The organism is Escherichia sp. E4385 (genome assembly GCF_963883145.1).
Classification (GTDB): domain Bacteria; phylum Pseudomonadota; class Gammaproteobacteria; order Enterobacterales; family Enterobacteriaceae; genus Escherichia.
Genome location: NZ_CAWOOJ010000018.1, coordinates 1 through 163,946, shown reverse-complemented (window position 1 = coordinate 163,946; position 163,946 = coordinate 1). Strand labels below are relative to the sequence as shown.

General features: G+C 51.4%; 145 protein-coding genes, 7 tRNA genes and 2 pseudogenes. 102 read left to right on the top strand and 52 right to left on the bottom strand.

Annotation, left to right across the window (positions count from 1 at the left end):
• The 3 genes from sinH to AACS80_RS18910 form a co-directional block, all read left to right on the top strand.
• The coding region (gene sinH / locus AACS80_RS18920) for an intimin-like inverse autotransporter SinH (RefSeq protein ID WP_138183922.1) at window positions 1-2,125 on the top strand (2,125 nt) is incomplete at its 5' end.
• A gap of 55 nt (window positions 2,126-2,180) precedes the next feature.
• Window positions 2,181-3,146 (top strand): SinI family autotransporter-associated protein, encoded by a 966-nt coding sequence (locus AACS80_RS18915; protein WP_131162108.1) that lies wholly within the window; start codon window positions 2,181-2,183, stop codon window positions 3,144-3,146.
• Between the two features lie 116 nt (window positions 3,147-3,262).
• Window positions 3,263-9,712 carry an adhesion domain-containing protein gene (locus AACS80_RS18910; RefSeq protein WP_138183921.1) on the top strand — a complete coding sequence of 2,150 codons (6,450 nt, stop codon included), beginning with the start codon at window positions 3,263-3,265 and terminating at the stop codon, window positions 9,710-9,712.
• Between the two features lie 68 nt (window positions 9,713-9,780).
• Here AACS80_RS18910 and xseA read toward each other — a convergent pair whose 3' ends face one another.
• Complete coding sequence (gene xseA, locus AACS80_RS18905) at window positions 9,781-11,157, bottom strand: exodeoxyribonuclease VII large subunit (protein WP_135410258.1); 1,377 nt, start codon at window positions 11,155-11,157, stop codon at window positions 9,781-9,783.
• 161 nt (window positions 11,158-11,318) lie between these two features.
• On the opposite strand from xseA, the gene guaB reads away from it, so the two are divergent.
• Together guaB and guaA are read left to right on the top strand one after the other, a co-directional pair.
• Window positions 11,319-12,785 carry an IMP dehydrogenase gene (guaB, locus tag AACS80_RS18900; protein ID WP_001296289.1) on the top strand — a complete coding sequence of 489 codons (1,467 nt, stop codon included), beginning with the start codon at window positions 11,319-11,321 and terminating at the stop codon, window positions 12,783-12,785.
• Between the two features lie 68 nt (window positions 12,786-12,853).
• The gene (gene guaA, locus AACS80_RS18895) at window positions 12,854-14,431 is read left to right on the top strand and encodes a glutamine-hydrolyzing GMP synthase (RefSeq protein ID WP_000138266.1); all 1,578 of its coding nucleotides are present in this window, start codon (window positions 12,854-12,856) and stop codon (window positions 14,429-14,431) included.
• A 132-nt stretch (window positions 14,432-14,563) separates the two neighbouring features.
• Here guaA and AACS80_RS18890 read toward each other — a convergent pair whose 3' ends face one another.
• The 3 genes from AACS80_RS18890 to AACS80_RS18880 all read right to left on the bottom strand — a co-directional run bounded on the left by AACS80_RS18890 (window position 14,564) and on the right by AACS80_RS18880 (window position 16,141).
• Entirely contained in the window at window positions 14,564-15,103 is a 540-nt protein-coding gene (locus AACS80_RS18890) for a DUF5384 family protein (RefSeq protein ID WP_130207481.1), read from the bottom strand.
• A gap of 15 nt (window positions 15,104-15,118) precedes the next feature.
• Window positions 15,119-15,637, bottom strand: a complete 519-nt coding sequence (locus AACS80_RS18885) for an outer membrane lipoprotein (RefSeq protein ID WP_165382790.1) — start codon at window positions 15,635-15,637, stop codon at window positions 15,119-15,121.
• 312 nt (window positions 15,638-15,949) lie between these two features.
• Window positions 15,950-16,141: a YfgG family protein gene (locus AACS80_RS18880; RefSeq protein ID WP_165383277.1), complete on the bottom strand. Its 192-nt coding sequence runs from the start codon at window positions 16,139-16,141 to the stop codon at window positions 15,950-15,952.
• A 28-nt stretch (window positions 16,142-16,169) separates the two neighbouring features.
• Between AACS80_RS18880 and AACS80_RS18875 the strand changes: the two genes are divergently transcribed.
• Window positions 16,170-16,310, top strand: a complete 141-nt coding sequence (locus AACS80_RS18875) for a hypothetical protein (protein ID WP_165383276.1) — start codon at window positions 16,170-16,172, stop codon at window positions 16,308-16,310.
• 181 nt (window positions 16,311-16,491) lie between these two features.
• Window positions 16,492-18,735: a bifunctional diguanylate cyclase/phosphodiesterase gene (locus tag AACS80_RS18870; protein WP_135410257.1), complete on the top strand. Its 2,244-nt coding sequence runs from the start codon at window positions 16,492-16,494 to the stop codon at window positions 18,733-18,735.
• A gap of 44 nt (window positions 18,736-18,779) precedes the next feature.
• On the opposite strand, the gene ppx is transcribed toward AACS80_RS18870, so the two are convergent.
• The 4 genes from ppx to purM form a co-directional block, all read right to left on the bottom strand.
• Complete coding sequence (gene ppx, locus AACS80_RS18865; RefSeq protein ID WP_130207475.1) at window positions 18,780-20,321, bottom strand: exopolyphosphatase; 1,542 nt, start codon at window positions 20,319-20,321, stop codon at window positions 18,780-18,782.
• Between the two features lie 3 nt (window positions 20,322-20,324).
• Window positions 20,325-22,391: a polyphosphate kinase 1 gene (gene ppk1, locus AACS80_RS18860; protein WP_130207473.1), complete on the bottom strand. Its 2,067-nt coding sequence runs from the start codon at window positions 22,389-22,391 to the stop codon at window positions 20,325-20,327.
• 172 nt (window positions 22,392-22,563) lie between these two features.
• The gene (gene purN, locus AACS80_RS18855; RefSeq protein WP_135410256.1) at window positions 22,564-23,205 is read right to left on the bottom strand and encodes a phosphoribosylglycinamide formyltransferase; all 642 of its coding nucleotides are present in this window, start codon (window positions 23,203-23,205) and stop codon (window positions 22,564-22,566) included.
• On the bottom strand, window positions 23,205-24,242 hold the full coding sequence (gene purM, locus AACS80_RS18850) for a phosphoribosylformylglycinamidine cyclo-ligase (RefSeq protein ID WP_130207469.1): 1,038 nt from the start codon (window positions 24,240-24,242) through the stop codon (window positions 23,205-23,207). The genes purN and purM overlap by 1 nt, the downstream gene beginning before the upstream one ends.
• Before the next feature lie 422 nt (window positions 24,243-24,664).
• Here purM and AACS80_RS18845 point away from each other — a divergent pair, with 422 nt between their 5' ends.
• The gene (locus AACS80_RS18845; protein WP_445236449.1) at window positions 24,665-24,757 is read left to right on the top strand and encodes a family 1 glycosylhydrolase; all 93 of its coding nucleotides are present in this window, start codon (window positions 24,665-24,667) and stop codon (window positions 24,755-24,757) included.
• Window positions 24,738-25,085, top strand: a pseudogene (locus tag AACS80_RS18840) (family 1 glycosylhydrolase); the annotation flags it as partial. The gene AACS80_RS18845 and the pseudogene AACS80_RS18840, both read left to right, overlap by 20 nt.
• Window positions 25,086-25,115: 30 nt before the next feature.
• Here the strand turns inward: AACS80_RS18840 and AACS80_RS18835 are convergent.
• Window positions 25,116-25,892 carry a hypothetical protein gene (locus tag AACS80_RS18835; protein WP_135410254.1) on the bottom strand — a complete coding sequence of 259 codons (777 nt, stop codon included), beginning with the start codon at window positions 25,890-25,892 and terminating at the stop codon, window positions 25,116-25,118.
• 168 nt (window positions 25,893-26,060) lie between these two features.
• Here AACS80_RS18835 and upp point away from each other — a divergent pair, with 168 nt between their 5' ends.
• From upp to AACS80_RS18820, 3 genes are all read left to right on the top strand, one after another.
• Window positions 26,061-26,687, top strand: a complete 627-nt coding sequence (gene upp / locus AACS80_RS18830; RefSeq protein WP_130207463.1) for a uracil phosphoribosyltransferase — start codon at window positions 26,061-26,063, stop codon at window positions 26,685-26,687.
• An 87-nt stretch (window positions 26,688-26,774) separates the two neighbouring features.
• On the top strand, window positions 26,775-28,064 hold the full coding sequence (gene uraA, locus AACS80_RS18825) for a uracil permease (protein ID WP_130207461.1): 1,290 nt from the start codon (window positions 26,775-26,777) through the stop codon (window positions 28,062-28,064).
• 95 nt (window positions 28,065-28,159) lie between these two features.
• Window positions 28,160-28,861 (top strand): DnaA inactivator Hda, encoded by a 702-nt coding sequence (locus tag AACS80_RS18820; protein WP_074399451.1) that lies wholly within the window; start codon window positions 28,160-28,162, stop codon window positions 28,859-28,861.
• Between the two features lie 137 nt (window positions 28,862-28,998).
• Here AACS80_RS18820 and arsC read toward each other — a convergent pair whose 3' ends face one another.
• Entirely contained in the window at window positions 28,999-29,358 is a 360-nt protein-coding gene (arsC, locus tag AACS80_RS18815) for an arsenate reductase (glutaredoxin) (protein WP_130207459.1), read from the bottom strand.
• Window positions 29,359-29,378: 20 nt separating this feature from the next.
• Complete coding sequence (gene bepA, locus AACS80_RS18810) at window positions 29,379-30,842, bottom strand: beta-barrel assembly-enhancing protease (RefSeq protein ID WP_130260490.1); 1,464 nt, start codon at window positions 30,840-30,842, stop codon at window positions 29,379-29,381.
• 212 nt (window positions 30,843-31,054) lie between these two features.
• Here bepA and AACS80_RS18805 point away from each other — a divergent pair, with 212 nt between their 5' ends.
• On the top strand, window positions 31,055-32,116 hold the full coding sequence (locus tag AACS80_RS18805; protein WP_130207455.1) for an AI-2E family transporter: 1,062 nt from the start codon (window positions 31,055-31,057) through the stop codon (window positions 32,114-32,116).
• Between the two features lie 108 nt (window positions 32,117-32,224).
• On the opposite strand, the gene bcp is transcribed toward AACS80_RS18805, so the two are convergent.
• Both bcp and AACS80_RS18795 read right to left on the bottom strand, forming a co-directional pair.
• Window positions 32,225-32,695 carry a thioredoxin-dependent thiol peroxidase gene (bcp, locus tag AACS80_RS18800; RefSeq protein ID WP_130207453.1) on the bottom strand — a complete coding sequence of 157 codons (471 nt, stop codon included), beginning with the start codon at window positions 32,693-32,695 and terminating at the stop codon, window positions 32,225-32,227.
• Window positions 32,695-33,267, bottom strand: a complete 573-nt coding sequence (locus AACS80_RS18795) for a glycine cleavage system transcriptional repressor (RefSeq protein WP_130207451.1) — start codon at window positions 33,265-33,267, stop codon at window positions 32,695-32,697. The genes bcp and AACS80_RS18795 overlap by 1 nt, the downstream gene beginning before the upstream one ends.
• A 146-nt stretch (window positions 33,268-33,413) precedes the next feature.
• On the opposite strand from AACS80_RS18795, the gene dapA reads away from it, so the two are divergent.
• From dapA to ypfH, 6 genes are all read left to right on the top strand, one after another.
• Window positions 33,414-34,292, top strand: coding sequence for a 4-hydroxy-tetrahydrodipicolinate synthase (dapA, locus tag AACS80_RS18790; RefSeq protein WP_130207449.1), 879 nt, complete (start codon window positions 33,414-33,416; stop codon window positions 34,290-34,292).
• A 16-nt stretch (window positions 34,293-34,308) separates the two neighbouring features.
• Window positions 34,309-35,343 (top strand): outer membrane protein assembly factor BamC, encoded by a 1,035-nt coding sequence (gene bamC, locus AACS80_RS18785; protein WP_130207447.1) that lies wholly within the window; start codon window positions 34,309-34,311, stop codon window positions 35,341-35,343.
• Window positions 35,344-35,554: 211 nt separating this feature from the next.
• A complete protein-coding gene (gene purC / locus AACS80_RS18780; protein ID WP_001295467.1) occupies window positions 35,555-36,268 on the top strand; it encodes a phosphoribosylaminoimidazolesuccinocarboxamide synthase in 714 nt (237 codons plus the stop codon).
• A gap of 167 nt (window positions 36,269-36,435) precedes the next feature.
• Window positions 36,436-37,299, top strand: coding sequence for a KPN_02809 family neutral zinc metallopeptidase (gene ypfJ / locus AACS80_RS18775; protein ID WP_130207445.1), 864 nt, complete (start codon window positions 36,436-36,438; stop codon window positions 37,297-37,299).
• Between the two features lie 14 nt (window positions 37,300-37,313).
• Complete coding sequence (gene tmcA, locus AACS80_RS18770) at window positions 37,314-39,329, top strand: tRNA cytosine(34) acetyltransferase TmcA (protein WP_138183919.1); 2,016 nt, start codon at window positions 37,314-37,316, stop codon at window positions 39,327-39,329.
• A 73-nt stretch (window positions 39,330-39,402) separates the two neighbouring features.
• Window positions 39,403-40,101, top strand: a complete 699-nt coding sequence (gene ypfH / locus AACS80_RS18765) for an esterase (RefSeq protein ID WP_000679812.1) — start codon at window positions 39,403-39,405, stop codon at window positions 40,099-40,101.
• A gap of 97 nt (window positions 40,102-40,198) precedes the next feature.
• On the opposite strand, the gene AACS80_RS18760 is transcribed toward ypfH, so the two are convergent.
• From AACS80_RS18760 to AACS80_RS18750, 3 genes are read right to left on the bottom strand one after another with little or no spacing between them, the layout of a single operon-like run.
• A complete protein-coding gene (locus tag AACS80_RS18760; protein WP_000383836.1) occupies window positions 40,199-40,399 on the bottom strand; it encodes a YpfN family protein in 201 nt (66 codons plus the stop codon).
• 27 nt (window positions 40,400-40,426) lie between these two features.
• Entirely contained in the window at window positions 40,427-41,554 is a 1,128-nt protein-coding gene (gene dapE / locus AACS80_RS18755) for a succinyl-diaminopimelate desuccinylase (protein ID WP_130214573.1), read from the bottom strand.
• Window positions 41,555-41,557: 3 nt separating this feature from the next.
• Complete coding sequence (locus AACS80_RS18750) at window positions 41,558-41,914, bottom strand: ArsC family reductase (protein WP_138183918.1); 357 nt, start codon at window positions 41,912-41,914, stop codon at window positions 41,558-41,560.
• 378 nt (window positions 41,915-42,292) lie between these two features.
• Between AACS80_RS18750 and ypfM the strand changes: the two genes are divergently transcribed.
• Window positions 42,293-42,352: a protein YpfM gene (gene ypfM / locus AACS80_RS18745; RefSeq protein ID WP_001386977.1), complete on the top strand. Its 60-nt coding sequence runs from the start codon at window positions 42,293-42,295 to the stop codon at window positions 42,350-42,352.
• Window positions 42,353-42,444: 92 nt separating this feature from the next.
• Here the strand turns inward: ypfM and acrD are convergent, their stop codons facing one another.
• Both acrD and narQ read right to left on the bottom strand, forming a co-directional pair.
• A complete protein-coding gene (acrD, locus tag AACS80_RS18740; protein WP_130207435.1) occupies window positions 42,445-45,558 on the bottom strand; it encodes a multidrug efflux RND transporter permease AcrD in 3,114 nt (1,037 codons plus the stop codon).
• A 163-nt stretch (window positions 45,559-45,721) separates the two neighbouring features.
• Window positions 45,722-47,422 carry a nitrate/nitrite two-component system sensor histidine kinase NarQ gene (gene narQ, locus AACS80_RS18735; RefSeq protein ID WP_130207433.1) on the bottom strand — a complete coding sequence of 567 codons (1,701 nt, stop codon included), beginning with the start codon at window positions 47,420-47,422 and terminating at the stop codon, window positions 45,722-45,724.
• A 205-nt stretch (window positions 47,423-47,627) separates the two neighbouring features.
• Here narQ and aegA point away from each other — a divergent pair, with 205 nt between their 5' ends.
• From aegA to AACS80_RS18720, 3 genes are all read left to right on the top strand, one after another.
• Window positions 47,628-49,607: a formate-dependent uric acid utilization protein AegA gene (gene aegA, locus AACS80_RS18730; RefSeq protein ID WP_135410252.1), complete on the top strand. Its 1,980-nt coding sequence runs from the start codon at window positions 47,628-47,630 to the stop codon at window positions 49,605-49,607.
• Between the two features lie 67 nt (window positions 49,608-49,674).
• Window positions 49,675-50,250 (top strand): GDP-mannose pyrophosphatase NudK, encoded by a 576-nt coding sequence (gene nudK / locus AACS80_RS18725; RefSeq protein WP_000193711.1) that lies wholly within the window; start codon window positions 49,675-49,677, stop codon window positions 50,248-50,250.
• A 125-nt stretch (window positions 50,251-50,375) separates the two neighbouring features.
• The gene (locus tag AACS80_RS18720; protein ID WP_135410251.1) at window positions 50,376-51,419 is read left to right on the top strand and encodes a DUF1176 domain-containing protein; all 1,044 of its coding nucleotides are present in this window, start codon (window positions 50,376-50,378) and stop codon (window positions 51,417-51,419) included.
• Window positions 51,420-51,470: 51 nt separating this feature from the next.
• Here the strand turns inward: AACS80_RS18720 and tkt are convergent, their stop codons facing one another.
• Window positions 51,471-53,474 carry a transketolase gene (gene tkt, locus AACS80_RS18715; protein ID WP_135410250.1) on the bottom strand — a complete coding sequence of 668 codons (2,004 nt, stop codon included), beginning with the start codon at window positions 53,472-53,474 and terminating at the stop codon, window positions 51,471-51,473.
• A gap of 20 nt (window positions 53,475-53,494) precedes the next feature.
• The gene (gene tal, locus AACS80_RS18710; RefSeq protein WP_138183917.1) at window positions 53,495-54,445 is read right to left on the bottom strand and encodes a transaldolase; all 951 of its coding nucleotides are present in this window, start codon (window positions 54,443-54,445) and stop codon (window positions 53,495-53,497) included.
• Between the two features lie 286 nt (window positions 54,446-54,731).
• On the opposite strand from tal, the gene maeB reads away from it, so the two are divergent.
• From maeB to eutR, 18 genes are all read left to right on the top strand, one after another.
• Complete coding sequence (gene maeB, locus AACS80_RS18705) at window positions 54,732-57,011, top strand: NADP-dependent oxaloacetate-decarboxylating malate dehydrogenase (protein ID WP_135410249.1); 2,280 nt, start codon at window positions 54,732-54,734, stop codon at window positions 57,009-57,011.
• Between the two features lie 287 nt (window positions 57,012-57,298).
• Window positions 57,299-57,634 carry an ethanolamine utilization microcompartment protein EutS gene (gene eutS, locus AACS80_RS18700; protein WP_000356956.1) on the top strand — a complete coding sequence of 112 codons (336 nt, stop codon included), beginning with the start codon at window positions 57,299-57,301 and terminating at the stop codon, window positions 57,632-57,634.
• Between the two features lie 12 nt (window positions 57,635-57,646).
• Window positions 57,647-58,126, top strand: a complete 480-nt coding sequence (eutP, locus tag AACS80_RS18695) for an ethanolamine utilization acetate kinase EutP (protein WP_000820758.1) — start codon at window positions 57,647-57,649, stop codon at window positions 58,124-58,126.
• A complete protein-coding gene (gene eutQ, locus AACS80_RS18690) occupies window positions 58,101-58,802 on the top strand; it encodes an ethanolamine utilization acetate kinase EutQ (protein WP_135410248.1) in 702 nt (233 codons plus the stop codon). The genes eutP and eutQ overlap by 26 nt, the downstream gene beginning before the upstream one ends.
• A complete protein-coding gene (gene eutT, locus AACS80_RS18685) occupies window positions 58,799-59,602 on the top strand; it encodes an ethanolamine utilization cob(I)yrinic acid a,c-diamide adenosyltransferase EutT (protein ID WP_135410247.1) in 804 nt (267 codons plus the stop codon). The genes eutQ and eutT overlap by 4 nt, the downstream gene beginning before the upstream one ends.
• Window positions 59,599-60,615 carry a phosphate acetyltransferase gene (pta, locus tag AACS80_RS18680; protein ID WP_135410246.1) on the top strand — a complete coding sequence of 339 codons (1,017 nt, stop codon included), beginning with the start codon at window positions 59,599-59,601 and terminating at the stop codon, window positions 60,613-60,615. Before eutT ends, pta begins: the two co-directional genes overlap by 4 nt.
• A 38-nt stretch (window positions 60,616-60,653) precedes the next feature.
• Window positions 60,654-60,947, top strand: coding sequence for an ethanolamine utilization microcompartment protein EutM (gene eutM, locus AACS80_RS18675; protein WP_135410245.1), 294 nt, complete (start codon window positions 60,654-60,656; stop codon window positions 60,945-60,947).
• Window positions 60,948-61,053: 106 nt separating this feature from the next.
• Window positions 61,054-61,341 (top strand): ethanolamine utilization microcompartment protein EutN, encoded by a 288-nt coding sequence (eutN, locus tag AACS80_RS18670; RefSeq protein ID WP_000762196.1) that lies wholly within the window; start codon window positions 61,054-61,056, stop codon window positions 61,339-61,341.
• 11 nt (window positions 61,342-61,352) lie between these two features.
• Window positions 61,353-62,756: an aldehyde dehydrogenase family protein gene (locus AACS80_RS18665; RefSeq protein ID WP_135410244.1), complete on the top strand. Its 1,404-nt coding sequence runs from the start codon at window positions 61,353-61,355 to the stop codon at window positions 62,754-62,756.
• A 10-nt stretch (window positions 62,757-62,766) separates the two neighbouring features.
• The gene (eutJ, locus tag AACS80_RS18660) at window positions 62,767-63,603 is read left to right on the top strand and encodes an ethanolamine utilization protein EutJ (RefSeq protein ID WP_135410243.1); all 837 of its coding nucleotides are present in this window, start codon (window positions 62,767-62,769) and stop codon (window positions 63,601-63,603) included.
• Window positions 63,593-64,780, top strand: a complete 1,188-nt coding sequence (gene eutG, locus AACS80_RS18655) for an ethanolamine utilization ethanol dehydrogenase EutG (protein ID WP_135410242.1) — start codon at window positions 63,593-63,595, stop codon at window positions 64,778-64,780. The genes eutJ and eutG overlap by 11 nt, the downstream gene beginning before the upstream one ends.
• A 316-nt stretch (window positions 64,781-65,096) precedes the next feature.
• Entirely contained in the window at window positions 65,097-66,323 is a 1,227-nt protein-coding gene (gene eutH, locus AACS80_RS18650) for an ethanolamine utilization protein EutH (RefSeq protein WP_130260661.1), read from the top strand.
• Window positions 66,320-67,723: an ethanolamine ammonia-lyase reactivating factor EutA gene (eutA, locus tag AACS80_RS18645; protein ID WP_135410241.1), complete on the top strand. Its 1,404-nt coding sequence runs from the start codon at window positions 66,320-66,322 to the stop codon at window positions 67,721-67,723. The genes eutH and eutA overlap by 4 nt, the downstream gene beginning before the upstream one ends.
• Window positions 67,724-67,734: 11 nt before the next feature.
• Window positions 67,735-69,096, top strand: a complete 1,362-nt coding sequence (gene eutB / locus AACS80_RS18640) for an ethanolamine ammonia-lyase subunit alpha (RefSeq protein WP_135410240.1) — start codon at window positions 67,735-67,737, stop codon at window positions 69,094-69,096.
• 20 nt (window positions 69,097-69,116) lie between these two features.
• Window positions 69,117-70,004, top strand: coding sequence for an ethanolamine ammonia-lyase subunit beta (gene eutC, locus AACS80_RS18635; RefSeq protein ID WP_135410239.1), 888 nt, complete (start codon window positions 69,117-69,119; stop codon window positions 70,002-70,004).
• A 9-nt stretch (window positions 70,005-70,013) separates the two neighbouring features.
• A complete protein-coding gene (gene eutL, locus AACS80_RS18630) occupies window positions 70,014-70,673 on the top strand; it encodes an ethanolamine utilization microcompartment protein EutL (protein WP_001111027.1) in 660 nt (219 codons plus the stop codon).
• Window positions 70,674-70,685: 12 nt separating this feature from the next.
• A complete protein-coding gene (gene eutK, locus AACS80_RS18625) occupies window positions 70,686-71,186 on the top strand; it encodes an ethanolamine utilization microcompartment protein EutK (protein ID WP_130207402.1) in 501 nt (166 codons plus the stop codon).
• A gap of 45 nt (window positions 71,187-71,231) precedes the next feature.
• Window positions 71,232-72,284, top strand: a complete 1,053-nt coding sequence (eutR, locus tag AACS80_RS18620; RefSeq protein ID WP_135410238.1) for an HTH-type transcriptional regulator EutR — start codon at window positions 71,232-71,234, stop codon at window positions 72,282-72,284.
• A gap of 5 nt (window positions 72,285-72,289) precedes the next feature.
• Here eutR and hemF read toward each other — a convergent pair whose 3' ends face one another.
• Both hemF and amiA read right to left on the bottom strand, forming a co-directional pair.
• On the bottom strand, window positions 72,290-73,189 hold the full coding sequence (hemF, locus tag AACS80_RS18615) for an oxygen-dependent coproporphyrinogen oxidase (RefSeq protein ID WP_131162084.1): 900 nt from the start codon (window positions 73,187-73,189) through the stop codon (window positions 72,290-72,292).
• 3 nt (window positions 73,190-73,192) lie between these two features.
• A complete protein-coding gene (gene amiA / locus AACS80_RS18610; RefSeq protein ID WP_130207396.1) occupies window positions 73,193-74,062 on the bottom strand; it encodes an N-acetylmuramoyl-L-alanine amidase AmiA in 870 nt (289 codons plus the stop codon).
• A gap of 213 nt (window positions 74,063-74,275) precedes the next feature.
• Here amiA and AACS80_RS18605 point away from each other — a divergent pair, with 213 nt between their 5' ends.
• From AACS80_RS18605 to yfeX, 4 genes are all read left to right on the top strand, one after another.
• Entirely contained in the window at window positions 74,276-74,701 is a 426-nt protein-coding gene (locus AACS80_RS18605) for a GNAT family acetyltransferase (RefSeq protein ID WP_000406000.1), read from the top strand.
• On the top strand, window positions 74,688-75,137 hold the full coding sequence (locus AACS80_RS18600; protein ID WP_130207394.1) for a DUF2919 domain-containing protein: 450 nt from the start codon (window positions 74,688-74,690) through the stop codon (window positions 75,135-75,137). Before AACS80_RS18605 ends, AACS80_RS18600 begins: the two co-directional genes overlap by 14 nt.
• Before the next feature lie 206 nt (window positions 75,138-75,343).
• Window positions 75,344-75,916 (top strand): RpoE-regulated lipoprotein, encoded by a 573-nt coding sequence (locus tag AACS80_RS18595; protein WP_130207392.1) that lies wholly within the window; start codon window positions 75,344-75,346, stop codon window positions 75,914-75,916.
• Window positions 75,917-76,011: 95 nt separating this feature from the next.
• Entirely contained in the window at window positions 76,012-76,911 is a 900-nt protein-coding gene (yfeX, locus tag AACS80_RS18590; protein ID WP_001561819.1) for a porphyrinogen peroxidase, read from the top strand.
• Between the two features lie 238 nt (window positions 76,912-77,149).
• Here the strand turns inward: yfeX and pbp4b are convergent.
• From pbp4b to murQ, 3 genes and pseudogenes are all read right to left on the bottom strand, one after another.
• Window positions 77,150-78,454, bottom strand: a pseudogene (gene pbp4b / locus AACS80_RS18585) (penicillin binding protein PBP4B).
• Window positions 78,455-78,456: 2 nt separating this feature from the next.
• A complete protein-coding gene (murP, locus tag AACS80_RS18580) occupies window positions 78,457-79,881 on the bottom strand; it encodes a PTS N-acetylmuramic acid transporter subunit IIBC (RefSeq protein ID WP_135410236.1) in 1,425 nt (474 codons plus the stop codon).
• A gap of 3 nt (window positions 79,882-79,884) precedes the next feature.
• Window positions 79,885-80,781, bottom strand: a complete 897-nt coding sequence (gene murQ, locus AACS80_RS18575; protein ID WP_138183916.1) for an N-acetylmuramic acid 6-phosphate etherase — start codon at window positions 80,779-80,781, stop codon at window positions 79,885-79,887.
• 171 nt (window positions 80,782-80,952) lie between these two features.
• On the opposite strand from murQ, the gene murR reads away from it, so the two are divergent.
• The 7 genes from murR (at window position 80,953) to cysM (ending at window position 87,757) form a co-directional block, all read left to right on the top strand.
• Window positions 80,953-81,810 (top strand): HTH-type transcriptional regulator MurR, encoded by an 858-nt coding sequence (gene murR / locus AACS80_RS18570; RefSeq protein ID WP_135410235.1) that lies wholly within the window; start codon window positions 80,953-80,955, stop codon window positions 81,808-81,810.
• 128 nt (window positions 81,811-81,938) lie between these two features.
• Entirely contained in the window at window positions 81,939-82,730 is a 792-nt protein-coding gene (gene ucpA / locus AACS80_RS18565) for an SDR family oxidoreductase UcpA (RefSeq protein WP_000517431.1), read from the top strand.
• A gap of 170 nt (window positions 82,731-82,900) precedes the next feature.
• Window positions 82,901-83,917 (top strand): thiosulfate/sulfate ABC transporter substrate-binding protein CysP, encoded by a 1,017-nt coding sequence (gene cysP, locus AACS80_RS18560; RefSeq protein WP_131162079.1) that lies wholly within the window; start codon window positions 82,901-82,903, stop codon window positions 83,915-83,917.
• Window positions 83,917-84,750: a sulfate/thiosulfate ABC transporter permease CysT gene (gene cysT / locus AACS80_RS18555; RefSeq protein ID WP_000458420.1), complete on the top strand. Its 834-nt coding sequence runs from the start codon at window positions 83,917-83,919 to the stop codon at window positions 84,748-84,750. The genes cysP and cysT overlap by 1 nt, the downstream gene beginning before the upstream one ends.
• Window positions 84,750-85,625: a sulfate/thiosulfate ABC transporter permease CysW gene (gene cysW, locus AACS80_RS18550; protein ID WP_064526347.1), complete on the top strand. Its 876-nt coding sequence runs from the start codon at window positions 84,750-84,752 to the stop codon at window positions 85,623-85,625. The genes cysT and cysW overlap by 1 nt, the downstream gene beginning before the upstream one ends.
• Window positions 85,615-86,712, top strand: a complete 1,098-nt coding sequence (gene cysA, locus AACS80_RS18545; protein WP_135410234.1) for a sulfate/thiosulfate ABC transporter ATP-binding protein CysA — start codon at window positions 85,615-85,617, stop codon at window positions 86,710-86,712. Before cysW ends, cysA begins: the two co-directional genes overlap by 11 nt.
• Before the next feature lie 133 nt (window positions 86,713-86,845).
• A complete protein-coding gene (gene cysM, locus AACS80_RS18540; protein ID WP_135410233.1) occupies window positions 86,846-87,757 on the top strand; it encodes a cysteine synthase B in 912 nt (303 codons plus the stop codon).
• A gap of 2 nt (window positions 87,758-87,759) precedes the next feature.
• Here cysM and AACS80_RS18535 read toward each other — a convergent pair whose 3' ends face one another.
• A complete protein-coding gene (locus tag AACS80_RS18535; protein WP_130260669.1) occupies window positions 87,760-88,128 on the bottom strand; it encodes a YfeK family protein in 369 nt (122 codons plus the stop codon).
• A 104-nt stretch (window positions 88,129-88,232) separates the two neighbouring features.
• Here AACS80_RS18535 and pdxK point away from each other — a divergent pair, with 104 nt between their 5' ends.
• A complete protein-coding gene (gene pdxK, locus AACS80_RS18530; RefSeq protein WP_130207376.1) occupies window positions 88,233-89,084 on the top strand; it encodes a pyridoxine/pyridoxal/pyridoxamine kinase in 852 nt (283 codons plus the stop codon).
• A gap of 41 nt (window positions 89,085-89,125) precedes the next feature.
• On the opposite strand, the gene crr is transcribed toward pdxK, so the two are convergent.
• From crr to cysZ, 5 genes are all read right to left on the bottom strand, one after another.
• The gene (crr, locus tag AACS80_RS18525; protein ID WP_000522247.1) at window positions 89,126-89,635 is read right to left on the bottom strand and encodes a PTS glucose transporter subunit IIA; all 510 of its coding nucleotides are present in this window, start codon (window positions 89,633-89,635) and stop codon (window positions 89,126-89,128) included.
• 40 nt (window positions 89,636-89,675) lie between these two features.
• Window positions 89,676-91,403 (bottom strand): phosphoenolpyruvate-protein phosphotransferase PtsI, encoded by a 1,728-nt coding sequence (gene ptsI / locus AACS80_RS18520; RefSeq protein ID WP_138183915.1) that lies wholly within the window; start codon window positions 91,401-91,403, stop codon window positions 89,676-89,678.
• Between the two features lie 44 nt (window positions 91,404-91,447).
• Complete coding sequence (ptsH, locus tag AACS80_RS18515; RefSeq protein WP_000487600.1) at window positions 91,448-91,705, bottom strand: phosphocarrier protein Hpr; 258 nt, start codon at window positions 91,703-91,705, stop codon at window positions 91,448-91,450.
• Window positions 91,706-92,087: 382 nt separating this feature from the next.
• Window positions 92,088-93,059 (bottom strand): cysteine synthase A, encoded by a 972-nt coding sequence (gene cysK, locus AACS80_RS18510; RefSeq protein ID WP_089705909.1) that lies wholly within the window; start codon window positions 93,057-93,059, stop codon window positions 92,088-92,090.
• 184 nt (window positions 93,060-93,243) lie between these two features.
• Window positions 93,244-94,005, bottom strand: a complete 762-nt coding sequence (cysZ, locus tag AACS80_RS18505) for a sulfate transporter CysZ (RefSeq protein WP_130207372.1) — start codon at window positions 94,003-94,005, stop codon at window positions 93,244-93,246.
• 229 nt (window positions 94,006-94,234) lie between these two features.
• Between cysZ and zipA the strand changes: the two genes are divergently transcribed.
• The 3 genes from zipA (at window position 94,235) to AACS80_RS18490 (ending at window position 97,521) form a co-directional block, all read left to right on the top strand.
• Window positions 94,235-95,215, top strand: coding sequence for a cell division protein ZipA (gene zipA / locus AACS80_RS18500; RefSeq protein WP_130260672.1), 981 nt, complete (start codon window positions 94,235-94,237; stop codon window positions 95,213-95,215).
• 70 nt (window positions 95,216-95,285) lie between these two features.
• Window positions 95,286-97,301: an NAD-dependent DNA ligase LigA gene (gene ligA, locus AACS80_RS18495; RefSeq protein WP_130207368.1), complete on the top strand. Its 2,016-nt coding sequence runs from the start codon at window positions 95,286-95,288 to the stop codon at window positions 97,299-97,301.
• Between the two features lies 1 nt (window position 97,302).
• Window positions 97,303-97,521 carry a DUF3820 family protein gene (locus AACS80_RS18490; RefSeq protein WP_130260674.1) on the top strand — a complete coding sequence of 73 codons (219 nt, stop codon included), beginning with the start codon at window positions 97,303-97,305 and terminating at the stop codon, window positions 97,519-97,521.
• Here AACS80_RS18490 and AACS80_RS18485 read toward each other — a convergent pair.
• Window positions 97,518-98,516 (bottom strand): bile acid:sodium symporter family protein, encoded by a 999-nt coding sequence (locus AACS80_RS18485; RefSeq protein WP_135410231.1) that lies wholly within the window; start codon window positions 98,514-98,516, stop codon window positions 97,518-97,520. The genes AACS80_RS18490 and AACS80_RS18485 overlap by 4 nt on opposite strands.
• Window positions 98,517-99,118: 602 nt before the next feature.
• Here AACS80_RS18485 and AACS80_RS18480 point away from each other — a divergent pair.
• The 5 genes from AACS80_RS18480 to AACS80_RS18460 all read left to right on the top strand — a co-directional run bounded on the left by AACS80_RS18480 (window position 99,119) and on the right by AACS80_RS18460 (window position 104,694).
• Window positions 99,119-100,372 carry a nucleoside permease gene (locus AACS80_RS18480; protein ID WP_135492871.1) on the top strand — a complete coding sequence of 418 codons (1,254 nt, stop codon included), beginning with the start codon at window positions 99,119-99,121 and terminating at the stop codon, window positions 100,370-100,372.
• A gap of 54 nt (window positions 100,373-100,426) precedes the next feature.
• The gene (locus AACS80_RS18475) at window positions 100,427-101,356 is read left to right on the top strand and encodes a nucleoside 2-deoxyribosyltransferase (protein WP_138183914.1); all 930 of its coding nucleotides are present in this window, start codon (window positions 100,427-100,429) and stop codon (window positions 101,354-101,356) included.
• Window positions 101,357-101,587: 231 nt separating this feature from the next.
• Complete coding sequence (gene xapA / locus AACS80_RS18470) at window positions 101,588-102,421, top strand: xanthosine phosphorylase (protein WP_130260678.1); 834 nt, start codon at window positions 101,588-101,590, stop codon at window positions 102,419-102,421.
• A 58-nt stretch (window positions 102,422-102,479) separates the two neighbouring features.
• Window positions 102,480-103,721 carry a nucleoside permease gene (locus AACS80_RS18465; RefSeq protein WP_138183913.1) on the top strand — a complete coding sequence of 414 codons (1,242 nt, stop codon included), beginning with the start codon at window positions 102,480-102,482 and terminating at the stop codon, window positions 103,719-103,721.
• 88 nt (window positions 103,722-103,809) lie between these two features.
• On the top strand, window positions 103,810-104,694 hold the full coding sequence (locus tag AACS80_RS18460; protein ID WP_130260680.1) for a LysR family transcriptional regulator: 885 nt from the start codon (window positions 103,810-103,812) through the stop codon (window positions 104,692-104,694).
• 49 nt (window positions 104,695-104,743) lie between these two features.
• Here the strand turns inward: AACS80_RS18460 and AACS80_RS18455 are convergent.
• The 4 genes from AACS80_RS18455 to AACS80_RS18440 all read right to left on the bottom strand — a co-directional run bounded on the left by AACS80_RS18455 (window position 104,744) and on the right by AACS80_RS18440 (window position 105,141).
• A tRNA-Lys gene (locus tag AACS80_RS18455) sits at window positions 104,744-104,819 on the bottom strand.
• 4 nt (window positions 104,820-104,823) lie between these two features.
• Window positions 104,824-104,899: transfer RNA gene (locus tag AACS80_RS18450), tRNA-Val, on the bottom strand.
• Window positions 104,900-104,945: 46 nt separating this feature from the next.
• Window positions 104,946-105,021: transfer RNA gene (locus AACS80_RS18445), tRNA-Val, on the bottom strand.
• Window positions 105,022-105,065: 44 nt separating this feature from the next.
• Window positions 105,066-105,141 (bottom strand) — tRNA-Val (locus AACS80_RS18440).
• Between the two features lie 258 nt (window positions 105,142-105,399).
• On the opposite strand from AACS80_RS18440, the gene gltX reads away from it, so the two are divergent.
• On the top strand, window positions 105,400-106,815 hold the full coding sequence (gene gltX / locus AACS80_RS18435; protein ID WP_135410230.1) for a glutamate--tRNA ligase: 1,416 nt from the start codon (window positions 105,400-105,402) through the stop codon (window positions 106,813-106,815).
• Between the two features lie 52 nt (window positions 106,816-106,867).
• Here gltX and AACS80_RS18430 read toward each other — a convergent pair whose 3' ends face one another.
• Both AACS80_RS18430 and AACS80_RS18425 read right to left on the bottom strand, forming a co-directional pair.
• The gene (locus tag AACS80_RS18430; protein WP_130216872.1) at window positions 106,868-107,260 is read right to left on the bottom strand and encodes a MerR family transcriptional regulator; all 393 of its coding nucleotides are present in this window, start codon (window positions 107,258-107,260) and stop codon (window positions 106,868-106,870) included.
• 1 nt (window position 107,261) lies between these two features.
• Entirely contained in the window at window positions 107,262-107,621 is a 360-nt protein-coding gene (locus AACS80_RS18425) for a YfeC-like transcriptional regulator (protein ID WP_130207360.1), read from the bottom strand.
• 220 nt (window positions 107,622-107,841) lie between these two features.
• Between AACS80_RS18425 and AACS80_RS18420 the strand changes: the two genes are divergently transcribed.
• The 3 genes from AACS80_RS18420 (at window position 107,842) to AACS80_RS18410 (ending at window position 110,430) form a co-directional block, all read left to right on the top strand.
• A tRNA-Ala gene (locus AACS80_RS18420) sits at window positions 107,842-107,917 on the top strand.
• 39 nt (window positions 107,918-107,956) lie between these two features.
• Window positions 107,957-108,032, top strand: a tRNA-Ala gene (locus AACS80_RS18415).
• 208 nt (window positions 108,033-108,240) lie between these two features.
• On the top strand, window positions 108,241-110,430 hold the full coding sequence (locus AACS80_RS18410) for a bifunctional diguanylate cyclase/phosphodiesterase (RefSeq protein ID WP_130207356.1): 2,190 nt from the start codon (window positions 108,241-108,243) through the stop codon (window positions 110,428-110,430).
• Between the two features lie 227 nt (window positions 110,431-110,657).
• On the opposite strand, the gene nupC is transcribed toward AACS80_RS18410, so the two are convergent.
• Complete coding sequence (gene nupC / locus AACS80_RS18405; RefSeq protein ID WP_064526382.1) at window positions 110,658-111,860, bottom strand: nucleoside permease NupC; 1,203 nt, start codon at window positions 111,858-111,860, stop codon at window positions 110,658-110,660.
• A gap of 265 nt (window positions 111,861-112,125) precedes the next feature.
• On the opposite strand from nupC, the gene AACS80_RS24000 reads away from it, so the two are divergent.
• Together AACS80_RS24000 and AACS80_RS18400 are read left to right on the top strand one after the other, a co-directional pair.
• Complete coding sequence (locus AACS80_RS24000) at window positions 112,126-112,215, top strand: protein YpeD (protein ID WP_240811045.1); 90 nt, start codon at window positions 112,126-112,128, stop codon at window positions 112,213-112,215.
• On the top strand, window positions 112,196-113,434 hold the full coding sequence (locus AACS80_RS18400) for an Nramp family divalent metal transporter (RefSeq protein WP_130216878.1): 1,239 nt from the start codon (window positions 112,196-112,198) through the stop codon (window positions 113,432-113,434). The genes AACS80_RS24000 and AACS80_RS18400 overlap by 20 nt, the downstream gene beginning before the upstream one ends.
• A 240-nt stretch (window positions 113,435-113,674) precedes the next feature.
• Here the strand turns inward: AACS80_RS18400 and ypeC are convergent, their stop codons facing one another.
• Both ypeC and AACS80_RS18390 read right to left on the bottom strand, forming a co-directional pair.
• A complete protein-coding gene (ypeC, locus tag AACS80_RS18395; protein WP_130216879.1) occupies window positions 113,675-114,001 on the bottom strand; it encodes a DUF2502 domain-containing protein YpeC in 327 nt (108 codons plus the stop codon).
• A gap of 114 nt (window positions 114,002-114,115) precedes the next feature.
• Window positions 114,116-115,372, bottom strand: coding sequence for an ion channel protein (locus AACS80_RS18390; RefSeq protein WP_130216881.1), 1,257 nt, complete (start codon window positions 115,370-115,372; stop codon window positions 114,116-114,118).
• 204 nt (window positions 115,373-115,576) lie between these two features.
• Between AACS80_RS18390 and glk the strand changes: the two genes are divergently transcribed.
• From glk to ptsP, 6 genes are all read left to right on the top strand, one after another.
• Complete coding sequence (gene glk, locus AACS80_RS18385; RefSeq protein ID WP_130216883.1) at window positions 115,577-116,542, top strand: glucokinase; 966 nt, start codon at window positions 115,577-115,579, stop codon at window positions 116,540-116,542.
• Window positions 116,543-116,760: 218 nt separating this feature from the next.
• A complete protein-coding gene (locus AACS80_RS18380) occupies window positions 116,761-117,087 on the top strand; it encodes a PTS fructose transporter subunit IIB (protein WP_000038455.1) in 327 nt (108 codons plus the stop codon).
• Between the two features lie 21 nt (window positions 117,088-117,108).
• Complete coding sequence (locus AACS80_RS18375; RefSeq protein WP_135410229.1) at window positions 117,109-118,356, top strand: PTS fructose transporter subunit IIC; 1,248 nt, start codon at window positions 117,109-117,111, stop codon at window positions 118,354-118,356.
• Between the two features lie 15 nt (window positions 118,357-118,371).
• Window positions 118,372-119,457 carry an aminopeptidase gene (ypdF, locus tag AACS80_RS18370; RefSeq protein ID WP_135410228.1) on the top strand — a complete coding sequence of 362 codons (1,086 nt, stop codon included), beginning with the start codon at window positions 118,372-118,374 and terminating at the stop codon, window positions 119,455-119,457.
• Window positions 119,457-120,494, top strand: coding sequence for an aminopeptidase (gene ypdE / locus AACS80_RS18365; protein ID WP_130216886.1), 1,038 nt, complete (start codon window positions 119,457-119,459; stop codon window positions 120,492-120,494). Before ypdF ends, ypdE begins: the two co-directional genes overlap by 1 nt.
• A 24-nt stretch (window positions 120,495-120,518) precedes the next feature.
• Entirely contained in the window at window positions 120,519-123,014 is a 2,496-nt protein-coding gene (gene ptsP / locus AACS80_RS18360; RefSeq protein ID WP_135410227.1) for a phosphoenolpyruvate--protein phosphotransferase, read from the top strand.
• Window positions 123,015-123,016: 2 nt separating this feature from the next.
• Here the strand turns inward: ptsP and AACS80_RS18355 are convergent, their stop codons facing one another.
• The 3 genes from AACS80_RS18355 to ypdA are packed head-to-tail and all read right to left on the bottom strand — an operon-like array spanning window position 123,017 to window position 126,333.
• Window positions 123,017-123,874 carry an AraC family transcriptional regulator gene (locus AACS80_RS18355; protein WP_130216888.1) on the bottom strand — a complete coding sequence of 286 codons (858 nt, stop codon included), beginning with the start codon at window positions 123,872-123,874 and terminating at the stop codon, window positions 123,017-123,019.
• A 12-nt stretch (window positions 123,875-123,886) separates the two neighbouring features.
• Complete coding sequence (ypdB, locus tag AACS80_RS18350) at window positions 123,887-124,621, bottom strand: two-component system response regulator YpdB (RefSeq protein WP_130221968.1); 735 nt, start codon at window positions 124,619-124,621, stop codon at window positions 123,887-123,889.
• 14 nt (window positions 124,622-124,635) lie between these two features.
• On the bottom strand, window positions 124,636-126,333 hold the full coding sequence (ypdA, locus tag AACS80_RS18345; protein WP_130207334.1) for a two-component system sensor histidine kinase YpdA: 1,698 nt from the start codon (window positions 126,331-126,333) through the stop codon (window positions 124,636-124,638).
• Between the two features lie 375 nt (window positions 126,334-126,708).
• Here ypdA and alaC point away from each other — a divergent pair, with 375 nt between their 5' ends.
• Entirely contained in the window at window positions 126,709-127,947 is a 1,239-nt protein-coding gene (gene alaC / locus AACS80_RS18340) for an alanine transaminase (protein ID WP_001600256.1), read from the top strand.
• 64 nt (window positions 127,948-128,011) lie between these two features.
• Here alaC and ypdK read toward each other — a convergent pair whose 3' ends face one another.
• Window positions 128,012-128,083: a membrane protein YpdK gene (gene ypdK / locus AACS80_RS18335; RefSeq protein ID WP_010723117.1), complete on the bottom strand. Its 72-nt coding sequence runs from the start codon at window positions 128,081-128,083 to the stop codon at window positions 128,012-128,014.
• A gap of 322 nt (window positions 128,084-128,405) precedes the next feature.
• Window positions 128,406-129,326: a kdo(2)-lipid IV(A) palmitoleoyltransferase gene (lpxP, locus tag AACS80_RS18330; RefSeq protein ID WP_135410226.1), complete on the bottom strand. Its 921-nt coding sequence runs from the start codon at window positions 129,324-129,326 to the stop codon at window positions 128,406-128,408.
• Between the two features lie 351 nt (window positions 129,327-129,677).
• Between lpxP and AACS80_RS18325 the strand changes: the two genes are divergently transcribed.
• Complete coding sequence (locus AACS80_RS18325; protein WP_130260688.1) at window positions 129,678-129,920, top strand: YfdY family protein; 243 nt, start codon at window positions 129,678-129,680, stop codon at window positions 129,918-129,920.
• Between the two features lie 14 nt (window positions 129,921-129,934).
• Here the strand turns inward: AACS80_RS18325 and AACS80_RS18320 are convergent.
• Both AACS80_RS18320 and AACS80_RS18315 read right to left on the bottom strand, forming a co-directional pair.
• Window positions 129,935-130,009, bottom strand: a tRNA-Arg gene (locus tag AACS80_RS18320).
• Window positions 130,010-130,084: 75 nt separating this feature from the next.
• Entirely contained in the window at window positions 130,085-131,017 is a 933-nt protein-coding gene (locus AACS80_RS18315; RefSeq protein ID WP_138158530.1) for a formate/nitrite transporter family protein, read from the bottom strand.
• 293 nt (window positions 131,018-131,310) lie between these two features.
• Here AACS80_RS18315 and mlaA point away from each other — a divergent pair, with 293 nt between their 5' ends.
• Complete coding sequence (mlaA, locus tag AACS80_RS18310) at window positions 131,311-132,066, top strand: phospholipid-binding lipoprotein MlaA (protein WP_130207304.1); 756 nt, start codon at window positions 131,311-131,313, stop codon at window positions 132,064-132,066.
• Between the two features lie 61 nt (window positions 132,067-132,127).
• On the opposite strand, the gene fadL is transcribed toward mlaA, so the two are convergent.
• Window positions 132,128-133,468 carry a long-chain fatty acid transporter FadL gene (gene fadL / locus AACS80_RS18305; protein WP_024212665.1) on the bottom strand — a complete coding sequence of 447 codons (1,341 nt, stop codon included), beginning with the start codon at window positions 133,466-133,468 and terminating at the stop codon, window positions 132,128-132,130.
• A 371-nt stretch (window positions 133,469-133,839) separates the two neighbouring features.
• Here fadL and AACS80_RS18300 point away from each other — a divergent pair, with 371 nt between their 5' ends.
• The 11 genes from AACS80_RS18300 (at window position 133,840) to AACS80_RS18250 (ending at window position 145,477) form a co-directional block, all read left to right on the top strand.
• The gene (locus AACS80_RS18300) at window positions 133,840-134,124 is read left to right on the top strand and encodes a YfcZ/YiiS family protein (RefSeq protein ID WP_001296261.1); all 285 of its coding nucleotides are present in this window, start codon (window positions 133,840-133,842) and stop codon (window positions 134,122-134,124) included.
• A gap of 180 nt (window positions 134,125-134,304) precedes the next feature.
• Entirely contained in the window at window positions 134,305-135,615 is a 1,311-nt protein-coding gene (gene fadI, locus AACS80_RS18295; protein ID WP_138183912.1) for an acetyl-CoA C-acyltransferase FadI, read from the top strand.
• Window positions 135,615-137,759 (top strand): fatty acid oxidation complex subunit alpha FadJ, encoded by a 2,145-nt coding sequence (gene fadJ, locus AACS80_RS18290; RefSeq protein WP_135410225.1) that lies wholly within the window; start codon window positions 135,615-135,617, stop codon window positions 137,757-137,759. Before fadI ends, fadJ begins: the two co-directional genes overlap by 1 nt.
• Window positions 137,760-137,961: 202 nt before the next feature.
• Entirely contained in the window at window positions 137,962-138,447 is a 486-nt protein-coding gene (gene sixA / locus AACS80_RS18285; protein WP_130216911.1) for a phosphohistidine phosphatase SixA, read from the top strand.
• 631 nt (window positions 138,448-139,078) lie between these two features.
• Window positions 139,079-139,645, top strand: a complete 567-nt coding sequence (locus tag AACS80_RS18280) for a fimbrial protein (protein WP_135410224.1) — start codon at window positions 139,079-139,081, stop codon at window positions 139,643-139,645.
• A gap of 81 nt (window positions 139,646-139,726) precedes the next feature.
• Complete coding sequence (locus AACS80_RS18275) at window positions 139,727-142,363, top strand: fimbrial biogenesis outer membrane usher protein (RefSeq protein WP_138183911.1); 2,637 nt, start codon at window positions 139,727-139,729, stop codon at window positions 142,361-142,363.
• 22 nt (window positions 142,364-142,385) lie between these two features.
• Window positions 142,386-143,135 (top strand): fimbria/pilus periplasmic chaperone, encoded by a 750-nt coding sequence (locus AACS80_RS18270; RefSeq protein WP_138183910.1) that lies wholly within the window; start codon window positions 142,386-142,388, stop codon window positions 143,133-143,135.
• A gap of 15 nt (window positions 143,136-143,150) precedes the next feature.
• A complete protein-coding gene (locus AACS80_RS18265) occupies window positions 143,151-143,648 on the top strand; it encodes a fimbrial protein (RefSeq protein WP_135410222.1) in 498 nt (165 codons plus the stop codon).
• The gene (locus tag AACS80_RS18260; RefSeq protein ID WP_138183909.1) at window positions 143,645-144,124 is read left to right on the top strand and encodes a fimbrial protein; all 480 of its coding nucleotides are present in this window, start codon (window positions 143,645-143,647) and stop codon (window positions 144,122-144,124) included. Before AACS80_RS18265 ends, AACS80_RS18260 begins: the two co-directional genes overlap by 4 nt.
• Window positions 144,125-144,165: 41 nt before the next feature.
• A complete protein-coding gene (locus tag AACS80_RS18255) occupies window positions 144,166-144,651 on the top strand; it encodes a fimbrial protein (RefSeq protein ID WP_240730956.1) in 486 nt (161 codons plus the stop codon).
• A gap of 1 nt (window position 144,652) precedes the next feature.
• Window positions 144,653-145,477 carry a StfH/YfcO family fimbrial adhesin gene (locus AACS80_RS18250; RefSeq protein WP_138183907.1) on the top strand — a complete coding sequence of 275 codons (825 nt, stop codon included), beginning with the start codon at window positions 144,653-144,655 and terminating at the stop codon, window positions 145,475-145,477.
• 44 nt (window positions 145,478-145,521) lie between these two features.
• Here AACS80_RS18250 and smrB read toward each other — a convergent pair whose 3' ends face one another.
• Window positions 145,522-146,073: an endonuclease SmrB gene (gene smrB, locus AACS80_RS18245; RefSeq protein ID WP_000730806.1), complete on the bottom strand. Its 552-nt coding sequence runs from the start codon at window positions 146,071-146,073 to the stop codon at window positions 145,522-145,524.
• A gap of 166 nt (window positions 146,074-146,239) precedes the next feature.
• Here smrB and prmB point away from each other — a divergent pair, with 166 nt between their 5' ends.
• The 6 genes from prmB to AACS80_RS18215 are packed head-to-tail and all read left to right on the top strand — an operon-like array spanning window position 146,240 to window position 150,789.
• Complete coding sequence (prmB, locus tag AACS80_RS18240; RefSeq protein WP_130207278.1) at window positions 146,240-147,172, top strand: 50S ribosomal protein L3 N(5)-glutamine methyltransferase; 933 nt, start codon at window positions 146,240-146,242, stop codon at window positions 147,170-147,172.
• 34 nt (window positions 147,173-147,206) lie between these two features.
• Window positions 147,207-148,292: a chorismate synthase gene (gene aroC, locus AACS80_RS18235; RefSeq protein ID WP_001353064.1), complete on the top strand. Its 1,086-nt coding sequence runs from the start codon at window positions 147,207-147,209 to the stop codon at window positions 148,290-148,292.
• A gap of 3 nt (window positions 148,293-148,295) precedes the next feature.
• Window positions 148,296-149,120 (top strand): penicillin-insensitive murein endopeptidase, encoded by an 825-nt coding sequence (gene mepA, locus AACS80_RS18230; protein ID WP_001043821.1) that lies wholly within the window; start codon window positions 148,296-148,298, stop codon window positions 149,118-149,120.
• Window positions 149,120-149,929, top strand: coding sequence for a sulfite exporter TauE/SafE family protein (locus AACS80_RS18225; RefSeq protein ID WP_064526496.1), 810 nt, complete (start codon window positions 149,120-149,122; stop codon window positions 149,927-149,929). The genes mepA and AACS80_RS18225 overlap by 1 nt, the downstream gene beginning before the upstream one ends.
• Window positions 149,929-150,477 (top strand): elongation factor P hydroxylase, encoded by a 549-nt coding sequence (gene epmC, locus AACS80_RS18220; RefSeq protein WP_135410219.1) that lies wholly within the window; start codon window positions 149,929-149,931, stop codon window positions 150,475-150,477. The genes AACS80_RS18225 and epmC overlap by 1 nt, the downstream gene beginning before the upstream one ends.
• Before the next feature lie 33 nt (window positions 150,478-150,510).
• On the top strand, window positions 150,511-150,789 hold the full coding sequence (locus AACS80_RS18215; protein ID WP_000559761.1) for a YfcL family protein: 279 nt from the start codon (window positions 150,511-150,513) through the stop codon (window positions 150,787-150,789).
• A 306-nt stretch (window positions 150,790-151,095) separates the two neighbouring features.
• On the opposite strand, the gene mnmC is transcribed toward AACS80_RS18215, so the two are convergent.
• On the bottom strand, window positions 151,096-153,102 hold the full coding sequence (gene mnmC, locus AACS80_RS18210) for a bifunctional tRNA (5-methylaminomethyl-2-thiouridine)(34)-methyltransferase MnmD/FAD-dependent 5-carboxymethylaminomethyl-2-thiouridine(34) oxidoreductase MnmC (RefSeq protein WP_135410218.1): 2,007 nt from the start codon (window positions 153,100-153,102) through the stop codon (window positions 151,096-151,098).
• Between the two features lie 158 nt (window positions 153,103-153,260).
• Here mnmC and fabB point away from each other — a divergent pair, with 158 nt between their 5' ends.
• Entirely contained in the window at window positions 153,261-154,481 is a 1,221-nt protein-coding gene (gene fabB, locus AACS80_RS18205; RefSeq protein WP_000817178.1) for a beta-ketoacyl-ACP synthase I, read from the top strand.
• A 265-nt stretch (window positions 154,482-154,746) separates the two neighbouring features.
• Window positions 154,747-155,925, top strand: coding sequence for an MFS transporter (locus tag AACS80_RS18200; RefSeq protein ID WP_130207268.1), 1,179 nt, complete (start codon window positions 154,747-154,749; stop codon window positions 155,923-155,925).
• Here the strand turns inward: AACS80_RS18200 and flk are convergent.
• Window positions 155,922-156,914 (bottom strand): flagella biosynthesis regulator Flk, encoded by a 993-nt coding sequence (gene flk / locus AACS80_RS18195; RefSeq protein WP_131162049.1) that lies wholly within the window; start codon window positions 156,912-156,914, stop codon window positions 155,922-155,924. The two genes, AACS80_RS18200 and flk, sit on opposite strands and share 4 nt — an antisense overlap.
• 99 nt (window positions 156,915-157,013) lie before the next feature.
• On the opposite strand from flk, the gene pdxB reads away from it, so the two are divergent.
• The 7 genes from pdxB (at window position 157,014) to dedD (ending at window position 163,835) form a co-directional block, all read left to right on the top strand.
• Window positions 157,014-158,150 carry a 4-phosphoerythronate dehydrogenase PdxB gene (gene pdxB / locus AACS80_RS18190; protein WP_130207264.1) on the top strand — a complete coding sequence of 379 codons (1,137 nt, stop codon included), beginning with the start codon at window positions 157,014-157,016 and terminating at the stop codon, window positions 158,148-158,150.
• Between the two features lie 65 nt (window positions 158,151-158,215).
• Window positions 158,216-159,229: an aspartate-semialdehyde dehydrogenase gene (locus AACS80_RS18185; RefSeq protein ID WP_130207262.1), complete on the top strand. Its 1,014-nt coding sequence runs from the start codon at window positions 158,216-158,218 to the stop codon at window positions 159,227-159,229.
• Window positions 159,229-160,041 (top strand): tRNA pseudouridine(38-40) synthase TruA, encoded by an 813-nt coding sequence (gene truA, locus AACS80_RS18180; RefSeq protein WP_001283597.1) that lies wholly within the window; start codon window positions 159,229-159,231, stop codon window positions 160,039-160,041. Before AACS80_RS18185 ends, truA begins: the two co-directional genes overlap by 1 nt.
• Window positions 160,042-160,123: 82 nt before the next feature.
• A complete protein-coding gene (locus AACS80_RS18175; protein ID WP_130207260.1) occupies window positions 160,124-160,771 on the top strand; it encodes a DedA family protein in 648 nt (215 codons plus the stop codon).
• 155 nt (window positions 160,772-160,926) lie between these two features.
• Complete coding sequence (accD, locus tag AACS80_RS18170) at window positions 160,927-161,841, top strand: acetyl-CoA carboxylase, carboxyltransferase subunit beta (RefSeq protein ID WP_135410217.1); 915 nt, start codon at window positions 160,927-160,929, stop codon at window positions 161,839-161,841.
• A 73-nt stretch (window positions 161,842-161,914) separates the two neighbouring features.
• Window positions 161,915-163,183, top strand: a complete 1,269-nt coding sequence (folC, locus tag AACS80_RS18165; protein WP_130207258.1) for a bifunctional tetrahydrofolate synthase/dihydrofolate synthase — start codon at window positions 161,915-161,917, stop codon at window positions 163,181-163,183.
• Window positions 163,173-163,835 (top strand): cell division protein DedD, encoded by a 663-nt coding sequence (dedD, locus tag AACS80_RS18160; protein WP_130207256.1) that lies wholly within the window; start codon window positions 163,173-163,175, stop codon window positions 163,833-163,835. The genes folC and dedD overlap by 11 nt, the downstream gene beginning before the upstream one ends.
• Window positions 163,836-163,946: the final 111 nt, after the last annotated feature.

The following is a 163,946-nucleotide window of genomic DNA, read 5'->3' as shown; positions in this document are numbered from 1 at the left end:
AGCACCGGAGATAAATATTAAGCAAAGCGAATCTTCATTACCTGATCTGGCAAGCGAAGCTGCTCAACAAGAAGAACAAAGTAACAAAGGCAAATCCGTCAAGGAACGTGGTGCCAATTACGTTACCGAGTCCGCCCAACAGGGCTTTGAGAACCTGACTCCAGAAGCGCTTGAATCCCAGGCGAGAAGCTATCTGCAAGGGCAAATCACATCATCCGCACAGTCTTATATCGAAGGTGCGCTTTCTCCTTATGGTAAAGTTCGCTCTAACCTTTCCATCGGTCAGGATGGCGATCTGGACGGCAGTTCAATCGACTATTTTGTCCCCTGGTATGATAATCAGAGTACGGTCTATTTCAGTCAGTTTTCTGCGCAACGAAAAGAAGATCGAACGATAGGTAATATAGGTTTAGGCGTAAGACATAATTTTGATAAATGGCTTCTGGGGGGGAATATATTTTATGATTATGATTTCACCCGTGGACATCGCCGTTTAGGCTTAGGAACAGAAGCCTGGACGGATTATTTAAAATTTTCTGGTAACTATTATCATCCGCTTTCAGACTGGAAAGATTCAAAAGATTTTGATTTCTATTTAGAACGACCCGCACGTGGCTGGGATATCCGGGCGGAAGCCTGGTTACCTTCTTATCCGCAGCTGGGGGGCAAAATTGTTTTCGAGCAATATTATGGTGACGAAGTGGCGCTCTTCGGCACCGATAATTTAGAAAAAGATCCCTATGCAGTGACGCTCGGCGTGAACTATCAACCCGTTCCGTTACTGACGGTCGGGACAGACTATAAAGCAGGTACCGGAGATAACAGTGATCTTAGTGTTAACGCCACGATTAACTATCAGTTCGGTGTTCCGCTAAAAGATCAACTGAATAGCGATAACGTCAAAGTTGCTCACTCGCTGATGGGCAGTCGCCATGACTTCGTCGAACGTAATAACTTTATCGTGCTGGAATACAAAGAAAAAGACCCACTTGATGTCACCTTGTGGCTTAAAGCAGACGCCACCAATGAGCACCCGGAATGCGTGATTAAAGACACGCCAGAGGAAGCGGTTGGCCTGGAAAAATGTAAATGGACCATCAACGCGCTGATCAACCACCATTACAAAATTGTCGCCGCCTCGTGGCAGGCGAAAAATAACGCTTCCCGCACGCTGGTCATGCCTGTTGTTAAAGCGAATACCATCACTGAAGGTAACAACAACCACTGGAATCTGGTGCTGCCAGCCTGGCAGTACAGCTCCGATCCTGCCGACCAGGAAAAACTCAATACCTGGCGCGTGCGTCTGGCGCTGGAAGATGAAAAGGGTAATCGGCAGAATTCCGGTGTGGTCGAAATCACCGTGCAGCAGGATCGTAAAATTGAGCTGATCGTCAACAACATCGCAGATGTGCCGGATGAGAACAATCACAGCCACGAAGCCAGCGCCCAGGCAGACGGCGTCGATGGCGTGGTGATGGATCTCGACGTCACCGATAGCTTTGGGGATGACACTGACCGCAACGGCAATGCTCTGCCAGTAGATAACCTTTCGCCGCAGCTTTACGATGCGCAGGATAAAAAAGTTACGCTCACCAATAAACCCTGTTCAACCGAGAATCCCTGCGTCTTTATCGCTAAGCAGGATAAAGAAAAAGGCACCGTTACGCTCTCCAGTACGCTACCCGGTACTTTCCGCTGGAAAGCGAGAGCCGCGCCGTATGACGACAGTAACTATGTAGATGTGACTTTCCTCGGCGCGGGGGGCAATGATGTTAATGCCTTTATCTACCGTGTATCTGCGACTAACCCTGTCAATCTTATCGGCAATGAGAAAGAGCATTTGCCTGTTGATAATGCCTATCGCTTTGTCTTGTGGCGCGATGTCAACAACGATGGAGTTTTCCAGCAGTCGGAAAAACTGACGGAAGAGGAAATGGCGCAATACGACTACCAGTGGGAGTTTACCGGGCACAGCGTCAATGGCTATACCGGTGCGCAATCGAATACCAGTAATGAAGATATTGTCATCCCTGCGACAAACGAAGAGGCCGTACAGAAATTTGGTGCCCAAAAAGAAGATGGCGTGCAGGGGTATGGATTACGTGTGGTTTACAGCAAGCACTAGATCGGCGTAATGGCCGATCGGCCAGTCGCTGGATATTAATCAAGGAGAGAATTGAATGAACAATCATTTAACGCGGCCGTTGACGAAAGTCGCGCTGGCGCTGGCTTTAGCGGGGTACTGTGCAGTGCCTGTCGCAATGGCTGAAGGGCAGGGCAATCTTAGAGCTGGGCAGTGGCAATCAGAATCACAAAGTACCGGCACCATTCAGGGGACCGTGCCGTGGATCACCAGAAGTGCTTCAGAGATAGCGGATGCTGATAAATCACATGTCACTATTGATATTGATCGTGGTAGCCGCACGGTCACAACGGACGGTGATAAGCAGTTTCATGTGGGGGACACACTGACAGCCAACTGGGCGATTGGTGATACTCAGGGGGACCTTGATGACAATAACACAGCGACTAAAGCAACCCTCCAGTGGATGAGTTATAGCGACCAGTCAGGAGCAGATCCTAAAGAGATTGGTACCGTAGGGAGCGATACATATACCATCGCGGCTGCGGATGCTGATCGATACATAGGTTTGAAAATCACGCCGACTACCACTACCGGTGATCCGAATGTTGCGGATGAGGTGGTGATGCTTGACCTTTCCACCAATGCGGGCGGTGGTTCTGACAGCGATGATATTCCGGAAGGTCCGGTATTTGATGATGCCGTTCACGTCGTAATTCACGAAAAAGACATCAATACGAATCTGTTGGGTAAAACGACGAAACTCAAAACTAATACCACTTATCAAGTCATGTTGTGGAAAGATAAAAACAACAACAGTACTTATGATGCAGGCGAAGAGGTTACCAGCCAGTACAACTATCGCTGGCGCTTTACCGGAACCAGCCTCCAGTTGGGCACAGCCGGTGGTCTTGTTAATCCGACTTACAACAACAGCGACCTGGTTATCCCTGTTACCAATGCCGAAGCGAAAACCGCGTTCGATTTTGCCGGAAGTGGCGTTGTCCTCGGCAACGATGGCGTTCAGGGCTACGGCTTATCTATCGACTACCAGAGAAAATAATCGTTACCAGCACCATTCCCGCCAGGGAATGGTGTTTTTCCGCGCACTTTGCTTAGCCAGCGTTAAGCAAAGTGGGTTGAGGTGAAAACGCAACTTTTAACGGGCAGGTTTCAATCATGGACGGGGCTTTGAAACTAATAAAAGTAATAACGGCGATTTTATTGCTATCCCTGACCTTGCCTGCAATGGCCGTGTTAAAAGGGGGACAGTGGCAACAATCAAGAGCTTCAACTGATGCTATAAATGGCACCGTTCCCTTTGCAGATAGCGCCAGCGTACCCGTCTATCAAGGAAGTGTTCAGCTTGATCCCACTGTGGAGCATGATATTGCTAATACAGCTATGCCCGGTAATTTCAGCATTGAGGCCAGCGCAACGAGCATGATTTTAACCAACCCGCGCGACAATGAAGGTGACATATTCAACAGTCCGCCATTACTGCGCTGGGAAGATCAAATGTTGCCAGCCGTCACCCTTATCTGGGCAGACGCCGCTACGCCCGATATGCCGCTCACCCCACAACCACGTCCTGATCGTTCCTTTTGTGTACAAAACCTGGCGGGTCATAAACTGGTGGCGATTCCGCAGTTTGATCCAGACAAAACGCTCCCAACATTGGATCTCTTTACCCTTACAGGCGTACCTAATCAGGGAACGGTGTTACTTGATGAAAAACAGGTCACGTTAAATATTGCCAGCGCAGTGGGTGATCTGGTTACTGTCAGTGCCAGTGACTATGATGAAACACTAAACGCGGCTAAAACTACCGTTGGCAACTCAATCACTTTAACCGTAACGACCAAAGATTGTCAGGGTAATACGGCAGGTAATATACCTTTTATTATCAAACGTAAAGATGCGGTAAACCGGCAGAATGTTGTGAATAACACCGGTCCAGTAAGACTCGGAAGTACCGAGTTAACGACTACAGCAACGGAATATCGTGGTACTACCGATGCCAATGGCACCGCTACTGTTACGGTAACGCAGGCGAATGGTCCCGGTGTAAAAACGCCCCTGGTTGTCAGTCTTTCTGGCATTACGCAAAGCAGCGAAACGGCGGTGATCTTTACCGTTCTCACCAGCCCGGATGTCCCGCAGGCTAATATGTGGGGCCATATGGCAGAAACGTTAAAGGCGATGCAATACACCTTCAGCCGTCCGAAACTGGCAGCAGAAGTGGATAATGAAGCGGGTACAGTCATCGATCATAACGAAACATGGTCAACCTTCACCTGGAGTGGTGCAGATAACCACTGCGACATTCTGCCTGGTATGCGGCAGTTTGGTGCGATGAAAACCGTCATTCCTACTTCAGTGCAAGAAGTCGTCGGTTGGCCAATGCAGGGAGATTATTACTGGTCTTCGCTGGCAGGGACCTCCGGGAAGCATCATGCCGCAGATGTTACGAACCATAGCGAAGCACAGCAAGCAGATAGTACGAAGTATCTGGTGAGTTGTGTGGACAAAGACGCACCGGAGGTTGACCCCGAACTGGTGCTGACCCCCGAAAACTATGATGAGAGTTTGCAGGCAGTAAAAGTTCCGGTGGGTGAAGATACACTCATGCGCCTGACCATTACCGATAAAAAAAATAATAATCAGCCGCTGGCTTACTACTATTTCTCACTTCATTTAGATGATGGAATTAACCGTAAAAATCAATCCGATCCCACGTGGGAAGCGCACCCAGTACATATTTCCGGCGACTCGAATTTACACCAGATTGATGCACACAACTATGAAGGCATAACCGACTTTAACGGTCAGGCTACGCTTACACTTACGCAACCAGACGGTGCTGGTGTTAAAACGCATATCACCGCGACAATGCGCAGCAACTTTGCTGCATCGGATGAGAAGGACGTGATTTTTACAGTTATCACCAGTCCGGACAGCGATCAGGCCCGGATGTGGGGGCATATGGCAAGAGGGATTATTTCTGATGGGAATATCTATAAACGCCCACTGCTGGCAGATGAAACGGCGCATGAAGTGGGGGTAATGCGCGAAAACAACGAGGACTGGGCCTTGTTTGATCAAGAGTCCAGTATGCAGAAGGAATGCGGCGTTGGACATATTCCGAGGCAACGTTCTCTGGAAGCTTTATACGTAGCAAATCAAGGAAATGCGATTGGTACTGAGTATGGTTGGCCGACGATAAAACAAGATTACCTCACAGCGGTTGAACAAGCAGATTCACATTCCTCTGTTGCTCTCGATAATGGCTCGGTTACCACTTATTCTGGTTTCAGGCAAAACTATCTCACTTGTTCTGCCAATGATCTCGTGGCTCGTGTCGTGGTAGAAACAGACAAAGATATCTCACCCGGTTCCAATTCTGCTAAAGCGAAGGTGGGTGAAAAAATAACCATGACGGTTCGTACCGTTAACGCGATGAACAATGATACTCCTGTCCCTTTTACCGCATTTACCGTTACCAAAGGGATGAGTCAGAACAGAGCTGGGTTGGTATCTGGTTTTACCGATCCGTCTGGTGGTGCTCTCACAATGAACGGAACCGCCTATGGTACCTCGCAACCATCAGTAATTTATTCAGGTCTTACGGATGCGCAGGGAGTGGCGACAATCGTAATTGAGCAGCCCGCAGGCGTTGGCTTAAGTACACCACTGACAATTACCCCAACTCAATCAGCGGTTCCGAATAATATTGTAAATTACAATGTGACCTTTACCGTGCCAACAAGTCCTGATGTTTCTGTGGCACAAATGTGGGGGCATATGGATGACTCAATTACTGTTGGAACCATGACCTTTAATCGCCCGAAATTAATTCAGGAGGTCAGTGGCGGGCGTAGTCCACAAGTAGAAAATAATGAAAGCTGGGTACGAGTCACTCAGGCGGATATTGAAAACAGTGCTGCGGGCGGTTGTGAAAAAAATAAAGTACCACGCAAAAACCAACTTGCTGCGTTGTACAGTGGCAACACTAACAATGCCATTCAGACAGTACACGGTTGGCCGACTCAGCTCCAGGAATACTGGAGTAGCACTCCAGTCGATAAGGTGCCGCATTTTGCGGCAGTCTGGTTAAATAATGGTAATGTACAAAGCAATGTTACCCCTCCTGTTTATATAAGCTGTCTGGCTACTGCAAATACTGTTGCCAACAGCATCACGTTAGAAATTGTGGATCCAGCTCAGTGGAATAGTAGCCTCAATGCGGCAAAGCTGAAAAAGGGCGAGACATTACAGGTCAAGGTGACAGTAAAAGACGCCGCGGGTAATCCAATGGCAGATATGCCGTTTATCCTTCAACGTGGTGATGGTTATACCCGTTCAGAGGAACGTCATGTGGCGGGTAGCGGCGATGGCATTGTATCCTCAGTGGTTGTCGATGGCGGCCAGCCTGATGAGATAACGCTGAGCGATACCGCCACGAGCTATATCGCAATGACCGGCAGCGATGGCAGCAAGATCCTCACCATTACCCGTCCAGATACCCACGGCACTAAAACGGCGCTGATCGCAGCGTTGTATTCCGACCCGACCAAAAAAGCCAGCATGGACACCATCTTCACTGTGGTGACCAGCCCGGATAGCGCAAATGCCAAAATGTGGGGCCATATGCCGGAAACGCTAACGGCGGGCGGGCTAACGTTTAAACGTCCTTTGCTGTTCTCGGAACTGAGCGGTTCAGCGGGCAATGCGCGCAAAGGGCCTGAAGAAGACAATGAGATTTGGGCTCTGTTTACCGAAGCGCAGGCTGCTAAAAATACTAAAAATAACGGCTGCGGCGCGGATTTTATCCCGACAAAAGACGCGCTGACTACGTTGTCCGGCAACTGGGGCGGGCATACCGTAGACGGCTGGCCGGTGTTGAAAGTTTATGACTCCAGTACGGCGGATAGTGCCAGTGTGGGAAATCGTAATTATCTCGGCGTACAGCTCAGTAACGGTACCAGCAGCGTGCTGGAGACGAACGGGGGATACCTGAGTTGTCAGACGACGGCAAATAAGAAAGTAGCGAAAATTGAGCTGACGTCAGAACAAACGGTTAGCGTGGACGGTCTTGATGCAGTAAAAGTCAAAACCAATTATGAAGATGTTCATGAGCAAATGACGTTCAAAGTGACGACCCGTGATGCCCAGGGGAATGTTGTAGGCAACACGCCATTCTTACTGAGCCACGGGAAAACGGTTAGTCGCCAGAATGTCGAGGTGACCGATTATCAGTCCAGACTGATTTCAGTGACAGACCAGTATAATCACCAGGCCTATCTGCTGAACACTGGTGATAATTTTTATGGCACGACCGGGGCGGACGGTACGGCGACGCTGACCATCAACCAGCCCAATACCGGTTTTGGTGAAAGAATACCGATGCAGGCTACGCTGGATGATACTAGCGTAGTGTCGCAGAGTTTGAGTGCGATCTTTACGGTTGTGACCAGCCCTGATACGCCGAAAGCGAACTACTGGGGGCATATGTCTGAAACCCTCACGGCAAAAAATGGCAAGGTTTTCAGCCGTCCACTGTTGCAGGCTGAAGCCGCATCAACAGCTACTGTAACGGTAAATAATGAAGTGTGGCCGCGGGTTAACATCACGTCTGCACTGGACGGCAGCAATGGCGGCTGCAAAGACAAATTGCCAGTGATGAACGATCTCCAGTCATTGTATGATGCCTGGCCTGACGGAACGTTACAGACTGTGCAGGGATGGCCTCTCTATTTATCATCACCTTTGTTCTGGTCGCGTAATGTGAAATCAAGCGCCGGAACTACCACGCCTTTGTATCAATATATGAATCTCAAAACGGGCGAAGCCGGCGCGACGTCGAGTACGTCCAACACCTATTCACAGGTTTGCCTGGCGACAGCGGAACCGATTGGCAGCGTAACCCTTGCGCCTGCGGCGGAAAACTGGGACAGCGCGCTGTCTGCCGGAAAAGCAAAGGCGGGAGAGGCGATGCCTGTGACAGTAACGGTAACCCATACGGATGGTTCGCCTGCGGCGTATGAGTCGGTGGGGATTCAGCGTGGCGTCAGCACGCAACGAGACGGTACGACTATCGGGAGTTCGTCTACTTTCGATGATCTTGTGCTGGATGAATTTAATCCGGCGGAAACCATGACATCCAGTATCCTCAACGGAAGTGCCAACCTTAACTATCTGCTCTTGCAAACGGATGCTCAGGGGCAGGTCACCTTTAAGCTCCATCAGGATCAATCAACCGGCCTGAAAACCCCGATGAGCGCGACGGCGTTTGGGCGCGCCGATAAACCTATAGTACCGCTGGACGTTATTTTTACCGTTATCACCAGCCCGAACAGCGACAAAGCGCATATGTGGGGCCATATGCCGGAAACGGTCACCGCGGCCGACGGTACTGAGTTTGAACGACCAAAACTGTGGGATGAAATGGGTGCCACCAGCGGTGCGGGTAAACCGCTCTCTAAAGTGAATCTTAATAATGAATACTGGCCTGCGCCACATTCCTCGCAGAGAGGCGATGCGGGGGGAACCGATCCGTGTGAAGAAGCGCGCCACCCTTCGCTGGACGAACTTAAATCGTTATACGCTCGCTACCCTAATGGCACTATCGTGAAAGAGATTGGTTGGCCAGTGAAGCAGAGCGGTTATGCGTGGTGGACCAATGCAACCTGTCCAGCGAAAGAAGGGTCCACTGTTTGTGAAGCAATAGATCTGTACACGGGGCTACTGGCATCAGGGAAAACCTGGGCCTATGAGGCGTGCCTGGTGCATCCACACTCGACGGTTTCTGCCGTGACGCTGACCTCGACGACGTTTGATTCTGCTTATCAGGCGGCGGTGGCAAAAAAAGGCGATGCCATGTCGGTGATGGTTACGGTGAAAGACAGTTCCGGAAGAGCGGTGCCGAACGTGGCCTTTATGTTACACCGCGGCGATGCTGCGCCGCGTAACAGCGGGGCGACGTTGTCGCCTGCAAATGGAGTTAGTGTAGCGGAAATGGATGATATCACCATCCAGCCATCATCAGGAGTGGCTACTCGGTTGGCTGCAAGTGGGGACGAGATCAGTGGCGTGACAGGTGCAGACGGCACGGCAAGCTTTACTGTTCGTCAGGACAATACGCCGGGTTATAAAACGCCGCTAACAGTAACGCTGGATAATTACCCAACTGTGACTGCAACGATGGACACTATTTTTACCGTTTTAACCAGTCCAAATGTCTCTTCAGCTCACTTCTGGGGACATATGGCAGACTCGGTAGTGGTGAATGGCAAAACATTACATCGACCTTTGCTGAAAACAGAATTACCTGCTGGTGCGGTTGCTGTGGTGGCTCCAAATGTGGTCAACGAAACCTGGGCGTTGGGACACAGAGTTGATTCAGCCAAATGGGATATAGCAAAGCAGTGTGGAAGTATGAGCAATGCGCCAACGTACAGTGAGTTAGAAACGCTGCACACAAGTTTTAGCTCGTTGGGGTGGCCTTCAATTACGCCAAGCTATCCCTATTTATCCTCCGAGCAATGCGGAATGTTTGAAGACACGGGGACGCAGGATTGTAGTGTAGTTCTGCAAAATAAGGCAGGTCTAATCGCCTGCTTTCAGTGATGGCATGGTTGTATCTGGTGCTGACATGGTGATATTGCCGGATGCGATGCTGGCGCATCTTGCCCGACCTACGGATTAGCCGCTTTTTTGCGTGGTTTGCGGGTTTTCGTCACGTTGCTCACTACGCTTACCACAATGCCATCATTTAAACGCGTGGTCATCGTATCGCCCGCTTTTACCTGTTTCACCTGCTTTAACACCGCGCCATCTGCGGCGCTGGTGACGCTATAGCCGCGCGCCAGCGTTGACAGTGGGCTAACCGCTTCCAGATGCGTCACCGCATTACCGAAACGTTCACGCGTGGCGCTAAGCTGTGCGCGCAGGGTTTCTGCTAAACGATATTCCAGTTGTTGAATGCGCGTTTGCAAGCGATGAATCTTCGGCTGTGGATTTTGCTGATTCAGCCGCTGTGTTAATCGCACCTGTTGCTGTCCGGCTCGTTTAAGCTGATTTTCCAGCGCAAAGCTCATCCGCTTTTGTAGACGTTCGAGTGTAGTCTGCTGACGCGCCAGCCGAAGCTGCGGATGCTGTTGCTGCAAGCGATGATGAATTTGCGTAAAGCGACGCGTGCGGTTGGCGAGATAATAATCCATCGCCATTTCCAGCCGCTGCTGCGCAGACTGCACCTGGCGCAGTAACTCCTGCTGATTACGGCTCACCACTTCAGCGGCAGCCGACGGAGTTGGTGCTCGTAAATCGGCAACGAAATCGGCAATGGTCACATCGGTTTCATGTCCAACGGCACTGACAACCGGAATGCGACTGGCAAAAATTGCCCGCGCCACGCGTTCGTCGTTAAAACTCCATAAATCTTCCAGCGAACCGCCACCGCGCCCGACAATTAACACGTCGCACTCGTTGCGCTGATTCGCCAGCTCAATGGCACGAACGATTTGCCCTGGCGCATCATCACCCTGTACCGCGGTAGGATAAATAATCACTGGCAATGACGGATCGCGACGTTTAAGCACATGCAAAATATCGTGCAGTGCGGCACCTGTTTTTGAGGTGATGACACCTACACAGTGCGCAGGGGAGGGGAGTAGTTTCTTAAGCTCTTGATCGAACAAACCTTCAGCCTGCAATTTCGCTTTGAGTTGTTCGTATTTCTGTTGCAACAAACCTTCACCGGCGGGCTGCATATTTTCGACGACAATCTGATAATCGCCGCGTGGCTCATAGAGTGTAATATTGGCGCGAACCAGCACTTGCTGCCCGTGTTGCGGGCGAAAGGCCACCCGGCGGTTGCTGTTGCGGAACATTGCGCAGCGTACCTGGGCGGTATCATCTTTGAGCGTAAAGTACCAGTGACCGGAAGCCGGTTGCGTGAAGTTAGAAATTTCGCCGCTGATCCACACTTGCCCCATCTCCTGCTCAAGCAGCAAACGGACGGTCTGATTCAGGCGACTAACCGTAAAAATAGCGGGGGATTGAGATGGTAACATGTGAGCGAGATCAAATTCTAAATCAGCAGGTTATTCAATCGATAGTAACGTGCTGACCGGGGAGCGCAAGCATTATTTGCAAAAAGGGGTAGATGCAATCGGTTACGCTCTGTATAATGCCGCGGCAATATTTATTAACCACTCTGGTCGAGATATTGCCCATGCTACGTATCGCTAAAGAAGCTCTGACGTTTGACGACGTTCTCCTCGTTCCTGCTCATTCTACCGTTCTGCCGAATACTGCTGACCTCAGCACTCAGCTGACGAAAACTATTCGTCTGAATATTCCTATGCTTTCCGCAGCAATGGATACCGTAACGGAAGCGCGCCTGGCTATTGCTCTGGCTCAGGAAGGCGGTATCGGCTTTATCCACAAAAACATGTCCATTGAACGCCAGGCGGAAGAAGTTCGCCGCGTGAAAAAACACGAATCTGGCGTGGTGACTGACCCGCAGACTGTTCTGCCAACCACGACGCTGCGTGAAGTGAAAGAACTGACCGAGCGTAACGGCTTTGCTGGCTACCCGGTTGTTACCGAAGAAAACGAACTGGTCGGCATCATCACTGGTCGTGACGTGCGTTTTGTGACCGACCTGAGCCAGCCGGTTAGCGTTTACATGACGCCGAAAGAGCGTCTGGTAACTGTGCGTGAAGGGGAAGCCCGTGAAGTTGTGCTGGCAAAAATGCACGAAAAACGCGTTGAAAAAGCGCTGGTGGTTGATGATGAATTCCACCTGATTGGCATGATCACCGTGAAAGACTTCCAGAAAGCGGAACGTAAACCGAACGCCTGTAAAGACGAACAAGGCCGTTTACGTGTTGGTGCTGCGGTTGGCGCAGGTGCGGGTAACGAAGAGCGTGTTGATGCGCTGGTTGCCGCAGGCGTTGACGTTCTGCTGATCGACTCCTCTCACGGTCACTCTGAAGGCGTTCTGCAGCGTATCCGTGAAACTCGTGCTAAATATCCGGATCTGCAAATCATCGGCGGCAACGTGGCAACAGCTGCGGGCGCACGCGCTCTGGCAGAAGCAGGTTGCAGCGCGGTTAAAGTGGGTATCGGCCCAGGCTCAATTTGTACTACCCGTATTGTTACTGGCGTAGGTGTTCCGCAGATCACTGCCGTTGCTGACGCAGTTGAAGCCCTGGAAGGCACCGGCATTCCGGTTATCGCTGACGGTGGTATCCGTTTCTCTGGCGATATTGCCAAAGCTATCGCCGCTGGCGCAAGCGCGGTGATGGTAGGTTCTATGCTGGCGGGTACTGAAGAATCTCCGGGTGAAATCGAACTCTACCAAGGCCGTTCTTACAAATCTTACCGTGGGATGGGTTCTCTGGGCGCGATGTCCAAAGGTTCCTCTGACCGTTACTTCCAGAGCGACAACGCTGCCGACAAACTGGTTCCGGAAGGTATCGAAGGTCGCGTAGCCTACAAAGGTCGTCTGAAAGAGATCATTCACCAGCAGATGGGCGGCCTGCGCTCCTGTATGGGCCTGACCGGCTGTGGTACTATCGACGAACTGCGTACTAAAGCGGAGTTTGTACGTATCAGCGGTGCGGGTATTCAGGAAAGCCACGTTCACGACGTGACCATCACCAAAGAGTCCCCGAACTACCGTCTGGGCTCCTGATTCTCTTCGCCCGACTTCATGTCGGGCGATTTATATTATCTGTTTCACTTGCCTCGGAATAAGCGTCAATGACGGAAAACATTCATAAGCATCGCATCCTCATTCTGGACTTCGGTTCCCAGTATACTCAACTGGTTGCGCGCCGCGTGCGTGAGCTGGGCGTTTACTGCGAACTGTGGGCGTGGGATGTGACAGAAGCACAAATTCGTGACTTCAATCCAAGCGGCATTATTCTTTCCGGCGGCCCGGAAAGTACCACCGAAGAAAACAGCCCGCGTGCGCCGCAGTATGTCTTTGAAGCAGGCGTACCGGTATTCGGCGTTTGCTATGGCATGCAGACCATGGCAATGCAGCTGGGCGGTCATGTTGAAGCCTCCAACGAACGTGAATTTGGTTATGCGCAGGTTGAAGTTCAAACTGATAGTGCGCTGATTCGTGGTATCGAAGATGCGTTAAGCGCAGATGGCAAGCCGCTGCTTGATGTGTGGATGAGCCACGGCGATAAGGTAACAGCAATTCCTGAAGGCTTTGTTACCGTCGCCAGCACCGAAAGCTGCCCATTTGCCATCATGGCTAACGAAGAAAAACGTTTCTATGGTGTTCAGTTCCACCCGGAAGTGACTCATACTCGTCAGGGTATGCGTATGCTGGAGCGTTTTGTGCGCGATATCTGCCAGTGTGAAGCGCTGTGGACGCCAGCTAAAATTATCGACGACGCTGTAGCCCGCATTCGCGAGCAGGTGGGCGACGATAAAGTGATCCTCGGCCTCTCTGGTGGCGTGGATTCTTCCGTTACCGCGATGCTTCTGCATCGTGCAATCGGTAAAAACCTGACTTGTGTATTTGTCGACAACGGTCTGCTGCGTCTGAATGAAGCTGAACAGGTAATGGATATGTTCGGCGATCGTTTCGGTCTGAACATCATTCACGTTCCGGCAGAAGAGCGTTTCCTGGCAGCGCTGGCTGGCGAAAACGATCCAGAAGCAAAACGTAAAATCATCGGGCGCGTTTTCGTTGAAGTATTCGATGAAGAAGCGCTGAAACTGGAAGACGTGAAGTGGTTGGCGCAGGGCACCATCTACCCTGACGTTATCGAATCTGCCGCATCTGCAACCGGTAAAGCACACGTCATCAAATCTCACCACAACGTGGGCGGCCTGCCGAAAGAGATGAAGATGGGCCTGGTTGAACCGCTGAAAGAGCTGTTCAAAGACGAGGTGCGTAAGATTGGTCTGGAGCTGGGCCTGCCATACGACATGCTGTACCGTCACCCGTTCCCGGGACCGGGCCTCGGCGTTCGTGTGCTGGGCGAAGTGAAGAAAGAGTATTGTGACCTGCTGCGCCGTGCTGATGCCATTTTCATTGAAGAACTGCGTAAAGCGGATCTGTACGACAAAGTCAGCCAGGCGTTTACTGTCTTCCTGCCGGTACGTTCCGTTGGCGTAATGGGCGATGGTCGTAAATACGACTGGGTTGTCTCTCTGCGTGCTGTCGAAACCATCGACTTTATGACCGCACACTGGGCACATCTGCCGTACGATTTCCTCGGTCGCGTTTCCAACCGCATTATCAATGAAGTGAACGGTATTTCCCGCGTGGTGTATGACATCAGCGGCAAGCCACCAGCTACCATTGAGTGGGAATGATTTAATTCCTGCACTATGAATGAACAAAACCCTCTGTTGCTACAGAGGGTTTTTTATATTGCTGACTAAAGTTAGCAATATAAAAAAGCCTGTAATCCTCACGAATCATAGGCTTGAAGTTACTGACAGCGATTAATTAAACCAACTGTCCGATTTATTCTCTTCTGCTTTACCCACGCTTTTCATCAAATCGCGACCACCTTCTGTCACATTCCTGTTAGCGTCAGCTTCAGATTGCACGACATCAGTTTGCGCGGCTTTGTGCTTCAGCTCCTGATCGATAAATTCGTTCTCGCGCTTAACGCGGGCTTCTTCTTTCGCCAGCGCCAGTTTTTGTTTCTGAATCTCTAAGCTGCGCAGCTCATCTTCATAACTTTGATCGCGTTTTTTATCCGCAGTGGCTTCGGCGTCCAGTTTATCCTGGCGAGCTTTCTTATCCGCTGCTGCTGCCGCCGCTCTTTTATTGGCGGCGGCCTGAGCGTTTGCGCGACGCTGTTTCTCTTGTTGAATTTCCCTGTTGCGCTCCGCGACCCATTCGTCATGCTGCCTTTGCTCTTCATTTTTACCTTGCTGTTCCGCTTCTGCGACAGCCGAGAGTTGATCCTGCAATGATGAGGCGGCAGCCGGATAGCTTAAGGAGGCTAAGATGGCGCAAAGAAAAACTTTCTTCATGACTCCTCCTGATTATTAGCTCTTTTCAGGACATTTGGTATTTGGCTGAATACGCGTTTCGTTATACGTCGTGGTAATAACGACAGCTAAACCCGTCGTAAACTGGCATTCTTTACCCACCTGTGTGGATGTATACACTTTGGTGCCTTCCTTATAAGTTAAAGAAACACCTTCCACTAAGGTTTTATCATTCACCATAGAACCTGCTGCTGCGCCTACAGCTCCGCCGCCAACTGCACCTGCCGTCGTTCCGGAATTACTGCCAGACCCGACGTTGTGGCCGATAACGCCGCCAGCGACTGCGCCAATAAGTGCGCCGAAGGCTTGTGCGTTCCGTTTATTTTGGGAGTTGTCTACGGCAACTTTTGCGGGAAGAATGGAAATGATATTAACGGTTTTAGTTTCTTGCTTGGTATTCAGTTGATCAGTTTGATAAACATCGGCGGCATGATCGTCAGCATTTGATTGGCATCCTGCCAACATGAATGACGCTAAAATTGCCACAGGCAGAAGACATTTTTTAAATTTCATCACTATTCCTTGTTATAGACTTTACGAAAAACAAGACATTTAAGATCATCGAAAGAGGAAAGTAAATGTATAGACTATGAAGGAATAGATTAAATTTATTTAAATTCATTGAATAAATATATATGCATTAACGCATAATAAAAACATATATATTATGTTTAATATACATTGCGTCTTATTGCAGAATGATTCGAAATCAGAACAAAGAGGTAAAAATTTAGATAAATAAATGCCTGCCGCTTTGATAACAACAAAGAGCAACCGTATCTGACAGCATTGAGCCGTCTTGTTCAGTAAAGGTGACGAAGGTAACCGCTAACGTTGTACCGGGGATTCGATAGAGAATGTGGATTGCTGAGCTTCTTTTTTGCTCTGATGATGCTGCCAGGCGCCAACGGAGGAGTAGATAAAGCGGCCAAAGAAGAAGAGAAAGCTGATAAGCAATACGATACGAGTCATGCGACTGTTAAATCGGTGTCGTTTTCGCATACTGGTTGGCTGACTCACAAAGGGTTCCTCAAGGTATGTCCATGCCATGGACGGTACTTACATTAAGGCATACCCGGGCGCAATGGTCAATTGTTCATTATGTAAAAAAGCGTCAGTTGATACATATTTTAATGTTATGGAAGTTAATTTAATTATTTACAATAATGATGTAATAATGACGGGTTAACATGATAAACGTAATAATTCATTGAACAGGGTAATTTTGTTTGATATATATCAATTGGAACTTTCATATGACAATTAGAATCAATGCTCCTTAATTGCGATGAATAATCATCCATCGAAGTCAGGTGGGATGCCTGTCTGAATACACCCTTTCAGGATGTAAGGGGTTCTGCTGAGCATCTATGAAACTGAATGCAACTTATATAAATATACGTGATAAATGGTGGGGGCTTCCGCTGATCCTGCCGTCTATAATCTTGCCTGTTTTTGCCCATATAAATACGTACGCACATATTTCTTCTGGTGAAGTTTTTCTCTTTTATCTGCCGCTAGCGCTGATGATCAGTATGATGATGTTTTTTAGCTGGGCAGCATTGCCAGGTATTGCTCTAGGGATTTTTATTCGCAAGTATGCCGAGCTTGGTTTTTATGAAACGCTCTCGTTAACGGTTAATTTCATTATCATTATCATTCTTTGTTGGGGCGGCTACAGGGTGTTTACTCCCCGACGTAACAACGTTTCACATGGCGATACCCGCTTAATTTCCCAGCGCATTTTTTGGCAGATTGTTTTCCCTGCAACGTTGTTTCTGGTGCTCTTCCAGTTTGCGGCGTTTGTAGGTTTACTGGCGAACAGAACAAATCTGGTTGGCGTCATGCCCTTTAATCTGGGAACCTTAATTAATTATCAGGCTTTGCTGGTGGGTAATCTGATAGGCGTCCCGCTTTGCTACTTCATCGTTCGTTCTGTACGAAATCCATTTTATTTGCGAAGCTATTATTCTCAATTAAAACAACAGATTGACAGTAAAGTTACAAAAAAAGAGTTCGCGCTGTGGTTGCTTGCTCTGGGCGCATTGTTATTTCTGCTATGTATGCCTTTAAATGAAAAAAGCACAATTTTCAGCACCAACTATACCTTGTCGTTATTGCTGCCGCTGATGATGTGGGGAGCGATGCGTTATGGCTACAAGCTGATCTCGTTGCTCTGGGCAATAGTGCTGATGATCAGTATCCATAGCTACCAGAATTATATTCCCCTTTATCATGGGTATACCACTCAACTAACCATAACCTCCTCCAGCTATCTGGTATTTTCTTTTATCGTCAATTACATGGCGGTTCTGGCAACGCGTCAACGAGCGGTGACCAAACGCATTCAGCGGCTGGCTTACGTGGACCCGGTTGTTCATCTGCCGAATGTTCGAGCTTTGAATCGCGCGCTGCGTGATGCGCCCTGGTCCGCGCTATGTTTTTTACGCATTCCCGGTATGGAAATGCTGGTAAAGAACTATGGCATCATGCTGCGTATCCAATACAAACAAAAGCTTTCACATTGGCTGGCACCTTTACTGGAACCCGGAGAAGACGTTTATCAGCTTTCTGGCAATGATCTCGCGCTGCGACTGAATACAGAGTCTCACCAGGAGCGCATTATCGCATTGGATAACCATCTTAAGCAGTTTCGTTTCTTTTGGGATGATATGCCATTGCAACCACAGATTGGTGTCAGCTATTGCTATGTCCGTTCGCCAGTGAATCATATTTATTTGCTGTTAGGCGAGCTAAGTACGGTTGCTGAACTCTCAATAGTGACTAATACCCCGGAAAATATGCAGCGTCGCGGGGCAATGTATCTGCAGCGAGAATTAAAAGACAAAGTGGCAATGATGAATCGGCTACAGCAGGCGCTTGAGCACGACGATTTTTGCCTTATGGCCCAGCCAATTACTGGAGTGCGCGGCGATATCTATCATGAAATTTTGCTGCGTATGCGAGGGGAGAATGATGAACTCATCAATCCTGATAATTTCTTGCCGGTTGCGCATGAATTTGGCTTATCGTCCAGTATCGACATGTGGGTCATCGAACATACATTGCAATTTATGGCGGAAAATAAAGAGAAAATGCCCGCCCAACGATTTGCGATTAATTTGTCGCCAACTTCAGTTTGTCAGGCCCGCTTTCCTGTTAAAATTAGTAAGTTATTAGCGAAATACCAAATAGAGGCGTGGCAGCTTATCTTTGAAGTCACCGAAAGTAATGCCCTTACCAATGTTAAGCAGGCACAGAATACGTTACAACATCTTCAGGAGTTAGGATGCCAGATTGCTATTGATGATTTCGGCACCGGATACGCAAGTTATGCGCGGCTAAAAAATGTGAATGCCAATTTATTAAAAATTGATGGCAGCTTCATCCGTAATATTGCCTCGAATAGTCTGGATTACCAGATAGTGGCATCGATTTGTCATCTGGCACGAATGAAGAAAATGCAAGTGGTTGCGGAGTATGTTGAAAATGAAGAGATTCGCAAAGCCGTACACTCTTTGGGTATTGATTACCTGCAAGGCTTTTTGATTGGTGAACCGCAGCCGTTAATTGCGATTACAGCTGAAAGAGAACCTGTTCGAGAAAGCGCGTAATTCATTTGGGCCAACGCAACAGGTTGGCCCGTTTTCATTTCATATTAAGCCGCGATTTCCGGCGTGCTTTCTTCTTCAATTTTTAACCGCCAGCCACTCACGCCTTCCCAGTATTCTTGCTCCTTTTCCAGATCAAGCAATACCAGCGCGTTCTGGCTAAACCAGTCATGCGGAAAACGTAACGTCCAGTGGCTATCATCAGTAATCAGAGTCAATGTCGGCGGTGTTGTGGTTGCCTGACGTTGATTGTTAAGTAATACGCCAAGACGCAACAGTTGAATTAACGGCAGGAACTGTTTTTTCTTAAACAGCGTAAAGCGTGGCAAATCGTCGAGCTTAATCGCTTTACGATGATAACGCACCAGCGTCGCCATCATCAGTTGTTGTTCCTGATTAAACCCTGGCAAGTCGCTGTTTTGCAGGATATACGCCGAATGGCGATGAAGGCCGCTATGATTAATGCTTAATCCGACCTCATGCAGCATGGCGGCCCAGCGCAGTAATGCTTCCAGTTGTGGATGAGCCAGCTTCGGTTGCTGTTCCCGCCATTGTTCGTACATTTGCATAGTTGTGTCGAGCACCCGTCGGGCCTGTTCACTGTCAATGTGATACTGGTTGGCCAGACTGCTGGCGGTGCGGCTACGCACATCCTGATGGCGGAAACGTCCTTCCATTTCATACAAAACGCCTTCACGCAGCGCCCCGTCAGAAAGCCGCAGTTCACGAATAGCTAAGGCATCAAATACACCACACAAAATAGCCAGACCAGGAACAAAAACTGTTTTACGTTCTTCCGAAAGACCCGGCAAACTTAACGCCGAGAAGTTACGATGCCGTAAAACCTCTTTCACCAGTTTATCGAGGCGCTCTGGTGTGATGATGCCGTCTTTCTCGCCCATTTCCAGCAACACTTCGTGGGCGGCTTTAATGGTGCCGGAAGCCCCCATAGCAACGTTCCAGCCCTGAATACGGAATTGCCAGGTTAATGTTTCCAGTTTTTGTGCAGCCGCCATGCGTGCGCGCTGAAAATTCTCTTTATTGATGACCCCGCCCGGAAAATAAAGCTGGGCAAAGCTAACGCAACCCATCCGGCGGCTTTCGACGAGAATCGGTTCGAAATTTTCTCCAATTACCAGCTCCGTTGAGCCGCCGCCAATATCAATAACCAGTTTGCGACCTTTTTCCGGCTGGGTATGTTCCACACCCATAAAAATCAGACGAGCCTCTTCGTTGCCGGAAATAATTTCAATCGGATAGGGAATAACCTTTTCGGCGCGTTTCAGAAAATCAGTAGCGTTCAGCGCCTGACGCAATGTATGTGTCCCGACAATGCAGACACTAGAGGGAGAGAAACCTTGCAAGCGCTCGGCAAACAGCGACAGACAGCTTAAACCGCGCGTCATCGCCTCCTCACTCAACATATTATCTGGCCCCAGACCATCTGCCAGGTGTACCCGTTGTTTCAGACGGCCAATAATCTGCATGGCGCCATCCACCACACGGGCAATAACCATGTGGAAACTGTTTGAACCAAGATCGACCGCAGCAAACTCCTGCGGGCGAGGGGATTTGTCGTGTATTGGCATAGGTTATTCTGGTTGTTCGAGTGATTTTATGTAGTCGTAGATCGCCAACTGCGCCCGAACTTTCCGGCGATTACCGCGGGGAACGTAGCGATTACTGAGTTCTTTATCGATATAACGTGCTTTCACCGTATCGCTGAACAGAATATCTACGATATCCAGTACCCGCTGCTTCAGGCGCGGGTCGAGCAGCGGCGTTGCCACTTCAATACGATAATCAATGTTGCGCGTCATCCAGTCGGCGGAAGAGAGGTAAACCTTTTTATCGCCACCATTTTCAAAAATATATACCCGATCATGTTCAAGGTAACGGTCAACAATGCTGATAGCACGAATATTGTCGCTAATGCCTTCCAGATTGGGGATCAACGAACACATCCCGCGTACCAGCAGATTTACCGGCACGCCGGAACTGGATGCCGCATACAGACGATCGACCAGTCCTTTATCGACCAGGTTATTCAGTTTCAGAGTAATACCGCTGGGCAGCCCTTGTTGTGCGTTGGCGATCTCGCGATCCACCATTTCATACAACAGACGGCGGGAGTTTTGCGGCGACACCATTAAATAATCAAATGTCACCGGACGGTATGGGTTTTCAATAAAGTTGAACACCCGCCGCACTTCGTTGGTGATGCGCGCATCGGCGGTCAGCAGCGAATAGTCGGTATAAAGACGTGCGGTTTTTTCGTTAAAGTTCCCGGTCCCGATATGCGCGTAACGGACGACTTCACCGTTTTCTTTACGTGAAATCAGGAACAGTTTGGCGTGAATTTTCAGCCCCGGCGCAGAGAAGATAACGTGCACGCCAGCTTCGGTTAGTCGCTTCGCCCAATGAATGTTAGCTTCTTCGTCAAAACGTGCCTGTAGTTCAACCACCACGGTCACTTTCTTGCCGTTGTGCGCTGCGTGGATCATCGAGTCGATGATGCGTGAATCTTTTGCCACACGGTAAATGTTGATTTTAATCGCCAGCACGCTCGGATCGAACGAAGCCTGACGCAACAGTTCTAGTACGTGCTCAAAGGTGTGATAAGGGTAATAGAGCAGAACATCGCGTTCGCGAATGGCATCAAAACCGTTGCGGAACTGGGCTTTATCAAACCAGATATGGCGTAAACGCGGCAGTGGTTTGTTAACCAGATTCGCTTTGCCGACATTAGGGAAATTAATAAAGTCTTTAAAATTGTGGTAACGGCCGCCAGGGACGATAGAGTCGTAACGGGAAATAGTCAGTTTTTCACGCAACACTTCAACCAGCGCGTTAGGCATATCACGCTGATAAACAAAACGTACTGGCTCTGCGGTTAAACGCTGTTTCAGACTGGAAGACATCAGCTCCATCAGGCTGGCTTCCATCTCGTGTACTAAATCGTATTCGGCGTCGCGGGTCATCTTCATCGAATAGGCATTCAGCGCGTCATAATCAAAGAAGCCTTTGAAGATATCATCAAGGCAGTAACGCAGAATATTATCCAGCAAAATCATTGGTTTGCGTCGACGCGGTGCTTCCGGCGGCAAATTCACAAAGCGCGGAACTTTATCCGATGGGATCTCCAGCAGCGCGTAACGGATGGTATCGCCACGAATAATCTCCACTGCCAGATAGGTATAATCATCTTTCAGAAACTGCACTAAGTCAGTGTCGGGATTGATTAAAATCGGCGTAATGTGCTGACGCAGATACTGCTTAAAATAATGACGCAGCCAGTTTTGTTGATTAACGGAGAGTTGGCGTTCATTAATCAGGAAGATCTGGTTACGCGCCATCTCCAGTAGCAGTTCATTGTAAAGGCCGTCAAATTCCTGATCGGCTTTCAGCACGCGGGATTGAATTTTGCCCAGCAAATGGCGGGAATGAGAGTTAGAACCTTGTTCTTCGCTAATAATGATCCGTCGCTTCAGTTCAGCGAAGCGAACTTTATAGAACTCATCAAGGTTATTGGAATAGATCCCAAGAAAACGCATCCTTTCAATCAGCGGGTTAGATTTGTCCGCCGCTTCCTGAAGCACGCGTTCATTGAACGATAACCAACTGAGCTCTTTCTCGATGTATAGCTTTTCCTGACCCATTACCACTTTTACTCCGTTTTATTCACGGGACACTGCCTGGATATTATGGCGAGCAATGTTGGCAGATGTCCAACTATGCCAGAAAAGGGGGAAAAAAACTGCTGAAGCCTGCGATTTACAGGAGAAATGAGATGCGCCAGCAGTAGCGCTGGCGCTTTAAATATGCGGAAGATTACTCGTCGTCGGCGGCGTAGCCCTGCGGTGGAAGACGCTGATCATCCAGCCACGCGGCGTTTTCAAGCATCTTCAGACGACCATCAACAAACCAGCTAATGACCAGCGGGTAAATAGCATGTTCCTGAGTTTGCACGCGAGCGGTGATTTCATCTTCCGTATCACCGGCAAAAACCGGAACTTTAGCCTGCAAAATCACCGGGCCGCCGTCCAGCTCATCGGTGACGAAATGCACTGATGTACCGTGTTCTTCATCGCCATTTTCCAGCGCCTGACGATGGGTATGCAAACCGGGATATTTCGGTAGCAGGGAAGGGTGAATGTTTAGCAAACGTCCGGCGTAGTGGGAAACAAACGCTGGGCTGAGAATGCGCATAAAACCGGCCAGAACTACTACATCGGGTGCGTACATGTCGATTTCGTGCATCAACTCCCGATCATAGTCTTCCCGACTGTCAAATTGGCTGGCAATTAGCGTATGCGTTGCGATACCTGCTTTGCGGGCGCGCTCAAGGCCGAACGCGTCGGCCTTATTGCTGAAAACTGCCCGTAGGGTGCCTTTAATTTTGTTGGTTTTACAGGCATCAATAATTGCCTGCAAATTACTTCCGTTGCCGGAAATAAGCACCACAATATTCATTATTCGATAACCACGCGTTGTTCGGAATCAGAAGCTTTGATGATACCGATTTTCCACGCGTTTTCACCGTTGGCATTGAGCAGGGCGAGAGCTTTGTCCACTTCCGGAGCAGGCAGGGCGATAACCATCCCGACGCCGCAGTTGAAGGTACGATACATTTCATGGCGGCTGACGTTACCTGCCGTTTGCAGCCAGTTGAACACTTCCGGCCACTGCCAGGAGGATTCATCAATCACTGCCTGAGTGTTTTCTGGTAATACGCGAGGAATGTTTTCCCAGAAACCGCCGCCGGTCAGGTGCGCAATGGCGTGAACATCAACCTTTTCAATCAATTCCAGCACTGACTTCACATAAATACGGGTTGGCGCCAGCAGATGATCGGCTAAAGGTTTTCCGTCCAGCTCTGTAGTTTGCGGGTCGCAACCGCTGACTTCGAGAATTTTGCGTACCAGCGAGTAACCGTTCGAGTGCGGGCCGCTGGAGCCGAGCGCAATGAGCACATCGCCGTCGCTAACTTTAGAACCGTCGATGATTTCTGATTTTTCTACCACCCCAACACAGAAACCAGCGACATCGTAATCTTCGCCGTGATACATCCCCGGCATTTCTGCCGTTTCGCCACCCACCAGTGAACAGCCCGATTGCAGACAACCTTCCGCGATGCCGCTAATCACCGCTGAAGCGGTATCAACATCCAGTTTTCCGGTTGCGTAATAGTCGAGGAAAAATAGCGGTTCCGCGCCTTGCACCACCAGGTCATTAACGCACATGGCGACCAGATCAATACCAATGGTGTCGTGACGTTTTAAGTCCATCGCCAGACGTAGCTTGGTGCCTACACCGTCAGTGCCGGAAACCAGTACGGGTTCACGATATTTTTGCGGCAGCGCGCACAATGCGCCGAATCCACCCAATCCCCCCATCACTTCCGGGCGACGGGTTTTCTTCACAGTCCCCTTGATTCGGTCAACCAGAGCGTTTCCTGCGTCAATATCAACACCGGCATCTTTATAGCTGAGAGAGGTTTTGTCGGTCACTGCTAAGTCTCCACGCGTTTGCGTTAGCAAGAAAAATCGGCGCAATTCTAACAGTCTAAGCAAACGTTTGCGAGCCCATTGTGCATCCATTTTTTAGGGGGGGGATTTTTGCCGTTCGGCCTGAGAACGCGGTCAACTTTGATACTATTCACGAAAATGAAACCGGGTACATTTTTGTCCTTGCATCAGTTGCGTTGAATGCACATGGTGCAACTGAAATCGGTTTCTGTTTTTGCGGAAACGAGAAGTCAGCGTGTCGTTTTACCATTCGGGAAGGATGAGAACGATGGGCATTGCAGCATTTGATATTGGCGGCACCGCGCTAAAAATGGGCGGCGCTATCCGTCGCTTCGATAACTTTGCTATGAAAACGTGGCTGATGTAATGACGGCAGGCGTAACCGTAAACTCATCGACTTCTTCGTGCGCTTTGCCCAGGTTGTCTTCACCCATTATCAGCATCCAGTGAAGTACTGGATGACCTTTAACGAGATAAACAACCAGCCTGGTTTCTAACCCATACGTGCATAAATTCTATTGGGGATGGCAGATTGACCCGGTAGGGCTGCGCTATTCGCTGAACTGGTTCTGTGACCACTATCAGCTACAGCTGTTTATCGTAGAGAACGGTTTTGGCTCGATCGACGTGCAGGAAAGCGACGGTACGGTGAACGACCAGTACCGTATTGATTATCTCGCAGCCCATATTAACGAGATGAAAAAACGCTACGGCTTTATTTACGTTGATAAAGATAACGAAGGTAACGGCATGCTAGCACGCAGCCGTAAAAAATCGTTCAACTGGTATAAAGAGGTGATCGTCTCTAACGGCGAGAAGCTGTAATCATGGAACGACCAGCGAAAGCTGGCCGCGTTAGGATGCTTTTTTCTTCGTGCGCCTGGAATTGCGTTCAATCACCTCGTAAATAACCCAGGAACGCGCTATTTTCCTGCCGTTGATCGTCACAATCTCGCTGTTTCCCCCGCCTCTGATGGCGGTTATTTTCTTTTGATTCAGCAGAATATTGACCTCTTTTTTATTATTTGTTTCCAACAGTAGCTGTCCGGTTTGCCTGTCGCTAATCCGATACCACTGCTGTTTTGGTGGCGGTTGAGATGCTCGCCGGAATCGCTGTTTTACTTTTTCAGCGGCAATGGTGACAGCGATGCCTAATGCACCCATTATGGTCAATGACCAGAAGCCGAAGGGGAACCCAAAATAGTCTTTGTGAAGTTTGAACCAGAAGGCGTGGCAAAATTTTACAATCTCGGGTTTGCTTTTCACATAATTGATACAGACAGACTTTCTGTTGCCGGGATTCCAGGACGTATCAATAAATTCTGCTGTTCTTTTGCGTCCACTCGCCTGAAATTCAACGGTGAAGGTATATCGAAAATCGCAATTCGCGTTCCGGCCATGTAGTTTACATAAGCCTTTACTTGCAGCTTCTTCCGGTGAGATGAAACGCACATTGTAAATCGTTGACATCGTCGCAACTGAGTCTTGCCGCATCTGCACTTCATCATAAACCACCCAGCCAGTCCACAGGCTAAAAATCACAAAAGCTGCCTGATAGCTCCGGTATAACACCTTCTCAAAAGTAGAGGCTTCCGCCCACGCTTGCTCTTTTTTACTTTTCCGTTTTTTCATGTCTCGCGCATCCTGGCGCAAAAGCTGATGAGTACTGAGATTTGCTACTCTATTCCTGGCAACCCCGCCTATGCTTGATCAGCATCAAGTAAAAAAATGTTGTCGATGAAAAGAATGGCGGTATAATCCGTCGATTTTTTTTGTGGCTGCCCTCAAAGGAGAAAGAGTATGAAGATCGTGGAAGTCAAACACCCACTCGTCAAACACAAGCTGGGACTGATGCGTGAGCAAGATATCAGTACCAAGCGCTTTCGCGAACTCGCTTCCGAAGTGGGTAGCCTGCTGACTTACGAAGCGACCGCCGACCTCGAAACGGAAAAAGTCACTATCGAAGGTTGGAACGGCCCGGTAGAAATTGACCAGATCAAAGGTAAGAAAATTACCGTGGTGCCAATTCTGCGTGCGGGTCTGGGGATGATGGACGGTGTTCTGGAAAACGTTCCGAGCGCGCGCATCAGCGTAGTCGGTATGTACCGTGATGAAGAAACACTGGAGCCGGTACCGTACTTCCAGAAACTGGTTTCTAACATCGATGAGCGTATGGCGCTGATCGTTGACCCAATGCTGGCAACCGGTGGTTCCGTTATCGCGACCATCGACCTGCTGAAAAAAGCGGGCTGCAGCAGCATTAAAGTGCTGGTGCTGGTGGCTGCGCCAGAAGGTATCGCTGCGCTGGAAAAAGCGCATCCGGACGTCGAGCTGTATACCGCATCGATTGACCAGGGGCTGAATGAGCACGGATACATTATTCCGGGCCTCGGCGATGCTGGTGATAAAATCTTTGGTACGAAATAACGAATAAAAATAATTAAAGCCGACTTTAAGAGTCGGCTTTTTTTTGAGTAAAGCGCCTATAACACATAATATACAGAGGATAATACTATGACGCGCCGTGCTATCGGGGTGAGTGAAAGACCGCCACTTTTACAGACAATCCCGCTTAGTTTACAACATTTGTTCGCCATGTTTGGTGCAACCGTCCTGGTGCCCGTCTTATTTCATATCAACCCGGCGACCGTACTGTTATTTAACGGTATCGGAACGCTGCTGTATCTCTTCATCTGTAAAGGGAAAATCCCGGCTTATCTTGGTTCGAGCTTTGCCTTTATTTCTCCGGTGTTATTGCTGTTGCCGTTGGGTTATGAAGTCGCGCTGGGCGGCTTTATTATGTGCGGCGTGCTGTTCTGTCTGGTTTCTTTTATTGTGAAGAAAGCAGGGACTGGCTGGCTGGATGTGCTGTTTCCTCCAGCTGCAATGGGGGCAATCGTTGCTGTCATCGGTCTGGAGCTGGCGGGCGTGGCCGCTGGCATGGCTGGCTTACTCCCGACTGAAGGGCAAATGCCAGATTCCAAAACCATCATTATCTCCATTACTACCCTTGCGGTTACGGTTTTAGGTTCCGTTCTGTTCCGCGGTTTCCTGGCGATTATCCCGATTTTGATTGGCGTGTTGGTGGGGTACGCGCTCTCCTTCGCAATGGGTATTGTCGATACCACGCCGATTATTAACGCTCACTGGTTTGCTCTGCCGACCTTTTACACGCCGCGCTTTGAGTGGTTTGCCATTTTGACCATTCTGCCTGCGGCGCTGGTGGTTATTGCCGAACACGTGGGGCATCTGGTGGTAACGGCTAACATCGTGAAAAAAGATCTGCTGCGCGATCCGGGCCTGCACCGTTCCATGTTCGCTAATGGCCTGTCGACCGTTATCTCCGGGTTCTTTGGTTCCACGCCAAACACTACCTACGGGGAAAACATCGGCGTTATGGCGATCACCCGCGTCTACAGTACCTGGGTAATCGGTGGTGCGGCGATCTTCGCCATTCTGCTCTCCTGTGTTGGTAAACTGGCTGCGGCTATCCAGATGATCCCACTGCCGGTGATGGGCGGCGTTTCGCTGCTGCTTTACGGTGTCATCGGCGCTTCTGGTATTCGTGTACTTATTGAATCGAAAGTGGACTACAACAAAGCACAGAACTTGATCCTGACTTCCGTGATCCTGATCATCGGCGTCAGCGGCGCGAAGGTAAACATCGGTGCGGCAGAACTGAAAGGTATGGCGTTGGCGACCATCGTCGGCATTGGCTTAAGCCTGATCTTTAAATTGATTAGCGTGCTCCGTCCGGAAGAAGTGGTGTTGGATGCAGAAGACGCCGATATAACAGAAAAATAATGTAGCGACCGGGCAGTAATGCTGCCCGGTTCAAACATGATGGAATTCTGTGGTAAACTTCTCGTGATTTTGTGAAATCCCTGGTTGAGGTATCTCTGAACACACCGGCACAGCTCTCTTTGCCACTTTATCTTCCTGACGACGAAACCTTTGCAAGTTTCTGGCCGGGGGATAACTCCTCTTTACTGGCCGCGATGAAAAACGTGCTGCGTCAGGAACATAGCGGTTACATCTATCTCTGGGCACGCGAAGGCGCGGGGCGCAGCCATCTGCTGCACGCGGCTTGCGCGGAATTGTCGCAGCGTGGCGATGCGGTAGGTTATGTCCCGCTGGATAAACGCACCTGGTTTGTTCCGGAAGTGCTCGATGGTATGGAACAACTGTCGCTGGTTTGCATCGACAATATTGAGTGTATTGCTGGCGATGAGTTGTGGGAGATGGCGATTTTCGATCTCTACAATCGGATTCTGGAGTCAGGTAAAACACGGTTGCTGATCACTGGTGATCGTCCACCTCGTCAGTTGAATCTGGGGTTACCGGATCTTGCGTCACGTCTCGACTGGGGGCAGATCTACAAGTTGCAGCCACTTTCTGATGAAGACAAATTGCAGGCTTTACAGTTACGCGCCCGTTTGCGTGGTTTTGAACTGCCGGAAGATGTGGGACGTTTCTTGCTGAAGCGGCTCGACAGAGAAATGCGCACGCTATTTATGACGTTGGATCAGTTGGATCGCGCATCGATTACTGCACAACGTAAGTTGACCATTCCGTTTGTGAAAGAGATCCTTAAGCTGTAGACAGGACGTTTATTGTCGGATGCGGCGCGAGCGCCTTATCCGACCTACTCGAATCAAGTTCATTGTATTTGTAGGCCGGATAAGACGCGGCAAGCGTCGCATCCGGCAATATGCCTTAGCTACCGAAGGGGTGCATCTTAACCCACGATTTCCAGCACTTGCTCCGGTGGGCGACCAATACGCGCTTTGCCATTCACGACCACAATCGGGCGTTCCATCAGCTTCGGATTATCCACCATTGCCTGAATCAGCGCCTCTTCGCTAAGCGAACTGTCTGCAAGATTCAGCGCTTTATAAAGATCCTCTTTCTGGCGCATCAGTTCACGGGCGCTATTCATACCCAACATTTTCAGCAAATTACGTAGCGTTGCCGCATCGGCGGGTGTCTCAAGATAGAGCACCACTTCCGGCTCCACACCATTTTCTTTCAGCAGGTTCAGCGTTTCACGGCTCTTTGAGCAGCGTGGGTTGTGGTAGATTTTTACCTGTTTGGTCATTATTCTTCCTTTAATGCGAATTACATCTTGGTATAAGGCTTAAAGCGTTCCTGCAACTGGCGCAACTGGTCGATGCGCGCATCGTAACGCGCTTGTTGTAGGCTGCCTAATTTCACCTGCGAACTTGCGCTACTTAACAGAGAAATGGCCTGGTCGAGTCGCCCGGCCAGCGCATAACCTTCTGCTCGCGCAGCCAGTTCCTGATCGCGGTTATTTAGCGCGGCCTCCGCCTGTGCCAGCAAATCCCAGCCATTGCTGTCATCTTTATTATTAAAAGTATAGCGATTCAGAATATTGGCCGCTTCCTGCGGTTGACCGCCTTGCAGATACGCGTTTGCCAGGTTGAGCTGCAACACCGGACTGGTGCGTAAATCGCGGGCATTTTTCAGCCTATTGATCGCGTCATTGGCTTTGTGTTGCCCAAGGTCAATATCGGTTGCCAGATCGAGAAACCATGCGTTAGCCGGTTCTGCCGCCAATAATGGCTGAAGCGTTTTCCGTGCTTCATCGAATTTATTGGCTACCATCGCCTGTAAAGCACGGCCATACTGTGCCGCCCGTTGCTGACGAACATTGCCTTTCGCCCATTCATCCAGCAAGTCGCTGGTGAGCTGATTACGTCCGGAATTGTACATCCCTAGAGTACGCGCTTTCGCCAGATAGAAATCTTCTGACGATTGCACCACCATCGGGCGCATCTGATTAGCACGGTTACGAGCATCAGCCAGACGGCTTTCCGGCAACGGGTGAGTCAGCAAAATTTCCGGCGGACGCGAAGAGTAACGCGCTTGATCGAGCAATTTTTCGAGGAAGGTCGGCATCGCCTGCGGATCGAACCCCGAGCGTTGCAGCACCTGAATCCCAATGCGGTCTGCTTCCTGTTCGTTTTGCTGGGTGAAGCTGATCATCCCCTGGCGTGTTCCCGCCAGCGTACCGGTCAGCGCTGCCATTCCCGCCTGCGGGCTGGCCATCGCCAGTAAAATAGAACCTAACGCCCCGACCCAGGTGAGTGGTGCGCTACGTTGCTGATCTTCCATCGCTCGCGCCAGGTGGCGCTGGGTGACGTGGGAGATTTCATGCGCCATAACCGAAGCCAGTTGGCTTTCGTTATCGGAATAACGGAACAGGGCAGAATGCAGCACTACGTTGCCGCCAAAGAAAGCAAAGGCGTTAATTTCGTCGTTATTGATCAGAAAGAAATGGAATGGCGTCTTAACTGAATTGGCATGCGAAACCAGACGCATCCCCAGCGAGTTAATGTATTGCGTTAATAGCGGATCATTAATTAACGGCGCGCTGCCGCGTAACTGGCGAACATAATAGTCGCCCATTTGCATTTCCTGACCAATGGAAAGCGTGCTTCCTGCGGAGGTTCCCATATCCGGCAAGGTGTCTGCGCTATCGGCAAACGCCGGGGCTACCTGACCGAGGGTCACAGCAGCAATGAGGGTAGCAACCAGGTTTTTTTTCAACTGCCTGAACATAACCTCTGTCCTGTATTTCTGGAGATAGTCATTTGACCGATACTGTGAAATATCGTTCCCACCGCGCCGTCTTTGAGTGTAACGGTGAAGATTAACCCACTCAAATGACTTTTTAGTTTCCTGAATCCGTCATAAAAAGCGAAGTCTTTTTTGTGACATTTCGATACAATTGCGGATCGCAATCCCCCTCTTGAGGTTCAGGGAAGGTCTTTATGCTCGAAATGTTGATGCAATGGTATCGCCGCCGTTTTAGCGACCCGGAAGCGATTGCCTTGCTGGTTATTTTAGTTGCCGGTTTTGGCATTATCTTTTTCTTTAGTGGATTACTCGCGCCGTTGCTGGTGGCTATTGTGCTGGCCTATTTGCTGGAATGGCCCACTGTGCGCCTGCAATCTATTGGCTGTTCCCGCCGTTGGGCGACGTCGATTGTGCTGGTCCTGTTTGTTGGCATCCTGCTACTGATGGCATTTGTGGTCATGCCTATCGCCTGGCAACAGGGCATTTATTTAATCCGCGATATGCCGGGCATGCTCAATAAGCTTTCTGATTTTGCCGCCACGTTGCCGCGCCGCTATCCGGCGTTGATGGACGCGGGCATTATTGATGCGATGGCTGAGAATATGCGTAGCCGGATGCTTACCATGGGCGATTCAGTGGTGAAAATCTCCCTCGCCTCGTTGGTCGGTTTGCTGACCATTGCCGTCTATCTGGTGCTGGTGCCATTGATGGTCTTCTTCCTGCTGAAAGACAAAGAGCAAATGCTGAATGCCGTTCGTCGGGTGCTGCCGCGCAACCGTGGACTGGCAGGGCAGGTGTGGAAGGAGATGAACCAGCAAATCACCAACTACATCCGTGGCAAGGTACTGGAGATGATCGTGGTGGGGATCGCAACCTGGCTGGGATTCTTACTCTTTGGGCTGAACTATTCGCTGCTGCTGGCGGTGCTGGTTGGTTTCTCGGTGCTTATTCCGTACATTGGCGCATTTGTGGTGACCATTCCGGTGGTCGGCGTGGCGCTATTCCAGTTTGGCGCTGGCACCGAGTTCTGGAGCTGCTTCGCGGTGTATCTGATTATCCAGGCGCTGGACGGTAACTTACTCGTACCGGTGTTGTTCTCTGAAGCCGTGAACCTGCATCCGCTAGTGATTATTTTATCGGTGGTGATTTTCGGCGGGCTGTGGGGATTCTGGGGCGTATTCTTCGCTATCCCACTGGCAACGCTAATCAAAGCAGTAATCCATGCCTGGCCGGATGGTCAAATCCCGCAAGAGTAATCTTCAGCGAAAAGGGCTTTGAAACGAGTGTCGCAGGGCGTGATTTACATCACCGGATGTGAAATGTGCTGGCCGCAAGCGCAGCCAGCACGGAATGGAGCAAAGTAATCAGGCGTGTTCTTTTAGCCAGTTAAGCACTACGTCGTGGTGATTGCTGGTTTTGAAATCGTCAAATACGTGTTCGATTTTGCCGTTGGCATCGATCAGGAAGCTGATACGGTGAATACCATCGTAGGTTTTGCCCATGAAAGACTTCTCGCCCCAGACGCCGAATTGTTCGCATACCTGGTGGTCTTCATCGGACAGAAGCGTAAAGTTAAGCAGTTCTTTATCTGCGAAACGGGAAAGTTTTTCAGGTTTATCGGTGCTGATACCGAGCACATCAACGCCCGCTTTTTTTAACTCTTCCATGTTATCGCGTAAGCCGCAGGCCTGTACGGTACAGCCGGGGGTCATGGCTTTCGGGTAGAAATAAACCAGAACACGCTGTCCCTGGAAGTCGGTCAAATTAACTTGTTCTCCGTCTTGGTCCGGCAAGCTAAATTTCGGTGCGATGTCACCGGCTTTCAGTGGATTCATTAATTAACTCCATCCTGTTCATCATGTTGGGAATAGTTGACGACGTTAATACTGCCTTGCGCATTGAGTTCTGTACATAGTGCTTTGAACGCTTGCTCAATATTTGCTGAGTCCGCAGACGCCGGGCTGTGGGCGGTGATCTGAATATGTAGCTGCGCAGCCCTTTCATTTTCAGCAGGTTGCGTGCGTGACACCAGTTCTGCAATGTTCATATGGTGCGCGTCGAAAAGTGCTGTGAAGCGCTCAATTAAATGCGGGGAGTCCGCCACATCGACCTGAACCCAGACAGATGCGGGCATAGGTGGACGTGGGCGAGCGGTCGTTCGTTTCATCACGATTAAAAGATCCAGCTCGGCGCCTTTCAACGGTAACGTTGATTCAATCAAGGTGATGGCGTTCCATGAACCGGAAAGCAGCATGATAAACGTGAACTCTTCTCCCAACATCGCCAGGCGACTGTCTTCGATATTACAGCCGCAACTACTGACATGACGGGTGATGGTATTCACAATTCCTGGGCGATCGGCACCCAGCGCAGTGATCACCAGATAATGTTGCGATGACAGTGTCAAACTGGTTATTCCTTTAAGGGGGTGAGATGTTCCTAAGGAAAGCATAAAAAAAACATGCATACAACAATCAGAACGGTTCTGTTTGCTTGCTTTTAATGCCATACCAAACGTACCATTGAGACACTTGTTTGCACAGAGGATGGCCCATGTTCACGGGAAGTATTGTCGCGATTGTTACTCCGATGGATGAAAAAGGTAATGTCTGTCGGGCTAGCTTAAAAAAACTGATTGATTATCATGTCGCCAGCGGTACTTCGGCGATCGTTTCTGTTGGTACTACTGGTGAGTCCGCTACTCTGAACCATGACGAGCATGTCGATGTCGTGATGATGACGCTGGAGCTGGCTGATGGGCGCATTCCGGTGATTGCCGGGACCGGTGCTAACGCCACCACAGAAGCCATTAACCTGACGCAGCGCTTCAACGACAGCGGTGTTGTTGGCTGCCTGACGGTAACCCCTTATTACAACCGCCCATCGCAAGAAGGTCTGTATCAGCATTTCAAAGCCATCGCTGAACATACTGACCTGCCGCAAATTCTGTATAATGTGCCGTCCCGTACTGGTTGCGATCTGCTACCAGAAACGGTGGGCCGTCTGGCGAAAGTAAAAAATATTGTCGGAATCAAAGAAGCAACAGGGAACTTAACGCGGGTAAACCAGATCAAAGAGCTGGTTTCAGACGATTTTGTTCTGCTGAGCGGCGATGATGCGAGCGCGCTGGATTTCATGCAGTTAGGCGGTCATGGCGTAATTTCCGTTACGGCTAACGTCGCAGCGCGAGATATGGCCCAGATGTGCAAACTGGCGGCAGAAGGGCATTTTGCCGAGGCACGCGTTATTAATCAGCGTCTGATGCCATTACACAACAAACTATTTGTCGAACCCAATCCAATCCCTGTGAAATGGGCATGTAAGGAACTGGGTCTTGTGGCGACCGATACGCTACGCCTGCCAATGACGCCAATCACCGACAGTGGTCGTGAGACGGTCAGAGCGGCGCTTAAGCATGCCGGTTTGCTGTAAAGTTTAGGGAGATTTGATGGCTTACTCTGTACAAAAGTCGCGCCTGGCGAAGGTTGCGGGTGTTTCGCTTGTTCTTTTACTCGCAGCCTGTAGTTCGGACTCACGTTATAAGCGTCAGGTGAGCGGCGATGAAGCCTACCTGGAAGCGGCACCGCTTGCAGAACTTCACGCCCCGGCAGGAATGATTTTGCCGGTGACCTCCGGCGACTATGCGATTCCGGTAACTAACGGTAGTGGCGCAGTTGGCAAAGCGTTAGATATTCGTCCACCAGCCCAGCCGCTGGCGCTGGTTTCAGGTGCGCGTACCCAGTTCACGGGCGATACCGCTTCGCTGCTGGTGGAAAATGGTCGTGGCAATACTCTGTGGCCGCAGGTCGTTAGCGTGCTGCAGGCGAAAAACTATACCATTACCCAACGCGATGATGCCGGTCAGACGCTGACCACCGATTGGGTACAATGGAACCGTCTGGACGAAGACGAGCAATATCGTGGTCGTTATCAAATCTCCGTTAAACCGCAGGGTTACCAGCAGGCGGTAACGGTGAAATTGCTGAACCTGGAGCAGGCTGGCAAGCCGGTTGCAGATGCGGCGTCTATGCAGCGTTACAGTGCTGAGATGATGAACGTCATTTCCGCTGGCCTGGATAAATCCGTCACTGACGCGGCTAATGCGGCGCAAAACCGTGCTTCCACAACAATGGATGTACAAAGCGGCGCTGACGACACTGGTTTACCGATGCTGGTCGTGCGTGGTCCGTTCAACGTAGTATGGCAACGTCTGCCTGCTGCGCTGGAAAAAGTGGGCATGAAAGTGACCGACAGCACTCGTTCACAGGGCAGCATGGCCGTAACTTACAAGCCACTGTCTGACAGCGACTGGCAGGAACTGGGCGCCCGTGATCCTGAACTGGCATCCGGCGACTACAAATTGCAGGTCGGTGATTTAGATAACCGCAGCAGCTTACAGTTTATTGATCCAAAAGGTCATACGCTGACCCAAAGCCAAAACGACGCACTGGTATCAGTCTTCCAGGCTGCGTTTAGCAAGTAAAAATACAGGGCTGGAGTCATCCGGCCCTTTTTTCTGATATGATACGCAAACGTGTGCGTCAGCAGAAAAACGCGATTTTAGCGTTAATTCGCACGAAATTTGTTTGTCGGCGTAGGTCGGTTAAGGCGTTCACGGTACAGCCGACAAAACGACAGGCACACCAGACAGCAAAAGATTTTAAAACGTTAATTCACACCCAGGAGTGATAAAGATGCAAAAGCAAGCTGAGTTGTATCGTGGTAAAGCGAAAACCGTATACAGCACGGAAAACCCGGACCTGTTGGTGCTCGAATTCCGCAATGATACGTCAGCAGGGGATGGCGCGCGCATTGAGCAGTTTGATCGCAAAGGTATGGTGAACAACAAGTTCAACTACTTCATTATGAGCAAACTGGCTGAAGCGGGTATCCCGACTCAAATGGAGCGTCTGCTCTCTGATACCGAATGTCTGGTGAAAAAACTGGATATGGTGCCGGTTGAATGTGTCGTGCGTAACCGTGCTGCTGGCTCTCTGGTGAAACGTCTTGGAATCGAAGAAGGTATTGAGCTGAACCCGCCGCTGTTCGATCTGTTCCTGAAAAACGACGCCATGCACGATCCGATGGTCAACGAATCTTACTGCGAAACCTTTGGCTGGGTAAGCAAAGAGAACCTGGCGCGCATGAAAGAGCTGACCTACAAAGCGAACGACGTGCTGAAAAAACTGTTCGACGATGCCGGTCTGATTCTGGTCGATTTCAAGCTGGAGTTTGGTCTGTACAAAGGCGAAGTGGTACTGGGTGATGAGTTCTCCCCGGACGGTAGCCGCCTGTGGGACAAAGAAACGCTGGAGAAAATGGACAAAGACCGTTTCCGCCAGAGCCTCGGTGGCCTGATCGAAGCCTATGAAGCCGTCGCCCGCCGCCTGGGTGTACAGCTGGACTGATTTTTCTGTTCATCGTCTTGCCGTGCTGCTGGCACGGCAAGACAACCGCTCTCGTAAGATGTGCATTGAACGCTCATTCCTCCATCATTTCCTCCCGTTTTCCTGTGGTAATCTTCCCCTGAACCACCTACGATCATTCCTATAATGAATATATTGTTGAGGTATCTATGCGCTGGCAAGGGCGTCGTGAAAGTGACAATGTTGAAGACAGGCGAAACAGTTCCGGTGGCCCGTCAATGGGCGGTCCCGGTTTTCGCCTACCAACCGGTAAAGGCGGGTTAATTTTACTGGTGGTTGTGTTGGTCGCTGGCTACTATGGTGTTGATTTAACTGGATTGATGACCGGGCAGCCCGTTTCCCAACAGCAATCAACGCGTTCAATTAGCCCAAATGAAGACGAAGCAGCAAAATTCACTTCGGTGATTCTGGCAACCACGGAAGACACCTGGGGACAGCAATTCGAGAAGATGGGTAAGACCTACCAGCAACCGAAGCTGGTCATGTACCGTGGAATGACTCGCACCGGTTGCGGGGCGGGGCAGTCCATTATGGGACCGTTTTATTGCCCGGCGGATGGCACAGTCTATATCGATCTCTCCTTCTATGATGACATGAAAGACAAACTGGGCGCGGATGGTGATTTTGCTCAAGGGTACGTTATCGCCCATGAAGTCGGTCATCACGTGCAGAAACTGTTAGGTATCGAGCCGAAAGTCCGTCAACTGCAACAAAACGCGACGCAAGCGGAAGCCAACCGCTTATCTGTGCGTATGGAACTCCAGGCCGACTGCTTTGCCGGTGTCTGGGGGCATAGCATGCAGCAGCAAGGCGTTCTGGAAACCGGCGATCTGGAAGAGGCGCTGAACGCGGCGCAGGCCATCGGCGATGACCGTTTACAACAGCAAAGTCAGGGGCAGGTGGTGCCAGACAGCTTTACCCATGGTACATCTCAGCAGCGCTACAGCTGGTTTAAACGTGGTTTCGACAGCGGCGATCCGGCACAATGCAATACTTTTGGTAAAAGCATTTAACTTCCGGGGCAGGGATGGCTGAACTGACTGCGCTTCATACATTAACAGCGCAAATGAAACGTGAAGGGATTCGCCGCTTGTTAGTGTTGAGCGGCGAAGGAAGCTGGTGCGGTGAGCATGCGCTTAAGTTGCGTGACGTATTACCGGGCGACTGGCTGTGGATTTCGCCGCAGCCAGCTTCTGAAAACCACTGTACGCCATCAGCGCTACAAACTTTACTTGGGCGCGAGTTCCAGCATGCGGTATTCGACGCCCGCCAGGGTTTTGATGCCGCCGCTTTTGCGGCACTTAGCGGAACGCTGAAAGCGGGAAGCTGGCTGGTGTTGTTGCTCCCTGCGTGGGAAGAATGGGAAAACCAACCTGATGTCGATTCGCTGCGCTGGAGTGATTGCCCTGGCCCTATTGCGACTCCGCATTTTGTCCAACATCTCAAACGCGTACTTGCAGCGGATAACAACGCTATCCTCTGGCGACAAAATCAGCCGTTCAAGTTGGCACATTTTGCTCCTTATTCAGACTGGCGTCCTGCTACTGGTGAGCCGCAACCAGAACAACAGCACATATTACAGCAACTGCTGACCATGCCGCCGGGCGTGGCTGCGGTAACTGCTGCGCGCGGGCGCGGTAAGTCGGCGCTGGCGGGGCAACTCATTTCCCGTATCTCTGGCAGTGCGATTGTTACAGCACCTGCGAAGGCTGCGACGGATGTGCTGGCGCAGTTTGCGGGCGAGAAGTATCGCTTTGTGGCGCCAGATGCCTTATTAGCCAGTGATGAAAAAGCCGACTGGCTGGTGGTTGACGAAGCCGCAGCCATTCCTGCACCACTGTTGCATCAGCTTGTATCGCGTTTCTCACGCACTTTGTTAACAACAACGGTACAGGGCTATGAAGGCACCGGACGTGGTTTTTTGCTGAAATTTTGCGCCCGTTTTCCGCATTTACACCGTTTTGAACTGCAACAGCCGATCCGCTGGGCGCAGGGATGCCCGCTGGAAAAAATAGTCAGTGAGGCACTGGTTTTTGACGATGAAAACTTCACTCACGAACCACAAGGTGACATCGTCATTTCTGCTTTTGAACAGACGTTATGGCGAAGCGAACCAGAAACGCCGTTAAAGGTATATCAGCTATTGTCAGGCGCGCATTACCGGACATCACCGCTGGATTTACGCCGGATGATGGATGCGCCTGGGCAACATTTTTTACAGGCGGCTGGCAACAACGAGATTGCCGGGGCGCTGTGGCTGGTGGATGAGGGCGGATTATCTCAAGAACTCAGTCAGGCGGTATGGGCGGGTTATCGACGTCCACGGGGCAATCTGGTGGCGCAGTCGCTGGCGGCGCACGGCAGCAATCCACAGGCGGCGACATTGCGCGGACGGCGGGTCAGCCGGATTGCAGTCCATCCGGCGCGTCAGCGCGAAGGCGTTGGGCAACAGCTCATTGCCAGCGCTTTGCAATATACGCCTGGCCTCGACTACCTTTCGGTAAGCTTTGGCTACACCGAGGAATTATGGTGTTTCTGGCAACGATGCGGTTTTGTGTTGGTGCGGATGGGCAATCATCGCGAAGCCAGCAGCGGCTGTTATACGGCGATGGCGTTGTTACCGATTAGCGAAGCGGGTAAACAGTTGGCAGAACGTGAGCATTTTCGTTTACGCCGCGATGCGCAAATTATCGCGCAGTGGAATGGCGAAACTATTCCAGTCGATCCGCTTAACGATATCGTGGTTACTGACGGCGACTGGCTGGAACTGGCTGGTTTTGCTTTCGCTCATCGTCCGCTTTTAACGTCATTAGGCTGTTTAATGCGTCTGCTGCAAATCAGCGAACTGACATTACCAGCGCTGCGTGGGCGCTTGCAGAAAAACGTCAGCGACGCGCAGTTATGTACCACACTTAAACTTTCGGGGCGTAAGGCGTTGTTGGCTCGTCAGCGTGAAGAGGCGGCACAGGCGCTATTCGCACTTGATGATGCCCGCACTGAGCGCCTGCGCGATCGCATAACGCAATGGCAATTTTTTCACTGACTCCTTCAATTTTATCCCATGGTCATTGTGAGTCAGCGGCGTAAAATTAATGACATCAGTTAAGGAGTTCGCCATGAAACATGACCATTTTGTTGTTCAAAGCCCGGATAAACCTGCGCAACAGTTGTTGCTGCTTTTTCACGGTGTCGGCGATAACCCGGTAGCGATGGGGGAGATCGGCAGTTGGTTTGCACCGCTGTTTCCTGATGCGCTGGTGGTGAGTGTCGGTGGCGCGGAGCCGAGCGGTAATCCGGCGGGGCGCCAGTGGTTTTCGGTGCAGGGTATTACGGAAGATAATCGCCAGGCGCGTGTGGATGCCATCATGCCGACGTTTATTGAGACGGTGCGCTACTGGCAGAAACAGAGCGGAGTAGGGGCTAACGCCACGGCGCTAATCGGTTTCTCACAAGGCGCGATTATGGCGCTGGAGAGTATTAAAGCCGAGCCTGGCCTTGCCTCACGCGTCATTGCTTTTAACGGACGCTATGCCAGTCTGCCGGAAACCGCGTCTACAGCCACGACAATTCACTTGATTCATGGTGGTGAAGATCCGGTTATCGATTTGGCGCATGCGGTTGCGGCGCAGGAAGCGTTAATCAGTGCCGGTGGGGATGTGACGCTGGATATCGTGGAGGATTTAGGCCATGCGATCGACAATCGCAGTATGCAATTTGCCCTGGATCACTTGCGTTATACCATTCCGAAACATTATTTCGACGAAGCGCTAAGCGGCGGTAAGCCTGGCGATGATGATGTAATTGAAATGATGTAATAACAGCTGCGTAGGCCTGACAAGACGCGTGAGCGTCGCATCAGGCATTGTTCACCGTTGCCGGATGCGGCGTTAACGCCTTATCCGGCCCCTCAGCTTACTTCTTCGGTTGATCCTTTTTCGGCCAGTCGTCGTCATCGTCCCACTTATCGTTGAAATCACGATGCGGGGGAAGCTCCGGCTTGTTGGCGAGAAATTTCTTATGGTCGACGCGCTTGAGATCTTTAATCACGTTCAGCAGGACGCCCACCAAAAAGACAATCACCAGAATCCACCAATATTTAGCCAGCCAGTCCATGCTTATTTCCTCTTACAGAACGACTCATCAGGCGACGAGCTGTTCCATGATACGTTGATACATACGGGCAAGTAGCTGCAGGTCGGCAGCATTCACACATTCATTAATTTTATGAATGGTAGCATTGACCGGCCCGAGTTCCACCACCTGCGCCCCCATGCGAGCAATAAAGCGCCCGTCGGACGTTCCGCCTGTGGTCAGTAGCTGCGGTTTAATTTCATTATAGTGCTCAACGGCGTTCACCACCGCATCCACCAGTTTACCGCGCGCTGTCAAAAATGGCTGACCAGAAAGCCACCAGTCGACGGTGTAGCGCAGTTGATATTTCTCCAGCAAGGCAAGCACCTGCGCTTTGATCATTTCGTCGGTCAATTCAGTACTGAAGCGGAAGTTAAACTGCACAAACAGCTCACCCGGAATAACATTGTTACTGCCGGTTCCCGCTTGAATATTGGCAATCTGCATACTGGTTGCCGGGAAAAATTCATTCCCCTGATCCCATTCAATAGCTACTAACTCATTGAGAAATGGCGCAGCACGATGTACCGGGTTATCTGCCAGATGTGGATAGGCCACATGCCCCTGCACGCCATGAATGGTGAGATTGCAGGTTAACGATCCGCGACGGCCATTTTTCACTACATCGCCAACCACTTCGATACTCGACGGCTCACCGACCAGGCAGTAATCCAGCCGTTCATTACGCGCCATTAACGCTTCGACTACTTTGACCGTGCCATTGTGGGCGCTGGCTTCTTCGTCTGAGGTGATCAGAAATGCCAGTCGGCCTTTATGGTTGGGATGTTGCGCGACAAAACGTTCTGCTGCCACTACCATTGCCGCCAGCGAACCTTTCATATCAGCCGCGCCGCGCCCGAACAACATGCCATCGCGAATGGTTGGCTCAAATGGTGGGTTGATCCAACGGTCGGCATCGCCAGGAGGGACTACGTCAGTATGTCCGGCAAAGGCCAGGGTTTCTCCCTGTCCACGCCACGCCCAAAAATTCTGCGTATCCGCAAAATCCATGCGTTCAATGGTAAAACCGATTGCCTGCAGACGGTCGATCATGATTGCCTGACATCCTGCATCATCAGGACTTAAGGATGGGCGGCGAATAAGCTGCTGTGTCAGCTCAATAACCGGACACGACATAGACTACACCTCATGGAAAAATTGCTGATAACTGGATTCACTGAAACCCAGCAGCATAGGCTTCCCTGGCGCACAGAGCAATGGGCGTTTGATAATTGCAGGCATTTCAGTCATTAATGCCATAGCGGAGGCCGCATCGGTGATATTGTTGCGGGTAGCTTCGTCCAGCTTGCGCCAGGTGGTGCCACGGGTGTTAAGTAACGCTTGCCAGCCTAATTCATTGATAAAAGAGTTCAACAATTCACTGTTCAGGCCATCAACACGGTAATCGTGAAAGCGAAATTCGATGTTATTGGTTTCCAGCCAACGACGTGCTTTTTTAATGGTGTCACAATTTTTGATACCGTAAAGGGTAACCATAATGAATCCTTTTGCGATTATTAAGAATAACTAATCATTTAACGGTCAATACATATTTCCCGAAAATGATTATCAGGCAATATAACATTATTAAGGTATTTAACTTAACAATTATTAAATGGTTGTGAACAATTTTAATGCAATTATTAAGAATGTTCCTCTTGGTATATTTTTGTATTTTAAACAGAATTAATTCAGTATTAGAATCCGTATGAATATGTCGAAATGTTGCTGTTCATCACATAAAAATCCCTGTCACAGGGCCATAGTATTAACGTAGGCTTCACCCCGGAGGTAGTAATCACAGCAATCGAATAAATTAGCTTCACCACGGTATATTGTTTCCGTAGAATACCCATAATTATAAGAGAGGTTGTTATGATTGAACGTGAACTGGGGAACTGGAAAGACTTTATCGAAGTTATGCTTCGTAAGTAATTTTCAGAACAGGAAATGAAAGAACCTGACGTCAGGTTCTTTATCAGAGAGTTGAAAAAGGCGACACATACGTATGTCGCCTTTTTTATTGCTTATTCTGGTCGAGGCTTCAGTGGGAAGCGACGACGCACCAGCACAAAGAATAGCGGCACGAAGTAAATCGCCAGAATGGTGGCAGAAATCATCCCGCCCATTACGCCAGTACCGACGGCGTGTTGACCACCGGAACCGGCACCACTGCTGATCGCCATCGGCAATACGCCGAAGATAAACGCCAGCGATGTCATCAGAATCGGACGTAAACGCTGACGGCAGGCGTGGAGTGTCGCTTCAAACAGGTCGTGGCCTTTTTGATTCATCTCGTTGGCAAACTCAACAATCAGGATGGCGTTTTTCGCCGACAAACCAATGACTGTTAGCAGGCCAACCTGAAAGTACACATCGTTTTCCAGCCCACGCATCCAGGTTGCCAGCAGCGCGCCGATAACCCCCAGCGGTACAACCAGCATTACCGAGAACGGTACTGACCAACTTTCATAAAGTGCAGCCAGACACAGGAATACCACCAGCAATGAAATGGCGTACAGCGCCGGAGCTTGTGCTCCGGAAAGTCGTTCCTGGTACGACATCGCTGTCCACTCCAGTCCAAAGCCGTTCGGCAACTGCTTCACCAACGATTCCATAATATCCATCGCGGTACCCGTACTGACGCCCGGGGCGGCTTCCCCGACAATTTCTACCGCAGAATAGCCGTTATAGCGTTCCAGACGCGGCGAGCCTGTTTCCCAGCGAGAGGTCGCGAAGGCGGAGAAAGGCACCATGCCGCCGTCTTTGTTACGCACATACCACAGGTTAATGTCATCTGGCAGCATGCGATACGGCGCGGCAGCCTGCACATAGACTTTCTTCACGCGACCGCGATCCATAAAGTCATTCACATAGCTCGAGCCCCACGCGGTTTGCAGCGTGTCGTTAATATCGTCAATGGCAACGCCCAGTGCCTGCGCTTTGCGCTGGTCGATATCAATCTGCAATTGCGGGCTGTCGTCCAGACCGTTATGGCGCACACGAGTAAGTTCTGGGTTTTCCGCCGCGAGCGCCAGCAGCTGATTACGCGCGGCCATCAGCGCATCGTGACCAGCCCCGGCGTGGTCCTGCAACTCCATATCAAATCCAGCGGAACTGCCAAGACCGCTGATAGCAGGCGGGCTACTGGCGATAACGCGAGCTTCTTTGATTTTATTAAATTCTTTTGTTGCACGTTCGATAATGGCAAACGAGGTGCCTGTTTTACTGTCGCGTTCGCTCCAGTCTTTCAGGCGGACAAACATTCGTGCCACGTTTTGCCCGTTCCCCCCTGGGCCAGAACCGACAGTGGCAAACACCGACATGATGTTGTCTTTCTCATGGGTGAAGTAATACTTCTCGATCTGTTCCACCACTTTCAGAGTCTGTTGCTGAGTCGAACCGCTGGGTAACTGTACCGAGGTGGTAAACATGCCACGGTCTTCCAGAGGCAGGAACGACGTCGGCAGACGCAGAAACAGGAACACCATGCCGCCTAACAGCAGGACGTAAATCAAAATCCAGCGCAGGCTGCGGTGGAGAATTTTCGCCACCCCTTTTTCGTAGCGTTCGGCGTTGCGGTTGAACATCTGGTTAAACCAGGCAAAAAAGCCTTTCTGCCCGTGATGTTCACCTTTTTTCAGTGGCTTAAGTAGCGTAGCGCACAATGCCGGAGTCAGGATCATCGCCACCAGAACCGACAGCACCATTGCCGCAACAATGGTTATAGAGAACTGGCGATAGATAGCCCCGGTGGTGCCGCCAAAGAAGGCCATTGGCACAAATACAGCAGAAAGCACCATTGCAATCCCGACCAGTGCGCCCTGGATTTGCCCCATCGATTTACGTGTGGCTTCGCGAGGAGTGAGTCCTTCCTCACTCATAATACGTTCGACGTTTTCCACCACCACAATGGCGTCATCCACCAGCAGGCCGATAGCCAGCACCATCGCGAACATGGTTAAGGTGTTGACGCTATAGCCGAAGGCATAAAGCACCGAGAAGGTTCCCATCAACACTACCGGCACGGCGATAGTTGGAATCAGCGTAGCGCGGAAGTTTTGCAGGAACAGATACATGACGAGGAAAACCAGCGCGATAGCTTCTAACAGAGTTTTCACTACGTCTTCAATGGAGGCCTTAACAAACGAGGTGGTTTCATACGCCACCTTGTACTCCAGTCCGGGCGGGAAATACTGCGCCAGTTCATCCAGACGGTTGATCACCAGTTCTGCCGTTGCCATTTCGTTCGCACCGGAGGCCAGTTTTACCCCCAGCCCCGAGGCTGGTTTACCGTTGAAACGGCTAAGATAATCGTATTTCTCCGCTCCCATTTCGACGGTGGCGACATCACCCAGTTTCACTTCCGAACCGTCCTGATTTACCCGCAGAGTGATATCACGGAACTGTTCTGGCGTTTGCAACAGTGATTGGGCGTTAATGGTGGCGTTGAGTGCCTGGTTATCGACAGAAGGCGTACCGCCAAGCTGTCCAACCGCAATCTGTGCGTTCTGCGATTCAATGGCGTCAGTGACATCTTTAGCGGTCATCTGGAAACTGTTCAGTTTTGCCGGATCCAGCCAGATACGCATCGAATATTGCGAACCGTAAGCGTCGATATCACCAACGCCGTTCACGCGGCTTAACGGGTCCTGAATATTACTGGCAACGTAATCGGCAATATCCTGTTTATCCATCGAACCATCGGTAGAGACGAAGGCAATGGTCAGAATGTTGGTATCGCCGGTTTTACGCACCGTCACGCCCTGATTTTGCACCGCCTGCGGTAGTTTACGCATGGCAGACTGCAACTGGTTCTGCACCTGTTGCACTGCTTCGTCTGGATCTGTGCCAGCTTTAAAACTGAGCGTTACTGACGCCTGTCCAGTACCGCTGCTTTGTGATGACATATACATCAGGTTATCGAGGCCAGTCATATTCTGTTCGATAACCTGGGTCACGGTGTTTTCCAGCGTCTGGGCCGATGCGCCAGGATAGTTAGCGGTCACTCGCACGTTGGGGGGCGCGAGATCCGGGTACTGTTCAACGGGCAATGAGAAAATGGCCAGGGTTCCTGTCAGACACAACAGAATTGCCAGCACCCAGGCAAAAATGGGGCGATCAATAAAGAAATTCGCCATTAAAAGAGGACCTCGTAGTTCTGCGTATCGTTATGGGCATGCCTTGCTTCACTGTAGCGGCAAGGTACGAGCCAATCGTGGAGAAAAAAAGGAGATAATGTAAATTATCATGCCCTTTTATACTGAACCTAAAATGCCAGTATTTAATGAATAGTAGGCAGCATCATATCTGCTGGCTTTCCTCGCTCTCCGCAGAGCGAAAGCTAATACTCACTAACGTGCCGCCGCCGGAAGGTTGCGAAAAAGTCAGCGTCCCACCCAATCTTTCCGCGCGCTCGCGCATGATATTCAGACCATAATGGCCTTCGGGTTCCTCCGGTTCACCGATGCCAATACCGTTGTCGCGAATATAAACTGTGTGATTGCCATCCGGCGCGGTGACGCAGCTAACGGCAATTTCGCTGGCGTTGGCGTGCTTCATGGCGTTCAGCACCGCTTCGCGAATAATTTGCAACAAATGCACCTGCATCTGCGCATCCAGCGCCAGGGTTGGCAGACGGCAGTCGAGCGTCAGTTTGGCGCTGGTTTGGTTTTGTAATGTATCCAGCATTTCACGCAGCGCAGAGGGAAGATCCGCTTGCTGTAGCGTCAGTCGGAAAGTGGTTAACAGCTCGCGTAACTGCCGATAAGCATCATTCAGCGCCTGGGAGAAGTCGGCCATGATACTTTGTGCAGTGGCGTTATCTTCGGGTATCGAACGCTTCAGTAACGTCAACTGGATACGTAAATAAGAAAGCACCTGGGCCAGCGAGTCGTGCAGTTCGCGGGCGATGGTCGCGCGTTCTTCCATCAACAGCAACTGCTGAAAATGCTTCTGCGCCTGATTAAAGTACAAACCGCGTCCCAGCATCGATGAAACGCTGTTAAGTAGCGGTTCTGATGATGACACGTGGCTATTTTGCCAGTGCAACTCGCCGTAAACCGTCTCTTGCATGGTGACCGGTAAAATCTGCATTGGCAGCTCAGGGTTTGGCTTCCCTTCGCTAATCCGCCAGTTATCCCCAACGTTCAGCTCCAGATATTCAGCAGCCTCATTGTCGCGAACAATCTGCAAAATATGGCGGAAACAATGCACATCAATCTGGCTGGTGTTCAGTGCCTGCGAACACTGATACAACACCTCCAGGCGACGCTTGGCCTCGTGGAGATCGCGGGTTTTTTCTTCTACTGACGCTTCCAGCGAGCGGTACAACTTATGCAGCTCGCTCGACATCTGGTTAAAGGTTTTTGCAAGCAGGCCCAGTTCATTGGGCAGGCTGGTATCCAGCGGCGGCGAGTCGAACTGCCCGTGTTCAATACGCTGACTGGCGGTAACCAGTTGATTCAGCGGGGCTACCACCTGATGGCGTATGCGGCGCAAAGTAAAAAAGACCAGCGTGAAAATACCGATGCCGCCAGCCAGTGAAATCGCCACTACCAGCAGCATTTTGCGTTCAGCGTAGTGTTGCAAAGCCAGCACGAACAGGTCTATCTGATTGACATAATTATTAATATTGGCCTGATACCACGGCAAATCACCCTTGATGAGCCGATTATTCATCTCCAGCCAGTTGGCATTCAGATGCGCATAGCGGGCTTTTACTGCCTCTGGCACATACCAGACGTTGAGATTGGTTAATACCGGTGAATGCAGTGCCTGCTGGAACAGTTGGCGGTGTGCGTTAAGCTGTGGACTGCCACTTTGCAAGTCGTAGCCCAGGCGGTAACTCTGCATACGCAGCGATCCGGCAATATTGATAGCCTCAGCGTCGCGCAAACTGCTCGCCAGAGTTAGCAGAGCGATACCCGTGGAAAGAATCGACAGCAGCACAATGTAAAAAAAGGCCCGGGCCAGACTGGCCGAGACGGGGCGTTTGACAATCACACGCGTCTTCTCCACATAAAATAATGAATGTTACAGCTCGCTGAAACGCAATTTGATAAGCGATGAGATTATTTGATCTGCCACAGTTTATAGCGAAATAGTTACTTGTTCTGGGCACATGAACATTGCCGATCCCCGTCTAAGTCGGGTAATAACAACACTCATATAAAGAATAAGGTTTTTACAACCAAAAAAGAAGGTCGTTATGAATCGTTTTATTATGGCCAACAGTCAGCAATGTCTGGGGTGCCATGCTTGTGAAGTGGCCTGTGTGATGGCTCACAATGATGAGCAACACGTGTTGAGTCAGCACCATTTCCACCCCCGAATTACGGTTATTAAACATCAGCAGCAACGTAGCGCAGTGACTTGTCACCATTGTGAAGATGCGCCCTGCGCCCGTAGCTGCCCTAATGGCGCGATCAGCCACGTTGATGACAGCATTCAGGTCAATCAGCAAAAGTGTATTGGCTGTAAATCCTGCGTGGTGGCCTGTCCATTTGGTACGATGCAAATCGTCCTGACGCCCGTCGCGGAGGGCAAAGTTAAAGCCACCGCGCATAAATGCGACCTGTGTGCAGGGCGCGAAAACGGCCCTGCCTGTGTCGAGAATTGCCCGGCGGACGCGCTGCAACTGGTCACTGACGCTGCACTCTCCGGCATGGCGAAATCCCGCCGCCTGCGCACCGCGCGCCAGGAACATCAACCGTGGCATGCCAGTACCGCGGCACAAGAAATGCCGGTAATGAGTAAAGTCGAGCAAATGCAGGCAACGCCCGTGCGTGGCGAGCCGGATAAACTGGCGATTGAAGCGCGCAAAACTGGTTTTGATGAAATTTATCTGCCGTTTCGTGCCGATCAGGCACAACGGGAAGCCTCGCGCTGCCTGAAGTGCGGCGAGCATAGCGTCTGTGAATGGACCTGCCCGTTGCATAACCACATTCCACAATGGATTGAACTGGTGAAATCTGGAAACATCGACGCCGCCGTTGAGCTTTCTCACCAGACCAACACCCTGCCGGAAATTACCGGACGCGTCTGCCCGCAAGACCGTCTGTGCGAAGGTGCCTGTACTATTCGCGATGAGCACGGTGCGGTGACTATCGGCAATATTGAACGCTACATTTCGGATCAGGCGCTGGCGAAAGGCTGGCGTCCTGACTTAAGTCATGTCACCAAAGTCGACAAGCGAGTGGCGATTATTGGCGCGGGGCCGGCAGGGCTGGCCTGTGCGGATGTTCTGACCCGCAATGGCGTGGCGGTGACGGTGTACGATCGCCATCCGGAAATCGGTGGCTTGCTCACTTTCGGCATTCCTTCTTTCAAACTGGATAAATCCCTGCTGGCACGCCGTCGGGAAATCTTCAGCGCGATGGGGATTCACTTCGAACTCAATTGTGAAGTGGGTAAAGATGTCTCTTTGGATTCGCTTTTGGAACAATACGACGCGGTCTTCGTTGGCGTAGGCACTTACCGTTCCATGAAAGCGGGCTTACCCAATGAAGATGCGCCGGGCGTTTATGACGCGCTACCGTTCCTCATTGCCAACACCAAACAAGTGATGGGACTTGAAGAGTTACCGGAAGAGCCATTTATTAATACCGCCGGGATGAATGTGGTAGTACTGGGCGGTGGGGATACCGCGATGGATTGTGTACGTACTGCGCTGCGCCACGGCGCGAGCAACGTCACCTGTGCCTACCGTCGTGATGAAGCCAACATGCCAGGTTCGAAAAAAGAGGTGAAGAACGCCCGCGAAGAGGGGGCGAACTTTGAGTTTAATGTTCAGCCAGTGGCGATTGAGCTGAATGAACAAGGTCACGTCTGCGGGATTCGTTTCCTGCGCACGCGTCTTGGCGAAGCGGATGCACAAGGGCGTCGGCGTCCGGTACCGATTGAGGGCAGTGAATTTGTGATGCCAGCCGACGCGGTGATCATGGCATTTGGCTTCAACCCGCACGGGATGCCGTGGCTGGAGTCGCACGGTGTAACGGTGGATAAGTGGGGCCGCATCGTGGCGGACGTTGAAAGCCAGTACCGTTACCAGACCACCAATCCGAAAATCTTCGCCGGTGGCGACGCCGTGCGTGGCGCGGATCTGGTGGTTACCGCAATGGCAGAAGGACGTCATGCGGCACAGGGGATCATTGACTGGTTAGGCGTAAAATCAGTCAAATCTCACTGATAGCCTGCGCAGACAAACCCGACTTCACAGCGTAAGATAATTGTTCATTTCGCGCTGTGGAGTCGGTATGACGCAACAAATCACCCTCATTAAAGACAAAATTCTCTCCGATAACTATTTCACCCTGCACAACATTACCTACGATCTTACCCGCAAAGATGGCGAAGTTATCCGCCATAAACGTGAAGTTTACGATCGCGGTAATGGTGCGACGATCCTCCTCTACAACGCGAAGAAAAAGACTGTAGTTCTGATTCGTCAGTTCCGCGTCGCTACCTGGGTTAATGGTAATGAAAGCGGGCAGCTGATTGAAACCTGCGCCGGGCTGCTGGATAACGACGAACCGGAAGTCTGTATTCGCAAAGAAGCGATTGAAGAGACGGGCTATGAAGTGGGCGAAGTGCGCAAATTATTTGAACTGTATATGTCGCCAGGCGGTGTGACTGAGCTAATCCACTTTTTTATCGCCGAATACAGTGACAATCAGCGCGCTAACGCCGGTGGCGGTGTCGAAGATGAAGATATTGAAGTGCTCGAGCTGCCGTTCAGCCAGGCGCTGGAGATGATCAAAACCGGCGAGATACGTGACGGTAAGACGGTGTTATTGCTTAACTATTTGCAAACGTCACATTTAATGGACTGAAAAATAACAATAATATTTCGTTGTTTATTATTGGCTCAATCCGATAAATCCGATTGAGCCGCGCTACCTGCGCAACGAAGATACGACTTGTGCTGTTTGTTTGAACTTCTGGGGTCGTACCGTCCATGCGCTATCGCATTTTTCTTCTCTTTTTTTTCGCTTTGTTGCCGACGTCTTTGGCGTGGGCGGCACCAGCGCAACGGGCGTTTTCCGACTGGCAGGTCACCTGTAATAACCAAAACTTCTGTGTGGCACGCAATACTGGCGATCATAATGGACTGGTGATGACCCTGAGCCGCAGCGCCGGGGCGCATACCGACGCCGTTTTACGTATTGAGCGCGGCGGGTTGAAATCACCGGATGTGTCGGAAGGGGAAATAGCGCCACGGCTGCTGTTAGATGGTGAGCCGTTGGCGTTAAGTGGTGACAAGTGGCGGATTTCACCATGGTTATTAGTAACCGATGATACGGCAACCATCACCACGTTTTTGCAGATGATTCAGGAAGGGAAGGCAATCACCTTACGCGATGGCGATCAGACCATTTCTTTGAATGGCTTAAAAGCGGCGTTGTTGTTTATTGATGCCCAGCAAAAGCGCGTTGGCAGTGAAACCGCGTGGATAAAGAAAGGGGACGAACCGCCGCTCAGCGTACCGCCCGCGCCTGCGCTGAAAGAGGTCGCGGTGGTTAACCCAACGCCGACACCGCTTTCTCGTGAAGAACGTAACGATTTGCTGGATTATGGTAACTGGCGGATGAATGGTCTGCGCTGCTCGCTTGATCCGTTGCGTCGTGAAGTGAGCGTTACGGCACTGACCGATGATAAAGCATTAATGATGATTAGCTGTGAGGCTGGTGCTTATAACACCATTGATTTGGCATGGATTGTATCGCGTAAAAAGCCACTGGCCTCGCGCCCGGTACGGTTACGTTTGCCGTTCAACAACGGTCAGGAGACGAATGAACTGGAGTTGATGAACGCAACATTTGATGAAAAAACGCGTGAACTGGTGACCTTAGCGAAAGGTCGCGGATTAAGCGATTGTGGCATTCAGGCGCGCTGGCGTTTTGACGGCCAGCGTTTTCGCCTGGTGCGTTACGCCGCAGAACCGACCTGCGATAACTGGCATGGGCCAGACGCCTGGCCCACGTTGTGGATCACCCGTTAAACATCATGGCGGGGACAGGTAGGCCGGATAAGACGCATCCGGCAATCAGCATCAGGCACCTTTCACTCCCAGCACCTTATGCGCTTTTGCCACAATATTCTCGGCGGTAAAGCCAAAGAACGGGAACAGCTTATCCGCCGGAGCAGATTCCCCGTAACTCGTCATCCCGACAATCGCCCCTTTCAAACCAACATATTTGTACCAGTAATCGGCTATACCCGCTTCTACCGCCACGCGGGCCGCAACGTTAGAAGGCAACACCGACTCGCGATATTCCTCATTCTGGGCGTCGAAAATATCGGTCGAGGGCAGGGAAACCACGCGAACATTACGCCCTTCACCCGCCAGTTTCTCTGCGGCCTGTAGGGTGATTTCCATCTCTGAACCGGTAGCAATCAAAATGATATCCGGCTTGCCGCCGCTGTCTTTCAACACATAACCACCACGAGCAATCTCTTTTACCTGATCCGGCGTACGTTCCACCTGCGCCAGATTCTGCCTTGAGAGGATCAGCGCCGTCGGCCCGTTGTGGCGCTCAACCGCCAGCTTCCAGCCCACCGCTGCTTCCACCTGATCGCACGGTCGCCAGGTGCTGAAATTCGGCGTTAAGCGCAGACTGGCCAGTTGCTCAACCGCCTGGTGCGTCGGACCATCCTCCCCCAGACCAATCGAGTCGTGGGTGTAAACCATAATCTGCCGCGCTTTCATCAGTGCAGCCATCCGCGCGGCATTACGGGCGTATTCAACAAACATCAGAAACGTTGCGGTATACGGCACAAAGCCACCGTGGTGTGCAATGCCGTTGGCAATAGCAGTCATACCAAATTCGCGTACCCCGTAGTGAATATAATTCCCTGCGGGATCTTCCTTCAGCGACACAGACCCTTTCCAGATGGTCAGGTTACTTGGGGCCAGATCCGCCGAACCACCGAGCAGCTCCGGCAGCATAGGGCCGTAGGCGTTGAGCGTATTTTGCGACGCTTTACGGGTAGCGATTTTCGCCGGATTCGCCTGCAACTCATTGATATATTTCTGAGTCGTTTTCTCCCAGTCCTTCGGCAGACCACCGCTCATTCGGCGAGTAAACTCTTCAGCCAGTTGTGGATGGGCCTTTTTATAAGCGGCAAACTTCTCATTCCAGCTCTGCTGGGCTTTTTCACCTTTTTCGCGGGCATCCCAGGCGTGATAAATCTCTTTGGGGATCTCAAAGGGTGGATGATGCCAGCCCAGTTTTTGCCGTGCCAGCGCCACTTCTTCTTCCCCCAGCGGAGCGCCGTGCGCCTCTTCCTTACCTGCTTTATTAGGCGAACCAAAGCCAATCACCGTGCGGCAGATAATCAGCGACGGTTTATCTTTCACGCTTTGTGCTTCAAGGATCGCTTCCCTAACCGCCTGCGGATCGTGGCCGTCGATCTCGTGGACAACATGCCAGTGGTAGGCTTCAAACCGTTTTGCCGTATCGTCAGTAAACCAGCCTTCGGTTTCACCATCAATCGAAATACCGTTGTGATCGTAAAAGCCGATCAGCTTGCCGAGTCCCAGCGTTCCTGCCAGCGAACAGACTTCGTGAGAGATACCTTCCATCAGACAGCCGTCGCCCATAAACACGTAGGTGAAGTGATCGACAATCTCATGATCCGGCTGGTTAAACTGCGCTGCCAGCGTGCGCTCCGCTATCGCCAGTCCAACCGCGTTCGCCAAACCTTGTCCAAGTGGACCGGTGGTGGTTTCAACACCTGGCGTATAGCCAATCTCCGGGTGACCTGGGGTTTTCGAATGCAACTGACGGAAGTTCTTCAGCTCTTCCAGCGGCAAGTCATAACCAGTCAGATGTAGCAAACTGTAGAGCAACATCGAGGCGTGACCGTTGGAAAGAATAAAGCGGTCGCGGTCATACCAGGTCGGATCGGTGGGGTTATGTTTAAGAAAGTCGTTCCACAGCACTTCGGCAATATCGGCCATGCCCATCGGCGCGCCGGGATGACCAGAATTGGCTTTTTGCACCGCATCCATACTGAGCGCGCGAATCGCATTGGCAAGGTCTTTTCGGGACATAAAACACTCCGTGGCTGGTTTTAGAATTTGGCGGCAAGAAGATCTTCCAGTTTGCGTTGATCAACGGCGAACAGGCGGATGCCTTCAGACAGTTTTTCTACCGCCATCGGATCCTGATTGTGCTCCCAACGAAATTCCGCTTCGCTCATCGGGGAGGGGCGAGGGAAGGATTGCGATGCCGGGATCAGTTTGCGAACCACTGGCGAAACCTTTTCCTGCAACTCTTTCAGCAAATTCGGCGCGATGGTCAGACGGTCACATCCGGTTAACGCGAGGATTTGTTCGGTACGACGGAAGCTGGCACCCATCACAATGGTTTCGTAGTGATGCTGCTTATAGTAGTCGTAGATGTTGCGCACAGATTTGACACCCGGATCTTCCTCTACCACATACGGATCCATCGGTTTGCGCGCCTGATACCAGTCATAAATACGACCTACAAACGGCGAAATCAGAAAAACGCCCGCTTCTGCACAGGCCCGTGCCTGAGCAAAGGAAAACAGCAGCGTCAGGTTGCAGTTAATGCCTTCTTTTTCCAGTTCTTCTGCTGCGCGAATTCCTTCCCAGGTGGAGGCCAGCTTGATCAGAATGCGAGATCTCTCAATGCCCTGTTGTTGGTACAACTCCACGAGATGGCGTGCTTTTTCGATACTTTTTTCTTTGTCAAAAGAGAGGCGTGCGTCAACTTCTGTCGACACGCGACCGGGTACGATTTTGAGAATTTCTGTACCGAAATTGACTGCCAGTTTGTCGCAGGCCGCGACGACTTGTTGTTCCTGGGTCTTGCCATTTTTTTTACCCCAGGCAATAGCATCGTCTATTAAATGTTCATATTGTGATAAACCGGCAGCCTTGAGTAACAGCGAAGGATTGGTGGTGGCATCCTGGGGGTGGTAGTGGCGAATGGACTCAATATCACCGCTGTCTGCCACGACAGTGGTGAACTGTTTGATGCCGTCTAACTCGTTCATGGAAATACTCCTTGAAAAGTAAAGTGTTAGATGAGTGCGTTAATTCACACTTCTGAGAAATTTCGCTAAACGCATCAAAAAAGCATAGCAGACAGGCATGGTATTGCTGGATGAAGCAGGTAACATCGGTGTTATGGGATTATTACCAAAACATTATTTGATGGGGGAGAGTTTGGGCTTGCTCAGAGTCTCGACGCTCCGGCAAGGTAATAATGTGCGCCACGTTGTGGGCTGAGGCAGTAGCCCACACCTATTTTTGTGAACGTTACGTGAAAGGAACAACCAAATGGATGAGCAGTTAAAACAAAGTGCACTTGATTTCCATGAATTTCCTGTACCAGGAAAAATCCAGGTTTCTCCGACCAAACCTCTGGCAACGCAGCGCGATCTGGCGCTGGCCTATTCACCGGGTGTCGCCGCGCCTTGTCTTGAAATCGAAAAAGATCCGTTAAACGCCTACAAATATACCGCGCGCGGTAACCTGGTGGCAGTTATCTCTAACGGTACTGCAGTGCTGGGGTTGGGTAATATTGGCGCGCTGGCAGGCAAACCGGTGATGGAAGGTAAGGGCGTTCTGTTTAAGAAATTCGCCGGGATAGATGTGTTTGACATCGAAGTTGATGAACTCGACCCGGACAAATTTATCGAAGTGGTCGCCGCACTTGAACCGACCTTCGGCGGTATCAACCTCGAAGATATTAAAGCGCCAGAATGTTTCTATATTGAACAGAAACTGCGCCAGCGGATGAACATTCCGGTATTCCACGATGACCAGCACGGGACGGCAATCATCAGCACCGCCGCCATTCTCAACGGATTACGCGTAGTAGAGAAAAATATCTCCGACGTACGGATGGTGGTTTCTGGTGCGGGCGCAGCGGCAATTGCCTGTATGAACCTGCTGGTGGCGCTGGGTCTGCAAAAACATAACATCGTGGTATGCGACTCAAAAGGCGTTATTTATCAGAGCCGTGAGCCGAACATGGCGGAAACCAAAGCGGCTTACGCGGTGGTGGATGACGGCAAACGTACCCTCGACGATGTGATTGAAGGCGCGGATATTTTCCTTGGTTGTTCCGGCCCGAAAGTGCTGACTCAGGAAATGGTGAAGAAAATGGCCCGCGCGCCGATGATCCTGGCGTTGGCGAACCCGGAACCGGAAATTCTGCCGCCGCTGGCGAAAGAAGTGCGTCCGGATGCCATTATCTGTACCGGTCGTTCCGACTATCCGAACCAGGTTAACAACGTGCTTTGCTTCCCGTTCATCTTCCGAGGCGCGCTGGATGTTGGCGCAACGGCTATCAATGAAGAGATGAAACTGGCGGCAGTCCGCGCGATTGCGGAACTGGCCCATGCCGAACAGAGCGAAGTGGTGGCTTCTGCGTATGGCGATCAGGATCTGAGCTTTGGCCCTGAATACATCATTCCAAAACCGTTTGATCCACGTCTGATCGTCAAGATCGCCCCTGCGGTCGCCAAAGCGGCAATGGAGTCCGGCGTGGCGACGCGTCCGATTGCCGATTTTGACGTCTACATCGACAAGCTGACCGAGTTCGTTTACAAAACCAACCTGTTTATGAAGCCGATATTCTCCCAGGCTCGTAAAGCGCCGAAGCGCGTTGTTCTGCCGGAAGGGGAAGAGGCGCGCGTTCTGCATGCGACGCAGGAACTGGTAACCCTGGGACTGGCAAAACCGATCCTGATTGGCCGTCCGAACGTGATCGAAATGCGTATTCAGAAACTGGGCTTGCAGATCAAAGCGGGCGTTGATTTTGAGATCGTCAATAACGAATCCGATCCACGCTTTAAAGAGTACTGGAGCGAATACTTCCAGATCATGAAGCGTCGTGGTGTCACTCAGGAACAGGCACAACGTGCGCTGATCAGCAACCCGACGGTGATCGGTGCGATCATGGTTCAGCGTGGTGAAGCCGATGCGATGATCTGCGGAACGGTGGGCGATTATCACGAACACTTTAGCGTAGTGAAAAATGTCTTTGGTTATCGCGATGGCGTTCACACCGCAGGCGCAATGAACGCGCTGTTGCTGCCGAGTGGTAACACCTTTATTGCTGATACCTATGTTAATGATGACCCAGACGCAGAAGAGCTGGCGGAGATCACGCTGATGGCGGCAGAAACTGTCCGTCGTTTCGGTATTGAGCCGCGCGTTGCCTTACTGTCGCACTCTAACTTCGGTTCTTCTGACTGCCCGTCGTCGAGCAAAATGCGTAAAGCGCTGGAGCTGGTCAGGGAACGTGCGCCTGAGCTGATGATTGATGGCGAAATGCACGGTGATGCGGCGCTGGTAGAAGCGATTCGCAACGACCGTATGCCGGACAGTACCCTGAAAGGTTCCGCTAATATTCTGGTGATGCCGAACATGGAAGCTGCTCGTATTAGTTACAACTTACTGCGCGTTTCCAGCTCGGAAGGTGTCACCGTCGGCCCGGTGCTGATGGGCGTGGCGAAGCCGGTTCACGTGTTAACGCCGATCGCGTCAGTGCGTCGTATCGTCAACATGGTGGCGCTCGCCGTGGTTGAAGCGCAAACCCAACCGCTGTAATTCTTCCTTAACTATCACGCTTACCCTGAGTAATTCGGGGTAAGCGATTTTTATATTATCAATACGTCTTACTGCTTTTACTAATAGCAAATAAATTACCCGACATAAAAATAAAGTAATATCTTTATATTTATTCATGCTCTGCATATGAAAGTTTATCTATCACGGTAAATATCTCTCCATTCTTAGTGATCTACCTCACCTTTTAAACGCGTTTGCCGAATTTTGTTATTTACTCTGACGAAAAATTGTCACGATACACGCACGTTTTTTACAGGCGGCGACTCATGGACAAAGAACGCATCATTCAGGAATTCGTACCCGGGAAACAGGTCACGCTGGCGCATCTGATTGCGCATCCGGGTGAAGAACTGGCGAAGAAAATCGGCGTTCCGGATGCTGGCGCAATTGGCATTATGACGCTAACTCCCGGCGAAACAGCGATGATTGCCGGTGATTTAGCATTAAAAGCTGCCGATGTACACATCGGTTTTCTCGACCGCTTCAGCGGCGCATTGGTGATTTATGGCTCGGTGGGCGCAGTCGAAGAAGCGTTATCACAAACCGTCAGCGGTTTAGGGCGTTTATTAAATTATACGCTGTGTGAAATGACCAAAAGTTAATACGAGGCATTCATGAAGCGAATTGCGTTTGTGGGTAGCGTCGGGGCAGGAAAAACAACGTTATTTAATGCGTTGCAGGGAGATTATACCCTCGCCAGAAAAACACAGGCCGTGGAATTTAATGATAATGGCGATATTGATACTCCGGGTGAATATTTTAGCCATCCCCGTTGGTATCACGCCTTAATAACCACGCTACAGGATGTGGACATGCTGATATATGTCCACGGCGCAAATGATCCAGAAAGCCGATTACCTGCCGGGCTGCTGGATATTGGCGCCAGTAAACGGCAAATCGCCGTCATCAGTAAAACGGACATGCCGGATGCTGACGTTACCGCAACGCGACAGTTATTGCTTGAGACTGGCTTTGAAGAGCCCATTTTCGCGCTAAACAACCATGACCCGCAAAGCGTGCAGCAACTGGTGGATTATCTGGCATCTCTCACCGAACAGGAGGAAGCAGGTGAAAAAACTCATCACAGCGAATGATATTCGTGAAGCACACGCGCGCGGCGAACAGGCAATGTCCGTGGTTCTGCGCGCCAGCATTATTACCCCTGAAGCGCGCGAAGTGGCGGATCTACTGGGTTTTACCATCACCGAGTGCGATGAATCGACGCCTGTAACGGCATCCGTTCCCACCAGTGCATCAGCCGATAAAACCGAAAGCCAGCGCATCCGCGAAACCATCATTGCCCAGCTGCCGGAAGGCCAGTTTACCGAAAGCCTGGTCGCGCAGCTGATGGAAAAAGTGATGAAGGAAAAGCAGTCGCTGGAGCAGGGGGCAATGCAGCCGAGCTTCAAATCGGTGACCGGCAAAGGTGGCATTAAAGTTATCGACGGCAGCAGCGTGAAGTTTGGTCGCTTTGATGGCGCACAGCCGCATTGCGTCGGTTTAACGGATCTGGTCACCGGAGATGACGGTAGCAGCATGGCCGCTGGTTTCATGCAGTGGGACAACGCCTTCTTCCCGTGGACCCTGAACTACGACGAAATCGACATGGTACTGGAAGGGGAACTGCACGTTCGCCACGAAGGCGAAACCATGATCGCCAAAGCGGGTGACGTGATGTTTATCCCGAAAGGCTCCAGCATCGAATTTGGTACGACATCCAGCGTGAAATTCCTGTATGTCGCCTGGCCGGCTAACTGGCAATCCCTATGAAAGATTTCATCACCGAAGCATGGCTAAGAGCGAACCATACGCTCAGCGAAGGCGCAGAGATCCATCTTCCTGCGCACAGTCGCCTGACGCCCTCTGCCCGGGAGTTACTGGAAAGCCGCCATCTGCGCATCAAGTTTATTGACGAGCAGGGCAGCCTGTTTGTTGACGATGAACAGCAGCAGCCACAGCCCGTTCACGGGCTGACCAGTAGCGATGAACATCCGCAGGCGTGCTGCGAACTGTGTCGCCAGCCGGTGGCAAAAAAGCCGGATACGCTGACTCATCTGTCGGCGGAAAAAATGGTTGCCAAAAGCGATCCACGCCTGGGTTTTCGCGCGGTTCTCGACAGCACCATTGCGCTGACAGTGTGGCTGCAAATTGAACTGGCGGAACCGTGGCAGCCGTGGCTGGCCGACATCCGTTCGCGTCTTGGCAACATTATGCGCGCCGATGCGCTGGGGGAATCGCTGGGCTGCCAGGCGATTGTCGGGCTTTCTGATGAAGATCTGCATCGGCTTTCTCACCAGCCGCTGCGCTATCTCGACCACGATCATCTGGTGCCGGAAGCCAGCCACGGGCGCGATGCGGCGTTGCTGAATCTGCTACGCACCAAAGTGCGGGAAACCGAAACCGTAGCGGCGCAGGTGTTTATCACCCGCAGTTTTGAAGTATTACGCCCGGACATTTTGCAGGCGCTGAACCGCCTTTCGAGCACGGTTTACGTGATGATGATCCTGAGCGTAACGAAGCAGCCGCTAACGGTGAAGCAGATCCAACAACGACTGGGGGAAACGCAATGATTATTGAACGTTGTCGTGAACTGGCGTTGCGAGCGCCCGCCAGAGTGGTTTTTCCGGATGCGTTAGACCAACGCGTACTGAAAGCCGCGCAGTACCTGCATCAACAAGGTCTGGCGACGCCTGTTCTGGTCTCCAGCCCGTTTGAACTTCGTCAGTTTGCGCTCAGTCACGGCGTGGCGATGGACGGGCTACAGGTGATTGATCCGCATGGCAACCTCGCAATGCGGGAAGAATTTGCCCATCGCTGGCTGGCCCGCGCGGGCGAAAAAACGCCGCCGGATGCGCTGGAAAAACTTACCGATCCGCTGATGTTCGCCGCCGCAATGGTCAGCGCCGGTAAAGCGGATGTCTGTATCGCGGGCAACCTCTCTTCCACAGCGAATGTGCTGCGTGCCGGATTACGCATTATCGGCTTGCAGCCTGGCTGTAAAACGCTCTCTTCCATTTTCCTGATGCTGCCACAGTACAGCGGCCCGGCGTTGGGCTTTGCCGATTGCAGCGTGGTGCCACAGCCGACGGCGGCGCAGCTGGCGGATATTGCGCTTGCCAGCGCCGAAACCTGGCGCGCCATCACCGGAGAAGAGCCTCTCGTGGCGTTGCTGTCGTTTTCCAGCAACGGTAGCGCCCGTCACCCCTGCGTTGCCAATGTGCAACAGGCGACAGACATCGTCCGTGAACGCGCACCGCAGTTGGTAGTCGATGGCGAGTTGCAGTTTGACGCCGCCTTCGTGCCGGAAGTGGCGGCGCAAAAAGCGCCTGCCAGCCCGCTACAGGGCAAGGCCAATGTGATGGTTTTTCCGTCGCTGGAGGCGGGCAATATTGGCTACAAAATCGCACAACGACTTGGCGGATATCGTGCCGTCGGGCCATTGATACAAGGACTTGCCGCGCCGATGCACGATCTCTCTCGTGGTTGTAGCGTGCAGGAAATTATCGAACTGGCGCTGGTGGCAGCCGTACCGCGTCAGACAGAAGTGAACCGCGAAAGCAGTTTACAAATACTGGTTGAATGAACGGTCCCGTTCTGGACCCTGATAAAGAGGAAAGCACAATGGAAGCATTAGGAATGATCGAAACCCGGGGCCTGGTTGCACTGATTGAGGCTTCTGACGCGATGGTGAAAGCTGCGCGCGTCAAGCTGGTCGGCGTGAAGCAGATTGGCGGCGGCCTGTGTACTGCGATGGTTCGCGGTGATGTTGCAGCCTGTAAAGCCGCGACCGATGCCGGTGCCGCAGCGGCACAGCGTATTGGCGAGCTGGTATCTGTACACGTTATCCCGCGTCCGCACGGCGACCTGGAAGAAGTGTTCCCGATCGGCCTGAAAGGCGATAGCAGCACCCTGTAATCACCCTGTGTGACGTCGATTCGGGCGTCACGCTCTCTCCTTTTTCATTTTACCTTCCGCGGAGGGTAGGGGGAGCTTTTACCTGAAATACGCCACGGAGGCGGGTATGAAACTGGCAGTCGTCACTGGACAAATTGTTTGTACCGTACGCCATCACGGACTGGCGCATGACAAATTGCTGATGGTGGAAATGATTGATCCACAAGGTAATCCTGACGGGCAATGTGCCGTCGCCATCGACAATATTGGCGCGGGAACCGGGGAGTGGGTGTTGCTGGTGAGTGGCAGTTCCGCCCGCCAGGCGCATAAAAGCGAAACGTCACCGGTCGATCTGTGCGTGATTGGCATCGTCGATGAGGTGGTGTCTGGCGGTCAGGTTATTTTCCACAAATAAGGCAGAACATCATGAATCAACAGGATATTGAACAGGTGGTGAAAGCGGTACTGCTGAAAATGCAAAGCAGTGGCACGCCGCCCGCCGCCGTTCATGAGATGGGCGTTTTCGCTTCCCTGGATGACGCCGTTGCGGCAGCCAAAATTGCCCAGCAAGGATTAAAAAGTGTGGCAATGCGCCAGTTGGCGATAACAGCCATTCGTGAAGCAGGCGAAAAACACGCCAGAGATTTAGCGGAACTTGCCGTCAGTGAAACCGGCATGGGTCGCGTCGAAGATAAATTTGCCAAAAACGTCGCCCAGGCGCGCGGCACACCAGGCGTTGAGTGCCTCTCTCCGCAGGTGCTGACGGGCGACAACGGCCTGACCCTAATTGAAAACGCGCCCTGGGGCGTGGTGGCTTCGGTGACGCCTTCCACTAACCCGGCGGCAACCGTAATTAACAACGCCATCAGCCTGATTGCCGCGGGCAACAGCGTCATTTTTGCCCCGCATCCGGCGGCGAAAAAAGTCTCCCAGCGCGCGATTACGCTGCTCAACCAGGCGATTGTTGCCGCAGGCGGGCCGGAAAATTTACTGGTTACCGTGGCAAACCCGGATATCGAAACCGCGCAACGCTTGTTCAAGTTTCCGGGCATCGGCCTTCTGGTGGTGACGGGCGGCGAAGCGGTAGTGGAAGCGGCGCGCAAACACACCAATAAACGCCTGATTGCCGCAGGTGCCGGTAACCCGCCTGTGGTGGTGGATGAAACCGCCGACCTCGCCCGTGCCGCTCAGTCCATCGTCAAAGGCGCCTCTTTCGATAACAACATCATCTGTGCCGATGAAAAGGTACTGATTGTTGTTGATAGCGTAGCCGATGAACTGATGTGTCTGATGGAAGGCCAGCACGCGGTGAAACTGACCACAGAGCAGGCGCAGCAGCTGCAACCGGTGTTGCTGAAAAATATCGACGAGCGCGGAAAAGGCTCCGTCAGCCGTGACTGGGTTGGTCGCGATGCAGGCAAAATCGCGGCGGCAATCGGCCTGAACGTCCCGTCAGAAACGCGATTGCTGTTTGTGGAAACCACCGCAGAACATCCGTTTGCCGTGACCGAACTGATGATGCCGGTGCTGCCCGTCGTGCGCGTCGCCAACGTGGCGGATGCCATTGCGCTGGCGGTGAAACTGGAAGGCGGTTGCCACCACACGGCGGCAATGCACTCGCGCAATATCGAGAACATGAACCAGATGGCAAACGCTATTGATACCAGCATTTTCGTCAAAAACGGACCGAGCATTGCCGGGCTGGGGCTGGGCGGGGAAGGTTGGACCACCATGACCATCACCACGCCAACCGGTGAAGGGGTAACCAGCGCGCGTACTTTTGTCCGTCTGCGTCGCTGTGTATTAGTCGATGCGTTTCGCATTGTTTAAGGAGTAACCGATGGCGCACGACGAACAATGGCTCACCCCGCGTTTGCAAACGGCGGCAACGCGGTGTAACCAGACGCCCGCCGCGACGGAATCTCCGCTGTGGCTGGGGGTGGATCTGGGCACCTGCGATGTGGTGTCGATGGTTGTCGATCGCGACGGTCAGCCGGTGGCGGTATGCCTCGACTGGGCCGATGTGGTCCGCGACGGCATCGTCTGGGATTTCTTCGGCGCTGTCACCATTGTTCGTCGCCATCTCGACACGCTTGAGCAGCAATTCGGTCGCCGTTTTAGCCATGCGGCGACCTCATTTCCTCCTGGTACGGACCCGCGTATATCCATCAACGTGCTGGAATCTGCCGGGCTGGAAGTGAGCCATGTGCTGGATGAGCCAACCGCCGTGGCGGATCTGCTGCAACTGGATAACGCAGGTGTAGTGGATATCGGCGGCGGCACTACCGGCATTGCCATCGTTAAGCAAGGCAAAGTGACGTACTCGGCGGATGAAGCCACCGGCGGACATCACATCTCTCTGACTCTCGCCGGAAATCGCCGTATTTCGCTGGAAGAGGCGGAGCAGTACAAGCGCGGACATGGTGAAGAGATTTGGCCCGCGGTGAAACCGGTGTACGAAAAAATGGCGGACATTGTCGCCCGGCATATTGAAGGGCAGGGCATTACTGATTTATGGCTGGCGGGCGGCTCCTGTATGCAACCGGGCGTGGCGGAACTGTTTCGCAAACAATTCCCGGTGTTACAGGTGCATCTACCGCAGCACAGTTTGTTTATGACCCCGCTGGCGATCGCCAGTAGTGGGCGAGAGAAAGCGGAGGGGATCTATGCAAAATGAATTGCAGACCGCGCTCTTTCAGGCGTTCGATACCCTGAATCTGCAACGGGTAAAAACATTTAGCGTCCCGCCTGCCACACTCTGCGGTCTGGGCGCAGTGAGCAGTTGCGGGCAGGAAGCACAAACGCGCGGGCTGAAACATTTGTTTGTGATGGCGGATGGCTTTTTGCATCAGTCGGGGATGACCGCCGGGCTGATTCGCAGTCTGACCGTCAAAGGTATCGCTATGACACTCTGGCCGTGTCCGGTGGGCGAACCGTGCATTACAGACGTGTGCGCAGCCGTGGCGCAGCTGCGTGAATCAGGCTGCGATGGTGTCATCGCGTTTGGCGGTGGCTCGGTGCTCGATGCAGCGAAAGCCGTAGCGTTGCTGGTGACGAATTCCGATAGCACGCTGGCAAAAATGTCAGAAACCAGCGTTCTGCAACCACGATTGCCGTTAATTGCCATTCCAACGACCGCCGGAACCGGCTCTGAAACGACTAACGTGACGGTGATTATCGATGCGGTAAGCGGGCGCAAACAGGTGTTAGCACATGCCTCGCTGATGCCGGATGTCGCGATTCTCGACGCTGCGCTAACCGAAGGCGTGCCGTCGCATGTCACGGCGATGACTGGCATCGATGCGTTAACTCACGCCATTGAAGCGTATAGCGCGCTGAACGCCACCCCATTTACCGACAGTCTGGCGATTGGCGCCATTGCGATGATTGGTCAATCGCTGCCGAAAGCGGTGGGCTACGGTCACGACCTTGCCGCGCGCGAGAGTATGTTGCTGGCTTCATGTATGGCGGGAATGGCGTTTTCTAGCGCCGGGCTTGGGTTATGCCACGCGATGGCGCATCAGCCAGGGGCGGCGCTGCATATTCCGCACGGTCTGGCGAACGCCATGTTGCTGCCAACGGTGATGGAATTTAACCGGATGGTTTGTCGCGAACGCTTTAGCCAGGTTGGTCGGGCGCTGCGAACTAAAAAATCCGACGATCGTGACGCTATTAATGCGGTAAGCGAGCTGATAGCGGAAGTTGGGATTGGTAAACGACTGGGCGATGTTGGTGCGACATCTGCGCATTACGGTGCATGGGCGCAGGCCGCGCAGGAAGATATTTGTCTGCGCAGCAACCCGCGTACCGCCAGCCTGGAGCAGATTGTCGGCCTGTACGCAGCGGCGCAATAAATGCCGGATGCGACGCTTGTCGCGTCTTATCCGGCCTGGGGGATTGCACATGTAGGGCGGATAAGGCGTTCACGCCGCATCCGCCAATGGTGCGGTGCAAGTGCCGGATGCGACGCTTGCCGCGTCTTATCCGGCCAGGGGGATTGCACATGTAGGGCGGATAAGGCGTTCACGCCGCATCCGCCAGTGGCGCGGTGCAAGTGCCGGATGCGATGCTTGTCGCGTCTTATCCGGTCTACAGGATTGCACATGTAGGGCGGATAAGGTGTTTACGCCGTATCCGCCAATAAATAACAACTAACAGGGAGTAAAGGCGATGGGAATTAACGAAATCATCATGTACATCATGATGTTCTTTATGCTGATAGCTGCCGTAGACAGGATCCTGTCGCAGTTCGGCGGTTCTGCACGTTTCCTCGGTAAGTTCGGTAAAAGTATCGAAGGATCCGGCGGGCAGTTCGAAGAAGGCTTTATGGCAATGGGCGCTCTGGGCCTGGCGATGGTCGGTATGACCGCGCTGGCACCGGTACTGGCCCACGTACTCGGGCCGGTGATCATCCCGGTTTACGAAATGCTCGGCGCCAACCCGTCGATGTTCGCCGGAACGCTGCTGGCGTGCGATATGGGCGGCTTCTTCCTCGCCAAAGAGCTGGCGGGCGGCGACGTAGCAGCGTGGCTATACTCTGGGTTAATTCTCGGGTCGATGATGGGGCCAACGATTGTGTTTTCCATTCCGGTGGCGCTCGGCATTATCGAACCTTCTGACCGTCGTTATCTGGCGCTCGGTGTGCTGGCCGGCATTGTGACCATTCCAATTGGCTGTATTGCTGGTGGTCTGGTAGCTATGTATTCCGGCGTACAAATCAACGGCCAGCCTGTGGAATTCACCTTTGCCCTGATCCTGATGAACATGATCCCGGTACTGATCGTCGCGGTACTGGTGGCGCTGGGGCTGAAATTCATCCCGGAAAAAATGATCAACGGCTTCCAGATCTTCGCCAAATTCCTCGTTGCATTGATTACCCTCGGCCTTGCTGCCGCGGTGGTGAAATTCCTGCTTGGCTGGGAACTGATCCCGGGCCTGGATCCGATCTTCATGGCCCCTGGCGATAAACCAGGTGAGGTGATGCGCGCCATTGAAGTTATCGGTTCTATCTCCTGCGTGCTGTTAGGGGCATATCCGATGGTGCTGTTGCTGACCCGCTGGTTTGAAAAACCGCTGATGAGCGTCGGTAAAGTGCTGAATATGAACAATATCGCGGCAGCTGGCATGGTGGCAACGCTTGCTAACAACATCCCGATGTTCGGCATGATGAAGCAGATGGATACCCGCGGCAAAGTCATCAACTGCGCCTTCGCCGTTTCCGCTGCTTTCGCCCTGGGCGACCACTTAGGCTTCGCCGCTGCCAACATGAACGCCATGATCTTCCCGATGATTGTCGGCAAATTGATCGGCGGCGTTACGGCGATTGGCGTGGCGATGATGCTGGTACCAAAAGAAGACGCGACTGCGGCTAAAGCCGAAGTGGAGGCGCAATCGTGAACACTCGCCAGCTACTAAGCGTCGGTATCGATATCGGCACCACCACCACCCAGGTGATTTTCTCCCACCTGGAGCTGGTTAACCGTGCGGCGGTGTCGCAGGTGCCGCGCTACGAATTCATCAAACGCGAAATTAGCTGGCAAAGCCCGGTGTTCTTTACCCCTGTCGATAAACAGGGCGGTTTAAAAGAAGCGGAGCTGAAAACTTTAATCCTCGAGCAATATCAGGCTGCGGGCATTGCACCGGAAAGTGTTGATTCTGGTGCCATCATCATCACCGGCGAAAGTGCAAAAACCCGCAATGCTCGTCCGGCGGTAATGACGCTCTCTCAGTCATTGGGCGATTTTGTCGTCGCCAGCGCGGGACCGCATCTCGAATCGGTGATTGCCGGTCACGGTGCCGGGGCGCAAACCCTTTCTGCACAACGGCTGTGTCGGGTATTGAATATCGACATCGGCGGTGGCACCGCGAACTACGCCCTGTTCGACGCCGGAAAAATCAGTGGTACTGCCTGCCTCAATGTCGGCGGTCGCCTGCTGGAAACCGACAGCCAGGGACGCGTGGTTTACGCCCATAAACCGGGGCAGATGATTGTGGATGAGTGCTTCGGTGCAGGCACTGACGCCCGTTCGCTGACTGGCGCGCAGCTGGTGCAGGTTACCCGACGAATGGCGGCGCTAATTGTCGAAGTGATTGACGGAACGCTCTCGCCGCTCGCGCAGGCATTGATGCAAACCGGTCTGCTGCCCGCAGGTGTTACGCCCGAAATCATTACGCTTTCTGGCGGCGTGGGCGAATGTTATCGCCACCAGCCCGCCGATCCGTTCTGTTTTGCCGATATTGGCCCGCTTCTGGCAACGGCGCTGCATGACCATCCGCGCCTGCGTGAGATGAACGTGCAGTTTCCGGCGCAAACCGTGCGCGCCACGGTGATTGGCGCGGGCGCACATACTCTTTCGCTCTCTGGCAGCACAATCTGGCTGGAGGGCGTACAACTGCCGCTGCGTAATTTGCCGGTGGCGATCCCAATTGATGAAACGGATCTGGTGAATGCCTGGCAACAGGCGCTGATTCAGCTGGATCTTGATCCCAAAACTGACGCGTACGTGCTGGCGCTTCCCGCCTCGCTGCCTGTGCGTTACGCCGCGGTACTGACGGTCATCAACGCGCTGGTCGATTTCGTCGCGCGTTTTCCGAATCCGCATCCCCTGCTGGTGGTGGCCGGGCAGGACTTTGGTAAAGCTCTGGGCATGTTGTTGCGCCCACAGCTACAACAACTCCCGTTGGCAGTCATTGACGAAGTGATTGTCCGCGCGGGGGACTATATCGACATTGGTACGCCTCTTTTTGGCGGATCGGTTGTGCCGGTGACGGTGAAATCACTCGCATTTCCTTCCTGAGGGAACGACTTATGAAACTAAAGACCACATTGTTCGGCAATGTATATCAGTTTAAGGATGTAAAAGAGGTGCTGGCTAAAGCCAACGAACTGCGTTCGGGGGATGTGCTGGCGGGCGTTGCAGCGGCAAGCTCACAGGAGCGCGTGGCGGCAAAGCAGGTGTTGTCGGAAATGACCGTAGCGGACATCCGCAATAATCCGGTGATTGCCTATGAAGATGACTGCGTTACGCGGCTGATTCAGGACGACGTTAACGAAACGGCCTACAACCAGATTAAAAACTGGAGCATCAGCGAACTGCGTGAGTATGTGCTGAGCGACGAAACCAGCGTGGACGACATTGCCTTTACCCGCAAAGGGCTGACCTCGGAAGTGGTCGCGGCGGTAGCGAAGATTTGCTCCAACGCGGACCTGATCTACGGCGCGAAGAAAATGCCGGTTATCAAAAAGGCCAATACCACCATCGGTATTCCGGGCACCTTTAGCGCCCGTTTGCAGCCGAACGATACCCGTGACGACGTGCAAAGTATCGCCGCGCAAATCTACGAAGGGCTTTCCTTCGGGGTGGGCGATGCGGTGATCGGCGTTAACCCAGTGACTGACGACGTGGAAAACTTAAGCCGCGTGTTGGATACCATCTATGGCGTGATCGACAAATACAACATTCCGACCCAGGGCTGCGTGCTGGCGCACGTCACTACCCAGATTGAAGCGATTCGTCGCGCCGCGCCGGGCGGGCTGATTTTCCAGAGTATTTGCGGCAGCGAAAAAGGGCTGAAAGAGTTTGGCGTGGAACTTGCGATGCTTGATGAAGCGCGCGCAGTGGGCGCGGAGTTCAACCGTATCGCCGGGGAAAACTGCCTCTACTTCGAAACCGGACAAGGTTCTGCGCTGTCCGCAGGTGCTAACTTCGGCGCTGACCAGGTGACGATGGAAGCGCGTAACTATGGGCTGGCGCGTCATTACGATCCGTTTATCGTCAACACCGTGGTCGGCTTTATTGGGCCGGAGTATCTCTACAACGACCGCCAGATTATTCGTGCGGGCTTAGAAGATCACTTTATGGGCAAGCTGAGCGGCATCTCTATGGGCTGTGACTGCTGCTACACCAACCACGCTGACGCTGACCAGAACCTCAACGAAAACCTGATGATCCTGCTCGCCACCGCAGGCTGCAACTACATCATGGGGATGCCGCTGGGCGATGACATCATGCTCAACTACCAGACCACGGCCTTCCACGACACTGCCACTGTGCGTCAGTTACTCAACCTGCGTCCGTCACCGGAGTTTGAACGCTGGCTGGAAAGCATGGGCATTATGGCAAACGGTCGCCTGACCAAACGGGCGGGCGATCCGTCACTGTTCTTCTGATGACGCGGAGATAACACATCATGGATCAAAAACAGATTGAAGAAATTGTACGCAGCGTGATGGCGTCAATGGGACAAGCAGCCCCCGCGCCATCAGAAGCCAAATGCACCACCACAGCCTGTTCGGCACCGGTGACCTCGGAAAGCTGTGTGCTGGATTTAGGTTCCGCTGAAGCGAAGGCGTGGATTGGCGTTGAAAATCCGCATCGCGCAGACGTATTAACAGAACTGCGCCGCAGCACAGTGGCCCGCGTCTGTACCGGTCGTGCTGGTCCGCGTCCGCGTACCCAGGCGCTGCTGCGTTTCCTGGCCGATCACTCCCGTTCGAAAGATACCGTACTGAAAGAAGTGCCGGCTGAGTGGGTGAAAGCGCAGGGCTTGCTGGAAGTGCGCTCTGAAATTAGCGACAAAAATCTCTACCTGACTCGCCCGGATATGGGTCGCCGCCTGTGTGCAGAAGCGGTTGAAGCCCTGAAATCACAGTGTGTCGCCAGTCCGGACGTACAGGTCGTTATTTCTGATGGCCTGTCTACTGACGCGATCACCGTGAACTATGAAGAGATCCTGCCACCGCTGATGGCGGGCCTGAAACAGGCTGGTTTGAAAGTCGGCACGCCGTTCTTTGTGCGTTACGGTCGCGTGAAAATTGAAGATCAGATCGGTGAGATCCTCGGCGCGAAAGTGGTGATCCTGCTGGTGGGCGAACGCCCGGGGTTAGGGCAGTCAGAAAGTCTTTCCTGCTACGCCGTTTACTCACCGCGTATGGCGACCACCGTTGAGGCCGATCGCACCTGTATCTCTAACATTCACCAGGGCGGCACGCCGCCAGTTGAAGCCGCAGCAGTTATTGTGGATTTGGCGAAACGTATGCTGGAGCAGAAAGCATCCGGCATCAACATGACCCGATAAGGAGGCATCATGCCAGCTTTAGATTTGATTCGACCGTCGGTCACCGCCATGCGGGTGATTGCCTCCGTTAACGCCGATTTTGCGCGTGAGCTGAAATTGCCGCCGCATATTCGTAGCCTTGGGCTGATTTCCGCCGACTCCGATGACGTCACCTACATTGCCGCTGATGAAGCGACCAAACAGGCGATGGTGGAAGTGGTGTATGGCCGCTCGCTGTATGCAGGAGCCGCACACGGCCCGTCACCGACTGCCGGTGAAGTGCTGATTATGCTGGGCGGGCCAAACCCGGCGGAAGTGCGTGCTGGTCTGGATGCAATGGTTGCGCATATTGAAAACGGTGCGGCCTTCCAGTGGGCCAACGATGCGCAAGATACGGCATTCCTTGCACATGTGGTTTCGCGCACTGGTTCTTATCTCTCTTCCACTGCGGGTATTACGCTTGGCGATCCGATGGCGTATCTGGTGGCGCCGCCGCTGGAAGCGACTTATGGCATTGATGCAGCGTTAAAATCTGCCGACGTACAGCTGGTGACTTATGTCCCGCCGCCGTCAGAAACCAACTATTCCGCCGCATTCTTAACGGGAAGCCAGGCGGCGTGTAAAGCGGCCTGTAATGCCTTTACCGATGCAGTGCTGGAAATCGCGCGGAATCCAATCCAGCGTGCGTAACGGAGGTTGCCGATGATCAATGCACTGGGATTGCTGGAAGTGGACGGCATGGTCGCAGCAATCGATGCGGCGGATGCGATGCTGAAAGCGGCCAACGTACGTCTGCTCAGTCATGAAGTACTTGACCCTGGTAGGTTGACGCTGGTGGTGGAAGGCGATCTGGCGGCGTGTCGTGCGGCGCTGGACGCAGGTTGTGCTGCTGCGATGCGTACCGGGCGCGTCATTAGCCGCAAGGAGATCGGTCGGCCAGACGATGACACCCAGTGGCTGGTTACTGGCTTTAACCGCCAGCCGAAGCAAGCTGTAAAGGAACCCTGCGTGCCAGCTATCGTTGCGGAATCTGCTGACGAGTTGTTGGCGCTGTTAACATCAGTACGTCAGGGAATGACGGCAGGAGAAGTGGCTGCCCACTTTGGCTGGCCGTTGGAAAAAGCCAGAAATGCGCTCGAACAGCTCTTTTCTGCCGGGACGTTGCGTAAACGCAGTAGCCGTTATCGTCTCAAGCCCCATTAATCTGTCGGAGGTGCCGGGTGTCATATAACACCCGGCATTAACATCATGAAAAAGCCCCGTACAGCTAATTTGCACCATCTTTATCATGAACCCTTATCTGAAAACCTGAAGCTTACGCCGAAGGTCGAAGTGGATAATGTTCATCAACGACAGACAACGGATGTCTATGAACATGCTTTGACGATTACCGCCTGGCAGCAGATTTACGATCAGCTGCATCCGGGCAAGTTTCATGGTGAATTTACGGAAATTCTGCTTGATGATATTCAGGTTTTCCGTGAATACACTGGTCTGGCACTGCGTCAGTCGTGCCTGGTCTGGCCGAACTCTTTCTGGTTTGGTATTCCGGCGACACGCGGCGAACAGGGATTTATCGGCTCACAATGCCTGGGAAGCGCGGAAATTGCCACACGCCCTGGCGGCACCGAGTTTGAGCTGAGTACACCGGATGATTATACGATCCTTGGCGTAGTGCTTTCTGAAGATGTCATTACCCGGCAGGCTAACTTTTTGCATAACCCGGAAAGGGTGCTGCATATGTTACGTAACCAGTCGGCGCTGGAAGTGAAAGAGCAGCATAAAGCCGCGCTGTGGGGCTTTGTCCAACAGGCGCTGGCGACATTTTGCGAGAGCCCGGAGAATCTTCATCAGCCTGAGGTGCGTAAAGTGCTGGGGGATAATTTGCTGATGGCGATGGGGGCGATGCTGGAAGAAGCGCAACCAATGGTGACAGCGGAAAGTATTAGTCATCAGAGTTACCGACGTTTGCTTTCCCGCGCCCGTGAATATGTGCTGGAAAACATGTCCGAACCGGTAACCGTACTGGACTTGTGTAATCAACTGCACGTCAGCCGCCGCACGCTACAAAACGCATTTCACGCTATTTTGGGCATTGGCCCGAATGCGTGGCTAAAACGCATTCGCCTGAACGCCGTGCGCCGTGAACTGATTAGTCCGTGGTCGCAAAGTATGACGGTAAAAGACGCCGCCATGCAGTGGGGATTCTGGCATCTGGGGCAATTCGCCACGGATTATCAGCAACTGTTTGCCGAGAAGCCGTCACTGACGCTGCATCAGCGGATGCAGGAGTTGGGATGAGGGAGTTACACCCAATCCCTGACCTTAATAAACTCACTCAACGCCGCTTCCGGGCTGCCTGCTTCTGGCTGATAATCATACTCCCAGCGTACCAGTGGCGGCATCGACATCAGAATAGACTCGGTGCGCCCGCCGGTTTGTAAACCAAACAGCGTCCCGCGATCCCATACCAGGTTGAACTCGACATAGCGCCCGCGGCGGTACAACTGGAAATTGCGCTCGCGTTCGCCGTATTCCATTGCTTTACGCCGTTCAACAATCGGTAAGTAAGCGTCGGTGTAGCCTTTGCCTACCGCCTGCATAAAGGCAAAACAGTGGTCGAAATCTGGCGTGTTCAGATCATCAAAGAACAGCCCGCCAATGCCGCGCTGTTCGTTGCGATGTTTGAGGTAGAAGTAATCGTCGCACCACTTTTTGTAACGGGGATAAACGTCTTCACCAAATGGCAGGCACAGGTCACGGGCGGTGCGATGCCAGTGAATGGCGTCTTCTTCAAAACCATAGAATGGAGTTAAGTCGAAGCCGCCGCCAAACCACCAGACGGGATCGGCACCCGGTTTTTCGGCAATAAAAAACCGCACATTCGCGTGGCTGGTGGGAACGTACGGATTATGCGGATGCACTACCAGCGATACGCCCATCGCCTCGAAACTGCGCCCGGCAAGTTCCGGGCGATGAGCGGTCGCGGAAGCGGGCATCGCGTTGCCGTGGACGTGAGAAAAGTTGACGCCCGCCTGTTCGAAAACACCACCATTACGCAACACCCGACTACGCCCGCCGCCACCAGCTTCACGTTGCCAGCTATCTTCGACAAACTCTGCGCCATCTACGGCGGCCAGTTGCTGGCAAATTGTATCCTGAAGGTCGAGGAGGAACTGTCTAACCTGGTGTGCGTCGGGTTTCATAACTTACCGCTTTTTCGAGTGTGCTTTCTGGTTATCAAACCAGTGGAAATAACTGATCACGCCTTCAGCAATCGCTGTGGCGATTTTCTGACGAAACGCCGCCGTGCCTAATAGCCGTTCTTCTTCCGGGTTGGTGATAAACGAAGTTTCCACCAGCACCGAAGGAACCGACGGTGATTTCAACACCACAAATGCCGCTTGTTCGGTGTTGCGGCTGTGCAGTTTATGCACCGGCTTAATCTTCTTCAGAATATGCGAGCCGAGCGTCAGACTATTTTTAATGGTATCTGTTTGCACCAGATCAAACAGCACTTGTTGCAATAGGTGATCCCTGTCGGTCGCCTTTTTCCCGGCAACTTCATCAGCACGGTTTTCGCGTTCCGACAAATATTTTGCCATCGCGCTACTTGCGCCACGGTTAGAGAGGGCAAAGACCGATGCACCGGCAGCTTTCGGGTTGGTAAAGCCGTCGGCGTGAATTGACATAAACAGGTCAGCGCCATGTTTATGGGCGATTTCAACGCGATCGTACAGTGGAATAAAGGTATCGCCAGAACGCGTCAGCCGTGCATCAATGCCATGATTGCGCAAAATTGAACGGACGTTTTTGGCGATTGCCAGCACCACGTGTTTTTCTTTTGACCCGTTGCGGCCAATCGCCCCGGTATCAATCCCGCCGTGACCCGGATCGAGAACGACTATCCGCTTGCCCCCAGCTTTTTTGGCTTTCGGCTTAGTGTGTCCGTTGCTGGTTTTTAAAGGTTCTTCTTTGGCGATGGCTTGTGACATTCCTGACAACGTCAGGGCAGCCAATCCGGCTTTCAGCACCTGGCGGCGCGAAGTGAGTGTTTTTAGTGGTTTAAAAGTGCTCATACGGCCTGAGTTGTAATAATGAAGTTCCAGATGTTATATCGTATCGCGTAATCCGTTACGACGGTTTGCTGGTGAGAATTGTTTTACTTTTCATTTCAATAAATGACAACGCGTCATTATGCCACTTTTTCAACCGATTTTCGTCAGATATTGGCTAATTCGGTCGTTCACGCCATAATCACCCTTTTAACCCCCAAAAAGGTAACTCATACCATGGAGATACGCGTATTTCGCCAGGAAGATTTCGAAGAGGTCATCACCCTTTGGGAGCGTTGCGACTTGCTGCGTCCGTGGAACGATCCGGAAATGGACATCGAACGCAAGATGAACCATGACGTCAGTTTGTTCCTGGTCGCGGAAGTGAATGGTGAAGTGGTGGGAACGGTGATGGGCGGTTATGACGGGCATCGTGGGTCTGCTTATTATCTTGGCGTGCATCCGGAGTTTCGCGGGCGCGGCATTGCTAACGCCTTGCTTAATCGGCTGGAGAAAAAGCTGATTGCCCGCGGTTGCCCGAAAATTCAGATCAACGTGCCGGAAGACAATGACATGGTGCTCGGAATGTACGAACGCCTGGGATATGAACACGCTGATGTGCTGAGTCTGGGTAAGCGTTTGATTGAAGATGAAGAGTACTGAGTTTCATCCTGTCCATTATGATGCGCACGGACGCCTGCGTTTACCTTTTCTCTTCTGGCTTGTGCTACTGCTTCAGGCGCGAACCTGGGTGCTGTTTGTGATTGCCGGTGCGTCGCGTGAGCAGGGTACTGCGCTGCTGAATCTGTTTTATCCCGATCATGATAATTTCTGGCTGGGGTTAATTCCCGGCATTCCAGCAGTGCTGGCGTTTTTGCTGAGTGGTCGGCGGGCGACGTTTCCCCGTATCTGGCATGGGCTCTATTTTCTGTTGCTGTTGGCGCAAGTGGTTTTACTTTGCTGGCAACCGTGGCTGTGGCTGAACGGTGAATCGGTTAGCGGAATCGGTCTGGCGCTGGTAGTGGCGGATATTGTGGCGTTAATCTGGCTGCTGACTAATCGACGTTTACGCGCTTGTTTTAATGAAGAAAAAGAATAACGCAGTGGTGCGCTTTGTTTATGCCGGATGCGGCGTGAACGCCTTATCCGGCCTACAAAACATCGAAAATTCAAGATATTGCAGGAAAAAGCAGGCCTGATAAGCGTAGCGCATCAGGCAATTTTGTGTTTGTCATCTACCTCTAACGGCACTTTTTTGCAAATTTGCACTCCAAGCAACGTTATTGAATAACCAAAGGAAGTGAGATGAAATCGCTGCGTTTAATGTTATGCGCTATGCCGTTGATGCTGACCGGCTGTTCCACTATGTCGTCAGTTAACTGGTCTGCCGCTAATCCGTGGAACTGGTTTGGTTCATCTACCAAAGTGAGCGAGCAGGGCGTGGGTGAATTAACGGCGTCCACACCATTACAAGAACAAGCTATTGCCGATGCGCTTGATGGTGATTATCGCCTGCGCAGCGGAATGAAAACCGCTAACGGTAATGTAGTGCGCTTTTTTGAAGTGATGAAAGGCGACAGCGTGGCGATGGTCATCAATGGTGATCAAGGTACAATCAGCCGCATTGACGTTTCAGATAGCGATATTCCTGCGGACTCCGGTGTTAAAATCGGTACACCGTTTAGCGACCTTTACAGCAAAGCATTTGGCAATTGCCAAAAAGCAGATGGTGATGATCGTGCTGTCGAATGTAAAGCTGAAGGCAGTCAACATATTAGCTACCAGTTCAGCGGTGAATGGAGTGGTCCTGAAGGGTTAATGCCTTCGGACGATACCTTGAAAAACTGGAAAGTCAGTAAAATTATCTGGCGACGTTAATTTGCGTCTGAGCAAACCGCTAATCACAAAAAACACGTAAAATAGCGCCCAACAATGCCACGGATTGCGTGGCATTATTATTTTCAGGAGGAACAATGTCTCAGGTTCAGAGTGGCATTTTGCCAGAACATTGCCGCGCGGCGATTTGGATCGAAGCCAACGTAAAAGGGGAAGTTGATGCCCTGCGTGCGGCCAGTAAAACATTTGCCGACAAACTGGCAACTTTTGAAGCGAAATTCCCGGACGCACATCTTGGTGCAGTCGTTGCCTTTGGTAACAACACCTGGCGTGCTCTGAGCGGCGGCGTTGGTGCCGAAGAGCTGAAAGATTTTCCGGGCTACGGCAAAGGTCTTGCGCCGACCACTCAGTTCGATGTGTTAATCCACATTCTTTCTCTGCGTCATGACGTAAACTTTTCTGTCGCTCAGGCAGCGATGGAAGCCTTTGGCGACTGCATTGAAGTGAAAGAAGAGATCCACGGCTTTCGTTGGGTGGAAGAGCGTGACCTGAGCGGCTTTGTTGACGGCACAGAAAACCCAGCGGGTGAAGAGACGCGTCGCGAAGTGGCGGTTATTAAAGACGGCGTGGATGCGGGCGGCAGCTATGTGTTTGTGCAGCGTTGGGAGCACAACCTGAAGCAACTCAACCGGATGAGCATTCACGATCAGGAGATGATGATCGGCCGTACCAAAGAAGCCAACGAAGAGATTGATGGCGACGAACGTCCGGAAACTTCTCACCTGACCCGTGTTGATCTGAAAGAAGATGGTAAAGGACTGAAGATTGTTCGCCAGAGCCTGCCGTACGGCACCGCCAGTGGCACGCACGGTCTGTACTTCTGCGCCTACTGTGCGCGTCTGCATAACATTGAGCAGCAACTGCTGAGCATGTTTGGCGATACCGATGGTAAGCGTGATGCGATGTTGCGTTTTACCAAACCGGTCACTGGCGGCTACTACTTCGCGCCGTCGCTGGACAAGTTGATGGCGTTGTAAGCGTTTCTGATTCGATGATTAAAGGCCAGCCAATAGCATTACTGACTGGCCTCAGATTGTTGATAAAGTACGCGTTGTACACGCCGGATGCGACGTAAACGTCTTATCCGGCCTACAAATCGTGCGAATTCAATACATTGCAGGGGCCGCGTAGGCCTGATAAGCGTAGCGCATCAGGCAGTATTGCGTTTGTCAGCAGTCTCAGGCCAGCCAGTAACAAAACTGACTGGCCTTTTTATTACTTCTGCTTTAACGCCGCATACACCTGATCAACTACCCAACCATAAGTTGCAATCGGTAACTGACCGCTTTCGAATATATTGGGATTTTTTTGTGGATCGGCAACTGGCGAATGGGGCTTGTTGCTTAACATCACAATCGCCATATGATTGACCGGATCGATAACGGTTACCGTCCCTGTCCAGCCAGTGTGACCGTAGGTTTGCGGGCTTGCCAGCGTGCCAAACGTCGGCGTCATGGTGGCATTACCATTCACGCGCCAGCCAAGGCCAAAAGTGGCGTCCTCCTTTGAGCTGGTGGTGAACATCTTCACCGTTTCCGCACTGAACAGCTTCACATCGCCATAGCCACCGCCGTTCAGCATCGTTTGCATTAACACCGCAATATCGCCGGTATTGGAAAACAAACCTGCGTGTCCGGAAACGCCGCCCATCGAATAGAACGCTTTTTCATCGTGCACCTGACCCCAGATAGTGGAGGTGCGGATATTCGGAAAGTGGATCACGCCATCGCGGGTATTGCCGTTCAGTTCCGTCGCGGCAATTTGCTGCGGTTTAAAGCCTTTCAGCAGCGGGTTAAATACCGTATGCGTCAGGCCGAGCGGGCGATAAATCGACTCTTCAACATAGCGGTCAAGCGGCTGACCGGTAACCGACTCGACGATAAATCCAAGCAGCATATAATCGACATCGCTGTAGATATGCTTGCTGCCGGGCTGATACTCCAGCGGCGTGCGCTTGATCATCTCCAGCGTCTGGCCTTTATCCTGCGAATATTACGCGCCAGCGACCGCTTTATTCGGGTATTGTGGGTCCGCCGGGAAACCGCCGCTGTGATGCAGCAGATCAGAAATCCGCAGCGTGTTTTTGCCTTTGATGGTGTCATTTGGACTGTCGGCAAACCCTGGAATATATTTCGCAATCAGATCGTCAGGATGCAGTTTGCCTTCGCTCATCAGCTTTTGCAGAGCGAAGTTAGTGGCGTACATTTTGGTATTTGAGGCCAGGTCATACAGCGTCTCGGTGGTGGCTTTTACAGGCTGCGCCATCAACACGCTGCCATCGTACTTTTTCGCCATCCCCCAGGCTTTGCGATACACAATCTGATTATCTTTAATAATCAGTAGGTTTACGCCAGGATAACCGGCATCAACTTGCTGGTTAATCCAGCGATCCATCTGGTTAAGCCGTTCGACATTGAACCCTGCTTTCTCTGGCGAACTTTCTGTCAGAACAGGGTATTTTGCGGCGCTGGCGCTACAGCTGACAGCCAGCAGAGAAAGATAGAGCATTGTCCGTTTCATAATCAGTCCAGATTGACGTTACGGCAGCCAAAGAGCGTGGTGAAAATAAATCCACTAACCCATGCCACCAGAATCCCACCTGCATATACCGCCATTGCCGGAAGGATACCTTGAGCGGAAGTCATCAGCGGCAGCGCCACCAGGCCAGACGGTCCGAAGGCGCTGTTTAAGCCCATTGGCAGACCCCACCAGGCTATCAGCCCGATAAACAAACCGCCCGCCGCGCCGCCTAAACAGGCGGTAACAAACGGCTTCATGCGGGGCAGGGTGACGCCGTAAATCAACGGTTCACCAACGCCCAGCAGGCCGGGAATTATCGCCCCGCGCACCTGACTGCGTAGTGCACTGTGCGGTTGCGCCCGCCAGTAGAGCGCCATCGCCGCGCCCACCTGGCCCGCGCCCGCCATCGAAAGGATGGGAAATAAGCTGTTGAACCCCTGACTGTCCATTAAAGCCAGATAAACAGGAATGAAGCCCTGATGCACGCCAAACACCACGGCGATCAGGAACAGCCCGGCTAAAACCGCACAACCGAGCGGATTACTGTTCAGGTGCATAAACAGCCACGACATACCTTCGAATAACCAGCCGCCCAGCGGCATAATGATCAGGTACGCAAGCGTAGCGGTGATCAACAGAGTGATTAACGAGGTCAGCAGCATGTCGAGATCGTCCGGCATAAAGCGGTGCACCATGCCTTCAATGCGGGCGCAGGCCCAGGCGGCAATCAACACGCCGATAATATTGCCGCGCGGATCGATGGGTAGACCGAAGAAATCGTGAAATCCGGCGTAGTAACCAGTAGTGGCAGCAGGGTTATAACCGAGCAAAAAGAGCGCGGCGATAATTGCGCCATTGACGCCCGTGCCGCCGAACGCCTGGGCCGCGTTATAGCCCACCAGAATTACCAGGAAGGTGAACAAGCCTTTGCTGAACACCTTCATAAAATTCAGCGCATCGGGCAGCGTTCCCTGAGCATCTGCCGGAACATGCATCACCGTGGCGATTAGCGTCGCTATCCCCAGCAACAGACCCGCAGCAATAAAACCGGGGATCAGCGGCGTAAAGATGGTGGCGAATTTGGCGAGAAATTGTTGCACGCCGGAAGTTTGTCTGGCTTTTAACTGGCGTTTATTCTGGGCGGCGATCTCCGCGGCATCCTGTATCGGTGCTTCGCCCAGCAACTCGCTCATGGCTTTTGCGGCACGATGCGCTTTGCCCGGCCCAAAAACCACCTGCACCTGATCGCTGGTCAAAATGACGCCCTTTACGCCTTCCAGGGTTTTGATATCGGGATCAACCAGTGAACTGTCATGTACACCCAGACGCAGACGCGTCATACAGTTACCACAGCTGGCGATGTTACCCGGGCCACCGACCCGGGTAAGAATGGTTTTCAGAAGTTCACAGCTGATCTCTTTAGCCATGGGTTATTCCTTTTCCAGAGCTTTGCGAATAAAGCCGCCGTGTTGATCCAGGCGTTTTTTAGCTTCTGCGGCATCGAGATTTTTCAGCACCATCACAATAGCCGTTTTACAATGGCGGTCGCAGGCAACCAATGCCGCTTCCGCTTGTTCGGCATTACATCCGGTGGCGTTTTTGACGATATTGACCTGGCGCACATGCAGTTTTTCGTTGGTAGCGACCACATCGACCATCAGGTTGCCGAACACTTTGCCAGATTTAATCATCAGCCCGGTGGAGAGCATATTGAGTACCAGTTTCTGCGCCGTACCCGCTTTCATCCGCGAAGAACCGGTAACCACTTCGGCACCAACCACCGGCGTAATGGCAAACTCTGCGGCGGTTGAAACAGCACTCCCCGGATTACAGGAAATTCCCACCGTGCGGCAGCCGAGTTGACGCGCGTAATCCAGCCCGGCAATTACATACGGCGTGCGTCCGCTGGCAGCAATACCGACCACCACATCCTGCGCGGTTAAGCCGATGTTTTTCAGATCGTTAACGCCGCCTTCCCGGTTATCTTCCGCGCCTTCAACTGCGTGCTGAATGGCATATTCGCCGCCCGCAATCAAACCAACTACCAGACCCGGTTTCACGCCGTAGGTCGGCGGACATTCACTGGCATCAAGAATACCCAGACGACCAGAGGTTCCCGCACCGATGTAAATCAGACGGCCGCCGCTGCTCACCTGGGCGTGAATAACATCAATCGCCGCTGCAATATCCGGCAGTACGCGCTCAACGGCGAGTGGTACGGTTTTATCTTCATCGTTGATAATCCGGCACATTTCCAGCGTCGAAACGCGGTCAATTTCAGCCGAGGCGGCATTCGAGCCTTCGGTAATCATCTTTTCAAGTTGCATCAGTGGTGACCTTAGTATTCACAATCAAATAATTGCAGATTGATGGAATCATATATCTCGATTTGTTAGTTTTAAAGGAATCATTGAGTCTGAAATTACAGAGTGTGAAGAGCGTCAAAGGGCAAAAACCGTGTGCTATGCTGCGCGCAGGATGTGGTGAGGGAGTGGAAGATGTTGTACCTGACAAAATTACGCAATGCAGAAAGTGACTTTACTGAAAATGAGCAAAAGATAGCCGACTTTCTGCAAGCCAGGGTGAGCGAACTGAAATCCGTCTCTTCGCGCAAGATGGCGAAACAGCTCGGCATCAGTCAGTCGAGTATTGTGAAGTTTGCCCAGAAGCTCGGCGCACAAGGATTTACTGAATTGCGTATGGCGTTAATTGGCGAATACAGTGCCAGCCGGGAGAAAACGAATGCCACGGCGCTGCACCTGCACAGTTCGATTACCAGTGATGATTCGCTGGAAGTGATTGCCCGCAAACTGAATCGCGAAAAAGAGCTGGCGCTGGAACAGACCTGCGCGTTGTTCGACTACGCGCGGCTGCAAAAAATCATTGAGGTCATCAGTAAAGCACCGTTTATCCAGATAACGGGCCTGGGCGGGTCGGCGCTGGTGGGGCGCGATCTGTCGTTCAAACTGATGAAAATTGGCTATCGCGTGGCCTGTGAAGCCGACACACACGTACAAGCCACCGTTTCCCAGGCGCTAAAAAAAGGCGATGTACAAATCGCTATCTCTTACAGCGGCAGTAAAAAAGAGATTGTGCTGTGCGCCGAGGCAGCGCGAAAGCAGGGGGCAACGGTGATTGCCATTACTTCTCTGACTGACTCTCCGCTGCGGCGGCTGGCGCATTTCACGCTCGATACCGTTTCCGGCGAAACCGAATGGCGTAGCTCGTCGATGTCCACCCGCACGGCGCAAAATTCTGTTACCGATTTACTGTTTGTTGGCCTTGTGCAACTCAATGATGTGGAGTCATTGAAAATGATTGAGCGCAGCAGTGAGCTAACACAACGCCTGAAATGATGCATAAAGCAGCGACTGGATTGAGATTTTCCTGAATTAGTGAGCTGATACGCAGCAATATTTTGTTTATCCTGTATTTTCAGAGGGAATGGAGTGTAACGCTCTGTATTAACAAGGAGAGCATTAAAATGGGTAAACTCACGGGCAAGACAGCACTGATTACAGGCGCATTGCAGGGAATTGGCGAAGGAATTGCCAGAACTTTTGCACGTCATGGCGCGAATCTAATCTTGCTGGATATCTCCCCTGAGATCGAAAAGCTGGCGGACGAACTGTGTGGTCGTGGTCATCGCTGTACGGCGGTTGTCGCCGATGTGCGTGACCCGGCGTCGGTAGCCGCTGCTATCAAGCGCGCGAAGGAAAAAGAAGGGCGCATTGATATCCTGGTGAATAACGCAGGCGTTTGTCGCCTGGGCAGTTTCCTCGATATGAGCGATGACGATCGCGATTTCCATATTGATATCAATATTAAAGGCGTATGGAACGTCACAAAGGCGGTGCTGCCGGAGATGATTGCCCGCAAAGATGGCCGCATTGTGATGATGTCTTCGGTCACTGGCGATATGGTGGCCGATCCTGGCGAAACGGCGTATGCCTTAACGAAAGCGGCGATTGTTGGCCTGACTAAATCGCTGGCGGTGGAGTACGCGCAGTCTGGTATTCGCGTAAATGCGATTTGTCCGGGCTACGTGCGCACGCCAATGGCGGAAAGTATTGCCCGTCAGTCGAACCCGGAAGATCCAGAATCGGTGTTGACTGAAATGGCAAAAGCAATCCCGATGCGTCGCCTCGCCGATCCGCTGGAAGTCGGCGAACTGGCAGCCTTCCTCGCATCGGATGAATCCAGCTATTTAACCGGTACACAGAATGTGATCGATGGCGGCAGTACGTTGCCGGAGACGGTTAGCGTCGGCATCTGATTCACCTCTGTTTCCTCCCTGCATTCGTGGGGAGGATTTCGTTTTGAACCCGGTTCTTATTCCCTTTTCAACTTCCAAATCACCAAACGGTATATAAAACCGTTACTCCTTTCATGCCCGTTATAAATATGATGGCTATTAGAAAGTCATTAAATTTATAAGGGTGCGCAATGGCCGTTAACTTACTGAAAAAGAAATATCTCGCACTGGTTGCTACTCTGCTGCTGGCAGGCCATGTACAGGCAACAGAACTGCTGAACAGTTCTTATGACGTCTCCCGCGAGCTGTTTGCCGCCCTGAACCCGCCGTTTGAACAGCAATGGGCAAAAGATAACGGCGGCGACAAACTGACGATTAAACAATCTCATGCCGGGTCATCAAAACAGGCGCTGGCGATTTTACAGGGCTTAAAAGCAGACGTTGTCACTTATAACCAGGTGACCGACGTACAAATCCTGCACGACAAAGGCAAGCTGATCCCGGCGGACTGGCAGTCGCGCCTGCCGAATAATAGCTCGCCGTTCTACTCCACCATGGGTTTCCTGGTGCGTAAGGGCAACCCGAAGAATATCCACGACTGGAACGATCTGGTGCGCTCCGACGTGAAGCTGATTTTCCCGAACCCGAAAACGTCCGGTAACGCGCGTTACACCTATTTAGCCGCGTGGGGCGCAGCGGATAAAGCCGACGGTGGCGATAAAGCCAAAACCGAACAGTTTATGACCCAGTTCCTGAAAAACGTTGAAGTGTTCGATACCGGCGGTCGTGGCGCAACTACCACCTTTGCCGAGCGCGGCCTGGGCGATGTGCTGATTAGCTTTGAATCGGAAGTGAACAACATCCGTAAACAGTATGAAGCGCAGGGCTTCGAAGTGGTGATTCCGAAAACCAACATTCTGGCGGAATTTCCGGTGGCATGGGTCGATAAAAACGTGCAGGCCAACGGCACAGAAAAAGCCGCAAAAGCCTACCTGAACTGGCTCTACAGCCCGCAGGCGCAAACCATCATCACCGACTATTACTACCGCGTGAATAACCCGGAAGTCATGGACAAACTGAAAGATAAATTCCCGCAGACCGAGCTGTTCCGCGTGGAAGACAAATTTGGCTCCTGGCCGGAAGTGATGAAAACCCACTTCACCAGCGGCGGCGAGTTAGACAAGCTGTTAGCGGCGGGGCGTAACTGATGTTTGCAGTTTCATCAAGACGCGTGCTGCCGGGCTTTACCTTAAGCCTCGGCACCAGTCTGCTGTTTGTGTGCCTGATTTTATTGCTGCCGCTCTCCGCGCTGGTGATGCAGCTCTCTGAGATGAGCTGGGCGCAGTACTGGGAAGTGATCACCAACCCGCAGGTGGTCGCGGCCTACAAAGTGACGCTGCTGTCGGCGTTTGTGGCATCAATTTTTAACGGCGTTTTCGGCCTGCTGATGGCGTGGATTTTAACCCGTTATCGCTTCCCTGGCCGCACGCTGCTTGATGCACTGATGGATTTACCCTTTGCGCTGCCAACGGCAGTTGCCGGTTTGACGCTGGCCTCGCTCTTTTCTGTGAACGGTTTTTACGGCGAATGGCTGGCGAAGTTTGATATCAAAGTCACCTACACCTGGCTTGGGATTGCGGTGGCGATGGCCTTTACCAGCATTCCGTTTGTGGTGCGTACCGTGCAGCCGGTGCTGGAAGAGTTAGGCCCGGAATATGAAGAAGCGGCGGAAACGCTCGGTGCAACGCGCTGGCAGAGTTTCTGCAAAGTGGTGCTGCCGGAACTCTCTCCGGCGCTGGTGGCGGGCGTGGCGCTGTCGTTTACCCGTAGTCTTGGTGAGTTTGGCGCGGTGATATTTATCGCCGGGAACATCGCCTGGAAAACAGAAGTGACGTCGCTGATGATTTTCGTTCGCTTACAGGAGTTTGATTACCCGGCGGCCAGCGCGATTGCCTCGGTGATCCTCGCGGCATCCTTGCTGCTGCTGTTCTCAATTAACACTCTGCAAAGTCGCTTTGGTCGGCGTGTGGTAGGTCATTAATGGCGGAAGTGACACAGTTGAAGCGTTATGACGCGCGCCCGATTAACTGGGGCAAATGGTTTCTGATTGGCATCGGGATGCTGGTTTCGGCGTTCATCCTGCTGGTGCCGATGATTTATATCTTCGTGCAGGCGTTCAGCAAAGGGCTGATGCCGGTTTTACAGAATCTGGCTGACCCGGACATGCTGCACGCCATCTGGCTAACGGTGATGATTGCGCTGATTGCCGTGCCGGTAAACCTGGTGTTCGGCATCCTGCTGGCCTGGCTGGTGACACGTTTTGATTTTCCTGGGCGTCAGTTGCTGCTGACGCTGCTGGATATTCCGTTTGCCGTGTCACCGGTGGTTGCCGGTCTGGTTTATCTGCTGTTCTACGGCTCTAATGGCCCGCTGGGCGGTTGGCTCGACGAGCATAACCTGCAAATTATGTTCTCCTGGCCGGGAATGGTGCTGGTGACGATTTTTGTCACCTGCCCGTTTGTAGTGCGCGAGCTGGTGCCGGTGATGTTAAGCCAGGGCAGCCAGGAGGACGAAGCGGCGATTTTGCTTGGCGCGTCCGGCTGGCAGATGTTCCGTCGCGTCACATTACCGAATATTCGCTGGGCGCTGCTTTACGGCGTGGTGCTGACCAATGCCCGCGCGATTGGCGAGTTTGGCGCGGTATCGGTGGTTTCCGGCTCGATTCGCGGCGAAACCCTGTCGCTGCCGTTACAGATTGAATTGCTGGAGCAGGACTACAACACCGTCGGCTCCTTTACCGCCGCCGCGTTGTTGACGCTGATGGCGATTATCACCCTGTTTTTAAAGAGTATGTTGCAGTGGCGCCTGGAAAATCAGGAAAAACGCGCGCAGCAGGAGGAACATCATGAGCATTGAGATTGCCAATATTAAGAAGTCTTTTGGTCGCACCCAGGTGCTGAACGATATCTCACTGGATATTCCTTCTGGTCAGATGGTCGCGTTGCTGGGGCCGTCCGGTTCCGGAAAAACCACGCTGCTGCGCATTATTGCCGGGCTGGAGCATCAAACCAGCGGGCATATTCGCTTCCACGGCACCGACGTCAGCCGCCTGCACGCGCGCGACCGTAAAGTCGGTTTCGTGTTCCAGCATTACGCGTTGTTTCGCCATATGACGGTATTCGACAATATCGCTTTTGGCCTGACGGTGCTACCGCGTCGCGAGCGCCCGAATGCGGCGGCGATCAAAGCGAAAGTGACAAAATTGCTGGAAATGGTGCAGCTTGCCCATCTGGCGGATCGTTATCCGGCGCAGCTTTCCGGCGGGCAGAAACAGCGTGTGGCACTGGCGCGCGCGCTGGCTGTGGAACCGCAAATTCTGCTGCTCGATGAACCGTTTGGCGCGCTGGATGCGCAGGTGCGTAAAGAGCTGCGTCGCTGGCTGCGTCAACTGCATGAAGAACTGAAATTCACCAGCGTGTTCGTTACCCACGACCAGGAAGAAGCGATGGAAGTCGCCAACCGCGTGGTGGTGATGAGCCAGGGCAATATCGAACAGGCCGATAAACCGGATCAGGTATGGCGAGAACCGGCGACCCGTTTTGTGCTCGAATTTATGGGCGAAGTAAACCGCCTGCAGGGAACCATTCGCGGCGGGCAGTTCCACGTTGGTGCACATCGCTGGCCGCTGGGCTACACGCCTGCGTATCAGGGGCCGGTGGATCTCTTCCTGCGCCCGTGGGAAGTGGATATCAGCCGCCGCACCAGCCTTGAATCGCCACTGCCGGTCCAGGTGCTGGAAGCCAGCCCGAAAGGTCACTACACCCAATTAGTCGTGCAGCCGCTGGGGTGGTATGAAGATCCGCTGACGGTCGTGATGCATGGCGACGATGCCCCGCAGCGTGGCGAGCGTTTATTCGTTGGCCTGCAACATGCGCGGCTGTATAACGGCGACGAGCGTATTGAAACCCGCGATGAGGAACTTGCTCTCGCACAAAGCGCCTGATAGGTTGAGTGAATGTTAAACGCCCGGAGGCGCTTCCCGCGATCCGGGCTTTTTAATGGCAAGGTTTGTAACCTGTAGGCCTGATAAGACGTGCAAGCGTCGCATCAGGCAACACCACGTATGGACAGAGATCGTGAGTACATTAGAACAAACAATTGGCAATACGCCTCTGGTGAAGTTGCAGCGAATGGGGCCGGATAACGGCAGTGAAGTGTGGTTAAAACTGGAAGGCAATAACCCGGCAGGCTCGGTGAAAGATCGTGCGGCGCTATCGATGATCGCCGAGGCGGAAAAGCGCGGGGAAATTAAACCGGGCGACGTGCTGATTGAAGCCACCAGTGGCAATACTGGCATTGCGCTGGCGATGATTGCCGCGCTAAAAGGCTATCGCATGAAATTGCTGATGCCGGACAACATGAGCCAGGAACGCCGTGCGGCGATGTTGGCTTACGGCGCGGAACTGATTCTGGTTACCAAAGAACAGGGCATGGAAGGTGCGCGCGATCTGGCGCTTGAAATGGCGAATCGTGGTGAAGGAAAGCTGCTCGATCAGTTCAATAATCCCGATAACCCTTACGCCCATTACACCACTACCGGGCCGGAAATCTGGCAGCAAACCGGCGGGCGCATTACCCATTTTGTCTCCAGCATGGGAACAACCGGCACTATCACCGGCGTTTCACGCTTTATGCGCGAACAATCCAAACCGGTGACCATTGTTGGCCTGCAGCCGGAAGAGGGCAGTAGCATTCCCGGCATTCGCCGCTGGCCTGCGGAATATCTGCCTGGCATCTTTAACGCTTCGCTGGTGGATGAGGTGCTGGATATTCATCAGCGCGATGCAGAAAACACCATGCGCGAACTGGCAGTGCGGGAAGGAATATTCTGTGGCGTCAGCTCCGGCGGCGCGGTTGCCGGAGCACTGCGGGTGGCAAAAGCTAACCCCGGTGCGGTGGTGGTGGCGATCATCTGCGATCGCGGCGATCGCTACCTTTCCACCGGGGTATTCGGGGAAGAGCACTTTAGCCAGGGGGCGGGGATTTAAGATTATTGCGCAGGCACTGTTTTATCCGTCTGCGCAATTAACGCATGTAAAAAAGGCTGTGCATTTTCATCGCTCTTACCGGGCATCTTCACGATGTAAGGCTTACCGGTAATCGATGATGACGAAGCCACTTTATCAATAAACTGCTCGGCGGTATCAATGCGGTTGCGCGTGTTGCCGAGCTTCAACTTCAGATGCGAAACTGCTTCATCACAAGTATGTTCATCACCGTTGCGCACAAATATCAAATCCTTTTTCTGTGCTAATCCCTCCAGCATGGCGTTGATGCGGGCTTCTTCGTGGGCAGTTAACTTCGCGTAAGCGGGGAGTGTCATCAACAGCGTAATGACCAGACAAATGATTTTCTTCACTGAATTACCATATCCTTGTTTTGTGATAGCCGATTTGACTGCCAAAATCAGGTAAAGTTTCGGTTGGGATGCGATGAGGATCATCGGCAAGGAGAAAAAATTAAATGAGTAGTTTGTTGTTGTTTAACGATAAGAGCAGAGCGTTGCAGGCGGATATTGTCGCTGTGCAGTCGCAGGTGGTGTATGGCAGCGTAGGCAACAGCATTGCCGTGCCTGCTATTAAACAGAACGGCCTGAATGTCTTTGCCGTGCCAACCGTGTTGCTCAGCAATACGCCACATTATGATACGTTCTACGGTGGTGCGATTCCGGACGAATGGTTTAGCGGATATTTACGCGCACTACAGGAGCGTGATGCGCTGCGCCAGCTGCGCGCTGTCACCACCGGCTATATGGGAACCGCGTCGCAAATCAAAATACTTGCCGAGTGGCTGACTGTATTACGCGAAAACCATCCTGACTTATTGATTATGGTCGATCCGGTCATTGGCGATATTGATAGCGGTATCTACGTCAAACCTGACCTGCCCGATGCGTATCGGCAATATTTGTTGCCACTGGCGCAGGGAATTACGCCAAATATCTTTGAGCTGGAAATCCTGACCGGTAAAAACTGCCGCGATCTCGACAGCGCCATTGCCGCAGCAAAAAGTTTGCTTTCAGACACATTAAAATGGGTGGTTATTACCAGCGCCTCTGGTAACGAAGAAAATCAGGAGATGCAGGTGGTAGTGGTCAGTGCCGACAGCGTGAATGTCATTTCCCATTCTCGGGTAAAGACGGACCTTAAAGGAACAGGCGATCTGTTTTGCGCCCAGCTCATCAGTGGCTTGTTGAAAGGTAAGGAATTAACTGACGCGGTACATAGCGCAGGCTTACGCGTACTGGAGGTGATGCGCTACACCCAGCAACATGAGAGCGATGAATTGATTTTGCCGCCGTTGGCGGAAGCATAAAAAATGGCGCCGATTGGCGCCATTTTTCACTGCGGCAAGAATTACTTCTTGATGCGAATAACCGGGGTTTCACCCACAGTCACGCTACCGGACAGTTTGATCAGTTCTTTGATTTCGTCCATGTTGGAGATAACAACCGGAGTCAGGGTAGACTTGGCTTTCTCTTCCAGCAGCGGGAGATCGAATTCAATCACAGTATCGCCAACTTTCACGCGCTGACCTTCTTCAGCAATACGCTTGAAGCCTTCGCCTTTCAGTTCAACAGTGTCGATACCGAAGTGAACGAACAACTCAACGCCGCTATCAGATTCGATGGAGAACGCGTGGTTGGTTTCAAAGATTTTACCAATGGTGCCGTCAACCGGAGCGACCATTTTGTTACCAGTTGGTTTGATAGCAATACCATCACCAACGATTTTTTCCGCAAAAACGACATCCGGCACGTCTTCGATATTGACGATCTCGCCAGAGAGCGGAGCAATGATCTCAATAGTTCCAGTATCCTTCTTGTCGTCGGAAACCAGAGATTTCAGTTTATCGAACAAACCCATGATCTTCTCCTAAGCAGTAAATTGGGCCGCATCTCGTGGATTAGCAGATTGTTTTTTCTTCAATGAACTTGTTAACCAGCGTCATTAACTCGTCCGTTGTCGGTTGAGCAAGAGCCTGCTCTGCTAACACCTTCGCATCTTCGAAGTTCGTGTTACGGATAATCTTCTTAATGCGCGGGATAGAAATGGCGCTCATAGAGAATTCGTCCAGACCCATCCCCAGCAACAGAAGTGTAGCACGTTCATCGCCAGCAAGCTCACCACACATACCTGTCCATTTGCCTTCAGCATGAGAAGCATCAATAACTTGCTTGATCAAGTTCAGCACGGACGGTGACATTGGCTGGTAAAGGTGTGAAATCATATCATTACCACGGTCAACTGCCAGAGTGTACTGCGTTAAATCATTGGTGCCGATACTAAAGAAATCAACTTCTTTGGCTAAATGACGCGCAATTGTCGCGGCAGCCGGTGTTTCCACCATTACGCCAATTTCAATTGACTCGTCAAACGCTTTACCTTCGTCGCGCAGTTCCTGTTTGTAGATTTCGATCTCTTTGCGCAGTGCACGCACTTCTTCAACAGAGATGATCATCGGGAACATGATGCGCAATTTACCGAAAGCAGAGGCACGCAGGATAGCGCGAAGCTGATCGCGCAGGATCTCTTTACGATCCATCGCGATACGGATAGCACGCCAGCCGAGGAACGGGTTCTCTTCTTTCGGGAAGTTCATGTACGGCAGCTCTTTATCGCCGCCAATGTCCATGGTACGAACAATAACTGCCTGTGAGCCACACGCTTCAGCCACCGCTTTGTAAGCAGCAAACTGTTCTTCTTCGGTTGGCAGCGCGTCGCGGTCCATGAACAGGAATTCGGTACGATACAGACCAACGCCTTCAGCGCCGTTACGCTCTGCACCTTCAACGTCACGAACAGTACCGATGTTAGCGCACACTTCAACCTGGTGACCGTCCAGCGTAATTGCTGGCAGATCTTTCAGTTTAGCAAGCTCTGCTTTTTCAGAAGCAACTTGCTCCTGAACGGCGCGCAGTTTATCAATAACTTCATTGGTTGGATTGACGTAAACTTGATTGTTTACGGCATCCAGAATCAGATAGTCGTCGTTTTTCACCTGAGAGGTGACGCTACCGGTACCCACGATGGCTGGCAGTTCCAGAGAACGCGCCATGATAGAGGTGTGGGAAGTCCGGCCACCCGCGTCGGTGATGAAACCCAGCACCTTCTTCAGGTTTAGCTGTGCGGTTTCAGACGGCGTCAGGTCAGCGGCAACCAGGATTACTTCATCCTGAATGGAGCTCAGGTCGATGATCTTCAGCCCAAGGATGTTGCGCAGCAGGCGCTTACCGATATCACGTACGTCGGCCGCACGCTCTTTCAGGTATTCGTCATCCAGTTCTTCCAGGGCAGAAGCCTGACCTTCGATAACTTCATGAGCAGCTGCATCAGCGGTCATGTGCTTATCTTTAATCAGGGCTATGATTTCCTGCTCCAGCTCCTCATCTTCGAGCAACATAATATGCCCTTCGAAGATGGCTTCTTTTTCTTCACCGAACGTTTCACCAGCTTTCGTTTTGATCGTTTCCAGCTGGGCAGATGCCTTGGCACGACCGCTCAGAAAACGTTCAACTTCCTGATCAACCTGGTCGGCAGAAATTTTTTTCCGGTCAATGACGATTTCGTCTTCTTTCAAAAGCAGAGCTTTACCGAAAGCGATACCCGGGGATGCTAAAATGCCTGAAATCATAACCCTACCTTACTTGTGACTGATTTTTAAAAGAACCCGGGAAATTACTCGAGTTCCGCCATCAGTTTAACCAGATGTTCAACCGCTTTTTGCTCGTCTTCGCCTTCTGCAGAGATAGTCACAACGGTGCCTTGAGTCAGGCCCAGAGTCTGCAGTTTGAACAGGCTTTTGGCGCTGGCGCTTTTGCCGTTAGAAGTCACAGTAATTTCAGAAGTGAAGCCCTTAGCTTCTTTTACAAACTGGGCAGCAGGGCGGGTGTGCAGACCGTTCGGAGCGGTAATGGTAACTTCTTGCTGGAACATTGTATTTCCCCAACTTATAGGTTTAGTGTTGTGGAACTAAAGTCTAGCCTGGCGGTTCGACTTTAGCCTGTATTGTTAGCGCCAGTTTTAACAGACGCGACGCACGAAGTGCTCTATACAGTCCATTGCTGGCGGATGTTGGCCGCTGACGTTTCGTTCATCATTAAACATTATGCCGCTAAAGGAAGACTTGAACCAAATCATAAAATCGATTCAGCTAAGGCTTTTCCTGTAACGATTAATTTCGCGCATCAAAATAATTAGTCAGGTTAAATACCAGTTCCGACAAGTTGAATCAATGCCAGGAGGGGTGAAAGTTTGAAGCAGGCCACAAAAAAGCACCTGAAAAGGTGCTTTTTTACGCATTTTTAACAAGCTGGCATTACTGTTGCAATTCTTTCTCGGTAAAGAGATCGGCAAACAGTGCAGTGCTTAAATAACGCTCACCCGATGATGGAAGAATAACCACAATATTCTTATTGGTAAAGCTTTCATCTTCTTGTAGTTTCAACGCCGCAGCAACAGCCGCGCCGGAAGAGATCCCGGCAAGAATGCCTTCTTCTTCCATCAGGCGACGCGCAGTAGAGATGGCTTCTTCATTGGTGATACTAATAACTTTGTCGACCAGTTTGAGATCAAGGTTAGCCGGGATAAAGCCAGCACCGATGCCCTGGATTTTATGCGGCCCGGGTTTGATTTCTTCACCTGCCAGCGCCTGGGCGATAACGGGAGAGTCGGTTGGTTCTACGGCAACAGAGATGAGGTCAGTCTTGCCTTTGGTGCCTTTAATGTAGCGGCTGACGCCGGTCAGCGTACCGCCAGTGCCGACACCAGCAATAAACACATCGACCTGACCGTCAGTATCTTCCCAGATCTCCGGGCCGGTGGTTTTTTCATGAATTTCCGGGTTTGCCGGATTGCTGAATTGTTGCAGCAGCAAGTATTTTTCTGGATTGCTGGCAACAATTTCCTCCGCTTTTTGAATCGCACCTTTCATGCCTTTAGCACCTTCGGTCAGCACCAGGTTTGCACCTAACGCTTTGAGCAGCTTGCGGCGTTCAATACTCATGGTTTCAGGCATGGTCAGAGTGAGTTTATAACCGCGAGCGGCAGCCACATACGCCAGTGCAATCCCGGTATTGCCGCTGGTTGGCTCCACCAACTCAACGCCCGGCTTCAGTACGCCGCGCTTTTCGGCATCCCAAATCATATTGGCACCGATACGGCACTTAACGCTGAAGCTGGGGTTTCGGGATTCCACCTTCGCCAGAATACGTCCGTTACCGATGCGATTCAGGCGAACCAGCGGTGTGTGACCGATAGTCAGCGAGTTATCTTCAAAAATCTTACTCATGGCCTGTCCTTAACTGTATGAAATTGGGATACAACAGGTAGCATACCCGCTCAGAGAATATGCGGAAGTAAGGATTTAGCATATCTATATGCAGAAGGGAAATAATGGCTCGCAAGATGGAATAAGGGGCGGCATAAGCCACCCCTGTTCCACACATAATGTTTACAAAATAATCGGTAAATTGTTACCGCCATAATGCATGTTTAGCGCGGTAGCAATCGACCCACATCGCCGTAGCGCCACAAACGGCCACCGGCATGATGAACAGGTTGAGTACCGGGATCATCGTGAACAAGCTGGTTAAAGCACCAAACTGCATATTAGTGATTTTGCGCGTGCGCAGGGCAGTGCGCATCTCTTTGAATGGCACTTTGTGGTTATCGAACGGATAGTCGCAGTACTGGATGGCTAACATCCAGGCGCTGAACAGGAACCACAGCACCGGTGCAACGGTTTGCCCAATGCCAGGGATGAAGTAAAGGATCAGCAATACAATCGCGCGCGGCAGATACCAGGCAAACTTTTGCCATTCACGTTTCATAATCCGCGGCACATCTTTCATGATGCCGAAAATACCGGTATCCGGTGGCGTAGCGCCAGTCAGTCTTGCTTCCAGTTGTTCAGCCAACAAACCGTTAAATGGTGCGGCAATCCAGTTGGCGATGGTGGAGAAAAAATAGCCAAAAACCAGTAGCACGGAGATAACCGCTACAGGCCACAGCAAATAGCTCAACCATTGCAGCCAGTCAGGTACGTGACTCATTAACGACGGGATCCAAACATCCAGCTGGCTAAAGAGCCACCAGAACGCGCCTCCCATCAACAAGATATTGATCAACAGCGGTAAGATGACAAAACGGCGAATCCCAGGTTGCGAGACGAGCTTCCAGCCTTGCGCAAAATAGTAAAAACCGCTGCGTGAGGCAGATGTGAATGTTGAAACCATAATCAGGATATGCTCCTTTTGACCAATCCCAGGAAAGTTCTGCGTATTTTACCGGGTATTTGCGCAATGGACAGTTAGGATATGTTCGAAAAACCAGCAAAAAGCACGATTTCATCTATCTTTGTGCTGTGAAAGTTAATAGTGCACTTGCACTTGAGGTAATCGACAAATACTCTTAGTGAGTAAATGTTTGCCGTGGTGGCAAGGTGTTAGAACAACAGAGAATATAATGATGCAGGATTTGCGTCTGATATTAATCATTGTTGGCGCGATCGCCATAATCGCTTTACTGGTACATGGTTTCTGGACCAGCCGTAAAGAACGATCTTCTATGTTTCGCGATCGGCCACTAAAACGAATGAAGTCAAAACGTGACGACGATTCTTATGACGAGGATGTCGAAGATGATGAGGGCGTTGGTGAGGTTCGTGTTCACCGCGTAAATCATGCCCCGGCTAACGCCCAGGAGCATGAGGCTGCTCGTCCGTCGCCGCAACACCAGTACCAACCGCCTTATGCGTCTGCGCAACCGCGTCAACCGGTTCAGCAGCCGCCTGAAGCGCAGGTACCGCCGCAACATGCTCCGCATTCAGCGCAGCCTGTTCAGCAACCGCAGCCAGTGCAACAACCGCAGCCAGTACAGCAGCCGGCTTACCCGCCGCAGCCTGAACAGCCGGTTGTTTCGCAGGTGCCTCCAGCTCCGCAGCCTACTTTCCAGACCGCGGAACCTGTAGCGGCACCGCAGCCTGAACCTGTAGCTGAACCAGCGCCTGTGATGGATAAGCCGAAGCGCAAAGAAGCGGTGATCATCATGAACGTCGCGGCGCATCACGGTAGCGAGCTAAACGGTGAACTGCTTCTTAATAGCATTCAACAGGCGGGCTTTATCTTTGGCGATATGAATATTTATCATCGCCATCTTAGCCCGGATGGCAGCGGCCCGGCGTTATTCAGCCTGGCGAATATGGTGAAACCGGGAACCTTTGATCCTGAAATGAAGGATTTCACAACGCCGGGTGTCACTATCTTCATGCAGGTGCCGTCTTATGGTGATGAACTGCAAAACTTCAAGCTGATGCTGCAATCCGCGCAGCATATTGCCGATGAAGTAGGCGGCGTAGTGCTTGACGATCAGCGCCGTATGATGACTCCGCAGAAACTGCGCGAGTATCAGGACATCATCCGCGAAGTCAAAGACGCCAACGCCTGATACACTTAGGGCAAATCAACTTCTTTTCGAACCCCCGCTTGTCGGGGGTTTTTAGCATTGATGGTGCGATATGGAATCAATCGAACAACAACTGACAGAACTGCGAACGACGCTTCGCCACCATGAATATCTTTATCATGTGATGGATGCGCCGGAAATCCCCGACGCTGAATACGACAGGCTGATGCGCGAGTTGCGTGAGCTGGAAGCCAAACACCCAGAGCTGATTACCCCTGATTCACCTACCCAACGTGTAGGTGCTGCGCCGCTGGCAGCCTTTAGCCAGATCCGTCATGAAGTACCAATGCTGTCGCTGGATAACGTATTTGATGAAGAGAGTTTTCTCGCCTTCAACAAACGCGTACAGGATCGTCTGAAAAGCAACGAAAAAGTGACCTGGTGCTGCGAGTTAAAGCTCGATGGGCTTGCCGTCAGCATTCTGTATGAGAATGGTGTACTGGTAAGCGCGGCAACCCGTGGCGATGGCACTACTGGGGAAGACATCACGTCTAACGTGCGTACCATTCGCGCCATTCCGCTGAAACTGCATGGTGAGAATATTCCAGCACGTCTGGAAGTGCGTGGTGAAGTGTTCCTGCCGCAGGCGGGCTTTGAGAAGATTAACGAAGAGGCGCGACGCACGGGCGGAAAAGTGTTTGCTAACCCACGTAATGCGGCGGCAGGTTCTCTGCGCCAGCTTGATCCGCGTATTACTGCGAAGCGACCGCTTACTTTCTTCTGCTATGGCGTTGGCGTACTGGAAGGTGGCGAGTTGCCGGACACTCATCTGGGCCGCTTAATGCAGTTTAAAGCGTGGGGATTACCAGTCAGCGATCGGGTAACGCTTTGCGAATCAGCAGAAGACGTGTTGGCGTTTTACCACAAAGTGGAAGAAGACCGCCCGACGCTGGGCTTTGATATTGACGGTGTAGTCATTAAGGTCAACTCGCTGGCGCAGCAGGAGCAACTTGGCTTTGTTTCCCGCGCCCCGCGCTGGGCTGTTGCGTTTAAATTCCCTGCGCAGGAACAAATGACTTTTGTGCGCGATGTAGAGTTTCAGGTTGGGCGTACAGGAGCGATTACGCCCGTTGCGCGTCTGGAACCTGTCCATGTTGCAGGCGTGCTGGTGAGCAACGCCACACTGCATAATGCCGACGAAATTGAACGTCTCGGTTTACGCATTGGCGATAAAGTGGTGATTCGCCGCGCAGGTGACGTGATCCCACAAGTGGTTAACGTCGTGCTTTCTGAACGCCCGGAAGATACCCGTGAGGTTGTATTCCCGACGCATTGTCCGGTATGTGGTTCTGACGTGGAACGTGTGGAAGGCGAAGCGGTGGCCCGCTGTACTGGTGGCCTGATTTGCGGTGCTCAACGTAAAGAATCGCTGAAACACTTTGTTTCCCGTCGTGCGATGGACGTTGATGGCATGGGTGACAAAATTATCGACCAGCTGGTTGAAAAAGAATACGTTCACACTCCGGCGGACCTGTTCAAACTCACCGCAGGCAAACTTACCGGGCTGGAGCGAATGGGGCCGAAATCGGCACAAAATGTGGTTAACGCGCTGGAAAAAGCGAAAGAAACCACCTTTGCCCGCTTCCTCTATGCCCTTGGCATCCGTGAAGTCGGTGAGGCTACCGCAGCCGGTCTGGCGGCATATTTTGGCACGCTGGAAGCGCTGGAATCAGCCTCGATTGAAGAGCTGCAAAAAGTGCCAGACGTCGGGATCGTGGTGGCATCTCATGTTCACAACTTCTTTGCCGAAGAAAGCAACCGCAATGTCATCAGCGAGCTGTTGGCGGAAGGCGTTCACTGGCCTGCGCCGGTGGTGATTAACGCGGAAGAGATCGACAGCCCGTTTGCCGGTAAAACCGTGGTGCTCACCGGTAGCTTAAGTCAGATGTCGCGTGATGACGCTAAAGTTCGCTTGATCGAACTGGGCGCGAAAGTGGCGGGCAGCGTGTCGAAGAAAACCGATCTGGTGATTGCCGGAGAAGCTGCAGGTTCTAAACTGGCGAAAGCGCAGGAACTGGGTATTGAAGTCATCGACGAAGCTGAAATGCTGCGTTTGCTGGGGAGCTGAGGTGGAGAAAGAGCAGCTGATTGAAATTGCCAATACGGTGATGCCGTTTGGCAAGTACAAAGGGCGTCGCTTAATCGACCTGCCGGAAGAGTATCTGCTGTGGTTTGCCCGCAAAGATGAGTTTCCGGCAGGCAAACTCGGTGAGTTAATGCAAATCACGTTGCTGATTAAAACCGAGGGGCTGGCGCAACTGGTCCAGCCCCTGAAACGTCCGCTTTAAACTTTTCCGGCGCTGCTTTCCTGCTGCGCCTGTAGTTGCTCGGTCTGGCGCTTATAACGACGCGCCAGCACCGCGCAGACCATCAGTTGGATCTGATGGAAAATCATCAACGGCAGTACCATCATACCGATCACCGATGTGGGGAACAGAATGTTCGCCATCGGAATACCATTCGCCAGACTCTTTTTCGAGCCACAGAAGACGATAGTGATTTCATCTGCCTTATTGAAACCCAGTCGACGCGCCATAAAGACGTTAATCACAATCACAATAGCCAGCAATACGCAGCTAACTACCACAATAAACAGCAGCGAACCCCAACCGACTTTGTGCCAGATGCCGTTAACGACGGCTTCGCTGAATGCCGTATAAACGACCAAAAGAATGGATGTCTGGTCGGTTTTTGCTATCCACTTTTTATTGCGTGCTACCCAGTTACCAATCCACGGGCGAGAAAGATGTCCCAGCACGAACGGCAGCAGTAGTTGCAACATAATCTTACCGACCTGTTCCAGACTGCCTTCTGCTCCGTGGATATTCATTACCAGACCGACCAGCAACGGCGAAAGGAAAATCCCCAGCAGGCTGGATGCCGACGCAGAACAAACCGCCGCCGCGACATTACCGCCCGCCATTGAAGTAAAGGCGATTGCAGACTGCACGGTAGCCGGGAGAATGCACAAATAGAGAAAACCGGAATAGAGCATCGGATCGACATTTACCGGTTTCCACCAGGCAAACAGTACGCCCAGAATCGGAAACAGTACGAAGGTGCTGCACATTACCCACAAATGCAATCGCCAGTGACTACCGCCAGCAATTATCGCCTCACGCGACAGCTTCGCACCGTGCATAAAGAACAACAGGGCAATAGCTGCCGTGGTCAGATTTTCAAAGAAGGGGACAAAACCGCCGCTGGCCGGAAAGAAAGAAGCCAGCAATACCACCGTGATCAAGGTTAAAGTGAAAGGATCGAGGATACGAAAAAGTTTCATAAAGACTCCAGATGACCGATGCTTTCATTGTGCGTTGTTCTGATTGATAAATAAAACTGAATTGCTTATCAATTTGTGCGTGGTAATGGGAAGTCAGGGGGAGCTTCGCCTGGTTGGCAAATAGGGGCCGTTAACTGAGGGAACTATGTGACAGCCGAAAAAATCACAGAAGGTTATTACTGCTGATGTACATAGCAGTTTTAGCGTGGTCAGCGCTGGTTTTAGAACGGGTATTTTATTGAATAAAGAATGTTACACGGAGAGAACGTTTCACTCACTTTATTATTAACGGTGCGGTAAAATTATGAGGGTAGACTCAGGTTTAATAACAGGAGTTACCTTTTTATCATATATTTCTCGCAAACAATAAACATCATGAATGTGATTGTCTCATATATTTTTGATGTGATTGTTTAGTGTTGCTGTTTACTGGGTTAGTGGTTTATCTAAAAACTCATAATTATTACGCAATAACAGGGTGGTTTTCTTAATGTTTTCAGAATCGATATCAAATCGCAATTGATCATTGCAATAAAAGATATTGGTAAATTTGATGTGTTTCAGGATATTTAAAGGGGAGGGTCAAATCAAAGGGGACGACGGTGAATCTAAAACTACAGTTAAAAATTCTTTCATTTCTGCAATTCTTTTTGTGGGGAAGTTGGCTAAACACATTTGGTTCTTATATGTTTATTACGCTGCGCTTCAAAGGAGAAGATATTGGTGCAGTCTACAGTACATTGGGTATTGCAGCGGTGATAACGTCAACACTATTTGGCATTGTGGCAGATAAATGGATTAGCGCTAAATGGATTTATGCCGCCTGTCACTTTTTTGGCGCGGTAACATTATTTATCGCGGCATCTGTTACAACACCTTCGGCAATGTTCATTGTCATTTTACTTAACTCTCTCGTTTATATGCCAACGCTTGGCTTGAGTAATACGATTTCCTATTACCGTATACAAAATGCGGGTATGGATATTGTGACTGAGTTTCCACCAATACGCATCTGGGGAACGATCGGATTTATTGTTGCGATGTGGGCAGTAAGTCTGGCGGGTTTTGAATTAAGTCATATGCAATTGTATATCGGAGCGGCGGCTTCATTAGGGTTAAGTCTGTTTACGTTGACATTACCTGTTGTACCGGTAGCTAAATCTAACCAGGCACAAGGAATAATAGACGTTCTCGGACTGCGTGCATTTGCACTGTTCAAAAATAGCAAAATGGCTATTTTCTTTATCTTTGCCATGCTGCTTGGGGCAGAATTACAGATTACCGGAATGTTTGGAAATACTTTCCTCCACAGCTTCGAGAGTGTTCCAGAGTTTGCCAATAGTTTTGTTGTCACCCATGCTTCTATTTTGTTATCGATTTCTCAGATATCCGAAGTTTGTTTCATTCTTGCTATTCCCTTTTTTCTGAAAAAATATGGTATTAAAAATGTCATGCTGATGAGCATGATTGCCTGGATGCTGCGCTTTGGTTTATTCGCTTATGGCGATCCTTCATTCGGCGGTACTATTCTGTTAATTCTTTCGATGATCGTTTATGGCTGTGCCTTTGACTTCTTCAATATATCTGGATCGGTATTTGTTGAACAAGAAGTTGATCCTTCGATCCGTAATAGTGCTCAGGGCGTATTTCTGATGATGGCCAATGGTTTTGGTTGTATTCTGGGTGGTTTTATTAGTGGCAAAGTCGTCGATTATTTAACAACGGATGGTAACCCGCAATGGTCAACCATTTGGCTGGTATTTGCCGGATATTCACTGGTTCTTGCTATCGCATTTATGCTGTTGTTTAAATATAAACACAACGGTGCCACGACGACGTCCGGTCATTTCGCCTGATACGCTATTTATAAAAATTAATGATATTTTATAGGATTCATAAAAGAGGATGTTATGGCAAATCAATTGTATAACCAGTGTCGGGTTTATTGCGCACCCTGGCGATTAGATGCTTTAAATTTAAATGACATCATCGATCAATGGATTGACGATGGTCTGTTACCGCCCCTGATCCATACTTTTCTTCCTTATCGCGATGATGCCGGTGCCTCCAGTGAAGAGGAGATTTTTGTTAACGATGTCGCGAATATGGACAACAGCGTTGGGGTTATCGGTTATTTCGATGGCGGAACTTATGATTCCGGTTGTGCGTGGGAAGTGGGCTATGCATGGGCTTCAGGAATGCCGGTACATCTGGTTACGACCGACTTTCTCTTATGGGCGGCAGGTAACTCTTCAGAGTTTTACCCTATAAGTAAGCTGATAAATTATGTAGCAAAAGTTGTATCAGTGTCAGATTCTGATGCCAGTATCAGCAACTATCGTGAACAAACAACAGACATCATCAATCGTGCATTGCAAATATTTCAGCAAAATTTAATTGCCGACTTCGGCACGACGATTACTCCAGCCGTACCGGTTACGCCATTGCCCGTTGAGTATGACTATTATCTTGATCCTAACTTTATGTATACAGAACCATCTCGGGGCTTACTGGAGAATATCAAAGACGCGATCGTTAGTGTGGGTAAAACATTTATCGTTGGTGACAACATGAATGATATTGCGACTGATATTGACAATTTAAGAAAATCCAGACAAGCCATTTTTTATTCTGATACCTTTGAGCCGAATGTTGATACCGGTATTATGAATGGCATTGCCTATGCATTAGGGCAGCAATCGATTATTTATTGTAGTAAGCAACAAAAATATCAGTCTGCACTGACGACCGATTATCTAAATTTAATGATAACCTGGTCATCAACGGTGGCGCATTCATTTGCAGAGCTTGAAGCATTGATTGACAACAAAGAAATGTAATAGTTTATTCTTCTTGATTATCAGGTGAGTGATTGCCTGATAATCAACTTTTTAAATTAACTACCAAAATAAATTATACCGTCGTTATATCTCTCTGCCGGGGGACGGTATGATCGATTTAAAAAATATATTGAATATCTCTGACAAATGTATTGGTCACTCACGACTTTTTCTCGCTATAAAAAGAAGTGACTCATATTTAACGAATAATGTTTATTACAAGGACTTTCCATGACCCAATCTCATTTTTCACAAAACCCGTGGTATTGCGCAGATATCATTCGTCGCCACAAACCAAACTTTACCCCACGCGTTGCGTTTATTCTTGGTTCGGGGCTGGGTGCGTTGGCTGAACAGATTGAAGGCGCGGTCGCTATTTCTTATAGCGATTTGCCGGGATTTCCGGTGAGCACCGTACATGGTCACGCAGGAGAGTTGGTCCTCGGCATGCTCTCTGGTGTGCCTGTAGCTTGCATGAAAGGTCGTGGCCATTTTTATGAGGGCCGCGGAATGACAGTCATGACTGATGCGATTCGCACGTTCAAGTTGCTGGGCTGTGAGTTGTTGTTCTGCACTAATGCTGCAGGCTCGCTTCGCCCGGAAGTGGGGGCGGGTAGTCTGGTTGCGCTGAAAGATCACATTAATACGATGCCAGGCACACCGATGACAGGCCTTAATGATGAACGTTTTGGTGAACGCTTTTTTTCATTAGCGAATGCTTACGATGCTGATCACCGCGCCGTTTTACAAACCGTTGCGCAGGAAGAAGGTTTTCCGCTCACAGAGGGCGTTTTTGTTTCTTATCCAGGGCCTAACTTCGAAACGGCGGCAGAAATTCGCATGATGCAGATGATTGGCGGTGACGTCGTGGGTATGTCTGTAGTACCTGAAGTGATTACCGCACGTCATAGCGAAATGAAAGTCGTTGCTGTGTCTGCAATAACTAATATGGCGGAAGGTTTAAGCGATGTGAAATTGTCACATGCCCAAACGCTGGCTGCAGCGGAATTATCCCGGCAAAACTTTATCAATCTGATTTGCGGATTCTTACGCAAAATCGCCTGAAAGCAATAAAAAATGGCCTCGCGGATGGGGCCATCTCACTGCGATAAGGAAACCAAAAATGAATATCGCAACGCGTTTAAAGATTATGTCTTTTCTGCAATATTTTATCTGGGGGAGTTGGTTAGTTACCCTCGGCTCTTACATGATAAACACCTTACATTTTACCGGGGCTGATGTTGGTATGGCATACAGCTCTAAAGGCATTGCGGCTATTATTATGCCAGCCATTATGGGCATTATTGCAGATAAATGGTTACGAGCTGAACGTACCTATATGCTGTGCCACTTTATTTGCGCCGGGGTACTTTTTTATGCTGCCACCGTGACTGAACCGAATATGATGTTCTGGATAATGTTGCTTAACGCAATGGCGTTCATGCCCACTATTGCATTATCCAATAGTGTTTCTTATTCGTGTCTGGCCCAGGCCGGATTAGATCCGGTAACCTGTTTTCCTCCAATCCGTGTTTATGGCACTGTGGGATTTATTGTCGCCATGTGGCTGGTGAGTTTATTGCATCTGGAGTTAAGTAGTGTGCAACTATATATTGCTTCTGGCGCTTCTTTAGTGTTAGCGATCTATGCATTAACGCTACCGAAAATCCCAGTGGTGGAGCATAAAACTAGTACTACGCTTTCCAGTAAATTAGGCCTGGATGCGTTTGTGTTATTTAAAAATCCACGTATGGTGATTTTCTTTTTATTTGCCATGTTATTAGGTGCAGTACTACAAATTACTAACGTTTTTGGTAATCCATTCCTGCATGATTTTGCCCGTAACCCTGAATTTGCGGATAGCTTCGTGGTGAAATATCCTTCCATCCTGCTCTCGGTTTCGCAAATGGCGGAAGTCGGCTTCATTCTTACTATTCCCTTCTTCCTTAAGCGTTTTGGCATAAAAACCGTCATGTTGATGAGTATGGTCGCGTGGACATTACGCTTTGGCTTCTTTGCCTTTGGCGACCCATCGCCAGGTGGCTTTGTATTATTGTTGTTATCGATGATTGTGTATGGCTGTGCGTTCGACTTTTTTAATATCTCAGGTTCAGTGTTTGTCGAACAGGAAGTGGATTCCAGTATTCGCGCCAGCGCTCAGGGCTTATTTATGACGATGGTCAACGGCGTTGGGGCGTGGATCGGCTCTCTTCTGAGTGGTATGGCGGTTGACTATTTCACGGTTGATGGTGTGAAAGATTGGCAAACTATCTGGTTGGTATTTGCTGCGTATGCGCTGGCCCTGGCAGTGATCTTTGCCCTGTTTTTCCGTTATAAGCATGAACCTGAAAAAATGGCACAATAATCATTAGCTCACTGATGTAAACGGGGTTGACCTTTATTGCAATGTGCTAGATTTGGAGCCTTACCAAACCTTATGGAGCGCAATAATTATGGAAAGTACGCATCGTATTGATCTCAAGTTATTGCGCTATTTTCTTGCGGTCGCAGAAGAACTTCACTTTGGGCGGGCGGCTGCGCGGCTCAATATGTCGCAGCCGCCATTAAGTATTCATATTAAAGATCTGGAACAACAACTGGGCACGTTGCTGTTCGTTCGTCATTCGCGCAGTGTGGCGCTCACTCATGCGGGAAAAATTTTACTGGAAGAATCACGACGGTTACTGGCGAATGCCAGTCAGGCGATGGCACGGGTTGAGCAGATTGGTCGCGGTGAGGCAGGGCGGATTGAGCTGGGCGTGGTGGGAACAGCAATGTGGGGGCGAATGCGTCCGGCGATGCGGTGCTTTCTGAAAGAATGCCCCAATGTTCATGTCTCATTTCGTGAAAAATCACCAGGCATGCAAATGGCGTTGCTGGAGCGGCGGGAACTGGATGCGGGTATCTGGCGGATGGCGATTGAACCAACCACGGGGTTTACCAGCTTACGCTTACATGAATCCTCTTTTCTGGTTGCTATTCCGCAAGACCATCATCTGGCATCGCGAGATGCTATCCCGCTAACCGCATTACGCAATGAATACTTTGTAACGCTGCCTTCCGTCCATTCTGACTGGGCGTTTTTACAGCGCGTTTGTCAGCAGGCAGGTTTTTCACCGATGATCGTCCGGGAGGCCGTAGAGCCGCAAACTGTGCTGGCGATGATCAGTATGGGATTAGGCGTGACATTAATGGCAGATAGTTATGCTCAGATGAGTTGGCCCGGTGTGGTATTTCGTCCACTGGAAGAACGTATTCCGGCAGATCTGTATATTGTCTATGAACAGCAACATGCGGCGCCTGCGCTGGAGAGGTTGGTTAATGCCTTGATCGCGTGAAGGAATATCGTAGATAGCAAAAAGGCGCCTTTAGGGCGCCTTTTTACATTGGTGGGTCGTGCAGGATTCGAACCTGCGACCAATTGATTAAAAGTCAACTGCTCTACCAACTGAGCTAACGACCCGAAGTGGTGGGTGATGACGGGATCGAACCGCCGACCCCCTCCTTGTAAGGGAGGTGCTCTCCCAGCTGAGCTAATCACCCACTTCGGTACTTCACATTTTTACAAGAAATTTAGCTGGCGAGAAAGTGGTGGGTGATGACGGGATCGAACCGCCGACCCCCTCCTTGTAAGGGAGGTGCTCTCCCAGCTGAGCTAATCACCCACTTCTCAATTTCTTGCTACACGGCGGAGACTACATAAAGTAGTTGGTGGGTGATGACGGGATCGAACCGCCGACCCCCTCCTTGTAAGGGAGGTGCTCTCCCAGCTGAGCTAATCACCCCCGCTGTGTGGAGTCGCATTATAGGGAGAGTTGGAAATGAGTCAACGCATTTTCTAAAGAAATTGTTCGTTCGTCGTAAATTTAAGCAGGGTGATCGCAAAACAGACCGTGTTGCGCAATTTGTCAACGAAAACAATAATGCGTAAGGTAGCAACCCGAACTACATTGAGGAATCAGGCGGGAGTGATAGAATATCGCCCACTCAATTTTTCCAGGATTTGCCGGTTGTCGGCATCTTTCTAAACGTAAGGCCATTTCATGAAAATCAAAACTCGCTTCGCGCCAAGCCCAACAGGCTATCTGCACGTTGGCGGCGCGCGTACTGCTCTTTACTCCTGGCTTTTTGCACGTAACCACGGCGGTGAGTTCGTGCTGCGTATTGAAGACACCGATCTTGAGCGTTCCACGCCGGAAGCTATCGAAGCCATTATGGATGGCATGAACTGGCTGAGTCTGGAGTGGGATGAAGGCCCGTACTTCCAGACCAAACGTTTCGATCGCTATAACGCGGTGATCGATCAGATGCTGGAAGAGGGTACTGCCTATAAATGCTACTGTTCTAAAGAGCGCCTCGAAGCGCTGCGTGAAGAGCAGATGGCAAAAGGCGAGAAGCCGCGTTATGACGGCCGTTGCCGCCACAGCCATGAACATCACGCTGATGATGAACCGTGCGTTGTACGTTTTGCTAACCCACAGGAAGGTTCCGTTGTTTTTGACGATCAGATCCGTGGTCCGATCGAGTTCAGCAACCAGGAGCTGGATGATCTGATTATCCGCCGTACCGATGGTTCTCCGACCTATAACTTCTGTGTGGTGGTTGACGACTGGGATATGGAAATCACTCACGTCATCCGTGGTGAAGACCATATCAACAACACGCCGCGCCAGATCAACATCCTGAAAGCACTGAAAGCGCCCGTACCGGTTTACGCGCACGTTTCTATGATCAACGGTGATGATGGTAAAAAATTGTCCAAACGTCACGGTGCAGTCAGCGTAATGCAGTACCGCGACGACGGCTATCTGCCAGAAGCACTGCTGAACTATCTGGTGCGTTTGGGCTGGTCCCACGGCGATCAGGAAATCTTCACCCGTGAAGAGATGATCAAGTACTTCACCCTGAATGCCGTCAGCAAATCTGCCAGTGCGTTCAACACTGACAAACTGCTGTGGTTGAACCATCACTATATTAACGCGCTGCCGCCGGAGTATGTAGCTACTCACTTACAGTGGCACATCGAGCAGGAAAATATTGATACCCGTAACGGCCCGCAGCTTGCTGAGCTGGTGAAACTGCTGGGCGAACGCTGCAAAACGCTCAAAGAGATGGCGCAAAGCTGCCGCTATTTCTACGAAGATTTTGCTGAGTTCGATGCCGACGCCGCGAAAAAACATCTGCGTCCGGTAGCGCGCCAGCCGCTGGAAGTAGTGCGCGATAAACTGTCTGCTATCACTGACTGGACGGCGGAAAATGTTCACCACGCAATTCAGGTAACGGCGGATGAGCTGGAAGTGGGCATGGGTAAAGTTGGGATGCCGCTGCGTGTCGCCGTTACCGGTGCGGGGCAGTCTCCGGCGCTGGACGTTACCGTTCACGCGATCGGTAAGACACGTAGCATTGAGCGTATCAACAAAGCGCTGGCCTTTATTGCTGAACGCGAAAATCAGCAGTAATTAGCGTATAAAAAGATAAACGGCAGGAGATAATATCCTGCCGTTTTTTTATTTATGCTGATTCGTCAATATCGAGACGGGCGAGGAAATTGCGAATTCCTTCACGTGACAAAAATTGCGCGACTTTTTCCTGCTCAATGTCAGTCATATTATCTATCGCGTTGATAATTTGTCGATACGCCGGGGCGCGTGCTCCAGGAGCGTATTCGGCAATTCTCTCTTCAGCTTCCATCAACATTGGTGTGTTATGGAACGCAGGCGTGTTCTGAATAAACTCGCAAACCTGCGAATCGACCAGAATAAGTCTGGCACGACCTCCTTTCACGCCGGGAAACTTTTCCGTTCTCCAGCCTTTTTCTCTGATCCAACGGTTAACAGTTTGTTTAGCCACACCCAGGCATTCCGCCAGCTCTTCGGTGGTCATTTTATTACGTAATCTTTTCATATTATTTGCTGTCGCGAATCCCTAAGCGTTGTAATAATCCGATAATCCCTTCCCGCAGAAGCAAGGATGTAAACTGTTTTTGTTCAAGAGGCGTCATCTCTTTCGCCAGCGTCACCAGCAGCACTTCAAGAGGCGTATCGGCAGACAGTTCAGGTGCCTCTCTTTGATCGTCCGGACGTTCTGCATTACGAATATATTCACGAACTTGTTTATTGACGTGAATCAGCCGGGCCTTGCCACCCTGGACACCTGGTTTTGGTGATGTCGTCCAGCCTTGCTTGCGTACCCATTTATTAATGGTCTGGCGGCTATAACCGGTCAGCCTGGCAAGTTCATCTGGCGTCATCCTCTCCTTGAACATAACAATTCCCTGAATGATTGCGGGTCTATTAGTGGTTCATTTTATAACACCACTTTACAAGAAACCGTGACAGGAATAACTACTGAATGCGAGCGACTATCCAAAATAGTTCATTTGCCTGATTTTTCAGCGATTGAAACTACGCCTTGCAATTTGCCGTTGACACATTCGGGCGGAATTCATATGATGCCGCCCGTCAACTCGACAAGCTTTACGTGATGGGGCTATAGCTCAGCTGGGAGAGCGCCTGCTTTGCACGCAGGAGGTCTGCGGTTCGATCCCGCATAGCTCCACCAAATTTTGCACCCAGCAAATTTGGTACGTAAACGACTCGTGGGGCTATAGCTCAGCTGGGAGAGCGCTTGCATGGCATGCAAGAGGTCAGCGGTTCGATCCCGCTTAGCTCCACCAAATTTCAAACCCTCGCTGCGAAGCGGGGGTTTTTTGTCTCTGCTTTTTGCCGCTTTTGTAATACAGTCTACCTTCCAGGTTAGTGTTGCCTGTTGGAAACATCATTGGATGAAATATCGGCAGCAGGTCGGTCCCTGTTTGCTTCGCGATGCGAATAAACATATTATTTGTGTGCCTTAAAACCCCGATCAGTGAGAGTAGTGTACTCATGTTTGTGGAGCATAACCTGATAAAAAATATCAAGATATTTGCACTAGCGTTTACGCTCACCGTGGTACTTATTCAGCTATCCCGTTTTATCTCGCCACTTGCTGTTATCCATTCCAGCTATATTTTCCTGGCGTGGATGCCACTGTGCGTAATGCTGTCAATCTTGTTTATCTTTGGCTGGCGCGGTGTCGTTCCTGTTTTATGCGGGATGTTTTGCACCAATCTGTGGAACTTTCATCTCTCTTTTTTACAGACCGCGGTCATGCTCGGCAGCCAGACGTTTGTCGTGTTGTGTGCCTGCGCAATATTACGCTGGCAGCTGGGGACGCGTTGGCGTTATGGATTGACCAGCCGATATGTCTGGCAACGTCTGTTCTGGCTTGGTTTGGTGACACCGATCGGCATCAAATGCAGCATGTATCTTGTGGGGAGCTTCTTTGATTTCCCGCTAAAGATATCTACCTTTTTCGGCGATGCGGATGCCATTTTCACGGTCGTTGATTTGCTAAGCCTTTTCACCGCAGTGCTGATTTACAACATGCTTTTTTACTATCTCACCCGCATGATTGTAAGTCCCCACTTTGCACAGATATTGTGGCGTAGGGATATCGCTCCGTCGTTGAGCAAAGAGAAACGCGCATTTACCTTAAGCTGGCTGGCAGCTCTTAGCGTGCTGCTACTTCTGATGTGCACACCGTATGAAAATGACTTTATTGCCGGTTATCTGGTACCTGTTTTCTTTATCATCTTTACCCTCGGTGTCGGTAAGCTTCGCTATCCGTTTTTAAATCTCACTTGGGCTGTTTCAACGCTTTGCCTTCTGAATTACAACCAGAACTTTTTGCAAGGGGTACTAACCGAATATTCGCTGGCATTTATTCTCGCAGTGCTGATTTCCTTTAGCGTTTGCCTGCTCTATATGGTACGCATTTATTATCGTAGCGAATGGCTTAACCGTCGCTGGCATTTGCAGGCACTGACCGATCCGTTAACGCTATTACCCAACTTTCGCGCACTGGAGCAATCGCAGGAGCAAGAGGCTGGTAAGAGTTTTTGCTGTCTGCGCATTGATAATCTTGAGTTTATGAGTCGCCATTACGGGTTAATGATGCGCGTTCATTGTATTCGCTCAATTTACCGTACATTGCTGCCGTTGATGCAGGAAAACGAAAAGTTGTATCAATTGCCGGGGAGCGAATTGCTGTTGGTACTGACCGGGCCGGAAACGGAAGGGCGGTTACAGCATATGGTTAACATTCTCAACAGTCGGCAAATCCACTGGAACAATACCGGGCTGGATATGGGCTATGGTGCTGCCTGGGGACGTTTTGACGGTAATCAGGATACTCTGCAGCCAATGCTGGGGCAGTTAAGCTGGCTGGCGGAGCAATCCTGCGCACATCATCATGTGCTGGCGCTGGACAGCAGAGAGGAGATGGTTTCCGGGCAGACCACTAAACAGGTGCTATTGCTGAATACCATTCGCACGGCGTTAGATCAGGGTGATTTGCTTCTCTACGCCCAGCCAATTCGCAACAAAGAGGGTGAAGGTTATGATGAGATCCTCGCGCGACTGAAGTATGACGGCGGCATTATGACCCCGGATAAGTTTCTGCCCCTTATTGCTCAGTTTAACCTTAGCGCGCGATTCGATTTACAGGTGCTGGAATCCCTGCTGAAGTGGCTGGCAACCCACCCTTGCGACAAGAAAGGCCCGCGCTTTTCAGTCAATTTAATGCCGCTCACTCTGCTGCAAAAGAATATCGCCGGGCGAATTATTCGTCTGTTTAAACGTTACCGTGTCTCCCCGGAGGCTGTGATTATTGAGATCACCGAGGAGCAGGCGTTTTCTAACGCAGAAAGCAGTATGTACAATATCGAACAACTGCATAAGTTTGGCTTCCGTATTGCGATTGATGACTTTGGCACAGGCTATGCCAACTACGAACGGTTAAAACGTTTGCAGGCTGATATCATCAAGATTGATGGCGTCTTCGTTAAGGATATCGTCACTAATACACTGGATGCGATGATAGTGAGATCAATTACCGATCTGGCGAAAGCGAAGTCATTGAGTGTGGTCGCGGAGTTTGTCGAGACGCAACAGCAGCAGGCGCTATTGCATAAGCTCGGGGTGCAATATCTGCAAGGGTATTTAATTGGTCGCCCGCAACCATTAGTTGATTAACAGGCGTAAAAATGCCGGGGAATTATCCCCGGCATTTGAGGTTGATGACAAACGGACAATTGCCTGATGCGCTGCGCTTATCGGGCCTGCATGGAAACACAATCTATTGAATTTACGTTGTTTTGTCAGCTTGGTAGGGCATTTACGCCGCATCCGGCATAAACAAAGCGCACGTTGTCAACAAACTGAAGCCGGGGAATTATCCCCGGCTTTTTTAATGGATTCGCTTACAGTACCAGTGCTGCGATTGACGCAGACAGCACACTCACCAGCGTAGAGCCGTAAACCAGTTTCAGACCGAAGCGAGAAACCACGTTACCTTGCTCTTCGTTCAGGCCTTTAACGGCACCCGCGATAATCCCGATAGAAGAGAAGTTAGCGAAGGATACCAGGAACACAGAGAGGATACCTTCAGCACGCGGAGAGAGCGTGGAAGCAATTTTCTGCAGATCCATCATCGCAACGAACTCGTTGGAAACCAGTTTGGTCGCCATAATACTGCCCACCTGCAGTGCTTCACTGGAAGGAACACCCATCACCCATGCAATCGGATAGAAGATGTAGCCCAGAATGCCCTGGAAGGAGATGCTGTAGCCAAACCAGCCAGTCACGGTAGCAAACAGAGCGTTCAGTGCTGCGATCAGGGCGATAAAGCCGATCAGCATTGCGGCAACGATAATGGCCACTTTGAAGCCCGCCAGAATGTATTCACCCAGCATTTCGAAGAAGCTCTGGCCTTCGTGCAGGTCGGACATCTGAATATTTTCTTCGCTGGCATCAACACGGTAAGGGTTGATCAGAGACAGCACGATAAAGGTGCTGAACATGTTCAGTACCAGTGCAGCAACCACGTATTTCGGTTCCAGCATGGTCATGTATGCACCAACGATGGACATAGAAACGGTGGACATCGCTGTTGCTGCCATGGTGTACATACGATTACGGGAGATTTTGCCGAGGATATCTTTATAGGCGATAAAGTTCTCGGACTGACCCAGAATCAGGGAGCTGACGGCGTTAAAGGATTCCAGTTTGCCCATGCCGTTGACTTTGGAGAGCAGGAAACCAATTGCGCGGATAATCACCGGCAATACGCGAATATGCTGGAGAATACCGATCAGTGCAGAGATAAAGACGATAGGGCACAGGACTTTCAGGAAGAAGAAAGCCAGACCTTGATCGTTCATGCTACCAAAGACGAAGTTAGTCCCTTCGTTGGCAAACCCGAGCAGTTTTTCGAACATTTCGGAGAAGCCTTTCACGAAGCCCAGACCAACGTCGGAGTTCAGGAAGAACCACGCCAGTAACACTTCGATAACAAGCAGTTGAATAACATAACGGATACGAATTTTTTTGCGGTCGCTGCTTACCAGCAGTGCGAGAATCGCAACAACGGCAAGTGCCAGTACAAAATGAAGGACGCGGTCCATATTTGCTCCAAATATGAGGCAGGTTAAATTTCCGTGCACATTCTATGTAACAAAATTCCGAAAAACGAGATCTGACACACACTATAATGACGTCCTGTGACAAGCTTCAAAAATAGTGAGTTGCCATACATTTCTGCTATGTTGTGTATGGAAGCTGGAAGTTATGTAAATGTGCTAACATTAATCATAAGCGTAACATTCAAATCATCAATCTTTTCGTAGTCATAATCCTGGTCTATCAGAGAAATCACCACAATCCATTTAAATGAATTTGATAATCATTCTCGTTTGGCATAGCATGAAACATAGCAAAGGCTATGTTTTAGAGGCACAAGATGACGAACTATCGCGTTGAGAGTAGCAGCGGTCGGGCAGCGCGCAAGATGAGGCTCGCATTAATGGGACCTGCGTTCATTGCGGCAATTGGTTATATCGATCCCGGTAACTTTGCGACCAATATTCAGGCGGGCGCCAGCTTCGGCTATCAACTGCTGTGGGTGGTTGTCTGGGCCAACCTGATGGCGATGCTGATTCAGATCCTCTCGGCCAAACTCGGGATTGCCACTGGTAAAAATCTGGCGGAGCAAATTCGCGACCACTACCCACGTCCGGTAGTCTGGTTCTATTGGGTCCAGGCGGAAATTATTGCGATGGCGACCGATCTGGCGGAATTTATTGGTGCGGCGATCGGTTTCAAACTCATTCTTGGTGTTTCTTTATTGCAGGGTGCGGTGCTGACGGGGATCGCCACTTTCCTGATTTTAATGCTGCAACGTCGCGGGCAAAAACCGCTAGAGAAAGTGATTGGTGGGCTTCTGTTGTTTGTCGCGGCGGCTTACATTGTCGAGCTGATTTTCTCGCAACCGAATCTGGTGCAGTTGAGCAAAGGTATGGCGATACCGAGTTTACCGACCTCGGAAGCGGTCTTCCTGGCGGCTGGCGTGTTAGGGGCGACGATTATGCCGCATGTGATTTATCTTCACTCTTCGCTTACCCAGCATCTACACGGTGGTTCACGCCAGCAACGTTACTCTGCGACTAAATGGGATGTGGCGATTGCCATGACCATCGCTGGCTTTGTCAATCTGGCGATGATGGCTACGGCTGCGGCGGCGTTCCACTTTTCCGGTCATACGGGAGTTGCCGATCTTGACGAAGCTTACCTGACGCTGCAACCGCTGTTAAGCAATGCTGCGGCAACGGTTTTTGGTTTAAGTCTGGTGGCGGCGGGGCTTTCGTCAACGGTAGTGGGTACGTTGGCAGGGCAGGTGGTGATGCAGGGGTTCATTCGCTTTCATATTCCGCTGTGGGTACGCCGTACGGTAACCATGCTGCCGTCATTTATTGTCATTCTGATGGGATTAGATCCGACACGGATTCTGGTTATGAGTCAGGTGCTGCTCAGTTTTGGTATTGCTCTGGCGCTGGTGCCGCTGCTGATTTTCACCAGTGACAGCAAATTGATGGGCGATCTGGTGAATAGCAAATGGGTTAAACAAATCGGCTGGATGATTGTGGTGCTGGTGGTAACGCTGAATATCTGGTTGTTGGTGGGAACGGCATTGGGGCTGTAGTTGAATGAGTGTCGCATCAGGCACCACTGGCGGATGCGGCGTAAAACGCCTTATCCGCCCTACGCGTTAAATGGAGCGGGTTTGTAGGCCTGATAAGACGCGCAAGCGCCGCATCAGGCACCACTGGCGGATGCGGCGTAAAACGCCTTACCCGCCCTACGCGTTCAATGAAGTGGGTTTGTAGGCCTGATAAGACGCGCAAGCGTCGCATCAGGCATTGCGCTCCATTAGCGAATGTGTTTAATGACGATGCCCATGTCCACGGCCTTTTCCGCGATGATCATCACGGTCGCGCCAGCCTTCGCGATAGCCACGCTCATACGCTTTACGCTTATCCCAACCACGGTGATAGCCATTATCATGACGCCACCAGCGGTTTTTACGCCATTCATAATTACGGTGCCAGTAGTCACGATCGCGCCAGTGGCCGCCGTCCCAGTAGTTACCATAATTATCGCGATCGCCAATTTGTAATTTAATTGATGGCAGTAAGGTAATTTCACCTGCGTTTGCTGCAAGCGGGATAAATGCCATCAGGGCGGCCGCCAGAAACAGTGACCTGAACATTGTTATTCTCCTTCACGATCGAAGCCGTCAGCGGCCTGTTAACGCAATATTACGGGGAGGTAAAGCCCCGTTTCATCGCCATAACTCTTAAATCATAAGGGAGAGCATTTTTTGCTAAAGGTTATCGTGGGGTGGCTGTTGTTTTGGACGATTCACCATCATCATCGGTTTACCTGCCAGTAATAACCATGCCGGAAGCATGACGATACACAGTAGCGGTAACAATGTGGAATCAGGTACAACGACCGCCGCCATAAACAAACTTAGCCAGCCATCGCGCGTTACCACCAGTACGAGGCCGAGAATCGCGCAGGAAACGGTAATGGCCGCTGGAACGGCGGGAACGTGCGCATGCAGCATCAAACCTAACGCTACGCCGACAAATACCGCCGGGAAGATTCGCCCGCCGCGAAACCCGCTGGCGGCGGCAATGACCAGGGCGGCAAGTTTGATTACCGCCAGCAATAAGTAATCGCTGGTGCTGAAAGCCTGATTTGTCACCATCTGCTGCATCTCGTCCAGCCCTTTAAATAGCGAAACAGGCCCACCAATAACACCCAGAATACCGAGAATAAAGCCGCCAACCCCCAGCATGAGGACCGGATTTTTAATCTGATGCATCATCGCGTGCACCCGTGGGAAACACCACACTGCAACCATACCTGCCGCAATGGCGATCGCCGTCACAATTGCACCACTGATAATGTCTGCTAACTGCATCTGTCCGTAATGAGCAATGGGCAGCGAAAAATGAGGATGGATAAACAATCCGGTGGTTAGTGCGCCAGCCGCCGCTGCCATTAACGGCGCAAAGAGACGATCCCAAAGTGGAACGTCGTGGCTGCCATTTAAGGTTTGCGAAAATATCAACGCCGCCGCAACAGGAGTGCCAAACAGTGCGCCGATGGTGCCCGCAGAGGCTAAAATAGTCCACTCCATCCGGTTCACTCGTGGTAACAGACGCGCGCCAATCGCCACCGCGAGGGCGATATTGACGGTCATAATGGGATGTTCCGGCCCAAGACTGACGCCGCCCGCAAGACCGAGAATTAATGCTACGATCAGTCCTGGTAGCGCAGAGGGGGAGACTGGCGCGCCAATCAGCGCTTCACAGGCAGGATCCGGCCCGGCATGACCCCGGCTGAAACGGATGACTAGCCCAACAGCGGCCCCTGTCAGCGTTAAAATTCCGATGATCCAGAGCGGTGAATCTTGGGCTATCCCCAGACTTCCCGGCAGTCGTTGCCAGAGCAGATTCTGTAATACCGAGGCGATTTTCATTACCACCATCAGAATAAGACTGGACGCAATCCCAATTGCCAGAGCGGGGAGCGATAATAACAACATGGTTCTGGCTCGCGGATGGAGCATGTTCTATTCCTTTATGCGGGTTCAGATATTTAGTTTGCCCAGCTTGCATAAAGACATCGCTGCAATTGGTGCTGAAACGATAAAGTAAATGTGTGACCCAGATCGATATTTACAGGGAGCCCGCCTCTACGGCGTTGTTGTTATGCCCCCATGAACTTACAGTGTGAGAAAGAATTATTTTGACTTTAGCGGAGCAGTTGAAGAATGACAAAGTATGCATTAGTCGGTGATGTGGGCGGTACTAACGCACGTCTTGCTCTGTGTGATATTGCCAGTGGTGAAATCTCGCAGGCTAAAACCTATTCAGGGCTTGATTATCCCAGCCTGGAAGCGGTCATTCGCGTTTATCTTGAAGAGCATAAAGTCGAGGTGAAAGATGGCTGCATCGCCATTGCTTGCCCAATTACCGGTGACTGGGTGGCAATGACCAACCACACCTGGGCGTTTTCGATTGCCGAAATGAAAAAGAATCTCGGTTTTAGCCACCTGGAGATTATTAACGATTTTACGGCGGTTTCGATGGCGATCCCGATGCTGAAAAAAGAGCATCTGATCCAGTTTGGCGGCGCAGAACCGGTTGAAGGTAAACCTGTCGCGGTGTACGGTGCCGGGACAGGGCTTGGGGTTGCACATCTGGTCCATGTCGATAAACGCTGGGTAAGCCTGCCTGGTGAAGGTGGTCACGTTGATTTTGCGCCAAACAGTGAAGAAGAAGCCATTATCCTTGAAATACTGCGCGCGGAAATTGGCCATGTCTCGGCTGAACGCGTGCTCTCTGGCCCTGGTCTGGTAAATCTGTATCGCGCGATTGTGAAAGCCGACAACCGCCTGCCGGAAAATCTCAAGCCAAAAGATATTACCGAACGCGCGCTGGCCGACAGCTGCACCGATTGCCGCCGCGCGTTGTCACTGTTTTGCGTCATTATGGGGCGTTTTGGCGGCAATCTGGCGCTCAATCTCGGAACATTTGGCGGCGTCTATATTGCGGGCGGTATCGTTCCGCGTTTCCTTGAGTTCTTCAAAGCCTCTGGTTTTCGTGCCGCATTTGAAGATAAAGGGCGCTTTAAAGATTATGTTCATGATATTCCGGTCTATTTAATTGTGCACGATAACCCTGGGCTTCTCGGTTCCGGTGCACATTTACGCCAGACCTTAGGCCACATTCTGTAAATCCTTCCTGTCATATCGGGAGGTGACTCTCCCGATAATCTTTTAAATCAATCAGTTAATTCAATTTTTCTTTGTGTCTCCTCACAAGGCCGACCTGCGTCACACTTCCGCACTACGGGATTAATTCTCCAGTAAATGCATTATTTGTCTGGTAACGGCAATTTGTTTTGCACGTTCATAATTTCATTTGTCAACTATAAACGAACGAGGAAATAACGATGAGTAAGAAACTGATTGCCTTATGTGCCTGCCCAATGGGCCTGGCTCACACCTTTATGGCCGCCCAGGCGCTGGAAGAAGCGGCAGTGGAAGCCGGCTATGAAGTGAAAATTGAAACCCAGGGCGCGGACGGCATCCAGAACCGCCTGACGGCGCAGGATATCGCCGAAGCGACCATCATCATTCATTCCGTGGCAGTAACACCAGAAGATAACGAGCGTTTCGAATCACGCGACGTTTATGAAATCACTTTGCAGGACGCAATTAAAAACGCTGCGGGCATCATCAAAGAAATCGAAGAGATGATTGCCGCTGAACAACAGTAATATTCGACAGGGATAATTATTATGGCCATTAAAAAACGCAGTGCAACCGTTGTGCCTGGCGCATCCGGTGCGGCAGCGGCAGTTAAGAATCCGCAGGCCTCTAAAACCAGCTTCTGGGGTGAACTCCCGCAGCATGTGATGTCAGGGATTTCACGCATGGTGCCGACCTTAATTATGGGCGGTGTGATCCTCGCTTTCAGCCAGCTGATTGCCTATAGCTGGCTTAAAATTCCCGCAGACATCGGCATTATGGATGCTCTTAATAGTGGGAAATTTTCCGGTTTCGACCTCTCCTTACTGAAATTTGCCTGGCTGTCGCAGTCCTTTGGCGGCGTGCTGTTTGGCTTTGCCATTCCGATGTTTGCCGCTTTTGTGGCGAATTCTATTGGCGGCAAACTGGCGTTCCCGGCTGGGTTTATCGGCGGGTTGATGTCTACCCAGCCCACGCAACTGCTGAACTTTGATCCCAGTGCTATGCAGTGGGCGACCTCTTCACCAGTCCCGTCTACCTTCATTGGTGCGCTGATTATTTCTATCGTCGCGGGTTACCTCGTGAAATGGATGAACCAGAAAATCCAGTTACCGGATTTCCTGTTAGCGTTCAAAACCACATTTTTGCTACCGATTCTTTCCGCCATTTTTGTCATGCTGGCGATGTACTACGTGATCACGCCGTTTGGTGGCTGGATCAACGGCGGTATCCGTACCGTGCTGACCGCTGCTGGTGAGAAGGGCGCGCTGATGTACGCAATGGGCATTGCTGCGGCGACTGCAATCGACTTGGGTGGTCCAATCAACAAAGCAGCTGGTTTCGTCGCCTTCAGCTTTACCACTGACCATGTATTACCAGTCACCGCACGTTCTATCGCTATTGTTATTCCGCCGATTGGTCTGGGTCTGGCGACCATTATCGATCGTCGCTTAACTGGCAAACGCCTGTTTAATGCCCAGCTTTATCCGCAGGGTAAAACCGCGATGTTCCTGGCGTTTATGGGGATCAGTGAAGGTGCGATTCCGTTTGCGCTGGAAAGCCCCATCACCGCTATTCCGTCCTATATGGTTGGCGCGATTGTCGGTTCCACTGCTGCTGTCTGGCTGGGCGCAGTGCAATGGTTCCCGGAATCCGCTATCTGGGCGTGGCCGCTGGTCACTAATCTGGGCGTCTATATGGCGGGGATCGCGCTGGGAGCAATCATTACTGCGCTGATGGTGGTGTTCCTGCGTCTGATGATGTTCCGCAAAGGCAAATTGTTAATCGATAGCCTGTAAGAAGGAAAAATCCAGATGACATTACTCGCTTCGCTGCGCGACTGGCTTAAGGCGCAACAACTGGATGCGGTGCTCCTTTCCTCACGGCAGAACAAACAGCCGCATCTGGGGATCTCCACCGGATCAGGTTATGTGGTGATTAGCCGTGAAAGTGCGCACATTCTGGTGGACTCGCGCTATTACGCGGATGTAGAAGCCCGCACGCAAGGTTACCAGCTGCATTTGCTCGACGCGATGCACACGCTTGCCACCATCGTCAGGCAAATCATTGCCGATGAGCAGTTGCAAACGCTCGGTTTTGAAGGCCAGCAGGTGAGTTGGGAAACCGCGCACCGCTGGAAGTCTGAACTCAATGCGAAGCTGGTAAGCGCCACGCCGGATGTGCTGCGGCAAATCAAAACGCCAGAGGAGGTGGAGAAAATCCGCCTCGCCTGTGGGATTGCCGATCGTGGCGCAGAGCATATTCGCCGCTTTATTCAGGCGGGGATGAGCGAATGCGAGATAGCCGCTGAACTGGAGTGGTTTATGCGCCAGCAGGGCGCAGAAAAAGCCTCTTTTGACACCATTGTCGCCAGCGGCTGGCGTGGGGCGCTGCCGCACGGTAAAGCCAGCGACAAGATTGTTGCAGCAGGCGAGTTTGTCACTCTCGATTTCGGTGCGCTGTATCAGGGTTACTGCTCTGATATGACGCGCACCTTGCTGGTGAATGGCGAAGGGGTGAGCGCCGAATCTCACCCGCTGTTTGACGTGTATCAGATTGTCCTGCAAGCACAGCTGGCGGCAATCTCCGCGATTCGCCCCGGCGTGCGCTGCCAACAGGTTGACGATGCCGCGCGCCGGGTCATTACAGAAGCCGGTTATGGCGACTATTTTGGTCACAACACCGGTCATGCTATCGGCATTGAAGTACATGAAGATCCGCGCTTTTCACCGCGGGACACCACGACGCTACAGCCAGGCATGTTACTGACCGTGGAGCCGGGGATTTATTTGCCAGGGCAAGGGGGCGTGCGCATCGAAGATGTTGTGCTGGTCACCCCGCAAGGCGCAGAAGTGCTCTACGCCATGCCGAAAACAGTGTTGCTCACGGGAGAGGCATAATGGATTTATCGCTATTGAAAGCGTTGAGCGAGGCAGATGCGATCGCCTCGTCGGAACAGGAAGTGCGGCAGATCCTGCTGGATGAAGCGGATCGCCTGCAAAAAGAAGTGCGATTTGACGGCCTGGGATCGGTGCTGATCCGCCTCAATGAATCGACAGGTCCGAAAGTGATGATCTGCGCCCATATGGATGAAGTGGGATTTATGGTGCGCAGCGTCTCCCGCGAAGGGGCGATTGATGTGCTGCCAGTTGGCAATGTGCGCATGGCTGCCCGCCAGCTGCAGTCGGTGCGCATCACTACCCGTGAAGAGTGCAAAATTCCCGGTCTGCTTGATGGCGAGCGGCAGGGGAATGATGTCAGCGCCATGCGCGTGGACATTGGCGCGCGCTCGTATGACGAAGTGATGCAGGCAGGAATTCGTCCAGGCGATCGCGTCACGTTTGATACTACTTTTCAGGTTCTCCCCCACCAGCGGGTGATGGGGAAAGCCTTTGATGACCGCCTCGGTTGCTATCTGCTGGTGACGTTACTGCGCGAACTGCACGACGCCGAATTGCCTGCGGAAGTGTGGCTGGTGGCAAGTTCCAGCGAAGAGGTGGGATTACGCGGCGGGCAAACTGCCACCCGCGCGGTGTCGCCGGATGTCGCCATTGTGCTTGATACCGCCTGCTGGGCGAAAAACTTTGATTATGGCGCGGCTAACCATCGCCAGATTGGTAACGGGCCGATGCTGGTGTTAAGCGACAAGTCACTGATTGCGCCGCCAAAACTTACCGTCTGGATCGAAACCGTGGCGGCAGAAATTGGCGTGCCGTTACAGGCGGATATGTTCAGTAACGGCGGCACGGACGGTGGAGCGGTGCACTTAACCGGTACTGGCATACCCACAGTGGTGATGGGGCCAGCAACCCGCCATGGACATTGCGCCGCATCGATTGCCGACTGCCGCGACATTTTGCAGATGCAGCAGCTTTTATCTGCCCTTATTCAACGTCTTACCCGTGAGACGGTTGTTCAACTGACGGATTTCAGATGATCTCCTGATTAACCCGGAGCGGTTATGTTAACGATTCAATTTCTCTGTCCTTTACCTAACGGTCTACATGCTCGTCCGGCGTGGGAACTTAAAGAGCAGTGCAGCCACTGGCAAAGCGAAATCACCTTCATCAACCATCGCCAGAACGCGAAGGCGGATGCCAAAAGTTCGCTGGCGCTGATTGGCACCGGCACATTATTTAATGACAGTTGCAGCCTGAACATTAGCGGCAGCGATGAAGAGCAGGCGCGGCGCGTGCTGGAAGAGTACATCCAGGTGCGCTTTATCGACAGCGACAGCGTCCAGCCGACGCAGGCAGAACTGACGGCGCACCCGCTGCCGCGTTCATTAAGCCGCCTGAACCCTGATTTACTGTACGGCAATGTGCTGGCAAGCGGCGTCGGCGTGGGTACGCTGACCCTGTTACAGAGCAACAGCCTCGACAGTTATCGGGCAATCCCGGCCAGTGCGCAAGACTCCACCTGGCTGGAACACAGCCTGGCAACGCTTGCCGAGCAACTGAACCAGCAGTTGCGCGAGCGTGACGGCGAAAGCAAAACCATCCTCAGCGCCCATTTGTCGCTGATTCAGGATGATGAATTTGCAGGGAATATCCGTCGCCTGATGGCAGAACAGCATCAGGGGCTGGGAGCGGCGATCATCAGCAATATGGAGCAGGTTTGCGCCAAACTTTCTGCCTCTGCCAGCGATTATCTGCGCGAGCGGGTCAGCGACATTCGTGATATCAGCGAACAGTTGCTGCATATCACCTGGCCGGAACTGAAGCCGCGTAATAATCTGGTGCTCGAAAAACCGACCATTCTGGTGGCTGAAGATTTAACCCCAAGCCAGTTTTTGAGCCTCGATTTGAAAAATCTTGCAGGCATGATTCTGGAGAAAACTGGGCGCACCTCGCATACTCTGATTCTGGCCCGCGCCTCGGCGATCCCGGTTTTGAGCGGCCTGCCGCTGGATGCCATTGCCCGTTATGCCGAACAACCGGCGGTGCTTGACGCCCAATGTGGCGTGCTGGCGGTAAATCCTGATGACGCGGTGAGCGGTTATTATCAGGTTGCGCAGACGCTGGCGGATAAACGTCAGCAGCAACAGGCGCAGGCCGCCGCGCAGCTGGCCTATTCTCGTGATAACAAGCGTATTGATATTGCGGCGAATATTGGCACTGCTCTGGAAGCACCAGGCGCGTTTGCTAACGGCGCGGAAGGCGTCGGGCTGTTTCGTACCGAAATGCTCTATATGGATCGTGACAGCGCGCCGGACGAGCAGGAGCAATTTGAAGCCTACCAGCAGGTGCTACTGGCAGCGGGCGACAAACCGATTATCTTCCGCACGATGGACATCGGCGGCGATAAAAGCATTCCTTATCTGAATATTCCCCAGGAAGAGAACCCGTTCCTCGGCTATCGCGCGGTACGTATTTACCCGGAATTTGCTGGCCTGTTCCGCACTCAACTGCGGGCGATTTTGCGCGCTGCCAGTTTCGGCAACGCCCAGTTGATGATCCCGATGGTCCACAGCCTTGATCAGATCTTATGGGTGAAAGGCGAGATCCAAAAAGCGATCGTTGAGCTTAAGCGCGATGGCCTGCGTCATGCAGAGACGATTACGCTTGGGATCATGGTGGAAGTGCCGTCGGTGTGCTACATCATCGATCACTTCTGCGATGAGGTCGATTTCTTCAGTATCGGCTCCAACGATATGACCCAGTATCTGTATGCAGTCGATCGTAATAACCCGCGCGTATCGCCGCTATATAACCCGATTACGCCATCGTTTCTACGCATGTTGCAGCAGATAGTTACCACTGCGCATCAGCGGGGCAAATGGGTAGGTATTTGCGGTGAACTGGGCGGTGAAAGCCGTTATCTGCCGCTTCTGCTTGGGCTGGACCTGGACGAGTTAAGCATGAGTAGCCCACGAATTCCGGCGGTGAAAAGCCAGCTTCGTCAACTGGATAGCGAGGCGTGTCGGGAACTGGCGCGTCAGGCATGTGAATGCCGCAGCGCGCAGGAAATTGAAGCGTTACTCACCGCGTTTACGCCGGAAGAAGACGTTCGCCCACTGCTGGCGCTGGAGAATATCTTCGTTGATCAGGACTTTAGCAATAAAGAGCAGGCGATTCAGTTCCTGTGCGGTAACCTTGGTGTCAACGGGCGTACTGAGCATCCGTTCGAGCTGGAAGAAGATGTCTGGCAGCGAGAAGAGATTGTTACTACTGGCGTTGGTTTTGGTGTGGCAATCCCGCATACCAAATCGCAGTGGATCCGCCATTCCAGTATTAGCATTGCCCGACTGGTGAAACCGGTTGACTGGCAGTCAGAGATGGGCGATGTCGAACTGGTGATCATGCTGACGCTGGGCGCTAACGAAGGGATGAATCATGTGAAAGTCTTCTCGCAGCTGGCGCGTAAACTGGTGAATAAAAACTTCCGCCAGTCGCTTTTCGCCGCAAGTGATGCGCAAAGCATCCTGACGCTGCTGGAAACGGAAATAACCTTCTAAACTTAGCCCTGAAAACGGGCGCTGTACTCTCCCGGCGTCAGACCAAACTGACGCCGGAAAACGCGACAAAAATAGTCGCTATCCGGAAACCCGCAACGCTGCGCCACTTCATGAATCGACAGATGATATTTTTGCAAAATCATCCTCGCTTTTGCCATCCGTACCCAGCGAACATACTCGATAAAACGCATCGTCCCATGCTGCGCAAACAGTTTTGACAGATGATTGGGCGTGATATTAAAAAACTGCGCCACACTCTCGCGGGTGAGTGGTTGGGCGTAGTTATCCTGAACCCAGTTACAAATGCTGTGGTAGAGAAAATCGCCGCGCGGTTGCGAATTGCCCGGTGGCATGTTGACCACGTTGCGGCAAAGATGCAGCAAACTTAACACCAGTGGCTGAATGATACTCTGCTCCAGCGGCGAACGGCTGAGATGGGTGAGGGCGGTGAGCATCGCTTCACCTTCGCCGCGTTGCAGGCTGGGAAGTTGGATCTGGCGAACCGGATGCAACAACGACGTTGTGCGGCTATCGTAAAACGATAACCCCAGCCAGGTCGGCGCAAACACCAGGCTTAACAGCATTACCGGTTTGTGGTTGACCGGTAAATTAGCCGCGCGCGCCGGAATAAACAGCATTTCTCCTTCCACCATACGCTGCTGCTTTGCTTCCAGCAGATTGCCATATTCGCCGCGCAGCACAATATCCAGTCGGGGAAAATCAATACACAAACTGCCTACCGGCAGTGAGGCGGGCAGGCAGGCAAACCAGACGCGCCCCAGTAGTTGCGGGTTAAGCACCAGGCCGCTGAACAGATCGGCGAAAAATTGTTGATCGGCGGGCAAGCCTGCTGCTTTCATGAAAGTTCCCGATTACAGATGCATTAACTGGCGGAATTCTTTAACTTTGCTGCGGCTGACTGGCACTTCAAAATCCAGATCTTTCAGCCGCAGAATATAGGTATTATTAAACCACGGTTCTATCTCGCGGATTTTGTTCAGGTTGACGCAAAACGAGCGATGGCAGCGGAAAAAGTGCGACGACGGCAGTTTGCTGCAAAACTCGGTGATGTTCATTGGCATCACATAAGATTCACGCCGCGTATAGACAAAGGTCATTTTCTCGTGCGCTTCGGCGTAGTAGATATCATTGACCGGCGTCACGATGAGGCGTTCATCTTTCACCAGATTGATGGTGTCATTCTCACGCGTTAACGGCACAGTGGGCGTACTGCTGGTTTGTTGCTGCTGCCAGGCGGCTTCCAGCTTTTGCAGCATCCCGGTAATCCGTGACTCCTGATACGGTTTGAGAATGTAGTCAAACGCCTCCAGTTCAAACGCTTCCACCGCATGTTCTTTCCATGCGGTGATAAACACAATAAACGGCTTATGGGCGAACTGGCTGATGTTTTGTGCCAGCAGCACGCCATCCAGCGACGGAATATTGATATCCAGAAAAATGGCGTCGACGCGGTTATGCTGCAAAAACTTCAACACGTCCAGACCGTCGTCAAAGGTGCCTACAATCTCCATCTGGCTGTGCTCTTTAATAAGCCAGCTAAGTTCCTGTTGTGCCAGGAATTCGTCTTCAACAATGATGACTTTCACAATATCACTCCGGCTCAAAGCAATAACGTAGCCTGTGAGGCGACAGGGGTGCGTTGGTTAGGAATGTAAAACGCAATTTCCGTTCCTGGTTCCAGGCGGCGGATATGCAGCCCCTCGCCATATAACAACTTCACGCGATGATGCACATTCAGCAGACCGATTTTATTGCCCGGCATTTCATTCGCTTCGACCCGCTCAATCACCTTTGGATCGATGCCATGCCCGGTATCTCTTACCGCAATACGGACCCGATTACCGCACTCCGCAACGCTGATGGTGACAACCCCTTTTCCCTTGCAAGGCTGAATACCGTGGACAATGGCGTTCTCCACTAACGGCTGGATCAGCAGACTGGGAATACAGCAATTCACCTCTTCATCAATATCATAGATAACCGTCAGCTTGTCGCCAAAGCGGGCCTGCTCAATGGCGATATAGTCTTTAATTTGGTACAGCTCTTTTTTGATATCAATTTGCTCATCGTCTTTTAATTCAATGTTATAGCGCAGATAGCGCGACAAATTAAAGATTAGCTGGCGAGCAGTGTCTGGATTCAGACGAATCGACGATGAAATAGCGTTCAGAGCGTTAAACAGAAAATGGGGATTAATTTTGCTTTGCAGGGCGCGAAGCTCTGCCTTATTTGCCATTTCCCGTAGCTGCTCGGCGCGAGAAACCTCCAGTTGGGTAGAGATGATTTGCGACAAACCGACCGCCATTTCCTGTAATGATGACGTAATCTGGTGCGCGTGGCAGTAGTAAATTTTCAGTGTTCCGGTCACCACGCCTTTCTCCCACAATGGGATCACCAGCATGGAATGAATCTCTGGTGTGCGGTGGGCTTCATCATTGTTTTTAATAATGATTTTCCCGTAATTCATCGCCTGGCGGGTAGTCGGGCTAATGAAGTCATCGCCATTCTGATAGTTGTGTTCGCCCACGCCGACATACGCCAGCACATGATCGGTATTGGTGATTGCTACCGCGTCAGCGTGAATGTCATCGCGGATAATTTCGCAAACTTTACGTAATGATTCGCTATTCACATGGCGAAACAGCGGCAGGGTTTTATTGGCGATATCCAGCGCCAGCTTGGCCTGGCGCGCGGCACTGGCTTCTTTTTCTCCCTCAACGCTTTGTACCAGCAGCACAATAAAGCCGATACAGACACTGCCGAGGATCATCGGGATACCGATTTTGGAGACGATATCCAGCCCCAGCTCAGTGGTCGGCGCCCAGACAATCACCAGAATCATGGTCAACGTTTCACAGAGCATGCCGCCGAGAATACCGACGCGCCAACGCTGCGCTTTAGGGATTTTCAGGTTGATCCAACCAGAGATGCATCCCGCCAGAATACTGGTGATAAAGCAGGGGATAGCCGTCACGCCGCCGATATCAATTAAATAACGATGAATACCCGCGATTACCCCGGTAATAATGCCTACCCATGGGCCAAACAGAATCCCGCCCGACATCACCGCAATAATACGCACGTTAACCAGCGAACCTTCCACCGGTACGCCGGACCAGGTGCTGAACAAGGCGAACATCGAGAAAATGGCGGTAACAGCGAGTAGCTCTTTCGCTGAGTGAGCCGACTTGTGCAACAGCTCGCGAAACAGGCGAATACGAATGAGGAAAAACAGGCAGATAAGCATTAGCGCTGCCCGATCGAAGACCGCCAGCAGCATGTTGAATATTTCGTGCACGGGTGACTCTGAATAAGGTTTAAACCTCTATGATAGGTAACCTGAAGGCTGATGACCAGTGCGCTACTTTTGAGGAAAAACCACAAATTTAAAAGGGGATTGAAAGCTAAATGGTGTACTGGCAATACATCTCTTGTCAGCATCAAGCTAATCGGTAAATTTATTGAAATTATATTGTTAATATAATGGGTGGTAATTTTCTTGTTGGCGAATCTGACTTTCCTGTTTTTAAGCTTTTGTTCCTCTTTTTTCGCATTAATAAAAATTTTCCAAAACGCTGGACAGACAGAAATTAATCAGGCTATTTTCAAAACAGCCACCATCGTGGCAGCGTCGCTCGGACGGTCCGGGCGCTAACGTTAATCTGAGGAAATTATGGCTGACACTCGCCCTGAACGTCGCTTTACGCGCATTGATCGTCTCCCGCCCTACGTTTTTAACATTACCGCTGAACTGAAGATGGCTGCGCGTCGTCGCGGCGAAGATATTATCGATTTCAGTATGGGCAACCCGGACGGCGCGACCCCGCCGCATATTGTCGAGAAATTATGCACAGTGGCCCAGCGCCCGGATACGCACGGCTACTCCACTTCACGCGGCATTCCGCGGTTACGTCGCGCGATTTCCCGTTGGTATCAGGATCGCTATGACGTTGAGATCGACCCGGAATCAGAAGCTATCGTGACCATTGGCTCGAAAGAGGGGCTGGCGCACCTGATGCTGGCGACGCTGGATCACGGTGACACCGTGCTGGTGCCGAATCCAAGCTACCCGATTCATATTTACGGCGCGGTGATTGCCGGGGCGCAGGTACGTTCAGTGCCGCTGGTGGAAGGTGTCGATTTTTTCAACGAACTGGAACGCGCTATTCGTGAAAGTTATCCGAAACCGAAGATGATGATCCTTGGCTTCCCGTCAAACCCAACCGCGCAATGCGTAGAACTGGAGTTCTTCGAAAAAGTAGTGGCGCTGGCGAAACGCTACGATGTGCTGGTGGTCCATGACCTGGCCTATGCGGATATCGTCTACGATGGCTGGAAAGCTCCGTCAATCATGCAGGTGCCGGGCGCACGTGACGTAGCGGTCGAGTTCTTTACGCTGTCGAAAAGCTACAATATGGCGGGCTGGCGTATCGGCTTTATGGTCGGCAATAAAACACTGGTCAGCGCGTTGGCGCGCATCAAAAGCTATCACGATTACGGCACCTTTACGCCATTACAGGTTGCCGCCATCGCGGCGCTGGAAGGCGATCAGCAGTGTGTGCGTGATATTGCCGAACAGTACAAACGCCGCCGCGATGTGCTGGTAAAAGGGCTGCATGAAGCGGGCTGGATGGTTGAAATGCCGAAAGCCTCGATGTATGTCTGGGCGAAAATCCCGGAACCGTATGCGGCAATGGGCTCGCTGGAATTTGCCAAGAAGCTGCTTAACGAAGCGAAGGTTTGTGTCTCACCCGGCATCGGCTTTGGCGACTACGGCGACACGCATGTCCGCTTTGCGCTGATTGAAAACCGCGACCGTATTCGTCAGGCGATTCGTGGGATTAAAGCGATGTTCCGCGCTGACGGCTTACTGCCCGTCAGCAGCAAACATATTCACGAAAACGCGGAATAAACACCATCGCCAGAAATGCAAACAGGAGCCTGATGGCTCCTGTTTTTCGTTTCGCAGTTAACTTTTAGATCATCAGGGCAAAAGTACCGGCCCAAACGATGACCATAAAAGAAATGCCCATAAAGAAATATTTCACTTTACATCTCTCCGCGTAATTACTGTTACGCCTGAATGACTTCATTACACCTGTTACAGTGAGCTGACACCCGCGGGCATCACCTCAGAATTCTGAGCATATTGGCTCGAGACGGCGCTAATGTACGCCTAAAACTAAATCGAAACAAGTGGCATTTTCTTATTTACTTTTAGTAACTTACGAGTGTCGCATATCGGCGACAGATTGATTTCTGGAAGTAATAATTCACGATTCAGCGAAGGGAAAAATCTTAAGAAAAAAGCCATAAAAACCATGATGTTATTATGGCTTATCTGAGGAGGGAAAAAGCCTGGGTTATTTGTTAAACGTATAACGAGGCTTCACCCACCGGACGCGTTTTGAAGCGGCGATGGATCCAGAGATACTGCTCTGGTGCACGCATAATCTCTTTCTCAATAATTTTGTTCATATAGGCCGCGGCCTGAATTTCATCAGCCGGATAGCCTTCAATTTCTGGCGTAATAAACAGACGGTAACCGCTATAATCGGTTTTTCGTACCATCGTCACAGTTAGCATAGCTGCGCCAGAGAGGCGAGAGAGAACGTAGGTGCCATTGGTTGTAGCAACATTTTCTACCGCAAAGAACGGCGCGAAGGAGCTACCTTTACGACCATAATCCTGGTCAGGAGCAAACCATACGGCTTCACCTTTTTTCAGCGCACTGACAATGCCGCGCAGATTATTTCTACCGATCATCGCTTTATTGGAACGCATGCGACCACGGGTCTGTACCCATTCCATCAGTTGATTATTATGCGGACGGTAAGTTGCCATCATCGGTTGGCAAAGCCCCATTACGCGGCCACCCAACTCCAGCGACATAAAGTGCACACCGACAACCATCACGCCACGATTTTGCATTTGCGCGCGTTGCAGGTTATCCAGCCCTTCGACATCAAACCATTTACGCACGCGAAGATCTGGCCAGAACCACGCCATTCCGGTTTCTACCAACGCCATTCCAAGCGAGCGAAAGTTGTCAGTAATCATCTTCTCGCGCTCTTCGGAGGAAAGCAGCGGGAAGCAAAGCTCAAGGTTTTTGCGGGCGATGGATTCGCGACGTTTCAAGAACGGTCTGGCCATTGTGCCGATACGCGTGCCAAGAAAGCACAGAACAGGGTAAGGAAGTTGTACCCAAAGCCAGAGTACGCCAAGACCAAACCACGTCAGCCAGTAGCGAGGATGCAGGAACTCGCGGGAAAATTTGCATTGTGGAAACATAGTTACCTTCTGTAGATACGAATTGTTGTATCGCAGAAGATTCCATGTCTACAGCGGTACACTCAATTGATTGGGCCATCATGTACGACAATGGTTCCTGTAAAGAGTGTAAAGACTAGTCAGGACATAACCACGAGGAGCATGAATGCGGTATTTCTATTTTATCACTAGCTGATTATTTTCAGCTACTGATTATTTATTACTCAAGTGAATATTTTTCAGTGATTTATAGTCATATCGATAATATATTGTTTTTATTGATATTTTGCTGAAATTGCCAGTGGTTAAGAATTGTCTTACTATTGGAGTAATTGAAGTAACACGTTTTTTAGCACGGCAGGAGGTTGAGCTATGATTTATTTATGGATGTTTCTCGCCCTGTGTATCGTCTGCGTTAGCGGATATATCGGTCAGGTATTAAATGTAGTTTCTGCTGTTTCTTCATTCTTCGGCATGGTCATCCTTGCCGCACTCATTTATTTCTCCACGATGTGGTTAACCAGTGGCAATGAGTTGGTCACGGGAATATTTATGTTTCTTGCACCAGCCTGCGGATTGATGATTCGCTTTATGGTGGGGTATGGAAGGCGGTAATCAAGACGTTAACATGGTGTCCCCTGCAGGAATCGAACCTGCAATTAGCCCTTAGGAGGGGCTCGTTATATCCATTTAACTAAGAGGACAGCGCGGCATGAGTATACCCGCTAATGGACTGCGGGGTAAGTACACTGCCGCTCGATTGCTTAAACGCTCGCCAATCATGCCGGATTTTTATCATTTTTCTTAATGTTTTCCGCACGTTCTGCTTTCTGACGTGCTTCTTCTTTTCGCTTATTGCCCATGTCGTTGCGAATTTGCGCATGACTCATCAACGCGAAGATAAAGGTGCCGCCACAGATGTTTCCCGCCAGAGTGGGTAGCGCAAATGGCCAGACAAAATCGCTCCAGTGTAGTGTGCCGTTAAACACCAGATAGAGGATCTCTACGGAACCGACAACGATATGAGTGGTGTCTCCCAGGGCGATAAGCCAGGTCATCAAAATAATCACTACTATTTTTGCCGCACCCGCCGCCGGAAACATCCATACCATAGTAGCTATTAGCCAGCCGGAAATGATCGCATTGGCAAACATCTCGCTGGGCGAGTTCTTCATCACATCCATGCCGATTTTGACAAACGCATCGCGGGTTTCTTCATCAAAAATAGGCATATACTCAAAAGCCCACGCCGCAATACCCGTTCCCAGAATATTACCTAACAGAACAACGCCCCAAAGTCGTAGCAATAAACCGACATTGCCCATTGTCGGTTTTTGCATTACGGGTAGTACCGCTGTCACGGTGTTCTCAGTAAATAATTGCTGGCGCGCCATAATAACGATAATAAAACCAAAGGTATAACCGAGATTCTCCAGCAAGAAACTCCCTGGCACGCCTTCCAGTTCGACATGAAATATCCCTTTTGCCAGTAGCGATGCCCCCATCGACAGACCTGCTGCAATAGCTGACCACAGTAGCGCCATTGCGTCGCGTTCCAGCTCTTTTTCGCCGTCCTGACGAATATGTTCGTGGATAGCCATTGCCCGGGAAGGGAGCCGATCTTCATCTATTTCAATTTTTTTTCCGCGCTCTTTTTCTTCACTCTCGACTTCAATTTCGTCGCTGTGTTTATCAATTTTATCGTTATCCATGGTGAGTTCTCTTGATTAGCACGTATGGCTAAAGCGTAGCGGCTTTTTTGCTCGCAACTGGCGGGAGTTACTCTGAAAATGTATAAAAGGCCGCGTTTGCCTTTTTCTGTTTCTATAGAATCAAGTAGCCTACAGGGCGGTGATTACCAGGCTATGATCAAATCAGCAAAACAGGGCGTATGGACATCATTTGGCGTGCTGTTACAATCGCCCACACCTAAACAGGCGGATACGGTATCGTTCCGTCATGGATGGCAAACTGCATAAGCCATAAAAAAAACAGGGAGACATTTATGAAGCTTCGCCTGTCGGCGCTTGCTCTGGGAACTACGCTTCTGGTGGGGTGTGCGAGTTCCGGAACAGATCAGCAAGGGCGTTCTGACCCGTTAGAAGGGTTCAACCGCACCATGTACAATTTTAACTTCAATGTGTTAGACCCGTATGTGGTTCGACCGGTGGCTGTCGTGTGGCGTGATTATGTTCCGCAACCGGCACGTAATGGGTTAAGCAACTTTACTGGCAACCTTGAAGAACCTGCAGTGATGGTTAACTACTTCCTGCAGGGCGACCCTTATCAGGGGATGGTCCACTTTACCCGCTTTTTCCTGAACACTATTTTGGGGATGGGCGGTTTTATTGATGTTGCTGGGATGGCGAATCCGAAACTGCAACGAACGGAACCTCACCGTTTTGGTAGCACGCTCGGTCACTATGGCGTGGGGTATGGGCCTTATGTTCAGTTACCGTTCTACGGTAGCTTCACGCTGCGTGATGACGGCGGTGATATGGCTGATGGCCTCTATCCAGTGCTTTCGTGGTTGACCTGGCCGATGTCGGTAGGTAAATGGACGCTTGAAGGTATCGAAACGCGTGCGCAACTGCTGGATTCTGATGGCCTGCTTCGTCAGTCGTCCGATCCTTACGTCATGGTGCGCGAGGCGTACTTCCAGCGTCATGATTTCATCGCCAATGGCGGAGAACTCAAACCGCAGGAAAACCCGAATGCGCAAGCGATTCAGGATGATTTAAAAGATATCGATTCTGAATAAGAAGCCAATAAAAAAGGTGAGTTGAAAAACTCACCTTTTTTGTTATTAAACTAACGTGTTATTAGAACGCGTAGTTAAAGTTAGTACCGAACAGCCAGGCTTTACCTTCAGACTCGAAGGAATAAGCTGCCGCTCCTTCACCTTCGGTGAATTTCACTTTCTGACCATGCATATAAGATGCGCCAACGTCAATGGATGCATCTTCATTAAATGCGTAGGTTAACCCAGCACTTAACCACAAACGATCCTGGTCAGGAATGGAAATAGAACGTTTATCTGCCGGAACCGGGCTGTCGTCATAAGCGATACCGGTACGGAAGGTCCAGTTTTTATCGTAATAGTAGGTTGTACCCAACGCGATACGATATGCGTCCCGGAATCCTTCATCTTTATAGAACAGAGTCTGACCACTATCGCCTTTCGCTTTCAGTTCCTGGAACTGGCTCCAACTGGTATAGGCCATGCTGTAGTGAATTGCCCACTGCGGCGCAACACGGTTATAACCAGAAATCTCCCACATCTCAGGTAAATTCAGCGTCAGGGACCCATTTTGAGTTGCACCCATCGTGCCATATGGTAAGCCCATGTTACCCAAAATATTGTTCAGATTTGGGTTAATGGAGCTTTTGTAATCCCCTTCGAAGTCGATTTTAACTTCTGAACGATATGTCAGGCCCCAACGGTTATCTTTATCCAGTTCATAAAGAATACCCGCGTTCCAGCCAAAGCCCCATTCGTCACCTTTCAGATGAGCAATTTGAGAGTCCGGAGTATTAATACCATTGGTTAATGAAGCGGGTACACCCTGGGCAATCAACTGTTGAGACAACAAAGGCCCCAGCGAACCTGCGTAACGCTCAATTTTTGCCTTGGCATAAACAGCATCAAAACCAAGACCAAAACTCCAGCTATTGTTAAGGCGATAAGCCCCGCTAAGGTTAAGGTTGATTGTCTGCAGATCGGTTTTACCGCCATAGATACCAGCAGCGTAGTTATCGGTAAATTCCGTAGCCAGGCCGTAGTTGGAAGTTATTGACGCTCCCCAACCAAACTGATCGTTAATAGGCGCGACAAAGTGCAGGTTAGGTACCCACGCTGTCGGCGCGATATTTTTAGCATTTGCACTCTGACCGGTTAAATTAGAATGTCCGGTAATATCTACATCCGGGTCAATATAAACCGCGCCCGCTGAAAAAGTTGGGCGGTCAAACATGGTAATCAACGCGGGGTTACGGCTGACGTTACCGGCATCATCGGCAATTGCGCCTTCCCCTGAATAAGCCCGGCCCAGGCCAGAGGAAGAAAATTCGTTTAACTGAAAGCCTGCCGACCAGGCCTGGGTGGAGATAAGTGCCACTGCGACTGCGAGAGCAGACTTTGTAAACAGGGTTTTCTGGCTCATGACCATAACCTCAATAATTTATTTTTATACAAACTATGTTACGTGCTGTAACAGGAGCGCGAAGTGTAGGGTCTGATGTACATCTTAGAAATCAGACCAGTGGCGAGAGTATAGGTCGGACCAGATGGAATGTTGCAAGTATGTTTCTATGTTTTTTCAAATATGATCTAAGAAACGCGATCCAGCTGGCAAAATTTAGAGGTGGCGCACTCATGGATTCGGGTGAATTTTGTTTTAGATCATTTTTAAGTGTGATTTCGGTCACTTATCCGATTTTGCAGAATTAACAACTGGAGTGGCACTTTTCAGAAGCGTAAAATATCCGCAACGTTTATCTGGCACCTTAGGTGCACATACAGAGGAAATCAACGATGAGTAAATGTAGTGCTGATGAAACCCCGGTTTGCTGCTGTATGGATGTTGGCACCATTATGGACAACTCCGACTGCACCGCGTCTTATAGCCGCGTGTTTGCAAACCGCGCAGAAGCAGAACAAACGCTGGCGGCGCTGACTGAAAAAGCCCGTAGCGTGGAATCCGAACCGTGCAAAATCACCCCGACTTTCACTGAAGAGTCTGACGGTGTGCGCCTGGATATCGATTTCACTTTTGCCTGCGAAGCTGAAATGCTGATCTTCCAGCTGGGTCTGCGTTAATTCCTCTCGGGTACGTACGCCCCTGTCAGTTGCTGGCAGGGGCGTTTTCTTTTCTTTCTCCTGTCTTCACTGTGTCATAGCTCCCACTTTCCCTTTTCTCTGCTTGGCTAAATGTAAAAAAATGGTTAAGACTATGATCAGGTCAGACCACTTTATATCTTTTTTTTACAGGGGAGTGTTATGGGTCAGGTTTTACCGCTGATTACCCGTCAGGGCGATCGTATCGCCATTGTTAGCGGGTTACGTACGCCTTTTGCCCGCCAGGCGACGGCTTTTCATGGCATTCCTGCTGTTGATTTGGGGAAGATGGTTGTGGGCGAATTGCTGGCACGCAGCGAAATTCCCGCAGAAGTGATTGAGCAACTGGTCTTCGGTCAGGTTGTGCAAATGCCGGAAGCGCCCAACATTGCGCGTGAAATTGTTCTCGGCACTGGAATGAATGTGCATACCGATGCTTACAGCGTCAGCCGCGCTTGCGCTACCAGTTTCCAGGCGGTTGCAAACGTCGCAGAAAGCCTGATGGCGGGAACTATTCGAGCGGGGATTGCCGGCGGGGCAGATTCCTCTTCTGTATTGCCAATTGGCGTCAGTAAAAAACTGGCGCGCGTGCTGGTTGATGTCAACAAAGCACGAACCATGAGCCAGCGCCTGAAACTTTTTTCTCGCTTACGTTTGCGTGACTTAATGCCGGTGCCTCCGGCAGTGGCGGAATACTCCACTGGATTACGGATGGGCGACACCGCCGAACAAATGGCGAAAACATACGGCATCACCCGTGAACAGCAAGATGCGTTGGCCCACCGTTCGCATCAACGTGCCGCCCAGGCGTGGTCAGAAGGTAAATTAAAAGAAGAAGTCATGACCGCTTATATCCCGCCTTATAAACAGCCTCTTGCGGAAGATAATAATATTCGCGGCAACTCCACGCTTGCCGATTACGCAAAGCTGCGCCCGGCGTTTGATCGCAAACACGGAACGGTAACGGCGGCAAACAGTACGCCGCTGACCGATGGCGCGGCAGCGGTGATCCTGATGACTGAATCCCGGGCGAAAGAATTAGGGCTGGTGCCGCTGGGATATCTGCGCAGCTACGCATTTACCGCTATTGATGTCTGGCAGGACATGCTGCTCGGTCCGGCCTGGTCAACACCGCTGGCGCTGGAACGCGCGGGTTTGACAATGGCCGATCTGACGTTGATTGATATGCACGAAGCGTTTGCCGCCCAGACGTTGGCCAATATTCAGTTGCTTGGCAGCGAACGTTTTGCTCGCGACGTATTGGGGCGTGCACATGCCACTGGCGAAGTTGACGATAGCAAATTTAACGTGCTTGGCGGCTCGATTGCTTATGGTCATCCCTTTGCGGCTACCGGCGCGCGGATGATTACTCAGACCTTACATGAACTGCGGCGTCGCGGCGGTGGGTTTGGTTTGGTGACTGCCTGTGCCGCTGGTGGGCTTGGCGCGGCAATGATTGTGGAGGCGGAATAATGGAAATGGCATCAGCGTTTACCCTCAATGTCCGTCTGGACAACATTGCCGTTATCACCATTGATGTTCCTGGCGAGAAAATGAATACCCTGAAGGCGGAATTTGCCTCGCAGGTGCGCGCCATTATTAAGCAACTCCGTGAAAACAAAGAGTTGCGCGGCGTGGTGTTTGTCTCCGCTAAACCAGATAACTTCATTGCTGGCGCAGATATCAACATGATCGGCAACTGCAAAACGGCGCAAGAAGCGGAGGCACTGGCGCGGCAGGGCCAACAGTTGATGGCGGAGATTCATGCTCTTCCTGTTCCGGTTATTGCCGCTATTCACGGCGCTTGTCTGGGGGGCGGGCTGGAGCTGGCGCTGGCATGTCATGGCCGCGTGTGTACTGACGATCCTAAAACTGTGCTCGGTTTGCCGGAAGTTCAGCTTGGATTATTGCCAGGTTCAGGCGGAACTCAGCGTTTGCCACGCCTGACAGGTGTCAGCACAGCATTAGAGATGATCCTCACCGGAAAACAACTTCGGGCGAAACAGGCATTAAAGTTGGGGCTGGTGGAGGACGTCGTTCCGCACTCCATTTTGCTGGAAGCCGCAGTTGAGCTGGCAAAGCAGGATCGTCCATCTTCCCGCCCTCTACCTGTACGCGAGCGTATTCTGGCGGGGCCGTTAGGTCGTGCATTGTTGTTCAAAATGGTAGGCAAGAAAACAGAGCAAAAAACACAGGGTAACTATCCAGCGACAAAACGCATTCTTGACGTTATTGAAACCGGTTTAGCGCAGGGGACCAGCAGTGGCTATGACGCCGAAGCTCGGGCGTTTGGTGAACTGGCGATGACACCGCAATCGCAGGCGCTGCGCAATATCTTTTTTGCCAGTACTGAAGTGAAGAAAGATCCCGGCAGTGATGCTCCTCCTGCGCTATTAAACAGCGTGGGGATTTTAGGCGGCGGGTTGATGGGCGGTGGAATTGCCTACGTTACTGCCTGTAAAGCGGGTCTGCCGGTAAGAATTAAAGATATCAATGCCCAGGGCATAAATCATGCGCTGAAATACAGTTGGGATCAGCTGGAGGGTAAAGTGCGCCGTCGTCATCTCAAAGCCAGCGAACGCGACAAGCAACTGGCATTAATCTCCGGAACGACGGACTATCGCGGCTTTGCCCATCGCGATCTGATTATTGAAGCGGTGTTTGAAAATCTCGAATTAAAACAACAGATGGTGGCGGAAGTGGAGCAAAATTGCGCTTCTCATACCATTTTTGCCTCGAACACGTCCTCTTTACCGATTAGCGATATCGCCGCTCACGCCACGCGACCAGAGCAAGTTATCGGCCTGCATTTCTTCAGCCCGGTGGAAAAAATGCCGCTGGTGGAAATCATCCCTCATGCGGGGACATCGGCTAAAACCATCGCCACCACGGTAAAACTGGCGAAAAAACAGGGCAAAACGCCGATTGTGGTAAAGGATAAAGCTGGGTTTTATGTCAATCGCATCTTAGCGCCGTATATTAATGAAGCTATCCGTATGTTGACCGAAGGCGAACGTGTTGAGCACATTGATGCTGCGCTGGTGAAATTTGGTTTTCCGGTGGGGCCAATCCAACTTTTGGATGAGGTAGGAATTGATACCGGGACTAAAATTATTCCTGTACTGGAAGCAACTTATGGAGAACGTTTTAGCGCGCCTGCAAATGTTGTTTCTTCAATTTTGAATGATGATCGCAAAGGCAGAAAAAATGGCCGAGGTTTCTATCTTTATGGCCAAAAAGGGCGTAAAAGCAAAAAACAGGTCGATCCCGCCATTTACCCGCTAATTGGTGTACAAGGGCAGGGGCGACTCTCCGCACCGCAGGTTGCTGAACGGTGTGTGATGTTGATGCTGAATGAAGCAGTACGTTGTCTGGACGAGCAGGTTATCCGAAGTGTGCGTGACGGGGATATTGGCGCGGTATTTGGAATAGGCTTCCCGCCGTTTCTTGGTGGCCCGTTCCGATATATCGATGCTCTCGGCGCGGGGGAAGTCGTTGCAACAATGCAACGACTGGCCACGCAGTATGGTTCTCGTTTTACCCCTTGCGAGCGTTTATTAGAGATGAGCGAGCGCGGGGAAAGTTTTTGGAAAACAAGTGCAACTGACCCTCAATAAAAGGGTCAAAGCTATATGAATCCGCGCTGAATGGCGGAGTGTTGGTCAAAATGCAAACGCATGTTGACTATACTTGCGCCATTGAGGTAAAAAACAGCGTTTCATTCGGTGAATGGATAAGGCACAATGCCGGCCACCGTCTCGTTTCTCTGGTTTCAGATGAAACAAGACGGGCGAATCTGGTTAACAAAAGCGGTGCAATATGCAAGTTTTTATCATGCGTCACGGCGACGCAGCCCTCGATGCCGCCAGTGATTCGGTTCGTCCTCTGACCACTAACGGTTGTGACGAATCTCGCCTGATGGCGAACTGGCTGAAAGGTCAAAAAGTGGAAGTCGAACGTGTTCTGGTGAGCCCGTTCCTGCGAGCCGAGCAAACACTGGAGGAAGTAGGGGATTGTATGAACCTGCCTTCCAACGTGGAAGTTCTGCCGGAGTTGACGCCCTGCGGCGATGTAGGGCTGGTCAGTGCATATTTACAGGCGCTGACCAACGAAGGTGTCGCTTCGGTACTGGTTATCTCCCACTTACCATTAGTCGGGTACCTGGTTGCCGAGTTATGTCCGGGCGAAACGCCGCCTATGTTTACCACTTCGGCCATTGCCAGCGTAACGCTTGATGAGAGCGGAAAAGGCGAGTTCAACTGGCAGATGAGCCCGTGTAATTTGAAAATGGCAAAAGCAATCTGATGTGATCGTAAAGTGCCCGATGGCGCAAGCTATCGGGCCTGAATTGTTCATACCTTATTGAAATTCTCCCGATAACGATGCAGATGGCATCTTTTTAGCGTTTAATCGCCGATTTGCATAAAGTTACATCTAAAAATATTCATTACCTTTTCTTGTATTTTATTTCCAGAGTTAACCGCTGTGAACGCAGAATAAGAGAGTAGGAAAGAGATATTTTTTGGTCTTGATAATATATTAATTGTAGTGTTTTAATATTATATCGGGAAAAATAAAAATACAATCGCGCTATTGATCACTGGTCGTTTTTTGTTCTTTAATCATTCATTCCGTGATGTGTTTATACCATATTTTAGTCATTTACTACGCAATGCCAGGGAAGTTCTCAAAGTATTATTTGTTTTGTTAATCATTTAACTATTTCTAAATATTATTTTTAGTAAATTTAAATTGTATTGGATGCGCTCTAATATCATCATGCTCGCCGCGCCAAAGAATATCATCTCACGTGACCTCAGAAATCCTATTCAATGGTGGGTTATAAGCCACTGGAAATTACACTGAAAGTTATTATATTCGGTGCCAATATGTCAGTTGGCCGACATTCTAATTATTTATGATTTAAGGACAAATAATGAGTAAGTTTGTAAAAGCTGCCGTCGCCACAGCAATGCTTATGGGGGCGCTGACTTCAGCATCGGTCGTAGCCGCAGGGAACAACGGTACAGTGAGATTTTACGGCACAATTGAAGACTCTCCGTGCTCAATTGTTCCTGACGACCATAAGCTGGAAGTGGATATGGGGAGCATCGGTACCGGTTCTTTAACGGGTGGCAAAACTACCACACCAAAAGATTTCCAGATTCGTTTACAGGATTGCAATTTCAATACTGAAACAACGATGACCACGACGTTTACCGGTAATCCGTATTCCGGTAACCCAAATAACTATTCCCTGTCTAACCTGGATAATGGCACCGAAGTTCCAAACGTAAGTCTGGTGATTGGCGACCAACGTGGTACTGGTTATGACCTGGGTGAAGGCATCGATCAGGCCATCGCGATGGACAGTTCAACGGGTAAAGGCAAACAGAAACAAACGCTGAAATTTAAAGCCTGGTTAGTAGGTGAAACTGCAGCGGTAACACCAACTCCGGCTCCGTTTGAAACGCTAACAACGTTCCAGATCACGTATCTCTAATGTGCCCCCCCATAACTGTAAAGTTATGGGGTTTTTAAATAAAAGATAACTAAAACATAATAATTACGGATGGATACGTAAATGCCCGAACATTCTTTTCTCCGTTTACGGGGGCTTTCGTGGTGGATTGCTCTGGCAATTTCCGGAAGTCCATTTAATGCCCTGGCAGATGATACCATTCAGTTTGATGCCCGATTTCTTGAGTTAAAAGGGAATACCAAAATTGATTTGGGTCGATTTTCCCAAAAAGGTTATGTTGAACCCGGTAAATATAATTTACAGGTTCATGTAAATAACCAATCCTTACCTGATGAATACGATATCTACTGGTACGCAGTCGAAAACAATCCTGATAAATCGTATGCCTGCTTACCGCCTGAACTGGTTGCTCAGTTAGGCTTTAAAGAAGATATCACGAAGAATTTGCAATGGATTCGTGATGGTCAGTGTCTGAATACTGAACCGTTAAATGGCATGGAAATTACTGGCGATTTAAGCCAGTCAGCTCTCGTGATTTCTTTGCCGCAGGCTTATCTTGAATATGCCGACAGTGAATGGGATCCGCCTTCACGCTGGGATGAAGGTATTCCCGGTCTTATTGCCGATTACAGTATCAACGCCCAGACCCGGCATGAAGAGGGTGGGGATGATACTAACGATATCAGCGGTAATGGTACGGTTGGCGTTAACGTTGGCCCGTGGCGTCTGCGTGCCGACTGGCAGAGCGACTATCAGCATACCCGCAGTAACGATGACGGCGATGTTAACGATAGCGGCACGCAAAAAAGCTGGGAGTGGAGCCGTTACTACGCCTGGCGCGCCTTGCCGTCATTAAAAGCCAAACTTTCGCTGGGCGAAGATTACCTCAACTCCGATATTTTTGATGGCTTCAGTTACATTGGCGGTAGCATCAGCACCGACGATCAAATGTTGCCGCCAAACCTTCGCGGCTACGCTCCGGATATTTCCGGCGTCGCGCATACCACTGCGAAAGTGACCGTAACGCAAATGGGGCGCGTCCTTTATGAAACCCAGGTCCCCGCAGGCCCATTCCGTATTCAGGATATTGGTGATTCGGTATCTGGCACGCTGCATGTCCGCATCGAAGAACAAAACGGTCAGGTGCAGGAATATGACGTCAGCACGGCTTCTATGCCGTTTCTGACCCGACCGGGCCAGGTGCGATATAAAGTGGCGATGGGCCGCCCGCAAAACTGGGATCATCACGTCGAAGGGAGTTTCTTCTCAGGAGGCGAAGCGTCATGGGGGATCGCCAATGGCTGGTCACTTTACGGCGGCGCATTAGCGGATGAAAACTATCAGTCAGCAGCGATTGGGCTTGGGCGCGATTTGGCGCTGTTCGGCGCGTTAGCGTTTGATGTTACCCACTCCCGTACTCGTTTTGACGACAACAGCGTATACGGCAACAAAACGCTGGACGGTAACTCTTATCGTGTCAGTTATGCCAAAGATTTTGATGAACTCAACAGCCGTGTGACCTTTGCTGGATATCGCTTCTCTGAAAAAAACTACATGACCATGAGCGAATACCTGGATGCCAACAACGCCGATCGGGCGCGCACGGGTAACGACAAAGAGATGTATACGGTCACTTACAACCAGAACTTCAGGGATGCGCGTGTTTCGGTCTATCTCAACTATTCCCATCACACCTACTGGGACCGCGAGGATCAAACCAACTACAACATGATGCTTTCTCATTATTTCAATATGGGAAGCATCAGAAACATGAGCGTTTCTCTGACCGGTTATCGCTATGAGTATGACAACCGCGCCGATAAAGGTATTTATCTTTCCTTAAGCCTGCCGTGGGGTGACAGCAGCACCATCAGTTACAACGGCAACTATGGCAGCGGTGCCGACAGCAGTCAGGCGAGTTTGTACCATCGAATTGATGATGCCAGCCACTATACGCTGAGTGCAGGCACCAGTGAAAACCACGCCAGTGTGGATGGCTATTACAGCCATGATGGCACGATGGCAAAAGTTGACCTGAGTGCCAACTATCATGAAGGGCAATACACTTCCGCGGGTATTTCTTTACAGGGCGGGGCGACGCTGACTGCCCACGGCGGCGCGCTGCATCGCACGCAAAACATGGGCGGCACGCGTTTGCTGATTGATGCCGATGGCGTTGCCAATGTGCCAGTAGAAGGCAACGGTGCCGCTGTTTATACCAACATGTTTGGTAAAGCCGTGGTGGCCGATGTTAACGACTACTACCGTAATCAGGCTTATATCGATTTGAATAACCTGCCAGAAAATGCTGAGGCTACCCAGTCGGTGGTCCAGGCGACGCTAACGGAAGGTGCCATTGGTTATCGTAAATTTGCGGTGATCAGTGGACAGAAAGCAATGGCGGTATTGCGATTGCAGGATGGTAGTCATCCGCCATTTGGTGCGGAAGTAAAAAATGTTAATAAACAGCAGGTTGGTCTGGTTGATGATGAAGGTAATGTCTATCTGGCGGGTGTTAAACCGGGTGAACGCATGACGGTATCCTGGGAGGGAGAATCCCACTGCGATATCAGTCTGCCGGACCCGCTACCGGATGATCTCTTCAATGGCTTGCTGTTGCCATGCCAGCAAATTGGCGGAAGTGCTCCCGTAATGTCACATGATATTCAGCCCGTCATTCAGGAGCAGACACAACAGGTGACACCAATGGAACCGCCAATGTCTGTTTCATCGAATTAATAACGTGATTAAGGAATGATCCATGTCTAAACATATCTCTTCAAAAAAGATCGTCACTGCATTGACGTTGATGGCGGCGGTTGCAAGTTTTTACGCACAGGCTTCAGTGACGCCCGACCGTACACGTTTGATTTTTAACGAAAGTGAGAAATCTATTAGTGTCACCCTGCGTAATAACGATCCTAAACTTCCTTACCTGGCGCAAAGCTGGATTGAAGATGAAAAGGGTAACAAGGTGAGTTCGCCATTAGCTGTTTTACCCCCTGTACAGCGTATTGATGCGATGATGAACGGTCAGGTGAAAATTCAGGGATTGCCAGATATCCACAAATTGCCTGCCGATCGCGAAACGATGTTCTACTTTAACGTTCGCGAGATCCCGCCTAAATCGAATAAAGCTAACACGCTGCAAATTGCTCTGCAGACACGTATCAAACTTTTCTGGCGTCCTAAGGCACTGGAAAAAAGCAGCACACAAACTCCCTGGCAGCATAAAGTGACCCTAACCCGCAGCGGCCAGGAATTTACCGTCAATAACCTAACGGCATATTACGTCATTATCAGCAACGCCAGTACGCAGAAAAATGGCAATCCAGCGGCGGGTTTCTCGCCGTTAGTCATGCCGCCCAAAACCAACGCCCCGTTAAACGTGAAAATGGATAGCACACCAGTGCTGACCTATGTCAACGACTATGGCGCGCGTATGCCGCTCTTTTTTACCTGTAATGGCAATAGCTGTCAGGTTGATGAAGCACGAAGTAGCAAAGGCTGATTCCAGGAGAATCCTATGAGAAAGATGTTTCTGGTTAAATTGCTGCTGGTGTTTGGCGTGGTGATCCACCCTGCGGTAGGCGGAGAATCTAAAACCGTTGATCTGACATTGCGAGTGCTGGTCGATGCTCCGCCACCTTGTTCGGTAACGGGCAGTGCTGTGGAGTTTGGTGAAGTGATCATCAAAAATATCAATGGCAACAACTATCGCATGAATGCTGAATACAAACTGGACTGTAAAGGAAGTCAGAGTAGCGACCTGCAAATGCAGTTTAAGGGCGCGACTACCACAATTAATGGCGAAACAGTGTTGAGTACGGGAATTTCTGGATTTGGGATTCGTATTGAAAATGCGGCTGATAATTCGCTGTTTCCTATTGGTGAAAACAACTGGACGCCTTTTAACATCAACAGCCAACCGAAGCTGAAAGCGGTGCCAGTAAAAGAGAGTGATGTATCACTCACGGCATCGGAATTTAACGCCAGTATGACTATGGTGGTGGATTACCAATGAAACGACTCGTTTTTTTTGTGATTTGCGGTTGCTGTGGCGTGGTACAGGCGGCAACACCAGACATTACTTTTCACGGAACTTTGGTATCACCGCCAGTTTGCACCATTAGCGGCGGGAAAACCATTGAAGTGAATTTTGGGGACATCCTTATTAATGACATTGACGGCGTTAACTTTCGCCAGACTGTGCCCTATGAGATCACCTGTGATTCTGGTGTTCGTGATGCGGTTTGGGAGATGACGCTTACCTGGAAAGGGACACCCACCAATTACAATACGTCAGCAGTTCAGACCAGCGTTACCGATCTAGGCATTGAAATGCAACAAAACGGCAGTCCGTTTGAGCTGGATAAACCTTTAAGTATTGATCCTGCCAGCCCCCCAACGCTCAAAGCGGTACCGGTGAAAGCCAGCGGCGCGGCGTTAGGAGACGGAGCATTTTCAGCTTATGCCACGCTACAGGTGGATTACCAATGAAAACTCAAGAATATGTTCTCGCAACGTTGCTGGGGAGTTTAATGCTGACCTGTGCTGTGACGGTGCTGGCGGCTGACAACCTGCACTTTTACGGCAACTTATTGAATAAAACCTGTACGCCGGTAGAGACACAAGGATTGCTGGCAGAAGTGCAGTTTTCTACGGTGAGTACACAAGATTTAATGGTCGCCGGGCAGTCGGCCCGTGTGCCGGTGGTTTTTCAACTGAAAGACTGTAAGGGACCAGCGTCATACAACGTAAAGGTAACCTTGACCGGTACGGAAGATAGCGAACAGCCGGGTATCCTGGCTCTGGATGCGTCATCGGGTGCGCAGGGAGTAGGTATAGGTATGGAAAAAAACGACGGCACACCTGTCTCTATCAACAGTACTACTGGTGCGACCTTTGTACTTAATAACGGCAACAATAGTCTACATTTTCGCGCCTGGTTACAGGCAAAAAGCGGTCGTGATGTGACTCCCGGCAATTTTACCGCCCAGCTAACCGCAACGTTTGAGTACCTTTAAAATGAAAAAATTACGCCATTTTTTTCGCTTACTAGTATTGATGCTAATGGTACCCACCGCGATGGCATCAACATTTCGTGATATGCACACGTTCATGGGTTATGCCGGTAATTTTAATACCGCAATCTGGTATGAGCTTAATGTCCAAACCATATCAGGTGTCTATCAGGGAACATATCACCAGGAGGGTTATACTCTTCTGACCGGAGATATTCCGAATATATCCTGGAATGGGCCATTGCCAGCACCCAAAATTAATGTGAAAAGTGCTGGTTATGTTGACCCATCGAATTGTCCAGGGCTGCCGAGCTCGGGAGATTTTGATTGTAGCAAAGTGATCATGGACATCATCGTTGACGGAGATCCTGGAGGCTGTCCCTGGATAGTGACCAGTAATATCAAATCACAAACAAGATCGACTGGTGCTGTTTACCTGGGGCCTTCAGCGTTTAACTCCACCTGTCCGCCAGTACCTTTAGACCCTTATGATGTTTCCTGGAGCCCAAATTCGGTAGAGCGTAGCAAGCTGTTATCATTGAAATCCACGGGAGGGGTAATCGAAAATACACTCTCTACCTTTTTGATGAAGGATGGCAAGTTGTGTGATGGTAGCCAATTTAACGAGAGTGGCGCATTTTGTCGTTTTGTATCGCAAATGATCACTTTTACGTCATATGGTTGTACCGATAACAAAGTGACAACCATACCAAACCGACATGCGATAACAGACAAACGACTGCATGATATTGTGGTGCGTGTCGATACCACTACACCGCAACCTATAGATTCCACTTGCCGATTCCAGTATGTGCTGAATATGTTGTAGCGACCAAACCGGATACGGCGTTTATGTCGTATCCGGTTTAGCATTCAGGGCAACTCCGGTGGCAGCCACTCTTCCACTTCAATCAACACCAGCAACGCCGCATCACCACCGTACTCTTTCGGTGCCTGGTGAAACGCCATCACATGCGGATGTTGCGCCAGCCACAGTGGTGTTTGTTGCTTCAAAATATGCTTACCGTGTCCATGCATCACGCAGGCACAAAATACATGTTCACGGCGGCAGGCGGCAATCAACGCCCCTAGTTCCTGCTTGGCTTGTAGCTGCGTCAAACCGTGCAAATCCAAAAACAGCTCCGGCGAATAATCACCGCGTCGCAGTTTCTTCGCCTCAAAATGACTCACATCCGGGCGGACATATTTCACCGGGCCTTCGGTATTTAATAACGGCTGAAACTCATCTGAGAAATAATGGCTGGCATCAGCCTGTTCCTGAATCAACCGCTTTACTGGCACTTCGCTGATTTTCTTACGCTGCGGTCGGTGGACAATCGTGTCCTGCTTAATCTTGCGAGTCCCCGCCATCAACTGGCGAAACAGAGCCTGGTCCTCCTCGCTAAGTGTTGTTTTCTTTTTCATCTATGCATCTCTATTTTTTATTTTCCTACAGTTTACCCGACTCGCAGCCCAATCGATCGGACAAAACATAATTTTCCTGCGTCATCGCCGCGTGAATGCTGATTTATCGTCATCTTCATGGCAAACTAGCCGCCGAAATTATTGCGATCATGCCCTGGAGGAATACGTGGATAAAATTTTCGTCGATGAAGCAGTAAATGAACTGCAAACCATTCAGGACATGTTGCGCTGGTCGGTTAGCCGCTTCAGCGCGGCAAATATCTGGTACGGTCACGGCACCGATAACCCGTGGGATGAAGCCGTGCAACTGGTGTTGCCGTCGCTCTACCTGCCGCTGGATATTCCGGAAGATATGCGCAATGCGCGTCTGACCTCCAGCGAAAAACACCGCATTGTTGAGCGCGTGATCCGCCGCGTCAACGAACGCATTCCGGTGGCTTATCTGACCAACAAAGCGTGGTTCTGCGGCCATGAATTTTACGTCGATGAACGTGTGCTGGTGCCGCGCTCGCCGATTGGTGAACTGATCAACAATAAATTTGCCGGACTTATCAGCAAGCAACCGCAGCACATTTTAGATATGTGTACCGGGAGCGGCTGCATTGCCATTGCCTGCGCTTATGCCTTCCCGGAAGCGGAAGTCGACGCGGTGGATATTTCTCCCGACGCGCTGGCGGTTGCCGAACAGAACATCGAAGAACACGGCCTGATCCACAACGTCATCCCGATTCGTTCCGATCTGTTCCGTGATTTACCGAAAGTGCAGTACGACCTGATCGTCACTAACCCGCCGTATGTCGATGCGGAAGATATGTCCGACCTGCCAAATGAATACCGTCACGAGCCGGAACTGGGCCTGGCATCTGGCACCGACGGCCTGAAACTGACGCGTCGCATTCTCGGTAACGCGGCAGATTACCTTGCTGATGATGGCGTGCTGATTTGTGAAGTCGGCAACAGCATGGTACATCTTATGGAACAATATCCGGATGTTCCGTTCACCTGGCTGGAGTTTGATAACGGCGGCGATGGTGTGTTTATGCTCACCAAAGCGCAGCTTATTGCGGCACGTGAACATTTCGCGATTTATAAAGATTAAGTAAACACGCAAACACAACAATAACGGAGCCGTGATGGCTGGAAACACAATTGGACAACTCTTTCGCGTAACCACTTTCGGCGAATCGCACGGGCTGGCGCTCGGCTGCATCGTCGATGGTGTTCCGCCAGGCATTCCGCTGACGGAAGCGGACCTGCAACATGACCTCGACCGTCGTCGCCCTGGGACATCGCGCTATACCACCCAGCGCCGCGAGCCGGATCAGGTCAAAATTCTCTCCGGTGTTTTTGAAGGCGTTACTACCGGCACCAGCATTGGCTTGTTGATCGAAAATACCGACCAGCGTTCTCAGGATTACAGCGCAATTAAAGACGTTTTCCGCCCAGGCCATGCTGATTACACCTACGAACAAAAATACGGTCTGCGCGATTATCGCGGCGGCGGACGTTCTTCCGCCCGCGAAACCGCCATGCGTGTGGCGGCAGGGGCGATTGCCAAAAAATATCTCGCCGAGAAATTTGGTATTGAAATTCGCGGCTGCCTGACCCAGATGGGCGACATTCCGCTGGAAATCAAAGACTGGTCGCAGGTCGAGCAAAATCCGTTCTTCTGCCCGGACCCGGACAAAATCGAAGCCTTAGATGAACTGATGCGCGCGCTGAAAAAAGAGGGCGACTCCATCGGCGCGAAAGTCACAGTTGTAGCAAGTGGCGTCCCTGCCGGACTTGGCGAACCAGTATTTGATCGTCTGGATGCAGATATCGCCCATGCGTTGATGAGCATTAACGCGGTGAAGGGCGTGGAAATAGGCGATGGTTTTGACGTGGTGGCGCTGCGCGGCAGCCAGAACCGCGACGAAATCACCAAAGACGGTTTCCAGAGCAACCATGCAGGCGGCATTCTCGGCGGTATCAGCAGCGGGCAGCAAATCATTGCCCATATGGCGCTGAAACCGACCTCCAGCATTACCGTGCCGGGGCGCACCATTAACCGCTTTGGCGAAGAAGTTGAGATGATCACCAAAGGCCGTCACGATCCTTGCGTCGGGATCCGCGCAGTGCCGATCGCTGAAGCGATGCTGGCGATCGTTTTAATGGATCACCTGTTACGACAACGGGCGCAAAATGCCGATGTGAAGACTGATATTCCACGCTGGTAAAAAATGAACAAAACCGCGATTGCGCTGCTGGCCCTGCTTGCCAGTAGCGCCAGCCTGGCAGCGACGCCGTGGCAAAAAATAACCCAACCTGTGCCGGGTAGCGCACAATCGATAGGCAGTTTTTCCAATGGTTGTATCGTCGGCGCTGACACGTTGCCGATACAGTCCGAACATTATCAGGTCATGCGTACCGATCAGCGTCGCTATTTCGGACACCCGGATCTGGTGATGTTTATCCAGCGCCTGAGTAGCCAGGTGAGCAATCTGGGCATGGGTACGGTGTTGATTGGCGATATGGGAATGCCTGCTGGTGGGCGTTTCAACGGCGGTCACGCCAGCCACCAGACCGGACTGGATGTCGATATCTTCCTGCAACTGCCGAAAACACGCTGGACCTCCGCGCAGCTCTTGCGCCCGCAAGCACTGGACTTAGTTTCCCGCGACGGTAAACACGTTGTCTCCACGCTGTGGAAGCCAGAAATTTTCAGCTTGATCAAACTCGCCGCCCAGGACAAAGACGTTACGCGCATTTTTGTTAATCCGGCGATTAAACAACAACTTTGCCTTGATGCGGGCACCGATCGCGACTGGTTGCGCAAAGTGCGACCCTGGTTCCAGCATCGCGCGCATATGCATGTACGATTACGTTGTCCTGCCGATAGTCTGGAGTGTGAAGATCAACCTTTACCGCCACCGGGCGATGGTTGCGGGGCAGAACTGCAAAGCTGGTTTGAACCTCCAAAACCGGGAACAACAAAGCCTGAGAAGAAGACACCGCCTCCGTTGCCGCCTTCCTGCCAGGCGCTACTGGATGAGCACGTGATCTAATGGAAACGTTTAATAGCCTGTTTATGGTTTCCCCGCTGCTGCTGGGAGTTCTCTTTTTTGTCGCCATGCTGGCGGGATTTATCGATTCGATTGCCGGTGGCGGTGGGTTACTCACTATTCCGGCATTGATGGCGGCGGGGATGTCTCCGGCTAACGCGCTGGCAACCAATAAACTGCAAGCCTGCGGTGGCTCTATTTCCGCCACTATCTACTTTATTCGCCGCAAAGTGGTTAGTTTAAGCGATCAGAAACTCAATATCGCCATGACCTTTGTCGGCTCAATGAGTGGCGCACTGCTGGTGCAATACGTTCAGGCCGATATATTACGGCAGATATTGCCCATCCTCGTGATTTGCATCGGCCTCTATTTCTTGCTGATGCCAAAGCTGGGTGAAGAAGATCGCCAGCGCCGTATGTACGGCCTACCTTTCGCGTTAATTGCCGGTGGCTGCGTCGGTTTTTACGATGGATTCTTTGGCCCGGCAGCCGGTTCGTTTTACGCACTGGCCTTCGTTACGCTGTGCGGTTTTAACCTCGCCAAAGCCACCGCTCACGCCAAATTACTCAACGCAACGTCGAACATCGGCGGTTTGCTGCTGTTTATTCTCGGGGGCAAAGTGATTTGGGCGACGGGCTTTGTGATGCTGGTGGGGCAGTTCCTCGGGGCGCGCATGGGTTCAAGACTGGTGTTGAGCAAAGGACAAAAGCTGATCCGCCCGATGATCGTTATCGTCTCAGCGGTGATGAGTGCCAAATTACTTTATGATAGCCACGGACAGGAGATCCTCCACTGGTTGGGGATGAACTAATGAACAGTACACACCACTATGAGCAGTTGATTGAAATTTTTAATAGCTGCTTTGCCGATGATTTTAATACCCGTCTGATTAAAGGCGACGACGAACCGATCTATCTTCCTGCTGATGCGGAAGTACCGTATAACCGAATCGTCTTTGCTCATGGCTTTTATGCCAGCGCAATTCATGAGATTTCGCACTGGTGTATTGCCGGGAAAGCGCGCCGTGAGCTGGTTGATTTCGGTTACTGGTATTGCCCGGACGGTCGCGATGCCCAAACGCAAAACCAGTTTGAAGATGTTGAAGTGAAGCCGCAGGCGCTCGACTGGTTGTTCTGCGTGGCAGCTGGATATCCGTTTAACGTCAGTTGCGACAATCTGGAAGGCGACTTCGAACCGGATCGTGTGGTGTTTCAACGGCGGGTACATGCGCAGGTGATGGATTATCTGGCTAACGGTATTCCAGAACGTCCGGCACGCTTAATTAAAGCATTACAAAATTATTATCACACGCCGGAAATTACGGCGGAACAGTTCCCGTGGCCGGAAGCGCTCAACTGAAGCCGGCGCCACGTTTTACAATGAGGAAAGAAGATGATCGCGGAGTTTGAATCACGCATTCTGGCATTAATCGACGGTATGGTTGACCATGCCAGTGATGATGAGTTGTTTGCCAGTGGGTATTTGCGTGGCCACCTGACATTAGCTATCGCAGAACTGGAAAGTGGTGATGACCACTCCGCTCAGGCGGTACATACAACCGTTAGTCAGAGTCTGGAAAAAGCCATTGGTGCCGGTGAATTGTCGCCGCGTGACCAGGCGCTGGTAACCGATATGTGGGAACACCTGTTTCAGCAGGCGTCACAGCAGTAAGTTGCGGCGTCTGGAGCACCATGCCTGATGCGACGCTTATCGCGTCTTATCAGGCCTACACGTCACACGAGGTCGGATAAGGTGTTCACGCCGCATCCGACATTGGGTGCACCATGCCTGATGCGACGCTTACCGCGTCTTATCAGGACTACATGTCACACGTAGGTCGGATAAGGCGTTCACGCCGCATCCGACATTGGGAGCACCATGCCTGATGCGACGCTTATTGCGTCTTATCAGGCCTACAGGTCACACGAGGTCGGATAAGGCGTTCACGTCGCATCCGACAAACAATGCCAAAGCAGATTACCCCGCCTTAACCGCTTTACCTTTCAACAACTTCCGCACCCATAACCTATTCGGATTTAACGCCGCCAGCGTACTGGCATCCATCGGAATCGGTTCTTCACTCATCTGTGCCGCCAGAATTTCGGCGCACAGTGGGGCAGAACACAAACCACGCGAACCCAAAGCAGCAAGCATAAAGAGATCGTCATAAATCGGCGCGCTTACCGCCTCATCTTTTTGCTCCGTCAGCGACGCATATTCCACGAGTGTAGCGTCATAATCAGGCACGTTGCCTACCATTGGCAGATGATCGCGGGTGGCACAACGCACACCGCAGCGCGCCTCTTTATCACTGACATCAACCGCTTTCGCCCATTGTGCCTGCGGGAAACAATCAATCAATCGCTGGCGATTCTGCAGCTGATCTTCCTCACTGTATGCCGTCTCTTCGCTGCCGCGATGATAACTGGCACCAATACAATGGTGTTGATTCGCCGGATTTTGTGGCGTGAGATAACCGTCATAGCACAGCACCTGCTTCAGTTTTGCCAGTTCCGGCGTTGTCGGAATGTGGCTGACCTGACCAGCAACTGAATACACTGGCAGAGACGACGTTTGGCTGAAACGGCTGATTTGATGCCCATTCGCCAGTACCACTACACTATGCGTCGCTTGCTGATCACCTGCAAAATTCAACAACCAACAATCATCCTTACGGGATAAATTCTGCAATCGGTGGTTATAACGATTCTGCAAACCTTGCTGTTGCGCCAGTTCCAGCACATTACGGGTCAGTTCCGCCGGACACAGCCAGCCACCTTGCGGATAAGTAATACCGCTGCAATTTGTCGCAACGCCCGTAATTTGTTCAACCGCATTTGTCTCAACGGCTATGGCCAACTCTGCGGGTAAATCCATCGACAGCATCTGTGCGATTTTATGCTGGCTTTTCTCATCCCAGCCTAACTGCGTTACGCCGCACCAGTCATGATCAAATTTAACGGGTAATTGGTCGTAAAGCCGACGAGCAAAAGTAAATGCATTAGAGAAAAAGCGGTTTAGCGCCTCATCGTGTTTACTTAAAAGCGGATACAGCGCCCCCTGGCGATTGCCGGAAGCACCCAGCGCGGGGGCCTCATCCGCGCAATAAAGCGTTACCTGCCAGCCGCGACGTAATAGTGCCAGCGACAACAACGCGCTGGCAATGCCGCCGCCGATAATTGCCGCTTCCCGTTTGCGGCTGCCCGTACGATTAAACCACGGTGTGGAGCAGGGGAGTGGTAATGTCTGTTCCATCACTCCGCAAAGCATTTCCCGTTTGCGCCCAAAGCCCTTACGCTTTTGCATGGTGAATCCGGCTTCCTGCAAACCGCGGCGGACAAAACCAGCAGAAGTAAATGTCGCCAGCGTGCCGCCCGGACGCGCCAGTCGTGCCATGGCGTTAAACAGATTTTGCGTCCACATATCCGGGTTTTTTGCGGGCGCGAAGCCGTCCAGAAACCAGGCATCTACTTTTTGATTTAGCGAATCGTCCAGTTGGCTGGTCAGTTCGTTTATATCGCCAAACCATAAATCCAGCGTTACGCGGCCTTCATCGAGCAATAAACGATGGCAACCGGGCAGGGGCAAAGGCCACTGCGCCTGAAGCTGTTCCGCCCACGGCGCAAGTTCCGGCCAGTGTTGGTGCGCTAGCGCTAAATCCGCACGGGTGAGGGGAAATTTCTCAAAACTTATAAAGTGGAGGCGCTTTAACTGCGCCTGTGGACGCGCTTCGCGAAACTGATCAAATGCCTGCCAAAGCGTCAGGAAGTTTAATCCGGTGCCGAAGCCGCTTTCTGCTACCACAAACAGAGGATGTGGATGCTCAGGAAAGCGTGCCTCTAATTGGTTACCCCCAAGAAAAACATAACGCGTCTCTTCCAGTCCGTTATCGTTGGAAAAATAGACATCGTCAAAATCTCGGGAAACAGGTGTACCCTCAGCATTAAATTCAAGGTTGGCAGGTTGTATGGAGTAGTGTTTCACGTAAGTTACTCGTCTTACAGGCGGTGGCTCGATCTTAGCGATGTGTGCCAGGCTGCGCAAATTTCTCTATTAATTGGCTGATCGGACTTGTTCGGCGTACAAGTGTACGCTATTGTGCATTCGAAACTTACTCTATGTGCGACTTACAGAGGTATTGAATGAAACGTGCAGTGATTACTGGCCTGGGCATTGTTTCCAGCATCGGTAATAACCAGCAGGAAGTCCTGGCATCTCTGCGTGAAGGACGCTCAGGGATCACTTTCTCTCAGGAGCTGAAGGATTCCGGCATGCGTAGCCACGTTTGGGGCAACGTAAAACTGGATACCACTGGCCTCATTGACCGCAAAGTTGTGCGCTTTATGAGCGACGCATCCATTTATGCATTCCTTTCTATGGAGCAGGCAATTGCAGATGCTGGCCTCTCCCCGGAAGCTTACCAGAATAACCCGCGCGTTGGCCTGATTGCAGGTTCCGGCGGCGGTTCTCCGCGTTTCCAGGTGTTCGGCGCTGACGCAATGCGCGGCCCGCGCGGCCTGAAAGCGGTTGGCCCGTATGTGGTCACTAAAGCGATGGCATCTGGCGTTTCTGCCTGCCTCGCCACGCCGTTCAAAATCCACGGCGTTAACTACTCCATCAGCTCCGCGTGTGCGACTTCCGCACACTGTATCGGTAACGCAGTAGAGCAGATCCAACTGGGCAAACAAGACATCGTGTTTGCCGGCGGCGGCGAAGAGCTGTGCTGGGAAATGGCCTGCGAATTCGACGCAATGGGCGCGCTGTCTACCAAATACAACGACACCCCGGAAAAAGCCTCCCGTACTTATGACGCTCACCGTGACGGTTTCGTTATCGCTGGCGGCGGCGGTATGGTGGTGGTCGAAGAACTGGAACACGCGTTGGCACGTGGTGCTCATATCTACGCTGAAATCGTTGGCTACGGCGCAACGTCTGATGGCGCAGACATGGTTGCTCCGTCTGGCGAAGGCGCAGTGCGCTGCATGAAGATGGCGATGCACGGTGTTGATACCCCAATCGACTACCTGAACTCCCACGGTACTTCGACTCCGGTTGGCGACGTGAAAGAGCTGGCGGCTATCCGTGAAGTGTTCGGCGATAAGAGCCCGGCGATTTCTGCAACCAAAGCAATGACCGGTCACTCTCTGGGCGCTGCGGGTGTGCAGGAAGCTATCTACTCTCTGCTGATGCTGGAACACGGCTTTATCGCCCCGAGCATCAACATTGAAGAGCTGGACGAGCAGGCTGCGGGTCTGAACATCGTGACCGAAACGACCGATCGCGAACTGACCACCGTGATGTCTAACAGCTTCGGCTTCGGCGGCACCAACGCCACGCTGGTAATGCGTAAGCTGAAAGATTAATTCGGAGTAGGTCGGATAAGACGCGTCAGCGTCGCATCCGACGATACGCGGCAATGTCGCATCCGGCACTAACGCAAAAGGGAACCCGATGGTTCCCTTTTTCACATCATTGACAATCGCCGCCTGTTCCAGGCAAACTTCCCGTTTTGTCGATTTCCTTCTGAAAAGACGTACGCGTTAAATCCTGCCAACGCACCGTAACCCTGAAAACCAGAGAGATGAGACGGGGAGACTCCTCGCCTTGCGCTGCATTCTGGAGTAATGCATGACTGCTGTAAGCCAAACAGAAACACGATCTTCTGCCAATTTTTCGCTCTTCCGCATCGCTTTTGCGGTTTTTCTAACTTACATGACCGTAGGGCTGCCGTTGCCGGTTATCCCGCTGTTTGTTCATCATGAACTGGGCTATGGCAACACCATGGTCGGGATTGCCGTCGGCATTCAGTTTCTGGCTACGGTGCTGACGCGTGGCTACGCCGGACGACTGGCCGATCAATATGGTGCAAAACGTTCGGCGCTTCAGGGCATGTTCGCCTGTGGTCTGGCTGGCGGCGCGCTGCTGCTGGCGGCGCTTTTGCCTGTCTCCGCACCAATTAAATTTGCCCTGCTGGTCGTCGGGCGTTTGATTCTTGGTTTTGGCGAAAGCCAGTTACTGACGGGCGCTTTGACCTGGGGATTGGGCATTGTCGGGCCAAAACACTCAGGCAAAGTGATGTCGTGGAACGGAATGGCGATTTATGGCGCACTGGCGGTGGGCGCACCGCTTGGCTTGTTGATTCATAGCCATTACGGTTTTGCCGCACTGGCGCTTACGACAATGGCATTGCCCCTGCTGGCGTGGGCTTGTAACGGCACAGTACGCAAAGTACCGGCAATGGCGGGAGAACGTCCATCACTGTGGAGCGTTGTCGGACTTATCTGGAAACCGGGTCTTGGTCTGGCGCTTCAGGGCGTTGGCTTTGCGGTTATCGGAACCTTTGTATCGCTCTACTTTGCCAGCAAAGGATGGGCGATGGCAGGTTTTACACTCACCGCATTTGGCGGCGCATTTGTCGTGATGCGCGTCATGTTCGGCTGGATGCCAGACCGTTTTGGCGGCGTGAAAGTGGCGATTGTCTCTTTGCTTGTCGAAACGGTAGGTTTGTTGCTGCTCTGGCAAGCGCCTGGCGCGTGGGTGGCGTTAGCCGGTGCGGCGTTAACCGGGGCAGGGTGTTCACTTATCTTCCCGGCGCTTGGTGTGGAAGTGGTTAAGCGCGTTCCGTCTCAGGTTCGCGGTACTGCGCTCGGCGGTTATGCGGCGTTTCAGGATATCGCCCTCGGTGTTTCCGGGCCACTGGCAGGTGTCCTGGCGACCACATTTGGCTACTCGTCGGTATTCCTTGCCGGGGCGATATCGGCGGTGCTGGGGATTATCGTGACGATACTGTCATTTCGTCGTGGTTAACTCAATAACCAGACCAATATCACGATGATGGCGGTCAGCAATATCCACAGGCTGGGGCGCATGGCCATTTCTTGCATCGTGTTAATGAATGGCGTAAAGGGATTGAGCAACGGTTGAATATCTCGCGGTTCAATCCCATTCACCCGCCGTTGATAAAGCTGGTTGAGGATATCCTCGGCCTGTGCGGAAGTCAGGGCTGAATGCTGAGAAAGGCCATATTTTTGCTCAACATAGCTCGATAATACTGTCAACTCGCTGGCATCCAGTGGCTGTTTTAGCGCCATCTGAAGCGACTCCAGTGTCGGTGTATTTTGCTGACTTAACACCTGGCGTGCCTGCAACCAGGTAACCAGGTGGGTAAACATTTTGGCCGGGATCAACTCTCCATTTTTTACCCCAGAAAGTTCCAGCATAGATTGCCAAATCTGTTTGCTGGGTTCTCCTGTTGCCGCCGCGAGTTTAGTCACCAGTTGCTTAAGCGTATTGTGTTCTGCCGGTAGCAAAGGGCGATCAGTCGCCTGGCGCTGTTGCGGCTGCGGGATAACCATCTTCCCTTCCTGTAACAGCGTCAGGACGGTTTTTAATTGCTCCGGTGAGAGTTGATTCAGCGGCGTCTGACCAAAGTTATGACGAATGTAATCTGTGACCGCCTGACGATTATTCCCCAGCCGTAAGTACTCGCTCAATTGCGCCAAAAGCTGGCGGACAGAATGGCTTTCTTGCGCGGCCAGTAAACGTTGTGCAAGGTTTTGTTCTGCGGCGGGGAAATTGCGTGAAAGTAACGGTGAATCACCCGGCAGACCGATGTCGTGCTTTATACCAGCCCACAATTCCGCGCTCTGCTGTTGCGTCAGCGAAGTCACTTTGGTTATCAAACTTTCCAGCACTGTACGTTGCAAGCTGGATAAAGGCTGATTGCCTGCGCCAGACGACAGTTTATCCCCCTGACCCGGTGGTTGCCCAGGAGGGGCGGAAATTGGTTGTATCATTACGTATCCTTATACCTGAAATCATCGCAAGTATGCCTGGCCGCGAGATTATGGCACACTTGTCCGGTTAACTCTCGTTCTCATACAGGTACCACAAACGTGAAAATCCTTGTTGATGAAAATATGCCTTATGCCCGCGAATTATTTAGTCGTCTGGGGGAGGTGAAAGCGGTTCCGGGGCGTCCAATTCCAGTTGCTGAACTGGATGATGCAGATGCTTTGATGGTGCGTTCGGTCACGAAAGTGAATGAATCTTTGCTGGCAGGAAAACCAGTAAAATTTATTGGCACCGCGACCGCGGGGACGGACCATGTCGATGAAGCGTGGTTAAAGCAGGCGGGAATTGGTTTTTCTGCTGCACCTGGCTGCAATGCGATTGCGGTAGTGGAATATGTTTTCTCGTCACTGCTGATGCTCGCCGAACGCGATGGATTTTCACTGCACGAGCGTACCGTGGGGATCGTGGGCGTCGGCAACGTCGGGCGACGTTTACAGGCGCGGCTGGAAGCGTGGGGGATCAAAACCTTACTTTGCGATCCACCTCGCGCCGATCGTGGGGATGAGGGGGATTTCCGTCCTCTTGATGAACTGGTCGCGCAGGCAGACATTCTGACTTTCCATACTCCACTCTTTAAAGATGGTCCGTACAAAACGCGGCATCTGGCGGATGAAAAACTGATTCGCAGCCTGAAGCCGGGGGCAATTCTGATTAACGCCTGCCGTGGTGCCGTTGTCGATAATACGGCACTGCTAACCTGCCTGAATGAAGGTCAGAAGTTAAGCGTGGTGCTGGATGTCTGGGAAGGCGAGCCAGAACTCAACGTCGAGCTGCTGCAAAAAGTGGATATCGGCACGCCGCATATCGCGGGCTACACCCTCGAAGGTAAAGCGCGTGGCACAACGCAAGTGTTTGAAGCCTACAGCAAGTTTATTGGTCATGAACAGCACGTGGCGTTGGATACTTTACTGCCCGCGCCGGAGTTTGGCCGCATTACGCTGCATGGTCCGCTCGATCAGCCGACGCTAAAAAGGCTGGTGCATTTGGTGTATGATGTGCGCCGCGACGATGCGCCGTTGCGTAAAGTCGCCGGAATACCGGGTGAGTTCGATAAACTGCGCAAAAATTACCTTGAGCGCCGTGAATGGTCGTCTCTGTATGTGATTTGTAATGACGCCAGTGCGGCATCATTACTGTGTAAACTGGGTTTTAACGCCGTTCATCATCCGGCTCGTTAATCTCTTCTTCATGCTCTCTGCTGTAACATAGGCAGGGAGCTTTGCATTTTCTGGAGTAAACCACCATGTCTGAAGGCTGGAACATTGCCGTCCTGGGCGCAACTGGCGCTGTGGGCGAAGCCCTGATTGAAACGCTGGCTGAACGTCAGTTCCCGGTTGGGGAAATTTATGCACTGGCACGTAACGAAAGCGCAGGCGAACATCTGCGCTTTGGTGGTAAGACAATCACCGTGCAGGATGCTGCCGAATTTGACTGGACGCAGGCGCAACTGGCGTTTTTTGTCGCAGGCAAAGAAGCGACCGCGACCTGGGTTGAAGAAGCAACCAACTCAGGCTGCCTGGTTATCGACAGCAGCGGATTGTTTGCTCTCGAACCAGACGTACCGCTGGTGGTGCCGGAAGTAAACCCGTTTGTACTTGCTGATTACCGTAACCGTAATGTTATCGCCGTACCGGACAGCCTGACCAGCCAGCTGCTGGCCTCTCTGAAACCGTTAATCGATCAGGGCGGATTGTCGCGTATTAGCGTTACCAGCCTGATTTCAGCCTCCGCCCAGGGCAAAAAAGCGGTCGATGCGTTAGCGGGGCAGAGTGCGAAATTGCTCAACGGCATTCCGATTGACGAAGAAGATTTCTTCGGACGTCAGCTGGCGTTCAACATGCTGCCGTTACTGCCGGACAGGGAAGGTAGCGTGCGTGAAGAACGTCGTATCGTCGATGAAGTGCGCAAAATCATGCAGGACGAAGGGCTGATGATTTCGGCAAGCGTCGTGCAGGCACCAGTATTTTACGGTCACGCTCAGATGGTCAACTTTGAAGCTCTGCGTCCGCTGGCGGCAGAAGAAGCGCGTGATGCCTTTACCCAGGGCGAAGATATTGTGCTCTCTGAAGAGAACGAGTTTCCTACTCAGGTGGGTGACGCTTCCGGTACGCCGCATCTTTCTGTGGGCTGCGTGCGCAATGATTACGGTATTCCAGAGCAAATCCAGTTCTGGTCGGTGGCCGATAACGTCCGTTTTGGCGGCGCACTGATGGCAGTGAAAATCGCCGAGAAACTGGTGCAGGAGTATCTGTACTAATGTCCGACCAGCAACAACCGCCAGTTTATAAAATTGCGCTGGGCATTGAGTACGACGGCAGTAGGTATTACGGCTGGCAACGGCAGAACGAAGTCCGCAGTGTGCAGGAGAAGCTGGAAAAGGCGCTCTCCCAGGTGGCGAACGAGCCCATCACCGTCTTCTGCGCCGGGCGTACTGACGCAGGCGTACACGGCACCGGGCAGGTAGTGCATTTCGAAACCACCGCGCAGCGCAAAGACGCCGCGTGGACATTAGGCGTAAATGCGAATTTACCTGGTGACATCGCCGTGCGTTGGGTTAAAGCTGTACCTGATGATTTTCATGCCCGATTTAGCGCCACGGCTCGCCGTTATCGCTACATCATCTACAATCATCGGCTGCGCCCGGCAGTGCTGAGTAAAGGTGTGACCCACTTCTACGAACCGCTGGATGCCGAACGGATGCATCGGGCTGCGCAATGCTTGTTGGGCGAGAATGATTTCACCTCATTTCGCGCGGTGCAGTGCCAGTCCCGAACGCCGTGGCGCAACGTTATGCATATTAACGTCACGCGACATGGTCCTTATGTGGTGGTAGATATCAAAGCGAATGCCTTTGTACATCATATGGTGAGGAATATTGTCGGTAGCCTGATGGAAGTAGGCGCCCACAACCAGCCAGAGAGTTGGATAGCAGAGCTGTTAGCGGCAAAGGACAGAACGCTGGCGGCAGCAACGGCGAAAGCGGAAGGGCTGTATCTGGTTGCGGTAGATTACCCTGACCGATTTGATCTTCCAAAACCGCCAATGGGCCCGCTGTTTCTGGCGGACTAATGAGAATAATGCTCTAAAAATTTCAGGCTGTAGCCAATGCAGTTACAGCCTGAGAAATGAAGAGTACAAGGCATAGGCAATTATGGACCTGATTTATTTCCTCATCGATTTTATTTTGCATATTGATGTGCATCTGGCGGAACTGGTCGCAGAGTACGGCGTCTGGGTTTATGCCATTCTGTTTTTGATTCTGTTCTGTGAAACCGGGCTTGTGGTAACGCCATTCCTGCCTGGTGATTCGTTGCTGTTTGTCGCTGGCGCGTTGGCATCTCTGGAGACTAATGATCTCAACGTCCATATGATGGTGGTACTGATGTTGATTGCTGCAATTGTGGGTGATGCGGTCAACTACACCATTGGGCGGTTATTTGGTGACAAACTGTTCAGTAATCCGGATTCGAAAATTTTTCGTCGTAGTTATCTTGATAAGACTCATCAGTTTTACGAGAGACATGGCGGCAAAACAATTATTCTCGCCCGTTTTGTACCGATCGTCAGAACGTTCGCGCCGTTCGTTGCGGGAATGGGTCACATGTCGTATCGTCATTTCGCCGCTTTTAACGTGATTGGTGCACTGTTGTGGGTACTGATTTTTACCTACGCAGGTTATTTCTTCGGCACGCTCCCCTTCATTCAGAGTAACCTTAAACTGATGATTGTTGGCATTATTTTTGTTTCAATATTGCCTGGGGTTTTCGAATTTATTCGTCACAAACGCGCTGCAAAATAAAAAGTAACTCCGCGGTTCGACCACTTTTTTATCCAAAGTTTCGGGCTGTTATGTTTTAATGTGCAACATTCATGGTCTGTTGGGGGCAAAAATGGCATTATGCGTCCCCAAAGATAAAACTGGCATCGAACCAGGTTCAGACAGAAAGGTCCCTAATGAGCTGGATTGAACGAATTAAAAGCAACATTACTCCCACCCGCAAGGCGAGCATTCCTGAAGGTGTGTGGACTAAGTGTGATAGCTGCGGTCAGGTTTTATACCGCGCTGAACTGGAACGTAATCTTGAGGTCTGTCCGAAGTGTGACCATCACATGCGTATGTCGGCGCGTAACCGCCTGCATAGCTTGTTAGATGAAGGCAGCCTTGTGGAGCTGGGTAGCGAGCTTGAGCCGAAAGATGTGCTGAAGTTCCGTGACTCCAAAAAGTATAAAGACCGTCTGGCCTCTGCGCAGAAAGAAACCGGCGAAAAAGACGCGCTGGTGGTGATGAAAGGCACTCTGTATGGTATGCCGGTTGTCGCTGCGGCATTCGAATTCGCCTTTATGGGCGGTTCAATGGGTTCAGTGGTTGGCGCTCGTTTCGTGCGTGCCGTTGAGCAAGCGCTGGAAGATAACTGCCCGCTGATCTGCTTCTCCGCTTCTGGTGGCGCACGTATGCAGGAAGCGTTAATGTCGCTGATGCAGATGGCGAAAACCTCTGCGGCACTGGCGAAAATGCAGGAGCGCGGGTTACCGTACATTTCTGTACTGACCGACCCGACTATGGGCGGTGTTTCTGCAAGCTTCGCGATGCTGGGCGATCTCAATATTGCTGAACCGAAAGCGTTAATCGGCTTTGCCGGTCCGCGCGTTATCGAACAGACCGTTCGCGAAAAACTGCCGCCAGGATTCCAGCGCAGTGAATTCCTGATCGAGAAAGGCGCCATCGATATGATCGTCCGTCGACCGGAAATGCGCCTGAAACTGGCGAGCATTCTGGCGAAGCTGATGAATCTGCCAGCGCCTAATCCTGATGCGCCGCGTGAAGGCGAAGTGGTGCCACCGGTGTCGGATCAGGAACCAGAGGCCTGATAACTGATAAGGGCAGGGCCACTGGCTCTGCCCTTTTGCTATTTATTTTCCCCGTAACGAATCAGCGGATACCATGATTATCAAACGCACTCCTCAAGCCGCGTCGCCTCTGGCTTCGTGGCTTTCTTATCTGGAAAACCTGCACAGTAAAACTATCGATCTCGGCCTTGATCGCGTCAGCCAGGTTGCGGCGCGTCTTGGCGTCCTTAAACCTGCACCGTTTGTGTTTACCGTAGCGGGAACTAATGGCAAAGGCACGACCTGCCGTACGCTGGAGTCGATTCTGATGGCGGCAGGGTACAGGGTGGGGGTCTACAGTTCGCCGCATCTGGTGCGTTATACCGAGCGCGTTCGTATACAGGGCAAAGAACTGGCGGAGTCGGCCCATACGGCTTCTTTTGCCGAGATTGAGGCCGAGCGCGGCGATATTTCTCTGACTTATTTTGAATACGGTACGCTGTCGGCATTGTGGTTGTTCAAAGAGGCGCAACTCGATGTGGTGATTCTGGAAGTAGGTCTGGGCGGTCGTCTGGATGCTACTAACATTGTCGATGCTGATGTTGCCGTGGTGACCAGTATCGCGCTGGATCATACCGACTGGCTGGGGCCAGATCGTGAAAGCATTGGTCGTGAGAAAGCGGGGATCTTCCGCAGCGAAAAACCGGCAATCGTCGGTGAACCGGAAATGCCTTACACCATTGCCGATGTAGCACAGGAGAAAGGCGCACTGTTGCAACGTTGTGGCGTTGAGTGGAATTATTCCGTCACTGACCATGACTGGTCATTTACCGATGCTCACGGCACGCTGGCGGGATTACCGTTGCCACTTGTCCCGCAACCGAATGCCGCAACGGCGCTGGCGGCACTGCGTGCCAGCGGCCTGGAAGTCAGTGAAAAGGCAATTCGCGACGGTATCGCCAGCGCAATTTTGCCTGGACGTTTCCAGATTGTGAGCGAGACGCCACGCGTTATTTTTGATGTCGCCCATAATCCTCATGCGGCGGAATATCTTACCGGACGCATGAAAGCGTTACCGAAAAACGGGCGCGTGCTGGCGGTTATCGGTATGCTACATGATAAAGATATTGCCGGAACACTGGCCTGGTTGAAAAGCGTGGTTGATGACTGGTATTGTGCGCCACTGGAAGGGCCGCGCGGTGCCACGGCAGCACAACTGCTTGAGCATCTGGGGAACGGCAAACCATTCGATAGCGTTGCGCAGGCATGGGAAGCCGCAATGGCGGACGCTAAACCGGAAGATACCGTGCTGGTGTGTGGTTCGTTCCATACGGTCGCACATGTCATGGAAGTGATTGACGCGAGGAGAAGCGGTGGCGAGTAAGTTTCAGAATCGGTTAGTTGGCACTATTGTGCTGGTAGCTCTGGGAGTTATTGTGCTTCCAGGATTGCTTGATGGGCAGAAAAAACATTATCAGGATGAGTTTGCAGCGATCCCGCTGGTGCCGAAAGCGGGCGATCGTGACGAACCAGATATGATGCCAGCCGCCACTCAGGCGTTGCCGACACAGCCGCCAGAAGGCGCTGCAGAAGAGGTGCGGGCAGGTGATGCCGCAGCGCCTTCGCTCGATCCGACAACCATTGCGGCCAATAATACCGTGTTTGAACCGGAGCCTGCACCGGTCGCTCCACCGAAACCGAAACCGGTGGATCCGCCTAAGCCGAAGGTTGAAGTGCCGCCCCCGCCGAAGCCAGAACCGAAGCCGGTTGTTGAAGAAAAGGCAGCGCCGACGGGTAAAGCCTATGTTGTGCAACTGGGCGCGCTGAAAAATGCCGATAAAGTGAATGAGATTGTCGGTAAGCTGCGTGGCGCGGGATATCGGGTTTATACTTCGCCGTCAACGCCAGTGCAGGGTAAAATCACCCGTATTCTCGTGGGGCCAGATGCCTCAAAAGATAAGCTGAAAGGATCGCTTGGCGAACTGAAGCAGATCTCTGGTTTGAGCGGCGTGGTTATGGGCTACACGCCGAATTAATACGGTTTTACCTGATGTGACGCTGGCGCGTCTTATCAGGCCTGTGCTGGAGCAGAACCGTAGGTCGGATAAGGCGTTTACGCCGCATCCGACAGCCGTTGCCTGATGTGA

What these genes read in the sequence shown, in the direction of transcription:
- AACS80_RS18915 (WP_131162108.1), top strand. Translation starts at nt 2,181, where the DNA reads ATGAACAATCATTTAACGCGGCCGTTGACGAAAGTCGCGCTGGCGCTG.
- AACS80_RS18910 (WP_138183921.1), top strand. Translation starts at nt 3,263, where the DNA reads ATGGACGGGGCTTTGAAACTAATAAAAGTAATAACGGCGATTTTATTG.
- xseA (WP_135410258.1), bottom strand. Translation starts at nt 11,157, where the DNA reads ATGTTACCATCTCAATCCCCCGCTATTTTTACGGTTAGTCGCCTGAAT.
- guaB (WP_001296289.1), top strand. Translation starts at nt 11,319, where the DNA reads ATGCTACGTATCGCTAAAGAAGCTCTGACGTTTGACGACGTTCTCCTC.
- guaA (WP_000138266.1), top strand. Translation starts at nt 12,854, where the DNA reads ATGACGGAAAACATTCATAAGCATCGCATCCTCATTCTGGACTTCGGT.
- AACS80_RS18890 (WP_130207481.1), bottom strand. Translation starts at nt 15,103, where the DNA reads ATGAAGAAAGTTTTTCTTTGCGCCATCTTAGCCTCCTTAAGCTATCCG.
- AACS80_RS18875 (WP_165383276.1), top strand. Translation starts at nt 16,170, where the DNA reads ATGGACGGTACTTACATTAAGGCATACCCGGGCGCAATGGTCAATTGT.
- AACS80_RS18870 (WP_135410257.1), top strand. Translation starts at nt 16,492, where the DNA reads ATGAAACTGAATGCAACTTATATAAATATACGTGATAAATGGTGGGGG.
- ppx (WP_130207475.1), bottom strand. Translation starts at nt 20,321, where the DNA reads ATGCCAATACACGACAAATCCCCTCGCCCGCAGGAGTTTGCTGCGGTC.
- ppk1 (WP_130207473.1), bottom strand. Translation starts at nt 22,391, where the DNA reads ATGGGTCAGGAAAAGCTATACATCGAGAAAGAGCTCAGTTGGTTATCG.
- purN (WP_135410256.1), bottom strand. Translation starts at nt 23,205, where the DNA reads ATGAATATTGTGGTGCTTATTTCCGGCAACGGAAGTAATTTGCAGGCA.
- AACS80_RS18835 (WP_135410254.1), bottom strand. Translation starts at nt 25,892, where the DNA reads ATGAAAAAACGGAAAAGTAAAAAAGAGCAAGCGTGGGCGGAAGCCTCT.
- upp (WP_130207463.1), top strand. Translation starts at nt 26,061, where the DNA reads ATGAAGATCGTGGAAGTCAAACACCCACTCGTCAAACACAAGCTGGGA.
- uraA (WP_130207461.1), top strand. Translation starts at nt 26,775, where the DNA reads ATGACGCGCCGTGCTATCGGGGTGAGTGAAAGACCGCCACTTTTACAG.
- arsC (WP_130207459.1), bottom strand. Translation starts at nt 29,358, where the DNA reads ATGACCAAACAGGTAAAAATCTACCACAACCCACGCTGCTCAAAGAGC.
- bepA (WP_130260490.1), bottom strand. Translation starts at nt 30,842, where the DNA reads ATGTTCAGGCAGTTGAAAAAAAACCTGGTTGCTACCCTCATTGCTGCT.
- AACS80_RS18805 (WP_130207455.1), top strand. Translation starts at nt 31,055, where the DNA reads ATGCTCGAAATGTTGATGCAATGGTATCGCCGCCGTTTTAGCGACCCG.
- bcp (WP_130207453.1), bottom strand. Translation starts at nt 32,695, where the DNA reads ATGAATCCACTGAAAGCCGGTGACATCGCACCGAAATTTAGCTTGCCG.
- dapA (WP_130207449.1), top strand. Translation starts at nt 33,414, where the DNA reads ATGTTCACGGGAAGTATTGTCGCGATTGTTACTCCGATGGATGAAAAA.
- bamC (WP_130207447.1), top strand. Translation starts at nt 34,309, where the DNA reads ATGGCTTACTCTGTACAAAAGTCGCGCCTGGCGAAGGTTGCGGGTGTT.
- purC (WP_001295467.1), top strand. Translation starts at nt 35,555, where the DNA reads ATGCAAAAGCAAGCTGAGTTGTATCGTGGTAAAGCGAAAACCGTATAC.
- ypfJ (WP_130207445.1), top strand. Translation starts at nt 36,436, where the DNA reads ATGCGCTGGCAAGGGCGTCGTGAAAGTGACAATGTTGAAGACAGGCGA.
- tmcA (WP_138183919.1), top strand. Translation starts at nt 37,314, where the DNA reads ATGGCTGAACTGACTGCGCTTCATACATTAACAGCGCAAATGAAACGT.
- ypfH (WP_000679812.1), top strand. Translation starts at nt 39,403, where the DNA reads ATGAAACATGACCATTTTGTTGTTCAAAGCCCGGATAAACCTGCGCAA.
- AACS80_RS18760 (WP_000383836.1), bottom strand. Translation starts at nt 40,399, where the DNA reads ATGGACTGGCTGGCTAAATATTGGTGGATTCTGGTGATTGTCTTTTTG.
- dapE (WP_130214573.1), bottom strand. Translation starts at nt 41,554, where the DNA reads ATGTCGTGTCCGGTTATTGAGCTGACACAGCAGCTTATTCGCCGCCCA.
- AACS80_RS18750 (WP_138183918.1), bottom strand. Translation starts at nt 41,914, where the DNA reads ATGGTTACCCTTTACGGTATCAAAAATTGTGACACCATTAAAAAAGCA.
- acrD (WP_130207435.1), bottom strand. Translation starts at nt 45,558, where the DNA reads ATGGCGAATTTCTTTATTGATCGCCCCATTTTTGCCTGGGTGCTGGCA.
- aegA (WP_135410252.1), top strand. Translation starts at nt 47,628, where the DNA reads ATGAATCGTTTTATTATGGCCAACAGTCAGCAATGTCTGGGGTGCCAT.
- nudK (WP_000193711.1), top strand. Translation starts at nt 49,675, where the DNA reads ATGACGCAACAAATCACCCTCATTAAAGACAAAATTCTCTCCGATAAC.
- AACS80_RS18720 (WP_135410251.1), top strand. Translation starts at nt 50,376, where the DNA reads ATGCGCTATCGCATTTTTCTTCTCTTTTTTTTCGCTTTGTTGCCGACG.
- tkt (WP_135410250.1), bottom strand. Translation starts at nt 53,474, where the DNA reads ATGTCCCGAAAAGACCTTGCCAATGCGATTCGCGCGCTCAGTATGGAT.
- tal (WP_138183917.1), bottom strand. Translation starts at nt 54,445, where the DNA reads ATGAACGAGTTAGACGGCATCAAACAGTTCACCACTGTCGTGGCAGAC.
- maeB (WP_135410249.1), top strand. Translation starts at nt 54,732, where the DNA reads ATGGATGAGCAGTTAAAACAAAGTGCACTTGATTTCCATGAATTTCCT.
- eutS (WP_000356956.1), top strand. Translation starts at nt 57,299, where the DNA reads ATGGACAAAGAACGCATCATTCAGGAATTCGTACCCGGGAAACAGGTC.
- eutP (WP_000820758.1), top strand. Translation starts at nt 57,647, where the DNA reads ATGAAGCGAATTGCGTTTGTGGGTAGCGTCGGGGCAGGAAAAACAACG.
- eutT (WP_135410247.1), top strand. Translation starts at nt 58,799, where the DNA reads ATGAAAGATTTCATCACCGAAGCATGGCTAAGAGCGAACCATACGCTC.
- pta (WP_135410246.1), top strand. Translation starts at nt 59,599, where the DNA reads ATGATTATTGAACGTTGTCGTGAACTGGCGTTGCGAGCGCCCGCCAGA.
- eutM (WP_135410245.1), top strand. Translation starts at nt 60,654, where the DNA reads ATGGAAGCATTAGGAATGATCGAAACCCGGGGCCTGGTTGCACTGATT.
- eutN (WP_000762196.1), top strand. Translation starts at nt 61,054, where the DNA reads ATGAAACTGGCAGTCGTCACTGGACAAATTGTTTGTACCGTACGCCAT.
- AACS80_RS18665 (WP_135410244.1), top strand. Translation starts at nt 61,353, where the DNA reads ATGAATCAACAGGATATTGAACAGGTGGTGAAAGCGGTACTGCTGAAA.
- eutJ (WP_135410243.1), top strand. Translation starts at nt 62,767, where the DNA reads ATGGCGCACGACGAACAATGGCTCACCCCGCGTTTGCAAACGGCGGCA.
- eutG (WP_135410242.1), top strand. Translation starts at nt 63,593, where the DNA reads ATGCAAAATGAATTGCAGACCGCGCTCTTTCAGGCGTTCGATACCCTG.
- eutH (WP_130260661.1), top strand. Translation starts at nt 65,097, where the DNA reads ATGGGAATTAACGAAATCATCATGTACATCATGATGTTCTTTATGCTG.
- eutB (WP_135410240.1), top strand. Translation starts at nt 67,735, where the DNA reads ATGAAACTAAAGACCACATTGTTCGGCAATGTATATCAGTTTAAGGAT.
- eutC (WP_135410239.1), top strand. Translation starts at nt 69,117, where the DNA reads ATGGATCAAAAACAGATTGAAGAAATTGTACGCAGCGTGATGGCGTCA.
- eutL (WP_001111027.1), top strand. Translation starts at nt 70,014, where the DNA reads ATGCCAGCTTTAGATTTGATTCGACCGTCGGTCACCGCCATGCGGGTG.
- eutK (WP_130207402.1), top strand. Translation starts at nt 70,686, where the DNA reads ATGATCAATGCACTGGGATTGCTGGAAGTGGACGGCATGGTCGCAGCA.
- eutR (WP_135410238.1), top strand. Translation starts at nt 71,232, where the DNA reads ATGAAAAAGCCCCGTACAGCTAATTTGCACCATCTTTATCATGAACCC.
- hemF (WP_131162084.1), bottom strand. Translation starts at nt 73,189, where the DNA reads ATGAAACCCGACGCACACCAGGTTAGACAGTTCCTCCTCGACCTTCAG.
- amiA (WP_130207396.1), bottom strand. Translation starts at nt 74,062, where the DNA reads ATGAGCACTTTTAAACCACTAAAAACACTCACTTCGCGCCGCCAGGTG.
- AACS80_RS18605 (WP_000406000.1), top strand. Translation starts at nt 74,276, where the DNA reads ATGGAGATACGCGTATTTCGCCAGGAAGATTTCGAAGAGGTCATCACC.
- AACS80_RS18600 (WP_130207394.1), top strand. Translation starts at nt 74,688, where the DNA reads ATGAAGAGTACTGAGTTTCATCCTGTCCATTATGATGCGCACGGACGC.
- AACS80_RS18595 (WP_130207392.1), top strand. Translation starts at nt 75,344, where the DNA reads ATGAAATCGCTGCGTTTAATGTTATGCGCTATGCCGTTGATGCTGACC.
- yfeX (WP_001561819.1), top strand. Translation starts at nt 76,012, where the DNA reads ATGTCTCAGGTTCAGAGTGGCATTTTGCCAGAACATTGCCGCGCGGCG.
- murP (WP_135410236.1), bottom strand. Translation starts at nt 79,881, where the DNA reads ATGGCTAAAGAGATCAGCTGTGAACTTCTGAAAACCATTCTTACCCGG.
- murQ (WP_138183916.1), bottom strand. Translation starts at nt 80,781, where the DNA reads ATGCAACTTGAAAAGATGATTACCGAAGGCTCGAATGCCGCCTCGGCT.
- murR (WP_135410235.1), top strand. Translation starts at nt 80,953, where the DNA reads ATGTTGTACCTGACAAAATTACGCAATGCAGAAAGTGACTTTACTGAA.
- ucpA (WP_000517431.1), top strand. Translation starts at nt 81,939, where the DNA reads ATGGGTAAACTCACGGGCAAGACAGCACTGATTACAGGCGCATTGCAG.
- cysP (WP_131162079.1), top strand. Translation starts at nt 82,901, where the DNA reads ATGGCCGTTAACTTACTGAAAAAGAAATATCTCGCACTGGTTGCTACT.
- cysT (WP_000458420.1), top strand. Translation starts at nt 83,917, where the DNA reads ATGTTTGCAGTTTCATCAAGACGCGTGCTGCCGGGCTTTACCTTAAGC.
- cysW (WP_064526347.1), top strand. Translation starts at nt 84,750, where the DNA reads ATGGCGGAAGTGACACAGTTGAAGCGTTATGACGCGCGCCCGATTAAC.
- cysA (WP_135410234.1), top strand. Translation starts at nt 85,615, where the DNA reads ATGAGCATTGAGATTGCCAATATTAAGAAGTCTTTTGGTCGCACCCAG.
- pdxK (WP_130207376.1), top strand. Translation starts at nt 88,233, where the DNA reads ATGAGTAGTTTGTTGTTGTTTAACGATAAGAGCAGAGCGTTGCAGGCG.
- crr (WP_000522247.1), bottom strand. Translation starts at nt 89,635, where the DNA reads ATGGGTTTGTTCGATAAACTGAAATCTCTGGTTTCCGACGACAAGAAG.
- ptsI (WP_138183915.1), bottom strand. Translation starts at nt 91,403, where the DNA reads ATGATTTCAGGCATTTTAGCATCCCCGGGTATCGCTTTCGGTAAAGCT.
- ptsH (WP_000487600.1), bottom strand. Translation starts at nt 91,705, where the DNA reads ATGTTCCAGCAAGAAGTTACCATTACCGCTCCGAACGGTCTGCACACC.
- cysK (WP_089705909.1), bottom strand. Translation starts at nt 93,059, where the DNA reads ATGAGTAAGATTTTTGAAGATAACTCGCTGACTATCGGTCACACACCG.
- cysZ (WP_130207372.1), bottom strand. Translation starts at nt 94,005, where the DNA reads ATGGTTTCAACATTCACATCTGCCTCACGCAGCGGTTTTTACTATTTT.
- zipA (WP_130260672.1), top strand. Translation starts at nt 94,235, where the DNA reads ATGATGCAGGATTTGCGTCTGATATTAATCATTGTTGGCGCGATCGCC.
- ligA (WP_130207368.1), top strand. Translation starts at nt 95,286, where the DNA reads ATGGAATCAATCGAACAACAACTGACAGAACTGCGAACGACGCTTCGC.
- AACS80_RS18485 (WP_135410231.1), bottom strand. Translation starts at nt 98,516, where the DNA reads ATGAAACTTTTTCGTATCCTCGATCCTTTCACTTTAACCTTGATCACG.
- AACS80_RS18475 (WP_138183914.1), top strand. Translation starts at nt 100,427, where the DNA reads ATGGCAAATCAATTGTATAACCAGTGTCGGGTTTATTGCGCACCCTGG.
- xapA (WP_130260678.1), top strand. Translation starts at nt 101,588, where the DNA reads ATGACCCAATCTCATTTTTCACAAAACCCGTGGTATTGCGCAGATATC.
- AACS80_RS18465 (WP_138183913.1), top strand. Translation starts at nt 102,480, where the DNA reads ATGAATATCGCAACGCGTTTAAAGATTATGTCTTTTCTGCAATATTTT.
- AACS80_RS18460 (WP_130260680.1), top strand. Translation starts at nt 103,810, where the DNA reads ATGGAAAGTACGCATCGTATTGATCTCAAGTTATTGCGCTATTTTCTT.
- gltX (WP_135410230.1), top strand. Translation starts at nt 105,400, where the DNA reads ATGAAAATCAAAACTCGCTTCGCGCCAAGCCCAACAGGCTATCTGCAC.
- AACS80_RS18430 (WP_130216872.1), bottom strand. Translation starts at nt 107,260, where the DNA reads ATGAAAAGATTACGTAATAAAATGACCACCGAAGAGCTGGCGGAATGC.
- AACS80_RS18425 (WP_130207360.1), bottom strand. Translation starts at nt 107,621, where the DNA reads ATGTTCAAGGAGAGGATGACGCCAGATGAACTTGCCAGGCTGACCGGT.
- AACS80_RS18410 (WP_130207356.1), top strand. Translation starts at nt 108,241, where the DNA reads ATGTTTGTGGAGCATAACCTGATAAAAAATATCAAGATATTTGCACTA.
- nupC (WP_064526382.1), bottom strand. Translation starts at nt 111,860, where the DNA reads ATGGACCGCGTCCTTCATTTTGTACTGGCACTTGCCGTTGTTGCGATT.
- AACS80_RS24000 (WP_240811045.1), top strand. Translation starts at nt 112,126, where the DNA reads ATGAATTTGATAATCATTCTCGTTTGGCATAGCATGAAACATAGCAAA.
- AACS80_RS18400 (WP_130216878.1), top strand. Translation starts at nt 112,196, where the DNA reads ATGACGAACTATCGCGTTGAGAGTAGCAGCGGTCGGGCAGCGCGCAAG.
- ypeC (WP_130216879.1), bottom strand. Translation starts at nt 114,001, where the DNA reads ATGTTCAGGTCACTGTTTCTGGCGGCCGCCCTGATGGCATTTATCCCG.
- AACS80_RS18390 (WP_130216881.1), bottom strand. Translation starts at nt 115,372, where the DNA reads ATGCTCCATCCGCGAGCCAGAACCATGTTGTTATTATCGCTCCCCGCT.
- glk (WP_130216883.1), top strand. Translation starts at nt 115,577, where the DNA reads ATGACAAAGTATGCATTAGTCGGTGATGTGGGCGGTACTAACGCACGT.
- AACS80_RS18380 (WP_000038455.1), top strand. Translation starts at nt 116,761, where the DNA reads ATGAGTAAGAAACTGATTGCCTTATGTGCCTGCCCAATGGGCCTGGCT.
- AACS80_RS18375 (WP_135410229.1), top strand. Translation starts at nt 117,109, where the DNA reads ATGGCCATTAAAAAACGCAGTGCAACCGTTGTGCCTGGCGCATCCGGT.
- ypdF (WP_135410228.1), top strand. Translation starts at nt 118,372, where the DNA reads ATGACATTACTCGCTTCGCTGCGCGACTGGCTTAAGGCGCAACAACTG.
- ypdE (WP_130216886.1), top strand. Translation starts at nt 119,457, where the DNA reads ATGGATTTATCGCTATTGAAAGCGTTGAGCGAGGCAGATGCGATCGCC.
- ptsP (WP_135410227.1), top strand. Translation starts at nt 120,519, where the DNA reads ATGTTAACGATTCAATTTCTCTGTCCTTTACCTAACGGTCTACATGCT.
- AACS80_RS18355 (WP_130216888.1), bottom strand. Translation starts at nt 123,874, where the DNA reads ATGAAAGCAGCAGGCTTGCCCGCCGATCAACAATTTTTCGCCGATCTG.
- alaC (WP_001600256.1), top strand. Translation starts at nt 126,709, where the DNA reads ATGGCTGACACTCGCCCTGAACGTCGCTTTACGCGCATTGATCGTCTC.
- lpxP (WP_135410226.1), bottom strand. Translation starts at nt 129,326, where the DNA reads ATGTTTCCACAATGCAAATTTTCCCGCGAGTTCCTGCATCCTCGCTAC.
- AACS80_RS18325 (WP_130260688.1), top strand. Translation starts at nt 129,678, where the DNA reads ATGATTTATTTATGGATGTTTCTCGCCCTGTGTATCGTCTGCGTTAGC.
- AACS80_RS18315 (WP_138158530.1), bottom strand. Translation starts at nt 131,017, where the DNA reads ATGGATAACGATAAAATTGATAAACACAGCGACGAAATTGAAGTCGAG.
- mlaA (WP_130207304.1), top strand. Translation starts at nt 131,311, where the DNA reads ATGAAGCTTCGCCTGTCGGCGCTTGCTCTGGGAACTACGCTTCTGGTG.
- fadL (WP_024212665.1), bottom strand. Translation starts at nt 133,468, where the DNA reads ATGAGCCAGAAAACCCTGTTTACAAAGTCTGCTCTCGCAGTCGCAGTG.
- AACS80_RS18300 (WP_001296261.1), top strand. Translation starts at nt 133,840, where the DNA reads ATGAGTAAATGTAGTGCTGATGAAACCCCGGTTTGCTGCTGTATGGAT.
- fadI (WP_138183912.1), top strand. Translation starts at nt 134,305, where the DNA reads ATGGGTCAGGTTTTACCGCTGATTACCCGTCAGGGCGATCGTATCGCC.
- fadJ (WP_135410225.1), top strand. Translation starts at nt 135,615, where the DNA reads ATGGAAATGGCATCAGCGTTTACCCTCAATGTCCGTCTGGACAACATT.
- sixA (WP_130216911.1), top strand. Translation starts at nt 137,962, where the DNA reads ATGCAAGTTTTTATCATGCGTCACGGCGACGCAGCCCTCGATGCCGCC.
- AACS80_RS18280 (WP_135410224.1), top strand. Translation starts at nt 139,079, where the DNA reads ATGAGTAAGTTTGTAAAAGCTGCCGTCGCCACAGCAATGCTTATGGGG.
- AACS80_RS18275 (WP_138183911.1), top strand. Translation starts at nt 139,727, where the DNA reads ATGCCCGAACATTCTTTTCTCCGTTTACGGGGGCTTTCGTGGTGGATT.
- AACS80_RS18270 (WP_138183910.1), top strand. Translation starts at nt 142,386, where the DNA reads ATGTCTAAACATATCTCTTCAAAAAAGATCGTCACTGCATTGACGTTG.
- AACS80_RS18265 (WP_135410222.1), top strand. Translation starts at nt 143,151, where the DNA reads ATGAGAAAGATGTTTCTGGTTAAATTGCTGCTGGTGTTTGGCGTGGTG.
- AACS80_RS18260 (WP_138183909.1), top strand. Translation starts at nt 143,645, where the DNA reads ATGAAACGACTCGTTTTTTTTGTGATTTGCGGTTGCTGTGGCGTGGTA.
- AACS80_RS18255 (WP_240730956.1), top strand. Translation starts at nt 144,166, where the DNA reads ATGCTGACCTGTGCTGTGACGGTGCTGGCGGCTGACAACCTGCACTTT.
- AACS80_RS18250 (WP_138183907.1), top strand. Translation starts at nt 144,653, where the DNA reads ATGAAAAAATTACGCCATTTTTTTCGCTTACTAGTATTGATGCTAATG.
- smrB (WP_000730806.1), bottom strand. Translation starts at nt 146,073, where the DNA reads ATGAAAAAGAAAACAACACTTAGCGAGGAGGACCAGGCTCTGTTTCGC.
- aroC (WP_001353064.1), top strand. Translation starts at nt 147,207, where the DNA reads ATGGCTGGAAACACAATTGGACAACTCTTTCGCGTAACCACTTTCGGC.
- mepA (WP_001043821.1), top strand. Translation starts at nt 148,296, where the DNA reads ATGAACAAAACCGCGATTGCGCTGCTGGCCCTGCTTGCCAGTAGCGCC.
- AACS80_RS18225 (WP_064526496.1), top strand. Translation starts at nt 149,120, where the DNA reads ATGGAAACGTTTAATAGCCTGTTTATGGTTTCCCCGCTGCTGCTGGGA.
- epmC (WP_135410219.1), top strand. Translation starts at nt 149,929, where the DNA reads ATGAACAGTACACACCACTATGAGCAGTTGATTGAAATTTTTAATAGC.
- AACS80_RS18215 (WP_000559761.1), top strand. Translation starts at nt 150,511, where the DNA reads ATGATCGCGGAGTTTGAATCACGCATTCTGGCATTAATCGACGGTATG.
- fabB (WP_000817178.1), top strand. Translation starts at nt 153,261, where the DNA reads ATGAAACGTGCAGTGATTACTGGCCTGGGCATTGTTTCCAGCATCGGT.
- AACS80_RS18200 (WP_130207268.1), top strand. Translation starts at nt 154,747, where the DNA reads ATGACTGCTGTAAGCCAAACAGAAACACGATCTTCTGCCAATTTTTCG.
- flk (WP_131162049.1), bottom strand. Translation starts at nt 156,914, where the DNA reads ATGATACAACCAATTTCCGCCCCTCCTGGGCAACCACCGGGTCAGGGG.
- AACS80_RS18185 (WP_130207262.1), top strand. Translation starts at nt 158,216, where the DNA reads ATGTCTGAAGGCTGGAACATTGCCGTCCTGGGCGCAACTGGCGCTGTG.
- truA (WP_001283597.1), top strand. Translation starts at nt 159,229, where the DNA reads ATGTCCGACCAGCAACAACCGCCAGTTTATAAAATTGCGCTGGGCATT.
- AACS80_RS18175 (WP_130207260.1), top strand. Translation starts at nt 160,124, where the DNA reads ATGGACCTGATTTATTTCCTCATCGATTTTATTTTGCATATTGATGTG.
- accD (WP_135410217.1), top strand. Translation starts at nt 160,927, where the DNA reads ATGAGCTGGATTGAACGAATTAAAAGCAACATTACTCCCACCCGCAAG.
- folC (WP_130207258.1), top strand. Translation starts at nt 161,915, where the DNA reads ATGATTATCAAACGCACTCCTCAAGCCGCGTCGCCTCTGGCTTCGTGG.